The organism is Clostridium sp. AF23-6LB (genome assembly GCF_003461085.1).
Taxonomy (GTDB): Bacteria; Bacillota; Clostridia; order Lachnospirales; family Lachnospiraceae; genus Coprococcus; species Coprococcus ammoniilyticus.
Genome location: NZ_QTWK01000001.1, coordinates 1 through 230,686, shown reverse-complemented (window position 1 = coordinate 230,686; position 230,686 = coordinate 1). Strand labels below are relative to the sequence as shown.

Sequence of the window (230,686 nt, the reverse complement as noted above, 5' to 3'; positions counted from 1 at the left end):
TTCATAATCATAACCCTCCAATGCTTGATTCATTTGTATAAATAGTTTAAGTTATCCCGGTTATCTTTGATGGGATATATAAATATGTTCCGGGGAATTTTATAATGTCATGCATTTTGCAAAATCATCATCCTTGTGGGCAAAGAATTTTGCATGGATTTGTGATAGATGTTAAGACATAAAAAAACTGCCCCAGTATAAAAATGCTGGGACAGGAGATTGTTCATTAGAAACTGTTTCCTGCGGTGCCACCCGGCTTGACGTATCAGATACGCCCGCTCATTGTCTGCAAATACATACATTACAGATATCTCGTTCTTAACGGAGTATCATCTCCGGCTTACATACAGAATGCATATACAGGAATCGTACCACATCGTTCAGCTTGCCCTCGGGAGTCCATTCCATCATGGAAAACATACTGCCTTCCACCGGCGGCAGCTCTCTGGGATGTTTGTCACATCATGTACTTACTCTCCTTCAACGGTTTAAAGCAATACTAGCATAATTGTTTTTATGTGGCAAGTATTTTTTTATGAATGGGGGTGTATTTTTAAAAAAAGTCCGTTGACAAGCCATTTTCCCTGCTATATAATTGACACATTGAAAAGGCGAAGACGGAGAGAAGTAGCGCTTTTTATCGCTCCCAGAGAGTCGGCGGTGGTGAGAATCCGGCAGAATGAATAAGCGTGAATAACACTCTAACAGCTGCAAGCTGAACCCGTGAAGAAGACATTTGCAGAGATGACCGGAAAATGCGAGATGGTTGTTCTGCGAAATGGACCTCACAGTAGTAGGTGCGCCGCAATTGTGCGTGAAACAAGGAAAGGGACTGTCAGATAAGAGACAGTAAATCAGGTGGTACCGCGGATATGAATTATGTTCGTCCTGGATGCAGGGCAGGCATAGTTCTTTTTTTATGCAACCTGTGAAATATAAAAATCAGTCAAAGGAGATAATGCAGACAATGACCATTTCAAACATTTATCGTAACAGAACCTTAAATGAGATCAGCGAAAGCGACGTTGGCGCAGAGCTGAAGGTGGCAGGATGGATCGAGAACATCCGTGACCATGGTGGTGTATCCTTCATCGACCTGAGAGATATGTATGGTGTTCTTCAGGTAGTTATGAGAGACACTTCATTATTAGATGGACTTACAAAAGAGGATTGTGTATCCATCTCAGGTGTGATCGAGCACAGAGATGAGGAGACATACAATCCAAAGATCCCGACAGGAACGATCGAACTGGAGGCACATTCCGTAGAAGTGCTTGGAAGAGTATACAAGCAGGTTCCGTTTGAGATCATGACATCCAAGGAGACAAGAGAAGATGTCCGACTCAAATACAGATATCTGGATCTTAGAAATAAAAAAGTAAAGGATAATATGATCTTCCGTTCACAGGTGATCAGCTTCCTTCGTCAGAAGATGACAGAGATGGGATTCTTGGAGATCCAGACACCGATTCTGTGTGCTTCATCACCGGAAGGTGCAAGAGACTATATTGTTCCATCCAGAAAATTTAAAGGCAAGTTCTATGCTCTGCCACAGGCTCCACAGCAGTACAAGCAGCTTCTGATGGTTGCAGGATTTGACAAATACTTCCAGATCGCACCATGCTTCCGTGACGAGGATGCAAGAGCAGACCGTTCACCGGGTGAGTTCTATCAGCTCGATTTTGAGATGAGCTTTGCAACACAGGAAGATGTATTTAAAGTAGGAGAGGAAGTCCTCTCAGCAACATTTGAGAAATTTGCACCGGAAGGCTCTGTTGTAACACAGGCTCCTTATCCGATCATCAGCTATAAGCAGGCAATGTTAGAATTCGGTACGGATAAGCCGGATCTTCGTAACCCGCTTCGTATCATCGATCTGACAGATTTCTTCCAGAGATGTACATTTAAGCCATTCCACGGCAAGACTGTACGTGCGATCAATGTACCGAAGAAACTGTCAAAGGGACAGCATGAGAAGCTCTTAAAGTATGCTCAGTCTATCGGTATGGGTGGTCTTGGATATCTGGAAGTTCTGGACGATATGACATACAAGGGACCAATCGATAAGTTCATTCCGGATGATATGAAGAGCGAGATCGCAGAGCTTGCAAATCTGAAAGCAGGAGATACTATCTTCTTCATTGCCGATGTAGAAGAACTGGCAGCTTCCTTTGCTGGACAGCTTCGTAATGAGATCGGTGCAAGACTTGATATGATCGAGAAGAATGCATACAGATTCTGCTATATTAACGATTTCCCTATGTACGAGTACGATAAGGAAACAAAGAAGATCATCTTTACACATAATCCGTTCTCCATGCCACAGGGTGGTCTGGAAGCTCTAAATGAGAAGAATCCGTTAGATGTTCTCGCATACCAGTATGATATCGTATGCAATGGTATCGAGCTTTCATCCGGTGCTGTCAGAAATCACGACATGCAGATTATGGTAAAAGCATTTGAGATCGCAGGATACACAGAAGAAGATCTGAAGACAAAGTTTGGAGCACTTTACAATGCATTCCAGTTTGGCGCACCACCACATGCAGGTATGGCTCCTGGTGTTGATCGTATGATCATGCTCCTTCGTAATGAAGAAAATATTCGTGAGATCATTCCGTTCCCTATGAACGGAAATGCACAGGATCTGATGTGTGGCGCTCCTGGTGAGGTTACAGAGCAGCAGCTCCGTGAGGTTCATATCAAGGTAAGACAGTAACAGAGGAAATCAGGTATTTATGTATAAGATGACCGGATAGAAGATTATTTTGATATACACCCAAGATTTTATGTTAGAAAGGTGCATAAGATATGCAGGGTTCGCATAATAACCAGAAAAAGATAGCAGTTATAAATGATTACTCAGGATTTGGACGCTGTTCCATAGCAGTAGCAATGCCGATTATTTCTGTAATGAAGGTTCAGTGCTGTCCGGTTCCGACGTCGATTTTTTCCAATCATACGGGGTTTGACAGCTTCTATTATGAAGATTTTACAGATCATATGCAGAGGTATATCGATGAATGGAAGAAGCTGGATCTGCAGTTTTCCGGTGTCTGTACCGGATTCCTGGGTTCCAGTGAACAGATCAGTATAGTGGAACGGTTCCTTACGGATTTTAAAAGACCGGAGACAAAGGTGATCGTGGATCCGGTAATGGGTGACTATGGCAAACCATATCCGACCTATACAGACGAACTGTGCCAGCAGATGAAAAAGCTGGTGCGGTTTGCTGATATCCTTACTCCAAATACCACAGAGGCATGTGTTCTGACGGATACACCATATAAGGATGACTGGCATATGGATGAACTGAAAGCTATGGCGGAGAAGCTGGTAGCACAGTCAGAGAGCAGACAGGCAAAAGTTGTGATAACAGGAATCAGGCGGGGAAGCTTCCTTGCTAACTTCTGCTATGAAAATGAAAAAGTAACCGTTGTGAAGACAAAGAAGATCGGAGAGTCGCGCTCCGGTACCGGAGATGTCTTTTCGGCGATTCTTGCGGCGGATGCCGTAAATAATGTAGATTTTACAGAATCAGTTAAGAAGGCAAGTGTATTTATTAAAGAATGTATCAAACGTTCCGTTGAGATGGAGCTTCCATTGACCGATGGAGTGTGTTTTGAGGAATGTCTGTACAAGCTTGCCAGATAACAGGAGGCGAATAGTATGGAGATATTATATAAAGTTCATAATAATCTGTATGTAAATCTGACAAATAAATGCCCATGTGCATGTACATTCTGTCTCAGACAGAACATGGATCATGTTGGTGAATCAAAGAGTCTGTGGTTAGAGAGGGAACCATCAGCAGAAGAAGTGATTGCTGAATTTGCAAAATTCGATATGAGCCGGTTTAATGAGGTTGTGTTCTGTGGATTCGGAGAACCGACGGAAGCCTTTGAGGTGTTGAAGAAGGTTGCGGCATTTGTAAAGGAGACTTATCATATGCCGATGCGTTTGAATACGAATGGACTGGGAAATCTTGTAAATGGCAGAGATATCACACCGGAGATGGAAGGCCTGATCGATACGGTATCGATCAGCTTGAATACGCCGAATGCAGATCGGTATCATGAACTGGTCAGAAGTAAGTTTGGAGATAAATCCTTTGATGCGATGCTTGACTTTGCAAGAAGTTCTACAAAGTATGTACCAAATGTAGTTATGACGACTGTAGATACCACGATTACAAAAGAGGAAGAGGAAGAATGCCGGAGAATCTGTGATTCGATCGGTGCAAAATACAGAATCCGCCCATGGGAGGATTAATAAATCTGATAAGAAAAGCTCTGTATGAAAATACAGGGCTTTTCTTGTTATCCTACAAATAAAAGACCGCAGGTAGCGATCAGACTGCCTGCGGTCTTACTGTAATATTTATTATTATAACATAAATGCTTATTTATTTCCGGCATCTCTCTTAGCACGGAAACGAAGTGTAGGATCAAGGATCTTCTTACGGATACGGAAGCTCTTAGGAGTGATCTCAAGAAGCTCATCTGTATCGATGAAGTCAAGTGCCTGCTCCAGACTGAGTACCTTAGGAGGTGTCAGCTTTAATGCATCATCAGCACCGGAAGAACGGGTGTTGGTCAACTGTTTCTTCTTGCAGACATTTACTTCGATATCATCGGTACGTCCATTTTCACCGATAACCATTCCGGCATATACAGGTTCACCTGGTCCGATGAACAGTGTACCTCTTTCCTGTGCATTGAACAGACCATAAGTGATAGAAGTACCGGTCTCGTATGCAATCAGAGAACCCTGTGAACGATAGTTCATATCACCCTTATATGGGAGATATTCATCAAAGATCGTATTGATAACACCATTTCCCTTTGTAGCGGTCATGAAGTCACCACGGAAACCGATCAGTCCACGGGAAGGTACAAGGAACTCCAGTCTGGTTGTACCGTTTCCGGTAGGAGCCATACCCTGAAGTTCACCCTTTCTGGAATTTAACATATTAATAACTGTTCCGGTAAATTCATCCGGAACATCGATATATGCAATCTCAAATGGTTCAAGCTTCTTACCGCGTTCGTCTGTCTTATAGATAACTTCGGCTTTGCTGACTGCAAATTCATATCCTTCACGTCTCATGTTCTCGATCAGGACGGATAAGTGAAGTTCGCCACGACCGGATACCTTGAAAGCTTCTGTTGTCTCTGTTTCTTCTACACGGAGACTGACATCTGTATTTAATTCACGGAACAATCTGTCACGTAAATGTCTGGAGGTTACAAACTTTCCTTCCTTACCGGCGAAAGGAGAATCATTTACCATGAATGTCATGGAAATAGTTGGCTCTGAAATTTTCTGGAATGGGATTGGTTCCGGATTTTCAGGAGAACAGATCGTATCACCGATATTAACATCTGCAATACCGGAGATGGCTACGATCGATCCGATGTCTGCTTCATTTACTTCTACTTTATTCAGACCCTCGTAAACATAGAGCTTACCGATTTTAACCTTTAACATTCTGTCAGGGTCGTGTTCATTTACAATAACAACAGGCTCATTTACAACGACCTTACCGTTGTCAACCTTGCCAACACCGATACGGCCTACATATTCATTGTAGTCGATCGTGCTGATCAGAACCTGTGTACCTGCATCCGGATCACCGGTAGGAGCAGGAATATAATCAACGATGGTATCAAATAGTGGCTTCATATCTGTACCCGGTTCATCTGGATCAAGAGAAGCAACACCTGTCTTTGCTGATGCAAATACAAATGGGCAGTCAAGCTGATCGTCATTTGCATCCAATTCGATCAGAAGCTCAAGAACTTCATCTACAACCTCTTTAGGACGAGCTTCAGGACGGTCACATTTATTTACACATACAATAACACTGAGGTTCAGCTCCAATGCTTTCTTCAGAACGAATTTGGTCTGTGGCATGGCACCTTCGAAAGCATCAACAACAAGAATAACACCATTTACCATCTTCAGGACACGTTCTACTTCACCACCGAAATCAGCATGTCCCGGAGTGTCGATAATGTTGATCTTTGTCTTACCATAACGGACGGCAGTGTTTTTGGAAAGAATCGTGATACCACGTTCACGTTCAATATCATTTGAGTCCATGACACGTTCGGTAACTTCCTGATTATCACGGAATACACCACTCTGTTTCAAAAGTTCATCCACTAATGTTGTTTTGCCATGGTCAACATGGGCAATAATCGCAACATTTCTGATATCATCTCTGGTAATCTTCATTTTTTTCACTCTTTCTTTATGATATTAAAATTACTTACAATACAACGTTTACCATTCTAGCATACGAAAAAAAGCATTTCAATGGAAATGATAGCCGAAAATTACACCAAAATATTCGGTAAAATGCGCCGAACTGTACAAAAATATGTTATTATTAGAAAGTATGACAGGCGGGAACGGTTCCTGCTAAATAAGTGATTTGGAGAGGTATTAAAATGAATGAGAAAAAGGGCAGAGCGATCGCACTGTTGCCGATCGGTGTATTTCTGGTATTGTATCTGGGACTTGGGATTATATTTGAATATGTGATGAAAATTCCGATGGGCTTTTATAATGTGCCTATCATCGTGGCATTTCTTGCAGCTATCCTGGTCGCATGTATCCAGAACCGGGAATTGGTATTTGATAAGAAGCTTGAGATTATGGCACAGGGAGTTGGGGACAAGAATATTATAACGATGCTGTTGATCTTCCTGGCAGCGGGTTCATTTGTCGGGGTAGTCGGAAGAAGCAGCGCCGAGAGCGTAGCATATTTTATGCTGACACTGATCCCGGCAAGATTTTCAGTAGCGGTTTTGTTTGTTGTTGCCTGCTTTGTATCAGTTGCTATGGGCACTTCAGTTGGAACGATCACATTGTTAACACCGATTGCTGTAGCAGTGTCGAGAGCGTCTGGCTTTGATATGGCATTTTGTGTTGCATCGGTTATGGGTGGAGCAATGTTTGGGGATAATCTTTCTTTTATCTCAGATACGACGATTGCGGCATGTAATGGACAGGGATGTGAGATGAAAGACAAATTCCGGGAGAATTTCTGGATCGCGTTTCCGGCAGCGGTTATAACGCTGATATTAATTCTTGTACTTTCATTTCAGACCGACATACAGGGTCAGGTCAGCCAGTCTTATAATCTGGTGCAGATCATACCGTATGTTCTGGTGTTGATCGGTGGAATTATAGGGCTGAATGTATTTATCGTATTACTTACGGGGATTGTATCCGGAGCATTTATTATGCTGATATGGGGACATACTGCACCTGTTGATCTTCTGACAAATATGGGTTCCGGTGTTTCCGGAATGTTTGAAACCTGTATGGTAGCAATATTAGTTGCGGCGTTATGTGCACTGATCCGGGAATATGGCGGTTTCGATGCACTTCTCAGTTGGATACACAGGATTTTTCGCGGAAAGAAAGGCGGACAGCTCGGAATGGGGTTGTTAGTCGGAACAATGGATATTGCAACTGCAAACAATACGGTAGCGATCGTTATGGCAAATCCGATTGCTGGAGAAATGGCACAGGAATATGGAATCTCTCCGAAGAAGACTGCCTCTTTGCTTGATACCTTTTCCTGCATCTTTCAAGGGATGATCCCATATGGTGCGCAGATGTTAGTTGCAATTGCCGCGGTAGGAGAACTGGGTGATTCCATTTCTGCTTTTCAGATCATGCCGAAGCTTTTTTATCCGATGTTCTTGCTGCTGACATCACTCGTTACCATAATAAGAAGTGATAAATAATAGAGACAATTCAAAGAATATAGAAAACGCTGATCTGTTCACATTGTCAATAAACTCTTTGGTAGTATTCACATAGGAACAGATCAGCGTTTTCTGTTTTATTTGCCAAGTAACATATTTTCCAGTTCCTCTGGTGAGAAGGTGTAAGAGGAGTTGCAGAACTGGCAGTTTACCTCGATCGGCTTATTGTCTGCGAGCAGATTTGCAATCTCCTTTTTACCGAGACTGATAACAGCCTGTGAGAAACGTTCCTTGCTGCAGTTGCAGTGCCACTTCGTAGGAATGGTATCGGTAACTTCTACATTATAGCCTTCAAAGATCTGCTTCACGATATCAAGCGGTTCCATACCCTGGTCGAGGAGAGCGGTAATGGATGTGAATTCACCCAGACGTTTTTCCAGATCAGAGATCAGTTCCTCGGATGCAAATGGCATAAGCTGAATGATAAAGCCACCGGCTTGTTTTACTGTGTTGTTCTTCTCCATCAGAACCCCTAAAGCTACAGAAGTTGGAATCTGTTCTGAGGTTGCAAAATAATATGTCAGGTCTTCTGCAATCTCACCTGAAACAAGCTGGGTCTGACCGATATAAGGCTCTTTTAAGCCGATATCCTTGATCACGGAGAGCACGCCCATATCAAGAGCTTTAGCGACATCCAGTTTTCCCTTATCATTTGCATGCAGGATAACCTCCGGATTGTTGACATAGCCTTTGACATTGCAGTGCGCATCAGCAGTCACTGTCAGTCCGCCGATCGGACCGCTGCACTGGATCTGGAGCGTCAGCAGATCGGAGTCGTTCTTACATGCAGCCCCCATCAATGCACCTGCAGTCAGCAGACGACCGAGGGCGGCAGTGGCAACCGGACTGGTATTGTGAATACTTCTTGCTGTTTCAACGATTTTCTTTGTGGTGCCGGCAAAGAAACGAACCTGTCCATCTGCCGCCATACCTCTGATAATATAATCACTCATATGTTATTCCTCGTTCTTTCTATATATAATGTAAAATATTGCACTTTTAAGGTGCCTTTTAAAAAATAATACCTGCATTTATAAAGTGCTGATTAATAACAAAATAATACTTGTATCTATAAAAGTAGTGCTTAATAATAAATTGATGACTAAAATCACTACGGCAGGAGATCAGATATATAATTTGCCTTCGTGATGTTTTTCTCTGGCTATCACATAGACACGTTCACTGTCATCGGTTGCTGGCGTGTGCGTAAATGCATCATACATGGCAAGAAGCTCCATACCTGCCTGTTCTACACAACGAATCATGTCCTCACAGGTCAGTCCGATCTGGTAATGGAATTCCTGCGTTTTTCGGTACAGGTCGTCATTCTCTTTCAGAAACAGGCTGAGTGCAAGCTCGTTGACATTCTGTTCCTCATCGTAATAATTATCCCAGATGAAGCTGACATTATCCCGGTCCTCAGCAATCACTGAATCTGCAACGACATCCCGGAAATAGTGTTTGGTCTTAAAGTCACAGATAAAGATGCCATCTGCTTCCAGATAATTATTTGCAAGAGAAAAAACGGTAGTGATCTGGTCTGTATTTGACAGATAGTTGATACTGTCACAGACACAGACAATGGCATTTACTGTTCCATATAATTCAAAGGAACACATATCCTGCTGGAGATACATAATGGATGAGAAACCATTCGCATTCTTTTTCTCGTTCGCAATCTCCAACATATCAGGAGATACATCAATTCCGATCATATCATAGCCAGCGGCGGCAAGCCCTTCCGTGATTGTTCCCGTTCCGCAACCAAGCTCGGCAACCAGCCCATCAGTGATATTATATTCATGAAGCAGACTGGTGATATAGGATATCCATTCATCGTAAGGAATGTTGTCCATCAGTTCGTCGTATACCTGTGCAAAGCTCGTATAGGCATCCATAGAAAAACCTCATTTCATAAAATCTCAATGCCATCATTATAAACATCTCCGAAAGGAAAAACAACCGTTTCTTTTGAAGCAGCTTTCTATTTGCTGCGGCAGACAGAATATAAAAAATAAGGTTTGAGATTGAACATGGCGGCCTTTTGTGCTAATATAAATTCGGTTAGAAATCCTTATATGGAAGTGGGTAGTTTGGCATGATAAAGTTCTATAGAACAGATCATAAGGTTTTGTCAGAGATAACAGAATATGAAGACAATATGTGGGTTTGTATGACGAAGCCTACAGTAGATGAGACCAAACTGATTGCAGAAGATTTCGAGATTGATCTGGCAGATGTCAGAGCCGCATTGGATGATGAGGAGAGCTCCCGTGTGGAGGTCGAAGATGGTTATACACTGATCCTTGTCGATATTCCGTCGATCGAGATGAGAAATGAACGCGAAGCATATACAACTATTCCTTTGGGTATTATCCTCGTAAAGGACATTCTGATCACGGTATGCGCGGAGGATACACCTGTTCTGGATGCATTTATTGAGTCAAAGGTAAAGGAATTCAGTACAAAGAAACGGATGCGTTTCATGTACCAGATTTTATATAGAAACTGCATGACTTATCAGTATTATCTGCGAGTTATGGATCGTAGAAGAAACCTGATCGAGCAGCGGATCCAGGATGAGACAGAGGATGCGGATCTGATTGATCTTCACGAACTGGAATCCAACCTTGTATACTTTGCAACATCACTTCGTGCAAACGGAGTTGTATTAGATAAGCTTGCAAGATACAGCAGTATCAAGCAGTACCCGGAGGATCAGGAGCTTCTGGATGATGTTATGGTCGAGAACAAACAGGCTATCGAGATGACCGGAATCTATCGAGATATCATAAGCGGTACAAGAGAATTGATGACGACGATTATTAATAACCGCCTGAACAATATCATGAAGTTCTTAGCGGCTATCACCATCGTAATGGCGATCCCGACGATCATATCCGGTATCTATGGAATGAACGTATCAGGTAAGTGGATGCCTCTTGCAAAGACTCCATATGGTTTCTATATTGTATGCGGAATCATAGTTCTGATCTGCATTATCATAGCGCTAATCCTCAAGAAAAAGAAAATGTTCAAGATGTAAAAATAAATCCGTCAAGCAAATAAGCAGCGTGTCTGTGTACAGACAACGCTGCTTATTTATTTGACGGATAAACACACATAAGCATGAAGGACGATAGTCCGGAATGCGCATGTGTGAAGCGATTTCGAAAGTTCGAAGAACGGAGAAATCGTATTATTTTTACAGGTAGAGGGAGGGTGACACATAAGCATGAAGGACGATAGTCCGGAATGCGCATGTGTGAAGCGATTTCGAAAGTTCGAAGAATGTTGACCCTCTTGCTTCATAATGCTAAACTTAACTTATTTAAAAACCAACATTCATTTCAGAGACAGAAAGTTTCTATCCTTAGAACTTATGGAACAAACCTGTTTGAATGCCGGTACTTAGCGATCCACGAAGTGGGAGCTTAGAACCGCTGCATGAAAACAGAGCGAGAGCGATTTGCGTAATAAGTTACTGAGGATAGAAACTTTCGTCCGGGGAACATGGAAAACATGTATGGGAAAGGAGATAACAACGATGAAGCTGTTTCATTTGTCGGATCTGCACATTGGCAAGATCGTAAATGGATATGAGATGTGGGAAGACCAACGTTATGTGTTCGACCAGATCCTTGCATATGTAAGAGAAGAACAGCCGGATGCCGTGATGATCGCAGGAGATATCTATGACAAAGCAGTTCCATCCGCAAAAGCAGTAACAGAATTTGATGAATTCCTGACTGAACTTGCAGACAGCGGAACGATCATCCTCATTATCAGTGGCAATCATGATTCGGCAGAACGTCTGGATTTTGCCAGCAGTATCATGAAAAAGCAGAATATATATATGAAAGGAACCTATGGTGGAGAAGCCATGAAGGTGACGATGCAGGATAAATGGGGAGATGTGAATTTTTATCTGATGCCGTTTGTAAAGCCGGCAAACGTAAAAAATACATTATCGGATTTAACAGAAGAACCGGAGAAAGAGTCAGCAGCCTTAACATATACAGAAGCCATGCAGCAGGCAGTTGCAGCCATGCAGGTTGATCCGGGGAAAAGGAATGTACTGATCGCCCATCAGAACGTAACAAATAGTGGAGTGAACCGGCGGTCGGATTCGGAGACAATATCGATTGGTGGACTGGATAATATTGACCGTACGGTATTTGATATATTTGACTATGTGGCACTTGGACATCTTCATTCTCCACAGCAGATCGGAAAGCCGGAGATTCGGTACTGTGGCACACCGGTTATCTATTCTATGTCGGAAGCCGACGATCAGAAATCTGTCACAGTGGTAGAACTTGGAGAAAAAGGAAAGCTTTCGATCCGTGAACTGCCCCTGCACCAGCTTCATGCGTGGTACAATTTTACGGGTACACTTGATGAAGCCATGAGCCGGGAAGCAAATGAAGATTATGCGAGAATTGTGCTAACGGATAAGGAAACGATCATTGATGTTCAGGCGAGACTTCGGACCGTGTATAAGAACCTGATGTCAGTAGAATTCCAGATGGCAGATGGCAGCAGACCGGAACAGGAACGGACACTTGAGGACGTGAAGAATCTTGCACCTGATGAGGCATTTGCGGATTTCTATAACAGAAAGATGAAAAGGGAGCTGTCCGATGAAAATGCAGTTTATATCAGACAGTTGATCCGGGATTATTATGAACAGAGACAGGGGTGAAGATGATGCGGCCACTGGTACTTACAATGGAAGCGTTTGGAACGTATATAGAAAAAACGGAGATTGACTTTCGAAAATTTGGGAAACAGGGACTTTTTCTGATATCGGGAGATACCGGATCGGGAAAGACAACGATATTTGACGGAATCATGTATGCCCTTTACGGAGAGACCAGCGCAGGAAGCGGAAAGAATAACACCGGACGAAACGGTGAAATGCTCCGAAGTGATTTTGCAGATCCAAAGCAGCTTACCTATGTAGAGCTGTTATTTGAAAGCGGTGGTCATGAATATAAGGTCTGGCGAAGTCCGGCGTATGAGAGACCGGGATACAAATCCATGAAGCAGGCAGAAGTGCGCTGGATGGAGGATGGACAGGAGACAGAACTGAAAGCGGCAGATATTGATGGTAAGCGGACAGCAGGGGTGATCGGCAGGGTAAGAGAGGTGTTGGGACTTACGGCTGATCAGTTCCGACAGGTTGCGATGATCGCACAGGGAGATTTTAAGAAGCTGTTAGTTGCCGATACGAAGACCCGAAGCGATATCTTTAAGACGATATTTGATACGAAGATTTATGAATATATCCAGAACAGGATCGCACAGGACTGCAAAGAGGCAGAGGGGGTCTATACAGAGCTTGTTGCAAAGGTAGATCGTACGATAGAGGGAGTAGAGCTGCCGGATGAAACGGAGCTTTATAAAACAGGACTTCAGGACCTGCCGGAGCATCTGGAAAACCGTCATCTGGCATTTGATGATATTCTGGAAGAGCTGCACAGTCTGAATCAGATCGAAGAAAAGCAGGCGGAAGATCTGCATCATCAGATTGAGAGTTATACACAGACCAATAACCAATATGACAACTGGTATACAGCAATCGAGAAAAATAAGAGAATCATCGGTCAGACCTATGATGGCTATGTGGCACATCTCGATGCATACAGACAGGTGAAGCAGGAATTTGTCAGTGCAGAAGCACAGAATCATAGTATGGAAGCACAGTCTACAGAACCGCTTATGCTGAGACAGGCGGAGCTTCAGAAACAGGCAGATTCTTTTGTGCGGTTAAATGAGATGGAGAAAGAACTGCTGCTTGTGGAGCAGGTATGCCATCAGGCAGGAAAGAAAAGACAGGATATTCTTGAAACAAAGAAGAAACTTCAGAAGCAGACCGAGGAGCTGGAACAGATCGTGAATCCGGGTGACACTTCACAGGTGAAGCTTGAGAAGGTTCAGACAGAAAAGAAACAGATTGCAGAACGTATGCAGCGGTTACAGGAGCTTGAAAAAGAATGTCTGGAGATTGATCATCTGGAAATTAAGAAACAGCAGATGGTGGTTGATAATCGGAGTGCATTTGAGAAGCGGAATCAGGCAAATGCGAATTACGAGGAAGCTATCAGAAATCGGAATGATCAGATCTGTGGAGAACTGGCAGCGAACCTACAGGAGGGAACACCGTGTCCGGTCTGTGGAAGTAAGACACATCCGGAAAAGGCACATTGTGACGGAGCTGTTGTAACAGAAGAAATGGTAAAGAAGCTCCGGGCTGCATTTGATCAGGCGGATGCTTCATTCAGGCGAAAAGAAAATGAGCTTGGAAGCCTGAATGGTCGTCTGGAAGAAAAACGGAATCAGACAATAGCAGCGGTTATGGAGATGGCAGCCTTTACTATACCGGATCAGACGGTACAGGCTGATGTTCTGATAGATGAGGTCAGAAAACTGCATGTGATCTGGGAGAAAAGGACAGAGAAAACAGAAGCCAGACTGCGGACACTTGAGAAAGAGCACAGAAGTTATCAAGAACATAAAAGGCAGCTTGGCGAGCTTCGTTTGCAGATAAAAGAACTGGAAGAAACGGAAGTGCGGGTAACAGAGGAATATCAGGAGGCAGACCGGAGTTACACGGCAAAGCAGGCAGCTGCGGCACAGATGCGACAGGAGATCCGGGGGGATGAGTCGGATATCCTGAAGCAACTGCAACAGGTGAGAAATGAGATTGCCGAGGTGAACCGGAAGAAGACAGAGGCAAGAGATACTTATAATAAACTTGCAAAGGAACTCTCTGCACTGGAAACAAATCTGAAACGTGATGCAGAAGATCAGAATATGCAATACAGACAGGAATGGCAGTTGGAGAAAGATGTTCTTTCTGCACTTGAAACGGACAGCGGAGAAATGAACACATCTGTAAATGACGAAAGTGTGATACAGAAGCTTCCTGACAGCAATCAAGAAAATGATTTTGCAGATGAACAGGAACTGGAAAAGCAGGCAGGCGGCTACGGAGAATGGTATACACATTTCTGTACGGCATCAACGGTTCTGCTTGAACAGATATCCGGGCAGATAGAACGCACGATCCGGAAGAAAAACAGTGTTGCCATCAGGCATGATGCGATCGCGGAACGATTAGTTAAGAATAAGGCAGCATACAGCAAATTAAAGAAGGATTATGGAGCATATCTGAATATCTATAAGAGATACAGTAAGCTTCAGGATCTTTCACAGGCTGCACTTGGTAATTATAAGCTGGAAACCTATATACAGGAGGTCTATTTTGACCGCATTATAGACAGTGCGAATCACAGACTGCGCCAGATCGTATGCAACCAGTTTGAGCTGAAACGCGGACAGAAGACTGCAGGAAACAGAGGGCTTGACCTGTTCGTGCTGGATCATCGGACAGGAAAAGAAAGAGATGTCAAAACACTGTCCGGCGGGGAAGCATTTGTAGCATCTCTGTCTATGGCACTTGGACTTGCCGATATTGTATCTGCAAATGCGGCAGGTGTAAGAATTGATACATTATTTATCGATGAAGGCTTTGGCTCTTTGGATTCTGATATTCTGGAGCAGGCATTAAATGTACTGGCTGAGTTGTCCGAGTCCGATCATCTGGTTGGTATCATATCTCATGTGGAAGAGCTGAAGCATCGTATCGACCGCCAGATCCTGGTTACTAAGGATCATCAGGGCGGCAGTCATGTGGAGATACAGGTGTAAAAAAATATACCCCACTGATCATAGGAAGATATCTGCTTACAGGTATTTGTATGATCAGTGGGGCATTTTTTAATATTTTACAGGAATTCCGTTTACGGATACTTCATCTGTGATCTCGATTACGATACATTTTCGTCCATCGATCTCACGGGTCTCTACGAGATCGGCACGGTCAGGATTGACCTTGATCACAACCTCCGGAGTCTTTACCTCAAATGATTTTGTACTGGCGATATTATTTGCATAGAGCTGTACTTTTCCCGGAGCCGGTGCAGGCAGAGTCTCTTCGGAACCTTCGGCAACCGGACGCTGGTTCACGGAAGCAGCAGCGGCGCGATCAAAGTTTGCATCAAAGGTCTGCAGTTTTTCTTCGGATACTCCCGAGGTTTCCAGAAGATTCTTTAATGAATTTCTGGATAAGGTCAGTGGCTCCGGACTATCTTTTTGTTCCTCGATCATTTCATTCAGATTCTCATGGATATTCCGGATCACTTCATAATCACAGTCCATTCCGAGTGTATCGGTGATGATCGTCTGGAACGCCTCTTTCTGATTACCGGCAGTTACAGGCATTCCCGTTCCGAGAATATAGCGGATAAATTCTTCATGGATTTCCTCCGGCTTCTTCGTATAGTAGAGGACATTATGGATATCGGCTGTCCGGTCGATAAATGCAGGGAACAGGAAACCGATATCAGGAACATCCACGATCCAGTCACGGATACGGTTGTGGAAGGTGTTCTCCGAATCAAAATAACTAAGTCCTGCCTTTGACAGATTTACATGGCAGATACAGCACATGATGTATTCGTAGATCTCATCCGAGGCATCATCCATTGTCAGTCCGTCTGTTGTCTTTCCGGGTACGTCATATGTATCATGGATCAGCAGGATTAGATAGTTTCCGGTATAATCATAATTCTCGATTACCTTATCATAGAACTGGTCGATCAGTTCATCATCTTCTAATTTGCTGTTACGCAGCTTTAACAGAAATTCCTGCGTACCGCCGTCAAATTCCGAATCTGTGGGAAACGGCATCGTGATCAGATTCTTTCCGATCGAGCCGGACAAGTTCTTCTTAAAAATCTCAAAATATTTAAAAGCTTCCTCCTCCGGCAGAGAGAGAAACGCTTCCTTCATTGTCGCAATTTTACGTCTGTCACCATCCACATAGCAGCCACAGATCTTATCAATCGAACAGGTAGCCTGCGCAAACTGATGCCGGATTTCCAGAACCTCTTTCTTTGTCATATGTATCAAACTCCTTTATAAAAAACTTTAATAGTGCATTATGTGTTTTATGCATTCTATGCATTTGAAAAATCTTAAATAAGCCTAATAAGTGTATCACCTAAAAAAAACAAAGACAAGAATTGACATCTATAACTTTTAATATTTTACATGGTTAACAATGATATTTAGGTCAGTTTACAAGGAACTACACGCAGACCACGAAACGGGAGCTGCTGACAACAAATAAAGGCTGAATATCAAGCACAGGAAAAGTGCGAGGTGTTCAGCCTGTTTTGTTGTCCGGGGTTTCCAAAGGGGCATTCCCTTTGGCACACGACTTTGCTTGCAAAGTGTAGTGTGTTATACGCTCTGTCGACGTTGCTACGAAAATGCGGTTGCCACAGGGAGGGCAAGGGCATTTGAAACGGCAGGAAAACAGGGCTGTGATTGCGTGGCGTGAAGCCACAAGCGCAAGGCTGGTTTCATCAGCAGACAGGACGTATATGAAAACTCCCGTCCTTCGTCCCATGCCGGACTTCGGGACAAAATGTCCCGAACTTGTGGACATACTCCCGCAAAAATTGAAATGGGCGGGAAGCCATTTTAGGGCTTTCCCGCCTTGATTGCCCATCAGCAAAGACGGGCAGGACTGTCAACGGCGGCACATAAAATGTGCCGTTCATCTTGACCGTTGACTGGCTCGGCTGGCTTTGCTATTTTCCAGATAAAATGGTATTCATAGCGCAAATACGCCAAAAATTATTTACTTGTTCAAACTCAATTTTCAAATCTTGCTGAAAATGAGCGAGTAATGTTTGATTGTCCCATTCATATTGCGTATTGTTCCACGAGAGAAATCCCTCCACAAAAATTTTGTGATCAATATGAAATTGTTGAATACATTGCATCGTTATAGATACGAATTTTTGAACATCGATGGAGGCAAACACACTATCAGGAACACCTGAAAATGCAACAAAAATTGATCCACCAGAATGTGGACCTCTGTAATAACAATACTTATCAACTAAGCCGCAAGTTACGATAGACAGGTTATGCCCGTTGAATGTATCGTCCAATGTAAATTCTGCTGTCGTTAGTGGCTCTAAATTCCAGCATTCCCCCACTACTTTTGCGTGTGTGGCTACCTGAATAATTTTCTCGGAAAATCCATTGATATTTTCCCATCCCCACAGCCATGTGTTACTTGATGTTGCCTCGCTTCCGATGAATTGAAGCGGATACTTTTGATTTCCAAAAAGTATTACGCCCTCTGAAAAATCAACATTCCAGTCCTGCCCCTTTACCACCTGCTCACTACAAGCAGTCTGTATTGCTATCATTTTACCTAAGCAAGCTGAAAACACTTGAAACCAATTTCCTGTATCAATATTGAGATGCTCAATCCAAATATTTTTTCTGTTATCCTGTTTTCTGTCTTTGACCCAAAATCTCATCTGTATTTCCTCCGTAATATATTTCTTTTATTTCCTCCCCCGCTGTGGGTTTGGATTTTTCAGCAAGTCCGACTTCTGTGCAATCTTTTTCAGCCACTTCTTTTCTTCCTCGGACAGCTTTTTCAAATTCAGCTTGAGCCGCTTACAGATAAACGCCAAAGCCGCTTGCTCCGGGTCGCTGTCTGGACTGGCAGTTTCCTCGGCGGTCTGCAAAAAATCTTCCAGTGGGTTATCCTCCGGGACGCTGAAAAAATCGTCCTTATGTGTTTCCCGCAGATCGAGGGCTATCTTGTTTATGTCCTGCTGTATCACATAGCGGCAAAAGCTGTCATCGTCAATATGGGCGGCAATAAGCCGTCGTAACTGCGGGTCGGACAAGCCGGGATTGTGCTGCTTCATAATGGTTGCGCTCACAGCGTCTATAATGGCATTTGCACTCTGCACCTGTTTGCCAGCGATACCGTTTACATAGATTTCGAGGTCAGCCATCAGCCGGGGGAAATCCGGGTGTACCGCCAGTTCACACAAGAGGGAATTATCCACCAGCCCACTTTTCAATAATTCAATCATATCATCACTCAAATGCAGGTCTGCAAGATCGGCGTTTGAGTGATTTTTTGTTTGGGACAGCCCCAGCAGATAATCAGTGGTCACGCCGTAAAACTTCGCCAGCTTGATAAGGGCATAGTGGCTGATGTCCTTGAAATCCTCCGCTTCATAACTGCCCAATGCAGACTTGGAGAGGTGCGTCTGCTCCGCAAGCTGTTCCAGCGTCAGCCCACGCTCCACACGCAGGTCTTTCAATCGTTCTTGTATGGAAAGTTCCATGCTCTCCCTCCTTGTCTGCTTGATAAACTGAAAGTTGTAGATTAGTCCCACACGATTTCCAAACAATTAAAGTTTTCTGGAATTGGTGGTACACACGAATAAATATTTAATTCAGATGCCTTTATTGTAATTACTCCGTCAGAGCATAGCCATTCGCAATTTACTAATTTTTCTAATTCCGTAGGCAAAATGGTTGTGCAAATCACGATTGAATCTCCTGCAAGAACTAATTCTTCTGCCCCATTGTTTTCTACGATTTCTGTATCATCGTGCAGAGCAACACGCACCCACGCTATGTTAGGCATTAACTCAATCTTTTGTAGCATATCCCATATTTCAGAAAGAGTCGGTCGCCCAAATTCCCATTGGTTCGGAGCAATGGAGTCCTCTTCTGTATTTCCATTGAAAAATTCATCGAGCGTTAGTAATGGAAAACGTTCTTCATTTTCTTCCAATATTTTTTTGAATGTACCCAACTCTATCATAATCACAATTCTCCTTTCAAATTTCGATTTCCTGTTCCGTTTCTTCCATTTTACCACAATTCCGAGAGCGTGGAAATAGAGAGTTTTCCGGGGTGATTTCCGACCTTATGGATATACGGGGCGGGCGGTCTTTTAGGTGTAGACTTAGGGTAGTTCATCGATGAGCTGCACCTTAAAAAATGAATGATCGTCCGAAAAGGAATACCCCGGCAGGGGAAGCACCGCAACGAGCCACTTAGGGACAAAATGTCCCGAAGTCCGGGGAGCGTGCCAACGCTGGAACACGCCGCAGGAATGGGGCAGGAAGCCTTTTCGGGGAGAACGGCTAAGGAAAAATGGAGGGAACACATGAGAGAGACCCCATATAAACGACTGCCGCCCATAGAACGCAGGCAGGACGGTTCCCTTTACCGCATGACACCGGCACAGAGGAAACAGGCAAACACCCTGATCCGCCGGGAGTGCTGCTGTTATGAGGACGGGAACTGTATGCTCCTTGACGATGGGGACACCCACACCTGCCCCCAGACCATTTCTTTCTCGGTCTGCTGTAAGTGGTTCCGCTGGTCGGTCTTGCCGCAAATCGGGACGCTGGAAGCAGAGATTTTCCGGGATAAGGACTTGAAACGCTGTGCGGTCTACGGCAGAGTGTTCGTCCCCAAATCCAACCGGGCAAAATACTGCCCCGGCTGTGCCGCCAGAGTTCACAGGCGGCAGAAAACAGAAAGTGAACGGAAAAGGAGGTCTGCTGTGGACAGTTAGGAGTGAAAAAAGCCTTGATTTATCAGGCTTTGCAAGCCCCAAAACGGGGCAGGTGGTATAAAGTATCGTCCACCCCCGGAAATGCCGTTCTAACTGTCCACAAAGCACATTATGACAAACACGATTTATATTCATCAGCCGGAGAAATCGGTCAGCTTCACCCGGCTTCTGAATTTCCTCTTTGAAGCACCTACATTTACGCCCCTGTCCAACGAAGCGAAGATACTGTACGCCTTTATCCTGCGCCGGACAGAACTATCCCGCAAGAACGGCTGGGCGGACGAATACGGGCGCATTTACCTGTATTATCCCATCTGCGAGGTGGTCGCCCTGCTCCACTGTGGGCGGCAGAAAGCCGTCAACACCCTGCGGGAATTGCAGTATGCGGAGTTGATTGAGATTAAGAAGCAGGGCTGTGGAAAACCCAACTGTATTTACCCAAAATCCTATGAAGCGGTTTCAAACACCGACTTCAAGAAATCCCGTTTTGGTACGCCGGAGGGCTGAAAAGCGTACCCCACAAGTACGATAATCAATCCTCTTGAAGTACGAAAATCGGACGGTATATAGAAATACAGAGATAAAAATATTGATTTATATTCTATCCATTCCCTTCCTATCCGAGATATTTTCTGCAGGATTTTCCTGTGAAAAAGTCCCGGAAGGGAACGGAATGGGGAAAGGGGTTTCATGGCACAACACGCAATTTTGCGATTTGAAAAACACAAGGGCAATCCGGCAAGACCGCTGGAAGCCCACCACGAACGACAAAAGGAACAGTACGCCAGCAATCCCGACATTGACACCAGCCGGAGCAAGTACAATTTCCACATCATCAAGCCGGAGAGCAGATACTATCACTTCATTAAAAGCCGCATTGAACAAGCTGGCTGCCGCACCCGCAGGGACAGCACCCGGTTTGTGGATACGCTGATTACCGCCAGCCCTGAGTTTTTCAAGAAGAAGTCCCCAAAGGAGATACAGGAATTTTTCCAGAGGGCGGCTGATTTCTTAATCGGGCGGGTAGGGAAAGAAAATATCGTGTCGGCGGTGGTACACATGGACGAGAAAACGCCCCACCTGCATTTGGTCTTTGTCCCGCTGACAGAGGACAACCGCCTGTGTGCAAAAGAAATCATCGGGAACAGAGCCAACCTCACAAAATGGCAGGACGATTTTCACGCCTATATGGTGGAGAAATATCCCGACTTGGAGCGTGGGGAAAGTGCCAGTAAGACAGGCAGGAAGTATATCCCCACCCGCCTGTTCAAGCAGGCGGTCAATCTCTCCAAACAGGCAAGAGCCATTGAAGCCACGCTGGACGGTATTACCCCGTTCAACGCCGGAAAGAAGAAAGAGGAAGCCCTCTCCCTGCTGAAAAAGTGGTTTCCGCAGATGGAGAACTTCTCCGGTCAGCTCAAAAAATACAAGGTCACAATAAACGACCTTTTGGCAGAAAATGAACAGTTGGAAGCCAGAGCCAAAGCCAGCGAAAAAGGCAAGATGAAAGATACGATGGAACGGGCAAAGCTGGAAAGCGAACTGAAAGACATTCAACGGCTGGTAGACCGTATCCCGCCGGAGGTGCTGGCAGAACTGAAACGGCAGCAGCGACACACAAGGGAACGGTGATTGATGACAGAAAACATTTCACGCCGCAGCATGACGGCACTGCACTTTGAAAATTAAATACGGAGGTACTATGGAGCATATCAGATACAAGAAAGAAACCGAAGTCGTGACTTTTCAGGGAAAGGAAATCACGCTGGAAAATCTCTCCCCGGTGTTCACGCCGGAGCAGGAGGCGGCAAAACGCCGGGATCTGGAACAGCAGCTTTATGAGGTGTTCCGCAAGTATGCCGACAAGCGGCAGAGTGAGGAAGCCGGGGCATAAGATTTTCCGAAGCCATCGTTGATTTGCGGGGTTGCTGGCGGTATAATAAAACTGTCAGCAGCTCCGTTTCTTTTTTAAGAAAAGGAGCGACAATATGAACAATCGAATAGACGCAATTTATGCAAGACAATCGGTAGACAAAAAGGACAGCATTTCCATTGAAAGCCAGATTGAATTTTGCAAATACGAGTTGAAAGGCGGTAACTGCAAGGAATACACAGACAAAGGGTACAGCGGCAAAAACACAGACCGTCCAAAATTTCAAGAACTGGTGCGGGACATCAAGCGGGGATTGATTGCAAAGGTCGTGGTTTACAAGCTCGACCGTATCAGCCGTTCCATTCTGGACTTTGCCAATATGATGGAGCTGTTACAGCAATACAATGTGGAGTTTGTGTCCTCTACGGAAAAGTTTGATACCTCCACCCCGATGGGGCGGGCGATGCTGAATATCTGTATCGTGTTCGCCCAACTTGAGAGGGAAACCATACAGAAGCGGGTAACGGACGCTTACTATTCCCGCAGCCAGCGAGGCTTCAAGATGGGTGGGAAAGCCCCTTACGGCTTCCATACAGAGCCGATTAAGATGGACGGTATCAACACAAAGAAGCTGGTGGTAAATCCAGATGAAGCGGCAAATATCCGGCTGATGTTTGAGATGTACGCCCAGCCCACAACCTCCTACGGGGACATTACCCGGTACTTTGCCGAACAGGGGATTTTATTCAACGGTAAAGAACTGATACGCCCCACGCTGGCGCAGATGTTACGCAATCCTGTCTATGTGCAGGCAGACCTTGATGTGTACGAGTTTTTCAAAAGTCAAGGGACAGTCATTGTCAATGACGCTGCCGATTTTACGGGTATGAACGGCTGCTATCTGTATCAAGGGCGAGATGTGAAGCCCAGCAAAAAGAACGACTTGAAAGACCAAATGCTGGTGTTGGCTCCCCATGAGGGCATTGTCCCCTCCGACATCTGGCTGACCTGCCGCAAGAAGCTGATGAACAACATGAAAATCCAGTCTGCCCGAAAAGCCACCCATACATGGCTGGCGGGAAAAATCAAGTGCGGGAACTGCGGGTATGCCCTTATGAGTATCTTCAATCCCTCCGGCAAGCAATACCTTCGCTGTACGAAACGGCTGGATAACAAGAGTTGTCCGGGGTGCGGGAAAATCATCACTTCCGAACTGGAAGCGGTGGTCTATCAGCAGATGGTAAAGAAACTGGCAAGCTACAAGACGCTGACAGGCAGAAAGAAAGCGGCAAAGGCAAACCCGAAAATTGCAGCACTGCAAGTGGAGCTTGCCCATGAGGACAGCGAGATTGAAAAGCTGGTGGACAGTCTGACGGGTGCAAACAATGTCCTGCTCTCCTATGTGAATGTGAAGATAGCGGAACTGGACGGACGCAAGCAGGAACTTGTGAAGCAGATAGCTGAGCTGACGGTGGAAGCCATCAGCCCGGAACAGGTCAGCCAGATTTCCGGCTACCTCGACACATGGGACAATGTATCCTTTGACGACAAGCGGCGGGTGGTGGATTTGATGATTACCACCATAGCCGCTACAAGCGACAGCTTGAACATCACATGGAAAATCTGACGGGCGGCACACCTCCCGTCAGACCGTTACCCTGTGTAGTCCCTTGTAAACTGTACTTTAGATTTGTAAAAACAAATGTGTAATAATTATATTGCCATACCAATATACAGATAGAAGTCTGAAATGATATATTTCATGCGGAAAATCTATCTGTGTGTTAATGCTTTAAGGAAAAATGAAAGATATCATTACTATTATGTAGTAAGCATTATCTGAGACCGGTACTTAAGTTGCGTCTTTTGCAACTTTATGTACCGCTGCACGAAGATACGAGCGGAAGCGTCTTACGGAATAATATGTAATGTATCTTTCATTTTGATTCAAAAATTTGCTTGATAGATTTTCGAAATGAAGATATATCATTCCATACTTCTATCGTTCGGTTATTTATAGACACATCTTAATAAATCTTAAGAATATCCCAAATTGTATCTTAATGGTAGAAAGCCTTACAATGATACCGTCAAAGAAAGATATGGAAAATATCAGCGGTTTGCTGTATCCTAAAAAGGAATGCGTGGTGCGCACACGTACCCCATAAGATACAGACAACGATCATATTTTCAGACGAGGAGAGAAAAATGTATAATATATTAATTTGCGATGATGAGAAAGATATCGTATCAGCTTTAAAGATTTACCTGAAAACATCCGGCTACAATATTTATGAAGCTTACAACGGAAAAGAAGCGTTAGAGCAGATCAAAGAGCATGACATCCATTTGGTGTTAATGGATATCATGATGCCGGAGATGGATGGGATCACAGCGATGTTAAAGATCCGCGAGGAGACGAATCTGCCGGTTATCCTTCTGACCGCAAAGAGTGAAGATACAGATAAGATCCTTGGACTGGAGGTTGGAGCAGATGATTACATTACCAAGCCGTTTAATCCGGTAGAGGTGATCGCCAGAGTGAAATCGCAGCTTCGAAGATATATGCAGCTTGGAAGCGGACAGATCAAGAAAGATGCGATCGTGATCGGGGGAATTGAGTTGAATGATAATTCCAAACAGGTTACGGTCGATGGCGAACTGGTCAGTCTGACACCGACAGAATATGATATTTTAAGACTTCTGATGGAACATCCGGGACAGGTATTTTCACCGAGAGATATTTACAAGGAAGTCTGGAAAGAAACACCGCTTGGAGCCGAAGGTTCGGTAGCTGTCCATATCCGTCATTTGCGTGAAAAGATAGAGATCAATCCCGGAGAACCAAGATATATCAAGGTGATCTGGGGCAGAGGTTATAAGATGGAATATCAGTAAACCTCTATACAGTCTGACAGGAATGGAGAATGTGAAACATGAATAAGTTAAAAAATAACAATCCCTTTAAATTACTGATCTATACGTTATTTTTTATCACCTGCAGCGTTGGATTTATATTGGGTTATGTACTGCTTGATATGTATGAAGCCGGAATCTTTCAGGGCAGATCGGAATCGGAGCTGCGGGCAGAGCTGGAAGCGGATTATCAGAGCGAGATGTTGACTAACTGTATGAATCGTGGTGCCGAGTATATTAGAAATACTCTGGATATCAGTTACAGTGATGATGAATGGGGAGACTATGAATACGATCCCGATGCTTTGCAGAAAAAGGATATGAATCATGATAATGTTGTCGATGCAAGTGATTTTCTGATGCTGTTATCGGAAAAGGAAAATGCATTTAATAAATATGATCGTACCTATGAAGAGGATTTGGAGAAAACATATGGATATGCGAAAACAGATCTGTATGTGGGTGTTGGTGATGATTGGGATTCTTCAAAAACGGGTGAATCTAATTCCGTTATGTTGGCACAGACAGATAATTTGCCGGAAAAAGCATTAGTATATGGAGTTTTAGGAGAGAAAGCAGTTGTCAGTACAACGATCGGTATTCCTACCGGAAAGATCCTGAGCTATGATACCTATAAGGAAGCACAGAGTATCGGTGTGGAAAAAGAAGGAAACAATTATGATTATGTTAACCTGCGTATGCCGGATGAAGCAGCTCTTTCCAGGTCAGAGGTGTCTGATGATTATGGAATTGATCTGAGTGATCTGGAGGAATATACCACAGATGCGGAAGCAGAGACGGAAGCCGAAACCAAGAATTCAGGAATATCGGAAGAGTCTGCAACATCAGAAGATTCCACAACAATGGAGGAGGAAATAGAGAGCTCCGGTTCATACAGCACGCCGGAGGGAGTAACGATTTCCTATAACGGTGATCAGATAACGATCACAGCAAACGGAAAGACAAAGCAGTATGAGTATGATGCGGAGAATGATATGTATTATCCGATCATAAAAGATGGATATACCGTAATCGTTGGCAATTACGCAGGAGACGATATTACGATATATGCTTCCGGTAATTTATATATCGACGGCACATCTGACGTTTCTTCACGTATGAATAAGAGCCTACAGGCGATCAGCAAGGCTGCTTCGGGAAAGAACAGAATCCTGCTCTTCTTTGGACTTGATTTTGTTTTGTGCATCATATTCATGATCACAAGTATGGTATTATCCGGTAAAGACGGTGTTGTAAGAAAAACAGAAAAGGTTCCGGTTGAAATTATATTGACTGGAATAGTCGTTTTGATAAGTCTGTTGATTGCTTTTGCACAGAATATCAGTTATTCCTTATCATATGCTTATTATAGTTACAGCGGTACAGACCGGCTTCATTATTTTATTGATAGCAGTATTACAGGACATGATATTGAGACTATTGTATGTCTGATCGGTTTGGGTTGTATCTGTACGGTCGGACTTTTACTGATCAACAATCTGATCGCAAGAGTCAAACAGTCGAATCTGCTTAATACATCATGGATTGTCAGACTGGGTCGCAAACTATTTGGAAAATCGGGAAAGATAACCGCATTTTTCCGGTATGTATTCAGCAAGGTTCCATTTATAATAAAAGCGTTCCTTTTGTATATCGTAATTACGATCGTTGAAATTATAGTGGCATTGCTTGTTACTAATGCTGTATATATAGATGAAGCAGGATTTATTGTATTAATGCTGCTGAAGATCATCTGTGCAATTGCCTATATGGGATTTGTCTGTATGATGCAGGAGCTTTTCATGGGTGGAGACAAGCTTGCAAAGGGCGAGTACGGTCACAAGGTAAATACAAGATTCATGTTTGGAAAGTTCAAAGAACATGGCGAGAATCTGAATCATATCAATGAAGGTGTCCAGCTTGCGGTAGATGACCGGATGAAAAGTGAACGGATGAAGACGGAGCTTATCACGAATGTATCGCATAATATCAAGACACCGCTTACTTCTATTATTAACTATGTCGATCTGCTTCAGAAGGAGGATATCGAAAAAGAACCTGAGGCTTCTTATATAGAAGTAATAGCAAGGCAGTCAGCAAGGTTAAAAAAACTGATCGTGGATCTTGTGGATGCTTCTAAGGCATCGACCGGAAATGTAAAGGTAGAGCTTGTAAACATGGATGCGAATATGATCGCAGAACAGGCATCCGGTGAATATATTGACAAATTGATGCAGAAGAATATCACGCTGGTAACGAATCTCGCAAAGGATCGTGCAGGGATCGAAGCAGATGGCAGACACCTCTGGAGAGTATTTGATAATCTGTTAAATAATGCATTCAAATATACGATGCCGGGGACTCGGTTATATGTAAATACTTATATAACCGATGAAGATGGAAACGTGATCCGTGATCTTACAAAGAGCATCAAAGAACCTGCGAAGGTATGTATAGAGTTCAAGAACATATCAGAAGCGCCGCTGAATATTTCAAGTGATGAACTGATGGAACGCTTTGTAAGAGGTGACAGTTCCAGAAATACAGAGGGAAGCGGACTCGGCTTATCCATTACAAGAAGCTTGTGTCAGCTTCAACATGCGGATTTTAACATCGTGATCGATGGAGATCTGTTTAAGGCTGTGATTACATTTGCATACTGTAAAGAACCACAGGAAGATCAGGATGTGGATCAGACAGAAGCCGCAGAAGCCATAGATATTGAACAGTAGTCACCGGGATTCGAAAAAAACAGTTATTTGTTCACAAAATATATAAATAATTATTGACAACTAACGAATGTTAGAATATACTAACCAACATAAGAACGTAGTAGTTATATTTATTGATATAAAAATGGAGGAATAAAATGATTGTTCAGGAAATCCGCAATGACAATGTGTTTGGTTATGTAAGATATCAGGGAGAACCAAACCGGAAGGATGCAGTGATCGAGAAGCTTAGAAAACAGGGCTTTCGCATTACAAAACAGAGATGCATTCTGTTAGATATTATTCTGGATGAAGACTGTTCTTCTTGTAAGGAAATATATTACAAGGCTGTCAAGAGAGATGACAGTATAGGAATCGCAACGGTATACAGGATGGTGAACACTCTGGAAGACATAGGTGTGATCAGCAGAAAGAATATGTACAAAGTTGCGTGTTTCTAAAAATGGGATCATCCTCCACTGGAACGTACACTCAGGTGTAAAAACACATACAAACATACAAATGGGACATCCACAATGGTGTGGATGTCCTTTTTCTGTATTGTATTCCGTTTTGCCTCTGCTCTGTCTGATACCACTGCTATATGCACGACTTGCTTCGTTTCTGTTCGACTCGCACGCTTGTGCGGAGCACTTATCGAAGGCGAGTCAACGACGATGCCTGAGTTTAGTGCGTGCCATGTAAGTCTCCTTAGCGAAGACAAACCAAAGGTGCAGTCTGAGTTTAGTAGGACTTACTGATTTGTCAGCAGTCGCCCTAACTCGCCCTATCGGGCTCAGACATGGGCTTTATGCTGACAGCTAGTGCAAGTCTCACTACGAAACTATGCAAATGTCGATGCATATAGCAATAGTATCAGACAGAGCAGAGGCAAACCAGGACAGACACAACGATATAAAAATTAAGGCAATCGCAAATGTGAAAATTTCATATTTGTGGTTGCTTTTTTTAGTTAAGTAGTATAGAATTACCCTATAAGTGGAGTGAAGTGGTGGATTAGTGCCACAAAGTGGAGGAAATGAGTCGAAAGAAGGTGGAATAAGTGTCCAAGTGTTTAACAGGTGAATATGAACACAGATTAGATACCAAAGGGCGACTTATCATGCCATCCAAGCTTAGAGAGGAACTCGGCTGCACCTTCATGATCACAAAAGGTCTGGACAATTGTCTGTACGTTTATCCAAATGATGAATGGCAGCAGTTTGCGGACAAGCTGAACCAGCTTCCGATGACGAATAAGAGTGCAAGACAGTTCAAGCGTTTCTTCAACTCAGGAGCAGTAAAGTGCGAAACGGATGCACAGGGTCGAGTGATCATTCCACAGACACTTCGTACATTTGCCAATATCGAAAAAGATGTTGTCATCATAGGAAACGGAGAAAAAGCAGAAATCTGGAATAAGGAAGCATGGGATGAGATCAATAATGAAGAATCCCTGAACATGGATGAGATTGCAGACAAGCTGGACGAACTGGATTTCAGAATATAAGGACAGAAGTGGTAGTTATGGAATTTAAACATACATCGGTTTTACTGGATGAAACCATTGAAAATCTGAATATCAAACCGAATGGTGTTTATATGGATGGAACCCTTGGGGGAGCCGGACATTCGAGAGAAATAGCGAAAAGACTTGGATCGGATGGACATCTGATCGGTATTGATCAGGATGGTGAGGCGATTATAACAGCAAAAGAACGACTGGCGGAGTACGGTGACCGCATTACAGTCGTAAGAGATAACTATCAGAATTTTAAAAGCATACTAGACGAGCTAAATATACTTCAAGTGGACGGGATATTGCTGGATCTTGGCGTATCTTCATATCAACTCGACAATGTGGATAGAGGATTCACATATCGGGTTGATGCGCCCCTTGATATGCGGATGGACGACCGCCAGACAAAGACTGCAAAGGATATCGTAAATGGATATACCGAGCAGGAACTCTTTCATATACTCAAAGAATATGGCGAAGAACGATTTGCAAAAAGTATTGCATACCATATTGTGAAGTATCGTGAGAAAAAAGAGATTGAAACAACAGAAGAATTAAACGATATCATCCGTGGATCAATTCCTGCAAAAGTACGAAATGCACAGGGACATCCATCCAAGCAGACATTTCAGGCAATTCGTATTGAATTAAATCATGAGCTTGAAGTACTAACGAATTCCATTGATGGAATGATTGACTGTTTGAAACCAGGCGGAAGATTATGTATCATCACATTCCATTCATTAGAAGACAGAATCGTAAAAAATGCATTTCGTAAAAATGAAAATCCGTGTATCTGCCCACCGAATTTTCCGGTGTGCACATGCGGAAGAAAATCAAAAGGAAAAGTGATAACAAGGAAACCAATTCTTCCAACAGAAGAAGAAATGGAAGCAAATTCAAGATCCAAGAGCGCAAAACTCCGGGTATTTGAAAAAGGTATGAATATATAAAAGGGGTGTTTTAAAATGTCAGAAAGACGGAATCACTACTACATAGATGGAAGTACAGTCCGGAAGCTGGATTATTCAGCAGAACCGGTCAGAAGAGAATATGAACCGGCAAGAAGAACAGAGATGCCGGCAGAACGCCCTGCCAGAAGAAGACAGGAGAAACAGACAGCAACACCTGCAAGAAAGCAGATGCCACAGAGAAAGAAACAGGTAAGAACCAAACAGGCGCCGGCTGTCAGACAGAGAGACAGAAGATGGGTCGATGAATTAAGACATGGATTATTCTTATCATTTGCTGTAATATGTGCAGTAGGCTTGTGCTTTGTAATGCTGAAATTAATGGCAGATGTAAAAGAAGGAAAAAATGAAGTTAGTACACTGCAGAGCCAGTTGAATGAACAGTTAAATGTAAATGCAGAATACAGTTCAGGACTTGACAGCATGACAGATCTGGATGAAATATATAAGATTGCAACAACTGAGCTTGGTATGGTATATTCGAAGCCGGGACAGACTGTGTACTATCCACAGAACAGTGACGATTATGTTATACAGTACAAAAATGTTCCTGAGACCAAATAAGTCTCAGGAAATTTTGCGTTATACCCGAACCTGTTAAGATACAGAATATAAAAATAAAATCAAAGGTGGAAAAATATGTCGACAAAAGCAAAGAATTTTCTTAGGAGAATGAAACAGAGACTGGTTATAATATTTGGTATCGCATTACTCTTTTTTGTTGTGCTTATCGGACGTGTGATCTATATCAGCCTTGCAAAAGGACAGGAGTATCAGGAAGAGGTACTGGATCAGAAGACCTACGACAGTCTGGATATTCCGTTTGAACGGGGAGACATTGTGGATCGAAATGGAAATATTCTTGCCACCAGTGAGAAAGTGTACAATCTGATTTTGGAGCCCAAAAATATCCTGCGTACGGATAAGGGAAAAGAGGCAACAAAGGCAGCGCTGATCAAATATTTTGGAATGGAAGATGCAAAGTTCGATGAATGTATGCAGAACACAGATTCCTTTTATAAGGTAGCCATGAAAGGGCTTGAATATGCAGATGTAAAAGCATTTCAGGAATATTGCAATACAAGAGATGGTGCAGATGTCGTTGGTGTGCGGTTTGAGGAGGAATACAAAAGAAAATATCCAAATGGCAGTCTTGCCTGTCACCTGCTTGGATATACCGTAAGCGGAAATGTCGGACAGGGTGGAATCGAAGGTTATTATAACAGTTACCTGAATGGTGTAAATGGAAAGACATATGGATATCTGACAAATGATAATACCGTAGAATCCGTTACAGTACCTGCACAGAATGGTTATACTGTAGTGTCTACGATCGATCTGAATATCCAGAAGATCATTGAAGATAATATAAAAGAATATATGCAGACGACCGGTGCAAAGAAGATCGGTGTTATCGCAATGGATCCGGATACGGCAGAGGTTCTTGGCATGAGTACCTCTTATGGATATGATCCGAACGAACCGATGAATACGGATGCACTTCGTAATATGGAGGTTACCGTTACAGAAAGTACGGAAGAACCATCAACAGAAGAAGACAGCAGCGAGGAAGGTTCTTCTGAAGATACGACAGAAGCAACAACCGAGGAACAGAAAGACCCGGAAAAGATCACATATGATTTTTCATCTATGACAGATGATGAATTCCAGAAAGCAATTGATGACCTGACAAGTGATCAGACGTATGAAGCATTAGATGCTGTATGGAGAAATTATTGCATCAGTGATATCTTGGAGCCGGGTTCTACATTTAAGCCTTTTACGATTGCAGGTGCCCTTGAGGACGGAATTGTGAAAGACGGCGATACATTCTTCTGTAAAGGCTATGAGATCGTTGCAGAGGGAACATCTCCGATCTATTGTCATAACCGAAGTGGTGATGGCACGATTACATTAAAGCAGGCGCTAGAGCAGTCCTGTAATGTCGCTTTGATGCAGATCGCAAAATCAGAAGGAAGAGAAACATTTTCCAAATATCAGGATATATTTAATTTTGGTAATCAGACCGGAATTGATCTTTCCGGGGAGGGAAGCGGTCTGGTGTATGATGAAGAAGGACTGAATCCGGTCGAGCTTGCGACTTCATCCTTTGGGCAGGGTATTAATGTAACAATGATCCAGATGGCAGCAGCGTTCTGTTCACTGATCAATGGAGGAAATTATTATACGCCTCACACCGTCAGACAGATTTTAGATGAAAATGGAAGTATTATAGAGAATAATGAACCGGAACTTGTCCGCAAGACGATTTCAAAGACAACTTCAGATCTGATGAAGCAGTATATGGCAGGTGTTGTTACAGAAGGTACCGGTTCCAGAGCAGCCGTTGATGGATATACGATCGGCGGTAAGACAGGTACAGCAGAAAAGATTCCTAGAAATCAGGGCAATTATGTATTATCCTTTATCGGTTTCTCACCGGTAGAGAATCCACAGATCATGCTGTATGTTGCAGTTGACGAACCAAATGTAGAAAGTCAGTCTACATCCGGTGCCGGAGCACTGTTATTCCATGCGATCATGGAAGATCTGCTCCCATATATGAATGTATATCAGAGCAGTGATGAAGATGTAACGTATAATGGAAAAGATGAGCCAATCAGCTCTCCATTTGAAGGCAATGTAGAAGATTCAACAGGCGAGGGAACAACAGAAGAAGGAAGCACTGCAGAGGGAGATACAACAGCGGAAGATACCGGTTCAGAGAATGTAACCTCTGAGGGAACAACAGAAGCAGTATCTGAAAATGGCACTTCAGAAGAAACAACCTCCGAAGAAACAACAGAAGCCAAAGTTCAGGATGAATAAACAAGGGAATATCTGGCAGACTGACAGAAAAGGCATATTTGTCCGGAAAAAGTAATAAGATATAAGGATAAATAAATCCGGCGGGCAGAATGAAGCTTTATAGTTATAATCGGAGAAAGATATATTTTACATGTATAGCGATCGTAATGACTGCGGTTTTTCTGATGGGAAGACTTGCTTATCTGATGGTTGCAAAAGCGGATTATTATAATCGTGCAGCAACCGGGCTTCATGAAAGAGAACGAAGCATCAAAGCACCAAGAGGAAGGATATACGACAGAAATGGAAATATCCTGGCTGATAATAAAGCAGTCTGTTCCGTATCGGTCATCCACAGCCAGATTGAGGATGAAGAAGCAGTTATACAGGTGCTGAATGAATATCTGGATAAGGGAGAAGCGGAGATACGCAAAAAAGTAACCAAGGTATCCTCCCGTGAATTGATCGCAACAAACGTTGCGAAGGAAACCGGAGATCAGATCCGGGAATTAAATGTTGCCGGAATTAAGGTTGACGAGGACTATAAAAGGTATTATCCTTATGGAAGCCTTGCATCCAAGGTTCTTGGCTTTACAGGAGCAGACAATCAGGGAATCGTTGGCCTTGAGGTCTGGTATAATGAAATTCTGGCAGGAGAGGACGGAAGCATTCATACAGTAACGGATGCAAAGGGAATCGAACTGCCAAATGTAAAAGAAACGAGAGTAAGTCCTGTACCGGGAGATGACCTGGTACTTTCACTGGACTTGACAATACAAAAATATGCAACACAGGCGGCTCTTTCCGTTATGGAAGAGAAGCAGGCAAAACGTGTGGCAATGATCATTATGAATCCGCAGAATGGAGAGATCTATGCCATGGTTGATGTGCCGGAATATGATCTGAACCAGCCATTTCAGTTGAACACGGATCTGGCTGGATACGAGAGTATGACTGACGGTGAGAAGATGGATGCGTTAAACAATATGTGGCGTAATTTTACAGTCAGTGATACGTACGAACCGGGATCGACCTTTAAGATCGTGACAGCGACAGCAGCCCTTGAGGCTGGAACCGTATCCTTATCGGATACCTTTTACTGTCCGGGATATAAGATCGTGGAGGATCGCAGGATCCGGTGCCATAAGACGACAGGACATGGTTCGGAGGACTTCCGGCATGCACTGATGAATTCCTGCAATCCGGCATTTATGACGATCGGAGAACGGACAGGAGCCACGAATCTGTATCAGACCTATCAGAAGCTTGGATTGTTTCAGAAAACCGGGATCGATCTTCCGGGTGAGGCAAATTCCATTATGCATAAGCTTTCCGATATCGGACCGGTAGAACTGGCAACGATGTCATTTGGACAGTCCTTTCAGATATCACCGATCCAGTTTGTGACTGCTGCAGCAACCGTTATAAATGGTGGGAATAAGATCACACCACATATCGGTATGAAGGTGGTGGATGCGGAGAGTCAGGTTATGACGGAGCTTCAATATCCGGTCACCCAAGGGGCGGTCGGTAGTGAAACATCGGCGACAATGCGTGATCTGTTGGAGTCTGTTGTGGCAGAAGGCGGAGGCAGCAAGGCGCAGATCGAGGGATACCGGATTGGCGGCAAGACAGCAACCAGTGAGAAGTATCCGAGAGGAACCGGAAAATACATATCATCTTTCCTAGGATTTGCACCGGCAAATGATCCGCAGGTCATGGCATTTGTTATGATCGATGAACCGACAGGAGTATATTATGGAGGAACGATAGCAGCCCCTGTCATACAGGAGGTATTTTCCAATATCCTTCCATATCTGGGAATACCAAAAGAGGAATAAGAAAATTACCTCATACGTGAGGAAAAATATAGCCATTTCAAAATGAAATGACGGGTAAGGAGTACAAAGAAATGAACTTGGATTTTTCAATTATTTTACCGATACTTATAGCGTTTGGAATCAGCGTGGTGTTAAGCCCGATCGTGATCCCATTTTTAAAGAAACTGAAATTTGGACAGTTTGTACGAGATGATGGACCGGAAACACATCTGAAGAAATCAGGAACACCGACAATGGGCGGACTGATCATTCTGTTGAGTCTGGTGATTACCTCGTTATTTTATATGAAGGATTATCCGGATATCCTTCCGGTATTGTTTGTAACACTTGGTTTTGGTCTGATCGGATTTCTGGATGATTATATCAAAGTCGTTATGAAGCGTTCCCTGGGACTTCGTGCATGGCAGAAGATGCTCGGACAGTTCGTTGTAACAGCAGTTTTTGCATATTATATTGAGAAATATACCGAGATCAACAACGAGATCATTATTCCATTTGTCGGTAAGACAGTTGTTCTTGATAAATGGGTTTATATCGTTTTGTTATTCTTTGTTGTACTTGGAACAGTAAATGGTGCAAACTTCACAGATGGTCTGGATGGCCTTGCTTCTTCCGTAACAGCATTGATCGCTACATTCTTTACAGTTGTTGCGATCGGAACCGGATCCGGTCTTGCGCCTATCTCCTGTGCAGCAATGGGAAGCTTGTTAGGATTCCTTGTATATAATGTATACCCTGCAAGAGTGTTTATGGGTGACACCGGTTCTCTTGCACTTGGCGGATTTGTAGCATCGATTGCATACATGCTGAAGATGCCATTATTTATTCTGATCGTGGCATTCATTTATTTTATAGAAGTATTATCGGTTATCATCCAGGTAGTTTCATTCAAACTGACTGGAAAACGAGTGTTCAAAATGGCACCGATCCATCATCATTTTGAGCTTTCCGGATGGCCTGAGACAAAGGTTGTATCAATATTTGCGATAGTAACAGCCGTACTTTGTGTTGTAGGTTTACTGGCTGTTTAATACGGAGGATATGAAGATGAATTTTAAAAATGCTTTAGTGGCTGGTACAGGTAAGAGCGGCATCAGTGCAGCAAAGCTGCTGATCGCTCATGGCGTAAAGGTTACGCTGTTTGATGAAAATGAAAAAAGAGATAAAAATGATCTGATGGAGAAACTCTCCCAGTCAGAACTTGTTACGATCCTGCTTGGAAAATTAACGGATGAAGTATTAAAGCAGACAGATATTATGGTTATAAGCCCGGGTATTCCGGTTGATTCTGCATTTGTAGAGGATATAAAGAAAGCAGGCATTCCGGTATGGAGTGAGATTGAGCTTGCATATTATTTTGGTAAAGGAAAGATCGCTGCGATCACAGGAACAAATGGTAAGACAACGACGACGGCACTTGTTGGCGAGATCGTAAAGGCGTGGAATCCGAAGACGATCGTAGTTGGAAATATCGGTATTCCATATACCGAGCTTTGTGATACAACCGATGATGACAGTGCAACAGTAGCAGAGATCAGCAGCTTCCAGTTAGAGACGATCGTGGATTTTCATCCGAATGTCAGTGCAATCTTAAATCTGACACCGGATCATCTGAACCGTCATTATACATTTGAAAATTACGGAAATGTCAAGAAGTCGATCACAAAGAATCAGACAGAAGATGATGTGGTTGTATTAAACTATGATGATGATCATACAAGAGCAATGGCAGAGGGAATCCGCCCAAGAGTTGTATATTTCAGCAGACTGGAGAAGCCTGCAGACGGTGTATATGTAGAGGATGGTCACATTGTGATCGAGGCAAATGGAGAAAAGATCGATGTCCTTGCATTAAAGGATCTGATCCTGCTCGGTTCCCACAATGTTGAAAATGTGCTCGCTGCAGTTGGTATCTCTTATTATATGGGAGTGCCGGTCAATGTCATTCGTGATGTTGCAGTCAGTTTTAAAGCCGTAGAGCATAGAATAGAGTATGTAAAGACAGTGGCTGGTGTGGATTATTACAATGATTCCAAGGGAACCAATCCGGATGCAGCCATCAAGGGAATTCAGGCAATGGTAAAACCGACTTATCTGATCGGTGGAGGCTATGATAAAGGCTCTACCTATGATGAATGGATCGATGCATTTGACGGAAAAGTCAGATGTTTGGTTCTGATCGGTCAGACGGCGAAGAAGATCGCAGAGACTGCCAAGAAACACGGATTCCATAATATTGTATTTGAAGACGATCTGTTAGGAGCGGTAAAATATTGTCATGAGAATGCAAAGGATGGAGAAGCAGTTCTTCTTTCTCCAGCATGTGCAAGCTGGGGAATGTTTGATAATTACGAGCAAAGAGGAAGAATGTTCAAAGAATATGTCCGCGATTTTAAGGAGTGAAATATTTGAATGACAGAAACAGGAACACAGATACAAATGAGATAGATAGCAGAAGAAAGCCGTTATGGTACAGCGGACGTTACTTTGACTATCCGCTGCTTGGCATTGTACTGGGGCTTGTTCTGTTTGGACTGGTCATGGTTTACAGCACCAGTTCCTACCGGGCAGATGAACTGTATGGTGACAGTACATATTTTGCAAAACGACAGCTTGTTTTTGAACTTGTTGCACTGTTTGGAATGTTTCTGGTATCGAAGATCGATTATCGCAGATATGCAAGATATTCCAAATATTTTCTGTATGTGGCAATGGCACTTTTAGTGCTGGTCTACATTATAGGAAGTGCGAGCCATGGATCGACCAGATGGATCTATATTGGTGCATTTGGATTCCAGCCGTCGGAATTTGCAAAGCTTGCGCTGATCGTATATACCGCAGATATCTGTACCAGAAAACCCAGAAGCCTGAATACACTGAAGGGTCTGGCGAAGATGCTTCTGCTTCCGTTTGTAACGATCATACTGATCGCGATCGAGAACTTAAGTACCGCGATCATATGCTTTGGCATTGTGGTGATCATTGTATTTGTCGCCAGCCCGAAAAAATGGCCGTTTGTGCTGATGGGGCTGATCGGAATCCTGATGTGCGTGATATTTATTGCAACAGCAGGCTATCGTGCAGATCGTATCCGTATCTGGCTTGCACCGGAAAAATACGATGATGGATACCAGACGATGCAGTCCCTTTATGCGATCGGATCCGGAGGCTTTTTTGGAAGAGGCATTGGGAACAGTATCCAGAAGATGGGATTTATACCAGAGTCCCATAATGACATGATTTTTTCCGTTATCTGTGAAGAGCTTGGTTTATTTGGTGCGGCACTTGTAATCGCAATGTTTGTGGTCCTGATATACAGATGCGCACTGATCGCAATCAATTCCGGTGAACGGTTTGGAGGTCTGATCGCAACCGGTGTTATGGCACATGTTGCTGTTCAGGTATTGATCAATATCAGTGTTGTAACAAATACGATACCCCCGACCGGTGTACCGCTTCCATTTATCAGTTATGGTGGAAGCTCGATATGTTTCATGCTTCTTGAGATGGGACTGGTGCTTGCTGTTGCCAGACAGATGAAGCCGGGAAGATAAAATGGATAGGAAGATATAAAAGATGCAGAACAGGAGAACAGAGAGCGAAACTGAAAAGAAAAAGGGAAGAAAGGCAGGTAAGATTCTGTTGATCATTCTTGGTGCGCTGCTGCTTATATGCCTTAGTGCCTATGTCTATATCCTGAAATGCTACAGTCTGACCAAGATACAGGTGTCCGGCAATGTGCATTATACAGAGGATGAGATCATAGATATTGTAACAAAAGGGAAAAAAGCGGATAATACCCTGTTTTTCTATCTGGACAACAGAATGCATCCGGTAGAGGATGTAACCTTTATTGATAAATTTCAGATTGAAGTGATTGGAAGACATACCATAACGATCACAGTATATGAGAAGTCCATGGCTGGTTGTGTGAGCTATATGGATCAGTATATTTATTTTGATAATGATGGCCGCGTGCTTGAAACGTCTTCCGAAAAGCTGGAGGATGTTCCGTGTATTCAGGGATTGAAATTTGACCGTATCGTTGTGGGTGAAAAGCTCCCTGTAACGAACGAGGATATGTTTCAGGAGATCTTGACGATGACACAGTTGATCGATAAGAACAAGCTGTTGATCGATGAGATCCGGTTTAATAATGACAATGAGATCATCTTGTATAAGGACAAGATCAAAATAGAGCTTGGAAGCGGATCCGGGCTGGAGGACAAGCTTATGAATCTGGAAAGCATTCTTTCTAAACTGGAAGGGAAAAGTGGAACCCTGGATCTGTCGGATTATTCGGCAAGCAGTGGAAACGCAATATTTAAGGAAAATAAGTAAAATTTAAAACAAAAAGTTGTTGCGTTATTTATGAAAAAATCGTATTATTAAGATATTAATGCGATTATATAGATGTACACTCCCTGTACTTTGGGTTGCGGGTGCTAGATCTGCAGCCTGTGATTTGCTTACAGAATGAAGACAACCGGGGGAGGGAGCTGTACAGGAATTATAAAGAAATATATAGAAGGAGGAAACAACCTTGCTCGAAATAAAGTCTAACGATGAGAGAACACCAGCTAGAATACTGGTAATAGGAGTAGGTGGCGCTGGTAACAATGCAGTAAACAGAATGATTGATGAAAATGTAGAAGGTGTGGAGCTGATAGCGATCAACACGGATAAACAGGCACTTTCATTAAGCAGAGCTACAACAAAGATTCAGATTGGTGAGAAGCTGACAAAGGGACTTGGTGCAGGTGCAAAGCCTGAGATCGGTGCCAGTGCAGTTGAAGAGAATAGAGAAGAGATAGCAGATATTATCAAAGATGCCAACATGGTATTCGTAACATGTGGTATGGGTGGTGGTACCGGAACCGGCGCAGCACCTGTTGTTGCGGAGATGGCAAGAAATCTTGGTATCCTGACAGTTGGTGTTGTAACAAAGCCATTTGGTTTTGAAGGAAAGCCTCGTATGAAGAATGCGATGGAAGGAATTGCAAGATTAAAAGAGAATGTTGATACACTGATCGTTATTCCAAATGATAAGTTATTACAGATCTGTGATAAGAGAACCAGTATTCCGGATGCTTTAAAGAAAGCAGACCAGGTTCTTCAGCAGGGCGTTCAGGGTGTAACAGACCTGATCAATAAACCGGGTCTTATCAACCTCGACTTTGCAGACATCCAGACTGTTATGAGAGACAAGGGTATTGCACATATCGGTATCGGTTCCGCAAGCGGTGAGAACAAGGCTGTTGATGCGATCAAGGAAGCTATGGATTCACCATTACTGGAGACAACAGTATCCGGTGCAACCGATATTATTGTAAACTTCTCAGGAAATATTGGTATCGTGGAAGCATACGATGCAGTTACTTACCTGACTGAACAGGCCGGTGATGGTGTAAATATCATCTTCGGTACAGTTGACAATGATAACATGGGTGAGGAGATCAGCATTACGATCATTGCTACAGGCCTTGAGAAAGCAGAGACAACTACACCTGTCAGCAGATTCGCAGGAACTGCAGCTCCAAAGCTTGATACAGTTAATACAACATCATTTGGAGAAGCAAGAAAGACAACACCTACTTATGGTGGACAGGCACTTGGTGGATCATCTTCCATCCGTCCTACTTTCCTGTCAGATGCAGGAGCAGCATCACAGACAGCAAAGCCGGTAGTTCCAAATACAACAAGAACAGCTGCTCCGGTTGAGCCGCATGTAGCTCCGTCTCCAAAACCGGCAAGACCAACTGTACAGTCAAATGACAGTATCAGAATACCGGAATTTTTAAAGAAAAGATAAATAGCAGAGATGCGGACAGATATGTATATGTACGGATGCCATGGCGATATTGCCATGGCATTTGTGCAATAAGCTGTTATGTAGAAATAATATCTGCATCAGTTAATGGATATAAAAATCATAACATGGAAGGAGACAGATATGAGATTCCTGGCAACCGGAGAGGAAATGCAGAAGATCGATCAGATCTCCATTGAACAGATTGGAATTCCCGGTCTGGTGTTGATGGAACGTGCAGCACTTGCTGTAACAGAAGAAATAGAAAAAAGATTTTCACGGATAAAAACAGGAGAACATGATACCGGACGGACAGCATATACCAGGATCCTTGTTGTAACAGAACGCGGAAATAATGGAGGGGACGGTCTGGCTGTAGCAAGGATGCTGGCAGAAAAAGGATATCTGGTAGATGTGTACTGTATCGGACAGGTTAGCAGAGCAACAGAGAGTTATAAGGTTCAGGAGAGTATACTTGGACAGCTTGGGATCAAGATTACAGAGGATTTTCCGAATGGAGAATATGATGTAATCGTAGATGCAATCTTTGGAGTTGGATTAAAGCGTGACATAGAAGGAATCCATAAAGAGGTCATTGATCATATCAATGATATGCCGGCATATGTGGTAGCAGTAGATATCCCATCCGGTATATCGGCTACGACCGGACGGGTAATGAATGTTGCAGTAAAGGCGGATCTTACAGTAACAATGGGGTTAATGAAGGTCGGTATGACCGTTTATCCGGGACATGGATATTGTGGAGAGATCCTTGTAAAAGATATCGGATTTCCGGATAAGGCAGTTGATATGGTGATGCCGGAGATATTTACATATGATGAAGGGGATCTGAACCGGCTGAATAAACGAAGACCGGATGGAAATAAAGGAACCTTTGGAAAAGTTGCAGTCATAGCCGGCAGTCAGGAGATATCGGGAGCAGCCTGTCTTGCGGCATCAGCAGCCTACCGGGTTGGAAGTGGTATGGTAAAGGTATATACCCATAAGGATAACAGAGTGATTGTCGGGGGATATCTGCCGGAAGCATTGATGATGACATATCAGGATGAGAAAACAGCAGTTATCTGTGCGGAGAATGCATGTGCATGGGCAGATGTCATTCTGATCGGACCGGGTATCGGAACCGGAAAAGAAGCGGAATGTATGCTTAAGACAGTGCTGGAGAATTTCAAAGGAACGATCGTTGTTGATGCAGATGGACTTAATCTTTTGTCAGCACATAAGGAGCTGCTTGCATCAGGGGAAATCAGCAGACAGACAGGGAATATAGCACTTGTTATCACCCCTCATGTAAAAGAAATGTCCAGACTGACAGGAAAGACAGTGGCTGAATTAAAAGAAGCACCGGTTCGTGAGTGCAGGACATTTGCGGAAGCAGAAACACTCGTGTGTGTATTAAAAGATGCAAGAACCTGTGTCAGTGACGGAGGCGTGCATACTTACATGAACACTTCGGGAAATGATGGTATGGCAACAGCAGGTTCAGGGGATGTTCTTGCCGGAATGATTGCAGGGCTATCTGCCGGTGGAATATCTCCGACAGAGGCAGCAAGACTTGGGGTGTATATACACGGGCTTGCAGGGGATCGTGCAAAGAAACGGTATGGAAAGGCGGCTATAACCGCCGGCAGTCTGATCGATGAGATCGGTCCGATCATGAGTTCTTATGTATAAAATATAATAGGCAGAGGCGCAGACAAATGAATAAATATAGAAGAATAGAAGCAGATATCAATCTGGATAATATCAGAGAAAATATAAAAATGATGAAGGCATGTGTGCCGGAGAGTATGAAGATGCTTGCCGTGATCAAGGCAGATGCCTATGGCCACGGAGCAGTAGAGGTTTCAAGAGCCCTTTCTGATCTGACAGACTTTTATGCGGTTGCCTGTATTGATGAGGCGGTAGAGCTTCGTCATGCAGGATGTGAGAAGCCGTTGTTGATACTTGGATATACAGACCCATCAGAGTATGATGAACTGATCACATACGATGTAAGACCTGCGATGTATGATAAAGCTGAATGTGCCATTCTCTCAGATGATGCGGTAAAGAAAGGATCAAAAGCAAAGATCCATATCAAGATGGATACCGGTATGAGCCGGATCGGCTTTCAGTGTGATGATGCAGGTATCAATGATATCGTGGAGATCGCGCATATGCCGGGAATTGAGATCGAGGGAATATTTACACATTATTCAAAGGCGGACGAATACGATAAAACAGCTGCAAATGGACAGCTTGCGTTATTCCGGTCTGTAATCGGCAGATTAGAAGAACGGGGGATATCGATTCCTGTAAAGCATATATCAAACAGCGCAGGAATCATGGAGATGGATAATGAAGGCTTTGATATGGTAAGATCCGGTATCGTAACATACGGACTATATCCATCGGATGAGGTCGATCATTCGATCGCGGTACTTAAGCCGGCAATGGAACTACTTGCCAAGGTAGTTCATGTGAAGAATGTGAAAGCAGGAACAGGTATCGGCTATGGATGGACATTTGTCGCACCGCATGATATGAGAATAGCAACCGTGTCTGCCGGTTATGCTGACGGATATCCAAGAGCACAGTCCAATATCGGGCGTGTGATCATTCATGGTAAGTATGCACCGATCACCGGACGTGTCTGTATGGATCAGTTTATGATCGATGTAAGTGATATACCGGAGACGTCAGTCGGTGATACAGTTGTTCTGATCGGAAAATGTGGAGATAAAGAGATCACGGTGGAAGAAGTTGCGGAACCGGCAAACAGCTTCAACTATGAACTGATCTGTAATATCGGAAGACGTGTACCAAGAGTCTATATTAGGGATGGAAAAGAAGTCGGGGAAGTGAATTATCTACGTCGGAACTGAATATCATAGAATAGAATTGGAAATACTTTTCACAACAGAAGATATTAATAAATAAATGGAGTGAAAAGAATTGGTAATCAGAAGAGGCGATATATTTTATGCTGATTTACGGCCTGTCGTTGGTTCGGAACAGGGAGGAGTCAGACCGGTACTTATCATACAAAATGAAGCGGGAAATAAACACAGTTCTACTGTGATCTGTGCAGCGATCACTAGCAAGATGAACAAGGCGAAGCTGCCTACACATGTTGAGATTGATTCCAGCCGGTATGATCTGGCAAAGGATTCGGTTGTTCTATTGGAACAGGTGCGTACGATCGATAAACAGAGATTAAAAGAAAAAGTATGCCATATGGGAGATGACATTCTGAAAAAGGTAGATATTGCGTTAAAGATCAGTCTGGATCTGTATTGATCTTTGTGGCATGGTAATTATAGACATTGTATAATCATACAGTTATACAGATTCCCATATGAATACGGATTATACAGATTCTCATATGAAAAAATTGACGAATGTTGGAATTAATGATATATTTCCATTATATTTGCATTCGTGTGGAATTAAGAGTGAATGCAGAATGAAACGAACAGGAGAGGTGATTTGTAGACAGAGACTGTCTGGTATATGAAATTATTTAATAACAGAAAAGCTGATGAAGAAAAAGTTGAGGAAGAGATTATTTCCATGGTCAATGAGGGTAATGAACAGGGGCTCATTCATGATGACGAAGTAGAGATGATCACAAATATTTTTGAATTCAGTGAGAAAGAAGTCCGGGATGTTATGACGCCGCGTTCCGATGTAGTTGGAATCGACAAACATACTACAATGGATGAAACGATCAAGATCATGCTGGAGAATAATTATTCCAGATATCCGGTGTTTGATGATGATCTGGACAATATAGTCGGAATCCTTTATTTTAAGGATTTCGTAAAAGCGTATTTAAAGGATAAGAATCAGACGATCGAACAGATCATGGTTGAGCCGCTATTTGTGCATCCGACAAAGAATATATCGGAATTATTCAAACGGATGCAGAAAGAGAAAATTCATATGGTTATTGTGGTGGATGAGTATGGTCAGACAGAAGGCATCATAGCGATGGAAGATATTCTGGAAGAAATTGTCGGCAATATTTTTGATGAATACGACGATGATGACGATGATATTGCACTTGCGGGTCATGGATATATCGTGGGCGGCAGAGCAGAACTGGATGAATTGTCGGAACATCTGGGAATTGAGTTTCCGGATGAGGATTTTCAGACACTGAACGGGTTTATGCTGTATGAACTGGGAAGGCTCCCTTATGAGAACGAAAAAATAGATATTACATATAAGGGATATAATTTTGAGACCATTGGGATCAAGGATAAGATGATCGATAAGGTGCGGATAACCAAGGTTGAAAATGAAAATCAGGTATGATATTATGAACCAGTTGGGCTTATAAAGCTTCAAAAAAGAAACCGATATCCGAAAATGGATATTCAAAAGATAGAATTACAGAGTTAAGGAGTAAAAAAATGTCAGGACATTCAAAATTTGCAAATATTAAACATAAGAAAGAAAAGAACGATGCTGCAAAGGGTAAGATCTTTACCATTATCGGTAAGGAAATTGCGATCGCTGTAAAAGAAGGTGGTGCAAACCCTGATAACAACAGTAAGCTTCGTGATGTAATCGCAAAGGCAAAGGCAAACAATATGCCAAACGATACGATCAAGCGTGGTATCGACAGAGCAGCAGGTGATGCAAACTCAGTAAATTATGTTGCTAATACATACGAAGGATATGGTCCGAACGGTACAGCGATCATCGTTGATACGCTTACAGATAATAAGAACAGAACGGCTGCAAATGTAAGAAACGCATTTACAAAGGGCGGCGGAAACGTAGGAACGACCGGTTGTGTATCTTATATGTTTGATAATAAAGGACAGATCATTATCGATAAAGAAGAATGTGATATGGATGCAGATGATCTTATGATGATGGCACTGGATGCCGGAGCTGAGGATTTCAGTGAAGAGGAAGACAGTTTTGAGATCATCACAACACCGGATGATTTCTCAGCAGTCAGAGAGGCTCTTGAAAAAGAGGGAATCAAGATGGCAGAAGCAGAGCTTACCATGATCCCACAGAACTATGTAGATCTGACAGATCCTGAGGTTGTAAAGAAGTTTACAAGAATTCTGGATCTCTTAGATGAAGATGATGATGTACAGGCTGTATATCACAATGCAAATCTTCCGGATGAGGAATAATTATATCGTTCATGCCATTTGTGCATGAAAGAATTTCCACAGAATCCACATGCAATTTTATGTAAGGGGGTGTGGAGATTCTACCATATATGTATGCCAGGCAGGCAGCAGGACGGCAGAAAGCCGTTTGGCAGCACGCCTGGCATATGGTATGTTAAAAACAAATGCAGAGAGCATATATACATTTTACAACAAGAGTAGGAGAGTAGAATGAAGGGAATATTAAGATATTTACGGGACTATAAAAAAGAATCGGTTCTGGCACCATTATTTAAAATGCTGGAAGCCTGTTTCGAACTGCTGATCCCGATCGTAATGGCACATATTATTGATACCGGTATTAAAAATCAGGACATGGGATATGTTCTTCGGATGTGTCTCGTTATGATCGCACTTGGTATCATCGGCCTGAGCTGTTCTCTGACAGCACAGTATTTTTCCGCAAAAGCAGCAACCGGATTCGGAACGGCACTTCGAAGTGATCTGTTCCGTCATATCACAAGTCTTTCTTATAATGAGATTGATACGATCGGAACATCGACACTGCTTACTCGAATGACCAGTGATATCAACCAGATCCAGACAGGTGTCAATCTGGTGCTCCGTTTGTTCTTACGTTCTCCGTTTATCGTATTCGGTGCGATGATCATGTCATTTACGATCGATGTCAAATCAGCCATGACCTTTGTGGTTACAATACCGGCATTGTCGATCGTTGTATTCGGAATTATGCTTGTCAGCATTCCATTGTTTAAGAAGGTACAGGCAAGACTGGATAAGGTCATGCTTCTGACCCGAGAGAATCTGGAAGGTGCCCGTGTGATCCGGGCATTTAACAGACAGCAGAAAGAGGTTGATGAATTCGATAAGTCAACCGATGATCTGATGGATATTCAGTTGTATGTCGGAAGAATCTCGGCATTCTTAAATCCTGTCACATATGTGATCATCAATCTTGCAACTGTTGCGATCATCTGGATCGCAGCCGGACAGACCGATATCGGTATCCTGTCACAGGGTAAGGTTGTTGCACTGATCAACTATATGTCACAGATCTTAGTTGAGCTTGTAAAGCTTGCCAATCTGATCATTAACATCACAAAGTCGATCGCATGTGCAAAGAGAATCAATGTTGTGTTTGATACGAAGCCATCGATCACAGAGGTTGAAGAAGATTCTGCTTTATCAGAAGCACAGAAGGCAGCCGGCCAGGATGTTCCTAAGGTGGTATTTGACAACGTAGCCTTACGGTATGGTAAAGCATCGGAAGATTCACTGACCGGTATATCCTTTACGGTAAAAGCGGGAGAAACGATCGGTATTATCGGTGGTACGGGTTCCGGTAAGAGTTCTCTGGTCAACCTGATCCCGAGATTCTATGATGCCACCGGTGGTGCGGTTAAGATCGATGGTGTGGATGTAAAGGACTATGATCTCCGTTCCCTTCGAATGAAGGTAGGTGTAGTTCCGCAGAAGGCAGTTCTGTTCCAGGGCACGATCGCCGAGAATATCCGCTGGGGTAAAAATGACGCAACGGAAGAAGAGATCAATGAGGCACTTACGATCGCACAGGCAAAAGAATTCGTTGATCAGAAAACAGATGGCATGAACTTTAAGATTACACAGGGTGGCAAGAACTTATCCGGTGGGCAGAAGCAGCGTCTTACGATCGCAAGAGCAGTTGTAAGAAAGCCTGAGATCCTGATCATGGATGACAGTGCATCGGCACTTGACTTTGCAACAGACGCAGCTCTTCGGCGTGCGATCAAAGAGCAGACAAAGGGTATGACCGTATTTATCGTTTCCCAACGAGCATCGACGATCATGGGAGCCGATCAGATCATTGTATTAGATGATGGACAGGTTGCAGGTATCGGAACCCACGAAGAACTGTTACAGTCCTGTGAGGTATATCAGGAGATATGTCAGTCACAGTTATCGGCAAATGAAGTATCCGGTAAAAAGACTTCTGCCGGAAATGCAATGGCATAGGAAGGAGGAAACGACGATGAGTAAAAAAGAAAAAAGTACGTCTGTCAATAAGAAAACACTTGGCAGAATATTAAAGTATATCAAACGATACAGTTTCTTAGTTGTCCTTTCCCTGACCTGTGCAGCGATATCCGTTGTTCTGACCTTATATGCACCGATCATTACCGGACATATGGTAGATAAGATCGTCGGAAAAGGAGCCGTTGATTTCGGAGCATTAAAGACACTGGCAATCCGTTTTGTGATTGTAGTTGCGGTTACGGCAGTCTGCCAGTGGATCATGAATATATTGAATAATAAAGTTACTTATCATGTTGTAAATGATGTCCGTACATCTGCATATAAGAAGTTAGAACAGCTTCCGTTATCTTATGTGGATTCTCACACCCATGGTGATATCGTAAGCCGTGTGATCGCAGATGTAGACCAGTTTTCAGATGGTCTGTTGATGGGCTTTACACAGTTATTTACCGGGGTTATGACTATCGTTGGAACGCTTTGTTTCATGTTATCGATTAACGCTGTGATCACGGTTGCGGTTGTTGTGATCACTCCGGTTTCTCTGTTTGTTGCGGCATTTATCGCAAAGAAAACCTACCATATGTTCAGAAAGCAGGCAGAGATCAAGGGTGAGATGACATCACTTGTTAATGAGATGGTAGAAAACCAGAAGGTTGTAACAGCCTTTTCCATGGAAGAAAATGTAAATGGCAGTTTTAACGAAGTAAATAAGAGATTGAATAAGGCAGGACTGGATGCGACCTTCTTCTCATCCATTACCAATCCGTGTACCCGTTTTGTAAACAGCTTAGTATATACCGGCGTTGGCATCATCGGTGCGGTCATGGCGATCAAGGGAAGAATATCCGTTGGTCAGCTTACCAGCTTTTTAAGCTATGCAAACCAGTATACAAAGCCATTTAATGAGATCTCAGGCGTTGTAACGGAGCTTCAGAATGCACTTGCATCCGCAGCCAGAGTATTTGAGCTGATCGATGAAGAACCGGAGATCGCGGAGCCTGCGGATGCCTATGTGATCGAGAAAGCAGATGGACAGGTGGATCTGTCTCATGTGGATTTCTCTTATAATAAAGATGTAGAACTGATCAAGAATCTGAATCTGAAGGTTGAACCGGGTAAGCGGGTAGCGATCGTCGGACCGACCGGATGTGGTAAGAGTACCGTTATCAATCTTTTAATGCGGTTCTATGATGTAGATGCCGGAGCCATTTCTGTAGATGACCATGATATCCGTCAGGTAACGAGAGAGAGCCTTCGTGATAACTATGGTATGGTTCTTCAGGAGACCTGGTTAAAGACCGGAACGATCAAGGAGAATATCGCATACGGAAGACCGGATGCGACGGATGAGGAGATTATAGAAGCAGCAAAACAGTCCCACGCACACAGCTTTATCAAGCGTTTGCCGGAGGGGTATGATACCATGATATCAGAGGATGGCGGCGGACTGTCACAGGGACAGAAACAGCTCTTATGTATTACCAGAGTTATGCTTGATCTGCCACCGATGCTGATCCTTGATGAAGCAACATCATCGATCGATACAAGAACCGAGATCCGGATCCAGCGTGCATTTGCGAAGATGATGAAGGGAAGAACGAGCTTTGTCGTAGCGCATCGTTTGTCAACGATCAAAGAATCTGATATTATACTGGTTATGAAGGATGGACATATCATAGAGCAGGGTAATCATGAATCACTTTTAGCACAGAAAGGATTCTATTACACCCTTTACAATTCACAGTTTGCACATTAGTAGGAACTAAAAATTTGTATTTATATAAAGGAGACAGGAAGATGAAAGTTAGTGAAAGCGGATATACAAAAGACGAATTACTTGACATAGTAGACAAATACCTAGCCGAGCAGTCCAGAAGATGGAATTTTATCGAGGAAAAGGGAGACGGCATGTATGTGTACGATGAGGAAGGAAATGAATATCTTGACTTCTTCGGCGGCATCGCAGTAAACAGTACCGGTAACTGTAATAAGAAGGTTGCGGCAGCGATCGCAGACCAGTGCCAGAATGTGATCCATGCATCCAATTACGCATATACACTTCCTATGATCCTGCTTGCAAAGAAGATTTGTGAGACGATCGGTATGGAGAAGGTTCTGTTCCAGAATTCAGGAACAGAGACAAATGAAGCAATGATCAAGATGGCAAGAAAATACGGAACCGATCATTACGGACCGGAGCATTATCATATCGTTACAGCCATTAACAGCTTCCATGGCAGAACCTATGGAGCGTTATCAGCAACCGGACAGCCGGATAATGAATGTCAGATCGGTTTCAAGCCGATGCTTCCGGGCTTCACATATGCAGAGTTCAATAACCTTGAGGATTTCAAGAGCAAATGTACCAAAGACACAGTTGCAATCATGGTAGAGCCTGTTCAGGGCGAGGGTGGTGTATATCCGGCAACGGAGGAATTCTTAAAAGGACTTCGTGCTTACTGTGACGAGACCGGCATCCTGTTGTTATTCGATGAGGTACAGACCGGATGGGGCAGATGCGGAGATACGATGGCATTTATGACCTATGGAGTGAAGCCTGATATGGTATCTATGGCAAAAGCGATCGGCGGCGGTATGCCGATCGGCGCACTTTGTACATCAGCAGAGCTTGCAAGTGCATTTACACCGGGGGCACACGGTTCTACTTATGCAGCCAATCCTGTATGCTGTGCAGCCGCACTTGCAGAGATCGATGAGATCTTAGACAATCATCTTGCAGAGAATGCAAAAGAGACAGGAGCTTATTTTGCAGAACAGCTTTATTCTCTTCCGTATGTGAAGGAAGTACGCGGACGCGGACTTCTGGTTGGCGTTGAATTCACCAAACCAATCGCAAACGAAGTAAAGCATCTGGCTGTTGAGAACAGACTGTTGATCACAGCGGTAAGACCAAATGTGATCCGTATGGCACCGCCACTGATCGTAACAAAGGAACAGTGCGATAAGGCTGTTCAGATCCTGATCAAATGTGTGTCAAAGGCAGCAGAAGAAGCAGATGCATAAGGAGGTAACAGAAGATGGGAAGAACCGCAGAAGAAATGGAAGATGTAACACTTCTCGGCAATAAGAATGTAAAATACAGCATGGACTATGCACCGGAGATGTTACAGACCTTTATCAATAAACATCAGGACAATGATTATTTTGTCAAGTTCAATTGTCCGGAATTTACCAGCTTATGTCCGATCACGGGACAGCCGGATTTTGCAACCGTATATATATCCTATGTTCCGGATGTGAAGATGGTAGAGAGCAAGTCTTTGAAATTATATCTGTTCAGTTTCCGGAATCACGGAGATTTCCATGAGGACTGCATGAACATTATCATGAAGGATCTGATCAAATTGATGGATCCGAAATATATTGAGGTCTGGGGCAAATTCACTCCGAGAGGCGGTATCTCGATCGATCCATATTGTAATTACGGAAGACCGGGAACAAAATGGGAAGAAGTTGCATGGAACAGAATGTCAAATCATGACCTGTATCCGGAAAAGATAGATAACAGATAGGCGGAATGTCAGATGAATTACAGGGAAACAGTTGATTATATCCTAAGCATTCCACTGTTCGCACAGAAGATTGGCACAGAGAATCTTGCCAGTCTTCTTGAATGTTTAGGGAATCCGCAGGATAAGAGCAGAGTGATCCATATAGCAGGAACAAACGGTAAGGGATCGACGGCAAAGGCGCTTGCTACGATACTGATGCATGCAGGCTTTCATGTAGGATTGTTTACATCACCGCATCTTGTCTCGATCAATGAGCGCATACGGTACGATGATGAAATGATCTCAGACGAAGATTTTACATGGGCATTTGAACAGGTGCGGAAGAAGTTCACCGTTCATCCGTCTTTTTTTGAAGTGATGTTTGCGATGGCGGCTGTTTATTATGAGAAGAAGCAGCCGGATTATGTGATTTATGAGACCGGAATGGGTGGCAGGCTGGATGCAACTAATGTCGTAAGACCGGAGCTTTGCATCATCACATCGGTAGGACTTGATCATATGGAATATCTTGGAGATACGATCGCTAAGATCGCAGGAGAGAAAGCAGGGATCATCAAACCGTCAGTTCCGGTCGTATATTTCAAGCGGGATGCGGTTTCGTCTGGAATCATAGAGACTCATGCAAAAGAATTGGATTCTGCCGTAACAGCGGTCGAAAAATCAAACTATATAATAAATGAAATAGATGATAAAACCATTGATTTTTCATTTCATAATCGGTATTATAATTATGACCATTTGAGGATACCGAAAACGTCTCTTTATCAGGTCGAAAATACCTGCCTTGCAGTTGCTTCTTTTGATATCCTGATGCAGACCAGGGATATAGAATATGGGAAAAATGCAGGTGCTGATGTCAGGATAGAGCAGGCAGTCAGAAGCGGATTACTTGATTTTTCATGGGAAGGCAGGATGGAGGAGATCGCACCGGATCTGTTTGTAGATGGTGCACATAATCCGGAAGCAGTCGAATGTTATTGCAGAACACTTCGGACGCTTTATACGAAGAAAAAGAAGATCCTGGTCTTTGCAGCAGTAAAGGACAAGGACTATGATACGATGATACGGGATTTGACAGAAGCACTTTCGTTTGAGAAGATCATAGTTACAAGTGTAGATAATAAACGGAAGGCGCCGGTCTCTCTGATCGCAGACAGGTTCCGGAATTACACAGGACATACGGTGGAGGCATATGAGGATATTGCAGAAGCAATGGATGCCGCCATCCGCTATAAAGAACAGATCACAGATTCAGCAGTCTATTGTGTGGGTTCTCTTTATCTGGTGGGAGAAGTCAAACGCTGGCTTCAGAAGATAAAAGAGAAATCTGCGAATATGGAGGAATAGTATGATAAACTTTGATGAAGAAGTAAAAAAATTCAGACCGACTCTGGAAGTAGACCAGGCAGAAGATGCCATTTATCATAATGATCTGAAGGATATCTCAGATATTATGCAGGAGATGCTTCGTGTAGCAAAGGAAACGGAGAAATAATATGGCAGACGTACTGAATTGTAAGCATTGTGGCGGTAAGATCCTTGTTACCGGATATTGCAGCCAATGTGGGTTAAAGAGTGAATTTGTAAATAAGGCACTGAACACATCCAAATATTATTATAATATTGGTCTGGATAAAGCCAGAGTCCGTGATATGAGTGGTGCAGAAGATGCATTAAAGACAGCCCTTAAATATGACAAGTTGAATATTGATGCCAGAAATCTGCTGGGGCTTGTATATTATGAAACCGGTGAAGTTGTTCTGGCATTAAGCCACTGGGTCATCAGTGTGAATTATTTCAGCGGACGAAATGTTGCAAAACGTTATATCAAAGAGGTGAAGGGCAATCCACACAAGCTTGAAACAACGAACAATGCAGCAAGAAAATACAATCAGGCAGTAAACTATGCCAGACAGGGCAGTAAGGATCTTGCATTTATCCAGCTTCGAAAAGTCTTATCGGATAATCCGAAGTTTGTAAATGGTTATCTGCTGATGGCACTTCTACTGATCGATGATAACAAATATGATAAGGCAAGAAAAGCATTAAAACGTGTCATCAAGATCGACAGAACCAATCCCCTGGCTGTCCGCTATTTCAATGAGATGGGGCATACGGATGAGGAGATCATGAGCTTTCGTGATTATCCGGATGATGATTATGATGCGGATCTGCTGTTTGTGGAAGACCAGCCACGGGCATATGTGGAATCCGATAATGTTGACCGGAATGGAAGACCGACTCCGGTTGGCAGATATAAGGATATTAATTTCTACAAATATTCGCTTGCCTATGTTCTGGCAGGACTGGTATTGGGACTGGCTGTCATGTGGTTCCTTGTTATGCCACAGCATAATAAGAATGCAGATGATGAGAGCAGAAATGTTAAGATTGCCTACAGCGAAGAGATTGCCAATAAGAATACCAAGCTTTCCTCTCTGCAGGATGAGGTTGATTCCCTGACAACAAAGAATAAAGATCTTACGAAGCAGGTCGCAGATTATGAGGAAAAAAGCAAGGCAGATATATCAGATACGGATAAGGTTACGATGCAGCTTGCCATGAAGTATTATAATGATACCAAATATGATAAGGCAATGACAGAGATCGACAAGGTGCTGGAGACCAGCCCGGATTATGATGTTGCTCTGTATTATAAAGCTCTATGCTATCTGGGTACGGAGGATGAGGATAAGGCCAAAGAAGCCTTTGATACATTTATCCAGAAATGTCCGAATTCCATTTATTATACAGTTGCAGTAGCATTGTCTGGTACAGACACAACGAGTGGAACACCGGATGGCGGAGATGACACGACAGAAGGCAGTTCGGAAGGAACAACGGAATCCGGTATGGATCCGACAAATGAATAAAAAGAAATCAGGATCATACAAAAGACAAATAAGCAATATTGCTTATTTGTCTTTTTTTGTAAAAAAGAGGTGGCGTATGAATAATTATGAGAAAATAGGGGATACTGTGTTAATAGAGCTTCCGGAAGAAGTTGATGATTACCGGGCATCGATACTGGTGAACGAAACGGAAGAGGTATTTCAGGATGGCAGGATCCGGTACGTGATATTCGATTTCCGGCATACAAGCGTGATGGACAGCTCCGGGATCGGTCTGATCACGAGAAGATTCCGGAATGTATATGACAGAGGCGGAAAGGTGTTTGTGATCCATGCAAATGACAGAATGCAGCGTATTCTTAAAATGTCGGGAATATTTAAGATCGCAGAGCAGACAGAGGATTTTGAGACTGCGTACAAGCAAGTACATATGTCATAAAATGAAAAGGAGAAGAAAAGAATGAACAGAAATGAAATGAAAATAGAGTTTGGAAGTGATCCAAGAAATGAGAGCTTTGCAAGGGTTGTCGTAGCATCCTTTATGACCCGTACGAATCCGACGCTGGAGGAGGTCGCTGATGTTAAGACAGCCGTGTCGGAAGCAGTTACGAATTCGATCATTCATGGTTATGGGCAAAAAGAGGGAACAATCGAGATACGGGCATACATAGAAGAGCGGAAGCTGTACATAGAGATCACCGATTATGGCTGTGGTATCGAGGATGTGGAAAAGGCAATGGAGCCAATGTTTACAACCGGAAAGGATGGACGGTCGGGAATGGGATTTTCCTTTATGGAAGCCTTTATGGATGAGCTTACGGTAGAGTCGGAGCCGGGAAAAGGAACGACAGTAAAGATGGCAAAAAAAATAGGGGCTGGGTGTGCAGTATAAATGGAAAATAATCTGGATCTTCTTTTACAGGCGAAGAAGGGTGATGACAGTGCAAAAGAAAAACTGGTAGAACAGAACCTTGGACTTGTATGGAGCGTAGCCAGAAGATTTACAGGACGTGGATATGATATCGAGGATCTGTTTCAGATCGGCTGCATCGGATTGATCAAAAGTATTGATAAATTTGATTTTGACTATGATGTGAAGTTTTCGACCTATGCAGTTCCGCTGATCCAGGGGGAAATCCGCCGCTTTTTGCGGGATTACGGCGCAATCAAGGTCAGCCGTAGTCTGAAGGAGATGAATAGTAAGGTAGAGCAATACCGGCAGCGGGTGATCAAGGAAAAGGGCTATGAGCCTGAGATTGAAGAGATCGCTGCTGCCCTTTCTTATGATGCAGGGGAGATCGTAATGGCAATGGAGGCTTCGTTGGAGCCGGAGTCTCTGGATGCTCCGGGTGTATATTCAAAAACGGAGGAATATAGCCAGGAGATTGTTGATCATTTGTCGTTGATGCAGATGTTGGAACGGTTGGAGCCGGAGGAACAGCGTTTGATCCAGCTTCGGTATTTTGAAGACAAAACGCAGTCGGAGACCGGAAAACTGCTTGGTATCAGCCAGGTTCAGGTGAGCCGGCAGGAAAAACGGATCCTTGAGAAATTAAAAGAAAGTGTATAAAAAGAACAGATGCGGATACCCTAATCCTGTAAGAATATGGGAAAGCAGGTTTCGTAATATGGCAGAAATGGTATATTTGCAGTTGGCAGAAAGTGTTCTGGCGGAAAAACGAAAGGTATTGATCCGGGATGTATCGAAGGTCGTATCCGACAATCTGGATCTGAAAAATAAAATCGAAAAAATTGAACTGATGAATTTTTCTACCAGTTCAAAGGAACAGCAGGTCATATCCATATTGGATATCATAGAGGAGATCAGAAAAAACTGCGATGGGGAGCTGTGTATCCAGAATCTTGGACAGCCTGATGTCGTTGTATATTATAAGGCATTCGATCCGTCGGACCGGATAAAGCAGAAGTTCAAATTTATATTTCTATGCCTGATCGCATTCTTTGGTGCTGGATTTTCAATTATATCCTATAACTCGGATGTGAATCTGGTAGGACAGCTTGATCTGCTTCAGAATGTATTTACCGGAGGCAGTGAATCAGGAGCCATGATTGGCGGTGTTGCCTATTCACTGGGCTTGTTCATTGGAATCATTGTATTCTTTAATCATGGAGCCAATAAGAAATTTACCGATGATCCGACCCCGCTTCAGGTGCAGATGCGGCAGTATGAACAGGAGATCAATCAGACAGTGATCACGGATTCTGTAAGAAAGAAGGATGTGCGGGATGCTGATTAGACATATCTGTTATGCACTGGTTGCATTTATCGGAGGGGCAGCTATATCCAGTGGTTATTTTGCATTTATATCCCTGATCGGAGTATTCCCCAAGCTGGCGGAAAAGGTGAAAGGCAACCGGCACTATATGCTGGTGGAATGTCTGCTGGCATATGGTGCTGTGGCAGGAAATATCGTATATATATTTAATATCCGGATCCCGCTTGCAATTCCTGGGCTGGCTTTTGTAACCCTGCTTGGCGGTATCTTTACAGGCTGTCTGGTTGGTGCGCTCGCAGAGGTGCTGAATGTATTTCCGATCATATCCAGACGGTTTTCAATCCGGCGTTATATTCCTTACATCATATACATGGTTGCAGCAGGGAAACTCGTGGGTTCTGTTCTTGGTCTGATATCAACCGGACTGGTCTAGGAATGCGATTTATATGCATAGTTTTCATGCAAATGGAAAATACTGAAGAATAGAACCCGGTAAGACAGGAGGAAAGTATATGCAGTTTGAACCAAAAGAAAAGGAATACAATCAGTATGTTGAAACGATTACTCCGGTATCCAATTCGGCAAGAAACTGCCTGTGGGCGTTTCTCATCGGAGGACTGATCTGCACGATCGGACAGGTGTTATTTAATTTGTTTGAATATGCGGGACTGGATAAGGATGACAGTTCGTCTTATGTATCGATCGTTCTTGTACTCATCAGTGTGGTACTCACAGGTCTGAATGTCTATAAGAAGATCGCAAAATATGGTGGAGCCGGAACTCTGGTACCGATCACGGGCTTTGCTAATGGTGTCTGTGCTCCGATCATAGAGTTTCAGACCGAAGGTGAGGTCTTCGGTAAAGGTGTAAAATGTTTTACGATTGCAGGCCCGGTCATCATGTACGGTATCTTTACATCATGGGTGCTGGGACTGATATACTGGATCTGTAAGCTGGCAGGCTGGGTATGATTCCCGGCCTGTTTTTTCAAAAATGTTACATATGTTTTAAGGTAAAATGATGGTTTTGTGAAATATTAGATTTAAGGGGAATCTGTATTGACAGATAAAAATACCTATGATAACTTTAACAAATGGTTAAGTTAATAATAGTAGGTATCTGTATCCTTTAGCAGGATGCGTATACTCGCATGTGTAGTAAATGGAGATACATCATGAAAAAAGCAAAAAGAAGTGTTACTACAACAGTATGTGTTATTGTTGCATTGTGTGTGTGTTATCTGATATTTTGCGGAATTATTGGTAAGAAAAAGTTTTTTCCAAATACCAGTATAAATGGAATTGATGTCAGTAACATGACGGTGAAGGAAGCTGCAGCGGCTGTAGAAGATCAGTTTGCAACGGAGTACAATAACGCCGGGATTGATGTAACGTTGGAAGGTAAAACATATTGCATTGCGATCGAAGAAGCTCTGGATCTGGATGTGATCGATGCGGTACAACAGGCAAACGATGAAAGCCATGGATTTTTAACAAGAGGTTTTAATTTTATTAAGGCATTATTTGGTGAGGCAGAATATACTGCACGACCATCGCTGAAGGATAAGAAGCCGTTGTATACTGCGATCGAACAGTCCGGGCTGACGAAGCTGGAAGGGGTAGAAGATTCCTCTTACACCGTGAAGGATGACAAGGTTATTGTTACAAAGGGCCGCGGAGGTTATACGGTAGATTCGGATAAGCTGGCAGATGAGATTGCTTCCTGCATCAGCAAGGGAGAATATGATGCGCAGCTTGAATGTCCACTTACATACAGTGATGTCGATCTGGATCTGGTATATGATCAGATTTATGTAGCACCGGCGGATGCAACACTGGATCCGGAAAATGATTACAGCGTAACAGATTCTGTGGTAGGAATCAGCTTTGATAAAGATGCTGCCAGGAAGAAGCTGGATGCGGCAGCCGATGGAGAAGAAGTCAGCTTTGATCTGGTTTATACAGAACCGGAGCTGTCGAAGGAGACATTACAGGCCTATCTCTTCCGTGATACGCTGGGATCCTTCAGTACCAATGTAGGTGGAACGGATGCAAGAAAAGGAAATGTTGCAAAGGCGGCAGAGAATTGTAACGGCACGATACTGATGCCGGGTGAAGAGTTTTCATTCAATAATGTGGTAGGACAGAGAACCATTGAGAATGGGTTTCAGGCAGCTCCATCTTATGTCAATGGGGAATCAGTAGATGAAGTCGGCGGAGGTATCTGTCAGGTATCATCCACTCTTTATGATGCCTGTCTGTATGCGAATCTGGAAATTGCAGAACGTCATTGCCATCCGCATCCATCCACTTATGTAGATGCAGGCTTTGATGCAACAGTATCCTGGGGCGGACCGGATTACCGTTTTATAAATAATACGGATTATCCGCTCAAGGTGACCGCCTCCTATAGTGGTGGTGTTGTGTCATGTGCGATTTATGGAACGAAGCTAAAGGACTTCAGAGTGTCACTGTCCAGTGAACTGGTAGCAACTTATGATTATGATACGGAATATGAGGACGACGATACACTGGAGAAAGGTGAAGAGGAAGTTTCCGTTACAGGTATCACAGGAACTAAATATCAGACCTACCGGACGGTATATGACGGAAATGGAGAGGTAATCTCATCTGAACCGGAATCTGTCAGTGTGTATGATAAACGGGATAAAGTAGTTCTTCGTGGAACCAAAGAGAAGGAAGATACCTCAGAGGAGAATTCGACTGAGGAGAAGAAGACGGAGGAAAAAACAACCGAGGAAAAGACAACTGAGGATACGACAGAAAAGAAGGACGACAAGAAAGACGATTCCAAGAAGGATGATAAGAAATCGGATAAAAAGTCAGACAATAAGAAAAAGAATGATACAAAGACAGATGATTAAATAAAGAAACAAAGAAAAGCTCATATGGAAGCCGGTTCGTAAGGATCAGGCAGCCATATGAGCTTTCTTTTGTGTTATTGATAGTATATTATTCCGCTTCACTGTGTTCGTTTGTTTTGACCTCCTGATTGGTATACAGGTTTACATAGTGAGGACGAAGCTTGGAATATATGATTTTCTGTTCACTGTATAAGCTGTAATAACCGGATAACATATAGCTGACACTGCAACCGATCGCGAACAGCAGGATACCGCTTGCACCGAATAATTCGATGCTTAAGACCAGAGATGCCAGTGGACAGTTTACAACGCCGCAGAAGAGACATACAAGCCCCATAGCAGCTCCGAATCCTGGATCCAGTCCAATCCAGCCTCCAAGGGTACATCCGAAGGTTGCACCGATGAAGAACGATGGAACGATCTCTCCGCCACGGAATCCGCAGCCGATCGTGATGCAGGTAAACAGGAGCTTCAGAATGAAGGCTTCCGGTTTTGCTGTTCCATGGATCGCCTGTTCAATAATGTTCATACCGGCACCATTGTAATCATTGCAGCGGACGGCAAGCGTCAGGAGAACCAGTAGCACACCGCCAACCAATATACGAAGATACTGGTTTTTCAGATATTTCTTAAATGTTTTTCCGATGACCTGCATGGACATACAGAAAAGGATGCTGAGTACGGCAGCAGCGACCGAGAGAATGATCACCCGGATCCCGGTTGCCAGTGACATTTCAGGAACCTGATTCAGAATGAAATAGGTAGGGGTGATGTGAAATTTTTCTGTGATCGCATAGGAAATGGTTGCTGACAGGATACATGGTACCAGTGCACTATAATACAGAATTCCGATGCTGATAACCTCTACACTGAAAAGTGCGGCCGTAACAGGAGTTCCAAACAGGGCAGCGAATACGGCACTCATACCACACAAGGTCATAATATGTTTATCGCTGTCATCCATTTTGATCAATTTGCCAATCGATGCACCCAGACTTCCGCCAATCTGCAGGGCAGCACCTTCCCGGCCGGCAGATCCGCCAAATAAATGCGTGATAACGGTTGTTATAAAGATCAGAGGTGCCATACGGAAAGGCACATTGTATTCCGGATTCCGAATCGATCCGATAACAAGGTTGGTTCCCTTGTCATGCTTGATGCCGCCTGCACGGTACAGAAATACGATCAACAGACCGGCTGCCGGGAGCAGGAAGATGATCCATCTGTGCCCGGAACGGAACTGTGTGACATATTCAACGCTGTAATGAAAGGCTGTTCCGACAGCCCCGCAGGAGATTCCGATAATGGCAGAACAGATCAGCCATTTAATAAATGTTTTTGCGTATCGTTTTGTTCGATCGATACAATTTAACCAGTATTCTTTTGTAAATATCATAATTCATACCTATCCAGATTGTTTTTATTCTTTCATAGATTACCCCGAATCAGCGGATTTGTCCAGAACATATTAAATATGAATAAAATAAAGAAAAGAAGCAAATGACTATCAACAGAAGAACATATGGAAATAAGGAGGCAAAAAATGAATAAAATGGTTGGAAAACAAAGTGTCAGTTTTTCAGATCCTCCATGTATTCTGGGAGCGGCTTCTATCTGTGGACCAAAGGAAGCTGAAGGACCTCTGGCGGATTACTTTGATATCCGTTCCGAGGATCCTACATTTGGAAAGGATTCCTGGGAAGAGGGCGAAAGTGAGATGATCCGGCAGGCGGTCGAGCTTGCAATCAAAAAGGCGGATAAAAAGAAAGAGGAGATCCGGTATATATTTGCGGGGGATCTGCTGGGACAGTTGATCGCAACCACATTTGGTATTAAGGATCTTGATATACCGGTATTTGGGTTGTATGGAGCCTGTTCCACCTGTGGAGAGGGATTGTCGTTGGCATCCATGACAGTTGCTGCCGGTTATGCGGACTGTGTAGTGGCAGCAACGTCCAGTCATTTTGGAAGTGCAGAGAAGCAGTTCCGGTTTCCACTGGAATATGGAAATCAGAGACCGTTATCTGCGACCTGGACGGTAACCGGAAGTGGAGCGTTTGTTGTTGGTAAGGCAGAGCCGGAAGAAGGAGCAATTCAGATTACCGGGATTACAACGGGACGGATCGTGGATTATGGGGTAAAGGACTCCTTTAATATGGGAGCCTGTATGGCACCGGCAGCGGCAGATGTGATCTATCAGAACCTGAAGGACTTTGATCGGAAGCCAACGTATTATGACCGTATCATTACCGGGGATCTGGGGAAGATCGGGCAGAAGATACTGTTTGATCTTTTAAAGGACAATGGAATAGATATCAGCAACCAGCATATGGATTGTGGTATCGAGATCTTTGATAATGAAGAACAGGATACACATTCCGGTGGCTCCGGTTGCGGATGCTCGGCTATTACGCTGGCTGGCTATGTATTAAAGCAGTTACGGGACGGAACCTGGAAGAGGGTATTGTTTGTACCGACCGGAGCACTTCTTTCCACAGTAAGCTATAATGAAGGACAGAATATACCGGGCGTGGCACATGCAGTTATAATAGAACGGAGGTAAAGTTATTTATGGATTATATAAAGGCATTTGTGATCGGAGGTGCTGTCTGTGTGCTTATTCAGATACTGATGGATAAGACGAAGCTGCTTCCGGGACGGATCATGGTGATCCTGGTATGTTCCGGTGCTGTTCTTGGAGCAATCGGGATATATGAACCATTTCTTGAATTTGCCGGCTGCGGAGCCTCGGTTCCTCTTTCCGGATTTGGTTATAATCTCTGGAAGGGAATAAAAGAGGCAGTTGATCAAGATGGATTTATCGGGCTGTTCCGGGGAGGCTTCAAGATGGCGGCAGTAGGAACATCGGCAGCATTGATCTTTTCTTATCTGGCATCCCTGATCTTTAAGCCAAAGATGGTAAAATAGTATAAAGTATATTTTTTTATATAGATCCCAGGGAATAGGAAAGGAGCCATGAGAATGATCTCTCATGGCTCCCTTTTACATATATCGTTTTTATTCTTCTGTATTTTTATGTTTGTTCTCTTTTGAGGAAGGTTCATCAGAAGATGGTTCATCGGTAGGTTCCTCTGTTGGCGGTTCATCGGTAGGTTCCTCTGTTGGCGGTTCTTCTGTTGTAGGAGTTTCCGTTGTTGGTTCCTCTGTTGTAGGCTTCTCTGTTGGCGGTTCTTCTGTCTTGTCCTTTTTGAACTTAACAGTGATCGTATGATTGCCTTTTACCTTTGAGAACTTATACTGTGAAACCGGTCCGACGGAGCTTCCGTCTACATATACATCCGAGATCACATAACCCTTATCCGGTGTGATATAGAAGGTTGTGTTCTTGCCGGATTTTACGGTTGTACTTGGGGAGATAGAACCACCGGATCCATCTACACCGGAAGTAATCTTGAAGCTGTCCTTCTTGTTGTCCTCTGTAGTCTTATTTGGATCTTCAGAATCAGAAGAGTCTTCGGTTTCTTCTTCCTCCGGATGAAGCGGACATTTCTCTTTCAGGATGTTCTGATCGTATTCAAAGTCTGCATCAATGATTTCAATCTTGCCGTCATCATCTTCTGTATAATAATAGGTTGTTGTTTCCTTACAGGTATTGGTTGCTACCTTATGGGAATCATTACAGATCACAACCTTCTTGTTTCCACCACATCGTTTGGTAGGAACGGTTCCTTCTGCAAAATAGTCTGTTATTGTTGAACAGCCTTCAACAGGAAGAAGTCCGGTATCCTTACATACGGTTGCCCGTATGATTCCGCTTGGCATTTCAAAGGTCTTGGAGGTATCCAGACCCTTTGCTTCCACGATTGCATCCATAATCTTACGCCACATGTTCTTATGATAGCTTCCAGCAGCAAAATTAGTATTTACATCAAAACCGATCCAGATCGAAGCGGTGTAATATGGAGTATATCCACAGAACCATGCATCGTAGTTGCTGGAGGTTGTACCTGTTTTACCTGCTGTATAAAGACCACATGAAAGATTTGCAGCAGTACCGGTACCGATCGTAACTACATCATGCATGGCACTTGTTAATAACCATGCATTCTGAGGAGAGATGACCGGGGATTCTTCCGGTGTTCTGTTATCGATCAGAAGCTTGCCGTCATGATCATATACCTCGGTGTAGAAGATAGGTTTGATATAATTGCCTTCATTTGCAATTGTTGCATAAGCAGCGGTGATCTCAAGGTTTGTGATACCATCTGTCAGACCACCAAGGGCAAGGGACTGGTTGATATCCGATTCAATCCCTCCGCTTGAATTTGTACGTTCTTTTACTAGGGTTGTGAATCCAAGCTTTAACAGATATTCGTAAGCAAGCTCCGGAGTAACATCTGTGATCGTCTTAACAGCAAGAATATTCATGGAATTCTGAATAGCCTGTCGGATCGTGCTTGGACCACGGTAGCCACTGTACCAGTTCCTGACTTCGCCGCCATTTGTATAGGTGTATGGTTCATCTTTGTATACGGTTGCAAGGCTCATGCCGCAGCCGTCCAGTGCAGGAAGAAAAGAGGCAACAACCTTAAAGGTTGATCCGGGTTGTCTGGTTGCTTCCGTAGCACGGTTAAAGGAACGATCCTCTGTCTTTTCACCACGACCGCCGACGATGGCTTTTACCTGACCGGTCTCCTGATCCATCAGGGTGAAGGAAATCTGTGGTTCCACTGTGACCTTATAGCTTTCAAGCTGTTCCTTGTAACCGGTTGTCTCAATCAGGTGCGCTTTGTATTCGTCAGCAGCAGCACGGGCATCTTCTTCACTGGAGAAGATTAGGTCGAAAGAGGATTGCCCCATTTCTTCCTGGAACCAGGTTACCATCATATTCTGACTGTAGTTGTACTGTTCACCGTTGTCATCTACCAGTGTCAGTGCATAGGATAACTGATAGCTGTCAGCCGGATAGTTATCTTCATCATTTAAAACATCATCACAGATATTCTGGATCTGTGTATCCTGACAGGTACGGACATCCAGACCACCGGAGTAGATCAGGCTGTCTGCCTCTGACTTGGAATAGCCCATAGCCATGAAATCATCTTCAAGCTGGCTGATGACCTCATCAATGTAATAAGAGTTGACCTTGGTAGGGGATGATTTCTTGATCGATGATACCTTTTCAATCTCGCTATATACATCATCAGCGAGTGCAGTATCGTAATCGGACTGGGAGATCATGTTCTGATCCAGCATATTTTCAAGAACCATCAGTCGTCTTTTGGCATTTTCCTCCGGGAAAACGATAGGGTCAAATTTACTTGGGTTCTGAGGGATGGCTGCCAGTACCGCACATTCGGATATGGACAGATCCTTCAGTTCTTTATTGAAATAGTATTTTGCAGCGGTTTCTACGCCGTAACGTCCCTGACCGAGATAGATTGTATTTAGGTAATACTCGGCAATGCTCTTTTTCGGAAGCACCTTTTCGATCTCAACTGCCAGATACTGCTCCTGCACCTTACGTTCGATCTTGTCAAACATGGTTTTTTCATCCAGGCCGACATTGAAGATCTGGTTTTTGATCAGCTGCTGGGTCAGTGTACTGGCACCCTGATCAAAGTCACCGGACTGGAGACCGTGGGCGAAGGCACGCATGATACCCTGGACATCGATACCGTTATGCTCCCAGAAACGTTTATCTTCAATAGCAATGAAGGAATTTACAAGTGTTTCCGGTATATCATCGTAGTAAACATACTCACGGTTGGCATCAAAGCTCGCAAGAACCATAAGCTCTTTGCCGTCCTGATCATACAGGGTTGTCTGATATCCTTTCGGGATCAGATCCTTGGCATTCACCTCTGGTGTGTCGTCCAATATGCCTTTTAACATACCAAAACCGGAACCGATTCCAAGTACGATGATCGCAAGGAATATGACCAGTAGTGTTTTGAACAGCGAAACCGATAGTTTTCGTTTATTTCGGGGTAGTTTGGAAACAAGTGCTTTTTGTTTCTTTTCCACGCCCTTTTTGCTAAAATCCATGGAAAATCCTCCTTAAATTAAGTTCAATCATAAATACAACTCATTATAGCAGAGATTTACATAATAATAAAGTAAAACTTCTGATGTGAAATAAAATTAAGACATATAAAAATGCGGATAAATCCCAAATATTTTATAGTTTTTTTGTTACACTATAGGTGGATTTTGTAGTATGATGGTTACAGAAATAAACAGAGAGGAAACAGAACAGCGATGTTTGAGTCAATTGAAGAAGCAATTTCCGTATGGAAAGAGGAGTTTTCCTTTATTGAGGATGCGAAGGTCACAGGATATGACGGAGGGTATCCGGTTGTTGATTTTACGATCCATGAAGCTGCCTTCAGTCTGGTAAAGAGTGAGAGTAAATTCAAGCGTATCATACGATCTGCCGAGATGGAAGGCGGTATAGAAGTAGGAGTATCGACCTGTTTTTATAATACAGCATATGTCAGATGGAATCCGCCGGTCATGACGATCTGTGGTTATCCTGAGGTGATCAGCCGTATATTAAAAAAGATCATGTAAACTGCCCGGGTGAATAAAAAGAAATTCACCCGGGTATTTTATATGTATTGGGATAACAGATAGGAGGCGTATACATGAACCGGGCAATACGAACCGATCTTGCCATTGAGCTGCGGGAGGATATCAAGGACCGCGGGAAGATAGACGGGATCGAAATTGAAACAAGGATCAGCCAGGAAAAAATAAAGACGACTATTATACATGTAAATGACCAGACAGGAGCCGATACGTTGGGAAAACCGGTTGGCACTTATATCACCATTGAATGTCCGGAAATCCGGGAATTTGATGAGGATATCCATAAGCCGCTCTGTAAAGAGCTGGCACATGATCTGAAAAAAATGCTGGGAGAAGCCCGTTCCATCCTGGTTGTGGGACTGGGAAACCGGGAGGTAACACCGGATTCGCTGGGACCACTGGTGACCGATCATTTATTTATAACCAGACATTTGCAGATGGAGCATATACACCTGCAGGAAGAGCCGGAATATGAAATCTCTGCGATCTGTCCGGGTGTCATGGCCCAGACGGGGATCGAGACGGTGGAGATCATCCGTGGAATCTGTGACAATATTGATGTCGATGCAGTCGTTGTAGTCGATGCACTTGCCGCCCGGAGCAGCAGACGTTTAAATAAAACGATACAGCTTGCGGATACCGGTATCAGTCCGGGATCCGGTGTTGGGAATCATCGTACGGAGATCAATTCACAGACGATCGGAGCAAAGGTGATCGCTCTTGGTGTTCCAACCGTTATTTCAGTTCCGTCCATTATAGATGGTTCTCTGGATGTTATTGCAGATACATTTAACCAGTCTTATGGAAAAAAGCTGATGGAATCTTTTTCCGAACAGCAGCGATATGAGCTGGCATATCATCTGGCTGAACCGGAGCTTGCGGATATGTTTGTAACACCAAAAAATATCGATGAACTGGTAAAACGAATAAGCTTCACAATATCCGAAGCAATAAACAGCATGATTTTCACATAACCAACATATACTGGTAAATAACTAAAATAAGAGTATTTACTGGATGAAGAACAGACGGATCATAAGAAAAACAAAATACTGCCTTTTATGGGCCGGATTGTCGATACTGATCTGGTTCGCAAATTGTGACGCAACATATCGGATGGAATTGGTAAACCGGATGGTGAACTGGCTGTTTTTTGGAAATGGATACGAAACACAGACCGAAAATATGGAAACCGTGTCGGCATCCGGGAAATATCTGGAGGATATGCTGCAGGAATATTGTCTGGCAGGAGAACTGGTACAGGGAAGCGGACAGAAGGATCAGACTGTGTCGGCGGGACAGATGACGGATGAAAAAGGAACGGACAATCTGCCGGCGCAGACTGTGATCGCACTGGATCACCGGGCGAAAGCCATAGTTGCCGCCATGTCAGACAAATATGGATATATGCGGGAGAAACTGACGGATTATGATTATATGAGATCAAATTTTTATGTTATAGACAGTACAACAAGTGTATCCAGAGAAGAATTAAATGGACAGGATCTTGCTTCCATGGATCTGACGATCGATACAGAAGAAAAGAATTATAAGGTACTGATCTACCATACACACGGAACGGAGAGCTTTAAAGATTCCGAGCCGGGAAGGGTTGAGGATACCGTAATCGGACTTGGAGACTATCTGACTGAGCTTCTTGAAGAAAATTACGGGGTAGCAGTCTATCATGATACAACGGCCTATGATATGACAGGTGGAGAGTTAGATCGAAGTGCTGCTTATGATTATGCAAGAGAAGGGGTCCAGAAGATCCTTGCGGAGTATCCGTCCATTGAGGTCGTGATCGATCTTCACAGGGATGGGGTATCCGAAGATACATATCTGATCACGGAAATAGATGGCAAAAAAACAGCACAGGTCATGTTCTTAAACGGAGTGAGCCGTCTTAATAAGAATGGTGATATCGCATATCTTGCCAATCCGTACAAAACAGAGAATCTTGCATTCAGTCTGCAGATGTATCTGACAGCGCAGGCCAATTATGATTCCTTTGTAAGAAAGATATTTGTTAAGGGTTACCGGTATAATCTGGATCTGAAACCACGGTCGTTGTTAGTAGAAGTCGGAAGTCAGACGAACACAGTAGAAGAAGCAAAAAATGCCATGGAGCCGCTGGCTGCAATTCTCTACAAAGTATTGAGCGGAAAGTGAGATTGTGTTATGATAATGAACACGAAATTATTTGCCTGCAGGAATGCATGCTTAAAATAAAAAAGAGAAAAGAAATTCAGATACCGGAGGAAAACAGGATGGCTCATATAGATCAGTCAAAGATACGAAATTTTTGCATTATAGCGCATATCGATCATGGTAAATCGACACTTGCGGACAGAATTATAGAAAAGACAGGATTATTGACTGAACGTGAGATGCAGAATCAGGTGCTTGATAATATGGATCTGGAGCGGGAGCGTGGAATCACGATCAAGGCACAGTGCGTCCGTACGATCTATAAAGCACAGGATGGAGAGGAATATATCTTCAATCTGATCGATACTCCGGGACATGTGGATTTTAATTATGAAGTATCAAGAAGTCTGGCTGCCTGTGAGGGCGCGATCCTGGTTGTGGATGCTGCACAGGGAATCGAGGCACAGACACTTGCAAATGTATATCTTGCAATCGATCACGATCTGGATGTTATGCCGGTTATCAATAAGATCGATCTTCCTTCGGCAGAACCGGAGCGTGTGGTAAATGAAATTGAAGATGTGATCGGAATTGAAGCACAGGATGCTCCAAGGATATCGGCAAAGAACGGAATCAATATCGATCAGGTCTTAGAGCAGATCGTTACGAAGATACCGGCACCAGCAGGAGATCCGGAAAAGCCGCTTCAGGCGCTTATATTTGATAGTATTTATGATTCTTATAAAGGTGTTATCATATTCTGCCGTTTATTCGACGGTGTGGTAAAACGTGGAACATCCATTCGGATGATGGCAACCGGAGCAGTTGCAGAGGTAGTGGAAGTAGGAATCTTCGGGGCTGGCAGATTCGTTCCATGTGATGAGTTATCCGCAGGAATGGTAGGTTATATTACTGCCAGCTTAAAGAATGTCAGAGATACCACGGTCGGTGATACCGTTACAGATAACGACAATCCGTGTGCAGAGGCTCTTCCGGGATATAAGAAGGCACAGCCTATGGTCTATTGCGGACTTTATCCGGCAGATGGAGCCAAATATCCGGATCTTCGTGATGCATTAGAGAAGCTGCAGTTAAATGATGCGTCCTTAAGCTTTGAGCCGGAGACATCGATCGCACTTGGTTTCGGTTTCCGTTGCGGTTTCCTTGGACTTCTCCATTTGGAGATCATACAGGAGCGGTTGGAGCGAGAGTTTAATCTGGATCTGGTTACGACTGCACCGGGCGTTGTTTACCGTGTGCATACAACGGATGGCAAGATGATCGAACTGACGAATCCGTCCAATCTGCCGGATCCATCGAATATCGAATATATGGAAGAACCATTTGTATCCGCAGAGATCATGGTCACTACAGAATATGTGGGTGCGATCATGCAGCTTTGTCAGGAACGACGTGGCGTATATCAGGGAATGGAATATATGGAAGAAACCAGAGCACTGCTTCGATATGACCTTCCGTTAAATGAGATCATTTATGATTTCTTTGATGCTTTAAAATCAAGATCCAGAGGATATGCATCCTTTGATTATGAGATGAAGGGCTATGTACGAAGTGAGCTGGTGAAGCTGGATATTCTGATCAATAAAGAAGAGGTCGATGCGTTATCTTTCATTCTTCATCAGGACACTGCTTATGAACGCGGAAGAAAGATGTGTGAGAAATTAAAGCAGGAGATTCCAAGACATTTATTTGAGATTCCGATCCAGGCTGCAATCGGCAATAAGGTCATTGCCAGAGAGACAGTAAGAGCAGTCAGAAAGGATGTCCTTGCAAAATGTTACGGTGGAGATATCTCCCGTAAGAAGAAGCTTCTGGAGAAACAGAAGGAAGGAAAGAAACGTATGCGTCAGATCGGAAATGTAGAGATCCCGCAGCAGGCGTTTATGAGCGTATTAAAACTTGATGAGGAATAAATATAAAATAATTGCAGGTTATATCGGGACACTTAGAATGAAATAAATCAAATGTGATTTTGATATAAGAAGAAAGCAAATTACAGAAAAATGAGAAGGCAGGAAAAACACATGAGAAAAAATCTGAGTATTTATATACATATTCCGTTTTGCGTTAAGAAGTGTGTATATTGTGATTTCCTGTCTTTTGGTGCGGATGATCCGCAGATCAACCGGAGTGGGGCAGTCAGAAAAGCATATGTCCAGAGTATTTGCAGAGAATTATTGAGCTATAAAAGTATATCAAAGGACTATATTGTAAGAACGATATTTATAGGCGGAGGCACTCCGTCTATACTTTTGCCGGGCGAGATCATGAATATTCTGGCAACGCTTCGAAGCATCTTTAAGGTAGATGAAGCAGCAGAGATCACGATAGAGGTGAATCCGGGAACCCTGACCGCGATCAAGGCGGCAGAATATCTGGATGCAGGGATCAACCGTATGAGTATCGGACTGCAGTCTGCACACAATGATGAGCTTGCCATGCTTGGCAGGATCCATACATATGAGCAGTTCCTGGCTTCCTATCAGATGGCACGGGAGGCGGGCTTTCGGAATATCAACATTGATCTGATCTCTGCCATTCCTGGACAGACACTTCATTCCTATCTGGATACACTGGAACGGGTATTGAAGTGCAGACCAGAGCATATCTCCTCCTACAGTCTGATCGTGGAAGATGGTACGCCGCTCGCAGAGGATACGGAGCTTCTTGCAAAGCTCCCGGATGAGGAGGCTGACCGCGAAATGTATGAGGCAACCAGAAAGGTGCTTGAGATGTCAGGGTATAAGCGGTATGAGATTTCCAATTATGCAAAGCCCGGATATGAATGCCGGCATAATATTGTATACTGGACGATGGATGAATACATCGGACTTGGTATCGGTGCGGCTTCTTTTTTTAATGGAAGAAGATACTCAAATACATTGGATATGAAGCAGTATATCCGGACGATGGAGGATGTATTTGATAAACGGTCGGCCGATGAGATTTATCAGAGTCAGGCACTGGATACGATCCGTCATATTGATGAAACGGTTGATGTTGATACCCTGATGGAGGAATATGTGATCTTTGGACTGCGGATGACAAGAGGGATCAGTGCGGCAGATTTCTATGACCGGTTTGGACATTCCTTATATGATGTCTATGGGGATGTTATAAGAAGTTATGTGGCGAGCGGACATATGAAGGATGAGAAAGGAATGGTCTTTCTAACGAGAAAGGGAATCGATGTAAGCAACAGGATCCTTGTAGATTTTCTGCATGATGAAAACAAATGAGAGACGAAGGACAGGTTCGGATATGAAAAAAGAGACAGATGGGCAGAGAGAGACTGTCATAGAAGGGAAGGAACTGAATTATACCTATCCTGGAACGAAAACTCCGGTATGGGAGAAGAATCTGACATTTACGATCGATAAAGGAGAAATCGTCGGGTTGGCAGGGCAAAATGGAAGCGGGAAAAGCACGTTGCTCCGGCTACTGGCAGGATTTATTCCATGGGAAATCAACAGGTGTTCGGGGCAGATGATTACCGGAATATCAGAACGGGATATGGCATGTGTGATCGACAGACCTTCTTTCTTTTCCGATCTTTCTGTGCGGGATAATCTGAGACTGATGGATCGTATGAATGGAGAAAAAGGGCTTATGGATGAGAAGCTGGCAGAACTTCTGGGAATCCATGAATTTGATCGGATCAAAGCATCTAAGCTGTCACTAGGTAATAAACAGAAGCTGGCGCTGTGTCTTGCAATTCATAGGGAAACAAAGCTGGCACTACTGGATGAACCTTTAAACGGATTGGATCCATTTACCAAAGCTTCCGTTCTTTCCTGTCTGAGAAAATGGAGAAAGCAGGGGATGGCTGTTATCCTTACCAGCCATATACCAGGGGATCTGGAACAGATCTGTGACCGGATATTGTATCTTTAAAACAAAAGAAATTCGATTCGGATATCAATACAGAAGAAACCATCAGAGAAACAGAAGGCAACTTTGGTTATTTCTTAATTAACAGGAGCAGGCAACAGTATGAATATTTACGGAGCAGAAGTATTTCGGTATAGCAAAAGCTTTTATGGCAGGATGATCATGATCCTGGTAGTGCCATTTGCATGCCTTACAGCAGCATTTCTTTATTATATAAGTAATGGGATAAGCAGTGACTTTCTGGCGGCGGCAGGCTTCTCAGAACAGACGGTCGCAGCGATCAAAGGCCAGATGAGCGGAATTGCTTATATTGCCTCTTCCTTTTCTGCATCCGAACTTCTGATCCTTCTTATGATGCTTCCGGTTATCCTTCATATATCTGAAGATTATGAACAGAATACATTGCGCTGTGAATTACAGAGAAGCAAGAGCAGAACAGCCTGTTATATTGCAAGAATGCTGGCAGCAGTTACTTATGCCTGGGGCATTTTATTGGAATATATTTTGATTTCCGGGGTGATAGCTGCTTTATTTTTCAGAAGCTCCCATGAAATGTCAGTAGCTTCCCGGACTGGAAAAACAGTGCTTGCGATCGTGCTGCAGTTTATAGTGACCGGAGCGTGTGTGATGTTTGTATTTATGCTGACATCCCTGATCCGTCATTCCGTCTTGTCTATGACAACGATAGTCCTGCTGGTATTCTTATTTACACCGGGATATCGTGTTCTTGTGGATCTGTTTGAGCTTCCGTCCGGAGTAAAACAGATTTGGATCATAGAACTTTTGAGTACCACAAGTGATCTTGCATTTAACAGAACAGATGTATTGATCATGCTAGTGGTCGGTCTTTTATATGCTGTGATTTCTACAAGTCTCGGCGTTCATTTTTTCAAAGTTCAAAAGTTATAAATTTTCTTGATTTTTTTCAAAATAAATGTTGACAAACAAGGGAGTGGGTGTTAGATTAATTTTAGTGGTTAGCACTCGGAGTATTTGAGTGCTAACAAAACGAAAGGGATGAGCAGATGGAACTTGACGAGAGAAAAGTCAAAATTCTGAAAGCTATCGTTTCCAATTATTTAGAGACCGGAGAACCTGTAGGATCGCGGACGATTTCAAAGTATACAGATTTGAATCTGAGTTCAGCGACGATCAGGAATGAGATGTCTGATCTGGAGGACATGGGTTATATATGTCAGCCACATACATCTGCAGGAAGAATTCCAACGGACAAAGGATATCGGTTCTACGTTGACAGCCTTATGAATGAGAAGATAGAGGCTGAGACAGAGAAGGGAAATCTTCTTGAACGAGTTGATAAGATGGAGAAGATGCTGAAGCAGGTTGCCCGGGTATTAGCGGCAAATACGAATTATGCCACACTGGTTACCACACCTCAGTATAATAATACCGTGAAGTTTATACAGCTTTCCAAGGTTGCTGAGTCAAAGCTTCTTGCGGTGATCATGGTGGATGGAAATATCGTAAAGAATAAGCTGATCGATACCACGTACGATCTGAAGAATGACGAGATTTTAAAATTCAATATTTTATTAAACACATTCCTTCAGGGAGCTGCATTAGAAGATATTAATCTGGAACTGATACAGACGATGAAGACACAGGCAGGTGAGTATGCAGATATTTTAGAAACCATATTCCAGGGGATTATGGAAGCCATTCATGAAGCAGATGATCTGAAGGTTTACACAAGCGGAATGACCAACATGTTAAAGTATCCGGAATTAATGGATTCTGCGACAGCAGAGAAGCTGCTTGGAACTTTTGAAGACATAGAAGACAAAGAAGACTTTGTAAAATATGTAGAAGAAGTTATCAATAAAGATAACTCTGATATAGAGATCCGAATCGGTGATGAAAATTCCAGTGAGGATCTGAAAGATTGCTCCCTTGTAACGGCAACTTATAAGATGCCGGAAGGCGCAAAAGGAACTATAGGTATCATCGGTCCGAAACGTATGGACTATAAGAAAGTCGTTACGATGTTAAAAAATCTGACCGATGAATTGGATGATATATTTAATAATAACGAATAGGGGGTCCGATAATGGCAGACACCAAGAAAGATACTAAGAAAGTAAAGACAGATGAAAAGGCAGCAGAAACAATTGTAGATGAAGTTACAGCAGAGTCAGCAGATACTGCAGAAACAACAACTACAGATGTGAATGTTACAGAAACCGTGGATGTCCCTGAAGAGCAGGCGGAAGCAGCAAAACCGAAGCCGGTTGCAAAAGAGAACAGACGTGGCAGTAAGGCTTTAAGAGAAGAAAATGATAAATTGAAAGAACGCTGTCAGGATGCAGAAGACAAATATAAACGTCTTCTTGCAGAGTGCGAGAATATCCGCCAGAGAAATGAAAAGGAGTCATCCAAAATGTATGATTTCGGAGCGAAGGATGTTCTTGGAAAATTACTTCCGGTAGTTGACAACTTTGAAAGAGCGATTGCAGCAATTCCGGAAGAGGATAAAGACAGACCGTTTGAAGCAGGAGTTGATAAAATCTACAAATCACTCATGACTTCACTGGAATCCATCGGTGTTACCCCGATGAACTGCGAGGGTGAACAGTTTGATCCGGCGTTCCACAATGCAGTAATGCATGTAGAGGATGAGAATTACGGAGAGAACGTGATCGTCGAAGAGATGCAGCGTGGTTACATGTATAAGGATCAGGTATTACGATTCAGCATGGTAAAGGTTGCAAACTAATAGTCAAATGACTATAGCATATAAATTTTATTAAATTAAGAAAACAGAATTTTATTTAGGAGGAATATAATCATGGGTAAGATAATTGGTATTGACTTAGGTACAACAAATTCATGTGTAGCAGTAATGGAAGGTGGTAAGCCTGTTGTTATTGCGAATACAGAAGGTATGAGAACTACACCATCTGTAGTAGGTTTCTTAAAGACAGGAGAGAGAGTAGTAGGTGAGCCTGCAAAACGTCAGGCAGTTACAAATGCAGATAAGACAATTTCATCCATCAAGCGTCATATGGGTACAGATTACAGAGTAGAGATCGATGGTAAGAAGTATTCACCGGAAGAGATTTCAGCTATGATTCTTCAGAAACTGAAATCCGATGCAGAAGGATATCTCGGTGAGAAGGTTACAGAGGCCGTTATCACAGTACCTGCTTACTTCTCAGATGCACAGAGACAGGCAACAAAGGATGCCGGTAAGATTGCAGGACTTGATGTAAAGCGTATCATCAACGAGCCTACAGCAGCAGCTCTTTCTTATGGTCTTGATAATGAGCAGGAGCAGAAGATCATGGTATATGACTTAGGTGGTGGTACATTTGATGTATCTATCATAGAGATTGGTGAAGGTGTCATTGAAGTATTAGCAACAGCCGGTGATAATAAGCTTGGTGGTGATGACTTTGATAATGCTGTTACACAGTATATGTTAGATGAGTTCAAGAAGGCAGAAGGTATTGATCTTTCAAGCGATAAGATGGCTATGCAGAGATTAAAGGAAGCAGCAGAGAAGGCAAAGAAAGAGCTTTCATCCGCTATGACAACAAACATCAACCTTCCTTTCATTACAGCAAATCAGGATGGACCAAAGCATTTTGATATGAACCTGACAAGAGCAAAATTTGATGAGTTAACAGCAGATCTGGTTGACAGAACAAAGGTACCTGTTCAGACAGCACTGGAAGATGCAGGACTTACTGCAGCAGATCTTGATAAGGTATTATTAGTTGGTGGTTCTACACGTATCATCGCCGTACAGGAAGAAGTTAAGAGATTAACAGGTAAAGAGCCGTTCAAGGGTATCAACCCTGATGAGTGTGTTGCAATCGGTGCATCTATCCAGGGCGGTAAGCTTGCAGGTGATGCCGGTGCCGGTGAGATTCTTCTTCTTGATGTTACACCACTTACACTTTCTATCGAAACAATGGGTGGTATCGCAACACATCTGATCGAGAGAAACACTACAATTCCTACAAAGAAGAGCCAGATTTTCTCAACAGCACAGGATAATCAGGATGCCGTTGATATCAACGTAGTACAGGGTGAAAGACAGTTTGCAAAAGATAATAAGAGTCTTGGACGTTTCAGACTGGATGGTATCGCTCCTGCAAGAAGAGGCGTTCCTCAGATCGAAGTATCATTCGATATCGATGCGAATGGTATCGTAAATGTATCTGCTAAGGATCTCGGAACAGGAAGAGAACAGCACATTACAATTACTTCCGGTACATCACTTTCAGATGATGATATCGAGAGAGCAGTAAAAGAAGCTGCAGAATACGAAGCACAGGATAAGAAACGTAAGGAAGGCATTGAAGCAAGAAATGAAGCAGATGCACTTGCATTCCAGACAGAAAAAGCACTGAATGAAGTCGGAGATAAGCTTTCAGATGCAGATAAGTCTGCCGTACAGGCTGACTTAGACTCATTAAAGTCAACAATTGAAAGCACGGATGCAGAGAATATGACAGATCTTGATGTGGATAAGATCAAGGCGGCTAAGGATAAGCTTATGGAAAGTGCTCAGAATCTGTTCGCTAAGCTTTATGAGCAGAATGGTCCCGGAGCAAATGCAGGAACAGGTACAGGTACACCGGACTTTTCAGAGGGTGATGTAGTAGATGGAGATTTCACAGAGGTTTAAGCCTTGAAATAATATGAAATGTAGTCTATAGTAAATATCTGACAGTAAAACAGGAAAATTGTTTCCTGTTTTACTGTGGATATGAAAGTATATCGCAGATGAAAGGTTAAAAGTTATGGCAGAAACAAAAACTGATTACTATGAGGTCCTTGGTGTAACCAAGAATGCCTCAGAGGCAGAGATAAAAAAAGCATATCGTGTCGTAGCCAAGAAATATCATCCTGATATGAACCCGGGCGATGCGGAAGCTGAAAGAAAATTTAAAGAAGCAGCGGAAGCTTATGCAGTACTTAGTGACCCGGAGAAGCGAGCAAAATATGATCAGTATGGTCATGCGGCATTTGATCCAAATGCCGGCGGCAGTGGCTTTGGTGGCTTCGGCGGCTTTGATTTTGCTGATATGGGAGATATTTTCGGAGATATTTTCGGAGATATGTTCGGTGGTGGAAGCAGACAGAGAAATTCAAACGGACCTGTAAAGGGTGCTAACATCAAGACAACGATCAGAGTTGCTTTTGAGGAAGCAATATTTGGTACACAGAAAGAACTGGATCTTCCATTAAAGGATGAATGTGAAGTATGTAAGGGAACCGGTTCACAGCCGGGACATCAGCCGGAGGTTTGTGGCAAATGCGGCGGAAAAGGTCAGATCGTTACAACACAGCAGTCCTTGTTTGGCGTAGTAAGAAATGTATCGACTTGTCCGGACTGTGGCGGATCCGGTAAGATCATTAGATATAAATGTAGCAACTGTGCGGGAACCGGTTATGTAAAGAGCAGAAAGAAGATTCAGATCGCTGTTCCGCCTGGAGTAGATAACGGAACCAATATCCGTATCAAAGGAAAAGGTGAACCTGGATTTAATGGTGGTGAAAGAGGAGATCTTCATGTTACGATCCTTGTTGATCGTCATCCGAAGTTCCAGAGACAGGAATACAATCTTTACTCCTCCGAACCGATCTCATTCACACAGGCAGCACTGGGTGGAAATATTAAGATCCATACGATCGAGGGAGAGATTGATTACACGATCCCACCAGGAACACAGACCGATACCAAGGTTAAGCTGAAGGGAAAAGGTGTGCCAAACCTGAAGAATCCTACTCAGCGTGGTGATCATTATGTAACACTGGTTGTACAGGTTCCTGAGAAGCTGACTGCAGAACAGAAGCGTATTTTGAATGAATACGAGCAGGCAACATTGGTTGAGACCAGACCTGTAACAGATTCGGTAGGAACATCATTCTCGTTTGGAGATCACAAAAAAAGAAAGAAGAAATAGGTAAATAGATTATGAAATGGACACAAATCACGATTGAAACAACGTGTGAGGCTGTCGATTTACTCAGCGCCTTCCTCGATGAGGAAGGCGTTTTGGGTATAGAAGTCGATGACAATGTGCCTCTGACAGATGAAGAAATGGCAGCGATGTTTGTAGATCTTCTGCCGGATGAGATGCCGACGGATGACGGAACAGCAAAGGTTTCCTGCTATCTGAATGATTCCTTTGACAAGGAAGAGATAAAAACAAAGATCAAAAACGAACTGGAACGGTTGTCAGAATTTATTCCGGTTGGAGCCTGTAATATCATAGAATCCGAGACGGAAGATGTGGACTGGATGAATAACTGGAAAGCATATTTTAAACCGTTTCGTCTGTATGATAATATCGTTATCAAACCAACCTGGGAGGATGCACCTTCTGACGTAACAGATGATGATATTGTGATCGATATTGATCCGGGTGCAGCATTTGGAACCGGTTCCCATGAGACAACCAGATTATGTATCGGACAGTTGAAGAAATATATGAAAGAAGGAGATCTGGTTCTTGACTGTGGAAGCGGAAGCGGGATTCTTTCCTTTGTATGCAGTAATCTTGGCGCAAAAGAGGTTCTTGGAATTGATATAGATGAAACTGCGGTTCATGTCAGCATCGAGAACAGGGAGATCAACCATATTACTGAAGATCAGGTTCAGTTCCTCTGTGGCAATGTGCTTGCAGATAAAGAGCTTGTCCAGTCGATTGAGCCGAAATATGATATCGTAGTTGCGAATATTCTTGCAGATGTAATCATCCCACTTTCCGGTGTTGTACAGCAGTTTATGAAGGATGATGCGAAGTTTATCTGTTCCGGAATTATCAATACAAAAGAAGATGAGGTCAGACAGGCACTTCTTGACAATCACTTCAGAATAGTGGATACTGTCTCTATGAAAGACTGGATCAGTTTTGTAGCTGAGAAGGATAATTAGTCATAAAGAGACAGGATTGGGAAGATGAATCGTTTTTTTGTAGATTTTGATGGACGGGAATTTGATAAGAGCATTGATATTACCGGTGAGGATGTCAATCATATTAAGAATGTTCTTCGTTTAAAAGTAAATGATGAGATCATAATAAGTGATGGCAGGGGTAGAGATTACCGCTGCCAGATTTCAGTTATGGATCATGAAAAAGTGGTTGCAGATATTCTGGATGTATGTGATAATTTTGCAGAACTTGAAACAGGGATTACGTTGTTTCAGGGATTTCCAAAGGCAGATAAAATGGAATGGATCATCCAGAAGACGGTAGAACTTGGTGTGATCAGGATCGTACCGGTTATGACGAAACGGACGGTTGTCAAGCTGGATGCGAAGAAAGCAGGAAAGAAGACGGAACGTTATCAGGCAATCGCACTTGCGGCGGCGAAGCAGTCGGGCAGAGGCATAATCCCGGAGGTGACGGCTCCCGTAACATGGAAAGAGGCTCTTGCTATGGCAAAGGAGCTTGATATGAATATGATCCCATATGAGGAAGCAGAAGGAGTCGCATATTCGAAAGAGGTCTTTGCATCGATCAAAGGAAAGAAAAGTCTTGGTATATTTATAGGTCCGGAAGGTGGATTTGCCAGAGAAGAAGTCAAGACAGCGGTAGCTATGGGCGCGAAGATGGTCACACTTGGACACAGAATTTTGCGTACAGAGACGGCAGGAATGGCGGTTATGTCGATCATAATGTTTGAACTGGAAGAGGATAGATAGAGATGGAAGCATATTTTGATAATGCAGCAACAACAAAGGTATTTCCGGAAGTGAAAGATCTGGTAGTAAAATTAATGGAAGAAGATTATGGAAATCCTTCTTCCTTGCATCAGAAAGGTCTGGATGCAGGACACTATATCAAGGAGACAAAAGAGATTCTTGCAAAAGAATGGAAGGTAGACAGCAAAGAGATCGTGCTGACTTCCGGTGGAACGGAATCTAATAATCTTGCGTTGATCGGAGCGGCACTTGCGAATAAAAGAAGTGGTAACCGGATTATAACTTCTAAGGTGGAACATGCATCCGTATCAAGTACGATGGCATTTTTGGAGAGTCTTGGATTTGAAGTTGTATATCTGAATGTAGATCACCAGGGAATCGTGGATCTGGAACAATTAGAACAGGAAGTGAATGAGGATACGATCCTTGTATCTGTTATGTATGTAAATAATGAGATTGGTGCAGTAGAGCCGATTCAGGAGATTGCAGAGATTATCAAAGAAAAGAATCCGAAGACGCTCTTTCATGTGGATGCGATTCAGGCATTTGGCAAATATCACATTTACCCGAAACGGATGGGTATCGATCTGATGTCTGTAAGTGGTCATAAGATACATGGACCAAAAGGAACGGGAGCGTTGTTTATCAAGAACCGTACGAAGGTGAAGCCAATCATATACGGCGGCGGACAGCAGGATGGAATGCGGTCAGGTACAGAAAATGTTCCGGGATTTGCAGGATTTGGACTGGCAACAAAGATAGTTTATGAAGATCTGGAAGCCAGAATTGTTCGTATGCGGGCGGTAAAAGACCGTTTGACCGAACGACTAAAGACACTTCCGGATGTATATATCAATGAAGGGGAAGCACCACATATCCTAAGTGTATCATTTGTTGGTGTTCGAAGCGAAGTGATGCTGCATGCATTAGAAGAACGGGAAATCTATGTTTCTTCCGGATCGGCATGTTCGTCGAATAAACCGGCAGTCAGCCATGTATTGTCTTCGATCGGTTTGCAGAAGAATCGGTTGGAATCCACGATCCGTTTCAGTTTTTCGGCAGAGAACACAGTGGAACAGGCAGACTATGCAGCAGATGTGATAGAGGAGATCCTGCCGGTTTATAGAAAATATGTCAGAAAAAAGTAGTATCAAACGAATGGAAAGTTTGTTTATAATAGTAAAAAACAGGTGAAGAATAAATAAACAGGATGAAAATTGGAGGTTGAGAGAAGTATATGCAGTATAAGGCATTTATGATCAAATATGCTGAGATCGGTACAAAAGGAAAAAACCGGTATATATTTGAAGATATCCTTGTAAAAAACATTAATCGTAAGATCAAAAATTATGGTGATTTTTATATCCGCAAGGAACAGGGAAGGATCTTTATTGAAGCAAAATCAGACTATGATTATGAAGATGTAGTGAATGCACTGACCAAGGTATTCGGTATCGTTGGAATCTGCCCGATCGTGGTAGAGGAGGATACATCGTTTGAAGCGATCAAAGGAAAGGTGATCGCATATGTGGATCAGGCATATCGTAAGAAGAACTTTACCTTTAAAGTAAATACAAGAAGAAATGATAAAAGCTATCCTATGACCTCAATGGAGGTAAATGCGGAGCTTGGTCATTATCTGTTAGAGGCATTTCCGGATACTTCCGTTGATGTTCATGAACCGGATGAGATCATAAATGTAGAGATCCGGAAGACGGTATATATTTATTCGATCACGATTCCAGGCCCGGGAGGACTTCCGGTTGGTACAAATGGCAAGGGAATGGCATTATTATCCGGTGGAATTGACAGCCCGGTTGCAACTTATATGATTGCAAAACGTGGAGTTCAGATGGAAGCGGTATATTTTCATGCACCGCCATTTACCAGTGAACGTGCCAAAGAAAAGGTAATTGATCTGGCGTGTCTGGTTGCGGATTATGCAGGTGCGATCAAGTTACATGTTGTAAACTTTGCAGATGTTCAGATGGCAATCTATGATAACTGTCCGCACGAGGAACTTACGATCATTATGAAGCGTTATATGATCAAGATAGCAGAAGAGCTGGCAAAGAGAAATGACTGTCAGTGTACGGTGACGGGAGAAAGTATCGGGCAGGTATCCAGCCAGACGGTATTCAGTCTTGCTGTTATCAATGATGTCAGTACTTTGCCGGTATTCCGTCCATGTATCGGACTGGATAAGCAGGAGATCGTTGACATATCAGAGAAAATCGGAACCTATGAGACTTCGATCCTTCCTTATGAGGACTGCTGTACAACATTTGTAGCAAAGCACCCGGTAACAAAACCGATATTATCTGCGATCGAGAAATCGGAAGCAAAGCTTGCCGGTATTATCGAACCGTTATATGAAAAAGCGTTAGAGTCTGTAGAAACTGTAATGTGCAGATCACAGAGATAAGATGAAAAAGCTTGCCACTACAAAGGCGGCAAGCTTTTTTATGCAGAATGACTGTCGGAACGGGCATTCTGTATGTATGCAAATAGGCGGTTATGATTATTCAACAACGTAAGGCTTGATTGCTGCAAGAATATCAGCAAGATCCTTGTCATCAGCGTGAATGTTTAATTCAATTGGCTTTGAAATATCAAGGCTGAATATACCCATAATTGATTTTGCATCAATAACATAACGTCCTGAGATGAGGTCGAATTCTGCGTCGAATTTTGCAATTTCATTGCAGAATGCTTTTACCTTATCGATTGAATTTAAAGAAACCATTAATGCTTTCATGATTGCCCTCCTAAAAGTTAGATTATCCGGAGTCATAATGACCGCGGATGTTTATATATTTATAATATCTTTTGGAGAGGGAAAAGTCAATAATAAGAAAGGAAAAATAAGGAATGTTGAAGGGAAAAACAGTAGCCCCTCTGACACTGGGCTGCAAGGTAAATCAATACGAGACAGATGGTATGATCGAACTCTTAAAAGAGGCTGGTATGACGGCTGTTTCCTTCGAAGAAAAAGCAGATGTGTATCTGATAAATACATGCTCTGTTACCAATATGGCAGATAAAAAGTCCAGACAGATGATACACAGAGCCAAGAAGCTGAATCCGGATGCGGTTGTAATAGCAGCGGGCTGTTATGTGCAGGCGGCAAAAGATAAGCTGATGGAAGATGACAGGATATCTATTATCATCGGAAATAATAAAAAGAAGGACATTGTGCAGATCCTTGAAGACTATCTGGAGATCGGAGTGACGGACGAAGGCATGCTCGATATTGCGGCAGAAAAGGAATATGAACCGCTTACGATCAACAGTACCTTAGAACATACACGGGCATATGTGAAGATTCAGGATGGATGTAACCAGTTCTGCTCTTATTGTATTATTCCGTACGTTAGAGGAAGAATCCGGAGCCGGGAGCTTGCATCGATTACAGAAGAAGTAGAACGTCTGGCACAGACCGGAGTAAAAGAGATTGTTCTGACAGGTATCCATATCTCATCTTATGGCAATGATAAGGAAAATGAGGTAGGACTCGCAGATGTAATTGACGCAATCTCAAAAATTGAATCAATTGAACGGATCCGTCTTGGTTCTCTGGAACCGGGTATCATTACAGATACATTTATAGATCGTATTGTGGATAATAAAAAGGTATGTCCGCATTTCCATTTAAGCCTGCAAAGTGGCTGCAATACAGTATTGAAACGGATGAACCGGAAATATACTTGTGAAGAATACTTTGAAAAATGTGAGATGCTTCGTAAGGCATTTGACCGCCCGGCTTTGACAACAGATGTGATCGTAGGCTTTCCGGGAGAAACGGATGAAGAATTTCAGGAAACGGTTGACTACCTGACGAAACTTAATCTGTATGAAATGCATATATTTAAATTTTCACCGAGACAGGGAACGGTTGCGGCCGGTATGAGGGATCAGATCGGACCGGAGATCAAGAATCAGAGGAGCGATGTGCTGCTGGCATTATCTGAAAAGAACAAACATGCATATGAAGCTTCTTTTCGGGGAGAAACTCTGGAGGTTCTGATTGAAGAAAAAGTCCGGAGAAATGGAAAAGACGGATACCGTGGACATACAGAACGCTATATAGATATTTTTGTAGAGAAAGAATGTATGCATAGGATTTGTGGACGAGAAGTGGATATCATCAATCATATAGTGCAGATTCCATATGGCATGGAATAGACAGCCGGTGGGGGAAAATTATGCATGAATTGCGTGGAACATATACAAATATGCGGCTTTAGGTTGAATTTTGCGTGATTTTATATTATTATAGGGTAAGATTTTTTTGCAAAGATGCCGATGGCACTTGATAAAAGTAAGGATGTGAGTATATGAATAATAGAGAAAATACACAACATATTGCACAACTGAAAGATAATACAATAGATGTAACACAGATCATTGGACAGGTTTATGAGGCTTTGACAGAAAAAGGATATAATCCGGTCAGCCAGCTTGTTGGTTATATTATGAGTGGAGATCCTACATATATCACCAGCTATAAGAATGCAAGAAGTCTGATCATGAAGGCAGAACGGGATGAGATCATTGAAGTTCTGTTTGAAGATTACATCAAGAATAATCTGATCAAGTAGATGAAGAGTGCATCAGAATAATCGAATCAGGTAGAGAGAAGAACAGGATAAGAGTATGCGGATAATTGGATTGGACTACGGAACAAAGACAGTAGGAGTTGCGGTCAGTGATGCGCTGATGATCACGGCACAGCCACTTGAAACAATAGAAAGAAAATCAGCAAACAAGCTTCGACAGACACTTGCGAGAATAGAGAGTATCATTGAAGAATATCAGGCGGAACGGATCGTTCTCGGATATCCGAAGAATATGAATAATACGATTGGAGAACGGGCAGAAGCGACCGAACAGTTTAAAGAAGATCTGGAACGCAGGACAGGCCTGGAAGTGATCCTGTGGGATGAAAGACTCTCTACGGTAGAAGCAGAACGGATTTTAATGGATACCGGAGTCAGAAGAGAAAACCGGAAGCAGTATGTGGACAAGATGGCTGCTGCGGTTATTTTGCAGAATTATCTTGATAGTCAGGCTCATGAAGGGCAGACAGAATAGTCGAAAGGATTAAACAGAATGGAAAACGACAGCATAGTATTTACAGATGAAGATGGCAATGAGGTTGCTTTTTCTGTTATGGAGCAGACAACTCTTGGCGGAGTGAATTACCTGCTTGTTACAGAAGATGGAGACGATGAGGATGATGGTTCTTTCCTGATCCTGAAGGAGAATGCTTCAGACAGTGAAGGTGAGATGGCAGCGTTTGATATCGTTGAAGATGACAAAGAATTAGAAGCAGTTATGAAGATATTTGAAGAACTGCTAGAGGACGTAGATTTGGAGGTATAGAACATTGAAAAAATTGAATAGTGATGCAGTAAAGATCATTCCATTGGGCGGATTGGAACAGATTGGAATGAACATTACTGCAATAGAGTATGAGGACTCTATTATAGTCATTGACTGCGGTCTGGCATTCCCTGAGGACGATATGTTAGGAATCGATCTTGTAATACCGGATGTCACTTACCTTAAGGAAAACGCGGACAAAGTCAAAGGACTTGTGGTTACCCATGGTCATGAGGATCATATCGGAGCCATTCCTTACATTGAGAAAGAACTCAATATGCCGATTTACGCAACAAAGCTTACGATGGGACTGATCGAGAATAAACTGAAAGAACATAATCTGATGAACAACACCAGACGTAAGGTTGTAAAATATGGACAGAATATCATTCTTGGAAAATTCCGGATAGAATTTATTAAGACGAACCATTCGATTGCTGATTCCGCAGCATTGGCGATCTATACGCCGGCAGGACTGCTTGTCCATACCGGAGATTTCAAGATTGATTATACACCGGTATTTGGAGACATGATCGATCTCCAACGTTTTGCGGAACTTGGAAAAAAAGGCGTTCTGGCACTGATGGCAGATTCCACAAATGCAGAACGTGAGGGCTTTACAAAGTCAGAAAAGACAGTAGGAAGAACCTTTGATAATCTGTTCAATGATAATCAGAATCATCGTATTATCATTGCTACATTTGCATCGAATGTAGATCGTGTGCAGCAGATTATCAATTCGGCATATAAATATGGCAGAAAAGTAATCATCGAAGGAAGAAGTATGGTGAATATCATCAGTACAGCTTCTGAACTCGGATATATTGATATACCGGACAACACGCTGATCGATATCAGCCAGATCAAGAATTATCCGGATGAGAAGCTGGTTCTGATCACGACAGGAAGCCAAGGTGAAAACATGGCTGCCTTATCAAGGATCGCAGCATCGATCCATAATAAGATCTCTATCATGCCGGGAGATGTGGTCATATTCAGTTCGCACCCGATCCCTGGTAATGAAAAAGCGGTATTCAAGGTGATCAATGAGCTGGAAATGAAAGGTGCTCATGTAATTTTTGAAGATACACATGTATCCGGACATGCATGCAGAGAGGAATTGAAGCTGATCTATGCACTCACAAAACCAAAATATGCGATACCAGTACATGGTGAGTACAGACATCTGAAGCGCCATGCAGAGCTGGCACAGGAGATGGGTATTCCAAAAGAGAATATCAAGATCCTGACAACAGGAGATGTTCTGGAAGTCAGTGAGGATAAACTGGAAGTAACCGGAAAAGTTCCTGCACAGGGAGTCTTTGTTGACGGACTTGGAGTTGGAGATGTTGGAAATATCGTTTTAAGAGACAGACAACTTCTGTCGCAGAATGGTCTTCTGATCATCGTAGTGACACTCGATAAATACAGCAATAACCTGATTGCAGGACCGGATATCGTTTCCCGTGGATTTGTATATGTCAGAGAATCGGAAACATTGATGGAAGACTGCCGTGCCGTAGTAGAAGAAGCACTGGAGAAATGCCTGCGGAAGAATATTACCGACTGGGGCAAGATCAAGACAACCATCAAGGATTCCTTAAGTGAATTCCTTTGGAAGCGGACGAAGAGAAGCCCGATGATCCTTCCAATCATTACCGAAGTATAAATTGTCCTGAAAAATAGTGTCCATGCACAGATGCAGGTTAAGAAGAAAAGAGGAAACAGACATGAGTGATGTTGTTGAACTCAGCAAAAAACTGAATGAAACGATAAAGGAGTCAGAATTCTACAGAAATTATCTGACCTGCCGTGAACGGCTGTATGAACATCCGGATCTTCTCCGGGGACTGAATGAATTCAAGAAAAGAAATTCAGAGATCCAGAACCGTGGCTCTGTGGATAATCCATACGATGAGGTGGTTGCACTGTTTGAGGAGTATGACGCAATCGTTCACGACACGATCGTGAATGATTTCCTTCGGGCAGAACGAAAGCTGTGCAGGATGTTGAAAACGATGTATGATGAGATTGCAGATGGTCTGGATGTTGACATAAAGCAGTAGGATATGATAAAACAGTTACGAGAAGTGTCTGGATGGACACCGTAAGATAAGGAGAACAGATATGGCTATAGATAGTGCTGTAACAATGAAACGGATATTGCGGTTTGCGATAGGCTTACTGGTAAATGTATTTATCCTGTTTATACTTGTGAAAGTGTTTGCGTTTGGCTTTAGCTTTGCCTATGATGTATTTGCCAGCAATAGCTGTAAGGATAAATCTGATACAAAGGTAGTCACAGTCACAGTTCTGCCGGATTCTTCGATCAAGGATGTATGCGAGACTCTGGATGATGCCGGAGTTGTAAAAAATGCATATGCACTGATGGTGCGTATCCGAATCGGATCTTATGCAGCAAAGATAAAACCTGGAACATATGAGATCGCACCAAGTTATACAAATGATGAGATCATAACGATCATAACAGGTGGAACTCTGGATAGTGACAGTAAGAAAAGTGGAGATAATAAATGATAACAGATGAGAGAATTGCATCCTTCATAAATTCATTCAACAATGACTATGATGATGCAATAACTGCTATCAGAAAAGAAGCAGAAGAGCAGGGGGTTCCTATCATACGAAGAGAGGCCGGAGAATTTATCAGGCTTCTTCTGAGAATGAAGAAACCGGTAAATATACTGGAGATAGGAACTGCGGTAGGCTTTTCTGCTATTTTTATGAGCAGGTTTATTGCAGAGGGTGGACATATCACAACAATTGAAAACTATCAGCCGAGAATTGATCGGGCAAAAGAGAATATAAAGCTGGCAGGTGCAGAAAAGAAGATCACTCTGTTAGAGGGAGATGCAAATGAGATCCTGCCGACATTGTCGGATCAATATGATCTGGTCTTTATGGATGCTGCAAAAGGTCAGTATGGAAGCTTTTTCCAGAAGGTGGTTCCTTTACTTGCGCCGGAAGGAATCCTGCTATGTGATAATGTGCTGCAGGATGGAGATGTACTGGAATCGCGGTTTGCAGTAACCAGAAGAAACCGGACAATTCATGCCAGAATGCGGGAATATCTGTATGAATTAAAGCATGATGAACGGCTGGATACAGCCATCCTGAATATAGGAGATGGAATGAGCCTATCGGTGAAAAAAACGGCTGATAAAAAGGATCATTGAAAAAGTAGTGGATCAATGAAAAAACAAGAAGATATTAACAGGCGGATGGCAACAGACTAAAAGGTGATGTCATCTGTACGGAAAGAAAAGAAGAGGGTTTTGAAAGATATGGCAGAACGTAAAGTGGAACTGCTTGTTCCGGCAGGTAGTCTTGAGGTATTAAAGGTTGCAGTAGATTATGGTGCGGATGCAGTCTATATTGGCGGACAGGCATATGGACTTCGTGCAAAAGCAGATAATTTTTCGATTGAAGAAATGAAAAAGGCTGTGAAATATGCGCATGCAAAGAATGCAAAGGTATATGTGACAGCAAATATATTTGCACATAATTATGATATTGAAGGAATGAAGGCATATTTTGAGCAGTTGAAGGATACCGGTGTCGATGCGGTTTTGGTATCAGATCCGGGTATTTTTATGCTGGCAAAGGAAACCATGCCTGATATGGAACTTCATATCAGCACCCAGGCAAATAACACGAATTACCTGACGTATAACTTCTGGTATAATATGGGGGCAAAACGAGTGGTCACAGCCAGAGAGCTGTCACTTGTGGAGATTAAACAGATCAGAGAACATATTCCGGAGGATATGGAGATTGAGTCCTTTATGCATGGAGCAATGTGCATTTCCTATTCCGGACGCTGCCTGCTTAGCAGTTATTTTACAGGAAGAGATGCAAATCGTGGAGCATGTACACATCCATGTAGATGGAAGTATCACATTGTAGAAGAAACAAGACCGGGCGAGTACATGCCGGTCAATGAAGATGACAGGGGTACTTATATTTTTAATTCCAAAGATCTTTGTATGATTGAGCATATCCCGGAAATGATCGATGCCGGAATTGACAGCTTTAAGATTGAGGGAAGAATGAAAACGGCACTATATGTTGCAACGGTAGCAAGAACCTATCGTAAAGCAATTGATGACTATATGGAATCTCCGGAGTTGTACCGGTCAAATATGGAATATTATAAATCAGAAATTGCAAAATGCACATACCGTCAGTTTACAACTGGATTTTATTTTGGAAAAACAGATCAGGATTCTCAGATCTATGATAATAACACATATATTAAAAACTGTACTTATATAGGCAATGTACAGGAGGTTACAGAGGACGGACTGGTTGCATTTGAACAGAAAAACAAATTCTCGGTCGGAGAAGAGATAGAATGTATGAACTTTGATGGAACCAATACGGTCTGCCGGGTTGAGGAGATCTACAATGACCGGATGGAACCGATGGAATCAGCACCGCATCCAAAGATGCAGTTGTATGTAAAACTGGACCGCCCGGTATCAGCGGGAATGATACTCAGACGGCAGGAGCTTTCGGAATAGGTCAGGCTTCAAGCTGCCTGCGGATCTTCTGTAATGCCCGTTTTTCGATCCTGGAGACATAGGAACGGGAAATCCCCATCTGGCTGGCAATCTCTTTTTGTGTGCGTGGAGGGTGACCGTATAGACCATAACGACGGATGATAAGGCTGGCTTCCTGCTCGGACAGACAGTGCTTCAGACAGTATGGAAGACGGTTTATGTGGTAAGCATGCACCATAGAATCCAGAATAGTTGCTTCATCCTGACTGATGATGTCGATCAGATTGATCTCATTTCCTTCTTTGTCGGTACCAATCGGTTCAAACAGGGAGACTTCGCGGGCGTATTTTCTGGAGTGACGGAGCATCATGAGCAGCTCGTTGTCGATACACCTGGAAGCGTATGTGACCAGACGGTTGCCTTTGGCATGGTCGTAGGAATCGATCGCCTTGATAAGACCGATGGTTCCGACGGAGAGCAGATCATCATTGTCAGCGGTTCCAATGTATTTTTTTGCAATATGGGCGACCAGACGCATATTGGATTCGATCAGAATCCGCCGCGCATCGGCATCCCCTGCCCTGCATAATTTCAGATAATATTCTTCCTGATCCGGTAAAAGGGGTTTTTTAAATGCCTGCATAGAAAATAGACCCCTAGCGATTTGTATATATTTTATGATTAAAATGTGGAAAAAGTGCATATCCCAAAAAATAAAATTGGTAAAATGTGAAAAAAATTTAAAAAAATTGACTAAATTCTGTTCAAAATGTTTAATTTTTTATTAGATTGTGCTATACTCTGTAAGTAATGCTTGTATATTTCAGAAATGTAGGAGGGACAGACCGGTATGCGATTAGGAATGGGTCGTAAAAAGATTAGAATAGGTGATATTCTCGTAGCGGCAGGAGCTATTACAGAAGAACAGTTACAGGAGGCTCTGGCATATCAGAAAGAGAATGGCGGAAAACTCGGAAATGTTCTTGTTGATCTTGGTATGATCAGTAATGAGATTCTGATAACGCTTCTGACACAGCAGCTTGGCATTGATTACATAGAATTAAAGGGAGCAAAGATAGAAGAGAAGGTGCTTCATCTGGTTCCGGAGAATATGGTAGCAAAATATAAAGTTATTCCTATCGAGATCGATCCGGATAACCCGAATATTTTAAAACTTGCTATGTCAGATCCGATGGATATCAATGCGATCGATGATATTGGACTTGTAACCAATATGCAGGTGGAGCCTATGCTTGCAACAGAGGATCAGATCAATGATGCCATCGGCAAGTATTACGGAAGCTCCAAAGCAATGGAAGCGGCTGAGATGTATCGTCAGGAACAGGCAGATGCACTTGGCGGCGGAGATGAAGATGAAGTAAATGAAGATATAGATAATTCTCCTATCGTTTTGCTTGTAAAACAGATCATAGAAGGCGGAGTTCGACAGAGAGCGTCCGATATTCATATTGAGGCATTGGAAAGCAGTGTCCGTGTCCGCTACAGGATCGATGGTGCATTAAAACAGGTTATGTCCTACGACTTAAGTATTCTTGCGGGTATCACAGCCCGAATCAAGATCATCGGTGGTATGGATATTGCAGAAAAGAGAAAACCACAGGATGGTCGTATCACGATCTTTGTAGACCGCAGAGAGTTTGATGTCCGTGTATCTATCCTTCCGACTGTATATGGAGAGAAGACGGTTATGCGACTTACCTCCAAGGACGGACTTACAAAACCGAAGAGCGGACTTGGTCTGGATGAGGATGAGATCAAGGTATTTGATGGAATCCTGAGTAATCCACACGGAATTATCCTTGTAACAGGACCTACCGGTTCCGGTAAATCAACGACACTGTACACATCCTTAAGTGAGCTGAACAAAGAGGATGTAAACATTATCACAGTAGAAGACCCTGTCGAGGCGAATATCAATGGTATTAACCAGGTACAGGTAAATAATAAAGCAGATATGACATTCGCAGCAGCCTTAAGATCCATTCTTCGTCAGGATCCAGATATCATAATGATCGGAGAAATTCGAGATGGTGAGACTGCTCAGATCGCGGTTCAGGCCGCTATCACAGGACACTTGGTTGTATCAACACTCCATACAAACTCAGCAGCAAGTACGATCACCCGTCTGGAAGATATGGGAATCGAACCTTATGTTGTAGGTGATGCGGTTGTAGGTGTTATTGCACAGCGACTTGTAAGAAGACTGTGCCCGACCTGCAAACAGCCTCGTCTCGTAGAAGATGAAGAGAGAATAGTACTCGGCGTGCCGGAGGATGAAGAAGATGTTATCATTTATGAGCCGTCTGGCTGCCCGTTGTGTAATGATACAGGCTATTCAGGACGAATCGGTGTATACGAGATGATGCCGGTATCCAAAGCACTGCAGGCGGTTATCTCGACCGGAGCGACAGCGGATAAGATTGAAAAACAGGCACTTGCAGAAGGTATGCTTACTCTGAAGATGGGTGCTGCCAAACATGTGCTGAATGGAATTACTTCCATGTCAGAGATGAAGAAGATCGTATATACAACAGGTGATGAATATTAAAAGATCCGGTCCGGTGATAAACCGGCGTGGATAAAAAAGATTTTTAGCAGAGAAGAATATGTGATCAGGCTCTGTAAAAATAAAATTGAAATTATGAATGCAACAAAGAAAGGAAGGAAACAGTATGCTGGATATGAAAGAGCTCCTGGCATTCTCGGTTGAGGCAAAAGCGTCGGATGTACATATTGCCGTAGGCATACCACCGAAACTCAGAATCAATGGACGACTGACAGAAGTTGAAGTTCCTCCGCTTACACCGGCTGATGCGGCTGAAGCAATCGGAGCAACGATGAAAGAGAGACATGTAGCAATTTTAAAAGATAGAGGTGAGGTCGATTTCTCATTCGATTCACCAGAAACCGGTCGTTTCCGTGTAAACGTATATATGGATCGTGGTAATATGGCTGCGGCATACAGACGAGTAGAAACACAGATCCCAAGACCAGATCAGCTCGGTATTCCGAGAGAGGTTGTTGAATTATATAAGAGAAAGAGAGGTCTGGTACTTGTAACAGGACCTACCGGTTCCGGTAAATCAACAACACTTGCTTCTATTATTAATAAGGCAAATGAAAACCTGACCGATCATATCATTACACTGGAGGATCCTATCGAGTATATTCACCATCACAACAAGGCAATCGTTAATCAACGAGAAGTTGGTATGGATACACTCAGTTATGCGAATGCTCTTCGTGCAGCGCTCCGTGAAGATCCTGATATTATTCTTGTAGGAGAGATGCGAGATCTTGAAACGATTTCAACAGCGATCACTGCAGCCGAGACCGGACACCTGGTATTCTCGACTCTGCATACGATCGGTGCGGCAAGTACGATCGACCGTATTATCGATATCTTCCCGACAAACCAGCAGCAACAGGTACGAGTACAGCTTGCGATGGTACTGGAAGGTGTTATTTCCCAGTCACTGCTTCCGACAGCGAACGGACAGGGACGAGTTGCAGCATTTGAAGTAATGCTTGCATCACCGGCGATCCGAAGCCTGATACGAGAAGCGAAGACACATCAGATCCAGTCGACGATCCAGACCAGCAGACAGCTCGGAATGATCACAATGGATGATGCATTGTATGATCTGTTCTCGTCCGGCACGATCACCAGAGAGATGGCTATGACATATGCACAGGATCAGCAGTATCTCAGAAAGAAGATCAACGGACAATAAGATGTACAATCCTTTTGTGCAATTCTTACAAAAAAAACTGCAATCATAAGAAATTATTGAATGTGGTTGAGAAATATAGTAATATAACAAGTATAGTATATGTAAAAGTCCGTGAATTTACGTGCACTTTTAGCTGGTAATAGTAGAAAACTATTACAAAAAAGAAGAAATATGACAGGGTCGGAGGAGAAACAATGGCAGTATTTAACTACAAGGTTGTTGACAAAAATGGTAAGAATAAAAAAGGTACCATTGAGGCCCCGAACAGAGATGGAGCGGAGAAGAAGCTGAAGGCAGATGGTTATGCGATCATGAGCCTGACAGAGCAGAACAGTCCATTTTCAGGGGGTTTGATTAAGAAGAAGGTAAAATCAAAAGATTTGGCAGTCTTCTGTAAACAGTTTTCAGCAGTTATAAGAGCTGGTGTTACGATTATATCAGCACTGGAACTGATGGGAGACCAGATAGAAAACAAAACACTGCAGAGAGCAGTTATGGATGCAAAGACATATGTTGAAAAGGGTGGAACGCTTGCAGATGCACTTCGTGTAAACTCAGAGGTATTTCCACCGATCATGATCAACATGGTCGCAGCCGGAGAGTTATCCGGTAACTTGGAGGTCTGCCTCGACAGACTGACAGAGCACTTTGAAAAAGATAATGCGTTATCGGCGAAGATCAAGGGTGCGATGACATATCCTATCGTAGTATTCATCGTTATGATCATCGTAGTAATCGTGGTAATGGTAATGGTTATCCCTAACTTCTCAAGTATGTTTGCGGAGATGGGAACACAGCTTCCGCTGGCAACACGAATTATGGTAGCGGCAAGTAATTTCATTATACATAAGTGGTGGCTGCTGATCATCATCGTTGCAGCTATCGTTGTTGGCTGCAAGGCATTCAAGAGAAGTTCTGTTGGCGAACAGCTTTTCGCGAATATGGCGATCAAGATGCCGATTTTTGGTAACCTGACGATCAAGTCAGCATGTTCCAGATTTGCAAGAACAATGAGTACACTGATGGCATCCGGTATTTCCATGATCGATGCTGTTGAACAGGTGGCAAAGATGATGGATAACAAGATCATCCGCGATGGTCTGTTAGATGCCAAGACGCAGGTAGCAAAAGGTATTCCACTTTCCAAACCATTAAAGGATATGGAGATGCTTCCACCAATGCTTTCTGCCATGACAAAGATCGGTGAAGAAACCGGTGATATTGAGGAGATGCTCAGTAAGGTTGCTGACTACTACGATGAAGAAGTAGAAGAGGCAACAAACAAGCTGACAGCAGCGATGGAGCCATTGATTATGGTAGTCCTTGCATGTATCGTAGGAATGATCGTTGCGGCTGTATACGGTCCTATCATGAGTATGTACAGTGCACTTGACCAGTACTAATACAAGTCCTGTTACATATTATAGTATTGATTAGATCCGGCAGTACGAGGATGCTGGTTTTAATATAGCATCGGAAGATGCATCAACAAACAACAAAGAATATCAATTTAAAAGGAGAGAACAATTATGAAGAAGAACAACAAAGGTTTCTCATTAGTAGAGTTAATTATCGTAATCGCTATTATGGCAATTCTTGCAGGTGCTCTTGCACCAGCCCTTATCAAGTACATCAACAAGTCAAGAAGAAGTGCTGATATTTCAAATGCTGATACAATCCGTACAGCATGTCAGACAGCTATGTCAGATGAAGATGCAATGGTTGCAATCGGAACAGGCGTTACAGGCGCAAGCGTTTCAGACCTGAAGTCAAGCTACGGTGCATTCAGCACAGAGATCAGCAGCATTCTTGGTAACAGCACAATTACTTCAAAGTACTTCGACAAAGGAAATGAATTCACAGTTGATATCAATGTAGCTGGTAACACAGTTATCGTTAAAGCTGGTTCTCAGCAGGTTTCACCTCAGCCATAATAAAAGGCGGGCATAGTGAACAGATGTAAGGATCTGATGTTAAACAGATAATCATTACATCAGTCAGACATCAGAAGGGTGATGAATAAGTTGGTAAGAATCCTCGTTTTTCGATCTTGTTTGTCGCCCTTCAAAATTGTCTAACAACATGGAACGTCAACATGTATGAAAAATATGCATGTTGGCATCTCTTTCATGGTCACACGTTTTATATAAGCTTTATATAATAAGAAGAGATTTATATAACATACGAGTGACTATTTTGCAGTCAGCGGTTTTATATTGTTTGTGTCTGAAACGAATAAATGTAGAAAGAAGAAACGCGAATGACAACGGCATTGAACTAATGGCGGCAGCCGGCTTACAAAAGAAGCTGGAAACTGAAAAATAGGCATGAAAGATGAACGGGTCAATCATCCGTGTGCTTATGATTAAAGGTGACAGATTGTTTACCTTTCAGCCTGTACATACAGGCATATTGTATTTTATTTTAAGTGGGGTGAACAGCTTGTAGGCTGGTACTCAGGCAATTGGAATATACATATTCCACAAAAAACTACTGATTAGCGAGGGAGGCTATTTAAAATGGCGAGTAATAACAAAGTCTTAACAATCGACATCACAAATGAAAGTATTACTATTACAGAAGTAACAGCTTCTGAAAAAAAGACTTCCACAGTTCATAATGCCATCATCTTCGAGACACCGGAAGATGCTTATGAAGATGGTTTCATTAGAGACAAGGAAAGAATTGCAGAGGCGATCAAATCACAGCTTGCTGCAAACGGAATCACTAACAAGAACGCAATATTCGTTCTTACCTCTACAAAGATCGTTAACAGAGAGGTTCTTGTACCTTTCGTTAAGGAAAACAAAATTAAAGGAATTATTAATGCGAACTCATCAGAGTATTTCCCTGTTAATATAGAGGATTACACAGTATCCCATTCTGTATTAGAGACAGTTACTGATGAAGAAAATAACAAACAGTTAAGAGTTCTTGCAGTTGCAGCACCAACCAGTATGGTTCGTTCATATTATGAAGTTGCAGCACTTGCAGGACTGAAGGTAGTTGCTCTTGATTACATTGGAAATGCCATGTTGCAGTTGATCAAAACACAGACCAGCGAGAACATGACGACTATGGTAATCCAGTTAGGTAGCGAATCTACTGTACTTAATATCGTAAAAGGAGATATCCTTCTGTTACAGAGAACTGTACCATATGGTACCAATGTTGTTGTAAATGAAGTAATGGATGCAAAGGGTGTTGATGCTACAACAGCAATGACATTACTCCAGAATGAAAGACTGATCACGGTTGATTTTGATGATAATGCGATCACAGGATCTTTCCGTTACCTGATCAACAACATTGGCCGTGTAATGGATTTCTTTGCATCAAAGAATCCTGATAAGCCGATCGATGATGTATTCCTGACAGGTGATGGCGCCCTGATCAAGGGAATTGATGGTCTTTTCAAGGTACAGCTCAATGTTTCAACAAGAGTTATGGACAGTTTATTCAATATCAAATTTGACCCAAAGATTGATTTGAAGATATATAATCCTGTATACCTTATGGTTCCAATCGGTGCTGCTTTTGCACCTATGGGATTCACAATTTCAGAAGGCGGAGCTTCCGGCAAGAAGGAAGGTCAGATGGATACAACTCCACTGGTAGTTGCATTCCTGATCCTGGCTGTGTTAGTGGCAGGCGGATTAACGGCTGTGTCATTTGTATTAAAGAATCAGGCACAGACAGAGCTGGATGATGTAAATAAGAAGATCGCTTCTATCCAGGATATTGAGACGATCGTAAAGGATTATGAAAATGCAGAAAGCGTTTATGTTGATGCCATGAGCATGTACAGCTACACAAAGAACTTGAATGAGAATGTTGTAACATTTATCACGGCTTTGGAAGAGAAGATGCCAAAGGAAACTGATATCACAGCATTTGAATCCGATTCAACAGGTGTTTCAATTTCAGGAACAGCAGCAGAATATGATGATATTGCAGGACTTGCGATCAGCTTAAAAGAAATTGACTGTATTGATAACTCATTCATTGGAAGTATCACAGAAAATGTAGATGAAGACACAGGTAAAATAACATATGATTTCACAGTAACGTGTATCTATGTTGACGCATCAGCGGCAGATGCTGATACAACTGAAACAGATGCTACATTAGCTGAGTAAGGGAGGGCATAGAACATGGATGCAATGACAAAAGGACAAAGAAATTTATTATTATTTTTACTCGGTGTTGTTATTTTATTTGTGCCGATCAGATTTGTGGCATTAAGCAATTTTGATGACCGTAAAGAGCTTGTTTCAAAGAAGGATGAACAGCAGGTTTATTATAACAGCCTGAAAGCAAAAGATGTAAACAGAGATCAGTACATCAAGGATACAGAAAACTATAAGAAAGAATATGAAGCAATCCTTGCAGAATTCCCATCAGAGATCTATCAGGAAAATACAATCATGTATTTACAGGGGATCAAGGACGAATATAAGTTCCGTTTCACAGATGTATCAATGGGAGAGGAACAGCTCTTCTATACACTTGGAACCGGTGCTGTTGGTGATGCTACATTAGATGGTGCAGCAACAGGAACGGCTTCTACAGATGCAAATACTACAGCAGCTACAACAGCAGCTACAACAGAGACTGCAGTCGCTGGCACAGATGCTACTGCAGCAGTAGCAGGAGAAAATAATTTCAACTGCTATTCAGCAAGCTTCCCGGTTACATATTCAGGTTCTTATAAGTCTGTTAAAGATGTTGTTGATTACATCGAGAAGAGCGATTTCCGTATGACAGTTGACTCTATCTCAATCGCATTTGATGAGGAGACTGGTGATTACACAGGAGATATGTCATTCTCTGAATATGCTGTTACAGGTGGAGACAGAACCACAGATCAGGTTAACGTAAATGTTCAAACCGGTAAAGATAACATTTTCGGAAATCCAACCGTAAAGAGTAGTACGACAACTACAACTACAGATAGCAATCAGTAGGATGTAGACTTGCAACCCGTAGATTCGATTTGAACGGAGTGAGAAGTAAGAATGGCAAAGAATAATAACAAAGGCTTTAGCTTGATTGAAGTAATCATAGCTGTAGCAGTATTTGCTATATTAATTGCTCCCCTTACCGCCCAGTTGATTTCAGCGATCAATGTCAATACGAAGTCAACAAAGAAACAATATGCGATTGAAAAAGCTGAAGAGATCATGGAAAGCTTTAAAACTGCAAATATGAAAGAAAGTGCCATCAGTATCCCTGATGGCAATTCTACAGGTAATTATGAGTTTGGTCTGGATGATTCCCAGACACAGACTTATACCCTCCCGGAAAGTGCGGGAACTGTAGATTATCACATTAATACATATTCATGCAGTGGAATATCGCTCGGGGGAGAATACGAGAAGTATGATTGCACAGTAACTGTAAATGATATTGCGCATGCAGTTGCAACAAAGGGATATGTATGGGATGCCAATACAAATGACCTGAAGAAAGACGGTTCTGAGTATGTCCGCCTTACATCAGGTGTTGGTACAGTACGTAATCTTGATAACAAGCAGTCAGCGATCATTGCTGGAGCAACCTATATGGGAGCAACCAGTGGTATAGAAGGAAACAGTCTGGATAATCAGGCAGCGGCATATTTTAAAGATGTGAAAGTGGATATCTTAAAGGGAAATTCCGTTTTATATAATCAGTATCTGTCCGGTGCTACCTATCTGGATAATGATTCGTTCCAGAAAACAACCACGATTAAGGTTTCAAAGACTTTATCCGGTTATATGGTACAGTGTTTTGTAGAATATCAGGATAAACCATCGTTTAATCCTATCATTAAGGCATACGCGAATGGAATTGCAAGCGATACCTATAAACCGGATGGAAAATATGGAGAGGGAATTGTATATCAGAAGGAATACAAGACACTTCCTCCAATCTATCTGTTATATGCACCTGCAGTGTGTAATGGTGTATATTGTAATAATGATTATATCAGAGTTGAGACATCAGGACTTGCTGATGATGAAAAAGCAAAGATCTACTTATTTGAAACAATTGCTTCAATTGATCCGAAATATGAGGAGATCATTTGCGATACACTTGGCGTAAGCAGTATTGACAGTCTGGTTTACCAGAGCACTAGTCATACAAGCTCACCATCTTCTGTTAAGGTATATGTGAACCGCACTGGTGATGATACAAAGGGAAAGATTGAGGCATATTCAAACTTCGGAACTGAGTATGATGAAACAGATGCAACTGCTATTAAAGTTAAGAACACATCAGATGATACAAGTGATGAAACATACCTGTATGATATTCATGTTACATTGACAGATAGTGATGGCAATAAGACAGAAGTATCAGGAACAAGGGGGAAATAAGAGATGCTGAAAAAGTTAAAAAACAAGCTTAAATTAGCGGATAACCGCGGCTCGAGTTTTGTCCTTGTTATTGTATCAGCAACTTTCTTAAGCATACTGGTGTCAGCATTGTTAATGGGAACTCTTTTGGCATATAAACTTCGTTTTTATAAGCTGAATTCCCTGAATAACTTTTACAGTGTTGAAAAAGCCATGGATGAGATATATGCCGGAATTGGTGCAGCGACAAATGAGCATTTGTATTCCGCGTATACGACAACGGCTGAGATTGTTGTGTATTACAAGGATGGTCAGTATAACAATCTGACAGAAGATGAAGCGAATGATCTGTTTAAGCAGTTCTTTATGCAGGGTATCAAATCAGATAAGACATTCAGCAATATGCCAACTCTGATCGAAACCTTAAAGGGCTATATTACAGATCCGGATGTATCACTTGCCTGTGACAATCTGAGAATTGTATTCAAGGATAAAGAAGGTCGTGAAAAGTACATCAAATATGTAGCTGGAAAGAATGGAAAAGTTACAGGTGTAGCAAGTGCCAATACGATCGATGAGAATAATATCGAAGAGATTACATTCAGAAATATTGGTGTAAAGCGTACAATCACATTAAGCAGCACAGATTCCGCGAGCGGAGCAATGGCGCCTGGAACTTATGTACAGACGATCACAACAGATCTTGTATTAAAGAAACCGGAATATAATGTTTCTTTTGATATGGCAGGTGCAAACAGTGACAGCTTATATAATTACGCATTGCTTGCTGATATGGGACTTCAGGTATCCGGAACAGCAGCAGACACAGAAGTAAATATAAAGGGTAACATTTATACTGCTTCTGACTATTACAATAAAGATTATAATGGAAAAACAGATACAAAGGTAACAAATGAATACAGCCGTACAGTTGAAACCAAATGGGGATCAACAGATGAGAGTGCATATTCCGGTATCTTTGTACAGGGTGACAGAGCGAATCTGACACTGAATTCCGATATTATCGTTAACTCAGGATCTCTCGCAGCTTTTGATGGTGCGAAGATTAATCTTTCAGGACGTACATCCCTGTTATCAGAACTCTGGACCGATAACATCATCATCGGAGGCGATGAGGGCGGACAGATCAAAGCGGCAGCAAATGCTTATGTATATGATGATACAGAGCTGAATGCAGAGAAATCTGAGCTTACATTTACAAGAGGAACTTATTTTGGATACAGCTATACAGCAGATGACGTAAGAAGCATTAACCTTCTTCGTACATCCGGTAACCTTGCAACAGGATTCAAATTAAAATCACACTTCAGTGACAGTGCAATCATTGTCAATGGAAAGAATTCAACTCTGGATCTTTCAAGTCTGGAATCTCTGTATATTGCAGGTAAGTCCTATATCGAATTCTCCAAGATCGCAGCAAATACGATCACAGATGAGAAAGAAAGAAAAAACTTTGGTCTTACGAAAGATTCTGATTATGCATTCACAGCATTAAACGATTATTCAACCGGTCAGTCTCTTGATGTTAAGTCCAATCAGTTGATCTTCCTGACACAGTGGGATCTGTATGATAATACTGAGGTTGTGGATGAGAACGGTTATACACATGTAACATTAAAGTTCCCTAAGACATTTTCAAATGATGTCCAAATTAACAAGCTGTATACTGATTTCGTAAAACAGCTCACATCTAATAATTATATTGTAGAAGCAATCAAGGAGACAGTTTCCGGACATGATTATTATTATCTGTACATTCAGGATGGCGATAAAGATAAGGATGGAGTAAACGATGCTGAGGAGTTTGTAGAGAAGTATTATGATCTCTTAAACACAGGCATCGATGAAACGAAAAAGAAATTGTACAATGTTGCTAACTATGAAAATTTTGAAGTTAAATTACTTCTGCCAAGCAAAGATGGTGATGTGGATGGAAGCAAGATCAAAACAAGTGGAGCTGTAACTGCTCAGAACAGTGACAATTCATTATTTGTTAAGGCATCTGCAGATACATCTCTGCAGGTTGATACAGCATTAAAAAATGCAACAGGATCAAAGACATTCTCAGTGTTACTTGGTAATAAGGGTATTACAGAGAATAATAATACATTTGCAGATATTAAAAAGAATTCAGAGGCACTTGGTGATCAGACCACTCTTAGCAAAGAGGAGAAGGTCAGCAATCAGATCAATTATATGTATATCAATATGAAAGATCATCTGTCTGTAGTAGATAAAAAGGATGATACAGATACAGATGTTTCTGCATGGGAAGTGGCCGGATATACAAAGAACGGAAGTACATACACATACGCTCCGATCAAAGGATCTGACGGAAAGAACCTTGATACATTTGATTACAACTACAGTCTGACACCTCTTACCAAATATGTTGATTATGATAAGATCTTCTCCAAAAATCTTAGTATCAACAAGGTAGAGCCAGAGACAAATGCAGTTGTTATCATCAATGCAAATGATGTAACATTAAAATCCACAGCCGCTGATGGTGCTTTACAGGGTATCGTTATCTGTGGTGGTAATGTAACATTTGATAAGAGTGTAAAGTCATTCCGAGGAATGATCATATCAGGTGCAAAGATTATCTGTAACAGCAGCGTAGATATCTCAGCAGACGCATCCTTTACAGCAACTGTACTGGAAGAGTGTTCCAAGAGTGATGTAGAAGATCTGAGTCTGATCACAAGAGAGATCTTAAAGAACTATGTTAAAGTAGACGATAAAAACAATTCAGAGGTTTCTGGTTCAAGCTTATCAGACATCTCTTATAGCGACATTCTTGCATTCCAGAACTGGAAGAAGAATGTAGAGTAGGAGGGGTGAATATGATAAGAAAAATAAAAAATGATTCCGGATATTCCCTTGTTGAATTGATTATTGTTCTTGCTATCATCGCAGTTATGTCAGGACTTGCGGCAGTGTCGATTTCTTCGATACGGACAGCTCGTGCGACTTCATCAAAGGAGTCGTTCAATCAGGAATTGTCAACTCTGCAGTCCCTGACAAAAACACAGGAAAGCGATTGGGCAATGAAACTGGAAAAAGTAGATGGAAAATATAACCTGGTATATGGTAAGAGCAAGAATGGATCGGATTTCACAGAAGATACTTCAAAGGATCGTGAGATTCTGGATCGTGTAACGATTTACTATTCAAATAATGGTTCTTCCGCAGGAAGTGAAGTTTCATCTATGATCATTAAGTTTAATAAGTCAGATGGTTCTGTAAAAACCGGAAGTGGTGTATATACCTTTTATAAGGACGGATCCAATGATGCCGTTGGAAAGGTAACACTGAATCAGGCAACAGGCAGCCATTACACAGGATCATGAGGAGGGGTGAAGCGTGAAGAAAAATAATAATAAAGGTTTCACTTTCATTGAATTAGTACTGTACATTGGAATTTTAAGTGTGTTCATGGTTGCGGTAACCTCACTTGTTGGTACAGTGGTATCCTCCAATAGAAAGATGACAAATAGAAAGAAAATACAGAACGAAGCCGGTGAAACATATGATACCATATCAGATATGATCATGGGTGCGACTGATGTGAAGATATTGGGAAGCGCATATGTGGCTACTACATCAGCGGGCGTCACATCTTACAGCCCGGTTTCCGGAGTATTTATTGTTCCGGATGATACAGATACAAAGGGCAGCGGAGGTGAATTAATGTCTGCTGGTGGTATTGGAAGACGTACTGTTTATATCGAGAAAGCGGGTGGAGCTGGTCTTACACCAAAGGGTCCATGTTATGATATTGCAGATATGAAGTCGTTTGGTGATGTCACATCACCATCGACAGATGACACGACATATATTATTCCGGATGATTCTGGGAAGTTATATCTGAAAGTAGATTATGCATCTGCATTACAGAGTAACGGTGACAGTGTTATCACGACCTGTACGATCACATATGATAAGACCGAAAAAAAGCTTTATGTGTTTAAAACACCGCAATCAGATAGAATCACTGATGCAAGTGAAGCAGATGGCACTGTTCTTTGTAAGGATGTAAAGGATTTCAAATTACAGATCAATCCGGACGAGGACAGTATTGCAATTACACTGGAACTTGAAGATTCAACAACGGCGGCATCTTATAAGATAAATGGTGTTGTTGGCATTCGAAATTCATATGTGCTTAAAAAGCATACATGGGATTAAGGAGGAAAGAAATAGTGTTTAAGAACAGAAAAGTAGTATTATCATCTGTAGCGATAATATTTACACTTATAGTATGTGCTATATTCGTAAACTTTACGTTGGCTAATTCTGGAACTCCTGTTGAAAAAAGTGAAGCGGACACAAGTGGCAGTTCAACATTGGTGGGCAGCTCAAACATTGATCAGGCGATTCTTAACTCAAACGATTCCAGTCTGAAGAAGACAGGAGAGGATAAGTATCACATTGTTCAGATCCTTCCGGATGGTTTGGGATCTTATGCAACAGCAGATACATCAATGACAGAGATTGTGACTGCTTCCGGTTACTCAGGAAAGATCAGTGATGAAGCAGGATATAAAGGCACATCTGATCTGTGGAAATATGTATATGATGGAGAATACTTCAGATATGCAGTTTTCAATGGTTATAAGAATATTAAAGATGATATGGCACCGGGTGCAGTTCAGTTGACGACAAAAACAGTCAGTGATCTGAACGGCATGGGTACAGAGGCACAGGAAATACTTGCAAATGCGGATTTTATCTATATCGTTGCAACAACAGCAAATGATTATGCTGCAGGCGGTACAGATATCAGCGAGAGCTTATATAACTGGCTGGATGTATATGCAGGAAAGCATCCGATCATCTTTGATCGATATGCATTATGTACAGCGGAGCCTGAAAAGATCACAGGTAATAATGACCAGTATCGTATGGGATCTCTGGCATACAAATATGTAACAAAGACATTAAAGGGAAGAACAGATAATGTTCTCTGTGTAGAACCTGGTTTCTTCAATGTCCTTTATAAAGAAGCAAGTGGTAACAAGTCAGATCCAATGACAAATACCACAAAGACAATATCGGACTTTATTCTGACTGCTGAACGTTCTGCAACAGAAGGCGGAAAGGATTATATCAATAAGAACAGATATTATAAATGGTATACAGATGATAAGATGGAAAACTTCTTAAATAATAAGACCGATAAGGTCGATTCTGCATACGCAAAGATATCTGGAAATACACAGGGCATATCAGGTTCCAGACATGAATGGAAATTTGATAATGCAAATGTTCTGGTGATCACAGACGGTACATCAAACAGTATGTTCTCAGAACTGGCATCAAAGAATGATGCACCGCAGTGCTCTGCTGAAAATTATGTTTATAACAGCAAGAAACAGATATGGGAGTCAGTAGTAAAGGCTCCAAACAGCGACTTTACAAGTGATGCTTATGCCGGTAAGGGTTATAAGTTCGTTCCAAGTGGAGCAAATATCTATCAGATTCAGAGTAAGGATCTGTTAAATGCGGTTGACAGCTCAAAGGGAGCAAAGTATACAGCAAATGATCTTGCTAAGACTTATTTCCAGGATGTTGCTGCAAAGCAGATTACCGGTACGATCAAGTCTAAGGGAGATCTTGCAGGCTCTGTTGTTTATCTGGTTGTAACTCCAAAGGGAGAAGCAAGCAAACTGGCTGGTAATACAGATGGTACAGTTCTGGCATGTGAACTTACAACCGGTGAAGATGGAAATGGATCATATGATGAAGAGACAGGTATCTATACATATGAATATGGATTTCCTAAAGTAAATGCTGATTATGATTACAGTGTTCTTTTGGAGGCAACAGTGGATCCATCTTCATATGAAGACAATGGAGATGATTCTGATACATCAGGCGATAACGCAGGCACAGGCGATAACGCAGGTACAGGCGATAATTCCGGTACAGGTGATAATTCCGGTACAGGCGATAACGCAGGTACAGGCGATAATTCCGGCACAGGTGATAATGCAGGTACAGGCGATAATTCCGGCACAGGCGATAACACCGGCACAGGCGATAATTCCGGCACAGGTGATAATGCAGGTACAGGCGATAATTCCGGCACAGGCGATAACACCGGCACAGGCGATGGCTCTGATCCGGCAACGAATCCGGATGCAATTACCGAGGATTATGTGATCGGAAGCAATGGCTATGATTTCATCGTTTCTGTAAAGGGAGAAAGCAAAGATGGTGCTTACGACTACACAAATGACTGCGATGAATATAAAGAATATGCAGACAAGTGTACAGCAGATCCGACAAACTATACAACAGATGTATATACAGATGATCTTATCTTTGAGACATCAGAACAGGTATATGCTTATGTAGATGCTCAGTATAAAAAGTATAAAAATGATGTCCTGTTGCCAAAAGTTACAGGAACGAATGTAATTGATTTTACAGAGTATGATTTTATCTTTATTGAATCAGGTGATTATAAAGATGAGATCGGTGATTCAGCATACCAGAAGTTATGTTCAGCAGTAGAAGAGGGTGTGTATGTAATCGCAAGCAGTGAAGCCGGAGACGGTATTGGATCCGGAAACAATAATGGTGGTGGATCAGGTGATCCAGATAAGATTATTATCAACAGTCCATCAGCAAAGGTGATCGCAGATATTATCAATGCCGGTGTATACCGAAGAGGCAGTGATAATAAATTCAGAGTTCTGGAAATTCAGCCGGATTATCCAATTGATGAAGAACTCGCAAGATCTTCATCGGTTAAGAATGGATCCGGTGCATGGACAAATGGTACCAATACACACGGAGAAAAAATCTATGGTAATTATTATACCGTTCCATCGGATGTAGCTGAGGGCTATGCAGTGGAGGAGCTTTCACCGGGCAGTGAGTATTATGATTTTGATCTGACGAAGGCAAAGATTGCATATGCGATCGATGGTATCTCATATTCAGATATTGAGCTTACACAGGTTTCATCAGAGGCACTGATCGGTATGACAGATGATATCGCTGCTACATATGACCTTGTATATATCGGTGGAGATATCAGCGCTCTGGACAGAGATCTGAGTAAGATATACGATTCCAGTGTATTTGCTTATATCGGACCAAGCGCAGAACAGTTAGTATCCGCAATTCCTACATTTGTTATGTATTACCATACAGGTGTTCTGAAGGAGATGGGTGGTACCGGTTCTTACAAGATGACAAGATCAATCACAGGTTCTGAGCTTATGGCAACACCGGTGATTGGCTCAACAAAGTATAAGACAACATATGTTGTTGAAAATGGTAATGACCTGACAAAGAATAAGTATGATGAGCTTGTATCTTACGTTAATCTTGGAAGACCGATCATGGTTGGCAATGAACTGACTTCGGTATTTGAAAAGGTAAATGGAACAGATGCAGACGGCAATGGTCTTACAGATGCGCAGAAGAGTCAGGGCTACTGGTATAATGCAGGCAAGCTGGAAAGAAAGAACTTCTATCTGGATCCATCATCCAGAATGTATGACCTTTTGAATGTGATCAATAACAGAAGATCCAAAGGAACAAATGTATTATGGGGCGTAGATGCAACCGATACACAGAAGATTGATAATTCAAATAAGCAGTATGGTGATACACTGTACACTTATAAGATTGCTGAAAAGCAGACAATGCTTGATTCAGAGGCACAGCAGAAGACATGGTATAAGGATGCAACAGATGAGACGGCTATCAAGTCGTATGCAACAGTATTCTCAGAGGATACAAATGCAGCGATTAACAATCTTGTTAAACAGTCTACATCAAGAGCGCGTCTTACAGTTACAAGTGCACCGGTTGAATATTCAGAGGGTATTACAAGCACATATCTGAAGACAACCAATTTATCATTTACCTTCTCTGTAGCAGGATCGGAAAAGAGTTATAAATATTCAATCTGTATTGACAAGAATAAGAATACACAGTTTGATCATGATAAGACGATTGACTATTATGTAACAGGTGATATAGATACATCAACAGGAACATCCGGTTCTGCAGTAAAGAATAAGACAGTAAATATTGCACTGGATCAGGATTTCTTCGGTTCTGCATACTGGCAGATCCTTATTATGGATAGTAAGGATAATATCATTGCAGAAGAGCGTGGTATCTGCAAGATCGTAAACAACACAGACGGAATCAGTGATATCAATGTTTTACAGGTTCAGACCATGTCAGAAGGACAGGGAGCAACATCCTGGGGAGCAACAGATACATTGTACTTTGATATTCAGTCACAGACAGCACATAAGATTCTGAAGTATAACACCTATGCAAATCAGACAGCACTTGATACAGCAGATGTTGCACAGTATAAATGTCTGGGACGTCATGAGAATCGTTTTGGTATCGTTCCATATGACACAGATCTGTTCTATGGTTCACAGAAGGGTAATGATGATTATCTTTCAAATTTTGCAGATACCTTAGCAGAGGATTACGATATCAGTCTTGATATGGTAGTAGCTTCAGCTGATAAAGCTGCTTTTACAACAAAGGATAATCAGGCAGACACATATGACTGTCTGGATACTTGGGTAGAAGAGGCAGATAAGCTGGAGAATGGCGGTACAGTAGAAGGTAGAAACAAGAAGCAGTATGCAACAGATGCAACAATTGCTTTGGCAGCTTATAACAAATATGTATCTGAGACCGTTAAGCCAAAAGAAGACCTGGATAGCTACATCAAGGGTGCTATTCAGTCCTTACAGGGCACATATACAGGTTCTACAAATTATGGAGCAAGAGGTACTTATAATACGTTCCTTGGTGGTTTCAAGTCATCTGTTTCAAACAGTGACCTGATCGATCTCCTTAATTATACGATCGATACCGGTGAGTACTATATGGTATTCTGGCCTGTATACAGTACAAATACAGATATTACATTTGCCAGCGGAAAGATTTCATCTACAATGTTCGGCAGTGAATTTGTAGAACTGTATGAGAAGTACAGAGATGCAAAGGATAAAGAATTAGATGCATTAGATGTGTATAAGAAAGATTTAAGACGTTCTTATGGTAAAAATTTCATGAAGAAGCAGTATTCAATTCTGGTTCTTGGTCCATCTGATTCTTTTGGTGGATTCAAGGTAGACTTGAAGCAGCGTACTTGTGAATACATTCTGGATTATGTATCAAATGGTGGAGATTTATTCTTCTTCCATGACACAATGACACCGTATGCAGATGCAGGTGCTGTTAATCTGACAAAGTCATTACTTGATATTGTTGGAATGAACAGATTCCATGTAGATCTTACAAATAATGCCAACACATATGAGGTCGTAAATGACGGATATGTTACAGGTGTTACACGGGAAGGCCTTGTAAAGGGAACATTGACAGAAGATGGATATATCTATACAAAGCAGAATTCATCTGGTTCACCAGCCGGAATGATAAAGGGAACTTTGGCAGAAGATGGATATATTTATGAGCCGGAATCATATGGAACAACACATGATTGGAAGGGTCCGTTGAATGGATGGGAAAAAGATAATGCTTACATGGATTTAACAGCAAATTATACCCGTACATTCTATAAAAAGAAAGCTACAGCAGGAACGTCCGGATACATTTATCAGGATGCAGTAACATATGACCAGTATTCATATATCAACGACTGGGGCGGTGTAGATACCGGATATTTTACAAAGACAGAAGCAAAGGCTGGAACCTCAGGATACATTTATCAGGAGGGCGGCAAGCCAACGTATTCAGACAAGAATACATCACTGGCATACAAGTCGGAGGACGCTGACCTGTATTATCTTACACCATATGTAAATAATTCAATCGCAGGAAAGAGTCTTGTAAACAGTATTAATGCTAATATGACACAGATCGCATCCAGCTATAACAAGGTTGGAAACATTGGAATGTATGTAAGTGCATTGTCAATGACCAGTTTGTACTATGATAAGAATGGTGGCGGTGGTGCAACATACACCTTACCATATGTATATGCACAGAGTGATTTCCAGAGTGCGACAGCATGGTCAGCATCATCAACAGCTGATCAGTCAGCAAATTCACAGACTGTAAAGGCAAAACAGTTAAATGAAGGTCTGATCACATTGTATCCATACAAGATTGGTGATTCCCTGAATATTTCAGGTACACATCAGCAGGTATATGCACTTGATCTGGAAGCAGGCGATGTAACTGTATGGTATACACTGGCAGGTTCTAACAACTCAAGTGATGCGAAGAAGAGATCATCCCTGTATGCAGCAGATCCATATGATGGAATGGAGAACTACTACATCTACACAACATCTTATGGTAACGGAGCAATTACATACTGTGGAGCCGGTCATGGATCGGTTACAGGTCCTACAACAAGAAATAATGATGAAAGAAAGCTCTTCATCAACGTTATTGTAAACAGTGCAGAAGCAGTAAAGGAAAAACCTACATTATATGTTTATGATCCTGATACAGATTTCAAGAAAGAAATGGCAAAGGACGAAGAGATATCTGAGTCAATTGGTAAGACCGTATATTTGGATGAAGTAGCAGATAAGACAACATCACCGGAATTCGACTTCAAGATCAATGTTCCAAATGATGTAACAGTGGATGCAATTAACGTATACTATGATCTGGATTATGATGATACAGATATGGCAAACAATCGTCCAGCATATGCAGAGGGTACAGATCGTATGATCTGGAATACACCGGCATCCGATAAGGAAAAAGCAGGCATTGTGGAAGATAGTGCATCGACAAAGAAGATACAGATTAAGGATAAGTTTACAGATTCCAATAACCTGAAGCCAACAGATGAACTGTTCGCACCATATGGTGGAAACTACACCTACATAGTTGTAGAAGTATACTACAATGGTAAGACAAAACCGATCTATACAATGATCAAGGTAAAAGCATCTGATCCATTGTTCAATCTGACACAATCAGATAGTGCAATTCAGGTTGCAGCAAATGATGTAGCTTATACGAAAAAATTTGTATTGGCTTAACAAATATAAGAATTGACAAACAATCTTATATATTACAAGGCGGGCAGTAATGTCCGCCTTATTTCTGTATATTTGGAATAATTCTTGTAAGAACAAACAGAAGATGCTACTATGTTAATGTTTCCTTTTTATTACATAATGCGGTGAGAGGACATATGTATATGAGCGGAAGAAAGAGAAAAAAATAAGCCATTTTGGTTAAGACAGATCATAAGGAGAAGAGGTAAATGATGATAGATGGAAAGACAAGAACGCTTGGTCTGTTAGGAGATCCGGTAGAGCATACAATGTCGCCGCTGATCCACAATACATTAAGTGAAACACTTGGACTAAATAATGTGTATGTACCATTTCACACAAAAGCAGAAGACCTTGGAGAGGCAGTGAAAGGAGCTTATGCACTGAATATTCTGGGCTTAAATGTGACTGTACCGCATAAGAATGAGGTTATGAAATATTTGTCAGAGCTGGATGAAGGGGCACAGGCGATCGGTGCTGCTAATACCCTGGTGCGGACAGAAAATGGATATAAAGGCTATAATACGGATATGCTGGGGCTTCTTCGTGAGGTGAGATCTTATGGAGTAGAACTTGATGCGCATGATGTCATTATTTTAGGAGCCGGCGGAGCTGCAAAGGCTGTAGCCTATATGTGTGGGGCAAATGGAGCAGGACATGTATATATCTTAAACCGTACGGTATCGAAAGCACAGGCAATCGCAGATCATATGAATGATTTCTTTGGAAAGCAGAATATGACTGCTATGAGCATTCAAGACTATCACAAACTTCCGGAGAAAAAATATATTGTATTCCAGTCAACTTCAAAGGGTCTGTATCCGCATAGTGATGAGGTAATAATTGAAGATTCGGCATTTTACCAGATGGTATCAGTGGGAATTGATCTGATCTATAAACCATTCTGTACCAGATTTATGTCTTTGTGCAGACAGGCAGGAGCAAAGAGTTATAATGGTCTGAAGATGCTGTTATATCAAGGAATAATTGCATATGAACTGTGGAATGATATATCGGTGGATGAGAAAACAGCAGATATGATCTATCAGAAACTGTTGAAAAAAACACGGGATAATATTATTTTGACAGGATTTATGGGATCCGGAAAGACAACAGTTGGACAGCTTTTATCTGAAAAATATGGATATACATTTATAGATACTGACCAGTATATAGAAGAAAAATGTGGCTGTACGATCGCAGAATTATTCAGTAAAAAGGGCGAAGCATATTTCAGACAATTGGAGACAGATACATTAAAAGAATTAAATACGTCATTGACACACGCGGTACTTTCGACCGGCGGAGGACTTCCGCTTCGAGAGGAGAATGCTGTAGAGCTTGCAACTCTTGGAACAGTCGTTTATTTACAGATCACTCCGGAAGAAGTCATATCACGATTATCCGGTGACAACACCAGACCACTTCTGGCAGGCGGCAATCCGGAACAAAAGGTACGAGATCTCTTAACCTACCGCACCCCGTTATATGAACGTGCGGCAGATCTGACAATCCCTGTCACAGAATTGACTCCTGAGCATATAGTGGAAGAAATAATAAGCAAAATATAGTATAAACTATGTACTTAATTAAAAGCAAAAACTAATACGCAATGTTTTGTTTTTAAAATAATAGAGCGTAAGCGACTTATGAAAGAGACATATCACGGCCACCAATCGTCCGGGAATCCGTGAATTGGTAAAAAGTAGTTGAAATATTCTGTAGAATATTATAAAATGTCACAAGAAGTTCATATCTTAAGGAGGAAAAGAAAATTATGGCAGAGATGATCTCAGCAGGTGATTTCAGAAATGGTGTTACGATTGAATTTGAAGGAAATATTTATCAGATTATAGAGTTCCAGCATGTAAAGCCTGGTAAAGGTGCTGCATTTGTAAGAACAAAGCTTAAGAATATCAAGAGTGGTGGTGTTGTAGAAAAGACATTCCGTCCAACAGAGAAGTGCGAGAAGGCTCATATCGAAAGAAAAGATATGCAGTATCTGTACAATGATGGTGATCTTTACTACTTCATGGATCCGGAGACATACGATCAGATTCCATTGAATAAAGCAGCAATCGGAGATGCATTAAAGTTCGTTAAGGAGAACGAGATCTGTAAGCTTGTTTCCCATAATGGTTCTGTATTTGGTGTAGAGCCACCATTATTTGTAGAATTACTGATCACAGAGTGCGAGCCTGGTGTAAAGGGTGATACAGCTACAGGTGCTACAAAGCCTTGTGTAGTTGAGACAGGAGCAACACTCTATGTTCCTTTATTTGTAAATGAAGGAGATACGATCAAGATCGATACACGTACAGGCGAGTATCTTTCAAGAGTTTAATTCGATCAGAATATAAGAGAGATAGTAGGAGCTGGTCATATATGATTAGGCTCCTATTACACTTTACAAACATTTTTCAGGAGGAAATGACATGGCAACAGCATATAATCATAAAGTTGTTGAGAAGAAGTGGCAGAAGGTCTGGGATGATAACAAGGCTTTTGCTGCAACAGATGATTACAGTAAACCAAAATATTACGCATTAGTTGAGTTCCCATATCCATCCGGACAGGGACTTCATGTTGGTCATCCAAGGCCATATACAGCACTCGATATTGTAGCCAGAAAGAGAAGAATGCAGGGCTATAATGTTCTTTATCCAATGGGTTGGGATGCATTTGGACTTCCGACCGAGAATTATGCGATCAAGAACAAGATCCATCCAAAGGAAGTAACAAAGAATAACGTAGCAAGATTTAAGGCACAGCTTCATTCCCTTGGATATTCATTTGACTGGGATCGTGAGATCAATACAACGGATCCGGAATATTACAAATGGACACAGTGGATCTTCCTGAAGTTATTCAAGGCAGGTCTGGCATATAAGAAAGAAATGCCGATCAACTGGTGTACATCCTGTAAGGTTGGTCTTGCAAATGAGGAAGTTGTAAATGGTGTCTGTGAGCGTTGTGGTGCACCGGTTGTCCGTAAGGTCAAATCTGAATGGATGTTAAAGATCACAGAATATGCAGATAAGCTGATCGAAGGTCTCGATACTGTTGATTATATTGAGCGTGTGAAGGTATCACAGAAGAACTGGATCGGACGTTCTACAGGTGCAGAAGTGGATTTCCAGATCAAAGGAAAAGAAGATAAGCTTCGTATCTACACAACCAGATGTGATACATTATTTGGAGCAACCTATATGGTTGTATCACCGGAGCATCCATTGCTTGATAAATATAAAGATGAGATCAAGAACTGGTCTGAGATCGAAAGCTACAGAGAGCAGGCTGCCAGAAAGTCTGATTTTGAGCGTTCTGAGCTTGCAAAGGATAAGACCGGTGTAGCTATTGATGGTCTGGTAGCAATCAATCCTGTAAATGAGAAAGAGATCCCGATCTGGGTATCCGATTATGTACTGATGTCATATGGTACAGGTGCGATCATGGCGGTTCCTGCACATGACGAAAGAGACTGGGAATTTGCAAAGAAATTCAATCTGCCGCTGATTCAGGTTGTAGCAAAGGATGGAGAAGAAGTAGATATCAATGAAGCAGCATTTACAGATGTTGCAACAGGTGTTCTGATCAATTCCGGCTTCTTAAATGGTTTACAGGTAAAAGATGCAAAAGAGAAGATGATCGAGTTCCTGGAAGAAAAGAAAATCGGTAAGGCAAAAGTTAATTATAAGCTCCGTGACTGGGTTTTCTCCCGTCAGAGATACTGGGGCGAGCCAATTCCGATCATTCATTGTGATAAATGTGGCTATGTACCTCTTGATGAAAGTGAACTTCCGCTGATGCTTCCGGAGGTAGAGAGCTATATGCCGACGGATAATGGAGAATCTCCACTTGCAGCTATGACGGATTGGGTAAATGTGAAGTGCCCATGTTGTGGAGGTCCTGCAAAGCGTGAGACAGATACCATGCCTCAGTGGGCTGGTTCATCGTGGTATTTCTTGAGATACACGGATCCAAAGAATACAGAGGCACTTGCAAGCAAGGAAGCATTAAAATACTGGCTGCCGGTTGACTGGTACAATGGTGGTATGGAGCATACAACACTTCATCTGCTTTATTCCAGATTCTGGCATAAATTCCTGTATGATCAGGGCGTTGTTCCTACACCGGAACCATATCAGAAGCGTACTTCCCATGGTATGATCCTTGGTGAGAATGGCGAGAAGATGAGTAAGTCCAGAGGAAATGTTGTAAATCCGGATGATATTGTAAATGCATATGGTGCAGATACATTAAGAACATATGAGATGTTCATTGGAGCCTTTGATCTTGCTGCATCATGGTCAGATGATGGTGTAAAGGGATGTCGTCGTTTCCTTGAGAGAGTATGGAAACTGCAGGATATCGTAGTAGATGGTGATGCTTACTCTAAGGATATGGAGACAAAGATGCATCAGACGATCAAGAAGGTTTCAACTGACTTTGAGAATCTGAAGTATAATACAGCTATTGCTGCTATGATGGCACTTGTAAATGATTTCTATAAGAAGAATGCAGTGACAAAGGGTGAGATGAAGACACTCCTTACATTATTGAATCCGGTTGCACCACATATCACAGAGGAAATGTGGAGTATTCTTGGTTACGATGGATATCTTTATCAGGCATCATGGCCAACATTTGATGAGGCAAAGACTGTTGAGTCTACAGTAGAGATTGCAGTCCAGATCAATGGTAAGATGAAAGCAACTCTTTCAATCAATAAGGCTGATCCAAAGGATGATGTTATTGCAAAGGCAAAAGAAGCTATCGCAGACAAGCTGACTGGCAATATCGTAAAAGAAATTTATGTACCGGGAAGAATTGTAAACATTGTGATGAAATAAATCTGTCAAGCAAATAAGCAGTGTGCCTGCAAGGCAGGCAAAGCTGCTTATTTATTTGACGGAAAAAACAACATAAGCATGTAGAGCGGATGCTCGGAATGCGCATGTTGTGGGATGATTTCGGGAGTTCGAAGAACGTAGAAATCATATTATTTCATAAATATAAATACAAAATAAGCAGTGAGCCTGCAAGGCAGGCAAAGCTGCTTATTTATATTTTACAGGAAATTACGAAACATGGCGATCTTCTGGCGTTCAGCAGGGGAAGCCTGTTCCATCATAATATCCATGATGAGATTGGATTCCTCTTTTGAGAAAGAAAGATTACGTTTTTGAAGCTCCCGGTTTAACTGCATGATCTGAGGAAACATCTGTTCCATAGTAGCATTGTGGGAACCGTTTGCAAGTTCCAGAATAATCTGACGTTTCAGGGGCATAAGGTTTTTCAGACGGGGATCGTTTTCAAATTGATTCATGGCAATGGATCGTCCTTTCTGTTTTATAGGATTTATTTTGATTCCGGTTATATGTATTTATAATCTATAATGACCGGTCAGGTTGCAGACCGGGTGTTCGTGTCGTATTCCTGTAACAACTGCATGATGTGATCTATGGAATTGTCGCTATGTTGGGATAATGATTGATCAGTCGTACTGGTATTTTTCGTGTTTTCATGTGTGGAGGAATCGTGAATTTTCTCATCTGTTCTGTTCCCCTGTATGGACGGATTATTATTTGTATATTCTGTATCTGTGGATATAGATGTGTTATCCGGTTCAGCTTGAACGGTTTGGTCATAAGCCTGGAAAATGCTTTGAAAATCCGGAAACTCAGAATCGGTCCGGTTCATGGCATTCATAACCTGCATCATATTCATTGCCTGCTGCATATTTTTCATCTGATCGGCGATATCCGGAAAGCCACACTGGGCCAGCGATGCCAGAATATCATTTTGATTATGAAGATCACGGTTGAAATCACACTGACGGATATAGGACTGATTGTTGATCACACGCATGATCTGTTGGAGTTCCATCATTTTCAGATAGATAACGAGTGGCATGCGCATAGGTCCTTCCACAAAGGGTAGGATTGCTTCCAGAAGAAACAGACGGTCATCCGATATTAATTTGTCAAGTGGATGGGAGTGCGGAATCTGATTCATGGAAACCTCCTTATGAGTACTGTGATACGGATGTTTCCGGATGGTTAGCCGGTTACCCGTTTTCTGTTATAAGTTTCATAGTGTTATTTATGAATAGTCAGGTGTAATTATGCATAATAAACAGAAAATGGATGCTGCAAGAATAACCGGAACTGCCAGCGGTAAGGCATGGGACAATTCCGGTAGCATGCTTGTTATATTGGTGAAATGGTCACTGATCGCATTTCATATGTTCCCGCATCATTTTGAAATGAAAGGGAATGGTTGCTGTTAGCATCCACAGCCACAACCGCAGTCATTTCCATTGCCGCATCCACCACAGCAGCAAAGGAGAATCAGGATGATCCAGATGCAGTCACAGCCATTACTTCCGCCGCCACAGCCACAGTCATTTCCAAAACCATTTCCGCAGCAGGAGAAGAGAAGAAGAAGGATGATGATGCAAGAGCAGCTGCTGCCTCCACCAAAACCAAACATTCCATTTTTTCCACAACCGCACTGTGTTGCTGATAAATCACTCATGGTAAATACCTCCAATTTTCTTTATGCTATAGAGTATTCCGGGGAAAGACAAATGTGACAAAAATACAAAAACAATATACGAAAAAACCATAGATATGATATAATGGTGAAAAATCGCTTGCTTGTAAGGACGATTTTTCGAATGCATTGAGTGAGTTATGCTCACGAAATAATGAACGCAAAAGCGCTTATAAAGGGGTAAAAACAGGAGAAGATAACAGTATGATTTATAAATGTGTAAACTGTGGTGGAAATGTTGTATTTGATCCACAAAGTGGACATATGAAATGCCTGAGCTGTGGTGGAAGTGACTGTGAGCAGAGTATACCGTCGGAGACACCGATGATCTGTCCGTCCTGCGGATCACAGATCACATATCGGAATGAATATGGTTCAGCAGGAAAATGTCCAGCCTGTGGTACATTTCTGATCAGAGATGACTTTGTGGTGTATCCGTATGGACCGGATATGATCCTGCCATTTAAGTTTTCAAAACATCTGGCAGAAGAGAAGCTAAAGGAAGAATTTGGAAAAAAGTTATTCCTGCCAGCGGACTTTTTATCGACAAAGACACTGGAAAAGCTTCGGGGAGTATATGTTCCATTCTGGATATATGATTTTGATTCCAATGTTGATTATACCGCAATTGGTACGAAGGTGCGGACATGGACATCCGGAGACAGGAGATACACGGAGACATCTTATTTTGATGTATACCGGAAATTGCATATCAAATACAACGGAATTCCGGTTGATGCATCAGTCGAGATGCCGGATGGAATTATGGACCTGATGGAGCCTTATGGATATGATGCGCTGTTAAAGCATGATAATAAGTTCATGTCAGGCTTTGAGGCAGAGGTTTATAATTATACCCCAGATCAGTTATCCGGACGTGCGGTTAAAAAGATCAACGATACATCCATGGAGTGGGCAAAAAGTGAAGCCAGTGGATATAATTCGTTGTTGACTAAAAACATGAATGCCAATAATCAGTTGCTTGGAAATAAATTTGCTTTGATGCCGGTGTGGATTTATGAATATCGGTATCAAGGACAGAATTATATGTTTTATGTAAATGGCCAGACTGGAAAGTGTGTTGGAACTCCGCCAAGAAGTGTCAGCCGTGCAATCGGACTGACAGCAGCATTTGCTGCATCGGTTGCGGCTTGTGCCAGTGGAATTGCTATGCTTCTGGAGGTGTTGTAAATGAAAAAATTCAGGATAACAGTTCTTATATTATTTGCGATCGGTATTGTATTTATGATCATGGGACTGATCGTTTCAAACAGCAATCTGAAGCATGATGCACGGAGTAATACGGAATGCAGGACAGATCAGCGTGTGTTTGATTATGCAGATAAACTGACAGGCAATGAGGAACAGTCACTGGAAAAAAAGATTGCAAAATGGGAAGACAAAACAGGCATGGATATCGTTGTAATGACGATCGATAATGCACAGGCACAGAGTATGTTCGGTACTTATATGGACGATACTTATTATGAAGAATTTGAGGCAATCAAGACAGTTGCCAAGAGCTTCAGTGAGCAGGAACGCTTTGGTTGGGAAAACTGGGAATACAACCCACAAAGTAACCGGAGCACCAGCGATGGCTATGTACCAAGCGACAGCATCATTATAGCTGCAAATTATGAAGCTGGTGATGTATGGATGAGCACAACAGGAACAAGAGTCAGAGCAAGGATCAGTGATTCCAAAGCATCCAGCCTAACAGAGAAAGGTGGCAAGTACCTGAGAGAGGATGCAGAGAAGGGGTTTGCAACTATGATCCAGGGGGCGGTACAGTGTATGAAGAGCTCCAGTGGTGGCGGCCTGAAGATTCCCCCATTTTATATTGTGATTCTGGTGTTGATCTGTGGAGCTATATTCTTTATAACGAATATGTCAAAGAAGGCAGGCGAAACGACAACTAATCTGAATACATATGTAAATGGAAATGCGCAGGTACTGGACAGAAGGGATATATTTGTCCGCAAGGAAGTTACCAGTGTTAAGATCGAATCATCCAGCAGCGGCGGAGGCGGCAGCAGCGGTGGAGGAGGCGGCAGCCACGGTGGTGGCGGAAGCCATTTTTAAAACGAAATGCTAGAGAACAAGAAGTTAAATATATTATTATTAAAGAATACAGGAATGTCATTACTGCCTACGATCGTGATCATGTTGCTGATCGTTGGCGGTATGCGGCATTTTCATCTGTTGAATAATCTGGATTTTTATCATGTGGATGATCCGCAGCAATTAGGAGTCTTATATGATGCAGGCACCACTAATGTAGAAATGCGGTTTCAGAAGCTGACCTATATGGGATACGATTATGAGATAGATGGAGAACGGGTAGGCGGTTATTATTATGTCTGGGTAAATGGTAAATTTATGGTTGTTCTGCTTGACAGTGATGAGACGATCATCTGTGATTATCTGGTGCAGGGACAGTTGAAGAAGGATCCTGCGGCATATAATTATATATTGTCAGAATGTGCGGAGAGTGTAGGAATCGAACAGCAGCAGTTAGAGACTATCACATACGATTATCTGATCAGTGAGGTGGATTATCCAAAGACATTTTATATGATCGTAAAGGCTGCGTTGATCATTGCATTTGCAGTGATTATATTATCGATCATTGAGGGAATTGTATACTGGTTTTATCCATGGAAGCATCCACAGATTCGTCAGATGAAAGGATATCGTGACAAGAAGCTGTTAACAGGAGATATTAACCGTCAGTTGCATGATGCACTGGTTTATGAAACAGGAAATTGTTATGTGACCAGAAAATATCTGGTAATCTGGACCCCATTCCGGACGGATATCATTGTGCTGCGGGATATCGATGTGGTTTCCAGACATAAGGAAACAAAGAAAATACTGCCATGGATGCCGCCGCGGGATGTGTACAAGCTGATCATTTCAAATGCAAATGGTGCAATATTTGAGCATGATTTTCATGATGAGAAGATCCTGGATACAATATTGCCATATATACAAAAGAAAAAACGGGACAGATAGGATAACACAGTGGAGTGTTACTGGGTCTGCCCCGTTTTTTAATAGCTATACTGCAAAGCAATCATTTGGTGATGTGCTTATACATCCAGTTTGTCCTGTTCTTCGATCACATCGAGATCCTCTGATACATCGGATAAGCCTTCATTTTCATAAAGAATCGGGCTTTCAATTTCTTCTGTAACAGTGGCTGCTTCTTCAGTGGAATGTTCTGTTTCCTCCGGTTTGGCATTATCTGCCGAAATGTCAGAGGTGTTTTCTGACTGCTGATCGATTGTTCCTTCCACAGGAGCATCATCTAAAGAGAAATAATTACGCTCCGGTTCTTCCTTTGCAGGCATTTTTTCTTTAATCGTATTTTTTACTTTCTCTACCTTGTCATCCATATCCAATGACTGGTATACAGTAGAATTTTTAATCTTATCCCGGAATACATAGCAAACACCGCCGATCGCAGCGATCGTAGCAGTGGCTTTGAATAATTTACCTTTTCCCATAATACATAATCTCCTTTATATATGATGTAAAGTCGTTATAAATAACGTTTCCATAATTTTAATATGTATACACGGAAAAAGCAAGAAAACAATGATAAACAAAAAGGGAATGCAGGCAGATTTCACGAACTTTTAACATTTGCCTGATAAGATGAAGTATGCTATAGTTTTGAAAGATATATGATCGTATATTGATCAGCGTGAGGATTTTCCTGGAAGAGGATTGAAAGGACATATATGAAGATAAAATTAAGAACAAATAAAAATAGCAGAGATCAGAGGGGGAAGAAAAATGGGTCGATTTAAGACAGAGTTAGAAGATTTAAAAAAGAGACAGAAGGAGCTGGAACATAGTTATTCCAATATTGGTACAATCCGGTTCCTGATGTTCCTTGTGATGCTGGGCGGACTGATCGTCGGACTATATGATTCCAATATACCGTTTCTTGCAGTAGGTATCGTGGCTGTCGTTATTTTTGTACTGCTGGTGTTCCGGCATGGTAAGCTGAATGAGGAACTGGAATATACGAAAGCAAAGGTGATCGTATATGAGCGGTATATGAAACGTTATGATGATAGTTGGAAGGAGTTCGCAGAAGATGGCTCCGAGTATCTGACCGATGATGATCTTGTAGCAAAGGATCTGGATATTATGGGAAAGAATTCCATCTATCAGTTTATCTGTGTGGCAGGAACAGAGGATGGCAGGCAGATGCTTGCTGAAACGTTAAGACAGCCTGAATTTGCGGCAGAGGACAGAACGAAACGTCAGATCGCGATACAGGAGCTTGCAGAGAAGCATGACTTCTCCATGGACTTTGAGACATTGTGTGTGAAGTCAGAAACCGGAAAGAAGAAAAAATATTCATCCGATGAATTTGTTGCCTATTGTACCAGTGATGATCATATACCGGAGATTTTCCAAGTGCTTCGTTTTCTGCTTCCGTTGATAACGATCGTGCTTCTGATTCTGGGTATTATGGGAAAAGTCAATCTGGGATATTCCCTGATCTCCTTTTTTGTAGTTTTGCTGTTTGCATGGATCACATCAGGTGTTGCAGGACAGGCGGTTATGCCGATGATCTCATTTGGATATGTGATCAATGACTATATCCGGATGTTTGAACTGGTCTCCGGTGAAACATTTGATTCAGAGTTGTTGAATGATATCAAGAATACAATCTCTACAGATTCCGGAGCACTGAATGCTGTAAAGAAGCTGGAGCGTATCAGCGCAGCATTCAATATCCGTTATAATCCAATCGTACATCAGGTATTATGTGGATTGTTTTTATGGGATTTTCATCTTGGAATTATGATGGATAAGTGGAGAGACCAGTATGGCAGTCAGGTGAAGGACTGGATCCATGCGATTTCAAGAATGGAGGAATTGTTATCCTTTGCAGTACTTGCCCGTACCAGAGAGGTGTCCTATCCGGAGGTGACAAGACATGAGAAAGTAGAAGTATCAGCAGAAAATTTGCGTCACCCGTTGATCAATCCGTCGAAGGTAGTTCCAAATGATGCAGCCTTTAAAGGGGGAGCTACGATCATTACCGGTTCTAACATGTCCGGCAAGACAACATTTTTACGAACCCTTGGCATCAACCTGATCCTTGCATATGCCGGAGCTCCGGTATGCGCAGAGAAAATGCATGCAGATTACATGAAGATATTTACATCCATGCGCGTGACGGATGATGTCAGTAATGGTATATCAACCTTTTATGCAGAGATACTCCGGATCAAGTCGATGGTTGAATATAAGAAGAATGAAATGCCGATGTTATGTCTGATCGATGAGATATTTAAAGGTACAAATTCGGCAGACCGTATTGTAGGAGCAACCCAGGTGATCCGAAAGCTGTCGGATGATCATTCCATGACACTTGTATCTACGCACGATTTTGAACTGTGTGAGCTGAAGAGTGAGAGCGGAGTGCCGGCAGCAAATTATCATTTTGAGGAGTACTATGAAGGTGATCAGTTAAAGTTTGATTATAAGAAGAAGGATGGCAGATGTACAACGACAAATGCGATGGCAATCCTTCATATGGCAGGACTTGATTAGTAAATACTGACAAAACGATTTTCAATTCATAGGATTTGTATTTTCAGCAATTATGCACAATGACGATTTGTAGAAATTACCAAAAACTGATTGAAGAGTAAAATGTTTTGTGATATAGTTATAAATATGAAGGAAATTTTATCGAAAGCATACAAAGAATAGACAAAAAAGGAGGAATAGAATATGCTACCAGCTAACATTGCATCAGACAATGATAATAATGTTCTATCCATAGCAGCATCCAATAACAAAGGATTACTGATCAGATTTTTGAACGAGCAGGTTGAGGACGGTTTTTATGCACTTGTTATTGATTATCTGAAAGACAGTAATTTTGATTTATCATCCATGATGGTTGATGATGAAGTAAAGGCTCAGTGTACAAAGTTATATGAGCTTGCTGAATTCGTTGATTTTAATATTAAGGCAACCGGACGTTATGAGATTGAAGAGTGGATAGAGCCATTATTTAAATTTATTTATGGTGATATTGATCCATCAGACATCGATGCACCTATCAGTGCAACTGGTATTTACAGATACAGCATCTGGTTGATCTATCTGTATCAGACAGAGAAGTTCCCGGAGGCTATGCGGCTGATCGGCGAGCGTATCGCACCATTACTTATCAATGTAAGTTATCAGATCTTAGAGGATGACGACAGACCAAAGAACTTTGATAAGGCAGTGATGGGATATCTGGATCTGATCAATGTTGTAATGGAGATGGGACTCCCACTTTCATCAGCAAAATCAGATGCATACATCAACAATCTGGAAGTTCTCTTTGACTATGTAGTGGAAGATCCACATGTTGGAAATGATTATAAGATTCAGTTCAGCATTGGCTTGTTTAATGCATATATCAATGACAAGAATTATGGAAAAGCATTTGAATTCTACGGATTAAATGCAGAATACATTCCAATTGACAATCTTGCGGTATATGAGAATTTCAAGGAGCTGATTCGTAACTGTAACAGTGCACAGAGTACAAGTGTACTGTCCAGAAGCGTTGTATCTGCTATCTCCAAGCAGGAGATTTACAACAAGAGGATCGATACTCTTCTTGCTGAGGTTTCAGGATTTATCAAGAAGGTATACAAATATATCGAGGATGAACCGGAGATGAAGAAGAATCTTCAGACACTTGGAACCGGTTCTCAGTTGAATGGCAAGACAAATATCTTTGAAGGTCTGTATGAATATAACCTTGTATTCTACGAATGTGGTATCAAGGCAATCGTAAATCAGGATATGTCAACACGTTCATGGGAAGAAAAGTATGAGATGCTTGAACTTCTCTATACAACATTAAATGTTGTATTTGACGGATACAATGTATATGAGATTTCAAATAAGATCGAGCATCAGTACATTGAATTAACATGGATCAATAATTATGTAAATGCAAATCCAAATCTTCTGAAGCAGTTCTTCAGTGTAAAGGAAAAGATCAAGGCATTTAAGGTTCGTAAGAATTCAATCCTTGAGAAGAGCAAGACCAACTATGAGATCAAGAAGATGATCGACGACAGACAGAAGCACCTGTTATTTATGGCTGCTGAAGATATGATCGTTAATGGACTTGGCGGTGGTAAGCTGCAGATCATCAGCTCAGGATATGATCTGAATACAGCAAAGAAGTATTTACAGGAAACTTATGCAAAGATTGTATTGCCTGCAAAGTACGGTCAGGAGACACAGACATCCGGTGGTGGTTTCTTCGGAAAGAACAAAAGCTCAGCGGCTGATGCAGACCTTGCAAGATTACTACGTGATGCATCTGTAGAAGAAATGTTGTGTAAGTCTGAGTGGTTATGGAATCAGCATAATGACAAGGGGCTTGAGAAGCCAACTGCAGAAGAAGCAACTTATGCTGTTGCATGTCTTGTAAAAGTAATTCACAGAATGCTTGACAAGAAGGGAACTTCAAAGGCTGCAAGCTCTCCGAATAAGAAGGTAATCATTACCAAGACAGGTAAGGTTATCGAGTTATCTGATGAATCAGGTCAGGCACCTGTAAAGCAGCAGGAGTCCGGTGTGATTGAAGCAATTGATAACATCGTAGTTCTTCTGAAAGACAAGTCGGAAGAAAATGTAAAATATGTAAAGGCGTATATCGAAGATCTGTTAAATGCACTGATGAAGACAAAGTGGGACAAAGATACCATGCTGTCACAGTTTGATGCAGAAGAGCTTCGTGCAAAATCCTTCCAGGTAATCAAACGTCTGAATATGGATATGTTAGTTTAGTATAAAAGCTTAGACAATAAGAGCAAATAAAAAGAGGTATACATTCCAGATGAAAAACTTAGATCTGAAATGTATACCTCTTTATTGTTAGAAAAATGAGAACTGATACTATTTTTATGGAACATGCCTGCCTGATTTACCGTACAATCTGATGTTTTTTCAGGTAGGAATGCAAAATCCATTTTTCAGGGATCCGCTTCAGGACAATTTGGATCTCTTCTTTTTTGTCGATGGGCATCACTAACAGTGAAGTGATACCGGTGTTATTTGCGCCCCAGAGATCTGTAAACAACTGATCGCCGACAAAGAGGGTATTTGCTGTATCAGTACCAAGAAGCTGCATGGCCTTCTGGTAACCGGTGCGTTTTGGCTTTCCGGCTTTATAGATGTACTTTACATCCAAAGGCTTGTTGAATTCCGCAACTCTGGGCTCTTTGTTATTGGATACCAGACAGATACCAAATCCGATCTCTTTTAACTTCTGGATAAGTCTGATTGCTTCTTCTGTTGCCGGAGCATTATGGGGAACAAGGGTATTGTCGATGTCAAATAAGATGCCGCGATAGCCCTTTTTATAATATTCGGCAAAATCAATGACATAGGTTGATGTATAATATTCTGATGGATAAAATTTCTGAAACATGTTAAACTCCAATAGTATAAGATAGTAAAATTATAAATAGTGTAAAACGGATTTGTCAAGAAATATACAGGAAGTATATAAGAAACAGATAATTGTCAGATAGGAAATACGAGGTTAGACAGTATGCAGGAAACATATATGAGGAGAGCCATTGAATTGGCAAAAAAAGGAATCGGAGCGGTAAATCCGAATCCGCTGGTTGGAGCAGTGATCGTAAAGAATGGGCGGATTATTGGTGAGGGATATCACAGAAGATACGGAGAGCTTCATGCGGAGAGGGATGCATTTGCACATTTGACAGAGGACGCAGCGGGCGCGGAAATGTATGTGACGCTGGAGCCCTGCTGCCACTATGGCAAACAGCCTCCGTGCGTGAATGCGATCATCGAGCATAAGATCAGCAGAGTCTATGTCGGATCAGATGACCCGAATGCGCTTGTATCTGGAAAGGGATATCAGATACTACGGGATGCAGGAATTGAAGTTATCACACATGTATTAAAAGAAGAATGTGACAGCCTGAATCCGGTATTTTTCCATTATATTGTAAATAAGACACCATATGTCGTAATGAAATATGCAATGACTATGGATGGGAAGATTGCAACATACAGTGGAAAGAGTAAATGGATCACCGGCGAAGAAGCAAGAGCCCATGTAATGGAGCAGAGAAATGCACTTACAGGTATCATGGTCGGAAGCGAGACGGTGATAAAAGATGATCCGTCGCTTACCTGCAGGATAGAGGGAGGAAGAAATCCGGTTCGAATTATCTGCGACAGCAGACTTCGGATTTCAATGGATTCCCAGATCGTTAGAACAGCATCGAAAGTACCGACGATTCTTGCAACCATACAGTCAGAGGATCAGGCAGATAAGAAGCAGAAGCTGATCGGGGCAGGTGTTGAGATCATCGAGACGGAGAGTGTGGATGGTCATGTGGATCTGCAGGAACTGATGAAACAGCTCGGAGCAAGAAATATAGACGGAATTCTGCTTGAAGGTGGAGGCACTTTAAATGAAAGTGCATTAAAAGCAGGCATTGTAAAAGAGGTCGATGTCTATATAGCACCGAAGATTTTTGGTGGAAGTGCAGGCTATACGCCGGTCGGTGGTGTGGGAGTAGAATCACCGGCAGAATCCTATCCGTTTGAGCTTGGTTCCATTCAGAGGTTTGGAGCAGATATTATGCTTCAGTATTTTCAGATAACAGCTTGACAAACATAACAAACTGTGCCAATATAACCATGTTGAAGTCTTCAGGGCGGGGCTCATTTCCCCACCGGCGGTATACATAGTAATCTATGTGAGCCCGCGAGCCGTAAGGCATGATTTGGTGAGAATCCAAAGCCGACAGTAAAGTCTGGATGAAAGAAGAATGCAGAGAGAATTTCAATAGCAAATTGAAATTAAAACATGAATACGGACATGATGGAATGTGTAGTTGAATGTTTTACAATATGCTGTTGTATGAAAAAATATTAAAGAAATCTGCAACAACATTTCATAACAAACAACCCGCCGGAGACATAGTTCTCTGGCTTTTTTTATGTTAAGTTATATAGGAACTTAACATGTTAAAAGAAGTAATTCAGCGAGTAAGTTGTTAATTAATTAGGTTGACAGTTTTTTTGTAAATAGTCAGTTTGTTACTCCATTGATCTTGTGTAGTAAACCTTTTTTCATGTCGGTCCTTAACGAACTGCAAAGGGCAGTGAGTTTAGTACCGTTACATGAAAATAGAGCGCAAGCGTTTTACGGAACAAGAGTCAATGGGGTGACGAAATGACTGTTTGCAAAAAAACGTCCCCGAAAAGGAGGCAGTCATGTTCACAGGCATTGTGGAAGAGACAGGCACGATTAAGAAGATAGAAAAAGGCACATCATCCGGTCGCCTGACCGTAGAGGCAGATAAGGTTCTGCAGGGAAGCGAGATCGGTGACAGCATAGCTGTCAATGGGGTATGCCTGACGATCACAGGAATGTCGGGGCATTTGTTTACGGCAGATGTGATGGCAGAGACGATAAGAAGAAGCAATCTCGGAACCTTAAGCTCCGGCAGCAGGGTAAATCTGGAACGGGCGATGGCGGCAGATGGAAGATTTGGTGGACATATCGTATCCGGACATATCGACGGAACCGGGGTGATCACAGAGTACACTAGAGAAGAAAATGCAATCTGGGTGACAATAACATGTGATAAAAAGCTATTAAAGTATATCATCGAGAAGGGATCGATTACGATCGATGGAATCAGCCTGACGGTTGCTTATGTCGATGATCGCTGCTTCAAGGTTTCGATCATCCCACATACGGCGGAGGAGACAACGTTGATCCGCAGGCAGACCGGAGCAGTGGTCAATCTGGAAAACGATGTGATTGGCAAATATGTAGATAAGCTGCTCCATTTTAAAGACAAAGAAGAACCGGATGCAGGGAAAAAAGTAGATATGAATTTTCTGGCAGAAAATGGATTCTTATAAAATAAATGTTCCTATGGAGGTAAAGACAGATGGAATTAAACAGTATAGAAGAAGTATTAGTAGATCTGGCAGCCGGTAAGGTGGTCGTTATGCTCGATAACGAAGACAGAGAGAACGAAGGAGATGTCATTTGCGCATCTGAATTCGCGACCACGGAGAATGTGAACTTTATGGCAAAATATGCAAGAGGTCTGATCTGTATGCCGATGGATGATTCTTATGTGGAGAAATTAAATCTTCCGCAGATGTGCATCACAAATACAGATAATCATTGTACTGCATTTACAGTTTCTGTTGATCATGTAAGCACTACAACCGGAATCTCAGCGTATGAGCGTGGCATTACAGCCAGAAAGTTCGTAGAAGAAGCTGCAAAGCCGGAGGATTTCCGCAGACCGGGTCATATGTTCCCATTACGTGCTGTTCCGGGCGGAGTGATTGAACGAGGCGGACATACAGAGGCAACGGTTGATCTGTGCAGACTTGCAGGCTTGAAGCCATGTGGTCTGTGCTGTGAGATCATGAAGGATGATGGTACAATGGCAAGAAAAGATGATCTGCTTGCATTTGCCAAGGAGCACAACCTGAAGATCTCCACGATCGAAAAGTTAGTTCAGTATCGTAAGGAACATGAAGTATTTGTAGAATGTGTAGCAAAGGCAAAGATGCCAACCAGATATGGGGAGTTCACGATCTATGGATATATCAATAAATTAAATGGCGAGCATCATGTGGCACTGGTAAAGGGTGATATCACGGATGGCGAGCCGGTATTATGCAGAGTTCATTCCGAATGTCTGACCGGAGATGCACTTGGTTCAGCCCGTTGTGACTGTGGCCAGCAGTATGATGCAGCGATGAAGATGATCGCAAAGGAAGGCAGAGGCGTGCTTCTGTACATGAGACAGGAAGGACGTGGGATTGGTCTGATCAATAAGATCAAAGCATATCAGTTACAGGATCAGGGTTTAGATACCGTAGAGGCAAATCTGAAGCTTGGCTTCCCTGAGGATGCAAGAGATTACACGATTGGAACACAGATCTTAGTAGACCTTGGTGTCAGAAAGATGAGACTGCTTACGAACAATCCATTAAAGGTATATGGTTTGTCAGGATACAATCTTGAGATTGTGGAACGAGTACCGATCCAGATGCAGCCGGGCAAATTTGATGCATTTTATCTGAAGACAAAGAAAGAAAAGATGGGTCATATACTTGATCTGTAAAGCCATATGGACTGGGAATTATATGCATAATGATTTAGTGGTAACAGAGAATAAGCAATTGTAAATATTGAGATCGAATCAATAACAGGAGGATAATAAAATGAAGAAGATTGAAGGAATGATCGTAGCAAATGGTGCCAAGATCGGTATTGTAGCAGCAAGATTTAATGAATTTATCGTATCAAAACTGGTAAGCGGTGCAGAGGATGCATTATTACGTCACAGCGTAAATCCGGATGACATATCTGTTGCATGGGTCCCGGGAGCATTTGAGATTCCGGTTGTAGCCAAGAAGATGGCGATGTCAGGAAAATATGATGCAGTGATCTGCCTTGGAGCAGTTATCCGTGGAGCAACCAGTCATTATGATTATGTATGTAATGAAGTGTCCAAGGGAATCGCATCTGTTTCACTTGAATCCGGTATTCCTGTTATGTTCGGTGTTGTAACAACAGAGAATATTGAGCAGGCAATCGAGCGTGCCGGAACAAAGGCAGGTAACAAGGGTTACGATTGTGCAATGGGCGCACTTGAGATGATTGACCTGATGAAGCAGTTATAAAAATTGCATAGTATAAACGAAGGTTCAGGGTTTTATGATGCAAAGGTCATAGAACCCTGAATGTATTCATACTGCGTGGAGCGTTTTTGTTCTTATGCGATAATAAACGGAGGAAATAGATATGAATAAGACAAGAAAGATTCTCTTTTTTGATATCGACGGAACTCTGATCACGGATGATGGAAAACGGTATTTTCCGGACAGTGCAAAAGAGGCAATACAAAAGGCAAGAGAGAACGGGCACCTGGCATTTATCAATACGGGAAGAGTATTCTGCAATGTGACAGAAGAGATCAGAAGCGCAGGCTTTGATGGCTTTGTCTGCGGCTGTGGAACGCATATTGTTTATAATGGAGAGACATTGTTTCATCATGATACACCATATGTGGTCTGTGCAGGCGTTGTTCAGAAATGTAAGGAATATAGAATGGATGCCGTATTTGAACACGCGGACAAGGTATTTACCAGCTCTGCTTTTTCCGATAATGAGCATTTAAAAGAACTGATCAGTTATTTTAAAGCGACCAGCACCTATATGGAGAATGATGATCCGGCAAATGATCATATCTTTGATAAATTTTGTGCATGGTATGATGCTGACACTCCGTATCTGGAAGAGTTTAAGACATATCTGGAAAAAGATTATATGTATATCCAGAGAGAGGGAAATTTTTGTGAGGTCGTACCAAAGGGATATACGAAGGCAACCGGTATCCGGTATCTGCTTGATTATTTTGACCTGCCATTAGAAAATGCCTATGCGTTTGGAGACGGAAGTAATGATGAACCGATGTTGGCATATGTGCCAAATAGTATTATAATGAAAAAAGGTCCGGAGTATCTGAAGAAGAAAGTCCGTCTTGTAGCGGATGATGTCAGAGAAGACGGAATCTATAAAGCTATGAAAAAAATGGAGATTATCTAATGGACGAAGAATATTCAAAAGTAACGATGGTCGATCAGTTAGCCATCGCAGTATCCAGCCCGAAAAATTATAAGCATCTGACGAAGTTAAAAGCGAGCAAGACGGCAGGATTTATGATTCTGATTGCTTTTATCCTGACCTTTATCGAGTTTGGAATCGGTGTCATTACCTTTATCATGCATGTGGGAGGGTTAAATAACCTGATCACGAATAAGGTTCCGCAGTTTGTGATCGAGGATGGTAAGCTTACGGCAGAATCAGAGATGTCACTGGATATTGGAAATGCAACGATATATATGAATACGGATTATGACAGAATTACACTTGATGATATCAAGACAAATGGCGTGTATATTGCATTTGGCAAAGAGAATGTAGTTATGGGAATGATAAACGGCGGACAGACGTATGAATATTCAACGATGGATCTCGACAAATTATTCTATGATGGGTTTAACAATGATCAGCTTGCATCCGCAGTGCCGGCGTTCTATGTGGCTATTGTCATTATGTACATTGTAATGATGTTCGGAAGTGTAATAAAGATGATCTTCCTTGCACTTGTATTTTCGATCGTTGCACGGACACTTGCGAAAGGTCTTCATACAGGGCTGTCCTATGGAAATGTATTCCGGGTATGTCTTTACGGACTGACTTTACCGATGCTGTTGACATCCGTGAATACCTGTCTGGACTTCCTGATTCCATCATCGATCATGTTTGTGATCACTCTGATCCTGGCATTTTCCATGATAAACAGAGGTATCGCAAGTCATGTGGGAACAACGGCACCACCGGAGGATTGGTTATAAAGGGCGATATAAAAGGAGGCTTTTATGGAGATCGAAAGAAAATATCTGATAAAAGAGATACCGTTTTCACTGGAAGCGTATCCATATAAGAAACTGGAGCAGGGGTATATCTCGACCAGCCCCGTCATCCGTATCCGAAAGGCAGATGAACAATATATTCTTACAGTAAAGTCAAGCGGATTACTGGAACGACAGGAATTCGAGCTTCCGATGAATGAGACGGATTATAAACGGTTGCTTGGTAAGGTTGATGGAAATCTGGTGACGAAACGTCGGTATATCATCCCGCTTACGGATACAGAGGGAACAACCGGCGATAAGGAAAAAGATGCAGGACTTAAGATTGAACTGGATGTCTTTGAGGGGCTGTATCAGGGGCTGATCTATGCAGAAGTCGAATTTGAGACAAAGGAAGATGCAGATAATTTCGCAGCACCGGCTTGGTTTACCAGAGATGTATCTATGGATGGAGCGTATCATAACAGCGCATTAAGCAGTATGAATGAAGAACAGAGACTTGCATTTATGGCAAGAGTTTTCGGACATTAAGAATGGAGGCAGAAGCATGAAAGTCAGAATGTTATTTGAAACAGGATATGAAGAAGTAGAAGCATTGACCGTTGTAGATCTGTTAAGACGTGCAAAGGTTGACTGCCTTATGGTGGCAGCAGACGATCAGGATACGGTTACAGGTTCACATGGAATCACAGTAAAGATGGATGAGAAAATCAGTGAACTTGCAGATGATGCAGATATGATCGTACTTCCGGGTGGTATGCCCGGTGTGACGAATCTGATCGCAAATGAGAAGGTAAGGAATCTTGTATGCGGACAGTATGAAGCAGGAAGATATGTTGCAGCAATCTGTGCAGCACCTACTGCTTTTGGAGCATTTGGCATCTTAAAGGATAAGAAGGCTACCTGCTATCCGGGAATGGAGGCGGGACTTCATTGTGCGGAAGTATTATATGACAGTGTAGTAACAGACGGTAAGGTAATTACAAGCCGAGGTATGGGAACAGCTATTGATTTTGGTCTGAAGCTGGTTGAGATCCTGACAGATCAGGATACATCAGAGAAGCTGGCAGCAGCTATTGTTTACAAATAAGAATTATGGAATTTAAAGTTTCGGTCAGGCATATGGTAGAATTTATATACAGATGCGGCGATATTACAAGCAGCAGTAATGGGACTCTGTCAAAGGAAGCAATGAATGCAGGAAGTAAGATGCATCGGAAGCTTCAGAAAATGGCAGGGTCTTATTATGATGCAGAAGTTCCTTTAAAGATCACGATGAAGAAAGGAATTCATGATCTGGATGTTACGGTAGAGGGCAGAGCAGATGGGATCATAGATCTGAGAGGTGAAAAGAACCGAAGCAGGAAGAAGAAGGAAATTGAGCGGCAGGTGATTCGGGTAGAGGGTAGATATTGGAGCCGGCTGCTGCTCAAAAAAACGGAGAGTCTGGATCTGGAAGTCGGTGAAGACTTCATGGAACAAAATTCTGCCGGAACAATCGGTCAGATGCAGGAAATGAATGAGCCTGCGGATGTTACGATCGACGAGATCAAAGGTGTATACAGAAAACTTGCTGATATCGAAGTGCCGGAAACAGTTCATGTAGCACAGGCAATGTGCTATGCCTATATTTATGCAAAAGAGCAGTCTTTGGATCGGATCAATGTACAGATCACATATGTGAATCTGGAAAGTGAAGAAGTAAAACATTTTTTTTATGTGTTTTCTTGTTCATTTCTTGAGAAATGGTTTCATGATACAGTGGATGAGATGATGAAATGGGTTGATCATGCTGTATCACATGCAAGAAGCAGAGATGCGTCAATTACAGAATTGGAATTTCCATATGAATATCGGAAAGGACAAAAGCAGATGGCTGCCTGTGTGTATAAGGCGATTGAAGGGGAGCGCAGATTGTTTGTGCAGGCTCCAACCGGAATCGGGAAAACGATGGCAGCGATGTTTCCTTCCGTTAAGGCATTTGCAACCGGGCTGGTATCGAAAATCTTTTATCTGACCGCAAAGACGATCGCCGGAACCGTGCCGGATCAGGCACTTACATTGCTGCGGGAACGTGGAGTGAAGTTTTCTTCCGTTATGTTGACTGCCAAAGAGAAGATATGTCTGAATGAGACGATGGAATGTGATGCAGAGCACTGCCCTTATGCGAAAGGACATTTTGACCGGGTTAATGATGCATTATTTGAATTGATCACTCAGGAGGAAAAAATGGATCGGGAGATCATCCGGGCTTATGCGAAAAGGTATCAGGTCTGTCCTTTTGAGCTGGGACTGGATGCAAGCCTGTTTGCAGATGCTATTATTGGAGATTATAACTATGTGTTTGATCCGAGAGTGAATCTGAAGCGGTTCTTTTCACAGACAGCATATGATACAGGACGGTATGTATTTCTGGTAGATGAAGCACACAATCTGGTGGACCGGGCATCGTCCATGTACAGTGCCACGCTGTATAAAGAAGATTTCCTTGCTGTAAAGAGGCTGGTAATGCCGTACAGCAAAAAACTGGCACGGAGTCTGGAATCCTGCAACCGGGAGCTCCTGGAATTGAAGAAAAAATGTCCGGAGCATGGATATCAGATTTTAAATGATATTGGGGTTCTATATCTGAAGCTGCTGCATCTTCATACGACGATGGAGGCTTTTTTAGAAGATTACAAACAGATCCCGGAACGTAAGGAGATACTGGAGTTTTATTTTGCACTTACGACATTTTTAAATATTGCGGATCTGATCGATGACAGCTATGTGATCTATGATGAGCTTAAGTCGGATGGCAGATTTATGGTTCGGTTATATTGCGTCCATCCGGCGAATAATCTGAAGCTTTGCCTGGATAAGGGTGTATCGACTGTTTTCTTTTCGGCAACGATCCTGCCGGTAAAATATTACATGGAGATGCTGTCCGATACGGTGACCGATCAGGCTATCTATATTCCTTCTCCGTTTGATCCGGAGAAACGACAGATCATGGTTGGTGTGGATGTATCTACGAAATATACCAGACGGTCTGTAAAGGAGTATAAGCGCGTGGCTGAATATATCAGGCAGTTGTTTAACGCACATTCCGGAAATTATATGGTGTTTCTGCCATCCTATAAGATGCTTCAGGAGGTCTATGAGCAGATGATAGAGGGTGATTGTTCTGGCATGGAACTGCTCTGTCAGGAACAGAACATGAAGGAGGCAGACCGGGAAGCATTTTTGGATCATTTTTCAGCGAAAAGAAATGTGGTTGCCTTTTGTATCATGGGCGGGATCTTCTCTGAGGGGATTGATCTGACCGGAGAACGGCTGATCGGATCGGTTGTAGTAGGTCCGGGACTTCCGCAGGTGTGCAATGAGAGAAAGATCATGATGGACTATTTTAATGCCAGAAAGAGTATGGAGGCATATGCTGGCTCATCGGTTGATGGTTTTAAATATGCATACCTGTATCCGGGCATTAATAAAGTATTTCAGTCAGCCGGACGCGTGATCCGGACAGAAGCGGATGCCGGAGTGATCCTGTTGCTAGATGAACGATTTGGAACCGGGGAATATAATTCGTTATTTCCGGTGGAGTGGCAGGATGCGGTCTTTGGAAATTTTGATCAGATTTCGCAGAGCATAGAACAGTTCTGGTCGAATCTTAATCTTTCCTGAAAACGGGAATATATATACAAGAATACTGGAAATTCGCATATACATGTGATAGAATGGACGCAGGCATTTTTTACAGCCTGCATGCAGTGCATGCTTTTATATAAAATTATGAAACTGTTCTGGAAAGGCAGATAGGGGAAAAATGAAAAATATTACAGTAAAAGATATTGTGAAAGCAACAGGAGGTTTCCTGCTTTGCGGCGATGAAGATACACCGATCACAGGCCTGTGTATTGATTCCAGAAAAGCACAGCCGGGAGATTTGTTTATTCCTCTGTTGGGTAATAAAGTTGATGGACATCGTTTTATTGAATCCGCTATGGAGAAAGCGTCTGCAACTCTGACATCGGAGCATGATAATGTTGTTATTTCAGAGAAGCCGTTTATCCGTGTTGATGACACGATGAAAGCACTTCAGGCAATTGGAATGGATATCCGTGACCGGTATGATATTCCGTATATTGGAGTGACAGGAAGTGTAGGAAAGACAACGACCAGAGAGATGATTGCAGCGGCTGTCAGCACAGCAAAACGCTGTTTTCAGACAAATGGAAATGAAAATTCACAGATCGGTGTACCGATGACACTTTCCAGAATGACAGATGGATATGATGCTGCGGTGATCGAGATGGGGATCAGTGAACCTGGTCAGATGGAGATATTGTCTGAGATTGTAAAGCCATCGATCTGTGTGGTGACGATTATCGGTGTTGCACATATTGAATTTATGAAAACCCAGGAGAATATCAGAAAAGAGAAGCTGTCTATTATCAATCATATGAATAAGGACGGCCTGTTGCTGTTAAATGGAGATGATCCATTACTGCGTGAGATAAAAGCGGATATGCCATGTCGGACACTTACTTTTGGTATAGATGAAATTTGTGATTTTCAGGGATCCAATGTAAAATGTGGAGAGCAGGGCATGGAATTTGATTGTACTCATAATGGTGAGACCGTTCATGTTACCATGGATATCCTCGGAAAACATAACGTGAGAAATGCACTGGCAGGTATTGCAGTTGCATATCAGATGGGAATTCCGATAACAATTTCAGCAAAAGCCTTTGAACATTTTGAAGGACAGAGACAGAGACTCATCCATATGGAGAATCGATATACGATCCTCGATGATACCTATAATGCAAGCCCGGATTCCATGAAGGCAAGCATTGATGTGCTTTGTGATATGGACTGCGAGGGAAAAAAGATCGCAGTACTGGGAGATATGTTTGAGCTGGGAGCTGACAGTGCCAGCTATCACTATCAGATCGGAGAATACCTGCGGGACAAGAAGATCGATGAGGTTGTGGTAATCGGAAAGGAAGCTTTGGAGATTAAAAAGGCACTGGATGTCTGCGACACAAAGTATGCAAAAACATTTTCATTTATGGATAATGAAGAAGTGGCACTTTATCTGATGGCTATTATGAGACCAGAGGATGTTGTTTTGATCAAGGGATCACACGGCATGAAAATGGACGAAATTGTCAAAATTCTTACGAATTAATTATGCAAATTATACAAAACAACCATATAAACTACCAAATTTCATAAAATTTGGTAGTTTTGTTTGTCTAAAATGACTTTGATTTTCATGAAAAAAAACACTCTGTGGTACAAAACGGAGAAAAAACAGTACTTGTATTGAAAAAAAAAGGAAAATGGAGTAATATCAATCCTAGCTTGAATAAAGAATACATACATGAATTGTTACATAAGTAAAGTGATAGAAATTAGTTTTAAAACGGAGGGTGTTAATCATGGCTACTAAGAAGACTGAAGATGCAAAAAAGGTTGTTGCAAAAAAGGCAACAGTAGAAAGCGTTGTTGCTAAAGCTGAAGCTGTAAAGAAAGCTGAAGCTGCTAAAGAAGTAAAAGCAGCAGTAAAGGCTGAGCCAGTAAAGGCAGAAGTAAAAGAAGAGAAAAAGCCAGTAGCTAAAAAGCCGGCAGCAAAGAAGCCAGCAGCTAAGACAACAGAGACAGTTTTTGTTGAATATAACAATGGACAGATCAATGTTTCTGACATTGTAGCAAAAGCAAAAGAAGCACTTGGCAATAAGGCAGTTAAGGAATTGAACGTATATTACCAGCCAGAAACAGGTATGGTATACTATACAGCTGATGGAGAATCAGGTTCTTACAGTCTTTAATCTATAAATAGTTGGAAGGGCAGCGTTCTTAACATAAGGATGCTGCTTTTTCTGTATAATTAGAAAGGAAGAAGTGAAATATGAAGATTGGTTTTATTGGCTGTGGCAATATGGCAACATCGATCATAAAGGGAATTATCAGAAAGCAGATCATAGATGCAGAGAATATCATAGCATCTGCAAAGACGAAAGCGACACTTGACAGAGTTCAGAAAGAGCTTGGAGTAAAGGTATCAACCGATAATCTGGAGGTAACAGAAAACAGTGATATTCTGGTTCTGGCGGTAAAACCACAGTATTATCCGGAGGTGATCGCTCAGATAAAGGACGTAGTCCGTAAAGAGCAGATTGTGATCAGTATAGCACCGGGAAAAACATTAGACTGGTTACAGGAACAGTTTGGAGGAGCTGTGAGGCTTGTCCGGACAATGCCAAATACACCGGCACTGGTTGGTGAGGGTATGACAGGAGCATGTCGGAATGAATATGTTACCGATGAAGATTATGCAACAGTTCTTCAGATTCTTGGAAGCTTTGGTGAAGTAGAGACAATACCGGAAAATCTGATGGATGTATGTGTATCGGTCAGCGGAAGTTCTCCGGCATATATTTATATATTGATCGAAGCTATGGCAGATGGAGCAGTGGCAGATGGTATGCCAAGAGCACAGGCATATAAATTTGCAGCACAGTCCGTGCTTGGAAGTGCAAAGATGGTACTTGAAACGGGAAAACATCCGGGTGAATTAAAGGATCAGGTCTGCTCACCTGGCGGAACAACGATAGAAGCTGTTCGCGTTTTAGAAGAAAAAGGCTTCCGTTCCTCCGTGATCGAAGCAATGAAAGCCTGTGTCCGCAAAGCTCGCGGAATATAACAGCCGCTATAAAAGCCTGTGCTTGTGGTAGCTATAACTTTATTTCGCAGAACACTTGCATTTGATTCTTACGTAGCTGTCATACAAACAAATCCGCTGTGCTATATTACACTGTTATGAAGCAAACCTTGTCCGAGACCGGTACTTAAGTTGCGTCTTTTGCAGCTTTATGTACCGTTGCTCGAGGACTAGAACGGAAGTGTTTTGCGGAATAACAGGTGTGGTATAGCACAGCGGATTTATTTGTATGACAGGTAGATGTTATAAGGCGGTGTCACCGTGTTCGCCGGTACGGATACGGATGACATCGGCAACATCATAGACGAAGATCTTGCCGTCGCCGACTTTTCCGGTTGATATCTTTTCACATACCTTAAAGATGATGTTATCGGCAACATCATCCTTGACGATGGTTTCAATCTTGATCTTCGGAATCAGGTTAACCACATATTCACTTCCACGGTATGTTGTTTTATAACCCTTCTGATTACCATATCCCATAATATTTGATACAGTAGCACCGGTGGATCCGCATTCGTCCAGAATGGCTTTTACATCATCCAGTTTTTCAGAACGGACAATAATTGATAATTTCTTCATGTATAACCCTCCATTCTATACATATATAACTAAAGATATGATACCATATTCTCGGTTTCATTTCTACAAGTGGAACAGAATGGGAGATTTTGTATATTATCTGAAGAAAGAACAGGAAAACAGGGAGGAATGAGAGTAGCTGTACTTAATTTAATTAATCGAGGGTGGCAATAAGAAAATTATTTAGAAAAATTTAACCGTTTTACCAGAAATAATACTGTTTTCATATGGGTGGAATCTGTGGTATCATGTAGCAGAGTTATATCATTTAATATAGATAGCTGTTTTAGACAGGAAACAAAAGTATGGAGGATGAAAATGTCTGATTATAGAAATGATGATGAAAATAAAGAACTGACCAGTCAGACGGTGACTGATGATCATAAAACAGAAGACAAGCATGAGGACGAATACGAGAAATATTGTTATCTCTGCAGAAGACCGGAAAGTGTTGCCGGAAAGCTGATCGATATGCCGGGCAATATACATATCTGTGCAGACTGTATGCAGAAGACCTTTGATAATCTGAATCAGGGCGGATTTGGCGGAATGCAGTTCCTGGATCTCTCCAATCTTTCCAATATGGGAAATATTGACATGAGCAGACTGATGGGAATGAATGATATACCGGATAAACAGAAGGTGAAGAAGAAAGCGGCAAAGCCGAAGAAAAAAGAGCAGGAAATGACACTTGCAACGATCCCTGCACCGCATAAGATCAAAGCAATGTTAGATGAATATGTGATCGGTCAGGAATATGCCAAGAAGGTAATGTCTGTTGCAGTATATAACCATTATAAGCGTGTACTGACAGATTCCATGGATGATATCGAGATTGAGAAATCCAATATGCTGATGGTAGGGCCGACAGGCTGTGGTAAGACTTATATTGTAAAAACGATCGCAAAGCTGTTGAATGTACCGCTTGCGATCACAGATGCGACCACACTTACGGAAGCCGGTTATATCGGTGATGACGTAGAAAGCGTATTGTCAAAGCTGTTGGCAGCCGCTGATAATGATGTTGAAAAAGCAGAAAAGGGAATCGTATTTATCGATGAGATCGATAAGATCGCAAAGAAGCAGAACAGCAACAGCCGTGATGTGAGTGGAGAATCCGTTCAGCAGGGCTTGTTAAAGCTGTTGGAGGGCGCAGATGTTGAGGTTCCGGTTGGTTCCGGAAGCAAGAATGCAATGGTTCCTATGACAACGGTCAATACAAAGAATATTTTATTTATTTGTGGCGGGGCATTCCCGGCAATCGAAGATATCATTAAAGCAAGATTGAATAAACAGTCCTCGATCGGTTTCCGCGCAGATCTGAAGGACAAATACGACAAGGATCCGAATATCTTAAAGAAGGTGACCAACGAGGATCTCAGGGAATTCGGTATGATACCGGAATTTCTTGGAAGACTGCCTGTCTTATTCACATTGGATGCGTTAGATAAGGATATGTATATCAAGATCTTAAAGGAACCGAAGAATGCAATCCTGAAACAGTATAAGAAGCTGCTGGCACTGGATGAGGTAGATCTTCAGTTTGATGATTCTGCATATGAAGCGATCGCAGAAAAAGCACTTGAAAAGAATACAGGAGCAAGAGCGCTTCGGGCGATCATTGAGGAATTCATGCTGGATATCATGTATCAGATCCCAAGAGATGATAGCATTGGCAGGGTGATCATAACCGGAGATTATGTAAATGGCAAGGGCAATCCGATCATCGAGCTTCGTGGTGTAGAGCCGATGCAGATCGAAGCCTGTGCGACAAAACAATCATAATAATTGATGCAATAAGAAAAAATACTGTAATTAATAAGGTTTAAAGATTGTATACAGAAAATATACGGTCTTTAAGCCTTTATTATATTGGATCATAATTTTTAGATCGTGAGATGGTATTGCAGAGCAGAAATGGAACATTACCGGAATTTTTGAATGTGTTGTATTGCAGCGGCACCAGTATGTAAATGGTTATCTCTGGGTAAGATAAAAGAAAAATACAGATGTATTGCAGAAAGATGATCAGGGACTCTTCCGATGCTGATACCGCAGTCTTGTATCAAGGTAGTCCTTGATGGTCGCAGAATCCTGTGATACTATGAAAAAAAGCGAAAAGGAGCAGGGCATGTTTAAAAAGAGATTATTACGAACCTGTAAAAATGTAATGGCTGCAGCTATCTGCATTTCTCTTGCGGTTGGATTATCTGCCTGTGGAGAGACGCAGGGAGAGCGCAGACATCTGAATGACAAAAACGATACAACTGAAAATACAGAGAGGGCGCAGGAGTCTTTCTCCGAGGATGCGCTGAAGGAGCAGCAGGAATTTGAACAGTATCTGGATGATTATTTTAAGGATGTTGTTACGGACGACACGTTGACGTATAATTATACGATCAAGGATGGTGCGGATTACGGTCTGGAAGAACCGGAGGTCACACTGGGAGACCCGGGAATGACAGCAGAGGAGATCGGACAGGATAAGGAAGAGTTTGAAGGCTGGGTAAAGAAGCTGGATGCTATTGACCGTTCCTGCCTGACAGAGGATCAGAAGCTGACCTATGATGTGCTGGATGAGTATTTTGAAGTGTCTGCGGGAATTTTTGATAATGTATATCTGTATGAGCCGTTTTCCCCGATGCGTGGACTTCAGGCCAATATTGCAACGAATTTCACAGATTACCGATTTGATGATAAGGGAGATGTGGAACGTTATATTGAACTGCTTGGTCAGATTCCGGATTATTTTGCAGAGTATCTGGATTTTGAACAGGAAAAGTCAGAAAAAGGTTATTTTATGAGTGATGCAGTCTGCGATAAAGTCATCAGTCAGTGCAAGGATTTTGTTGCAGATAAAGAAAATCATTTTATGGTAACAACATTTAATGATAATATTGACGCACTTGATTTTCTGACGGATGAGGAAAAGGCAGAATACAAGGAGGCTAATAAGCAGGCAGTTGAGAATTCCCTGCTTCCGGCATTTGAGAATGTTGCAGCGGTGCTTTCCGGTCTGAAGGGAACCGGAACCAATGATGGTGGTATCTGCAACTATGATGGTGGCAAGGAATATTATGAATATCTGCTGAAAAATTTTGCAGGAACAGCCAAGTCGCCGGAAGAGGTAATCGATATGCTGGATACAGAGCTTCAAAAACTCATGGTATCGTTATATCAGTATTATTTGGGAAATCAGGCGGCATATGAATATTTTGCTTCCAATTATGATTCAATGTTTGCGGAAACCGATCAGATGACAGCTTCGGAAATGGTCGATAAAATGATGGAAACGGCATCAGAGCATTATCCGGATGCAGGAACGATAAACTATAAGGCAGAGGCGCTGGATAAGAACCTCGAAACGATCATGGATGATGTACTGGCTTATTATATGGCGCCGGCAATCGATGATCCGGATAATAATCTGATCCGGGTGAATGGTCTGCATACGGATGGCATGTGGACGACACTGGCACATGAGGGATATCCGGGTCATATGCTGCAAAATGCTTATTATATGTCAACGGATCCGGAGCCGGTCCGGACTTTGATGAACTTCTTAGGATATAAAGAAGGATGGGCGATGTATGCATGTTATGATTCTTTATATTACTATGAGTATGAGGAACCGGAATATGGAGACACCATTGCAGCCCTTTATCAGTTGAATGATGAGATGAGTTATCTTATGATGGGAAGAGTGGATCTGGGAATCAATTATGAGGGATGGACGTTGCAGGATACAGCCGATTATCTGACAAAGAATGGAATGGATGGCAGTGCTGCACAGGAGCTGTACACGACAATGGTCGGAGATCCGGCAGTATATCAGAGTTATTCGACCGGATATTATGAAATGAAAGAACTGCGGGATTATGCAGAAGAGAAAATGGGAGATGACTTTGACCTGAAAACATTTAACACGATTATTCTGGAAACAGGTCCATGTCAGTTTGATATACTGAAGGAACAAGTGGATAAGAAGCTGCAGGGGCCGATCATATAACAGGTGCAAAAAAAGGTATAGAAAGAAATCAGACGGAATAGACTGTATACGAAAAGCATACGATGGGAATCGAAATGGAATGTGAAAATGTAGCGTACAGGGAAGATTATGCAGACTATCTGATTGAATACAACGAAGAGCGGGAAGCTGTTTTGGATATTTACAGAGAAAACGGCTGCCTGCTCTTTATTGATGAGCGGTTTGCTGTTTTATACAGGGAGAAGCCGGAGGATTATATGCAGATCTTTTCCAGACTGGAATATACACTTTTCCCCAAATTGTATGGGCTGATGGATACCAGTAGTGTAGAAGCAGTCGGAGCTGTGAATATACAGCAGGAATCGATCCTTGGACTTACCGGAAAGGGAATTCTGATCGGAATTATCGATACCGGGATTGATATTCGGAATGATCTGTTTCTGGATGTTGCCGGAAATACAAGAATTATTGCAGCATGGGATCAGTCCGTGCCGGGACCGTCAGATCAGGAAGAAAATCCCGGATATGGAACGGTATATCAGCAGGAGGATATTAATGAAGCCATACGAAATGAAGCGGATATCCTGACAGATGCAAATGGACATGGAACCTTTCTTGCAGGGATTGCAGCAGGAAAACGGACAGCTGATTTCACGGGAGTGGCGCCGGAAGCAGAATATGTGATTGTAAAATTAAAGCAGGCAAAGAATAATCTGCGAGGATTATATGGTGTGCCGGAGGACGTAGAAGCATATCAGGAAAATGATATTATGATGGGGGTAGCATTTCTGCGGAGACAGGCAAGCAGACTTCGGAAAAATATATCGATCCTGATTGGAGTTGGTTCGAACAGTGGGAGCCATACTGGTTCTTCTGCATTAGAAGCACTGCTTTCAAATGTTGGTATCATGACCGGAGTCGCTGTGTCCGTTCCGGCAGGAAATGAGGGAATTGCGGGGCATCATTTCAGAGGCAGGATCGAAGGGGGAAGCACTTATACGGAAATGGAGATTAATGTTACGGGAAATAACAGCTTTACACTTGAAATCTGGGGAGCGGTTCCCAATACATATTCTGTGGCATTTGAGATTCCGGGTGGGGAGTTTGTAAGTCAGATTACTCCCCGCTTTGATAAAAGTGAAGTCATACGTCCGGTTTTTGGTGGTGGGATCATATATATCGACTATTTTCTTGTGGAGGATCAGTCGGGAGAAGAACTGATCATGATGCGCTTTTTTGATCCGCCAAATGGTCTGTGGCGGATCCGGGTATATGGAAGCGGTGATACCGAGAAGACCTTTCATGCATGGCTGCCGATCACGGCATTTCTTTCCCCGGATACCCGGTTTATAAGACCAACGCCTGAAACAACGCTTGTGAATCCGGCTACAGGAGTAGTTCCGATGGGAGTGGGGGCATATGATCATTATTCGGATACACTGTTTCTGGATGGAAGCAGGGGATATACGGCGGCAGATGATATCAAGCCGGATTTTGTTGCTCCGGGTGTTGATGTATATGGTCCGGGCAGAGCAGGAACATTTGTCAGGAAAACAGGTACTTCTGTTGCAGCAGCGCATTGTGCCGGGTGTGCGGCATTAATCCTGCAATGGGCAAGAGACCGGGATCTGGCACGGTTTGTAAATGGAAATCAGATCCGTAATTATTTTATTCGGGGAGCAGTTCGTCCGGGAACGGCAGGAAGTCCGTTTTCATATGTCATGAACGATACAGAGGGATATCTGTTTGCAAGGGAATATCCGAACCCGGAGTGGGGCTATGGAATCCTGAATGTGTATAATACCTTTGATTCGCTCCGGACCTGACACTGTAAATGTAACAAAAATGTAAAAGATTTATAATTTTTCGTAAAATGATTTTACAGATTTTGTGCGGTGTATTATACTATAAGACGTGTTTGTAACCAACAGGTAAAGGGCATGTATAAAATGTGCCAGAATGGATAATAATAGTCGGAGGTACATATGGATAAAAAGATTCATACGGATAACTCAGAAATATTTGAAACAGAAGATATAGATGAAGTAAGTGAGATCATAGAGACAGAAGATATAGATGAAACCGAGCCGGAAGAGACACATCAGACAGATGTTCCGGAAACGGATGAAGTTCCTGCAAAGAAACGGTTCTGGAGGAAGGATAATATACTGAAGATCATAGTTGCAGTGCTTGCTGTACTTATCATATGTGAATATACCTTCTTTGGTGTGTTCTTTCAGACAAATAAAGCAAAATATGAAAAGGCAAAGCAGGAGACGCAACAGGAAGAGAGTTCTACTGAGGAGAAGAAAGTAAATATTGTTACAGAAGAGCCTTTGCCAACTACAAATATTAATGACGATTCCGAGAATGAAGAAGAAATAGAAGTAACATCGGAATATAATACCTATGATTCACACACATCTTACTCTACGGAAGCCTCTACGACGTATGAGGTAACAACGGCAGCGGGAACCGAAGATGAACTTCCGGTTGTAACGACCGAGGAACAGAAGCCGATCGTAACCGAAGAGCCGTCAACGGAAGAAAAGACGACAGAAGAGAAGACAACCGAGGAGGAGACAACCGAAGAGAAGACGACTGAGGAAAAGACGACGGAAGAACGTACGACCGAGGAAAAGACAACCGAAGAAAAGACGACAGAAGAGCGTACAACGGAAGAGAAAACGACGGAAGAGAAGACAACGGAGGCTACGACAGAAGCTACAACGGATCCATCCACAAAAGCAGATCAACCGATCGACCTTCCATTTATTCCGGCAGAATAAGAATATAAATAAAAAGCAGTCCAGTCTGGATGGTGAAGAACAGATCACCGGAGACTGAACTGCTTTTTTAATTGGTATGCTGTTCCAGATATTCCTCTAAACAAAGATGCTTCTGGTACATTTCTGTAGCAGCTTCAACACCAACATAGCGGTAATGCCAGGGTTCATAAGAGATTTCTGTTATATCGGATTTATCTGCCGGATAACGTAGGATGAAGCCGTATTTATAACAGTTTGCCATCAGCCATTGCTGGGTGGCGGTATCTTCCTGGGAGGAATCCAGCTCCTGGTTGCCAATGGAACAGATATCAACGGTAAGGCCGAGCTGGTGTTCGCTGGTACCGGGATAGGCAACCCAGGTAGCAGCAAGGGCTGTAGCATCATCTTCGCTGTAACCCTGCTCCAGATAAGAATTCTTTTTATTTGTATAGAGCCGTTCCTGTGTTTCATTTGTACGGTAGGAAGAGCAGATCAGAGGGTCAAGACCTTCGGCTCTTGCATCGTCCATCATTTTTTGAAGCCCGTCATAAGCACGGCGGTCGATCGACTGATCGTTTCGCAGTTCGACCAGATCAACGGTCCAGTCGGCTGGCAGGGTATGAGACATATTGACCAGTGTCAGCAGCCCGTTGTTTTTTGCTTCTGTTGCGGAGGCAAGCGTTTGTAAAACGGATGCAGTATCAAAGGAAGAATAGCTGCCGGAGGATGCTTTGGTTTTCTCGGTGGAATCTTCGGAGACAGAAACCTGTTCTGTTGTGATGGGCCTGGAGTCTGACTGGGAGACCTGTTCCTGAAGTTTCATTTTTTTTGCCTTTCCTGCAAGGATTACAAGTATCAGTAACAGTATATAGATGATCCCCAGAATTATGACCTTCTTTTTCTTAATTACAGTTCCAAATATATGCAACATGATGTTGGCTCCTTTGTCTTTTGTTTATGTACAGAAGGATACGCCATAGAAGCATACAAAAATTCTCAAAAAAGCATCGTTTTTGCATATTTATCATCTTTCTTTTTTATTTTGCAATGGTATAATGGGGAAGATACATTAGAAAATGATGAGGAATAACTGTGAAGAAAATAGAACATTTAATTACGGTAGTCTATCCGGGCTCCATTGCAGAAGAGATGGAAATAGAACCGGGTGATTATCTGCTTGCAATCAACGATAAAGAAATAAAAGATGTATTTGATTATCGTTATATGATCAAAGATGAATATATAGAGGTGTTGATCCGTAAATCATATGGAGAAGAATGGCTGCTTGAGATCGAGAAGGATTATGATGATGATCTTGGGATGGAGTTTGAAAACGGTCTTATGAGCGATTATCGTTCCTGTACCAATAAATGCATGTTCTGTTTTATTGATCAGATGCCGCCGGGGATGAGAGAGACACTTTATTTTAAGGATGATGATTCCCGGTTGTCTTTTTTGCAGGGCAATTATATCACGCTTACAAATATGACAGATGAGGATGTGGATCGTATCATCAAGATGCAGCTTGCACCGATCAATATATCGGTTCAGACGACCAATCCGGAGCTTCGCTGCAAGATGTTGCATAATCGTTTTGCAGGTGACCGGCTGAAATATCTGGATCGTCTTTTTGAAGGGCATGTAGAGATGAATGGGCAGATCGTTCTCTGCAAGCGTGTAAATGACGGGGCAGAGTTGGAACGGAGTATCCGGGATCTTGGAAAGTATCTGCCATTTATGCGGAGTGTATCCGTTGTTCCTGCCGGACTTACGAAATTCCGAAAAGGTTTGTACCCATTAGAATTATTTACGAAGGAAGAAGCGGGACAGGTTATCGATCTGATCGAGAGTTATCAGAAAAAATTCTATGAAAGGTATTCGCTTCATTTTATTCATGCAAGTGATGAGTGGTATATAACGGCCGGACGGGAATTTCCGGAAGCAGAACGCTATGATGGTTATATCCAGCTTGAAAATGGCGTTGGAATGATGCGATTGTTTTTAGAGGAATTTGATGAAGCCTATCAGGAGCTGCTGGCTTCACCGGAATATCAGGAACAGAAAGAAACATTCCGCCGTACGATCTGTATGGCAACCGGAAAACTGACATATAGTACGATTGTAGACTTTGCAGCAAGGCTGATGCAGGCATATCCAAGACTTACGATCCGTGTATATTGCATCCGGAATGACTTCTTTGGAGAAACAATCACAGTATCCGGACTGATTACAGGCATTGATCTGACGACCCAGTTAAAAGAGCGGCAGGCAGCAGGAGATGATCTGGGAGAAGCGCTGCTCATTCCATCGAATATGCTGCGAATGGGAGAACAGGTATTTTTAGATGATATGACAGTTGCACAGGTAGAGAAGCAGTTGGGCTTAAAGGTGGTACCGATCGAATCCGGAGGTGCAGATTTTATACAGGCAGTCATCGATCCTTCCTATTCGATGGATCGAAACAATGAAACCGTTGGATATATTCAGGCATTTGATAATACAGAAGAGTAAAAAAGATGCTCTTTTTGGGTAATTGTAATTTCATTCTATAGTGGTACAATGTGAGCAAAAATTTTGGTACAGAAATATCAGAGAAAATGAATGGAGGATACGTATGAAACAGTTAATGCTCAAACCAACGATTTATAAGTATGACACATGTAAGAAATTTGCTGATGAATTCCATATCGAAAAAGGTGATCTGGTAATTACAAATGAATATATCTATGAACCGTTTTTTGGAAAGATGGATCTGGAATGTGATGTTATCTTTCAGGAAAAATATGGTGCAGGTGAGCCTTCAGATGATATGGCGGAGGCAATTTATAAGGATATAAAGGGTGAACATAAAAGAATTATAGCAATCGGTGGAGGAACGGTAATTGATATTTCAAAGCTGTTTGCATTAAAGTATGTATCCCCGATTCTTGATCTGTATGATGGCAAGCTTCCGATAGAAAAAGATAAAGAACTGGTACTGGTCCCAACTACCTGTGGAACCGGTTCAGAGGTAACAAATATAGCGATCCTTGCATTAAACAGCAGGGGAACGAAAAAGGGACTGGCAGTCGATGAGATGTATGGAGATTCTGCGGTCCTGATACCGGAGCTGTTAAAGGGGCTTCCGTTCCGCTTCTTTGCAACCAGTTCGATCGATGCACTTGTCCATGCAGTAGAGTCCAGTTTGTCTCCGAAAGGAAATGAATATACACGTATGTTTGGCTATAAGGCGATCGATATGATCCTTCATGGATATATGGAGATCCGTGAGAAAGGACCGGAGGCCAGAATTCCATTGTTAGACCGTTTCCTTGTAGCTTCAAACTACGCCGGAATCGCATTTGGCAATGCTGGCTGTGCGGCAGTACATGCCTTAAGCTATCCACTTGGAGCAACCTATCATGTTGCACATGGAGAATCGAACTATGCCATGTTTACCAGAGTCATGAAGAATTATATGGAGATCAGGCAGGATGGAGAAATTGCAAAATTAAATGCATTTATTGCAGATATCCTTGGCTGCGATGTTGAAAATGTCTATGAATCTCTGGAGGATCTTTTAAATATTCTGATTCCAAAGAAAGCATTGCATGAATATGGGGTAACGGAGCAGGATCTTGTCGAATTTACCGATTCCGTTATGACGAATCAGGGTCGTCTGATGGCGAATAACTTCGTGGAACTTGACCGGGACAGAGTTTACAAGATATATAAAGAACTCTTTTAATCCGGACGGAGCCTTTTCGGATATAGAAAAAAAGAAAGATGGAACATCATCTTCTTTTTATTACCCAGATCAGACATAATTCTACGGAGTTTTGCTTGTAAAATGTCGAGACGGTACAAAATTGTTCCTCAGAGGCGAAAAGCTGTCGCAACTTGCGGAGAGAAGCATATTCCAAAGCAGGTATCATAGAGATATAATGTTGTCCAAGGCAGAAGAGCAGGAGGGACATTATGAATTATGTAAAAATAATGATAGTAAAGCGCGACAAAAGAGAAGTGGAACAGCTTGTATCTATCGTGAAGTCGATTCCGGGGTATGAGATTTCGGGGATATGTGACAGTGGACAGGAAGCCGTGAAGAAGATTCTGGAACGGGAACCGGATGTTGTGATCATGGATGAGGTTTTGCCGGGCAAAGATATCCTGGAGATAACAGAAGAGATCATGCACTATAAGAATCTGAAGAATACAAGGATTCTTCTGTGTGGATCGAAAACACATAAAGAATATCTTGACTTCATCTACTATAAGATTGCAGACCGCCTTGTATTGCGAATTCTTGATGTGCCATATGATGAACGAAAGATCCGGGAGATCATTGAGGATGTTATGAAGGCTAAAAGAAATGATAATTATCAGAAATTGGTGGAAACAGGTTCGGATGGAACCATGCTGGAAGCCGTAGTGACTGATATCATACATGAGATTGGCGTTCCTGCACATATAAAAGGATATCAGTATCTTCGCAGTGCGATCCTGATGGCAGTTCACGATATGGACATCCTGAATTCAATTACAAAGCAGTTGTACCCATCGATTGCAGAGGAATATGGAACGACAGCCTCCAGAGTGGAACGTGCGATCCGTCATGCAATCGAGGTTGCCTGGGGCAGAGGCAGTATGGATACGATCAATGAATTATTTGGATATACGATCCATGCGGGAAAGGGCAAACCGACAAATTCGGAATTTATTGCATTGATTGCAGACAAAATTCGACTGGATAATCGCAGTATGCTTCAGAAAACGGAGTATTCCCTGCAAAGTATTTCTTAGAAATATGGTGCATTCCATCAGGTGACGACGAAATATGTCGAAAAATGGATAAAAATTCACTTATCAGAGGGGGTTCTGTGAACCTGGTAAGTTCTTGACATTTGTCGAAATCACAAATATACTTTAGAAACAGTCGATTTTTCAAACAAAAAAGATTAAGGGGGATTGAATAATGAACAATCAAGAAATCAGTATTATTATTGCTGATAGCGACTGTGAATTAATAGCACGTCAGCTTACAGCAGCGAACACAAGAACAGGGATGAGGGTTCTTGATAAGGTAAGTGATGGGGAGAGTGCGATCGAATCAATAAAAAAATATCAGCCAGATGTTGTACTTTTAGATATCTGTCTTCCGGTTCTGGATGGATTAGGGGTAATGGAACAGATCCGGGAATCAGGCGAATGCCCAGATACATTATTTGTCATTGTAACATCGGTTGGTTCGCAGAGACTGATACGGTGCGCGTTCGAACTGGGGGCATCTTTTTATGTATTGAAACCATATAATTCTGAGCAGCTCATTGCAAGAATTCATCAGATTTACAACAGAAGAAAAGAGGTACAGACTGAGATCTCAAAAGATCTGATCTGCATCCAGAATAGAGAGGAATTGTCTGGTGCAGCGAATAATATTGAGAGTGATGTAACGGATATTATCAGGGATATAGGAATTCCGGCTAATATAAAGGGTTATCAATATATTCGTGAAGGAATCATTATGGCAGTAAACGATGTCAATATGTTGAATTACATAACGAAGCTTTTATATCCGACGATTGCAAAGAAATATAAAACGACATCATCCAGCGTAGAACGTGCGATTCGTCATGCGATCGAGGTTGCATGGAGCAGAGGACAGATCGATGTGATCAATGATATTTTTGGATATACGGTGAATGCTGGTAAAGGAAAACCAACGAATTCAGAATTTATTGCACTGATCGCAGATAAGCTCCGAATCGAATATCGAAAAAGAGCATGATGTGTATAAAAAGTTCCTTGTTTGTTGACGTATAATGAGAGAAACGTGTATAATAGATAAGGTGCTGAAATAAAAGATGGAAATCCCGTATAAGACAGGGATCCTAATAAATAAAAAACAAAACAGAGCGCCATGGGGGCTCTGTTTTTTGCTGTAAAGGAAGAAGAAATGATAGAAACAGTAGCGTCAGCAGATATGCTGATCGATGAGGTAATGCGGGTAAAGAAAAATCGTCTGGCTCCCGATTTTGCCACAGGAAAAGAAAAAAGATTAAGTATTGTATCCGGTGTACATGGAGATGAAGTGGCAGGACAGTATATCTGCTATGAGGTGATCCGACGGATCAAAAAGGATTTTGATAAATTAAAAGGAATCGTGGACATATATCCGTTTATTAATCCAATGGGCTTAGAAGCACAGGTGAGAGATGTTCCCGTGTTTGATATTGATATGAACACATTGTTTCCGGGTTCTACAGAAGGAACGGTCGGGGAGTATACGGCGGCACTTGTGCTGCAGGATATTAAAGGTTCGGATATCTGCGTCGATCTGCATTCCAGCAGCGTATATTTGAAAGAATTACCACAGGTACGGGTGAATTCGGATATTGCCGATGATATTCTTCCGTATGCTGCCAGAATGAATACGGATGTTGTATGGGTGCATCCATCCTCTACCGTTATGGAAGGAAGCCTTGCATACTCGTTAAATGAGATTGGAGTAAAGAGTATGGTCGTAGAATCAGGTGTTGCACTTATGATCGATTATGACTATGCGGATCAGATCGTTGAAGGATTATTTTCATTGATGGAATATATGGGGATCTGGGACGGCTGCGCATATAATACACATATGCCGAAGATTGCCCGAGATACGGATGTTTCTTTTGTGAATGCAGAGAGCAGTGGTATCTTTATACCAAAGGTAAAGCACTCAGGCGTAGTCGAAAAGGGAGATGTGATCGGACAGATCGTAAATGTACTGACCGGTTCTGTCGAAGAGACGATCCTGTCACCAAGAAGAGGCGTGGTATTCTCACTTCGTGCTTATCCGGTGATCGAGGAAGGCTCGCTGGTTGCCAGAATATTTGGAGGTGTGACAAATAATGCGTAAAGAGATCATATATACGATGAACACCGCCTATCGTGGAGAATATTCCATTAAAGGCTTCAGCTTCGGAACAGGAGAAAAGGCGGCATGTATCATGGGCGCTATGCGCGGAAATGAATTCCAGCAGTTATACATCTGCTCCCTGCTGTCAAAAAAATTAAGTGAACTTGAGACAAGAGGAGCAATCGTATCGGGAAAACAGATACTGCTGATTCCATCCTTAAATTACAGTTCCTTTAATGTCGGTAAGAAATACTGGATCTCTGATAATTCTGATGTGAACCGTGCTTTTCCGGGAAATCCGGAAGGACAGGCGACCAGCAGGATAGCGGCAGCGGTTATGGATCATGTAAAAGATTATGCGTATGGAATACAGTTTGCAAGCTTTTATATGGATGGAGAATTTATCCCGCATGTCAGAATGATGGAGACGGGAAAGCAGAGTACCAGTCTGGCCAATCTGTTTGGTCTTCCTTATGTTCTGACAGCAGAACCGAGGGCATATGATAAGGCAACTTTAAATTATAACTGGCAGATCGGAGGAACCGAGGCGTTTTCCGTGTATTCCGGTGTGACGGAGAAGATTGACGGTGAGAGTGCAGCACATGCGGTTTCAGCGGTACTCCGATTCCTGACCAGAATGGGAATCATCCGGTACAACTGTCATGCAGGTTATATATCGACTGTTCTTGATGAGGAGGAACTGCTGTCTGTAAAGTCAGATAAATCCGGTGGTTTTTTAAAGCGGTTTGTAAGTCCGGGAGATGAAGTGGTTCGGGGAAATGTTATTGCAAATGTTATAAATCCGATGACCGGAGAGATCGCAGCCGATATTTACGCACCGACAGATGGAATTATTTTCTATGCGCAGAATGCACCGATGATCTATCAGAATTCAGTGGTATTCAAGCTTATCCGCAGACTGCACAATTAAAGATGGCTGTTTTGAGGTTTATTCGGTAAACAGCAACAATTTAAAAAGAAAAGCTGAAAAAAGCTATTCAATGAATTTCAAAAGTGGTATCATAGGCGTTGTGAAACGCTTGTAATAATATGAATTCCCGAAATATGGGAAAAAACATATGATAAAAATGGAGGTTTTTATGAGCACAGTTAAGAGAGTTTATGTTGAAAAGAAGCCTGACTATGCAGTTAAGGCAAAGGAACTTCATGACGAGATCAAGAACTATCTGAATATCGATGCCGAGTATGTAAGAGTACTGGTTCGTTACGATATTGAGAATCTGTCTGAAGAAACATACAAAAAAGCACTGGTTACAGTATTTTCAGAGCCACCGATCGATATGATCTACGAGGGAGATAATCTTCCAATGGCAGATACAGATAAGGTATTTTCTGTTGAGTTCCTTCCGGGACAGTTCGATCAGAGAGCAGATTCAGCAGAACAGTGTGTTAAGCTTTTAAATGAAGATGAAGATCCTATCATAAAGACAGCCACAACATATATTTTATCCGGTAATGTAACGGATGAGCAGTTAAAAGCAGTTATGGAATACTGTATCAACCCGGTAGATTCCAGAGCCTGTGGTATGGAGATCCCTGAGACACTCGTTACCGAGTATGATGAACCGGCCGATGTTATTATCTTTGATGGTTTTAAGGATATGGCTGAGGACAAGTTAAAGGAGTTATATGATTCCCTCGGACTTGCGATGACATTTAAGGATTTCCTTCATATCCAGAAGTATTTCAAGGGTGAAGAGAAGCGTGATCCATCTATGACAGAGATCCGTGTGCTGGATACATACTGGTCTGATCATTGCCGTCATACCACATTCTCAACAGAGCTTACAAATGTTGAATTTGATGATGGTGATTATAAGGATATGCTTGAGAAGACATTTGATGCTTACCGGGCAGAGATGAAAGAAATGTATAAGGACAGAGATGATAAGTTCATCTGTCTGATGGATATAGCCCTTATGGGTATGAAGCAGTTAAAGGCAGCAGGCAAATTAGACGATATGGAAGTATCCGATGAGATCAATGCCTGCAGTATCATCGTTCCTGTAGAAGTAGACGGTGAGACAGAGGAATGGCTCGTATTCTTCAAGAATGAGACACATAACCACCCAACTGAGATCGAACCGTTTGGTGGTGCTGCTACTTGTCTTGGTGGTGCGATCCGTGATCCGTTGTCAGGTAGAGGATATGTATATCAGGCTATGCGAGTAACCGGAGCAGCAGATCCTACAAAGTCTTTAAAGGATACTCTTCCTGGAAAGCTTCCACAGAGAAAGATCGTTACGACCGCAGCAGCAGGTTACAGCTCATATGGTAACCAGATCGGTCTTGCAACAGGACTTGTAAATGAAATATATCATCCGGATTATGTAGCAAAGAGAATGGAGATCGGAGCAGTTATGGGTGCAGCTCCAAGACGTGCGGTAAAACGTCTGAATTCTGATCCGGGAGATAAGATCATCCTTCTCGGCGGACGTACCGGTCGTGACGGTTGTGGTGGAGCAACCGGATCATCCAAGGCACATAACAGCCAGTCTCTTGAGACCTGTGGTGCAGAAGTACAGAAGGGTAATCCTCCAACAGAGAGAAAGATCCAGCGACTGTTCAGAAGAGAAGAAGTTGCTTCTATCATAAAGAAATGTAATGACTTTGGTGCCGGCGGTGTATCCGTAGCGATCGGAGAACTTGCACCTGGTCTGGTTGTAGATCTGGACAAGGTTCCAAAGAAATATGCAGGTCTGGATGGAACAGAGCTTGCTATTTCAGAATCTCAGGAGCGTATGGCTATCGTAGTAGATCCAAAAGATGTAGATACGATGCTTAAGTATGCGGATGAAGAGAATCTGGAAGCCGTTGTTGTAGCAGAAGTAACAGAAGAACCAAGACTGGTTCTGACATGGAGAGGAAAAGAGATCGTAAATATCTCCCGTGCATTCCTTGATACAAACGGCGCACATCAGGAAACAGATGTTAAGGTAGAGATTCCTGCAAAGGCAGATAATTATTTCGATTCTGTAAAAGAACCGGAAGATGTAAAGAAAGCATGGATCGACACATTATCAGATCTGAATGTATGTTCACAGAAGGGTCTTGTTGAGATGTTCGACAGCTCAATCGGAGCAGGCACAGTAACGATGCCATATGGTGGAAAGTATCAGCTTACACCGACACAGACAATGATCGCAAAGCTTCCTGTTATGAAGGGTAAGACCGATACGATCACAATGATGAGTTATGGATTTGATCCATATCTGTCAAGCTGGAGCCCATATCATGGTTCTGTATATGCAGTTGTAACATCTGCAGCAAAGATCGCAGCAGCTGGTGGTGATGTTTCAAAGATCCGTCTGACCTTCCAGGAGTATTTCAAGAGACTCGGAACAGATCCATACAGATGGGGTCAGCCATTTGCAGCCCTGCTTGGTGCATATGATGTTCAGGTCGGACTTGGACTTCCATCTATCGGGGGTAAAGACAGTATGTCAGGAACCTTCAATGATATCGATGTTCCTCCGACACTGGTTTCCTTTGCAGTTGATGTTGCAAGTTACATGAACGTAGTAACACCGGAGCTTAAGAAAGCAGGCAATGTGCTTGTTAAGCTTGATATAGAAAAAGATGAAAATGATATCCCGGTATATCAGAATGTACTTGCCATGTACGATCTGTTACATCAGGCAATCCTTGCAGACAAGGTAGAATCTGCTTACGCTGTAGGATTTGGTGGTATGATCGAAGCTGTCAGCAAGATGGCATTTGGTAATAAACTGGGTGTAGATATTGATACCTGTATTACAAAGAGAGAACTGGTTTCCAAGGATTATGGTTCAATCATCCTTGAAGTGAAGCCGGAGAATGTAAATACACTTGGTATTCCGGTTAAGAAGATCGGTACTGTAAATAACAGTGCAGCATTCACCTATGGTGATGTAACAGTTACAATGGATGAAGCACTTGCTGCATGGACAAAGACACTGGAGAAGGTATTCCCGACAGAGTCAGGTGTAGAACAGAAGAAGATCGAGACCGGTCTTTTTGATGCAAAGACCGTATATACAGCAAAGAATAAGGTTGCAAAGCCAAAGGTATTCATTCCTGTATTCCCGGGTACAAACTGTGAATATGATTCTGCAAAGGCATTTGAACGTGCAGGTGCAGAGGTTGAGACGATCGTATTCCGCAACATGACAGCACAGGGCATTCGTGATTCTGTAGATGCATTTACAAAGGCAATCAGCCAGTCACAGATCATCATGTTCCCGGGTGGATTCTCCGCAGGTGATGAACCGGATGGTTCCGGTAAGTTCATCGCAACAGCATTCCGTAATGCGAAGATCGCAGATGAGGTTATGAAGCTGTTACAGCAGAGAGATGGTCTTGCACTTGGTATCTGTAACGGATTCCAGGCACTGATCAAGCTCGGACTGGTTCCTTACGGTGAGATCCGTCCACAGACAGATGATTCACCTACATTGACGATCAACAGCATCGGCCGTCATCAGTCCAAGATGGTTTATACCAAGGTGGTAACAAACAAGTCCCCATGGTTAAAGGAAGCTGAACTTGGTGGTGTATACACAATCCCAATCTCACATGGTGAGGGAAGATTTGTTGCAAGCAAGGAATGGTGCGAGAAGCTGTTTGAAAATGGTCAGGTTGCAACACAGTATGTTGATATGAATGGTAACCCGACAATGGATGAGTACTACAATGTCAATGGTTCTTACTATGCGATCGAAGGTATCACAAGCCCAGATGGTCGTGTACTTGGTAAGATGGGACATTCAGAGCGTACCGGTCGTGCGGTTGCAGTCAATATCTATGGCGACCAGAACCAGAAGATTTTTGAAAGTGGTGTAGATTACTTCAAGTAAGAGAATAATAGATCATAAATAAAAGCCCGCATGATAGGATTGAGGCATAACCGTTTGGTGGCTGAGAGAGGATTATGCGGGCTTTATTATTTATCAAAGCCCATATAAGCGGATGATTTTGACAAGTGCTATGGCAATTCGGAAAATGGGAAAAGGTTTCTCATGGGTTCTGAGATAAATATAAAGGAGTCAGGGACTATGGATTTAAAAGAGAAAGGGTACAACAGAAGAGAACGAATGGAATGGCTGGTTATAATGCTGGTTGTCAGTCTGCTGTGCATGATACCATGTATGGGGAAACTGCTTCCGCAGGGAGACGATATGACTTTTCATATTCTGAGAATAGAAAGTGTTTATCATGCAATAAAGACCGGACAGGGTTTCCCTGCATATATTTATGATAAACTGCTGGAGGGGTATGGTTATGGAGCAGGAATCTTTTATCCGGATATCCTGCTGCTTCCTGCAATCCTGCTTCGTTTTATGGGACTGTCACCGGCAGGAGCCATGAAGGGATATATTTTCCTGTTGCTGTTACTGACCTGTTATACATCATACCGGGCAGGAAAAGTAATTGGAAAAAGTCATTTTGTGGGGCTTGTTACGATGGTATTGTATACAATGGGACATTATCATTTGGAAGATATATACAGACGGTCGGCAATGGGAGAAGTTGTCGCTATGGCATTCATTCCTCTGGTATTTCTGGCATTGTATGATTATACAGAACGGGAAGAACGGAGAAAAGGGTTGTTATGTCTGGTATTTTCCGGTTTGCTGCTCTGTCACACGATCAGCTTCGTGTTATGTGTTGGAATCGCTGTGGTATGGGTGCTGATCCGTATCCGAAAGGTATGGGATAAAAAGCATATTCTGGGCGTGCTGGCTGAGATTTTAGGTTGTGTACTGCTGACTGCATTTTACTGGATTCCGGTATTGGAACAATTTGCGGATGGAACATTTTATGTCAGTACGAATCCGGCATTTGAGACACAGGATGAGATGATGACGATGCTTGGTATTGTAAGTGGAAGACTGTCAGTTTCCTTTGCAGAGCTTGGTATTTTCCTGTTACTGGTAATGCTTGGACTACGGTCACAGATAAAAAATAAAAAGGCAATTCTGTGCCTTTGCCTTGCAGTTGGTTTGTTACTCATAGAAACACGGTTGTTCCCATGGAAATTATTAGATAAAACACCGCTTATCAGTCTGCAGTTTCCATGGAGACTGAATATGTTCACAGAATTTTTTGTAGCATTTGGAATCGGAAACCAGTTATATGTATTATACAGACACAGTCTTTTATCCGAGAAAAACTGCAAACTGTGTTTTGTGCTCTGCGTATTGGCCGGTGTCTTTAATCTGAGTGTCGTATGGCAGGTGGAGATCCTTCGGCACATGGATTATTCATATGACTATATCGAGACACCAGCAAATACAAATGAGATCGGCTTTTGTGAATGGCTGCCATCAGAAGCGGACAGAGGACAGACAGTGTTCAGTGATAACAGTGGAACGATATGGTTGTATGGAGAGAATGAGAAGACGGAGACAGGTGAATATCATTCAGATGGAAGCTATTCCTTTGATGTAAATGGTACTTATGACAGTTGTGTTGTTCCGAAATATTACTACAAAGGATATGAAGCAACTGTAGCCGATCCGGCCGGCAGTCAGGAACTGCTTCCGGTTTCCAAAGATCCGGATACCGGACTGGTCAGACTGGAACTGAATGGGAAAAGCGGAACGATTTGTGTCTGGTACGGAAAAACCACAATGCAGACAGTATCGAAATGGATATCTCTGCTTAGTCTGTTGCTTATCGTTGCTTTTGGTGTGATCCAGTTCCTTACAAAGTATAAAAGTGGACGGGAAAATACAGACACACAATACATCTGATTTTGTGGAATGCATTAAGTGATGAAATCACGAAATATTACAATAATCTAAAAAAGTACATAACGCTTTTGACTGGTGTCGGTTTTGCAGATAGGCGAAGCCGACACTTCTTTTTGGAATAGGTGTTGGAAGGGGGATTTCTACGATACGTCCATCCTTCAGGTAGCTTTCAGAGAATTCCCGGACAACACTGGCGATTCCCATACCGATCGCTGCGAAGTCAAGCAGGAGATCCATGTTATTGATCTCAAGAAGCTGGTTACAGTGGAATGAATGTTTATTCAGATAGTTATCGACATGGGTTCTGGTTACATTTGCCTCCTCTAACATCATAAGTGTAGAGTGGCGGAAGATATCCCGGATATGATCTTCGGTCAGGACTTCAGAATCCGAAACGGACTGCTGTACATTCATAAGCGGGATCAGGTTCCCTATGATCGAGCCGGAAAATATCGGATAGCTGGCAGCTTCCGGTTGTGTATCGGCGGTTTCTTCGCCTGCTTCCAGACCGGCTTCTGTTTCCCGGTATGGAAAATTATCGATATAATCACTATTTGCCACGAAAATATCATGGATGGAGCGTATATGGGAATAAGTGATATTTTTAGGTAGTTCCGTTTCGCAGATCAGACCGATGTCGATTTCTTCATTTTTTAAGAGTCGGATCGTATTTTTGGTAGAGTGGCAGTCGATGCTGACCTTGATATTCGGGTTATCTTTGATGAAGGGCTTCAAGTAGTCCAAAAGGATATGCTTGCAGAGAGAGGTGCTGACACCGATACGGATATGACCAATCCCAAGTTCGTTGTATTTTTTCAGACTTTCTTCTCCCTTTACAATGTTATCCAGAGCACGTTCGATATAGTCATACAGGATCGTTCCTTCTTCGGTCAGGGCAACGCCCCTGGAATTGCGGACAAAGAGTGCAATCCCTATGCTTTCTTCCAGATTGCTGATCGCCTTGCTGACTGCGGGCTGGCTGATATAAAGCTGGTTTGCGGCACGGCTGATGCTGCCAGTCTTTGCAACCATGTAAAACACATTATAATAATTCAGATTATTGATCATGGCGTCCCTCCGATATATAAATACAAGTTATACAATGTATTACTATTATATATTGTAATTATACCAGCCGGTGTGGTAAAATCAATAAAAATATTCAATAACAAAATGCGTGAAATAGCGACAGTTATTTACAAAATAAGATTTAGGATCAGGAGGACAAAGCACATGGGTATGACAATGACTCAGAAGATTTTAGCTGCACATGCAGGACTTGACAGCGTGGAAGCCGGACAGTTGATTGAGGCAGATTTGGACCTTGTACTTGGAAATGATGTTACAACACCTGTAGCAATTCATGAGATGGACAAATTCAATAAGAAAGAAGTATTTGATAAGAATAAGATTGCACTTGTAATGGATCACTTTACACCGAATAAGGATATTAAGAGTGCAGAGCATTGTAAATGTGTCAGAGAATTCTCGGCAGAGAACCAGATCAAGAATTTCTTTGATGTAGGTTCTATGGGTATTGAGCACGCTCTGTTACCGGAGCAGGGACTGATCGTTGCAGGCGAGACCTGTATCGGTGCAGATTCTCATACATGTACATATGGTGCACTTGGTGCATTTTCAACCGGTGTTGGAAGTACTGATATGGCAGCCGGTATGGTGACAGGCAAAGCATGGTTTAAGGTACCATCTGCGATCAAGTTTAATATTGTAGGAGAGAAAGCACCTTGGGTCAGCGGTAAGGATGTTATCCTTCACATCATTGGTATGATCGGTGTAGACGGCGCATTATACAAATCTATGGAATTTGTTGGTGACGGTATTAAGAACCTGACCATGGATGATCGTTTTACTATCGCAAATATGGCAATCGAAGCAGGTGCCAAGAACGGAATCTTTCCGGTGGATGAATTAACAGAAGCATACATGAAGGAACATTCCACAAAGGCTTACAAGAAGTATGAAGCAGATGCAGATGCAGTTTATGATGAAGAGTATACGATTGATCTTTCTACACTTCGTCCAACAGTTGCATTTCCACATCTGCCGGAGAATACAAAGACAATTGATGAAGTTGGCGATATCAAGATCGATCAGGTTGTGATCGGATCCTGTACAAATGGACGTATTTCCGATATGCGTATTGCAGCAGATATCATCAAGGGCAGACAGGTAGCACAGGGTGTTCGTGTCATCGTGATCCCCGGAACACAGGAAGTATACTTACAGTGTATCGAAGAAGGACTCATGACGATATTTGTAAAGGCAGGCGCTGTAGTTTCCACTCCTACCTGTGGACCATGTCTTGGTGGACATATGGGTGTTATGGCAGCAGGAGAAAAAGCCGTATCCACAACCAACCGTAACTTTGTAGGACGTATGGGTCATGTTGATTCAGAAGTATATCTGGCAAGCCCGGCTGTTGCAGCAGCATCAGCGATCACAGGCAAGATCAGCAGTCCGGAAGAACTTGGATTATAATTAAGGAGGGTACGCAGAATGAAAGCATATGGTACAGTACACAAATATGGTGACAACGTAGATACAGATGTTATTATCCCTGCAAGATATCTGAATTCATCAGATCCTGCGGAGCTTGCAAAACACTGTATGGAAGACATAGATAAGGAATTTGTAAACAACGTAAAAGCAGGAGATATCATTGTGGCAAAGAAGAACTTTGGCTGTGGTTCCTCCAGAGAGCATGCACCGATCGCGATTAAAGCATCCGGTGTAAGCTGTGTTATCGCAGATACATTTGCAAGAATTTTCTATCGTAACTCGATCAATATCGGACTTCCGATCATTGAGTGCCCGGAAGCAGCAGAAGGTATCGAGGACGGTGATGAAGTAGAGATCAATTTTGACAGTGGTATCATCTACGATAAGACAAAGGATACCCGGTATAAGGGGCAGGCATTTCCTCCATTCATGCAGGAGATCATTAAGAATGAAGGCCTGATTAACTACATTAACAACAAGTAATGCACATTTGAATAACTCTATGCTATGCAAGCTTGCTTGCATACAGCATAGGAGTTATTCAAATGTATAGTGCGCAGCACAAACCGAGCCGAAAGGCGAGGTTGCATTACTTGGTAAAGAAAAGGCATATGCCAATAACTCTATGCTATGCAAGCTTGCTTACATATAGCATAGAAGTTATTCAAATGTATAGTGCGCAGCACAAACCGAGCCGAAAGGCGAGGTTGCATTACTTGGTAAAGAAAGGCAGGAATAAAAGATGAAATTTAATTTAGCAGTGATCAAGGGTGACGGTATTGGCCCTGAGATCGTAACAGAAGCAATGAAGGTTCTGGATAAAGTTGGTGAAGTATATGGTCATACATTTGATTATGAGCAGATCCTGATGGGTGGATGCTCGATCGACGCAACCGGAGTGCCGCTTACAGATGAGGCAGTAGCAGTAGCAAAATCAAAGGATGCCGTATTGTTAGGTTCCATTGGTGGAAATACTTCTACCTCGCCATGGTATAAGCTTCCTCCAAATTTAAGACCGGAAGCAGGACTTCTTAAGATCCGTAAGGAGCTTGGATTATTTGCAAACTTAAGACCGGCAAATCTTTATGAGGAGTTAAAGAGTGCCTGTCCGTTAAAGGAAGAGATCGCAGATCGTGGATTTGACATGATGATCATGCGTGAACTGACAGGTGGCCTGTATTTTGGAGCAAGAAGTACAGAGGAGATCGATGGTGTGTTAACTGCACATGATAACCTTGTATATAATGAGAATGAGATCCGTCGTATTGCGATTAAGGGTTTTGATATCGCAATGAAGAGAAGAAAGAAAGTTACATCTGTAGATAAGGCAAATGTTCTGGATTCTTCCAGATTATGGAGAAAGATCGTAGAAGAAGTGGCAAAGGATTATCCGGAAGTAAGCTACGAGCATATGTTAGTTGATAACTGTGCAATGCAGCTTGTAAAGGATCCTGCACAGTTTGATGTTGTATTAACAGAGAATATGTTCGGTGACATCCTTTCCGATGAGGCATCCATGATCACAGGTTCGATCGGTATGCTTCCGTCTGCATCCTTAAATGAGACGAAGTTTGGTATGTATGAGCCAAGCGGCGGATCAGCACCGGATATTGCAGGACAGAACAAGGCCAATCCTATCGCAACGATCCTGTCGGCAGCTATGATGCTTCGCTTCACATTTGACTTGGATAAGGAAGCAGATGCAGTAGAGCAGGCTGTAAAACAGGTACTGGTAGATGGTTACAGAACATGTGATATCATTTCGGAAGGAATGACACCGGTAAGCTGTTCTGAAATGGGAGATTTAATTGCAGAACGCATAAAATAAAGGAGAGTATAGAGATGAAGAGTGATAATGTAAAAGTCGGAATGCAGCAGGCGCCACATCGTTCCCTGTTTAATGCACTCGGTATGACAAAGGAAGAAATGGAACGTCCGCTGGTAGGTATCGTATGTTCTTACAATGAGATCGTTCCGGGACATATGAATCTGGATAAGATCGCACAGGCAGTTAAGATGGGAGTTGCTATGGCTGGTGGTACACCTGTCATGTTCCCGGCAATTGCAGTCTGTGATGGTATCGCTATGGGACATATCGGTATGAAATATTCATTAGTAACCAGAGATCTGATCGCTGATTCTACAGAAGCAATGGCAACTGCACATCAGTTTGATGCACTGGTTATGATCCCGAACTGTGATAAGAATGTACCTGGTCTGTTAATGGCTGCAGCAAGAGTAAATGTACCTACCGTATTTGTATCCGGTGGCCCAATGCTTGCAGGTCATGTAAAAGGTCATAAGACCAGTCTTTCCAGTATGTTTGAGGCTGTTGGTTCTTATTCGGCAGGAACCATGACAGCAGAAGATGTAAATGAATTTGAATGTAAGGCATGTCCTACCTGCGGTTCCTGTTCCGGTATGTATACAGCGAATTCCATGAACTGCTTAACAGAAGCACTTGGTATGGGACTTCCTGGAAACGGAACGATACCTGCGGTGTATTCTGAGCGTCTGAAGCTTGCAAAGCATGCAGGTATGGCTGTTATGGATATGTACAGAAAGAATATCAGACCAAGAGATATCATTACAAAAGAAGCGATCATCAATGCATTAACCGTTGATATGGCGCTTGGATGTTCTACCAACTCCATGCTTCATATTCCGGCTATCGCACATGAGATCGGGTTTGACTTTGATATTTCCTATGCAAATGAGATCAGTGCCAAGACACCAAACTTATGTCATCTGGCTCCTGCAGGTCCTACTTATATGGAAGATCTGAATGAAGCCGGTGGCGTATACGCTGTTATGAATGAATTAAAATCCGCAGGTCTGTTAAATGAAGACTGTATGACAGTAACCGGTAAGACGATCGGTGAAGCTGTTGACGGCGTAGCAAATAAGAATCCGGAAGTTATCCGTACACTGGATAATCCATATAGTAAGACCGGTGGTCTTGCAGTATTAAAGGGAAATCTTGCACCGGACGGTTCTGTTGTAAAGCGTTCCGCTGTTGTACCTGAGATGATGGTGCATGAAGGACCTGCAAGAGTATTTGACTGTGAAGAAGATGCGATTGCAGCGATCAAGGGCGGTAAGATCGTACCCGGTGATGTCGTTGTTATCCGTTATGAAGGACCGAAAGGAGGCCCTGGTATGCGTGAGATGTTAAATCCAACATCAGCGATCGCAGGTATGGGACTTGGATCATCAGTAGCCTTGATCACAGACGGAAGATTCTCAGGAGCCAGCCGTGGTGCATCCATCGGACATGTTTCACCGGAAGCAGCAGTTGGTGGTCCGATCGCACTCGTAGAAGAGGGAGATATCATCAAGATTGATATTAACAATACTACGATCACGTTAGATGTACCGGATGATGTGCTTGCACAGAGAAAGGCTGCATGGAAGCCAAGAACACCGAAGGTAACAACCGGTTATCTTGCAAGATATGCCGCTATGGTAACATCAGGAAATCGTGGAGCGATCTTAGAGGTACCAAAGGCTGATAAGTAGAGAGTATTAAAGGAGCAAAAGGAAAATGGCAAAGAAGATATCAGGTTCTGAGATAGTAATTGAATGTTTAAAAGAACAGGGTGTTGATATTGTGTTCGGGTATCCGGGGGGCGCAATCTTAAATGTCTATGATGCCTTATATAAGCATCAGGAAGAGATCACGCATGTACTTACATCACATGAGCAGGGGGCAGCACATGCCGCTGACGGATATGCAAGAGCAACAGGTAAGGTCGGTGTCTGTATGGCTACATCCGGTCCCGGTGCAACAAACCTTGTAACGGGAATTGCAACTGCATATATGGATTCCGTTCCGATGGTTGCGATCACCGCAAATGTCGGAGTAAATATGCTTGGTAAGGACAGCTTTCAGGAGATCGACATTGCAGGTGTTGTAATGCCGATCACAAAGCATAGCTTTATCGTAAAAAATGTAGAAGATCTGGCACCGACGATCCGACGTGCATTTAAGATCGCAAAGAGTGGAAGACCAGGTCCTGTCCTTGTTGATATTACAAAGGATGTTACGGCTGCAGAGGCAGAGTATACATATGAAGAACCGGCAGTGATCGAGCGTAAGACAGATACAATCCGGGAAGAAGATATAAATAAAGTGATCGAGATGATCAAAGTATCCAGAAGACCATATATCATGGCAGGTGGCGGAGTGATCATTTCAGGAGCTTCCGAAGAATTAAAAGAATTTGCCGAGAAGGTAGATGCACCTGTATGTGATACACTTATGGGAAAGGGCGCATATGATGGTACAAGCGAGCGTTATACCGGCATGATCGGAATGCACGGAACCAAGGTATCGAATCTTGGAGTATCCAGATCCGACCTTGTGATCGTGGTAGGAGCACGTTTCTCCGACCGTGTCATTGGAAATGCTTCCAAGTTCGCACCAAATGCAAAGATCATTCATATTGATATCGATGCAGCCGAGATTGATAAGAATATTCCGGCAAATGCAAGCATTGTGGGTGATGCTAAAGAAGTTCTGACGATATTAAACAGTAAACTTCCAACTCAGTCAAATCGTTCCTGGATGGCAGAAATCAAGGATTTAACAGAGAAAAATCCGGTCACATACGACATGGATCACTTAAATGGACCGGCAACTATCAAAAAAATCTATGAAATTACCGAAGGAAATGCTATAATCACTACTGATGTAGGTCAGCACCAGATGTGGGCGGCACAGAATTACACTTATAAGGAGCCAAGAACTTTCCTTTCATCAGGCGGACTTGGTACTATGGGATACGGTGTCGGTGCAGCTATCGGCGCAAAATATGGCAGACCGGATAAGACTGTAGTAAATATCGCAGGAGACGGATGCTTCCGTATGAATATGAACGAGATTGCGACAGCAGCCCGTTATAAAGTACCTATCATTCAGGTGGTATTAAATAATCACGTTCTCGGAATGGTAAGACAGTGGCAGAATCTGTTCTACGGACAGCGGTATTCGAATACAGTATTAGATGATTCTGTTGATTTTGTAGCAGTATCAAAAGCACTTGGGGCAAATGCAAGTAAGATCACATCGATCGAAGAGTTTGAAACAGAGTTTAAGAAGGCATTGACAGCAGATGGTCCGACCGTACTGGATGTTATGATCGATTCCGATGATAAGGTATGGCCTATGGTAGCTCCGGGTGCTGCAATCGACACCTGTTTCACAGACAAAGATCTTGATAATTAAAAATAACAATAATAAAAAAGAAGGAGATAAAAAATGGCAAGAGTATTTAACTTTTCAGCAGGTCCATCCATGCTTCCTGAATCTGTATTAAGAGAAGCAGCAGAAGAAATGCTTGACTACAGAGGAACAGGCATGAGTGTTATGGAGATGAGTCATCGATCGAAAGCATTCGATACGATCATCAAAGAGGCAGAACAGGATCTTCGAGATATCATGGAAATCCCTGATAATTACAAAGTATTATTCTTACAGGGCGGTGCTTCCCAGCAGTTCGCTGCGATACCTATGAACCTTATGAAGAATGGTGTAGCGGATTACATCATCACAGGTCAGTGGGCAAAGAAAGCGTACGAAGAAGCTAAAAAATATGGAAAGGTAAATGCTGTTGCTTCATCAGCAGATAAGACATTCTCCTATATCCCGGATTGTTCTGATCTTCCGATTGATGAGGATGCAGATTATGTATATATCTGTCACAACAATACAATCTATGGAACTACATATCACAAGCTTCCAAATACAAAGGGTAAGATTCTGGTAGCAGATATGTCATCCGACATTCTGTCTCAGCCGGTCAATGTATCTGACTATGGTATGATCTACTTTGGCGTACAGAAGAACGTAGGTCCGGCCGGTGTAGTAGTTGCGATCATCCGTGAAGATCTGATCCGTGATGACGTTATGCCATTTACACCAACCATGTTAAAGTATAAGACACAGGCAGATGCAGATTCTCTTTACAATACACCACCATGCTACGGTATTTATATTTGTGGCAAGGTATTCAAATGGGTAAAAGAGATGGGTGGTCTTGCAGCTATGAAGGAGCACAATGGGAAGAAGGCAGCAATCCTTTACAATTTCTTAGACAGCTCCAAGATGTTTAAGGGAACTGTAGTAAAAGAGGATCGTTCTTTAATGAATGTTCCATTTGTTACAGGTGATGAAGAATTAGATGCCAAGTTCGTAAAGGCTGCAACAGAAGCTGGTTTTGTAAATCTGAAGGGACACAGAACGGTTGGCGGCATGAGAGCATCGATCTACAATGCAATGCCGATCGAAGGTGTTGAGAAGTTAGTAGAATTCATGAAGGATTTCGAAGAGAAGAATTCATAATAAGAGCATTCTGCATGCAGTCCTTTGGGATTGCATGCGGAGGCGGATATAAAGGAGAGTTAAATAAAAATGGCAGTTAAAGTGAATTGTTTAAATCCGATCGCTGCATGTGGCATGAAGCTGTTACCGGATACATATGAAATAACGGATAATTATGCAGACGCAGATGCGGTCCTGGTAAGAAGTGCATCCATGCATGATCTGGAACTTTCAGACAAACTCCTGTGTGTTGCAAGAGCAGGTGCAGGTGTAAATAATATTCCACTTGATAAATGCGCAGAAAAGGGCGTTGTAGTATTCAATACTCCAGGTGCAAATGCAAATGGTGTTAAGGAACTGGTTGTAGCAGGTCTGCTTCTTGCTTCCCGTGATCTGATGGGCGGATACAACTGGGTAAAGGACAATGCTTCTGACGAGAACCTTGCAAAAGCAGTTGAGAAGCAGAAAAAGCAGTATGCAGGTAATGAGATCGCCGGCAAGAAGCTCGGCGTTATCGGTCTTGGTGCGATCGGTGCCAAGGTAGCAAATATCGCAGTCAGACTTGGAATGGAAGTATATGGTTATGATCCGTTTGTATCCGTTGATGCAGCATGGGGCTTATCCAAATACATCAAACATATTACAAATGTAGAAGATATCTATAAGGAATGTGATTATATCACGATCCATGTTCCAGCACTTCCTGCAACAAAGGGAATGTTGAATGCAGATGCATTTGCCATGATGAAGGATGGTGTCAGAATCCTGAACTTTGCAAGAGATGTTCTTGTAAATGATGAAGATATCAAGGCAGCACTTGCAAGCGGCAAGGTAGCAAAATATGTAACAGATTTCCCTAATCCGGCAATCGCAGGTACAGAAAATGTAATTGCATTACCACATCTTGGTGCCTCCACAGAAGAATCTGAAGATAACTGTGCGATCATGGCATGTAAAGAAATCACAGACTTTATGGAGAATGGTAATATCAAGAACTCCGTAAATTATCCAAATGTAAATATGGGCGTATGTGGTGATACTGCCAGAGTTACAATCTGCCATAAGAATATTCCTAACATGCTGACACAGTTTACAGGCGTATTTGCAAAGCAGGGCGGAAATGTATCGGGAATGATCAGTCAGGCAAAGGGTGAATATGCATACTCAATCCTTGACATTGATAAGGTTCCTACAGAAGACGATATCAATGCATTGCTTGCAATTGATGGTGTTATCAAGGTTCGCGCGATCTAAGAAAAAAGATTAGGAGATTAGTAAAAATGAGTGATAAACTGAAAGTTGGTATTCTTGGTGCTACCGGTATGGTAGGACAGAGATTTATAGCATTATTAGAGAATCATCCATGGTTTGAGGTTGTAACAGTGGCTGCAAGCCCAAGAAGTGCCGGAAAGACATATGAAGAGGCAGTCGGCGATAGATGGAAGATGGATACTCCGATGCCGGAGGGCGTTAAGAAGCTCATCGTTCATAATGTAAATGAAGTAGAACAGGTTGCTGCAACTGTAGATTTTGTATTCAGTGCAGTTGATATGTCAAAGGAAGAGATCAAGGCGATTGAAGAAGCATATGCAAAGACAGAGACTCCTGTAGTATCCAACAACTCAGCACATCGCTGGACACCGGATGTTCCTATGGTAGTACCTGAGATCAATCCGGAGCATATGAAGGTCATTGATTTCCAGAAGAAGAGACTTGGAACAACCAGAGGCTTTGTAGCAGTAAAACCAAACTGCTCCATCCAGTCTTATGCACCGGTTCTTACAGCATGGAAAGAGTTTGAGCCATATGAGGTGGTTGCTACCACATATCAGGCAATCTCAGGTGCAGGTAAGACCTTTAAGGACTGGCCGGAAATGGTTGGAAATATCATTCCATATATCGGTGGAGAAGAAGAAAAGTCAGAGAAGGAACCACTTCGTATCTGGGGTAAGATCGAGGATGGAGTGATCGTTCCTGCAACAACACCGGTTATCACATGTCAGTGTATCCGTGTTCCTGTATTAAACGGACATACAGCAGCTGTATTTGTTAAGTTCAAGAAGAATCCTACAAAGGAACAGTTGATCGAAAAGTTGGTATCATATAAGGGCGTTCCTCAGGAGCTTGAGCTTCCAAGCGCACCAAAGCAGTTCATCCAGTATCTGGAAGAAGACAATCGCCCACAGGTATCAATGGATGTTGACTTTGAACATGGTATGGGAATCAGCGTTGGTCGTCTTCGTGAAGACACTGTATATGACTGGAAGTTTGTTGGTTTATCCCATAATACAGTCAGAGGTGCAGCAGGTGGTGCTGTCCTTTGCGCAGAGTTATTAAAAGCACAGGGATATATCACAAAGAAATAAATGTTCATAAAGCAATAAGTTGAAAAAAGGAGGTTCTTTTAGAATATACAAAAAGAGCCTCTTTTCTTTCATAACATAATGCAAGATTTGTATGAGGAGGATAAAATGCTGGGGGTCTGGTTTATTATATGTGTTATTTTTCTTACAGTGTTTCGTTATATATGGAAAAGAAAGGAAAATAATCCATGTATGTTATTTTCGTATTTTTTATATTTGTATGATGTGACTGGATTGTTTTACTATGTGCTTGTTGGTAAATGCCGTGTAAAAATACTGTATCTGCTAATTGTTCTTTTCATGGTTATTCTTCAAATAGGATTACCATTCCTTTTCAATCATATTGGAAGAGATAATCGGGTAATTAAAGTGCTGAAGAACTGGCATGAACAAGTGATGAGTTCGTTTATGTTTTGGGGAATGTTGATCCTGTTATATCTTCCAAATGGCGAATGGGGGATCAGCGGGGGATTCTTTATTATGTCATATCTGGTAAATGCTTTCTTTATGGTGATGAAAAAGCTGCGGGAATCCATTTGGGAAATGCATATGCTTCAGAATATTGCAGGCTTCTTTGCCTTTATTATATGTATGATCGTTGCAAGATCAGATGATTTTCAATATTTTTCAAATTGGCTGTTTGCTTTATTATTGATCATCTGGCTTGTTTTATTATGTTTGTTTACCTTTGGAGCAGTTGATAAAAATCCGGGAATGTTATACTGGCTGTTTACAGAAACAGCAGAAAACCGAAAAGTACAGGTTGTTCGATATAAAAGAATTATAAAAAGATTTTTTAATATCTTCCTTTCCCTGTTTTTGTTGATGTTTTGGGTATTTATAGAGAATACACTGGAATTTTATTATACCAATCGAAAGACCTTGGAATTTAACTTATCTGATTTCTGGGGTAGTATGATCGTGCAGTCTTTTTTCTTATCCGTTATCATATCTGTTCTGGTCAGTTTATTGAAAACGAATGTAACAAAGATTATCAGTTGTTGTTTATGGGGATTAGCGGTAGCTTCCTATATTCAGGTTATGATATTTGATCGTGACCTTGGTATTACGGATGCTTATGCAATTAAATGGAGTGATTATTCCGGCAAGATGATCATGACCGGAATTGTATGGGGAATCTGTATTGTAGTTCCGGTTATTTTGTTTGCAAAATTTAAAAATAAATTCTTTAGTATTTTGAAATATGTAGCAGTGTGTTTATTATGTATTCAGATATCGGCAACTGTATATCTGGTTATAAAATCCGGAGGTTATAGGAATACTTCAGAAGCAGAGATTACAAATTACTATGTTTCAGGCAAAAATGAATATACAGTATCGGAAGAAAAAAATATTTTTGTATTTGTTCTTGATACATACAGCAATGATTTTATTGACGAAATGACAGAGCAATATCCGGATGCGTTAGAGCCGCTGCATGATTTTACATATTATGATAATTATGACAGCAAATATGACGGAACAGCGCTGGCAATGAATTATCTGTTAACGGGACAGGAATTTGATAATACGATTCCTTGTCGGGAATATTCTAAAGAAGCATTTCATTCAGAAAAGGCTGTCGAATTTTATAATACACTAAAAGAACAACAGTATTCTTGTAATATATATACGGATAAAGCAACAGTTAGTTTTCTTAATGCAAAGAATCTATATGAATATTATGATAATGTACAGGAAAATGCAGATGGTGAGATCTTAGTCGATTACCACGCAGTCCGGAAAAATATTATAAAGGGGGCAATGTATAAAGTATTGCCGCTGGCATTAAAGAGATTTTCTTTAGTTGTTACCAGTGATTTTGATGGTGCGGTCAGTTCTTCCGGCGGAGGGGAAGATTCGCCGGACCTGGATGATGATTTTTATTTAAAATTACAGACACAGGGACTAGAATATAACAGCAGTTCTGGAACATTTGCAATTTACCATTTTAGCGGAATGCATGATTATGGGGATGGAAAGGGAAAAAATCTGCCAGAAGCGGCTTACGATAATCTAAATGATGTGTACGTTTTTCTTGATGAATTGAAAAATATGGGAGTTTATGATAATTCAACGATCATAATAACGGCAGATCATGGAAAAATCATGACGGTAGATGGTATTCAGCCTATTTTCTTTATCAAAGAACCCTATAAAAAGAATGACAGGCTTGCAGTTTGCAGTTCTCCGGTAAGTGCGGAAGAGTTTATGCCAACGATCATGAAGCTTATTACAGGTGAAAGCAAAGATAAAACCATTTATGATTATGAAGCGGATGAAAATCGGTCAAGAAGTGTATATATACGACAGTACAAGGAAAATATATCCGATCTTCTGAAAAATGATTCAGCAAATTATGCTTGTTTGTATAAGTATACATATCAGGGAGACAAGGATGAATTAAGGAAATATGCAGGTGCAAAACCGAAGCAGAAGATACCGTTGATCGATTTCTGGTATTAAAAAACAAGAAAAGGAGATAGTATGATGTTTAATGAAATGAATTTATTAGTACAGGAATTTCCAACAATGAAATTATATATTGATCCGGCGACGACAAGTTATCTGATCCAGATAATTGCCGGAGTAGTGATCGCAGCAGGTGCGGTAGCAGGAATTGCATTCAGTAAAATAAAAAGAGCATTAAAAAAAGGAAAAACAGAAGAACAGCCCGTAAAAAAGACAAGAAATGAAGAAAAGAAAATTGTTACTGCAGATGATTTGTTAGATGATGAGGAATAGAAGTGAATCAGATAATTAATTATGTTTCGGATTTTTTCGGGATCATAATGAGATGGTGCTATGTTTTTGTAAATAATTATGGATTGTCAATTATTGTGTTTACGATTTTTACAAAATTTGTATTATTTCCTATTTCATTGATTACACAGAAAAATTCGATAAAAATGGCACAGATGCGTCCGGAACTTGATGCTTTAAAAGTAAAATATGTGGATGATAAAGATCGGTATGCAGATGCACAACTGGAATTATATAAAAAAATGCAATATCATCCATTACTGGATATGATACCACTGCTGATCCAGATTCTGATCGTTCTTGGATTGGTGGGTGTTATGTATTGCCCGCTTTCATATATCCTGCGGATGCAGGATCCCGATATCGCTATGCTGCAAAAATGGTTTGAGGGGCTTGGATGGACATTGCAGGATAATTCTTACCAGTTGACAATGATCCATGAAATACAGAATGGTATTAGCGGTGTGCCTGAAAACCTTATGGGACTGATAGAAAAGATATCAGATTTTGATATGAATTTTATCGGATTTAATTTATCAGAGAAACCACAATTATCATTACATAATAAACTGGTTTTGATTCCTGTTTTATCGGGTGTGAGCGCATGGCTCATGTGTGTTGTTCAAAATAAAATAAATGTGCTGCAGTTATATGCCGGAAAATGGAATAAAATAGGAATGACGGTATTTATGATAGCATTTTCCACATATTTTGCGTTCCTTGTTCCGGCTGGAGTCGGGGTATATTGGATCTTTGGAAATTTGTTCGCAATTCCTTCCATGTATCTGGTAAATATTGTGATGCCGCCTGAAAAATATATTGATATGGATTACATACGGATCTTGAATGAAACAGCAGAGGAAAAAGAAAAGATACGAAAAAAGTATGGGAGAACAGAGAAACAGGATTATCATCGGTTTGAGAAGACTGAAAAGAGAATTGTATTTTATGCAGAGGGCCGGGGCTTTTATAAATATTATCAGCCGATCATAGAGTATCTGGCTGAACGGTCTGATTATAAAATGGATTATGTTACCAGTGATCCGGAGGATCCGATCCTGAAGCAGGAGCAGTCGGCAGTCCGGGCATATTATATAGCACAGGACAAGTATCTGATTCCTTTGTTTATGAAATTGGATTGTGATATCTGTCTGATGACGATGCCAGATCTGGAAAAATATCATATCAAGCGTTCCAAGGTAAGATCAGATATTGAATATATTTATGTAGCACATGGGATGGGAAGTAATGCACTTACATTACGGAAAGGTGCATTAGATTATTATGACACGGTTTTTTGTGTAGGAATCGATTCGGTACGTGAAATACAGCAAATGGAAGCGCTGTATGTGACACAGCCTAAAACTCTGGTTGAGACAGGATATGCGTTATTGGATCAGATGATCGAGCAGTATCAGATTGAAAACAGAAAAGAAAATGAAAAGAAAAAAATACTGATCGCACCATCGTGGCAGCCGGAAAATATTATTGATCTGTGTATTGAGCAGATATTAGATAAATATAAGAATACACCATATGAGGTCATTGTACGGCCGCATCCGCAGCAGGTGAGACATCAGATGGAACGGTTTGTGGAAATGCAGGAGCGATATGCAAAGGATGATAATATAACTATACAGACGGACTTTTCTTCTAACAGTACGGTTATGGATGCTGATCTGCTGATAACAGACTGGTCAGATATATCATTTGAATATGCATTTACAACATTGAAACCAGTGCTGTTTATTGATACGCCAATGAAAATCATGAATCCTGAATATGATAAGATTGAGCAGAAGCCAATTAATGTGACATTGCGAAATGTGCTTGGGAAGGCGATATCTGTAAATGATATTGATAATATACTTGAAATATCTACAGATATGTTAAAGCAAAAGGACATGTATAGAAAGCAGATTGCGGATGCCAGAGAGAAACATATTTTTAATATCGGAAAGAGCCGGATATTAAGTGGAAAATATATTATGAAACGGCTTATGGAATAGAGAGGGGTAGGAGAATGCAGGGTATAATATTAGCAGCAGGAATGGGGAAACGATTAAAGAATATTACAAAGAATAAGACTAAATGTATGGTTGAAGTAAATGGAATATCTCTGATTGAAAGAATGCTGAAGATCCTTGACAGAAAAGACCTGTCAAGGATCGTTATAGTGACAGGGTATCAGGAAGAGACATTAAAGGAATATATTGTGTCATTAACAATACATACACCGATCATATTTGTGGAAAATCCAATATATGATAAAACAAATAATATTTATTCCCTGTCTTTAACGGCCACTTTTCTGGAGGAAGAAGACACCCTCTTGCTGGAATCAGATCTGATTTTTGATGAAACGGTAATAGATCTGATATTATGTGATCCAAGAGAGAACCTTGCACTTGTTGATCGGTTTGAAAGCTGGATGGATGGTACATGTATGCTTTTGGATGAGAATGACTGTATTGTGGATATGGTCGCAAAAAAAAATCTTCATTTTGTAAATGCGGATCAATACTATAAGACAGTGAATATATATAAATTCAGCAGGCATTTTTCCAAGTATACATATGTGCCTTTTCTAAAGGCGTATGCAATGGCAATGGGAAATAATGAATATTATGAGTCTGTTATCCGCTTGATCGCAATGCTTGACACGAAAGAGTTGCAGGCCAGACGGCTTAACGGTCAGCGCTGGTATGAGATTGATGATATTCAGGATCTGGATATTGCAGAAAGCCTGTTTACAGATAATACAGAGGAACAGTATAAAAAAATAACTGCCAGATATGGTGGCTTTTGGAGATATCCTAAATTGGTCGATTATTGCTATCTTGTAAATCCGTATTTCCCAACAGAACACATGTTGGAAGAAATTCGTGCCAACAGTGACCGGCTGATCATGCAGTATCCCTCTGGTGCAAGAGTGATACGGTTATTGGCAGGCAAACTGTTTGGCATATCAGATAAGAAAATTATAGTTGGTAATGGAGCAGCGGAATTAATTCGTGAAATGATGCAGGAAACGAATGGAAAAATAGGTTTTGTGACTCCGACATTTGAGGAATATATAAATTGCTGTAAGCAGGAACAAAGAGTTATTATGGATACCAGAAAAATGGATTTTTCATATTCTGGACAGGACATTCAGGATTATTTTGAACAGAAGCATATTCAAATGCTTGTGCTGATAAATCCGGATAATCCTAGTGGGAATTATATTGATTCCAGAGAAATATATGAATTGATCCATTGGTGTAAGAAGAAAAAGATATGTCTTATATTAGATGAGAGTTTTTCGGATTTTTCGGATGAGGCAGAATCTTGTATAGCTGATTCGTATCTGGAACTGTATGATGAGTTTTATGTAATAAAAAGTATTTCAAAATCATATGGGGTTCCGGGCTGCAGACTGGGAATATTAGCTGGAAGAAACAGTGAAAAACTTGATCAGATCCAGCGCAAACTGCCAATCTGGAATATTAATTCTTATGCAGAATTCTTTTTACAGATCATAGAAAAGTACAAGGAGGATTACAGACTGTCACTGGATCGTCTTAGAAAGTCCCGTGAGATTTTCATGAAAGAGCTGGAAAAACTCCCATATATGAAGGTATATCCATCGCAAGCAAATTATGTTATGTGTGAACTTTCAGATGGAGTGAAAAGCAGGAAACTTGCATCATTTTTACTGGAAAATAATATTTTGATCAAAGTGCTGAATGAGAAATTAAATAACCAAAAGGAAATGATCAGACTTGCAGTTCGGACGGATGAAGAGAATCTGCATCTGGTTGAATTGTTGAAAAAATTTGGAGGTGAATATATTGAATAACTGGAAAGCAATCTGGAATAGAAGAGAAGCGGATGAATGTTTTTTGCAGTCGCTTGAAGATCCTAAAGCAATCTGGCGGGAGCTGAAACGAATTGATGGATTTGATGTGGATCTGGGAGATTCAGCGGATGCATATTATAATGCATTTTATAAAAGCTGGGAAGAAGAATGTGCACTTTTAAATACACATATTGGTCCGTGGAACAGCATTTATGAAGTAGGATGCGGCGCAGGAGCGACCTTATATTTATTTTCCAGGCAGAATAAAAAGATTGGTGGAATTGATTATTCCAGACAGAGTACAGATATTGCAAAAATTGTATTAAAAGAAGCGGAGATAGCATGTATGGAAGCGGACCATATTTCAACAGATGAAAAATTTGATGTTGTGATGGCTGATTCTGTATTTGCATATTTTCCAGATGAAGCCTATGTATCTGATGTTCTGGAGAAGATGTATGAAAAAGCGCATAAGGCTGTGCTGATCACAGAGATATTTGATAAAGAGCTGGAAGATGCCTGTATGCAGTATAGAAGAGCTAAAATACAGAATTATGATGAAAAATATAAAAATCTTGATAAGTTATTTATTTCAAAATCCATGTTTGAAATGTTTTCACAAAAGCATGGTTGTGAATTGGTATTTACATCTGTTGAAAATCCATATTACTGGAATAGTCAATTTATGTACAATGTATTAATTATTAAGAAATAAGAAATAACACCAAATTCGCTAACAAATTCTTGCTACCATCATACAATTGTGCTAAAATCAAACAGGATTGAGATAATGAGAAAAATGGAGGCACACACATGAAGAAATTAATTTTAGTTACATCACCACCAGCCTGTGGAAAGACATTTATTTCCAAACAGGTGGCAAAGGCACTGCCAAATTGTGTATATCTGGATAAGGATACATTAATTGTTCTTTCAAAGCAGATCTTTGTAGTGGCTGGTGAGGAATATAACCGTTCATCCGATTTCTTCCAGAAAAATATCCGCGACTACGAATATTATTGTGTACTGGATCTTGCATTTGAAGCACTGGAATACAATGATACAGTTCTTATAAATGCACCATTCACAGATGAGATCAGAGATGACGAATATCTTGACAATCTCCGTGCAAAGCTTGCAGAAAAAGGTGCAGAGCTCTTTGTGATCTGGGTAAATACCAGAAAAGATGTCTGCCACGAAAGAATGATCAAGCGTGCATCAGACAGAGATACCTGGAAATTGGAGCACTGGGATGAATATATCAACAGTCAGAACTTCAATCCGCCAACAAATATCAAAGAGCTCTTTATATTTGAGAATTCTTCCGATGAAGAATTTAAGGCATCTATAGAAAAGGTTGTTAAGGCAATCAGAGGTTGATAGTGATTTTGAGTATTGCAACAGGAATCAGCAATGTTTTCTGTTGCAATATTTATATAGACAAACAGAGATCAGGAGGAACAGAACATGGCAGCAATCAGATGCTTTAAAGCATTCAGACCAAGACCGGATATCTGCGACAGAGTGGCAGCATTACCATATGATGTGTATAGCAGAAAAGAAGCCTGTGAAGAAGTACGTCGGGAACCGATGTCATTTTTAAAGGTAGATCGTGCAGAGACATCATTTGATGACAGTGTGGATACCTATGCACCGGAAGTGTATAAGAAGGCAGGAGATCTTCTGCATGAGATGATGGAGGATGGTACTTATATTGAGGAAGAAAAGCCGGTATACTACATATATGAATTGATCATGGATGGACGTCATCAGACAGGTCTGGTTGCCTGTGCTTCGATTGATGACTATGTGAATGGTGTGATCAAGAAACACGAGAATACCAGAGAAGACAAAGAACAGGATCGTATCCGCCATGTAGAAGCCTGTGGTGCGCAGACCGGACCAATCTTCCTTGCCTATCGTTCGATTGATATTGTAAATCAGATCATTGACCGGGTAAAGACAGGAGAAAAGTTATATGGCTTTACTTCACCGGATGGTATCATACATAATGTATGGATCATTGATGAAGCAGATGATATTCAGATAATTCAGGAAGCATTTGCAGGTATCAACGAGATTTACATAGCAGACGGACATCATCGTTCTGCTTCTGCTGTAAAAGCAGGCCTCCATATGAGAGAACAGCATCCGGATTATACCGGAGAGGAAGAATTTAATTATTTTCTGTCCGTTCTGTTTCCGCATGATCAGTTGATGATCCTTCCATATAACCGTGTTGTAAATGATCTGAATGGTATGACTGATGATGAATTTTTAAAGAAACTGGAAGACAAATTTGAAGTAAAAGCATGTGATGCGGCTGTTTCACCGGAGAAGAAAGGTAGCTTTGGCATGTATATGGATGGCAGATGGTATCAGTTAACGGTAAAGGACGGAGTTGTTCCGGAGGATGTTGTCGGCTGTCTGGATGTATCTGTGCTTCAGGAAAATGTTCTGGCACCGATGCTTGGCATTGGAGATCCGAGAACGGACAAACGGATCCAGTTTGTCGGTGGTATCCGTGGACTTTCCGAGCTGGAACGACTGGTGGATGGAGGAAAGAAGGTAGCATTTTCCATGTATCCGACTTCCATTACAGAATTATTTGATATTGCGGATGCAGGCAAATTGATGCCGCCGAAGTCTACATGGTTTGAACCAAAGCTTCGAAGCGGAATCTTTATCCACAAGATAAACGAATAAAGATGAACAGTCATATGCAAATGAGAAAATTGAACAGGGAAACGGTGCAGTTATTTCGTATTTTGCATATAGAAAAGAATACACATGAGGAGAATGGGTTATGACAAAGAACACAGAGATTTTCGTTCTGAATCAGGATGAGGTTATGGCGATCACGGGGGCGAGACATGGCAATCCACATCACATACTTGGTATGCATGCCTGTCTGGCTGATGTATATGTAAATGCATTTCTGCCGGATGCAGCAGAAGTTTATGTAGTGGATGAAAAGGATCAGACAGAATATCCGATGCATGTAGAATACGCCGATGGATTTTTTACAGTAAAGATTGAGAACCGGCAGCCATTTGCATATCTGCTAAAGATTGTCCGAAAGGTATGGGATGCAGACGGAGAAGAAGCAGATGAAGTCAGTCTGATAAAGGATGCATACAGCTTTTACTATTCTGCGGATCTTGAAAAAGTAATGCAGGTGGTAAATGGAGAAGATGACGTGGAATCAGGCTTCCGGATCAAAGAATTGTTTGGAGCCAGAAAGCTGAACTTTGATGGCACAGAAGGAGTGGCATTCTGTATTCAGGTTCCGGGCTGCGTCAGAGCCAGCGTGGTCGGAGATTTCAATAACTGGGACGGCAGAGTGAACCAGATGCGGAAGATTGAGTATACCGATCTGTTTGAACTGTTTATACCATATGACATTAACCAGACCAGATATAAATTTGAAGTATTATATGAAAATGGAGAAACCGATATTTTCTCCGATCCATATGCAACAGCATTTGAACCGGTTCCGGGCAATGCGTCCTTATTTACAGAGCTGACATATGACTGGATGGATGCGGCATATATGACAGACCGAAAAAAGAAGAATATCAGCATGGAACCTGTGAATATCTATGAGGTACATATGCAGACATTTAAGACCGACAAAGATGGAGAACGGCTTTCCTATCAGTCATTTGCAAAAGAAGTCGCAGCTTATGTAAAGAGCATGAAGTATAATTACATCGAGCTTATGCCAATCATGGAATATTCCGGTGAGGATACATGGGGATATGATACGACGGGTATCTATGCACCAACGTCCAGATTTGGTTCTCCAACTGATTTTATGGCAATGGTTGATTATCTGCATGCAAAAGGTATTGGTGTGATCCTTGATATGGTGCCTGTGATGGATATTGACTGTATGACTTACTGGTTGGAAGCGTATCATCTGGATGGCATCCGTCTGGATAATAAAGAGCTGATCCGTTCCTTCCGAAAGGTGACCGGAGACAGATATGCGGATGTTATGGTGGATCTTACATGGAACACAACGGGCGTTTCAAAGCTTACAGAGTATATGAAGACTGCGCCGGATCGCAGAGAGAACTTTGTAGACTATGTATCTTCTGTAACCGGATTTATATCCGAGTATCAGGAGGTAAGTGCATTATCACATGATCAAGTGGCATATGGTCAGGGAAGCTTTATAGAGAAGATGCCGGGTGGCTATGAAGACAAATATGCAGATCTTCGTATATTTTATGGCTTGAATATGTTCCTTCCTGGTAAAAAACTGATGTTTATGGGACAGGAGATTGGAATGTTTGGCGGTTTTGATGGCTATCATGTTATTGATTGGAGCGTTCTGGAGTTTGAAGCAAATAAATATCTTCAGAAGTATGTAAAGGATCTGAATGCTTTATATCTTGCAGAACCGGCATTTTATGAAGCAGACAAACTTCCATTTATATTTGCAGGAGAGCAGGAGCCACATACTGTATGCTTCACAAGAACAGACAGTAAGGGTTCTGTCTGTTATGTAGCTGCGAACTTTGGAACTTCAGATCAGAAGAGCCATGTATTACAGACCGGAGCTCCGGGAACTTATAAAGAGATCTTCTCCAGTGATGCGGCAAAGTATGGTGGAGAAGGTAATAACAATAAACAGCAGAAGGTGACGAAGGACGGTGATATCGAGATTGTTCTCCCGGCACTTTCAATCACAGTATTTAAGAAGGTGAAATAATTAAGTGATAGGTATAGCATTGACGGAGAGGCTGGCAGATACTACAGAGTCAGCATCAGAAACGGCATCGGAGATCGTACAGGATGCTGAACAAAAAGCTGGATTGCTCAGACAGTATATGACAGATCTGCTGGATTGGTGCATGTCAAAGGTTGGAAGCCTGGTAGTGGCGGTTATCTTTATGGTGATCGGATTTCGGGTTGTGAAATGGATCATCAAGCTGATAAAGAGAACCTTTGACCGTTCCAATATGGATGTCAGTGTCGTAGGATTTTTACTGTCTGCCATCCGTATTCTGATGAATTTTATAATATTGATAACAGCGGCATCCATTGTCGGTTTTCAGGTTACTTCATTTGTCACATTGCTTGGAACGGCGGGTGTGACGATCGGTCTTGCGTTGCAGGGCAGCCTGTCCAATCTTGCCGGTGGTGTGCTGATCCTGATATTGAAACCATTTCATGTAGGTGACTATATTATCGAGAATAATACCAAATGTGAAGGCGAGGTTGTATCGATCGATATATTCTATACAAAGCTTAAGACGATCGATAATCGTTCCGTAGTCATACCAAATGGAAGCATATCGAATACATCACTGGTGAATGTTACTTTACATGATAAGAGGCGGGCAGAGATCAAGCTCGGTGTCGGTTACGATGAAGATCTGGATAAGGTAAAGCGTGTGGTACTGGATGCGGTAAAGACAGTTCCGGGATATCTGGAGGATGAAGTCGTGGATTTCTTCATTGATGAATTCGCAGATAGTAGCATTGTGGTCAGTGTTCGGTTCTATGCGAAGATCGACCAGTACTGGGATGCACTCTGGTCGGCAAGATGGAATATCAAGAAAGCATTTGATGAAAATGGAATCGTTATCCCATACAATAAACTGGATGTCAACCTCGATTCTTGCAAAAAAACAGATAATCGAGTATAATAATCGGTTGTGATATGAAAACTAGATAATTGTGTGATGAGTTTACTATCACACAATTATCCGTACATTTAATAGATTAGGAGTGATTTAGAAATGACAAAGATTGATATTATTTCCGGTTTCTTAGGTGCCGGAAAAACAACTCTGATCAAGAAGCTGATCGAAGAAGGTTTTAAGGGCGAGAAGCTTGTGCTGATTGAGAATGAATTTGGCGAGATCGGTATTGATGGCGGATTCTTAAAGGATGCCGGTGTACAGATCACTGAGATGAATTCCGGTTGTATCTGCTGCTCCTTAGTTGGAGATTTTGGTACGGCTTTAAAGAAGGTTATTACAGAATATGCACCGGACAGAATCATCATCGAGCCATCCGGTGTTGGTAAGCTTTCAGATGTTATCAAGGCTGTAAAGGATGTTGCAGAAGAAGTTGAAGTACAGCTTGACAGCTATACAACAGTTGCAGATGTATCCAAATGCAAGATTTACATGAAGAACTTTGGTGAATTCTTCAATAATCAGATCGAAAGTGCAAATACGATCGTACTGAGCAGAACACAGACAGCTTCCCAGGATAAGATCGAAAAGGCAGTTGCCATGATCCGTGAGCACAATGCAGATGCTACGATCATCACGACTCCATGGGATGATATTGACGGTTCTAAGATCAAAGAAGCTATGCAGAATCATAAAACCGTTAAGGACGCTTTATTTGAGGATGAAGATGAGCATGAGCATCACCACCTTCATCACGGCCATGACGATGAATGTGGCTGTGGCGATCATGACCACGATCATGAACATCATCATCACGACCATGACGATGAATGTGGCTGTGGCGATCATGACCACGATCATGAACATCATCATCACGACCATGACGACGAATGTGGCTGTCATGATCACGATCATGAACATCATCATCATGACCATGATGACGAATGTAGTTGTGGCTGTCATGATCACGATCATCACCATCACCACCATGCAGATGAGGTATTTACAAGCTGGGGTAAGGAAACTCCACATAAGTTTAATGAAGATAAGTTAAAAGAGACTCTGGATGAGCTTGCTAACACAGAGGAATATGGTATTATCCTTCGTGCAAAGGGTATCGTTCCAAGTGATGGTACAGACTGGTTATACTTTGATCTTGTACCGGGTGAGTATGAGATCCGTAAGGGAAATCCGGATATCACAGGTAAGTTATGTGTGATCGGAAGCAAACTGGCAGAAGACAAGCTTGCAGAGCTGTTTGAGGTATAGGAGAAAATGATGGCAAGACAACAGGAAACAGAGATTCCGGTTTATGTATTTATGGGCTTCCTTGACAGTGGTAAAACTACATTTGTGAAGGAGACATTATTAGACCGGGAATTCACCGGAGGCGCCAAGACACTGCTTCTTGTATGCGAAGACGGTGAAGAAGAGTACGATGAGAAAGACCTGAAAAAGAAAAATATTTTTCTGGAATTCATAGAAGAAGATCAGTTGAACACAGAGCATCTGTTAGATCTGCAGGACAAATATCAGCCGGAGCAGGTTATGATCGAATACAATGGTATGTGGAAGCTGGACAAGATCTTTGATATCCGTGTGCCGAAGGGATGGACCGTTGTCCAGGTATTATCCTTTGTAAATGCTGAGACATATGATGTATATCAGCAGAATATGAAAGCAACAATGATGGATCAGGTTAACAGTGCGGATATGGTTGTATTTAACCGTTGTGATGAGAAGTCCAAGCGCGCAGAATGGCGCAGAGGAATCAAAGCAGTCAACCGACGGGCACAGATCATCTTTGAGATGAAGGATGGTTCGATTGCACCGGATGAGAATGACGAAGAAGATCTGCCATACGATGTAAAGGCTGACGTGATCGAGCTGAACGATGAGGATTTCGGTATCTGGTATGTGGATGCCTCCGATCAGCCGGATCGTTATGTCGGTAAGAAGATTCATTTCCGTGGCATGGTATTCAAGCCGAAACAGTATGGTAAGAATGCATTTGTACCGGGACGTTTTGCGATGACCTGCTGTGTAGAGGATATTACATTTGTAGGCTTCAAATGCTATTACGATGGCTCTAAGAATCTGATTGACAGACAGTGGGTAGATGTAACAGCAACTATCAAGAAAGAATATTATCCTGATTTTGAGGGAGATGGTCCGGTTCTCTATGCAGAGAAGGTTGTGCTGACCGGTCCGCCGGAAGAAGAGGTTGTATACTTCAGTTAATATAAAAATGCATTTGACTTTTTGTATGGATACAGGTAGTATAAATGCAGGCGTATAAAAAGCTGCCAGGTGGCAGCTTTTTGTTTTCGCTGATTCTGTTCAGGCATGCTCCATGGAGAGACGGCAGAAATGTCGAAAGGAGCAGATACAGATGTACAGTAAAGTAACAAGTGGAGGAGTCCTTGGAGTAGAGGGACTTCTGATTCAGGTGGAAACAGATATCAATGACGGACTGCCAATGTTTCATATGGTAGGCTTTTTGTCTGCATGCGTAAAGGAAGCCGGAGAGCGGGTGAGAACAGCGCTCAAAAACTCTGGATTTCAGATACCACCGAAAAAGATCACGATCAATTTATCACCGGCAGATATCCGGAAGGAAGGAACTGCCTACGATCTTCCCATTGCCATAGGAATTATGGTATCTATGGGGCTTATTCCAAACGATAAAATAGAAAATACCTTGATTATGGGTGAACTGGGGCTGGATGGCAGGATCAATGCTGTATCAGGAATACTCCCGGTTGTTCATCATGCAGTAAAACAAGGAATCACACGCTGTCTTGTTCCGGCGGAAAATGCAGAGGAGGCGGCACTGATCCAAAATATAGAAGTGATCCCGCTCCGGACGTTGTCAGAAGCGGAATCTTATCTGAATGAAAAAGCGGTGATCGAGCCTGCATTTGTAGATGTGGAGGATCTGCTCGACCAGGGGGATATGGGGGAACTGGGAGATTTTGCAGATATTAAAGGGCAGGAAATATTGAAGCGCGGAATGGAGATCGCAGCAGCCGGAATGCACAATATTCTGATGACAGGAGCAGCAGGTTCAGGAAAGTCCATGATTGCAAAATGCCTGCCAACGATCCTTCCACGTCTGACATTTGAGGAGAGTATTGATATTACCAAGATATACAGTGTGGCAGGTCTGCTGAAAAAAGGACAGGCGATGATAACAAAGCGTCCGTTCCGGGCACCGCATCATACCGTATCTGCCATTGCTCTGACCGGTGGCGGAGCAATACCGAAGCCGGGAGAGATCAGTCTCAGTCATAATGGGGTGTTGTTTCTGGATGAGCTTCCGGAATTTGGCAGAAATGTTCTTGAAGTAATGCGGCAGCCGTTAGAAGATCGGGAAGTAACGATCGCAAGGATCCAGGGTAAATATATATATCCGGCAGGATTTATGCTGGTTGCGGCACGAAATCCCTGTCCCTGCGGCATGTATCCGGATCTGAATAAATGTACCTGTACCTGTAGGCAGATCCGACAATACAATGCAAGGCTTAGCAGACCGCTACTCGATCGTATTGATATCAACGTAAATGTCCGCAGGATTGACTGTTCTGACCTGTTAGAGGATAAACGGGCAGAAACTTCGGCTGAGATCCGGGAAAGGGTGCTTGCGGCGCAGAACATACAGAAGGAGCGTTACCGTTCAGAGTCGATAAATTTTAATTCCCAACTGGATGGAAAGAGAACAAAGCAATATATTTCCCTGGGAAGGGCAGAGCAGGAGCTGGTGCGGGAAGCGTTTGAACATACAGAACTTTCTGCCAGAGGCTATAACCGGGTACTTAAGATCGCAAGGACGATCGCTGATCTGGCAGGAAGTATCGGGATCCATGAGGAACATTTAAAAGAGGCATTGTTTTTCCGGTATCAGAATCTTACAGAAGAGGCAGAGGGAAATATGCAGTACAAAGGAATGAAAGGGGGGGACAGATATGGAGTATGATCTTATAAGGCTGTGGCTGGGGATGATATCGGATATGGGGAATGCAGCACTTGGCAGGATCCTTGATTATTTTGGAGGACCTGAAGAACTGTGGAATGTTCCAGAACATGTGCTTCGGGAAACGTTGACAGAAAAACAGAGTGAACGGATCCTGTGCACACGGGATGAAAAGAAAATAATCGTCTATAAAAACAGACTAAAGGAGCGGAATATTACATATATATATCCAGGACATCCTTATTTCCCGGAAGTCCTGCGGGAAATTCCGGATTGTCCGTTTCTGCTGTATGCAAAGGGGTGTGTGGAGACGCTTAAAACAGACAGAACCGGTATAGCGATCGTAGGTGCAAGAAAGGCCTCCGCATATGGGAAAGAGATGGCGGAGCAGTTTGCTTCTGTGCTTGCAGGATATCGGACTGGTATTATCAGCGGACTTGCAGCAGGAATCGACGGCGCCGCCCAGCGTGCGGCAATCAATGTAGAAAATGGATTTACAGTTGCAGTACTAGGTTGTGGGATCAATATCTGTTATCCGAAGGAAAATTACAATTTGTTTGAACGGATTGGGCATCAGGGTGTGATCCTGTCAGAATATGGGTTGGATATAGAGCCTGCGGCATGGAGATTTCCACTTAGGAACCGGATCATCAGTGGACTTGCAAAAGGGGTGCTGGTTGTAGAAGCACAGAAGAAAAGCGGATCTCTGATCACCGCCGATCAGGCGCTGGAACAGGGGCGTGAGGTGTATGCAGTTCCGGGACGGATTGGAGACAGAAACAGTGAGGGCTGCAATCATCTGATCCGGCAGGGGGCTATGCTTGTGACGGATCCTGAGGATATTGTGGAGGATTTAAAACTTGAACGGAGGATCCTTGCAGCAGGGAAAGCAGAATTTCGCGAGGACAGCCGGCTTACCGCTCTGGAACAGAAGATATGTGCCTGTATGGGGCGGGAAGTGCTGCATATAGAGGAAATCTGTGCCCGCGTGGATCAGCCTCCTGCAAGAATCCTGACAGCGTTATTTGATATGGAAAGAAAAGGAATAATTCGGCAGCCGGTACGGTATTATTTTGCTGTTACACAGGGATGAAAACAGAATCCGGGGCATTTTTTCAGAAAATTGTAATAAAATATTCACTTGCATGGCAGGAAAAAATGGTGTATAGTTTGTGTCGTTTAAACGAACAGGAAAGGAAAGAGTACATGGCTAAATATCTTGTTATTGTAGAGTCTCCGGCGAAAGCCAAGACGATTAAAAAGTTTTTGGGCAGTAATTATGAAGTGATTGCGTCGAATGGTCATGTGCGTGATCTGCCTAAAAGCCAGATGGGCATTGATGTTGATAATGATTTTGAACCGAAATATATAACGATCAGAGGAAAAGGAGATATACTTGCACAGCTTCGAAAAGAAGTAAAGAAAGCTGACAAAGTGTACCTCGCAACTGACCCCGACCGTGAGGGAGAAGCAATCTCCTATCATTTATCAAAAGCACTGAAACTGGATGATAAGAAGTACAAGCGAATTACCTTCAATGAAATTACGAAAAATGCAGTAAAGAATTCAATTAAGCAGGCACGCGATATCGATATGGCACTTGTGGATGCACAGCAAGCGAGACGTGTATTGGACAGACTGGTTGGTTATAAGATCAGTCCGCTTCTCTGGGCAAAGATTAAGAGAGGTTTAAGTGCCGGACGTGTACAGTCTGTAGCATTAAAGCTGATCTGTGACAGAGAAAAAGAGATCAATGAATTTATTCCAAAGGAATACTGGACACTTTCTGCTATGCTGGCACCGGAAAAGGCCAAGAAAAGCATTGAATTCAAATACATGGGAAATGGGAGCGATAAGGAAGAAATATCTTCCAGAGCGGAACTGGATCATATCATAGAAACAATCGGAAAGCAGTCTTTTCAGATCGCATCGATCAAGGACAGTGAGCGTCATAAGAAAGCGCCACTTCCATTTACAACCAGTACGTTGCAGCAGGAAGCTTCCTCCAAGCTGAACTTTGCGACATCCAAAACGATGCGTATCGCACAACAGTTATATGAAGGTGTGGAGATCAAGGGCAGAGGTTCCATCGGTCTGATCTCTTATCTGAGAACGGATTCTACCAGAATATCGGATGAAGCGGCAGCAGCAGCTAAGGATTATATCATAAAGAATTTTGGAGAAGATTATACAGCGGGAATACCTCGGGCAGACAAACCGGGTAAGAAGATCCAGGACGCGCATGAAGCAATCCGTCCGACGGATATCACACTGTCACCGGCAGCTATCAAGGATCAGTTAAGCAGAGAACAGTTCCGTCTGTATCAGCTGATCTATAACCGCTTCCTTGCAAGCCAGATGGCAGAGGCAGTATACAGCATTAAGACCGTAAAGGCAGAAGTAGCAGGCTATCGGTTCCAGACCTCAGTATCAAAGATTGCATTTGCAGGATTTACAACGGTTTATAATGTGGACAACGAGAAGAGTGAGCATATTGCGGGAATTAAGGATCTGAATGAAGGGGATCTGTTAAAATTAGAAGATTTTGACGAGAAGCAGCATTTTACACAGCCGCCGGCAAGATATACAGAAGCACTTCTGGTAAGAACCTTAGAGGAGCTTGGCATTGGAAGACCAAGTACTTATGCACCGACGATCTCAACAATATTGAATCGTCGTTATATCACAAAAGAGAATAAGAAATTATACGTAACAGAACTGGGAGAAGCCGTGAATCAGATTATGGAACAGGCATTTCCGGTTATTATCGACGTGAATTTTACAGCGAATCTGGAGTCCCTTCTCGATAAGATCGGTGAGGGTGCTATCGAATGGAAAGTTGTAGTAAGAAACTTCTATCCAGATCTCGATGCGGCGGTTAAGAAAGCCGAGAGTGAGTTGCAGTCCATTAAGATTGAGGATGAAGTAACGGATGAGGTGTGTGACGAGTGCGGACGCAATATGGTCGTAAAGTATGGTCCACACGGTAAATTCCTTGCATGTCCGGGCTTCCCTGACTGTAAATTTACGAAGCCGTTCTTTGAAAAGACAGGAGTTCCTTGTCCAAAGTGTGGAGGTGACATAGTAATAAAGAAGACCAGAAAGGGCAGAAGATACTATGGATGTATCAATGCTCCTGAATGTGATTTTATGTCATGGGCGAAACCATCAAGGGAAAAATGTCCGGTATGTGGCAGTTATATGGTTGAAAAGGGTAATAAGTTACTTTGTTCAGCAGAAAACTGTGGATATTCCAGAGATAATACCGAAAAGGAAAAACAGGCATAAGTGATCGGATGAAGTTGTCCGGCCTGCCATATAAAAAAAGTTGTTTTTAAATATTAAATCTCTCGTTTGACAGGAAAGGCTATTGTTATCTCATGACCATTGTGATAGAATGTCAAATAGTGTAGATTTTTTATGCAAAAACAACTTTTTTGTATTTTACATACGGAGGAACAGAAATGAGTGTTCAATTATTAGATAAAACACGAAAAATCAACAAATTATTGCACAATAACAACTCGCATAAGGTTGTTTTTAATGATATTTGTGATGTTTTGAGTGATATTTTAAAATCAAATGTACTGGTTATCAGTAAAAAAGGTAAGGTTCTGGGAATTAAGAACCGTGAAGATATACCTGAGATCCATGAACTGATCGAGGATAAGGTCGGTCTGCTGATCGACAGTATGCTGAATGAGAGACTTCTCCTTGTATTGTCAACAAAGGAAAATGTAAATCTGACTACGCTCGGATTTGACAGTGATAACATAGAGAAATATCAGGGACTTCTACTTCCAATTGATATAGCAGGAGAACGGCTTGGAACGTTATTTCTGTATAAGCTGGATGCACAGTATGATATTGATGATATTATTCTCGGGGAATACGGAACGACGGTTGTAGGACTTGAGATGATGCGGGCTTTAAATGAAGAAAATGCAGAAGAAGATCGTAAGATCGCAATCGTGCGTTCGGCAATCAGTACTTTATCATTTTCAGAATTACAGGCGATCAAGCACATTTTTTCGGAACTGGATGGAAATGAGGGAATCCTTGTTGCAAGTAAGGTTGCAGACCGGGTCGGAATTACCCGTTCCGTAATCGTGAATGCACTTCGAAAGTTTGAGAGTGCGGGTGTTATAGAAGCAAGATCCTCAGGCATGAAGGGAACTTATATTAAGGTTCTGAATGATGTTGTATTTGACGAATTAAAAGCCGTATAAAATTTTGCAAAGGAGAGTAAAGAAATGATATTACCAATCATAACATTATTAGTTGGCGTAGCAGTTGTAGGTGTAAGCTTTTTTATTCTGGATAGTCATGATTTTAAAGAGGAAGATGAGATATATAATGAAAGCTCAGAAGAATTAAAACGAAAGATTACGGAATTATGTGATTCTCTTCTTGAGCAGAGCAAGACATCGTTAGATGAATACAGCGAAGATGTCCGCAAGAAGACAGAAAAGGAACTGAAGGAACAGATTGAAAAATGGGCATCCAAGTTGTCTGAAAAGGCAAAGAAGGAGATGATCGATTATATCAATCAGAGCCTTGCAGAAGCCTATGAAGAATATAATCCGGATGCAGAGAAAAAACCGGAAGCGGTTACTTATGAAGAACTTCTTGAAATGGAAGTAAAGGAAACCGAAGAAGAGATCGCAAAAGAAAAAGAACAACAGGCTGAAGAAGCTGTTTCGGAAGAGAAGCAGACAGAAGAAGCTCCCAAAGAAAATGAGCAGACAGAAGAAATCGAAGAAGAGCCGGATGAGAATTCTCTCGGAGCATTAGAGGCAAGTGAGACGGAGACAGTTATTTCCGGTGATGCAGTTGCAAATGGTGATATAACCGAAACTGTACCGGAACAGGATGTTGAAGAGAACACGGCAGAAGATGATGCGGAGGAACCAAAGGAAGAAGTAGAGGAAGCTGTTGCAGAAGAAGCTGTTGCTGAGGAAGCCGAGAAAGAAGCGGCAGAAGAAAAATCCAATGTTGTTGCCTTTAAGAAAGCAGAAGAGCCTGCTGTTGAGTCAGAAGCAACCGAAATTACAGAAGAAACAACAGTCGCAGAAGCAACCGGTACTGAGCCTGTACAGAAGACAGAACAGCCGGCGGGAGGCAACCGTTCCAGAAAGAAGAATCGCAAGAAGAACAGAACAAACAGAAATCAGAATCGTGCACAGGAGGCAAAGAAAGAAGCTCCTGCACCGGAAGAAATCTGGGATGATGAGAAAAATATCGATGAAGAAGTGGCAGAGCTTTACAAGCAGGGATTTGGAATTATGGAGATCGCGAACCAGCTTGGAATCGGTGTTGGTGAAACCAAGGTGATCATTAAAAATATTGAGAATCAGAAGCAGTAAATTGAAATTGTTTTATACGATAGGAGAAACGGCAGTATGAAGAAAAAATATTTTTTCAGAGGATTAGGCTTTGGACTTATCATTGGTGCGCTCGTTATGATGGTTGGAATTAAGTCCGGAAGCTTTGCAGATACAAAGAAGAATGATCCGTCAAAAGGAGATGCGGTAGAAGTTGTTGCATCAGAAGAAACTACTGAATCAGCGAAAACGACAGAGACTGCAACGGAAACGACAAAAGAGGATGCAGCTAAGGCAACGACGGAAGTGACGACAGAAGCTACAACAGAGGCGACGACAGAAGCAACTACGGAGGCTACGACAGAGACAACTACGGAGGCTACGACAGAGACAACTACAGAAGAAAAGAAAAAGGGTGGTTCGATTACGATCAAGCCGGGTATGTATGCAGAGGCAATCTCTCAGGCATTATATGATATCGGAATGGTAGACAGTGTACAGGATTTCTATGATTACCTTGTAAGCTCCGGTAATTCCATGAAACTGATGTGTGGAACTTTCACATTCAAGGGTGATGAAACCTACGATGAGATGATCACCATTATGAGAGATGGACGATAGTTATAGCATGAATTAAAACAAAATATGAGATAATGAGCATTGCGCTGGAATGTGCTCGCACATACCAGCATAATGCGAAAAAGACATGGAACTGTTAAGTGACATGAGATTATAAAAAGAAAGTGCTTGCATGCACTTTCTTTTTGTGTTATTATCAATTTCGTGTGTGGGCTTGTATATAGCAGGCTCATAAAAATAATATACATGCTGGTTGATTCCTGAAGTGGTGCCTATAGCTCGGGTGACTCGGTGAAAGAGAGATCAGCAGAAGAATATAACCATGGAGGTAGAAAAAATGAGCGTTATTTCAATGAAACAGTTATTAGAAGCAGGTGTACATTTCGGACACCAGACAAGAAGATGGAACCCTAAGATGAAGCCATACATCTACACAGAGCGTAATGGTATCTACATCATCGACCTTCAGAAGTCAGTAGGAATGGTTGACGATGCTTACAATGCAATCGGTGACTGCGTAGCAAATGGTGGAAAGATTCTTTTCGTTGGTACAAAGAAGCAGGCTCAGGACTCAATCAAGAGTGAAGCAGAGCGTTGCGGTATGTACTATGTAAACGAGAGATGGTTAGGTGGTATGCTTACAAACTTCAGCACAATCCAGACAAGAATCGCTACTCTTAAGAAGTACGAAGCTATGGAAGCTGACGGAACATTTGATGTTCTTCCTAAGAAGGAAGTTATCCAGATCAAGAAGGAGATGGAGAAGCTTCAGAAGAACCTTGGCGGTATCAAGGAAATGAAGGAAATTCCTGACATGATCTTCGTTGTAGATCCTAAGAAGGAAAGAATCTGTATCCAGGAAGCTCATTCACTTGGAATCAAGCTTGTAGGTATTGCTGATACGAACTGTGATCCGGAAGAATTAGATTATGTTATTCCTGGTAACGATGATGCTATCAGAGCTGTAAAGCTTATTGTTTCAAAGATGGCAGATGCAGTTATCGAAGCTCAGCAGGGTGCTGATGCAACAGATGCTGAAGAAGTTGCAGATGAGGATGCAGCAGTAGAAGAGTAATATTTTAGAATATAAATACTAGAATTTTGGAGGTTATTACGATGGCTATTACAGCAAGCATGGTAAAAGAGTTAAGAGAACTCACAGGTGCTGGTATGATGGATTGTAAGAAAGCACTTACAGAGACAAACGGCGATATGGATGCCGCTGTGGAAGTACTCAAAAAGAGTGGTGCAGCTAAGGCTGAGAAGAAAGCAGCAAGAATTGCAGCAGAAGGTATCGCTAAGGTTGCAATTGATGGTAATACAGCAGTAGTTGTTGAAGTTAACTCAGAGACAGACTTCGTTGCAAAGAATGCAATTTTCCAGGAATTTGTACAGGCAGTTGCAGATAAGGCACTTACAGTAGATACAGAAAAGGCTGGAGATGGCGAAGACGTTGTTTCAATCCTTGATATGAAGGCTGATCTTGATGATAAGATTCTCAAGATTGGTGAGAAAATCTCCATCAGAAGATTTGAGAAGGTTACAGCAGATGTTGTTGCTTCTTATATCCATGGTGGCGGAAGAATCGGTGTTCTTGTAGCCGGTAACGGTGCTTCAGATGATGCAGCTAAGGAAGCACTTACAAACATTGCAATGCAGATCGCAGCTATGAACCCACAGTACATCTCAAGAGACGAGATTTCAGCAGATGAGCTTGCTAAGATGAAAGAGATCACAATTGACAGTGCATTAAATGATCCGTTCTCACTTCCAAAGCCGGTTCTTTCCAAGTTGATCGAGAAGGCTGTAGCCAGTGTATGGAGCGCAGAAGATGTAGCTATCTACGAAGAGAAGAAGTCAAATATGAACTTCTTACCTAACTTCCTTTCAAAGGAAGCTAAGGCTCAGTTAGCAGAGATCGCTTGTGCTGATAAGGAAGAGATCTCAGGCAACAAGATCTTCTCAGGACTTGTTGAAGGACGTATCTCCAAGCAGATGAAGGAAATCTGTCTTCTTGATCAGGTATATGTTAAGGCTGAAGATGGCAAGCAGACAGTTGCAGCATACCTGAAGTCTGTAAATCCTGCTCTTAAGATCGCTAAGTTCGTTCGTTTCGAAGTTGGTGAAGGTATGGAGAAGAAGAATGAAGACTTCGCAGCAGAAGTTGCTAAGCAGATGAATGTATAATTTTATTTGTTGAATGATAATAAAGTATTTCAAGCCCTTGAAAACATTATGTTTTCAAGGGCTGTTTTACAAATACGCGAAAAAGAAGCGGAGAAGATAACGATTATGAATGATACAGGGAATAAGCAGAAAATATTAAGATTACTGGAAATAACAGCCGGTGCATTTGGTCTGTTTGTTGCATTTGGTTGGTCTTTCTTTGATATGCTTGTTCGTTGCAAAGGGAAAAAACGACAGAAAAAAAAGAAATGGTTTCAACTGTCTCATATAAAGAAAAATCATCCAAGAGACAAATATGAAAAAGAATATGAAGAAGGAAAACTGTGGTGTGCTGAACAGCAGATGAAGGATTGCTTTATCAGAAGCAGAGATGGACTGTATCTGCATGCTTATTATCTTCCGACAAAAGAAGCGAAACGTTTTGTTTTGTTAAGTCATGGATATAAAGGTAGCGGCTTTGGCGATTTTGCATATACAGCACGTTTCCTTCATGAGAATGCGTGTAATTTATTGTTTATTGATCAGAGATGCTGCGGTTTGAGCGAGGGTGAATATATTACATTTGGTGCAAAAGAGCAATGGGATGTACAGCAATGGAGTTATTATATTGCTGCAAGAAACAGAGAGAAGCTCCCAATCTATCTTTATGGAGAATCCATGGGAGCTGCGGCAGTGCTTATGGCTTCCGGACATAAACTGCCGGAAGAAGTGAAAGGCTTGATTGCAGATTGTGGATTTTGCTCGATGAAACGGCAGCTTCAGGATATCGCAGCTAACTGGTTTCATTTGGGTTGGGTAGAGCTGCTTTTGTTCCGTGTAGATCTGTTTTGCAGGATGTTTGGAAGATTTCGTATGAGTGATGCTGACACGATAGATGCAATGAAGAAAAATAAACGTCCGGTTTTGTTTTTTCATGGGGAAGCAGATACCTATGTAGTTCCGGAGAATTCTGTATATAATTATGCATTATGCAGTGCTCCCAAAGAACTGGTCATTATACCGGAAGCACGGCATCTATGCGCGCCATATGCAGCTCCAGAGCTTTATCGACAAAAGCTGCTTGATTTTTTTGAAAAATATGATAATTAAAATAGAATCATCAGAAGTAACAGGATCCCTCTTAAGCAGATAAGGTAAATGCCGAATCTGTTTAAGGGGGATTTTTATATTGGGATAATTCTGATCCATAGATTACTTTTAAAGTTTCGGTCAATTTCATGTAAAGTGTTTGTTAAGTTGTACAAGGGGTGGAATTCAAAAATGAAATGTGATAAGTTCACAAAAGAATAAAGAATACAGGAGGTTATCCATGATGATGAAACAGTATCCCTTAACAGCAGCACAAAAAATGCATGATGACTGGATAAAAAAATATAAAACACAGCAGGTGTCCGGTGTCAGTGTTGTGGCATCTTTAAAAGCAGAACTGGATTTCGGACTTTTAAAAAAATGTATTCAGTTGGAATATGAGAGATATGGATGTATGCGTATTCGTTTTACGAAACGTGATAAAAATGGTGATGTGAAGCAATATCTTACTGAAAAAGAAACCCGTGATATTCCTTTAAAAGACTTATCAGGAATGCATATGGAAGAAGCAGACTATCTAATGCAGCAGTGGGCATATGAGACATTTGACGGAGATGATATTCCGCTTTGCGATGTAGTGATGGTTAAACTGCCAGATGGATATAATGGTTTCTTCATCCATATGGATCATAGATTGATTGATTCCTGTGGACTGGTTGTGATGATCAATGACCTGATGCAGTTATATACGCATTATAAATTCAATACACCATATCCGCAGAAGTTAGCTGATTTTGAGGAAGTGCTGGTTAAAGATCTGAATCGTGCAAATAATGAAAAACGTTTTGCCAAAGATAAAAAGTTCTGGGATGATCAGCTGGATGCATGGGGGGAACCCCTTTATTCTGATATCCAGGGTTTAGATGTACTGGAAGCATCAAGAAAGTTACATAGGAATAAAACACTCAGGGCTGCCGATATAGAATTAGATCAGTTGTTTGTGGCAGTAAAGGATTATCAACTGGAGCCGGAGCCAACGAAAAATCTGATAGATTTTTGTATGAACCATCAGCTTTCAATGACAAATCTGTTGTTGCTTGGTATTCGTACATATCTGTCAAAGATGAATCATGGACAGGAAGATATTACGATAGAAAACTTCATTTCAAGACGGTCTACTCATGATGAATGGACCTCCGGTGGTAGTCGGACTATTATGTTTCCATGTAGAACTGTGATTTCGGCAGATACTGATTTCCTGTCGGCAGCATATGAGATCCAGAATATGCAGAATCGGATCTATATGCACAGTAACTATGATCCGGCGTTGATCAGAGAGGAGATGCAGAAACGATATCATACACCGAAGAATACAGCCTATGAAAGCTGTTACCTTACTTATCAGCCGATGCCGGTAAAATTGGATAATCCTCATCTGGTACAAATTCCACAGCATGCAAAATGGTTTGCAAATGGTGCAGCTACAAAGAAAATGTATCTGACAGTATCTCATACAGATAATGGAGGTATGAATTTTTCATATCATTACCAGACCGCACATTTGGCAGAACATGATATGGAATTGTTATATTACTATATGATGCGGATATTGTTTAAAGGAATCGCGGAACCTGATATGAGTATCGGAGAAATCATGGAACAGGTATAAAATAAAACATATAAAGGAGAAATTATTATGACACAGGAAATGCAATTTAAGAAAATCATAGCACAGTATTGTGATGTTAAGCCGGAGGAGATGACAAACGATATGAAGTTCAGAGAAGATCTGGGCTTTAGTTCGCTTGATTTTATGTCTTTCTTGGGAGAAATCGAAGACACATTTGACATTGAACTGGAGGAAGACGATGCACTGCATGTATTCACAATTGTAGAAGCACTTGATCTGTTAGAGCGATTACAGCAGGAAACTGTATAATCAGAGAATATAAGTATATGATCGCAGTAAGTATGTGCGGAGGTATAATAAGATATGTTGATTCGTGATATTTTGGAAGAAAGCGAAAAAAAGTTTTCAGAAATAAAGGCAGTGCAATGGTTGAAGAAAAAGGAAATCTGTGATAGAAGCTACCGGGAGCTGATGGAGAATGCCAAGTCTGTCAGAAAAGGATTGTGTGAGGAAAGCTTTCAGGGAAAGCATATAGCATTGATCGGTAGTAGTTCTGTGGAATGGATAGAAGCTTATCTGGGAATTATAACAGGTCAGGCAGTAGCCGTTCCTCTTGATGCAGGACTTCCGGTAGAGGATTTGATAGATCTTCTGAATCGTTCAGATGCGGAAGCACTCTTTTTAAGTCCTAAAATTCAGACCTTGTCGGAACGGATACTGGAGAAATGTCCAAAACTGAAAAAAATCTGGATATTACAGGAAGAAAAAATCGAAACAAATCAGAAAAAGGTTGCATCTGTAGCAGAATTAATGACGTCAGGTATAAACGGTACAGATGATTTTGCAGCACCGGATCCGGAAGATATTGCTACGATTATTTTCACCTCCGGAACTACAGGAAAGAGTAAAGGTGTTATGCTGACACAGAGAAATCTGGCAGAAAATGTAAAATCTGTTAATTATACTGCAGAGCCCGGAACCATAGTATTAAGTGTTTTACCGATTCATCATGCATTTTGCCTTGTTATGGATTGGCTCAAAGGTTTTTCCTTTGGAGCAACGGTATGTATTAATGATTCTCTGTTGCATATGGTAAAAAATATGGGCGTCTTTCATCCTGATATTATGCTGATGGTACCTTTGATGGTAGAAACAATCTACAAACGTCTTTCGGCAATGAACCCGTTGATCCCAAAGAAAATAGTTGCAGCCAAGGCATTTGGGGGAAAGCTGAAAACAATATTTACAGGTGGAGCACATCTGGATCCGTTTTATATTGAGAAATTTGCAGAATATGGTGTAAATATTTATGAGGGATATGGAATGTCGGAATGTTCGCCTGTTATCAGCAGCAATGTACCGGAAGATCATAAGACCGGTTCTATAGGACGACCGCTTTCCAATGTTGAGATTTCTTTTGAGGATGGCGAGATTCTGGTACGGGGCAGCAGCGTTATGAAGGGTTATTATCAGATGCCGGAAGAGACTGCAGAGACCTTAAAAGGTGGATGGCTGCATACGGGAGATAAAGGATATCTGGATAAAGACGGATTCTTATTTATCAATGGAAGAATAAAAAATCTGATCATTCTTTCAAACGGAGAAAATATATCACCGGAGGAAATAGAAAATAAACTTGCTCTTGGAAAACTGGTGGGAGAGGTGATTGTGACAGGAGAGAACAATGGCCTAATTGCAAGAATCTATCCGGATCAGGATGCTGTCTCGGCAAAACGGATGAACGAGGAAACAATCAGATCAGAGCTTCAGGCATTTATTGACAGTTATAATAATACGCAGCCGACCTATCGTCGGATTACGGGGTTGATTATTCGTAAATATCCATTTATCAAGAGTGCAACTAAGAAGATAAAAAGGCAGGAAGTTCTGATTGATGAAGCACTTTAAGACAGATAAGGAAGTATACCTGTGAGAAATGACTGTGTCAGTATCCCGGCAATGATTTCTTCGGAACTCTCAAAATTTTCTCTTGTCCATTTATGGAGAACACCCAAGGTACTGCCAATGCTGCATGCGATCATATAGGAGACCTCTTCCTTGGAGTGCATGGAAGGCGTTGTTTTCCGGGTGGCATCTGTTACATAACGATGGAACATAGTTAAAGCCTTTTCAAAGAATTCATCGCCTCTTGGACTCCGGAGAATATTTGCCAGAAACGGATTCGTTTTGGTATAATTACAAATTGTCAGAAAGAAAGATTTGCATATATCCTGATTGTTTTCAGGATGAAAGTCTTCCATGAGGGTGAAAATATCCTGGATAGTTTTATCTTCAACAGCAGTTATAAGAGCTGGAATATTTTCGTAGTGGTTATAGAATGTACTGCGAACAATTCCGGCTCTTTTTATGATGTCGGTCACGGTAATTTTTTCTATTCCTTTTTCTTTCAATACCAATAAAAATGCATCACAAATGGTATCTTCAATAAAGCAGTAGCGTTCATCGGATATTTCATGCAACATAGTGGTCTCCTTTCTGATGTGTATTTATTTTATCACAGTTTTTATACAACCGGGTAAAAATGTAATGAAAATAGCTCCTTTTTCTGTATTTATGTAAAAAAGTTTATAATATCTTTATTTCCCTTACGAAATATGGTAACATATGAAAGTAAATTCGAAAACAGAGGAAAAGCATATGAAGTACAGATGCGTGGTTTCAGATTTGGACAGAACGATTTTAAGACGGGATGGGATTTCCCATAGAACAAAGGAAGTTCTTGAAAAACTGGCAGACAGCCACGTTATTTTTATTCCGGCAAGTGGAAGATCTGTTTATTCCATTCCAGAATGCATCCGGGAGATTCGGGGTGTCCGGTATGCGATCACATCCAATGGGGCAGCAATCTATGATTTATCAGATGATCATTCAGTATATAATTTAAAATTACGACCGGAAGTACCGGAGCAGATATTTGATCTGGTTACGGATAAAGATGTATTCTTTGAATGTTTTATAGACGGTAGAGGATATACATCTGAGATATATTATGAGAATCCAATGAATTTTGGAGAGTCAGAGGATATCAGTGCTTATGTAAGAAGCACCAGAACGCCGGTGCCTGATATAAGGCAGTTTATTTTACAGCATAATACGGAGTTGGATTCGATCTCAATTGTAGGACCGACAGAGAAAAAATACCGTATCATGCATGAATTAACGCAAAATATCCATACTGTTTATGTAACATCCGGAGCGCCGCGATTGATTGAGATATCTGATCGTCATTCCGGCAAACATAATGGGTTAAAGGAAGTTTTACGATTCCTTGGAATATCAATGGAAGAAACAATTGCTTTCGGCGATGGAGATAATGACAGTGAGATGTTAGCAGAAGCCGGACTTGGAGTTGCGGTTTTAAATGCGACAGAGCGTTGCAAGGAAGCGGCGGATCTTGTGATCGGTGATTATCTGGATGACAGTGTAGCCGAATTTCTGGAAGAAACAGTGCGGTAACGGCACACAGAATTTTGATTATAAAGCATGGCATATATCTGTAGTGAGGGACAGGTAGACAACCAATGCTTTTAATAAGAATAAACAAAAGAAAGGAAGGGAAATATGGATAAATTTTTCCACATTTCAGAGCGCGGTTCTAATGTTCGTACAGAGATTATGGCCGGACTCACAACATTTTTTGCCATGGCATACATTGTCCTGGTAAACCCAAATCAGGTAGCAGCAGATGGTAAGGCTGGATGGCTTGTTGCAGAAGGCGCAAGCGCAGCAGAAGTAGGCAGGGTTTGGAATGCAGTATTTATCGCATCCGTTCTTGTGGCTGTTATCGGTACACTTCTTATGGCATTCCTTGCCAGAATGCCGTATGCACAGGCATGTGGTATGGGACTGAATTCATTCTTCTGTACCTCATTTGTGTCCGGTGCATTCTTTGCAGGCTGCAGCGTGATTGAAGGTTATCAGTCAGGTCTTGTTATCATCCTGTTATCAGGTATCGTATTTCTGATCCTGTCTGTAACCGGACTTCGTAAGTACATTGCGACAGCCATGCCGGAATGCCTGAAGAAATCAATACCGGCCGGTATCGGTTTGTTCATCGCATTGGTTGGTTTAAAGGGTTCAGGTCTTGTACAGGCGAATAAGTATACACTGGTACAGATCTTTGATTTCCATGGAGCAATTTCAGGCGCAGAGACACCGGCAGCTGCATGGAAAGCAGTTATTCCACCGGTTGTAACTATCATCGGTATTATCCTGATCGCAGTTCTTGCAAAGTTAAATGTAAAGGGAAATATCGTAATCGGTATCATTGTTTCCACAGTCCTTTATTATGTATTTAATCTGGAGACACCATCTTTTGATGTATCCAGCATCGGTCAGTCTTTCAAAGACTTTGGCGAGATCGGTTTCCTTGGATGCTTCAAGGCGGATGCATGGAGAAATGCATTTGAAAGCCCATATGTTGGTGGCGTATTCTCAGGTATCATGCTGATCGTTGCATTCTGTCTGGTAGATATGTTTGATACGATCGGAACCTTATACGGAACCGCATCACAGGCAAATATGTTAGATGAGAATGGTGACCCGATCAACTTAGATAAGAGTATGATGTGCGACTCTATCGGTACAGCAGCAGGTGCTATTCTTGGTACATCGACATGTACAACCTTCGTTGAGTCAGCATCCGGTATCGCAGCAGGTGGTAGAACAGGTCTTGCAAGTTTAGTTACAGCAGCCTGCTTCGCAGTATGTCTGTTCTTAAGCCCGATCGCAGGTGTGATCCCAACATGTGCAACAGCTCCGGCACTGATCTTTGTAGGTGTATTAATGGCTAAGAACTTTGCCAAGATCGATATGGATGATATGCGTTCAGCAGTTCCTGCGTTCCTTACCTTCCTTATGATCCCATTAACCTATTCTATCTCAAATGGTATCGGTGTAGGATCAATTTCATACGTTCTGATTACCTTATTCACAGGTAACTACAAGAAGAAAGATATCGTTGTAACGATCATCGCAGCGTTATTCGTTGTAAAGTTCATCTTTGTTACAATGTAAAAATATCATCATTTTATTAAAAGAAAATACCGGCAGCCACATTCCTTTTAAGTGGCTGCCGGTATTTTTATGCATAAAAAATATGCACCAGAGTGGAATCGAACCACCGCACACGGCTCCGGAGGCCGTTGCTCTATCCACTGAGCTACTGGTGCATGACTTATATATAATACAATATTTCGCTGAAATAATCAAATATTTTCTTATATTTCTTCGCTGAATTATGAATACTTCCTGGATGAACTTGCAAAATACAGAACAGAATGGTAGAATTTTGTCGATATAAAATATGAAAAGGAGCATAGGAAAATTGAATCATAAAAAAAACAGTTTTCTTGGTGATACATATATAAAGACAAAAGAAGGAGAGATCGTGATCCGGGCTGGAATGAAGCTTGCGATTGGCTGGGTGATATTTGCATTATTGTGTTCCTGTTATGTGTACGCATTTTTTATCAGAAAACCCAAAATTGTGCCGGGAGAAAATAATACGGTTGAGCTGACGATTCCGGAGAATGCATCATATAAGAAAAGTGATGTTTCAGAGATCAATGATCTGGTTAGTAAGTATCTTACGGCAAAAGCAGCCTGTGATCAGGCAACGTTACAGTCACTGGTGACGGATCCAACCGAGTTTGATGATATGTCAGTATTGGAAAACTCTGCAAAATACCTAAAAGGTTTTGAAGATACGACCTGTTATCTGGCAGATGGTTATGCAGAAGGAGAATATGTTGTGGTTGAATTGTCCTATATGGACATTGCGGACGTAGAATCAAAGCCGCTTGATATCGTGACCTTCTATATTATAACAGACCAGGACGGTTCGTATAAGATCGCTAATGGGGAGCTGTCAAATGCACAGCTTTCTTATCTGAACAGCTTTAAGGCATCAAAGGATATTCAGGATATCTATGTTCATGTAAAAGAGAATACAGAATATCTTCTGGATACAGATAAAACATTCCGGGCATTTTATGATTTGATCAGCAAACCGGCTACAACAGAGAATACTGCAGCTACACCGGAAGATGCACAATAGGAAGGATATTTTAGCTGATTCTGCAAATGTGTGAACCAGTTAGCAGTAGGTTTGTAAGCAGATATCAAGACATAAAAAAGTTCCATAAAAGAATTCTTCGGATATGACAGAATTCTGATACGGAACTTTTTTGTTTTATTATTTGCCTTATATAATATAGAAGTTACAGACGACCGTCCGCAGACATACTAGATAGCATTTTCTTCATTTACAGGAGATACAATACCGATGTCGATTCCACGAGTTTGAACAGGAGTGGAGAATACGATCTGTGTTTCTGTATTTCCGAATCGCTGTAGCTGGCCAATGAAAGAATCCAGTTCCATTGTGCTTGGAAAACAAACCTTCATCAACATAGAGTAGGCACCGGTCACACAATTACATTCTAGTACATTGGGGCAGGCATCGATAAAGGGATAAAAGGTTGGTTTCTGTTTTGGATCGAGTGCCATGTGTATAAATGCGGTAATGTGATACCCCAGAGCTTCCGGGTTGATGCCTGCATGGTATCCGGTGATCACACCTGCCTTTTCCAGCCGGTCGATTCTTGCAGATACCGCAGGAGAGGAGAGAAATACTTTATTTGCCAGATACTTTAAAGGGGTTCTGGCATTGTGCTGTAATAAATGTAATATTTTCTTATCGATATTATCCATATATTCACGTCCTTTATAAAATGTTATAACTTCAGCTTCTAAATTTAAATACAAAAAAAGGTGCGTTTCCGTAGAAACACACCTTTGCGTTTGCCTTATTATACGTCGGAAAAAGAGAAAAAACAAGCCCCGAAATTGAAAAGTTGTAATTGTTTACTTTTAATGATCAGAATGGTATGATTAAAAAGATATGGTTATAAAGAAAACAGATAAAAAGAGCGGCAAAACAGTCGCAGCAGAGAGACAGAACAGGAAGGGTCATGATATGGCAGAAGGCATTCGAATTAATAAATATCTGAGCGAAGCTGGCATTTGTTCCAGACGTGCGGCAGATGAATATATATTAAAAGGCAGGATCACAATAAATGGGAAGCCTGCGGAAATGGGACAGAAGATAGAGGCAAATGACAGGGTAATGGTCGATGGAAAGCCTGTAAGAAAGCGTGAAGAGACAGTTATTCTTGCATACAATAAACCACTGGGACTGACCTGCACGGCAAGTCATGATGATCCGGATAACATCTTTGATCATATTAAGTATCCGATCCGATTGCAGTATGTAGGAAGATTAGATAAGGATTCACAGGGATTACTGCTTTTGACAAACGATGGAGACCTGTCAAACAGTATCCAGAAGTCAGTCAATAATCATGAGAAGGAATATCGTGTCCGTGTGAATAAGCCGATCACGGACGAATTTTTAACACAGATGGCGGCAGGTGTTCCGATTCTTGATACGGTGACAAAAAAATGTCGTCTGTATAAGATCGATAATTATTCCTTTAAGATCATAATTACACAGGGGCTGAATCGCCAGATCCGCCGAATGTGCGAATATTTTGGATATAAGGTCGTAAATCTGAAACGGCTTCGAGTGATCAATATTCGTCTGGGGAATCTGAGACCGGGTGAGTACCGCCATTTGACAAAGGAAGAAGAAACAGAACTCAGACGTTTAGTGGAACGAAAAGAAGAAGTAAAAACAAAGCGGGAAGAAGCACAGCCGGATAATAAAAATGAACAGAATGTTGTTGGAAATAAGAGGTATGTCAGTTGGAAAAGAGAGACAGAATCAAAGAATTAGTTGAAAAACTGAATGAGGCATCAAAGAAATATTATCAGGAAGATACCGAGATCATGAGCAATCTGGAATATGATGCCTTGTATGATGAACTGGTAGAACTTGAAAAAGAGACAGGAATTGTAATGTCGAACAGTCCGACGGTTCATGTCGGATATGAGATTGTAAGTGAGCTTCCGAAAGAGGCTCATGAGCATCCAATGCTTTCTCTTGATAAGACCAAGAGTGTGGAAGCACTGGCAGCATGGCTTGGCACACATCAGGGTGTGATCTCATGGAAGTTAGATGGTCTTACCGTTGTCCTTACCTATGAGAATGGCACGCTTGTAAAAGCAGTAACCAGAGGAAATGGCTTAGAGGGCGAGGTTATAACGAACAACGCAAGAGTATTTGCAAATATTCCGAAAGAGATTCCATATAAGGGTAAGCTGACGATCCGTGGAGAGGCAGTTATCAAGTATTCAGATTTTGAGAAGATAAATGAGCAGATCACAGATGCAGATGCAAAATATAAAAACCCGAGAAACTTATGCAGCGGCTCTGTCAGACAGTTGAATAACCGCATTACAAAAGAGAGAAACGTACATTTCTTTGCCTTTAATCTGGTGGATGGAGAAGATGTGGACTTTAAGAATTCCTTTTCCTATGAATTAGACTGGCTGGAGCAGCAGGGCTTTGATGTCGTAGAGCATTATTTGATCGATGCTGATAAGCTGCCGGAGCGTGTAGCAAAGTTTGCAGAACAGATTGAGCAGAACGATTTTCCTTCGGATGGTCTGGTACTGGTGTTAGAAGATCTTGCATATGGAAAGAGTCTCGGTAGAACAGCGAAGTTCCCAAGAGACAGTATGGCATTCAAATGGGCGGATGAACAGGCAGTGACCCATCTGCAGTATGTGGAGTGGAGCCCTTCCAGAACGGGACTTATCAATCCGGTTGCGGTATTTGATCCGGTGTCCCTTGAAGGAACAACAGTCAGCCGTGCAAGTATCCATAATGTCAGTATCCTTCGGTCGTTGCAGCTTGGGATCGGAGATGAGATCTCGGTCTATAAGGCAAATATGATCATTCCGCAGATTGCCGAAAATCATACCAGAAGTGGAAATGTATCGATTCCGGAATCCTGTCCTGCCTGTGGTGGTCTGACAAAGATCGTGACGGAGGGAGAGGGTGTAGATCAGGTAGAGACCCTTTATTGTACCAATGAATTCTGCCCTGCAAAGAAGTTAAAATCATTTGCTCATTTTGTATCCAGAAATGCTATGAATATTGACGGTCTCTCAGAAGCCACGATAGACAAATTTATTGAACAGGGATATCTGGATCATCTGGATGATCTCTATCACCTGAATCGTCATGAAGAAGAGATCGTTGAGTTGGAAGGCTTTGGAGAGAAGTCTTATGCGAAGCTGATTCAGGCTGTTGATACATCCAGACACACAACGATGAACCGTTTTGTCTATGGCCTTGGAATTCCTGGGGTCGGAGATGCAACAGCGAAGCTGATCTGCAAACATTTTAAAAATAACCTGGATCAGATCATGCATGCGGATGTAGAAGCATATACAGAGATTGATGGAATTGGAACAGTGATTGCAGAGGAAATTGTAAGATATTTTAAAAATCCGTCGAATTGTGCTATTATAGATAGGTTGCTTCGTGAATTAGAGTTTGAAGCAGAGACTGAAACGGTACCACAGACGCTTGCAGGTATTACCTTTGTAATAACCGGAAGTCTGGTACAATTTGCAAACCGGGATGAGATGAAGCAGTATATCGAAGACCGGGGCGGAAAGGTAGCAGGTTCTGTATCTTCAAAGACCGGATATCTGGTCAATAACGATGTGACATCCACATCTTCGAAGAATAAAAAAGCACAGAGTCTGGGAATACCGATCATTTCAGAAGCGCAGTTTCTGGAACAGTTTTCCTGATAATATAGAAACAGAAAAATGGCAGTTGAAACAGAAAGGACTTGATAGAAAATGCCAATTAGAGTTGACGATGATTTACCGGTAAAGAAAATACTGGAGGATGAGAATATCTTTGTGATGGGTTCAGACAGAGCCATCCGTCAGGATATCCGTCCGCTTGATATATTGATATTGAACCTGATGCCTTTAAAGCAGGATGCAGAATTACAGCTTATGAGAAGTCTGTCAAATACGCCGCTTCAAGTGAATATTTCCCTGATCCGTACGATGACATATGAATCCAAGCATGCACCAAAAGGCCATCTGGAACGGTTCTACACCGATTTTTCCAGCATCAAAGATCGGAAATGGGATGGATTCATTATCACAGGAGCACCGATCGAGAAGATGGAATTTGAAGATGTAGAATACTGGGATGAATTAAAAGAAATCATGGACTGGTCGGAGAAAAATGTAACCTCCACGATCCATATCTGCTGGGGCGCACAGGCAGGTCTGTATTATCGGTATGGGGTGCAGAAGCATGAGCTGGATAAGAAATTATCAGGAATCTATATGCATCATACCTTCCACAGAAAGACACCGCTTGTTCGTGGGTTTGATGATATCTTTTATGTACCGCATTCCAGATATACAGGTGTAGACAAAGATGAGATCGTAAAAAATCCGCATCTGGAGATCGTAGCGGAGTCCGATGAGGCAGGTCCTTATCTGATCATTGGCGATGAAGGAAAGAATATATTCGTAACCGGACATCCGGAATATGATATTCTGACGCTTGATAAAGAATATAAGCGTGATCTTGCAAAGGGACTGAATCCGGATATTCCGGTAAATTATTATCCGGACAACGATCCAAGCAAGACACCGATCAAATCTTGGCGTTGCCATGCTAATACATTATATGCCAATTGGCTGAATTATTACGTCTACCAGATAACCCCTTATCTGTGGACAGAAAAGGCGGATAAAAAGAAAGATGAAACAGCAGAATAAACGATTAATACTTCTATGTATAGCAGCTTTGTTGATATTGTTTATGGGAGCCGGGAAAAATACCGGAAATGTGCAGGCTGCGGAATCAGTAAAGAAACAGGAATTATCACAGGACGAGAACACACATACATTTTCAAATGCCAGTGACGGTTCCTTCCAATATGATTATGCAGTAAAGTCAGATTACTATAAAGGTATGGGTGTAGATGAGAGCACCGGACTGAAATATGCACTTGTAAGCTATGATGAGAAGCTGTGGGCGGTTGTAGTAACTAAGAAAAGTGAGTTTAATGGTTCCTATGATACCAGCTCTTATACAGGCAAGATGTCATTGAAATTTAAGCCGGCAACGACAAAGACCGTGCTTCGGTTTTCAAAAAATAAAACCGGAAACACAGCTCTTGAAAAATGCTTTTACTATAGTGACGATTATTCCATTCTGACAACCGGTTTTTCAAAGGATATATATTACATTGACGGAACACCGGTAAAAGGAATCAAGAAGGTAGCGGGAACGTATTATTTCTTCCGGAAAGGAAAGCGGGTGGATGAAACCGGCTGGTATCCATATGGAAGATCACAGGTATATGTAAAGGATGGAAAGGCAATATTCCGCTTTTCAGGAGATGCCTGTTATTCATTTACAAATGGCAAGAAACAGCGTGTAACGGATCGTTACATCAGCGTTAAAGGCACAGTGTACTGGTTTGATGCAGCGGGTGCACTGGCACAGGGAATGAAACAGGCCGGCGGAGAATATTATTATCTGCGGGATGGTGTAAGCCGTCGGAACTATTATAAAAAGGTTGATCGTTATGGCTATTATTTTGGCGAAGATGGCAAAGCAGTAAGAGATACATGGGTAAATGTAAAAAATGCCATGATGTATTTTAATGCAAATGCACGTAATACAAAGACCTATTATCTGGATGGATATAAGGACAGCGAGCGGATCGGAATGTATAAGATCTACAGTAAAAACAAATGGAATTTTGTAACAGATGGCATTTATAAGATCGATGGCTCATTTGTATATTTTAAAAATGGAAGACATTATACATCAACCAGATGGTACAGCTCAAATGATACGACCATGTATTATATCCGAAAGGGAGAAGTGCTCTATAAACGAAAACAGTCCGGAAACGGATATGTGCTGTATCAGGCAAATGGAGTCAGATGGAAGAAAGTTTCCAGTATGTGGGCGCCATATAATAAAGGAAAAACCTTTTACTATGATAAAAATGGAACAAGTCTGTACCGGTATTTTAATGCCAGCTATTCAAAGAGCAAATACAGGAACACAGTATGGATCTATGATGCAGGAAGTTCCGGATGGCAGCAGGTAACAGATAAATTATTAAATATTCATTCGGATTATTATTATATACCGGAAGATGGCGTGATAAAGGCAGAAGAGGGCTGGCAGACCATTGACAAAAAAACTGCAGTCTATACGGATGCTTCCGGAAAAGTATCAAAATACATATATTATGACAAGACCGGAAAATATTCCATATACAGAGAAGGACAGAAGCTGGATCAGATCGTTCCGGGGATTGTTACTGTCCAGATCAATGGCAAGACGGTATATTACCTGATGAATGAACAGGGACAGAGTGTATCTGGAAGTCAGTCCGTGGATGGATATCTATATGACTTTGATAAATATGGACGTGCATATAGCAGACGACTGGAAGGTTCTGTTTACTGGGATACGGATGCATGGATGAAGCGCGTGATCCTGGCATATCTGGGTAAGACAAATATATATTGCAATGTATTTGTCGATCAGGCATTTGCACTTGCTGGTGGAGATGTTCCATCGCAGAAACTTGCGGTTCAGTATACAAGTCCGGAAAAAGGCGGTATCCTGTTAGATCGGATGTATACCGGAACGGAATGGGGCGGTGCCGGAACTGTGACCGGAAAAGTTGTTCTGTCAGATGGGAAAAGCTGGATGAAACAGGATTCGATTCAGTTGAATTCAGATATTGTAGATTTCTCATATGATGCATTAACTCCGGGAGACGTGATCGTATATTATAAAAACGGAGAGACAGAGGCAAGCCATGTTTCCCTGTTTCTTGGTAAGTTTAAAAATGCGGCAGCGGTTAAGAAATATCTGATCCGGATGGGTGTTCCCAAACAGTTGGCGGAAGCCTGTGTCAAGGACTGGGGCGCTTATTATGATAATGATGGAACTTACTGGTGTATTCACGGTGGAATGGGAAGCAGTAGTCAGGTCTATATCAGTAACAGTACTTATTGTATTCCGGCATCCGGCAATACATATACATATGGAAGAAAGATCATAAATGTGATCGACTGATAATACAAAAGCATTAGAATGCGGATATTGCATGGTTGTATGTAACTTACAACAGCAAATTGTCCGTATCTAATGCTTTTTTAGATGTTTATTCCTCAGAAGATAATTCTTCCCACTGTTCATACATCGTGTTCAATTCTTCTTCTACAGAATTTCGTTCTTTTGTCAGATCATTTAACAGTGCAACATTTGTTGCATTTTCAGGAACCAGAAATTCTTCATCAATTTCAGCCAGACGGTTTTCAAGCTGTTCGATCTTGTCTTCCAGCTTTTTCAGATCATTTGCTTTTTTCCGAAGTCTTGCCTGTTCGGCTTTGTTTTCCTTCCAAGAGAGCTTTGCCTGGGATTCTGCCTGTTTTTCCTGAGAGACAGTATCAGATACTGGTGCAAATGCCTGCTTTCCGGTGGAAGCCGGCTGGGCTCTGTGGCTTTCGTAGTAATCATAGTTTCCAATATAATTGGTTAACTGCTTATCCTTTAATTCGATGATCCTTGTTGCTGTCTGATTGATAAAATATCGATCATGGGATACATAAAGGACTGTTCCGGTATAGTTCCGTATCGCTTCTTCAAGGATCTCCTTGGATGTGATATCCAGATGGTTGGTCGGCTCATCGAGAATCAGGAAGTTTGCAGATGAGAGCATCATTTTGGCAAGGGATACACGCCCTTTTTCGCCCCCACTCAAGTCTGCGATCCGTTTGAACACATCCTCTCCGGTAAACAGAAAGGCGGCAAGAACGTTTCGGATCCTGGTATTGGTCAGGTCGGGATAGGCGTTGCTGATCTCGTCAAATACCGTATTGTTCATATTCAGGACCTGATGCTCCTGATCGTAGTAACCGATCTTGACACGGGAGCCTAAGATGACAGTTCCGTCATCCTTTGGAACAAGCTTGTTGATGATCTTTAAGATCGTAGTCTTACCGGTTCCGTTTCCGCCGATCAGGGCGACATGCTCACCACGTTTGATCTCCATATTCAGATCGGAAAACAGATTATACTGTTCAAAGGCTTTGGACAGCCCTTCGATCGTAAGTACATCTTCACCGCTGATAACGGATGGTTCCAGCGTCAGCCGCATTTCACTGTTTAATTCGGTTGGCTTGTCCAGACGTTCCACACGGTCTAACATTTTTTCACGGCTTTCTGCCCGTTTGATCGATTTTTCACGATTGAACTGCTTTAATTTTGTGATAACTTCTTCCTGATGCTTGATATCTGCCTGCTGGTTTAAGTAGGCTTTCATCATATTTGTCCGGATCTCGGCGCGCTTTTGAGAGAAGTAGGTGTAGTTTCCGTTATATACGGTGCTGTGTCCACGATCAAGTTCTACGACCTTTGTTACGATCTTATCCAGAAAGTAACGGTCATGGGAGACAAGAATCACACTTCCCTGATATCCGGTTAGAAAGGTTTCAAGCCAACTGATCGAATCCATATCCAGATGGTTGGTCGGCTCATCCAAGATGATGATATCCGGTTTTGTAAGAAGAAGTCTGCCGAGTGAAAGACGGGTTTTTTGTCCGCCCGATAAGGTATCGGTATGACGGTCGAAATCTTCTTTGGAGAAGCCGAGACCTTTTAATACTCCGGTGATCTCACTTTCGTAGGCATATCCGTTTTTATATTCAAATTCATGTGTATAGCGGTTATAGGTTGAGAGGGCGGCTTTCAGTTCGTCGCCAGTCAGTGTTGTCATATCCTGTTCCAGTTTGCGGATCTTATCCTGAAGCTCGATCAAAGGCTTCATGGCATCCTCCATCACGCCGTATACCGTATCGTCATAGAAAATATCCTGATGCTGGGAAAGGTAACCGATTGTACGGTCTTTTGATAAAACAATCTGTCCGGAATCTGCTTCTTCTTCCTGCATAATGATCTTTAATAATGTTGTTTTGCCTGCACCATTGATACCAACGATCGCCATTTTTTCCTTATCTTCAAGATGAAAGGATACATTGTCGAGAATTACGTTGGTTCCGAATGCTTTACTTATATTTTGACAATCGAGAATCATAAGATTCCTCCTTATTTTCTTATATCATGTCAGATCTCATAACATTATATCGGTGTGTCAGGAAATAAGCAATATCCATTGAAATAGAATTTTAATAAAAAGGGAGTATTTTCACATAAAATTTAGAAAAAGGTTATGTCATAAAAATTGACTGACAAGGGAATAAAATGGTATCATAACAGTGTATTTTTGTGCGCTTTTTACGGGTGAAAGTTATTTGAAAAGCAGGTGGTTATATGGAACGTAATAATGAGTCTCTGGCACTGATCAGTGACAAAGATATTCAGGAATTGAATGATATAAGAACGAAGCTGGAACAGACGTTGATGACGAAGCTCAGAAATGCCGGAATCTATTTTCACAGTATGTCGAGAGTAAAGACACTGACGTCATTACAGCGTAAGTTAGATACAGGAAAATATGGCACGGGAAAAGATGATAAGAAGATACAGGATCTGATCGGTATCCGTATTAATTTATTTTATACAGAAGATATCAGGATCAGTGAAGCACTGCTCGAAGACACCTTTATGGTAGATAATTGGTCAAAGACAGCATGGGAAGAGAACCGGTTTGAAGCCCAGAAGTGCAATGGTGTATTTAAGATCCCAAGCAAATATCTGATCAACATATCCGATCAGTTGTGGGAGCAGCCATTTGACCGGACCTTTGAGGTTCAGCTCAGAACGGTTCTGTTTGAGGGCTGGCATGAGATCGAGCATGAGATGCGGTACAAGTATAAAATGGATGAAGGCTTTGATGATAACAGAAGCAGTTTGTGGGATGGACAGGAAAAGGATGCCCGCATGATGAACAGCATCATCGCAAACCTAGAGCTGTGCGACTGGTCAATCGTGCAGATCTTCGATAATCTGGCAAGAGATCAGTATATCAAGAAAAACTGGGAAAATGCGATCCGAAGCAAATACCGGTTAAAGATCACACAGGATAAGATTAAGCCTGAGGTTCGGGCATATTTTGATGAACATCCGGAGGTCGTAGAGAAGTTCTGGGCGGTATCCAAGCAGCAGCTTGTAAATATTCTGCTGAATAAAAAATATCAGAAGGTATTGTCGCCGAATAGGGTAATCTACCTCATTAATAAAGAAGTGGTAAATGACGAATTCATATCAGCACAGCTTGACAGAGAACAGTTCGGCAGGGTGTTGAACAAAGAGATCAAGCAGGAGATCCGGCCGCTGGTATCGGATCTGGTATTTGACCAGACGATACGGATACGGGATGACGGATTTGACCGGGCAAGTGAGATCATATACGAATGGGCGTACCAGCATATCTCCCTGATATTCGGACAGATGCCAAAAAAAATGGAGTCTGTTTCTTATGAAGTGATGGGGTATAAGTTAAAGGTTGTTGCAGAGAAGGAATATTTTCTAATGGATATGCAGACGATCAGCAATGAAGAAGCCGGTATGATCTGGCATGTGGTTGCAGAACTCCGAAAAGAAAGCGATGGATTGTATCTGACCTGCCGTCATATCTGTGAGAATATCTATTCCAGAGAGCGCCGGTATAATCGACCGAAGTTTATGCGGGATATATTTAATCAGGTCGGATTCCTGGATGCGGACGTATTTATGGATGAAGACACCGAAGCGGTTCCGATATCCGCAGACCAGCTTAAAAGCCTTCTTTCACATGCTGGTAGAAGTCTTCCGGTGATCCTTGTAGATAAGCCGGAGCAGATTCCAGACTGGGCGCAGGATTTTGACGGATATACGATCAATGCAGAGGTTCTCTGTAAATCATTAGCCGGTATCTGTCATGTGTTCCTGGGAGATGAGAGCTGTATCAGCCGGATGCAGGAGATTTATGGAAATGAGAGTGTTGATGGCGCGGTATTCTACTGGGGCAGAGATGATGAAAGCCCTACGATATTTACACAGGAGGCCATCCGAAAAGCTTGTTTTGAAGAGGTCAATCACAGCGTTGATGAAGACGAGGAATACGAGAAAGCTTTCCGATATCGTCTGCGAGAACTGGTCTGTCAGGAATTCCATTAAAAACCGGGTTGCAAAGATCAGAAAATGGATGTATGATTTGAGCGGAACAAATTTGAATGAAGTGGAGACAATATACAAATGGAAATCAGAGATATAAATGAAATACGGTCAGCGATCAAGTACATGGATTACAAGCCTGTAATGCTGGCAAAGTTTTATGATATTAAAAGCTTATTGTTTAAAGAGATTTTAGAGAACGAAGACTATTACAAGGTTGCCAGCATATTGCCGAATCCGGGCAATGACAACAAGATTGTAAAGTGTGTCAACATTCTGGATAAGAAATACATGGCAGGACGGGAAGTTGTAGACTGCACGAAGACACCGGGAGCAATACCGGCTGAAGCTGCAGAGATTCTGAAAAGCATTCGTGCGACAGAAGATCCTGCATCCGTAAAGCTTTCCTTCGGTAAAGAAATGAAAGCAGAGGTATATATGAATATCCCAAGAGGTAACAGCCTTACGATTTCAGATATGACGATCACACCGGAGACAGAGCTTACAGTGATGAATCTGTATAATACATATTATACAGAGGGCTTTATACTTGCACTTCACTTTGATGAGTTTGCAGTAGCGATAGAGCCATCTGCCTTAGACGGAATCAAAGGTCAGGGTGATGTATTTGTCTATGCGATGACAAAGAATGCCATTTATAAAGATTTTGGAAGCAGATACTTTGATGTAGAAGCAATCCTGAAATATTACAGAGGATAGAAAAAGGTGCAAAGCGAGGAGCTTTGCAGACAGAGACAAAAAGAGAGCTGGAACCGTGGTTGGCAACAGCTCTTTTAATTTACGCGTGGGATGTTCCTGTGAACAGGTTTGCAAAGTGTGTTTATGCCTGTATTGGCTGTTATATATGGAGGAATAAATGCTTTGAAGAATAAACTTGCATTATTATCAGGTATATTATGTATCGGGCTGGTAATTGCGTTTATCTTTTATACCGGAAAGGATAACCAGAAAAAAAAGGGGTATACGACGACCGGATTTGCCATGGGAACTGCAGTTACGGTATCGGTCTATTCGGATCAGGGCAGACAGGATGCGGATGCAGTGATCGACTGCGTAAGCAGACTGGAGCGTGAACAGATCTCATGGCGGATAGAAGGCGCAGAGGTATACCGTGTGAATCATGAATATAAGGCAGGAGAGCCTTATGAGATAAGCTATGACCTGGCATCTGCGGTCTTGCAGGAAAAAGAAGTAAGCGCGGCAGGAGATGACCTGCTGGCACTCACGATCCGTCCGTTAGCGTCCTGCTGGGGTATCGAAGATGGGAAGAAAGAAGTACCGGAGACTCAGAAGATAGAAGAAGCCTGTTCGGTAGTTAACGATTCGAAAGTGCATATCGTAGACGAACAGGGAAAAGAACTGACACAGGTAAGTGAGCTTTCAGAGGATGGAACATGGTATGTGCTGTTTGATGAAACAGGCTTAAGCCTTGATTTCGGTGCGATGGGAAAAGGCATTGCTTGTGACCGGGTGGCAGAAAGCCTTGAAGAAAATCAGGCGGAAGGCGCTTGTGTGGCAGTCGGCGGCAGCGTTTTATGCTACGGCGCAAAGCCGGATGGTTCCGGTTTCCGGATCGGTATTCGTGATCCGAGAGGAAATGAAAATGATATGATGGGAACCGTAGAAGTCCGGTCAGACAGGCATCCGGTCTATATATCAACATCCGGCGATTATGAGAAGTATTTTATTCAGGATGGAAAAAGATATCATCATATCTTAAATCCAAAGACCGGATACCCGGCAGACACCGGAACGATATCAGCGACAGTGATCTGTGAAAGCGGTGCATTAAGTGATGCCTTATCAACGATGTGTATTCTGCTTCCGGCGGATCGGGCACTTAAGCTTGTAAAAAGCTTTGACGCAGATGTGATCCTGCTCGATAAGGATAAGAATATATATATGACAGAGCAGGCAGGAAAACAGTTCACGATAACAAATGGAGACTATAAAGTAAAATGATAAAAAAAAGAGACATCATTCTGGCACTTGTGCTGATCCTTTTAGGAATCGTCTGCTATGGAGTCATCCGGCTGGGTCAGAAAAAAGGCAGTCAGGTTATTATATATGAAGACCAGAAAGAGATTGGCAGATATGATCTGAATACAGATACCACGAAAGAGATTCAGACCGCAAAAGGAATGAATATTCTGGAAATAAAGAATGGAATGGCATATGTAACAGAAGCAGACTGTCCGGATCAGGTATGTATTCGTATGGGGAAGATATCGAAGACCGGAGAGAATATTGTCTGCCTGCCGCATAAGCTGGTGATTCAGGTGGAAGGTGATGTTGGACAGGAATCAGAATATGATAATCGATAAGGGCTATTCATAGTATAGCAGGAAAGGCATATATAGAAAGAAAAGATGGGGAAGAAACAAAAAAATTCCAAAAAAAAATCTACAAATAGGAAGATACAGAAAAAGGCTCATAACAGCGCAGGAACGATAGCACAGCTTGGAATGTTTATTGCGGTTGCAATGGTGTTTTCATATATCGAATCCTTTATCCGGATCGATATCGCGGTACCGGGAATCAAGCTCGGACTTGCCAATATTGTAACTATTGTAGTGCTGTGCAAGCTTGGACTTGCGGATGCGGTTTTGGTATCCGTGCTCCGTATCTTCCTGTCGTCTTTATTATTTGGCAATTTTACCGTTATGATATACAGTCTTGCCGGAGCAGCAGTCAGCATGCTGTTTATGTGGATCTCTGTTAAGATCGGTTTTTTTTCAACAACGGGAACGAGTATTCTTGGAGGTGTCGGACATAATGTTGGTCAACTTATCGTTGCATATCTGGTGATAAAGAACCAAAATATCCTGATATATGCTCCGGTTTTACTGGTCTCTGGAACGATCACGGGAGTTCTGATCGGTCTTGCGGCAGCATTTGTCATGCGGGCGGTTGGCGGCCAGATTGGCAAGTTTTAGGGTTGTTTTTGACCCTGTGAAGTATTATTATATGATTAGTTTTTCTCGATAACAGAGAATGAATTGATAAGAATAACGAGAGAAAGAGGTATGCAGATGGGTTTATTAACTTTTTCGGGTGGTATTCATCCATATGAAGGCAAAGATCTAACAAAAGACAAGCCTGTCAGAGAATATCTTCCAAAGGGAGAGTGTGTTTATCCGCTCAGTCAGCATATAGGTGCACCGGCTGTTCCGATCGTAAAGCGTGGCGACCGTGTACTGGTAGGACAGAAGATTGCAGAGGCGGGAGGATTTGTTTCGGCAAATATCCATTCTTCAATCTCAGGAACGGTAAAAATGATCGAACCGAGGATGACAAGTGGCGGTAATAAAGTAAATTCAATCGTAATAGAAAATGACGGTTTATTTGAGACGGTTGATTTCTCCGAGAATGTGCGAGATCTCTCCACACTTTACAGAGAAGACATCAAGGATATGATCAAGGAGGCAGGTATTGTTGGAATGGGCGGTGCAGGTTTTCCGTCTCATGTAAAGCTGTCACCGAGAAATGAAGATGATATCGAATATATCATTGTAAACGGTGCGGAGTGTGAACCGTATCTGACTTCTGATTACAGAAGAATGTTAGAGGAGACAGATAAGCTGATCCTTGGACTTCAGATCTGTGTAAATCTGTTTGATAAGGCAAAGGGAATTATCGCGATTGAAGACAATAAGCCGGAAGCAATTGCAAAGATCTCAGAGCATCTGGCTGATAACGATAAGATCGAGGTAAAAGTTTTAAAGACAAAATATCCACAGGGTGCGGAACGTCAGTTGATTTATGCAACGACAGGAAGATATGTGAATTCCAAGATGCTTCCTGCAGATGCGGGCTGTATCGTACATAATGCAGATACGATTGTTTCCATCTATGAAGCGGTGATCGAGGGTAAGCCACTGTACACCAGAATCGTAACGGTTACAGGTGATGCTATCGTTAATCCATGTAATCTGCTGGTTCGTAATGGTACAAGCTGTCGGGAGATCATAGAAGCGGCAGGCGGTTTTAAGGATGGCAAGCTGCCGGAGAAGATCATTGTAGGTGGACCTATGATGGGTAAAGCGATGTTCTCGCTCGATGTTCCGGCAGTAAAAGGTCTGTCAGCACTTCTTTGTATGACACATGATGAGGTTCAGGACTGGGAGCCATCTGCATGTATCCGTTGCGGAAGATGCGTGGATGTCTGTCCGGGAAGAATTATTCCGTCAGATCTTGCAAAATATGCAGAACATGGCAATATAGATGCATTCTTAAAGCATGATGGCATGGAATGTTGTGAGTGTGGCTGTTGTTCTTATGTATGTCCTGCCAAGAGACATTTGACACAGACAATAGCCGGAACCAGAAAGAGTATTCTGGCAAGTAAGAAGAAGTAGGAGGTGGAGACATGGAAGAAACAACATTGAGTATTTCTGCATCTCCGCACGTCAGAGATCGGAAAACGACATCATCCCTGATGCTGGACGTGATCATTGCATTACTGCCGGCGAGTGTGTTTGGTGTATATAATTTTGGAACAAAAGCATTTGTGCTGATCTTAACCTGTATAGCATCTTGTATTTTTTTTGAATGGGGCGTGGAAATGCTCCTGCACAGAAACAGTACAGTAAAAGATTTCAGTGCAGTCGTAACAGGCCTGCTTCTGGCACTTAACCTTTCGCCGGAGGTTCCTGTATGGATGGCGATACTCGGAAGCGCATTTGCCATTATTATAGTAAAACAGTTATTTGGCGGTCTGGGTCAGAACTTTATGAATCCGGCACTTGGAGCCAGATGCTTCCTGTTAATATCATTTGCGGGAAAGATGACTACATTTACATATGATGGAGTTACAACAGCGACCCCACTTGCGATTTTAAAGAGTGGCGGAACAGTAGATGTATTAGATATGTTTATCGGAAGAATTGCAGGTACGATCGGTGAGACATCTGCGATCTGTCTGTTGATCGGTGGTTTATATCTGATTATTCGTAAGGTGATCAGCCCGATCATCCCACTGGTTTATATCGGAACATTTTCCGTATTTATATTCCTGTACTCCCTTGCATCCGGCATGGGCTTTGAGCCATTATATCTGGCAGCGCACCTTTGTGGTGGTGGTCTGATGTTAGGTGCTTTCTTTATGGCGACCGACTATGTAACATCACCTATTACGAAGAAGGGCAAGGTTGTATTTGGTATTATCCTCGGACTTCTGACCTTCCTGTTCCGAATCTATGGCGGATCAGCAGAAGGTGTATCTTATGCGATCATTATTTCGAACCTTCTTGTTCCGTTGATCGAACGGTTTACACAACCGAAGTCATTTGGTAAGGGCGCTGAGCTTCAGAAGGAAGAAGGCGGCTCGGCAGCAGACAGCAAGAAGATGGATAAGAAATCAATTGTCATCGCAACGGTAGCAATCCTTGTCATTACACTTGTTGCCGGCGGTGTGCTTGCATATGTACAGCAGATCACAAAGAAGCCGATCGAACAGGCGGAACAGCAGGCAAAGGAGGACGCATACCGGGAAGTATTTACAGATGCGGATGCCTTCCGGACGGTAGATGGCTTCGACAGTGAGACTGCATCTACATGGCTTTCGGATAAAGGCTATAAGGCAGATATAGATGATGCAGTAACTGCCTGTGACAAAGATGGAAATGCACTTGGTTATGTATTTGTTATTACATCCCATGAGGCATATGGCGGAGATCTTCAGCTTGCTCTTGGTGTAGCAGAGGATGGAACTACAAATGGTATCTCCTTCCTGTCATTAAGTGAGACAGCAGGTCTTGGTATGCAGGCAGATACAGATGAGTTCAAATCACAGTTCGCAGGCAAGAATGTAGCACAGTTTAAATATACAAAATCCGGTGCGGCATCGGATGAGGAGATCGATGCATTAAGTGGTGCGACGATCACGACAAATGCAGTCACGAATGCAGTAAATGCGGGACTTTCCTATGCAGATTATCTGAAAGGAGGAGCAAACTAATGGGTAAATGTACAGAACGTTTATACAATGGTATCGTGAAAGAAAATCCAACCTTCGTACAGATGCTTGGTATGTGTCCGACACTTGCGGTTACATCATCAGCGATCAACGGAGCAGGTATGGGACTTTCTACAACCTGTATTCTGGTGTTGAGCAATGCGTTTATCTCACTGCTTCGTAAAGTGATACCGGATAAGGTCAGAATACCATCTTATATTGTTATCATTGCTTCCTTTGTAACGGTTATTCAGTTTTTAATGCAGGCATACCTGCCGTCCTTAAATGACAGCCTTGGAATCTATATTCCACTGATCGTAGTAAACTGTATTATTCTTGGACGTGCAGAGAGTTACGCTTCGAAGAATAAAGTTCTTCCGTCAATCTTTGACGGACTTGGAATGGGACTTGGCTTTACGATCGGTCTTACCTTGATCGGTATGTTCCGTGAACTGATCGGAAAAGGCTGTGTATTCGGATTCCAGATCATTGGAGATGGTAACCTTCTTCAGAAGACATCAGGAGCAGGAAAAGCAATCGGAGATGTGCTTGCAGCATATACGCCGATCACAATCTTTGTACTTGCACCGGGAGCATTCTTTGTACTTGCTTTTATTATTGCAACGATCAATAAGAGAAATGCGAAGAAGGCAGCAAAGGCACTTGCAATTGGAGAAGAGATCCCTGCAAGCTGTAAGCCGGAATCCTGTATGGGATGTGCAAACATCATGTGTGCAGGAAGAAAGGCTGCTATGCAGGATACTCAGGTTAATGTTCAGACAAATGCCGGCAAGGCATCCGCTGCACAGACTCCGTCAGCACCGGCACCACAGCCGAAAAAGGTTGTGATCCCAGACAAGATAGCAAAGAAACCGGTAGAGCAGGAAAACGGACAACAAGTGCAGTCGGTACAATCAGCGCAGCAGCCGGTTCCAGAGCAACCAGCACCAGTCGTACAGCAGGCTGTTGCTCAGAGTACACTGCAGCCACAGATAGCAGCTTCATCAGAGACTACGACTACTCCGGTTTCACAGGAGCCGCAAATACAGGTAGCACAGGTAGTACAACCAGAGCAGCAGCCGGTACAGGAAAAGCCAGCGTCAACCGTACAGCAGACTCCGGTTCAGGTGGCAAAAGAGATGTCTGACAGACCGAGAATCCATATTCCGGCGAATCTGAATAGAGTACCACATGCAGTTGTTCTCTCAGAGACAGACAATCCGGTTTCAGAGCCAGAGAAAGCGGAAGCAGTATCGGAAGAATCCGATATGGTTGACACATCAAAGCTTGTAAGACCAGATGTTGCAAGTGCAGATCAGGTAAACAAATATCAGGAATTTGATGAGAAACCGACAGATAAAAAGAATAAGAAAAGGGGAGGTAGAAAATAATGCATATTTTATTATTGGCAGTTGGAGCAGCCCTCGTAAATAATGTAATATTAAGCCAGTTCCTCGGACTGTGTCCTTTCCTTGGCGTATCAAAGAGTGTAAACACAGCAACCGGTATGGGCGGGGCAGTTATATTTGTAATGACGATCGCTTCAGCGGTAACGAGTATTGTTTATTATGGAATCCTTTCCCCGCTGGGATTAGATTATCTGAATACAATCGTGTTCATCCTTGTAATAGCGGCACTGGTACAGTTTGTAGAGATGTTCTTAAAGAAGAATATGAAGTCTTTATACGAGTCACTTGGAGTATACCTTCCCCTGATCACAACAAACTGTGCAGTTCTTGGTATCGCACTTTCAAATGTACAGAATGAATATACGATCCTTGAGAGTATAGTAAATGGTTTTGGTTCAGCAGTAGGTTTTGCGATCTCAATTACGATCCTTGCAGGTATCCGTGAGAAGTTGGAATACAGTGATATTCCGGAAGCATTTAAGGGTACTCCGATCGTTCTGATCACATCAGGTCTGATGGCAATAGCGTTCTTTGGCTTTGCCGGATTGATATAAGGAGGGATCGTTATGGATATTACAACAATTCTGATCGCAGTTGCTGTTGTAGCAGGCGTTGGTGTCATCATTGGTATTCTGCTCGGTGTAGCTGGTGAAAAGTTTAAAGTTCCGGTAGATGAAAAGGCAGTTATGGTGCGGGAGCTTCTTCCCGGAAATAACTGTGGTGGATGTGGATATCCCGGTTGTGATGGTCTTGCAGCAGCCATTGCAAAGGGTGAGATGCCGCCATCTGCATGTCCTGTTGGAGGTGCAGCCGTTGCAGAGGCAATCAGTGCAGCACTCGGCGTAGAGAATACAGCAAGCACTAAGTATGTAGCCTTTGTCAAATGCGCAGGTGACTGTGAGAAGGCAAAGGATGTCTATGACTATGTTGGACCAAAGACCTGTGTTCTTGCACAAAACAGCCCAAATAACGGGCCAAAGGGCTGTACATATGGCTGTACAGGATATGGTTCCTGCAAGGCAGTCTGTGAATTCGGTGCGATTGATATTATAGATGGCATTGCAGTTGTAAATGAGGAAAAATGTAAAGCGTGCGGAAAGTGTGTAGATGTCTGTCCAAGACATCTGATCGAGCTGGTTCCATACGATGCCCCTCATCGTGTCAGATGTAATTCAAAGGAAAAAGGAAAAGAAGTAAAGGCAGTATGTTCAGCAGGGTGTATCGGCTGCTCACTCTGCGTCAGATCCTGTGAATTTGATGCGGTATCGGTAGATCAGAACCTTGCACACATTGATTATGATAAATGTACCCATTGTGGCGCATGTGCCAGAAAGTGTCCGGTCAAGATCATAAGCTGATCAATGTGATCGGATTCAGAATCTGACTGCTGTGACTGATTCATAGGCAGATCGGTGAAACCGATAATTTATATGTCTAAATATATTCTCTGCTTCATATTATGATACGGAAGGTGGATTTTGTTGAAAAGGGAATATAGATGAGATTTTGTGAATTAAAAGAAAAAGAAGTAATAAACTGCAAGGACTGCCAGCGGCTTGGCTTTGTTGCAGATATTGAATTTGATCCCTGCTCCGGAAGAATTGAGGCGATAATTGTTCCAGAGCAGGGAAAAATTTTCTGGTGCTTTGGATCTTGCGAGGAGTATCGCATTGATTTCTGTAATGTAGTAAAGATCGGGCCGGATATTATTTTAGTTGACATTCCACCCCGAATATGTAAAAGTTAGTAGCAGAGAAAATAGAGGGGATAAAATAATTTTCCCTGATTTACGGAGGCAAAAACATGAGATGTCCATTTTGTTATGTTGATGATACAAGAGTTATAGATTCCAGACCGGCGGATGACGGTTGTTCGATTCGAAGAAGAAGACAGTGCGATGCCTGTGGCAGACGTTTTACGACGTATGAAAAGGTTGAGACGATCCCGCTTATCGTAATCAAAAAGGATAAGAACAGAGAGACTTATGACAGAAAGAAGATCGAATCCGGTATCATAAGATCCTGTCATAAAAGACCGGTATCTGCGGAACAGATATCCAAGTGTATCGATGATATCGAGAACGAAATCTTTAATCTGGAGGCAAAAGAAGTAGAGAGTACAACAATCGGTGAGATCGTTATGGATAAGATCAAGGATCTGGATCAGGTAGCTTATGTAAGATTTGCTTCTGTATACAGAGAGTTCAAAGATGTGAATACATTTATGAATGAGCTGAGTAAGTTATTATCTGCAAATTCTGACAAGAAATAGACGGGAACAATCATGGTAGATTCATATAACACAATACTGACACCGGGCATCGATGAGATAGTTGAGAAGAAATCCAGATTTATCGGTTATGCACAGCCGGTTTCTTCAGAAGAAGAAGCATATGCGTTTGTAGAAAGTGTCAAGAAAAAACATTATGATGCACGACACAATTGCCATGCATTTGCAATCGGAAAAGAGAATACCCTTTATCGTTTTTCAGATGACGGAGAACCGCAGGGAACAGCTGGAAAACCGATATTAGAAGTGATATCGGGAAATCAGGTAACAGATATTTGTATTGTGGTTACAAGATATTTCGGTGGTACTCTGCTTGGAACAGGAGGGCTTGTCCGGGCATACACAGAAGCCGCTAAGCTTGCCCTTGCAGATGCCGGCATTCACCAGATGCAGCGCATGAAGCTTATGGATATCACCTGCTCCTATAATGATTCCGGCAAAGTACAGTATCTCTTATCAACAAATGAGATCAGCATAGAGAATACAGAATATGGCGCAGACGTAACCTTCCATACAGCAGTCCCTGTCTCCGATGTATCTATGATCGAAAAGAAGATTACAGAAGCAACAGCAGCCCGCGCTGTAATCGACGAAAAAGGCGAGAAATTCGTATAAACAAGGCTCATTCTTTTTGCGCCAATTAATTTAAAGTAAATATAAAATAAGCTTGCCTGTAGCGTCATATAGCGTCACAGGCAAGCTTATTTTTGTTTTCCCTAAAAAAAGGTCGGCGGAAAAAGGTAGGACAGATACCGCAGGATCGGCGCATAATCCTCCAGATGCAGGAAGATCGGCGAGAAGATCAAAGTGCAGATTACAAGAACCGGCAGAGCCGATACAAACGGCTTATAATGTCGGAAGATAAGCAGACAGATAAAAGTGAACAGCAGACACAGCAGTATATATCCGGACATCTTTAACAGAAATGGCAGGATGGCTTCCGGCTGCTCATATAAGTAGAGCGTAACTACACTGACCAGCCATACCGGTGTTATATTAGCAAGAATACCGGTCAGACAGAAACGCAGTCTTTTCCGTTTGGATACTCTGTCATAGATGTGTTCATCCTGATCCTTCAGATAGACCAGCAAACCGACCAGAGAAGATAAGAACAGAAGAAAACCGGTAAATGCATGAACCGGGAACAGATCTACGCGGTCGGTTGTTCCGTGGTAGGCTCCTGTATTATTGACAGATAACCGGAAGACAGAATCACTGTTCATATAATTTCTGTATTGATCTTCCAGATATGACTGGAAAGAACTCCGATAAAAGCCTTTTGTGGCAGAATTCGATGCCAGATAGTTGACGGCAATAGCCGGCGAGAAAGTATCCAACAGCCGGTCGAATAATGTTTCGGAAAAGATTGTCTGGAACATCGAAGATGGGGAAGTGTATAAGCGAATGTGGCAGTTCTTGATATCATGTATAAATGCGTCAGAAAATCCATTGTCAAACGCAAATCCACAGTCATACCGCCCGGATGCAACCTGATCCTTTAATTCCTCCATAGAACTGCATTTCTCGAAAGTAAAGCAGTCCTGATGTCCGGAGAGCTCCTGCTCCACCTGTGCCAGGTAACTGTTTGATTCTTCCATATAATATCCACAGATGAATACCGTGCTTTTTTCTTCCACCGGCAGATTTTTTATATAGAATGCCGTGAACGGAATGATCAGCAGCAGAAGAAGATTGATGAATTTTTTTGAAGTCCGTTTTAACAGGATTCTGTATTGACGTAACAGCATAAGCAGTTGTCCTTTCATCGATTAATGGTAAAAGCCATTACATAAGTGGTTTAACAGTTGATAATACGGGGTATGTTCAGCAAAATTCTGGATGAAGTCAGGCAGAAGTCTGACCGGAACAATACCGCCTCCGATATAAGCCAGTAAGAAAGCTGTCAAAAATAACAGCAGGCATGCCCCGGAATATCCGGTTGGCAGATACCCGATCAGCAGGATAACGAATCCGATAAACAGGATCGCGAGTATTCCGGCAAAGAATCCCGATATATGAAACTGCAAAGGGGCAAAATGACCGATCGTACCTCCGGTCATACAGCTAAAGAACAGTATCGTATAGATCATAAATAATGTGATCGTAAGTGTCAGATACTGACTGATTATAATATGCGCTCCGGTGATTCCGTGAAGCTTCAGACGAAGACGTAATGTATCAGAATTCCCTTTTATAAAAGATAAAAAGACGATTCCGCTGAAGAACAGCAGAAGCAGCAGCCCGGATACTATATAATACTGATAAGGGGTATAAGCTCCGGTAAGCTGTAAGTCTTCTCTGATATAAAGCTCTGTTCTGGATAAAACATAATCCATGTAGAGATTATCGGCATCCGTTGCAATTTGATCCAGTGCAGTATCCGGGAGCCCCATTTGATATGCTCCCTGATAAATGATCGTAGTTGCAGCCTGTGCAGTAGCAAGCATTGATGAGGTGGATTTGAATACCTCATTTAGAGTGTAAGTATCTAAAGTACCATCCTGATTATAAATGACTGTGATCGGATTGTCCTCTCCGTATATAATGCTGTTGATGATATTATCAGGAATGATGATCAACGCCTTGATTTCGTCGTTTGCAAGCATCTGTTTGCCGTGATCTTCGGAAGCTATCTCGATGAAACGGCAGGTAGCCCGGTAGCTGTCCATTTCACTTACCATAGAATATGCCATCTTGGCATAAGGAGAAGATGCATCGGCAACCAGCCCGACATTGACCGGTTCGATGGTCTGCTCATTATATAATAACCGGTTTGACAGCAGAACGACGACAGAGAGTCCGACCGCCAGAATGAGAGTAATCAGGACAAGCGGAAGAAACCGCTGCTTTATTCTTTTAAGGTCTGTTAGAAATAATCGAAAAAACATAAGAACATTCACATCCAATCTGAATCAGGCACGAAGCATGGCTGCGTAATCTGCACCATTTGCTTCCTGTAGTAAACCATCCTTTAATATATAGATGCGATTACAGATGGAGAGCGCATCTTCTTCATGTGTTGCAACGATAATGCTGCCTCCATTACCGGTATATTCCTTCAGATAGTTCAGAATTCCTTTTTTACAGAGAAGATCTAACGCAGCAAGTGGTTCATCCAGTAATAAAAGATCCGGTCGCTCCAGCATACAGATAGCAAGGCTCAGACGTTTCTTCATACCACCGGACATTGTACTTACCTTCTGATGAAGAAAAGCATCTACACCGAGTTTTTTTAAGATAGAGAGGCTGTAGGTGCTGTTTAGCTCGGCAGATCTGCCGGAGTACCAGAGCTTCAGATTATCCAGACCGGACAGCTCCGGAATCAGTGGATTTTCCTGTGGAAGAAAACTGACCGTATTATCCGGTTCGTCAAAAGAATAAGTGCCATGATCCTGTCGGAGTCCGCCGGACAGAATACCAAGCAGCGTTGATTTTCCGGAACCGTTGATTCCCAGAAGCCCGATACATTCACCGGGTGCAACTTGCAGGGAGATATGATTTAGTACCATTTTCTTTTTATAATTTTTTCCAATATCATTTACAGTAAACATATTAATAATCCTCTTCAATAACCTGAAAATCCAGATAGTCGAATTCAATCGCTTCCACGAAATTATCATGATTGAAACGTGTTCTTGCGTGGAGAATAAAATCATTTTGATTTTTCTTCAGCCAGATCGGTTTTGCAAGATCAAATTCATAGCACATTTCCTCTAATGCTTTGTATACCTTTTTTGTTCGTGTCAAAGACGCATCATCTATACAGACAACCGTATCCTTTATCAGCCGGTTATCCTTCATTATTTTACCCCATACTCGGAACATAAGTTAAAACCTCAATTTCTATATAATATATGTAAAAATATTGCATACCACAAAAATCATTCTGTAATCTGTCATAAAAAACTGTATTTCAATTTCCATATGAAGTCAAGCATAAATAAATGTAAGTTGTTCAAAATTTTTATACACGAAAAACACATTTCTTCTACATGGAAAACACACTTCTTACACAATTACAGATTATAGTATAACCTGTAAATAAGAAAGAGAGCAGTAAACAAAAGAAAGCTGCTGTTACATAGAAAGAAAGGATGATTGATTATGGATGAGAATTTTAGAGAAGAACAGGATCGTCAGTTCAACTCAGAAAGCCAAACACAGGAACAGACACAGACAGCTTCCGAACAGACGACGGAACAGATGAATATGCAGAATGAGAATAGCTCCTATGGACAGAACTATGGAAGCAGCAACGTATATGGACAGACTGGTGCAGAACAGAACGCAAATGCATATAACCGGCAGAATGCACAGAGTAGTATGTATCATGGAACACCGGGACAGAATATGTATTTTGGCGGTGCATTTTACTCCAGCAATCAGCATGCAGGATATAACAGCCAGACCGGCTATACATCAGCTTACACGAATCCATCAGGAAATGCTGCACAGGGTACAGGTGCTTCCACGCAGAATATGAATGGTTATTCCGAAAATGTAAATAAAGCAATGCAGAAGGCTGCTGAGAAGGAAAAGAAAAAATCAGAAAAGATGGTACGCTCGGCAAAGAAGAAAGCAGATAAAAAAGCTAAGAAAGAAATGAAGAAAACAAACGGTGGTAGAAGTACAGGAAAGAAGGTAGCAACGACTATAGCTGCGGCAGTTGTCTTCGGACTGGTTGCAGGCTGTGTCTTCCAGGGTGTCCGGTATGGAAGCGATAAGTTCTTAAAGAAAGAAAATCAGACGGTTCAGATCGGATCAGATACAACTACAAGCTCCGCTTTGCTCGATGCAAATGCATCCGGAAGCACCGGTGACTACAGTGTAGCAGATGTAAGTGCAACTGTAATGCCATCCATTGTATCCATAACAGGAACATATGTAACAACATATCAGTACTGGTTTGATACCTATGAGCAGGAGCAGTCAGGAGCAGGCTCAGGTATCATAATCGGAAAAGATGAAACAAGCCTTTATATCCTGACGAACTATCATGTGGTAAAGGATGCAAAAGAATTATCAGCAGGATTTATAGATGGTGAATCAGCCGGTGCAGAAGTAAAAGGCTATGACGAATCAAATGATGTAGCGGTTGTAACCGTTCCGTTAAAGAAGATCAAGGACGACACATTAAGTCAGATCAAAGAGATCACAATCGGTTCATCCGAGAACTTAAGAGCCGGAGATCCATGTATCGCTATTGGTAACGCGCTTGGATATGGACAGTCGGTAACAGTAGGATATATCAGTGCTCTTGACCGTGAAGTCAGTGTAGATGACGGAACTGTAAAGGTTCTTCAGACTGATGCAGCTATCAACCCTGGTAACAGTGGTGGTGCTCTTGTAAATATGAAGGGCGAACTGATCGGTATGAACACAGCGAAATATGTAGACAGTACAGTAGAAGGAATGGGCTACGCACTTCCTATATCCGATATACAGGATATCATCAACGATATTCTTGCAGGCAAGAGTACAACCAAATCAGGATCAACCTATCTTGGTGTAACCGTTAAAAATATCACATCTGAATATGCAGAAGGACTGAATATGCCGGAAGGAGTATATGTATATTCGGTAAGTGAAGGATCTCCGGCAGAGAAATGCGGACTTCTTACAGGTGATATCATTGTAGGTATTGATGGAAATGATATTTCAGACAGTACAGATCTTCAAAGCCAAATAGCAAGTGGAAAGGTTGGCGATGAGATCGAGATCGAATTCTACAGAAATGAAAAAGGCGAATATGTTAAGAAAACTGTAAAAGCAACTCTGGAAGCAAAGACAGAAGATCTGACACAGAATAACTAGAAGTTTTAATATATACAGATAGAGAATATCAGACGGAAGCCTTGAATATGGACAGTTATATATATAAGTATAACAGCCATATTTGGGGCTTTTTTCAGGCATAATAAAAAAATGCAAAAAATGTCAAAAAAGTGTTGACATCTGACGTCTGATTTAGTATTATATCAACTGTTCGCGGTACGAAACACCAAACGAACAAAGATCACAACTTACATATTTCATGATGATTCTCATCTGGAAAGCATGCAGAACATCAAAAAAGAAATTAAAAAGTTGTTGACAAAGAACACTGAATGTGATAGCATATAGAAGTTGTCGCTGATGAGTTCGACAACAAAGAACCTTGAAAAATTAACAACATGACAACCCTGAAATTCCAAATAAA

At 42.0% G+C, this 230,686-nt stretch carries 192 protein-coding genes, 1 tRNA gene, 2 pseudogenes and 1 riboswitch (1 of these 196 cut by a window edge); of the genes and pseudogenes, 167 read left to right on the top strand and 28 right to left on the bottom strand.

All coding sequences use genetic code 11. The annotated features are described in order from the left end of the window. Nucleotides 1-5, bottom strand: the 5' portion of a protein-coding gene (locus tag DWY07_RS00975) for a TrpB-like pyridoxal phosphate-dependent enzyme (RefSeq protein WP_117821953.1). Its footprint begins 1,384 nt before the window's first position; 5 of the gene's 1,389 nt are visible here — the first part of the coding sequence; its start codon is at nt 3-5; the stop codon falls past the left edge of the window. A 962-nt stretch (nt 6-967) separates the two neighbouring features. On the opposite strand from DWY07_RS00975, the gene aspS reads away from it, so the two are divergent. From aspS to DWY07_RS00960, 3 genes are all read left to right on the top strand, one after another. Next, nucleotides 968-2,719: an aspartate--tRNA ligase gene (gene aspS / locus DWY07_RS00970; protein ID WP_117821952.1), complete on the top strand. Its 1,752-nt coding sequence runs from the start codon at nt 968-970 to the stop codon at nt 2,717-2,719. A 92-nt stretch (nt 2,720-2,811) separates the two neighbouring features. Next, a complete protein-coding gene (locus tag DWY07_RS00965) occupies nt 2,812-3,654 on the top strand; it encodes a pyridoxamine kinase (RefSeq protein WP_117821951.1) in 843 nt (280 codons plus the stop codon). Between the two features lie 15 nt (nt 3,655-3,669). Further along, a complete protein-coding gene (locus tag DWY07_RS00960) occupies nt 3,670-4,272 on the top strand; it encodes a TIGR04100 family radical SAM protein (protein ID WP_117821950.1) in 603 nt (200 codons plus the stop codon). A gap of 129 nt (nt 4,273-4,401) precedes the next feature. Here the strand turns inward: DWY07_RS00960 and typA are convergent, their stop codons facing one another. Further along, nucleotides 4,402-6,240: a translational GTPase TypA gene (gene typA, locus DWY07_RS00955; protein WP_117821949.1), complete on the bottom strand. Its 1,839-nt coding sequence runs from the start codon at nt 6,238-6,240 to the stop codon at nt 4,402-4,404. Between the two features lie 215 nt (nt 6,241-6,455). Here typA and DWY07_RS00950 point away from each other — a divergent pair, with 215 nt between their 5' ends. Beyond that, a complete protein-coding gene (locus DWY07_RS00950) occupies nt 6,456-7,763 on the top strand; it encodes a Na+/H+ antiporter NhaC family protein (RefSeq protein ID WP_117821948.1) in 1,308 nt (435 codons plus the stop codon). Nucleotides 7,764-7,861: 98 nt separating this feature from the next. On the opposite strand, the gene hslO is transcribed toward DWY07_RS00950, so the two are convergent. Then, nucleotides 7,862-8,737, bottom strand: a complete 876-nt coding sequence (gene hslO, locus DWY07_RS00945) for an Hsp33 family molecular chaperone HslO (protein WP_117807329.1) — start codon at nt 8,735-8,737, stop codon at nt 7,862-7,864. A 171-nt stretch (nt 8,738-8,908) separates the two neighbouring features. Next, the gene (locus tag DWY07_RS00940) at nt 8,909-9,682 is read right to left on the bottom strand and encodes a class I SAM-dependent methyltransferase (protein WP_117807330.1); all 774 of its coding nucleotides are present in this window, start codon (nt 9,680-9,682) and stop codon (nt 8,909-8,911) included. A gap of 200 nt (nt 9,683-9,882) precedes the next feature. Between DWY07_RS00940 and DWY07_RS00935 the strand changes: the two genes are divergently transcribed. The 3 genes from DWY07_RS00935 to DWY07_RS00925 all read left to right on the top strand — a co-directional run bounded on the left by DWY07_RS00935 (nt 9,883) and on the right by DWY07_RS00925 (nt 15,500). Then, nucleotides 9,883-10,830: a magnesium transporter CorA family protein gene (locus tag DWY07_RS00935; protein ID WP_117807331.1), complete on the top strand. Its 948-nt coding sequence runs from the start codon at nt 9,883-9,885 to the stop codon at nt 10,828-10,830. Between the two features lie 480 nt (nt 10,831-11,310). Next, complete coding sequence (locus DWY07_RS00930; protein WP_242997282.1) at nt 11,311-12,489, top strand: exonuclease SbcCD subunit D; 1,179 nt, start codon at nt 11,311-11,313, stop codon at nt 12,487-12,489. 2 nt (nt 12,490-12,491) lie between these two features. Next, complete coding sequence (locus DWY07_RS00925) at nt 12,492-15,500, top strand: SMC family ATPase (protein ID WP_117821947.1); 3,009 nt, start codon at nt 12,492-12,494, stop codon at nt 15,498-15,500. A 69-nt stretch (nt 15,501-15,569) separates the two neighbouring features. Here the strand turns inward: DWY07_RS00925 and DWY07_RS00920 are convergent, their stop codons facing one another. The 4 genes from DWY07_RS00920 to DWY07_RS00900 all read right to left on the bottom strand — a co-directional run bounded on the left by DWY07_RS00920 (nt 15,570) and on the right by DWY07_RS00900 (nt 19,506). After that, on the bottom strand, nt 15,570-16,754 hold the full coding sequence (locus DWY07_RS00920) for a DUF4317 domain-containing protein (protein WP_117807334.1): 1,185 nt from the start codon (nt 16,752-16,754) through the stop codon (nt 15,570-15,572). Between the two features lie 695 nt (nt 16,755-17,449). Further along, entirely contained in the window at nt 17,450-18,193 is a 744-nt protein-coding gene (locus DWY07_RS00910) for a DUF6882 domain-containing protein (RefSeq protein ID WP_117821946.1), read from the bottom strand. Nucleotides 18,194-18,220: 27 nt separating this feature from the next. Further along, nucleotides 18,221-19,021: a helix-turn-helix transcriptional regulator gene (locus DWY07_RS00905; protein WP_117807335.1), complete on the bottom strand. Its 801-nt coding sequence runs from the start codon at nt 19,019-19,021 to the stop codon at nt 18,221-18,223. A gap of 41 nt (nt 19,022-19,062) precedes the next feature. Then, nucleotides 19,063-19,506, bottom strand: coding sequence for a hypothetical protein (locus DWY07_RS00900; protein ID WP_002596449.1), 444 nt, complete (start codon nt 19,504-19,506; stop codon nt 19,063-19,065). 348 nt (nt 19,507-19,854) lie between these two features. Between DWY07_RS00900 and DWY07_RS00895 the strand changes: the two genes are divergently transcribed. From DWY07_RS00895 to DWY07_RS00715, 37 genes are all read left to right on the top strand, one after another. Beyond that, nucleotides 19,855-20,268 carry a cysteine-rich VLP domain-containing protein gene (locus tag DWY07_RS00895; RefSeq protein WP_117822312.1) on the top strand — a complete coding sequence of 138 codons (414 nt, stop codon included), beginning with the start codon at nt 19,855-19,857 and terminating at the stop codon, nt 20,266-20,268. A 111-nt stretch (nt 20,269-20,379) separates the two neighbouring features. Continuing rightward, nucleotides 20,380-20,775 carry a replication initiator protein A gene (locus DWY07_RS00890; protein ID WP_117821945.1) on the top strand — a complete coding sequence of 132 codons (396 nt, stop codon included), beginning with the start codon at nt 20,380-20,382 and terminating at the stop codon, nt 20,773-20,775. Nucleotides 20,776-20,958: 183 nt separating this feature from the next. Further along, the gene (gene mobV / locus DWY07_RS00885) at nt 20,959-21,900 is read left to right on the top strand and encodes a MobV family relaxase (RefSeq protein WP_117807337.1); all 942 of its coding nucleotides are present in this window, start codon (nt 20,959-20,961) and stop codon (nt 21,898-21,900) included. A 70-nt stretch (nt 21,901-21,970) separates the two neighbouring features. Next, the gene (locus DWY07_RS00880; RefSeq protein WP_117807338.1) at nt 21,971-22,162 is read left to right on the top strand and encodes a hypothetical protein; all 192 of its coding nucleotides are present in this window, start codon (nt 21,971-21,973) and stop codon (nt 22,160-22,162) included. 94 nt (nt 22,163-22,256) lie between these two features. Further along, nucleotides 22,257-23,768, top strand: a complete 1,512-nt coding sequence (locus DWY07_RS00875; RefSeq protein ID WP_117821944.1) for a recombinase family protein — start codon at nt 22,257-22,259, stop codon at nt 23,766-23,768. Between the two features lie 581 nt (nt 23,769-24,349). Continuing rightward, complete coding sequence (locus DWY07_RS00865; RefSeq protein ID WP_117785483.1) at nt 24,350-25,039, top strand: response regulator transcription factor; 690 nt, start codon at nt 24,350-24,352, stop codon at nt 25,037-25,039. Between the two features lie 38 nt (nt 25,040-25,077). Continuing rightward, nucleotides 25,078-27,789 (top strand): HAMP domain-containing sensor histidine kinase, encoded by a 2,712-nt coding sequence (locus tag DWY07_RS00860; protein ID WP_117821943.1) that lies wholly within the window; start codon nt 25,078-25,080, stop codon nt 27,787-27,789. Nucleotides 27,790-27,926: 137 nt separating this feature from the next. Continuing rightward, nucleotides 27,927-28,229: a transcriptional repressor gene (locus tag DWY07_RS00855; RefSeq protein ID WP_008402965.1), complete on the top strand. Its 303-nt coding sequence runs from the start codon at nt 27,927-27,929 to the stop codon at nt 28,227-28,229. A gap of 602 nt (nt 28,230-28,831) precedes the next feature. Then, the gene (gene mraZ / locus DWY07_RS00850; RefSeq protein ID WP_021944496.1) at nt 28,832-29,278 is read left to right on the top strand and encodes a division/cell wall cluster transcriptional repressor MraZ; all 447 of its coding nucleotides are present in this window, start codon (nt 28,832-28,834) and stop codon (nt 29,276-29,278) included. Nucleotides 29,279-29,295: 17 nt separating this feature from the next. Beyond that, complete coding sequence (gene rsmH, locus DWY07_RS00845) at nt 29,296-30,240, top strand: 16S rRNA (cytosine(1402)-N(4))-methyltransferase RsmH (protein ID WP_117821942.1); 945 nt, start codon at nt 29,296-29,298, stop codon at nt 30,238-30,240. Between the two features lie 15 nt (nt 30,241-30,255). Then, the gene (locus DWY07_RS00840; protein ID WP_021944494.1) at nt 30,256-30,822 is read left to right on the top strand and encodes a cell division protein FtsL; all 567 of its coding nucleotides are present in this window, start codon (nt 30,256-30,258) and stop codon (nt 30,820-30,822) included. A 108-nt stretch (nt 30,823-30,930) separates the two neighbouring features. Next, a complete protein-coding gene (locus DWY07_RS00835; RefSeq protein ID WP_226800979.1) occupies nt 30,931-33,087 on the top strand; it encodes a penicillin-binding protein 2 in 2,157 nt (718 codons plus the stop codon). A gap of 89 nt (nt 33,088-33,176) precedes the next feature. Next, nucleotides 33,177-34,907 (top strand): penicillin-binding transpeptidase domain-containing protein, encoded by a 1,731-nt coding sequence (locus DWY07_RS00830; RefSeq protein WP_117821941.1) that lies wholly within the window; start codon nt 33,177-33,179, stop codon nt 34,905-34,907. A 71-nt stretch (nt 34,908-34,978) separates the two neighbouring features. Then, a complete protein-coding gene (gene mraY / locus DWY07_RS00825) occupies nt 34,979-35,938 on the top strand; it encodes a phospho-N-acetylmuramoyl-pentapeptide-transferase (protein ID WP_021944491.1) in 960 nt (319 codons plus the stop codon). Between the two features lie 16 nt (nt 35,939-35,954). Beyond that, the gene (gene murD, locus DWY07_RS00820) at nt 35,955-37,310 is read left to right on the top strand and encodes a UDP-N-acetylmuramoyl-L-alanine--D-glutamate ligase (protein ID WP_242997281.1); all 1,356 of its coding nucleotides are present in this window, start codon (nt 35,955-35,957) and stop codon (nt 37,308-37,310) included. Next, nucleotides 37,307-38,461 carry a putative lipid II flippase FtsW gene (gene ftsW, locus DWY07_RS00815; RefSeq protein WP_226800980.1) on the top strand — a complete coding sequence of 385 codons (1,155 nt, stop codon included), beginning with the start codon at nt 37,307-37,309 and terminating at the stop codon, nt 38,459-38,461. Before murD ends, ftsW begins: the two co-directional genes overlap by 4 nt. A gap of 22 nt (nt 38,462-38,483) precedes the next feature. Further along, nucleotides 38,484-39,248 carry a cell division protein FtsQ/DivIB gene (locus tag DWY07_RS00810; protein WP_117807344.1) on the top strand — a complete coding sequence of 255 codons (765 nt, stop codon included), beginning with the start codon at nt 38,484-38,486 and terminating at the stop codon, nt 39,246-39,248. Between the two features lie 202 nt (nt 39,249-39,450). After that, the gene (gene ftsZ / locus DWY07_RS00805) at nt 39,451-40,719 is read left to right on the top strand and encodes a cell division protein FtsZ (RefSeq protein WP_021944487.1); all 1,269 of its coding nucleotides are present in this window, start codon (nt 39,451-39,453) and stop codon (nt 40,717-40,719) included. A 141-nt stretch (nt 40,720-40,860) separates the two neighbouring features. Continuing rightward, complete coding sequence (locus DWY07_RS00800) at nt 40,861-42,411, top strand: NAD(P)H-hydrate dehydratase (protein ID WP_117821939.1); 1,551 nt, start codon at nt 40,861-40,863, stop codon at nt 42,409-42,411. Nucleotides 42,412-42,437: 26 nt separating this feature from the next. Continuing rightward, the gene (alr, locus tag DWY07_RS00795) at nt 42,438-43,604 is read left to right on the top strand and encodes an alanine racemase (protein WP_117821938.1); all 1,167 of its coding nucleotides are present in this window, start codon (nt 42,438-42,440) and stop codon (nt 43,602-43,604) included. Nucleotides 43,605-43,674: 70 nt separating this feature from the next. Further along, nucleotides 43,675-44,019: a type II toxin-antitoxin system PemK/MazF family toxin gene (locus DWY07_RS00790; protein ID WP_008402980.1), complete on the top strand. Its 345-nt coding sequence runs from the start codon at nt 43,675-43,677 to the stop codon at nt 44,017-44,019. Nucleotides 44,020-44,232: 213 nt separating this feature from the next. Next, nucleotides 44,233-45,039 (top strand): hemolysin family protein, encoded by an 807-nt coding sequence (locus DWY07_RS00785; RefSeq protein WP_021944484.1) that lies wholly within the window; start codon nt 44,233-44,235, stop codon nt 45,037-45,039. Nucleotides 45,040-45,137: 98 nt separating this feature from the next. Beyond that, nucleotides 45,138-45,878: a YebC/PmpR family DNA-binding transcriptional regulator gene (locus DWY07_RS00780; RefSeq protein WP_008402983.1), complete on the top strand. Its 741-nt coding sequence runs from the start codon at nt 45,138-45,140 to the stop codon at nt 45,876-45,878. 210 nt (nt 45,879-46,088) lie between these two features. Then, nucleotides 46,089-47,870 carry an ABC transporter ATP-binding protein gene (locus DWY07_RS00775; protein WP_117821937.1) on the top strand — a complete coding sequence of 594 codons (1,782 nt, stop codon included), beginning with the start codon at nt 46,089-46,091 and terminating at the stop codon, nt 47,868-47,870. A gap of 16 nt (nt 47,871-47,886) precedes the next feature. After that, nucleotides 47,887-49,647: an ABC transporter ATP-binding protein gene (locus tag DWY07_RS00770; RefSeq protein WP_117821936.1), complete on the top strand. Its 1,761-nt coding sequence runs from the start codon at nt 47,887-47,889 to the stop codon at nt 49,645-49,647. Between the two features lie 41 nt (nt 49,648-49,688). After that, complete coding sequence (locus tag DWY07_RS00765) at nt 49,689-50,915, top strand: acetylornithine/succinylornithine family transaminase (protein WP_117821935.1); 1,227 nt, start codon at nt 49,689-49,691, stop codon at nt 50,913-50,915. Between the two features lie 14 nt (nt 50,916-50,929). Then, a complete protein-coding gene (gene queF, locus DWY07_RS00760) occupies nt 50,930-51,424 on the top strand; it encodes a preQ(1) synthase (protein ID WP_008402990.1) in 495 nt (164 codons plus the stop codon). 12 nt (nt 51,425-51,436) lie between these two features. Further along, nucleotides 51,437-52,771, top strand: coding sequence for a folylpolyglutamate synthase/dihydrofolate synthase family protein (locus DWY07_RS00755; RefSeq protein WP_117821934.1), 1,335 nt, complete (start codon nt 51,437-51,439; stop codon nt 52,769-52,771). Nucleotide 52,772: 1 nt separating this feature from the next. After that, complete coding sequence (locus tag DWY07_RS13125) at nt 52,773-52,919, top strand: hypothetical protein (protein ID WP_021944479.1); 147 nt, start codon at nt 52,773-52,775, stop codon at nt 52,917-52,919. A gap of 1 nt (nt 52,920) precedes the next feature. Next, a complete protein-coding gene (locus DWY07_RS00750) occupies nt 52,921-54,297 on the top strand; it encodes a tetratricopeptide repeat protein (RefSeq protein ID WP_117821933.1) in 1,377 nt (458 codons plus the stop codon). Nucleotides 54,298-54,373: 76 nt separating this feature from the next. Continuing rightward, a complete protein-coding gene (locus DWY07_RS00745; RefSeq protein WP_117821932.1) occupies nt 54,374-54,715 on the top strand; it encodes an anti-sigma factor antagonist in 342 nt (113 codons plus the stop codon). A gap of 21 nt (nt 54,716-54,736) precedes the next feature. Continuing rightward, nucleotides 54,737-55,168: an anti-sigma F factor gene (gene spoIIAB, locus DWY07_RS00740; RefSeq protein WP_021944476.1), complete on the top strand. Its 432-nt coding sequence runs from the start codon at nt 54,737-54,739 to the stop codon at nt 55,166-55,168. Next, complete coding sequence (locus DWY07_RS00735; RefSeq protein ID WP_021944475.1) at nt 55,169-55,846, top strand: sigma-70 family RNA polymerase sigma factor; 678 nt, start codon at nt 55,169-55,171, stop codon at nt 55,844-55,846. A 58-nt stretch (nt 55,847-55,904) separates the two neighbouring features. Beyond that, nucleotides 55,905-56,534 carry a stage V sporulation protein AA gene (locus tag DWY07_RS00730; RefSeq protein WP_021944474.1) on the top strand — a complete coding sequence of 210 codons (630 nt, stop codon included), beginning with the start codon at nt 55,905-55,907 and terminating at the stop codon, nt 56,532-56,534. Continuing rightward, nucleotides 56,524-56,946 carry a stage V sporulation protein AB gene (locus DWY07_RS00725; protein WP_117785469.1) on the top strand — a complete coding sequence of 141 codons (423 nt, stop codon included), beginning with the start codon at nt 56,524-56,526 and terminating at the stop codon, nt 56,944-56,946. Before DWY07_RS00730 ends, DWY07_RS00725 begins: the two co-directional genes overlap by 11 nt. 79 nt (nt 56,947-57,025) lie before the next feature. Continuing rightward, the gene (gene spoVAC / locus DWY07_RS00720; RefSeq protein WP_021944472.1) at nt 57,026-57,484 is read left to right on the top strand and encodes a stage V sporulation protein AC; all 459 of its coding nucleotides are present in this window, start codon (nt 57,026-57,028) and stop codon (nt 57,482-57,484) included. A gap of 203 nt (nt 57,485-57,687) precedes the next feature. Then, a complete protein-coding gene (locus tag DWY07_RS00715) occupies nt 57,688-59,397 on the top strand; it encodes a VanW family protein (RefSeq protein WP_173783364.1) in 1,710 nt (569 codons plus the stop codon). Nucleotides 59,398-59,485: 88 nt separating this feature from the next. On the opposite strand, the gene DWY07_RS00710 is transcribed toward DWY07_RS00715, so the two are convergent. Continuing rightward, the gene (locus tag DWY07_RS00710; protein ID WP_117807354.1) at nt 59,486-60,793 is read right to left on the bottom strand and encodes a chloride channel protein; all 1,308 of its coding nucleotides are present in this window, start codon (nt 60,791-60,793) and stop codon (nt 59,486-59,488) included. A gap of 147 nt (nt 60,794-60,940) precedes the next feature. On the opposite strand from DWY07_RS00710, the gene spoVAD reads away from it, so the two are divergent. After that, nucleotides 60,941-61,960 carry a stage V sporulation protein AD gene (gene spoVAD, locus DWY07_RS00705; RefSeq protein ID WP_173783365.1) on the top strand — a complete coding sequence of 340 codons (1,020 nt, stop codon included), beginning with the start codon at nt 60,941-60,943 and terminating at the stop codon, nt 61,958-61,960. Nucleotides 61,961-61,968: 8 nt separating this feature from the next. Next, nucleotides 61,969-62,325 carry a stage V sporulation protein AE gene (spoVAE, locus tag DWY07_RS00700; RefSeq protein ID WP_117807356.1) on the top strand — a complete coding sequence of 119 codons (357 nt, stop codon included), beginning with the start codon at nt 61,969-61,971 and terminating at the stop codon, nt 62,323-62,325. Between the two features lie 90 nt (nt 62,326-62,415). On the opposite strand, the gene DWY07_RS00695 is transcribed toward spoVAE, so the two are convergent. Further along, nucleotides 62,416-65,406, bottom strand: a complete 2,991-nt coding sequence (locus tag DWY07_RS00695) for a PBP1A family penicillin-binding protein (protein ID WP_117807357.1) — start codon at nt 65,404-65,406, stop codon at nt 62,416-62,418. A gap of 213 nt (nt 65,407-65,619) precedes the next feature. Between DWY07_RS00695 and DWY07_RS00690 the strand changes: the two genes are divergently transcribed. The 15 genes from DWY07_RS00690 (at nt 65,620) to thiI (ending at nt 82,118) form a co-directional block, all read left to right on the top strand. Continuing rightward, the gene (locus DWY07_RS00690) at nt 65,620-65,931 is read left to right on the top strand and encodes a hypothetical protein (RefSeq protein ID WP_021943476.1); all 312 of its coding nucleotides are present in this window, start codon (nt 65,620-65,622) and stop codon (nt 65,929-65,931) included. A gap of 74 nt (nt 65,932-66,005) precedes the next feature. Next, nucleotides 66,006-66,923, top strand: a complete 918-nt coding sequence (gene gpr, locus DWY07_RS00685; protein ID WP_117785464.1) for a GPR endopeptidase — start codon at nt 66,006-66,008, stop codon at nt 66,921-66,923. A 43-nt stretch (nt 66,924-66,966) separates the two neighbouring features. After that, the gene (gene spoIIP, locus DWY07_RS00680; RefSeq protein ID WP_117807358.1) at nt 66,967-68,121 is read left to right on the top strand and encodes a stage II sporulation protein P; all 1,155 of its coding nucleotides are present in this window, start codon (nt 66,967-66,969) and stop codon (nt 68,119-68,121) included. A 98-nt stretch (nt 68,122-68,219) separates the two neighbouring features. Next, nucleotides 68,220-70,034 (top strand): translation elongation factor 4, encoded by a 1,815-nt coding sequence (gene lepA / locus DWY07_RS00675; protein WP_008403015.1) that lies wholly within the window; start codon nt 68,220-68,222, stop codon nt 70,032-70,034. A gap of 111 nt (nt 70,035-70,145) precedes the next feature. After that, nucleotides 70,146-71,360 (top strand): radical SAM family heme chaperone HemW, encoded by a 1,215-nt coding sequence (gene hemW / locus DWY07_RS00670; protein WP_117821931.1) that lies wholly within the window; start codon nt 70,146-70,148, stop codon nt 71,358-71,360. Nucleotides 71,361-71,382: 22 nt separating this feature from the next. Next, entirely contained in the window at nt 71,383-72,015 is a 633-nt protein-coding gene (locus tag DWY07_RS00665) for an ABC transporter ATP-binding protein (RefSeq protein WP_173783366.1), read from the top strand. Nucleotides 72,016-72,114: 99 nt separating this feature from the next. Beyond that, nucleotides 72,115-72,921 (top strand): hypothetical protein, encoded by an 807-nt coding sequence (locus DWY07_RS00660; protein ID WP_117807361.1) that lies wholly within the window; start codon nt 72,115-72,117, stop codon nt 72,919-72,921. 116 nt (nt 72,922-73,037) lie between these two features. Beyond that, nucleotides 73,038-74,069, top strand: a complete 1,032-nt coding sequence (hrcA, locus tag DWY07_RS00655) for a heat-inducible transcriptional repressor HrcA (RefSeq protein WP_021943470.1) — start codon at nt 73,038-73,040, stop codon at nt 74,067-74,069. 11 nt (nt 74,070-74,080) lie between these two features. Further along, nucleotides 74,081-74,746: a nucleotide exchange factor GrpE gene (gene grpE / locus DWY07_RS00650; protein WP_021943469.1), complete on the top strand. Its 666-nt coding sequence runs from the start codon at nt 74,081-74,083 to the stop codon at nt 74,744-74,746. Nucleotides 74,747-74,818: 72 nt separating this feature from the next. Beyond that, entirely contained in the window at nt 74,819-76,666 is a 1,848-nt protein-coding gene (dnaK, locus tag DWY07_RS00645; RefSeq protein ID WP_117807362.1) for a molecular chaperone DnaK, read from the top strand. Between the two features lie 115 nt (nt 76,667-76,781). Beyond that, a complete protein-coding gene (dnaJ, locus tag DWY07_RS00640) occupies nt 76,782-77,948 on the top strand; it encodes a molecular chaperone DnaJ (protein WP_117821930.1) in 1,167 nt (388 codons plus the stop codon). An 11-nt stretch (nt 77,949-77,959) separates the two neighbouring features. Next, a complete protein-coding gene (gene prmA, locus DWY07_RS00635; RefSeq protein ID WP_117807363.1) occupies nt 77,960-78,922 on the top strand; it encodes a 50S ribosomal protein L11 methyltransferase in 963 nt (320 codons plus the stop codon). Nucleotides 78,923-78,946: 24 nt separating this feature from the next. Beyond that, the gene (locus DWY07_RS00630; protein ID WP_117807364.1) at nt 78,947-79,693 is read left to right on the top strand and encodes a 16S rRNA (uracil(1498)-N(3))-methyltransferase; all 747 of its coding nucleotides are present in this window, start codon (nt 78,947-78,949) and stop codon (nt 79,691-79,693) included. Nucleotides 79,694-79,695: 2 nt separating this feature from the next. Continuing rightward, nucleotides 79,696-80,841: a cysteine desulfurase family protein gene (locus DWY07_RS00625; protein ID WP_117807365.1), complete on the top strand. Its 1,146-nt coding sequence runs from the start codon at nt 79,696-79,698 to the stop codon at nt 80,839-80,841. 89 nt (nt 80,842-80,930) lie between these two features. Further along, the gene (gene thiI / locus DWY07_RS00620) at nt 80,931-82,118 is read left to right on the top strand and encodes a tRNA uracil 4-sulfurtransferase ThiI (protein WP_117807366.1); all 1,188 of its coding nucleotides are present in this window, start codon (nt 80,931-80,933) and stop codon (nt 82,116-82,118) included. A gap of 96 nt (nt 82,119-82,214) precedes the next feature. Here the strand turns inward: thiI and DWY07_RS00615 are convergent, their stop codons facing one another. Then, complete coding sequence (locus tag DWY07_RS00615) at nt 82,215-82,451, bottom strand: HPr family phosphocarrier protein (protein ID WP_021943462.1); 237 nt, start codon at nt 82,449-82,451, stop codon at nt 82,215-82,217. 113 nt (nt 82,452-82,564) lie between these two features. Between DWY07_RS00615 and mtaB the strand changes: the two genes are divergently transcribed. The 9 genes from mtaB to DWY07_RS00570 all read left to right on the top strand — a co-directional run bounded on the left by mtaB (nt 82,565) and on the right by DWY07_RS00570 (nt 89,622). Then, nucleotides 82,565-83,878 carry a tRNA (N(6)-L-threonylcarbamoyladenosine(37)-C(2))-methylthiotransferase MtaB gene (gene mtaB, locus DWY07_RS00610; protein ID WP_117807367.1) on the top strand — a complete coding sequence of 438 codons (1,314 nt, stop codon included), beginning with the start codon at nt 82,565-82,567 and terminating at the stop codon, nt 83,876-83,878. 152 nt (nt 83,879-84,030) lie between these two features. Next, nucleotides 84,031-84,294 carry an IreB family regulatory phosphoprotein gene (locus tag DWY07_RS00605; RefSeq protein ID WP_021943460.1) on the top strand — a complete coding sequence of 88 codons (264 nt, stop codon included), beginning with the start codon at nt 84,031-84,033 and terminating at the stop codon, nt 84,292-84,294. A 55-nt stretch (nt 84,295-84,349) separates the two neighbouring features. Continuing rightward, nucleotides 84,350-84,787, top strand: a complete 438-nt coding sequence (gene ruvX, locus DWY07_RS00600; protein WP_021943459.1) for a Holliday junction resolvase RuvX — start codon at nt 84,350-84,352, stop codon at nt 84,785-84,787. A gap of 18 nt (nt 84,788-84,805) precedes the next feature. Next, the gene (locus DWY07_RS00595; protein ID WP_008403031.1) at nt 84,806-85,078 is read left to right on the top strand and encodes a DUF1292 domain-containing protein; all 273 of its coding nucleotides are present in this window, start codon (nt 84,806-84,808) and stop codon (nt 85,076-85,078) included. A gap of 4 nt (nt 85,079-85,082) precedes the next feature. After that, nucleotides 85,083-86,747 carry a ribonuclease J gene (locus DWY07_RS00590; protein WP_021943458.1) on the top strand — a complete coding sequence of 555 codons (1,665 nt, stop codon included), beginning with the start codon at nt 85,083-85,085 and terminating at the stop codon, nt 86,745-86,747. A 61-nt stretch (nt 86,748-86,808) separates the two neighbouring features. After that, complete coding sequence (locus tag DWY07_RS00585) at nt 86,809-87,144, top strand: YlbF family regulator (protein ID WP_117785451.1); 336 nt, start codon at nt 86,809-86,811, stop codon at nt 87,142-87,144. Nucleotides 87,145-87,205: 61 nt separating this feature from the next. Continuing rightward, nucleotides 87,206-87,616: an endolytic transglycosylase MltG gene (locus DWY07_RS00580; protein ID WP_021943456.1), complete on the top strand. Its 411-nt coding sequence runs from the start codon at nt 87,206-87,208 to the stop codon at nt 87,614-87,616. Then, a complete protein-coding gene (locus tag DWY07_RS00575) occupies nt 87,613-88,275 on the top strand; it encodes an O-methyltransferase (protein WP_021943455.1) in 663 nt (220 codons plus the stop codon). Before DWY07_RS00580 ends, DWY07_RS00575 begins: the two co-directional genes overlap by 4 nt. Before the next feature lie 108 nt (nt 88,276-88,383). Beyond that, entirely contained in the window at nt 88,384-89,622 is a 1,239-nt protein-coding gene (locus DWY07_RS00570; RefSeq protein WP_117785523.1) for a U32 family peptidase, read from the top strand. 1 nt (nt 89,623) lies between these two features. Here DWY07_RS00570 and sigK read toward each other — a convergent pair whose 3' ends face one another. Beyond that, the gene (sigK, locus tag DWY07_RS00565; RefSeq protein WP_117785449.1) at nt 89,624-90,304 is read right to left on the bottom strand and encodes an RNA polymerase sporulation sigma factor SigK; all 681 of its coding nucleotides are present in this window, start codon (nt 90,302-90,304) and stop codon (nt 89,624-89,626) included. Between the two features lie 147 nt (nt 90,305-90,451). On the opposite strand from sigK, the gene DWY07_RS00560 reads away from it, so the two are divergent. The 14 genes from DWY07_RS00560 (at nt 90,452) to leuS (ending at nt 115,613) form a co-directional block, all read left to right on the top strand. Further along, nucleotides 90,452-92,170, top strand: a complete 1,719-nt coding sequence (locus tag DWY07_RS00560) for an ATPase, T2SS/T4P/T4SS family (RefSeq protein ID WP_117785448.1) — start codon at nt 90,452-90,454, stop codon at nt 92,168-92,170. Nucleotides 92,171-92,294: 124 nt separating this feature from the next. Further along, the gene (locus DWY07_RS00555) at nt 92,295-93,356 is read left to right on the top strand and encodes a type IV pilus twitching motility protein PilT (protein ID WP_117785447.1); all 1,062 of its coding nucleotides are present in this window, start codon (nt 92,295-92,297) and stop codon (nt 93,354-93,356) included. A 194-nt stretch (nt 93,357-93,550) separates the two neighbouring features. Next, nucleotides 93,551-94,759: a type II secretion system F family protein gene (locus DWY07_RS00550; RefSeq protein WP_117807370.1), complete on the top strand. Its 1,209-nt coding sequence runs from the start codon at nt 93,551-93,553 to the stop codon at nt 94,757-94,759. Between the two features lie 126 nt (nt 94,760-94,885). Beyond that, a complete protein-coding gene (locus DWY07_RS00545) occupies nt 94,886-95,290 on the top strand; it encodes a prepilin-type N-terminal cleavage/methylation domain-containing protein (protein ID WP_021943486.1) in 405 nt (134 codons plus the stop codon). 585 nt (nt 95,291-95,875) lie between these two features. Then, nucleotides 95,876-97,495 carry a type IV pilus assembly protein PilM gene (pilM, locus tag DWY07_RS00540; protein ID WP_117821929.1) on the top strand — a complete coding sequence of 540 codons (1,620 nt, stop codon included), beginning with the start codon at nt 95,876-95,878 and terminating at the stop codon, nt 97,493-97,495. 15 nt (nt 97,496-97,510) lie between these two features. After that, nucleotides 97,511-98,323, top strand: coding sequence for a hypothetical protein (locus DWY07_RS00535; protein WP_117821928.1), 813 nt, complete (start codon nt 97,511-97,513; stop codon nt 98,321-98,323). Between the two features lie 51 nt (nt 98,324-98,374). Continuing rightward, complete coding sequence (locus DWY07_RS00530) at nt 98,375-99,718, top strand: prepilin-type N-terminal cleavage/methylation domain-containing protein (protein ID WP_117821927.1); 1,344 nt, start codon at nt 98,375-98,377, stop codon at nt 99,716-99,718. A gap of 3 nt (nt 99,719-99,721) precedes the next feature. Beyond that, a complete protein-coding gene (locus DWY07_RS00525) occupies nt 99,722-102,553 on the top strand; it encodes a hypothetical protein (RefSeq protein WP_117807373.1) in 2,832 nt (943 codons plus the stop codon). Nucleotides 102,554-102,564: 11 nt separating this feature from the next. Continuing rightward, entirely contained in the window at nt 102,565-103,071 is a 507-nt protein-coding gene (locus DWY07_RS00520; protein ID WP_021943481.1) for a prepilin-type N-terminal cleavage/methylation domain-containing protein, read from the top strand. 13 nt (nt 103,072-103,084) lie between these two features. Continuing rightward, a complete protein-coding gene (locus DWY07_RS00515; protein ID WP_021943480.1) occupies nt 103,085-103,909 on the top strand; it encodes a prepilin-type N-terminal cleavage/methylation domain-containing protein in 825 nt (274 codons plus the stop codon). 14 nt (nt 103,910-103,923) lie between these two features. Beyond that, on the top strand, nt 103,924-110,742 hold the full coding sequence (locus tag DWY07_RS00510) for a DUF5057 domain-containing protein (protein ID WP_117821926.1): 6,819 nt from the start codon (nt 103,924-103,926) through the stop codon (nt 110,740-110,742). Nucleotides 110,743-110,969: 227 nt separating this feature from the next. Next, nucleotides 110,970-112,331 carry a shikimate dehydrogenase gene (gene aroE, locus DWY07_RS00505; RefSeq protein WP_117821925.1) on the top strand — a complete coding sequence of 454 codons (1,362 nt, stop codon included), beginning with the start codon at nt 110,970-110,972 and terminating at the stop codon, nt 112,329-112,331. Nucleotides 112,332-112,546: 215 nt separating this feature from the next. Then, a complete protein-coding gene (efp, locus tag DWY07_RS00500) occupies nt 112,547-113,104 on the top strand; it encodes an elongation factor P (protein WP_044946272.1) in 558 nt (185 codons plus the stop codon). 91 nt (nt 113,105-113,195) lie between these two features. Further along, nucleotides 113,196-115,613, top strand: a complete 2,418-nt coding sequence (leuS, locus tag DWY07_RS00495) for a leucine--tRNA ligase (protein ID WP_021943381.1) — start codon at nt 113,196-113,198, stop codon at nt 115,611-115,613. Between the two features lie 218 nt (nt 115,614-115,831). Here leuS and DWY07_RS00490 read toward each other — a convergent pair whose 3' ends face one another. Next, on the bottom strand, nt 115,832-116,089 hold the full coding sequence (locus DWY07_RS00490) for a hypothetical protein (RefSeq protein WP_021943383.1): 258 nt from the start codon (nt 116,087-116,089) through the stop codon (nt 115,832-115,834). Nucleotides 116,090-116,166: 77 nt separating this feature from the next. Further along, nucleotides 116,167-116,778, bottom strand: coding sequence for a hypothetical protein (locus tag DWY07_RS00485; RefSeq protein ID WP_021943384.1), 612 nt, complete (start codon nt 116,776-116,778; stop codon nt 116,167-116,169). 109 nt (nt 116,779-116,887) lie between these two features. Between DWY07_RS00485 and DWY07_RS13120 the strand changes: the two genes are divergently transcribed. After that, nucleotides 116,888-117,052, top strand: a complete 165-nt coding sequence (locus tag DWY07_RS13120) for a hypothetical protein (protein ID WP_173783371.1) — start codon at nt 116,888-116,890, stop codon at nt 117,050-117,052. Here DWY07_RS13120 and DWY07_RS00480 read toward each other — a convergent pair. Then, on the bottom strand, nt 117,049-117,300 hold the full coding sequence (locus DWY07_RS00480; protein WP_117785440.1) for a chorion class high-cysteine HCB protein 13: 252 nt from the start codon (nt 117,298-117,300) through the stop codon (nt 117,049-117,051). The genes DWY07_RS13120 and DWY07_RS00480 overlap by 4 nt on opposite strands. Before the next feature lie 222 nt (nt 117,301-117,522). Here DWY07_RS00480 and DWY07_RS00475 point away from each other — a divergent pair, with 222 nt between their 5' ends. Genes DWY07_RS00475 through DWY07_RS00465 form a run of 3 tightly spaced genes read left to right on the top strand, consistent with a single transcriptional unit; the run spans nt 117,523 to nt 120,333 of the window. Continuing rightward, entirely contained in the window at nt 117,523-118,509 is a 987-nt protein-coding gene (locus DWY07_RS00475; protein WP_117821924.1) for a hypothetical protein, read from the top strand. Beyond that, on the top strand, nt 118,510-119,400 hold the full coding sequence (locus DWY07_RS00470) for a TPM domain-containing protein (RefSeq protein ID WP_117785438.1): 891 nt from the start codon (nt 118,510-118,512) through the stop codon (nt 119,398-119,400). A 54-nt stretch (nt 119,401-119,454) separates the two neighbouring features. After that, entirely contained in the window at nt 119,455-120,333 is an 879-nt protein-coding gene (locus DWY07_RS00465) for a hypothetical protein (protein ID WP_147340229.1), read from the top strand. Nucleotides 120,334-120,410: 77 nt separating this feature from the next. Here the strand turns inward: DWY07_RS00465 and DWY07_RS00460 are convergent, their stop codons facing one another. Further along, nucleotides 120,411-120,827 carry a hypothetical protein gene (locus tag DWY07_RS00460; protein WP_117821923.1) on the bottom strand — a complete coding sequence of 139 codons (417 nt, stop codon included), beginning with the start codon at nt 120,825-120,827 and terminating at the stop codon, nt 120,411-120,413. Nucleotides 120,828-121,119: 292 nt separating this feature from the next. On the opposite strand from DWY07_RS00460, the gene DWY07_RS00455 reads away from it, so the two are divergent. Continuing rightward, nucleotides 121,120-122,898 (top strand): mutS domain V protein, encoded by a 1,779-nt coding sequence (locus DWY07_RS00455; RefSeq protein WP_021944366.1) that lies wholly within the window; start codon nt 121,120-121,122, stop codon nt 122,896-122,898. Between the two features lie 183 nt (nt 122,899-123,081). Next, nucleotides 123,082-125,154, top strand: coding sequence for a hypothetical protein (locus DWY07_RS00450; protein ID WP_117821922.1), 2,073 nt, complete (start codon nt 123,082-123,084; stop codon nt 125,152-125,154). Nucleotides 125,155-125,290: 136 nt separating this feature from the next. On the opposite strand, the gene DWY07_RS00445 is transcribed toward DWY07_RS00450, so the two are convergent. Further along, on the bottom strand, nt 125,291-125,797 hold the full coding sequence (locus DWY07_RS00445) for a YqeG family HAD IIIA-type phosphatase (protein ID WP_117821921.1): 507 nt from the start codon (nt 125,795-125,797) through the stop codon (nt 125,291-125,293). Between the two features lie 123 nt (nt 125,798-125,920). On the opposite strand from DWY07_RS00445, the gene ribD reads away from it, so the two are divergent. From ribD to proC, 12 genes are all read left to right on the top strand, one after another. Continuing rightward, a complete protein-coding gene (gene ribD / locus DWY07_RS00440) occupies nt 125,921-127,015 on the top strand; it encodes a bifunctional diaminohydroxyphosphoribosylaminopyrimidine deaminase/5-amino-6-(5-phosphoribosylamino)uracil reductase RibD (protein WP_117821920.1) in 1,095 nt (364 codons plus the stop codon). Nucleotides 127,016-127,048: 33 nt separating this feature from the next. After that, nucleotides 127,049-127,180, top strand: a riboswitch (FMN riboswitch). A gap of 443 nt (nt 127,181-127,623) precedes the next feature. Continuing rightward, a complete protein-coding gene (locus tag DWY07_RS00435; RefSeq protein ID WP_117821919.1) occupies nt 127,624-128,280 on the top strand; it encodes a riboflavin synthase in 657 nt (218 codons plus the stop codon). Between the two features lie 29 nt (nt 128,281-128,309). After that, nucleotides 128,310-129,506 (top strand): bifunctional 3,4-dihydroxy-2-butanone-4-phosphate synthase/GTP cyclohydrolase II, encoded by a 1,197-nt coding sequence (locus tag DWY07_RS00430; protein WP_117821918.1) that lies wholly within the window; start codon nt 128,310-128,312, stop codon nt 129,504-129,506. Nucleotides 129,507-129,606: 100 nt separating this feature from the next. Then, nucleotides 129,607-130,068, top strand: coding sequence for a 6,7-dimethyl-8-ribityllumazine synthase (gene ribE, locus DWY07_RS00425; RefSeq protein ID WP_008402941.1), 462 nt, complete (start codon nt 129,607-129,609; stop codon nt 130,066-130,068). A 121-nt stretch (nt 130,069-130,189) separates the two neighbouring features. After that, the gene (locus DWY07_RS00420; RefSeq protein WP_117821917.1) at nt 130,190-130,993 is read left to right on the top strand and encodes an HAD family hydrolase; all 804 of its coding nucleotides are present in this window, start codon (nt 130,190-130,192) and stop codon (nt 130,991-130,993) included. Continuing rightward, a complete protein-coding gene (locus tag DWY07_RS00415) occupies nt 130,993-131,805 on the top strand; it encodes a DUF1189 domain-containing protein (RefSeq protein ID WP_117821916.1) in 813 nt (270 codons plus the stop codon). The genes DWY07_RS00420 and DWY07_RS00415 overlap by 1 nt, the downstream gene beginning before the upstream one ends. Nucleotides 131,806-131,829: 24 nt before the next feature. Further along, entirely contained in the window at nt 131,830-132,354 is a 525-nt protein-coding gene (locus tag DWY07_RS00410) for a CYTH domain-containing protein (protein WP_117821915.1), read from the top strand. Between the two features lie 16 nt (nt 132,355-132,370). Further along, nucleotides 132,371-132,913: a DJ-1 family glyoxalase III gene (locus DWY07_RS00405; RefSeq protein ID WP_117821914.1), complete on the top strand. Its 543-nt coding sequence runs from the start codon at nt 132,371-132,373 to the stop codon at nt 132,911-132,913. 32 nt (nt 132,914-132,945) lie between these two features. Further along, complete coding sequence (locus DWY07_RS00400; protein WP_226800982.1) at nt 132,946-135,489, top strand: ATP-dependent DNA helicase; 2,544 nt, start codon at nt 132,946-132,948, stop codon at nt 135,487-135,489. Nucleotides 135,490-135,631: 142 nt separating this feature from the next. Then, nucleotides 135,632-136,999, top strand: a complete 1,368-nt coding sequence (gene murF / locus DWY07_RS00395; RefSeq protein ID WP_117821912.1) for a UDP-N-acetylmuramoyl-tripeptide--D-alanyl-D-alanine ligase — start codon at nt 135,632-135,634, stop codon at nt 136,997-136,999. 253 nt (nt 137,000-137,252) lie between these two features. Continuing rightward, a complete protein-coding gene (locus tag DWY07_RS00390; RefSeq protein WP_117821911.1) occupies nt 137,253-137,642 on the top strand; it encodes a DUF6465 family protein in 390 nt (129 codons plus the stop codon). 80 nt (nt 137,643-137,722) lie between these two features. Further along, nucleotides 137,723-138,517, top strand: a complete 795-nt coding sequence (gene proC, locus DWY07_RS00385) for a pyrroline-5-carboxylate reductase (RefSeq protein ID WP_117821910.1) — start codon at nt 137,723-137,725, stop codon at nt 138,515-138,517. Between the two features lie 261 nt (nt 138,518-138,778). Here proC and DWY07_RS00380 read toward each other — a convergent pair whose 3' ends face one another. After that, complete coding sequence (locus tag DWY07_RS00380; RefSeq protein WP_008402931.1) at nt 138,779-139,117, bottom strand: P-II family nitrogen regulator; 339 nt, start codon at nt 139,115-139,117, stop codon at nt 138,779-138,781. A 318-nt stretch (nt 139,118-139,435) separates the two neighbouring features. Between DWY07_RS00380 and clpX the strand changes: the two genes are divergently transcribed. From clpX to DWY07_RS13115, 4 genes are all read left to right on the top strand, one after another. Then, complete coding sequence (gene clpX / locus DWY07_RS00375) at nt 139,436-140,902, top strand: ATP-dependent Clp protease ATP-binding subunit ClpX (protein WP_117821909.1); 1,467 nt, start codon at nt 139,436-139,438, stop codon at nt 140,900-140,902. A gap of 346 nt (nt 140,903-141,248) precedes the next feature. Further along, nucleotides 141,249-143,126, top strand: a complete 1,878-nt coding sequence (locus DWY07_RS00370; RefSeq protein ID WP_117822311.1) for a DUF885 domain-containing protein — start codon at nt 141,249-141,251, stop codon at nt 143,124-143,126. Nucleotides 143,127-143,188: 62 nt separating this feature from the next. Further along, on the top strand, nt 143,189-144,931 hold the full coding sequence (locus DWY07_RS00365) for a S8 family peptidase (RefSeq protein ID WP_226800984.1): 1,743 nt from the start codon (nt 143,189-143,191) through the stop codon (nt 144,929-144,931). Between the two features lie 159 nt (nt 144,932-145,090). Further along, nucleotides 145,091-145,894 carry a hypothetical protein gene (locus DWY07_RS13115; protein WP_179960532.1) on the top strand — a complete coding sequence of 268 codons (804 nt, stop codon included), beginning with the start codon at nt 145,091-145,093 and terminating at the stop codon, nt 145,892-145,894. Nucleotides 145,895-145,961: 67 nt separating this feature from the next. On the opposite strand, the gene DWY07_RS00355 is transcribed toward DWY07_RS13115, so the two are convergent. Beyond that, entirely contained in the window at nt 145,962-146,804 is an 843-nt protein-coding gene (locus DWY07_RS00355) for a M15 family metallopeptidase (RefSeq protein ID WP_201815385.1), read from the bottom strand. Between the two features lie 161 nt (nt 146,805-146,965). On the opposite strand from DWY07_RS00355, the gene DWY07_RS00350 reads away from it, so the two are divergent. The 8 genes from DWY07_RS00350 (at nt 146,966) to DWY07_RS00315 (ending at nt 159,508) form a co-directional block, all read left to right on the top strand. Continuing rightward, nucleotides 146,966-148,384, top strand: coding sequence for a DUF512 domain-containing protein (locus DWY07_RS00350; RefSeq protein ID WP_117821908.1), 1,419 nt, complete (start codon nt 146,966-146,968; stop codon nt 148,382-148,384). A 103-nt stretch (nt 148,385-148,487) separates the two neighbouring features. Further along, entirely contained in the window at nt 148,488-149,600 is a 1,113-nt protein-coding gene (locus DWY07_RS00345; protein ID WP_117821907.1) for a 4-hydroxybutyrate dehydrogenase, read from the top strand. A 230-nt stretch (nt 149,601-149,830) separates the two neighbouring features. Further along, nucleotides 149,831-150,655: a sporulation transcription factor Spo0A gene (spo0A, locus tag DWY07_RS00340; RefSeq protein ID WP_117821906.1), complete on the top strand. Its 825-nt coding sequence runs from the start codon at nt 149,831-149,833 to the stop codon at nt 150,653-150,655. A 172-nt stretch (nt 150,656-150,827) separates the two neighbouring features. After that, the gene (gene spo0A, locus DWY07_RS00335; protein ID WP_117821905.1) at nt 150,828-151,640 is read left to right on the top strand and encodes a sporulation transcription factor Spo0A; all 813 of its coding nucleotides are present in this window, start codon (nt 150,828-150,830) and stop codon (nt 151,638-151,640) included. A gap of 168 nt (nt 151,641-151,808) precedes the next feature. Next, nucleotides 151,809-152,753, top strand: coding sequence for a M14 family metallopeptidase (locus tag DWY07_RS00330; RefSeq protein ID WP_117785519.1), 945 nt, complete (start codon nt 151,809-151,811; stop codon nt 152,751-152,753). After that, nucleotides 152,746-153,684 carry a M14 family metallopeptidase gene (locus DWY07_RS00325; RefSeq protein ID WP_117821904.1) on the top strand — a complete coding sequence of 313 codons (939 nt, stop codon included), beginning with the start codon at nt 152,746-152,748 and terminating at the stop codon, nt 153,682-153,684. The genes DWY07_RS00330 and DWY07_RS00325 overlap by 8 nt, the downstream gene beginning before the upstream one ends. A 169-nt stretch (nt 153,685-153,853) precedes the next feature. Further along, nucleotides 153,854-157,609: a phosphoribosylformylglycinamidine synthase gene (locus tag DWY07_RS00320; protein ID WP_117807396.1), complete on the top strand. Its 3,756-nt coding sequence runs from the start codon at nt 153,854-153,856 to the stop codon at nt 157,607-157,609. A gap of 198 nt (nt 157,610-157,807) precedes the next feature. Further along, on the top strand, nt 157,808-159,508 hold the full coding sequence (locus tag DWY07_RS00315) for a DUF6541 family protein (protein ID WP_173783372.1): 1,701 nt from the start codon (nt 157,808-157,810) through the stop codon (nt 159,506-159,508). Nucleotides 159,509-159,535: 27 nt separating this feature from the next. Here the strand turns inward: DWY07_RS00315 and DWY07_RS00310 are convergent, their stop codons facing one another. Continuing rightward, nucleotides 159,536-160,576 carry a LysR family transcriptional regulator gene (locus DWY07_RS00310; protein ID WP_117821902.1) on the bottom strand — a complete coding sequence of 347 codons (1,041 nt, stop codon included), beginning with the start codon at nt 160,574-160,576 and terminating at the stop codon, nt 159,536-159,538. 165 nt (nt 160,577-160,741) lie between these two features. On the opposite strand from DWY07_RS00310, the gene leuC reads away from it, so the two are divergent. The 31 genes from leuC (at nt 160,742) to DWY07_RS00150 (ending at nt 199,601) form a co-directional block, all read left to right on the top strand. Beyond that, nucleotides 160,742-162,007 carry a 3-isopropylmalate dehydratase large subunit gene (gene leuC / locus DWY07_RS00305; protein ID WP_021944394.1) on the top strand — a complete coding sequence of 422 codons (1,266 nt, stop codon included), beginning with the start codon at nt 160,742-160,744 and terminating at the stop codon, nt 162,005-162,007. Between the two features lie 18 nt (nt 162,008-162,025). Beyond that, nucleotides 162,026-162,511, top strand: coding sequence for a 3-isopropylmalate dehydratase small subunit (leuD, locus tag DWY07_RS00300; protein ID WP_021944395.1), 486 nt, complete (start codon nt 162,026-162,028; stop codon nt 162,509-162,511). 259 nt (nt 162,512-162,770) lie between these two features. Next, nucleotides 162,771-163,856 (top strand): 3-isopropylmalate dehydrogenase, encoded by a 1,086-nt coding sequence (gene leuB / locus DWY07_RS00290; protein WP_117821901.1) that lies wholly within the window; start codon nt 162,771-162,773, stop codon nt 163,854-163,856. Between the two features lie 14 nt (nt 163,857-163,870). After that, nucleotides 163,871-165,547, top strand: coding sequence for a dihydroxy-acid dehydratase (gene ilvD, locus DWY07_RS00285; RefSeq protein WP_008402912.1), 1,677 nt, complete (start codon nt 163,871-163,873; stop codon nt 165,545-165,547). A gap of 25 nt (nt 165,548-165,572) precedes the next feature. Beyond that, complete coding sequence (gene ilvB / locus DWY07_RS00280) at nt 165,573-167,255, top strand: biosynthetic-type acetolactate synthase large subunit (RefSeq protein ID WP_117785426.1); 1,683 nt, start codon at nt 165,573-165,575, stop codon at nt 167,253-167,255. A gap of 33 nt (nt 167,256-167,288) precedes the next feature. Next, on the top strand, nt 167,289-168,371 hold the full coding sequence (gene serC / locus DWY07_RS00275) for a 3-phosphoserine/phosphohydroxythreonine transaminase (protein WP_117821900.1): 1,083 nt from the start codon (nt 167,289-167,291) through the stop codon (nt 168,369-168,371). Nucleotides 168,372-168,440: 69 nt separating this feature from the next. Next, nucleotides 168,441-169,604: a phosphoglycerate dehydrogenase gene (locus tag DWY07_RS00270; protein ID WP_117821899.1), complete on the top strand. Its 1,164-nt coding sequence runs from the start codon at nt 168,441-168,443 to the stop codon at nt 169,602-169,604. Nucleotides 169,605-169,630: 26 nt separating this feature from the next. Then, entirely contained in the window at nt 169,631-170,716 is a 1,086-nt protein-coding gene (gene asd, locus DWY07_RS00265) for an aspartate-semialdehyde dehydrogenase (protein ID WP_008402908.1), read from the top strand. 405 nt (nt 170,717-171,121) lie between these two features. Beyond that, entirely contained in the window at nt 171,122-173,179 is a 2,058-nt protein-coding gene (locus tag DWY07_RS00260; RefSeq protein WP_147340228.1) for a hypothetical protein, read from the top strand. A gap of 21 nt (nt 173,180-173,200) precedes the next feature. Beyond that, nucleotides 173,201-173,458, top strand: coding sequence for a hypothetical protein (locus tag DWY07_RS00255; protein ID WP_021944401.1), 258 nt, complete (start codon nt 173,201-173,203; stop codon nt 173,456-173,458). A gap of 2 nt (nt 173,459-173,460) precedes the next feature. Next, nucleotides 173,461-175,485, top strand: a complete 2,025-nt coding sequence (gene yidC, locus DWY07_RS00250) for a membrane protein insertase YidC (protein ID WP_021944402.1) — start codon at nt 173,461-173,463, stop codon at nt 175,483-175,485. Between the two features lie 14 nt (nt 175,486-175,499). Next, entirely contained in the window at nt 175,500-177,317 is a 1,818-nt protein-coding gene (locus tag DWY07_RS00245) for an aminotransferase class I/II-fold pyridoxal phosphate-dependent enzyme (protein ID WP_021944403.1), read from the top strand. Continuing rightward, nucleotides 177,310-178,032, top strand: a complete 723-nt coding sequence (locus DWY07_RS00240) for a class I SAM-dependent methyltransferase (RefSeq protein WP_021944404.1) — start codon at nt 177,310-177,312, stop codon at nt 178,030-178,032. Before DWY07_RS00245 ends, DWY07_RS00240 begins: the two co-directional genes overlap by 8 nt. A gap of 98 nt (nt 178,033-178,130) precedes the next feature. Further along, the gene (locus DWY07_RS00235; protein WP_008402902.1) at nt 178,131-178,697 is read left to right on the top strand and encodes an AAA family ATPase; all 567 of its coding nucleotides are present in this window, start codon (nt 178,131-178,133) and stop codon (nt 178,695-178,697) included. 87 nt (nt 178,698-178,784) lie between these two features. Continuing rightward, a complete protein-coding gene (locus tag DWY07_RS00230) occupies nt 178,785-180,023 on the top strand; it encodes a DUF1015 family protein (RefSeq protein ID WP_117821897.1) in 1,239 nt (412 codons plus the stop codon). 100 nt (nt 180,024-180,123) lie between these two features. Continuing rightward, nucleotides 180,124-182,037, top strand: a complete 1,914-nt coding sequence (locus DWY07_RS00225; protein WP_117821896.1) for an alpha amylase C-terminal domain-containing protein — start codon at nt 180,124-180,126, stop codon at nt 182,035-182,037. Nucleotides 182,038-182,041: 4 nt separating this feature from the next. Beyond that, nucleotides 182,042-182,977 (top strand): mechanosensitive ion channel family protein, encoded by a 936-nt coding sequence (locus DWY07_RS00220; protein ID WP_117821895.1) that lies wholly within the window; start codon nt 182,042-182,044, stop codon nt 182,975-182,977. A 93-nt stretch (nt 182,978-183,070) separates the two neighbouring features. Continuing rightward, nucleotides 183,071-184,240, top strand: a complete 1,170-nt coding sequence (locus tag DWY07_RS00215; RefSeq protein WP_117821894.1) for a GTP-binding protein — start codon at nt 183,071-183,073, stop codon at nt 184,238-184,240. A gap of 9 nt (nt 184,241-184,249) precedes the next feature. Continuing rightward, nucleotides 184,250-185,212, top strand: a complete 963-nt coding sequence (locus DWY07_RS00210) for a GTP-binding protein (protein ID WP_021944410.1) — start codon at nt 184,250-184,252, stop codon at nt 185,210-185,212. Between the two features lie 151 nt (nt 185,213-185,363). Then, entirely contained in the window at nt 185,364-186,947 is a 1,584-nt protein-coding gene (locus tag DWY07_RS00205) for a YifB family Mg chelatase-like AAA ATPase (protein WP_117821893.1), read from the top strand. Continuing rightward, nucleotides 186,937-188,037 carry a DNA-processing protein DprA gene (dprA, locus tag DWY07_RS00200; RefSeq protein WP_117785416.1) on the top strand — a complete coding sequence of 367 codons (1,101 nt, stop codon included), beginning with the start codon at nt 186,937-186,939 and terminating at the stop codon, nt 188,035-188,037. Before DWY07_RS00205 ends, dprA begins: the two co-directional genes overlap by 11 nt. 113 nt (nt 188,038-188,150) lie before the next feature. Beyond that, complete coding sequence (topA, locus tag DWY07_RS00195) at nt 188,151-190,232, top strand: type I DNA topoisomerase (protein ID WP_117822308.1); 2,082 nt, start codon at nt 188,151-188,153, stop codon at nt 190,230-190,232. Between the two features lie 176 nt (nt 190,233-190,408). Further along, nucleotides 190,409-191,173 carry a GTP-sensing pleiotropic transcriptional regulator CodY gene (codY, locus tag DWY07_RS00190; protein WP_021944414.1) on the top strand — a complete coding sequence of 255 codons (765 nt, stop codon included), beginning with the start codon at nt 190,409-190,411 and terminating at the stop codon, nt 191,171-191,173. 24 nt (nt 191,174-191,197) lie between these two features. After that, entirely contained in the window at nt 191,198-192,310 is a 1,113-nt protein-coding gene (locus DWY07_RS00185; RefSeq protein ID WP_117785415.1) for a hypothetical protein, read from the top strand. A 36-nt stretch (nt 192,311-192,346) separates the two neighbouring features. Next, complete coding sequence (locus DWY07_RS00180) at nt 192,347-192,889, top strand: hypothetical protein (protein WP_117821892.1); 543 nt, start codon at nt 192,347-192,349, stop codon at nt 192,887-192,889. A 295-nt stretch (nt 192,890-193,184) separates the two neighbouring features. Further along, a complete protein-coding gene (gene rpsB, locus DWY07_RS00175; protein WP_021944417.1) occupies nt 193,185-193,922 on the top strand; it encodes a 30S ribosomal protein S2 in 738 nt (245 codons plus the stop codon). Between the two features lie 41 nt (nt 193,923-193,963). Further along, entirely contained in the window at nt 193,964-195,034 is a 1,071-nt protein-coding gene (gene tsf / locus DWY07_RS00170; protein WP_021944418.1) for a translation elongation factor Ts, read from the top strand. Nucleotides 195,035-195,139: 105 nt separating this feature from the next. Next, nucleotides 195,140-196,123 (top strand): alpha/beta hydrolase, encoded by a 984-nt coding sequence (locus DWY07_RS00165; RefSeq protein ID WP_226800986.1) that lies wholly within the window; start codon nt 195,140-195,142, stop codon nt 196,121-196,123. A 220-nt stretch (nt 196,124-196,343) separates the two neighbouring features. Then, nucleotides 196,344-197,732, top strand: a complete 1,389-nt coding sequence (locus DWY07_RS00160) for a condensation domain-containing protein (RefSeq protein WP_330584279.1) — start codon at nt 196,344-196,346, stop codon at nt 197,730-197,732. 27 nt (nt 197,733-197,759) lie between these two features. Next, the gene (locus DWY07_RS00155) at nt 197,760-198,002 is read left to right on the top strand and encodes a phosphopantetheine-binding protein (RefSeq protein WP_008402883.1); all 243 of its coding nucleotides are present in this window, start codon (nt 197,760-197,762) and stop codon (nt 198,000-198,002) included. A 54-nt stretch (nt 198,003-198,056) separates the two neighbouring features. Continuing rightward, entirely contained in the window at nt 198,057-199,601 is a 1,545-nt protein-coding gene (locus DWY07_RS00150; RefSeq protein ID WP_117821890.1) for an AMP-binding protein, read from the top strand. Here DWY07_RS00150 and DWY07_RS00145 read toward each other — a convergent pair. Next, complete coding sequence (locus DWY07_RS00145) at nt 199,598-200,176, bottom strand: TetR/AcrR family transcriptional regulator (protein ID WP_021944421.1); 579 nt, start codon at nt 200,174-200,176, stop codon at nt 199,598-199,600. The genes DWY07_RS00150 and DWY07_RS00145 overlap by 4 nt on opposite strands. Before the next feature lie 175 nt (nt 200,177-200,351). Between DWY07_RS00145 and DWY07_RS00140 the strand changes: the two genes are divergently transcribed. Together DWY07_RS00140 and DWY07_RS00135 are read left to right on the top strand one after the other, a co-directional pair. Next, nucleotides 200,352-201,170, top strand: a complete 819-nt coding sequence (locus tag DWY07_RS00140; RefSeq protein ID WP_173783376.1) for an HAD family hydrolase — start codon at nt 200,352-200,354, stop codon at nt 201,168-201,170. Between the two features lie 105 nt (nt 201,171-201,275). After that, nucleotides 201,276-202,730: an NCS2 family permease gene (locus DWY07_RS00135; protein WP_117807416.1), complete on the top strand. Its 1,455-nt coding sequence runs from the start codon at nt 201,276-201,278 to the stop codon at nt 202,728-202,730. Between the two features lie 83 nt (nt 202,731-202,813). Here DWY07_RS00135 and DWY07_RS00130 read toward each other — a convergent pair. Then, nucleotides 202,814-202,885 (bottom strand) — tRNA-Arg (locus DWY07_RS00130). A 155-nt stretch (nt 202,886-203,040) separates the two neighbouring features. Here DWY07_RS00130 and DWY07_RS00125 point away from each other — a divergent pair. Then, on the top strand, nt 203,041-203,772 hold the full coding sequence (locus tag DWY07_RS00125; RefSeq protein WP_021944424.1) for a hypothetical protein: 732 nt from the start codon (nt 203,041-203,043) through the stop codon (nt 203,770-203,772). A gap of 188 nt (nt 203,773-203,960) precedes the next feature. Here DWY07_RS00125 and DWY07_RS00120 read toward each other — a convergent pair whose 3' ends face one another. After that, on the bottom strand, nt 203,961-204,428 hold the full coding sequence (locus tag DWY07_RS00120; RefSeq protein ID WP_021944425.1) for an Lrp/AsnC family transcriptional regulator: 468 nt from the start codon (nt 204,426-204,428) through the stop codon (nt 203,961-203,963). A 265-nt stretch (nt 204,429-204,693) separates the two neighbouring features. Here DWY07_RS00120 and DWY07_RS00115 point away from each other — a divergent pair, with 265 nt between their 5' ends. The 4 genes from DWY07_RS00115 to DWY07_RS00100 are packed head-to-tail and all read left to right on the top strand — an operon-like array spanning nt 204,694 to nt 210,771. Continuing rightward, nucleotides 204,694-205,512, top strand: coding sequence for a pseudouridine synthase (locus DWY07_RS00115; protein WP_117807448.1), 819 nt, complete (start codon nt 204,694-204,696; stop codon nt 205,510-205,512). After that, nucleotides 205,482-207,443, top strand: a complete 1,962-nt coding sequence (gene ligA, locus DWY07_RS00110) for an NAD-dependent DNA ligase LigA (RefSeq protein WP_117821889.1) — start codon at nt 205,482-205,484, stop codon at nt 207,441-207,443. The genes DWY07_RS00115 and ligA overlap by 31 nt, the downstream gene beginning before the upstream one ends. A 51-nt stretch (nt 207,444-207,494) precedes the next feature. After that, nucleotides 207,495-208,439 (top strand): homoserine O-succinyltransferase, encoded by a 945-nt coding sequence (metA, locus tag DWY07_RS00105; RefSeq protein ID WP_117807418.1) that lies wholly within the window; start codon nt 207,495-207,497, stop codon nt 208,437-208,439. Continuing rightward, nucleotides 208,423-210,771 carry a hypothetical protein gene (locus DWY07_RS00100; RefSeq protein ID WP_147340227.1) on the top strand — a complete coding sequence of 783 codons (2,349 nt, stop codon included), beginning with the start codon at nt 208,423-208,425 and terminating at the stop codon, nt 210,769-210,771. The genes metA and DWY07_RS00100 overlap by 17 nt, the downstream gene beginning before the upstream one ends. An 88-nt stretch (nt 210,772-210,859) precedes the next feature. Here DWY07_RS00100 and DWY07_RS00095 read toward each other — a convergent pair whose 3' ends face one another. Then, nucleotides 210,860-212,791 (bottom strand): ABC-F family ATP-binding cassette domain-containing protein, encoded by a 1,932-nt coding sequence (locus DWY07_RS00095; RefSeq protein WP_117821887.1) that lies wholly within the window; start codon nt 212,789-212,791, stop codon nt 210,860-210,862. Between the two features lie 236 nt (nt 212,792-213,027). Between DWY07_RS00095 and DWY07_RS00090 the strand changes: the two genes are divergently transcribed. From DWY07_RS00090 to DWY07_RS00030, 14 genes and pseudogenes are all read left to right on the top strand, one after another. Beyond that, nucleotides 213,028-214,815, top strand: a complete 1,788-nt coding sequence (locus DWY07_RS00090; RefSeq protein WP_117821886.1) for a hypothetical protein — start codon at nt 213,028-213,030, stop codon at nt 214,813-214,815. 78 nt (nt 214,816-214,893) lie between these two features. Then, on the top strand, nt 214,894-215,532 hold the full coding sequence (locus tag DWY07_RS00085) for a hypothetical protein (protein WP_117821885.1): 639 nt from the start codon (nt 214,894-214,896) through the stop codon (nt 215,530-215,532). Nucleotides 215,533-215,694: 162 nt separating this feature from the next. Further along, nucleotides 215,695-216,795, top strand: coding sequence for an FAD:protein FMN transferase (locus DWY07_RS00080; protein ID WP_173783568.1), 1,101 nt, complete (start codon nt 215,695-215,697; stop codon nt 216,793-216,795). After that, nucleotides 216,792-217,157, top strand: a complete 366-nt coding sequence (locus DWY07_RS00075) for a NusG domain II-containing protein (protein WP_117821883.1) — start codon at nt 216,792-216,794, stop codon at nt 217,155-217,157. The genes DWY07_RS00080 and DWY07_RS00075 overlap by 4 nt, the downstream gene beginning before the upstream one ends. Nucleotides 217,158-217,202: 45 nt before the next feature. Then, nucleotides 217,203-217,769 (top strand): Gx transporter family protein, encoded by a 567-nt coding sequence (locus DWY07_RS00070; RefSeq protein ID WP_117785400.1) that lies wholly within the window; start codon nt 217,203-217,205, stop codon nt 217,767-217,769. 96 nt (nt 217,770-217,865) lie between these two features. Further along, nucleotides 217,866-219,191, top strand: coding sequence for an electron transport complex subunit RsxC (rsxC, locus tag DWY07_RS00065; protein WP_117821882.1), 1,326 nt, complete (start codon nt 217,866-217,868; stop codon nt 219,189-219,191). An 11-nt stretch (nt 219,192-219,202) separates the two neighbouring features. Beyond that, a pseudogene (locus DWY07_RS13325) lies at nt 219,203-220,138 on the top strand (RnfABCDGE type electron transport complex subunit D); the annotation flags it as partial. Nucleotides 220,139-220,180: 42 nt separating this feature from the next. After that, nucleotides 220,181-220,792: an RnfABCDGE type electron transport complex subunit G gene (locus DWY07_RS13320; protein ID WP_226800999.1), complete on the top strand. Its 612-nt coding sequence runs from the start codon at nt 220,181-220,183 to the stop codon at nt 220,790-220,792. After that, nucleotides 220,792-221,448: pseudogene (locus tag DWY07_RS13315) on the top strand (electron transport complex subunit E); the annotation flags it as partial. The gene DWY07_RS13320 and the pseudogene DWY07_RS13315, both read left to right, overlap by 1 nt. Nucleotides 221,449-222,176: 728 nt before the next feature. Then, nucleotides 222,177-222,752, top strand: coding sequence for an RnfABCDGE type electron transport complex subunit A (locus tag DWY07_RS00050; RefSeq protein ID WP_117785396.1), 576 nt, complete (start codon nt 222,177-222,179; stop codon nt 222,750-222,752). Nucleotides 222,753-222,764: 12 nt separating this feature from the next. Next, nucleotides 222,765-223,556 (top strand): RnfABCDGE type electron transport complex subunit B, encoded by a 792-nt coding sequence (locus DWY07_RS00045; protein ID WP_173783569.1) that lies wholly within the window; start codon nt 222,765-222,767, stop codon nt 223,554-223,556. A gap of 140 nt (nt 223,557-223,696) precedes the next feature. Continuing rightward, nucleotides 223,697-223,945, top strand: a complete 249-nt coding sequence (locus DWY07_RS00040; protein ID WP_117785395.1) for a YlmC/YmxH family sporulation protein — start codon at nt 223,697-223,699, stop codon at nt 223,943-223,945. A 56-nt stretch (nt 223,946-224,001) separates the two neighbouring features. Continuing rightward, the gene (gene nrdR / locus DWY07_RS00035) at nt 224,002-224,469 is read left to right on the top strand and encodes a transcriptional regulator NrdR (RefSeq protein WP_021943105.1); all 468 of its coding nucleotides are present in this window, start codon (nt 224,002-224,004) and stop codon (nt 224,467-224,469) included. Between the two features lie 12 nt (nt 224,470-224,481). After that, on the top strand, nt 224,482-225,102 hold the full coding sequence (locus DWY07_RS00030) for a YigZ family protein (RefSeq protein ID WP_117821879.1): 621 nt from the start codon (nt 224,482-224,484) through the stop codon (nt 225,100-225,102). 101 nt (nt 225,103-225,203) lie between these two features. Here DWY07_RS00030 and DWY07_RS00025 read toward each other — a convergent pair whose 3' ends face one another. The 4 genes from DWY07_RS00025 to DWY07_RS00010 are packed head-to-tail and all read right to left on the bottom strand — an operon-like array spanning nt 225,204 to nt 228,312. Next, nucleotides 225,204-226,235: an ABC transporter permease gene (locus DWY07_RS00025; RefSeq protein WP_173783570.1), complete on the bottom strand. Its 1,032-nt coding sequence runs from the start codon at nt 226,233-226,235 to the stop codon at nt 225,204-225,206. A 21-nt stretch (nt 226,236-226,256) separates the two neighbouring features. Beyond that, entirely contained in the window at nt 226,257-227,375 is a 1,119-nt protein-coding gene (locus DWY07_RS00020) for an ABC transporter permease (RefSeq protein ID WP_117821877.1), read from the bottom strand. A gap of 24 nt (nt 227,376-227,399) precedes the next feature. Next, the gene (locus DWY07_RS00015; RefSeq protein WP_117821876.1) at nt 227,400-228,038 is read right to left on the bottom strand and encodes an ATP-binding cassette domain-containing protein; all 639 of its coding nucleotides are present in this window, start codon (nt 228,036-228,038) and stop codon (nt 227,400-227,402) included. A 1-nt stretch (nt 228,039) separates the two neighbouring features. Continuing rightward, nucleotides 228,040-228,312: a hypothetical protein gene (locus tag DWY07_RS00010; protein WP_021943110.1), complete on the bottom strand. Its 273-nt coding sequence runs from the start codon at nt 228,310-228,312 to the stop codon at nt 228,040-228,042. A 279-nt stretch (nt 228,313-228,591) separates the two neighbouring features. Between DWY07_RS00010 and DWY07_RS00005 the strand changes: the two genes are divergently transcribed. Continuing rightward, entirely contained in the window at nt 228,592-230,301 is a 1,710-nt protein-coding gene (locus DWY07_RS00005; RefSeq protein ID WP_226800997.1) for a trypsin-like peptidase domain-containing protein, read from the top strand. The last annotated feature ends 385 nt before the right edge of the window (nt 230,302-230,686 follow it).

Bases quoted from the DNA above. Each gene is read 5' to 3' on its own strand.
- aspS (WP_117821952.1), top strand. From the start codon at position 968: ATGACCATTTCAAACATTTATCGTAACAGAACCTTAAATGAGATCAGC.
- DWY07_RS00965 (WP_117821951.1), top strand. From the start codon at position 2,812: ATGCAGGGTTCGCATAATAACCAGAAAAAGATAGCAGTTATAAATGAT.
- DWY07_RS00960 (WP_117821950.1), top strand. From the start codon at position 3,670: ATGGAGATATTATATAAAGTTCATAATAATCTGTATGTAAATCTGACA.
- typA (WP_117821949.1), bottom strand. From the start codon at position 6,240: ATGAAGATTACCAGAGATGATATCAGAAATGTTGCGATTATTGCCCAT.
- DWY07_RS00950 (WP_117821948.1), top strand. From the start codon at position 6,456: ATGAATGAGAAAAAGGGCAGAGCGATCGCACTGTTGCCGATCGGTGTA.
- hslO (WP_117807329.1), bottom strand. From the start codon at position 8,737: ATGAGTGATTATATTATCAGAGGTATGGCGGCAGATGGACAGGTTCGT.
- DWY07_RS00940 (WP_117807330.1), bottom strand. From the start codon at position 9,682: ATGGATGCCTATACGAGCTTTGCACAGGTATACGACGAACTGATGGAC.
- DWY07_RS00935 (WP_117807331.1), top strand. From the start codon at position 9,883: ATGATAAAGTTCTATAGAACAGATCATAAGGTTTTGTCAGAGATAACA.
- DWY07_RS00930 (WP_242997282.1), top strand. From the start codon at position 11,311: ATGGGAAAGGAGATAACAACGATGAAGCTGTTTCATTTGTCGGATCTG.
- DWY07_RS00925 (WP_117821947.1), top strand. From the start codon at position 12,492: ATGATGCGGCCACTGGTACTTACAATGGAAGCGTTTGGAACGTATATA.
- DWY07_RS00920 (WP_117807334.1), bottom strand. From the start codon at position 16,754: ATGACAAAGAAAGAGGTTCTGGAAATCCGGCATCAGTTTGCGCAGGCT.
- DWY07_RS00910 (WP_117821946.1), bottom strand. From the start codon at position 18,193: ATGAGATTTTGGGTCAAAGACAGAAAACAGGATAACAGAAAAAATATT.
- DWY07_RS00905 (WP_117807335.1), bottom strand. From the start codon at position 19,021: ATGGAACTTTCCATACAAGAACGATTGAAAGACCTGCGTGTGGAGCGT.
- DWY07_RS00900 (WP_002596449.1), bottom strand. From the start codon at position 19,506: ATGATAGAGTTGGGTACATTCAAAAAAATATTGGAAGAAAATGAAGAA.
- DWY07_RS00895 (WP_117822312.1), top strand. From the start codon at position 19,855: ATGAGAGAGACCCCATATAAACGACTGCCGCCCATAGAACGCAGGCAG.
- DWY07_RS00890 (WP_117821945.1), top strand. From the start codon at position 20,380: ATGACAAACACGATTTATATTCATCAGCCGGAGAAATCGGTCAGCTTC.
- mobV (WP_117807337.1), top strand. From the start codon at position 20,959: ATGGCACAACACGCAATTTTGCGATTTGAAAAACACAAGGGCAATCCG.
- DWY07_RS00880 (WP_117807338.1), top strand. From the start codon at position 21,971: ATGGAGCATATCAGATACAAGAAAGAAACCGAAGTCGTGACTTTTCAG.
- DWY07_RS00875 (WP_117821944.1), top strand. From the start codon at position 22,257: ATGAACAATCGAATAGACGCAATTTATGCAAGACAATCGGTAGACAAA.
- DWY07_RS00865 (WP_117785483.1), top strand. From the start codon at position 24,350: ATGTATAATATATTAATTTGCGATGATGAGAAAGATATCGTATCAGCT.
- DWY07_RS00860 (WP_117821943.1), top strand. From the start codon at position 25,078: ATGAATAAGTTAAAAAATAACAATCCCTTTAAATTACTGATCTATACG.
- DWY07_RS00855 (WP_008402965.1), top strand. From the start codon at position 27,927: ATGATTGTTCAGGAAATCCGCAATGACAATGTGTTTGGTTATGTAAGA.
- rsmH (WP_117821942.1), top strand. From the start codon at position 29,296: ATGGAATTTAAACATACATCGGTTTTACTGGATGAAACCATTGAAAAT.
- DWY07_RS00840 (WP_021944494.1), top strand. From the start codon at position 30,256: ATGTCAGAAAGACGGAATCACTACTACATAGATGGAAGTACAGTCCGG.
- DWY07_RS00835 (WP_226800979.1), top strand. From the start codon at position 30,931: ATGAAACAGAGACTGGTTATAATATTTGGTATCGCATTACTCTTTTTT.
- DWY07_RS00830 (WP_117821941.1), top strand. From the start codon at position 33,177: ATGAAGCTTTATAGTTATAATCGGAGAAAGATATATTTTACATGTATA.
- mraY (WP_021944491.1), top strand. From the start codon at position 34,979: ATGAACTTGGATTTTTCAATTATTTTACCGATACTTATAGCGTTTGGA.
- murD (WP_242997281.1), top strand. From the start codon at position 35,955: ATGAATTTTAAAAATGCTTTAGTGGCTGGTACAGGTAAGAGCGGCATC.
- DWY07_RS00810 (WP_117807344.1), top strand. From the start codon at position 38,484: ATGCAGAACAGGAGAACAGAGAGCGAAACTGAAAAGAAAAAGGGAAGA.
- DWY07_RS00800 (WP_117821939.1), top strand. From the start codon at position 40,861: ATGAGATTCCTGGCAACCGGAGAGGAAATGCAGAAGATCGATCAGATC.
- alr (WP_117821938.1), top strand. From the start codon at position 42,438: ATGAATAAATATAGAAGAATAGAAGCAGATATCAATCTGGATAATATC.
- DWY07_RS00785 (WP_021944484.1), top strand. From the start codon at position 44,233: ATGAAATTATTTAATAACAGAAAAGCTGATGAAGAAAAAGTTGAGGAA.
- DWY07_RS00780 (WP_008402983.1), top strand. From the start codon at position 45,138: ATGTCAGGACATTCAAAATTTGCAAATATTAAACATAAGAAAGAAAAG.
- DWY07_RS00775 (WP_117821937.1), top strand. From the start codon at position 46,089: ATGAAGGGAATATTAAGATATTTACGGGACTATAAAAAAGAATCGGTT.
- DWY07_RS00770 (WP_117821936.1), top strand. From the start codon at position 47,887: ATGAGTAAAAAAGAAAAAAGTACGTCTGTCAATAAGAAAACACTTGGC.
- DWY07_RS00765 (WP_117821935.1), top strand. From the start codon at position 49,689: ATGAAAGTTAGTGAAAGCGGATATACAAAAGACGAATTACTTGACATA.
- queF (WP_008402990.1), top strand. From the start codon at position 50,930: ATGGGAAGAACCGCAGAAGAAATGGAAGATGTAACACTTCTCGGCAAT.
- DWY07_RS00755 (WP_117821934.1), top strand. From the start codon at position 51,437: ATGAATTACAGGGAAACAGTTGATTATATCCTAAGCATTCCACTGTTC.
- DWY07_RS13125 (WP_021944479.1), top strand. From the start codon at position 52,773: ATGATAAACTTTGATGAAGAAGTAAAAAAATTCAGACCGACTCTGGAA.
- DWY07_RS00750 (WP_117821933.1), top strand. From the start codon at position 52,921: ATGGCAGACGTACTGAATTGTAAGCATTGTGGCGGTAAGATCCTTGTT.
- DWY07_RS00745 (WP_117821932.1), top strand. From the start codon at position 54,374: ATGAATAATTATGAGAAAATAGGGGATACTGTGTTAATAGAGCTTCCG.
- spoIIAB (WP_021944476.1), top strand. From the start codon at position 54,737: ATGAACAGAAATGAAATGAAAATAGAGTTTGGAAGTGATCCAAGAAAT.
- DWY07_RS00735 (WP_021944475.1), top strand. From the start codon at position 55,169: ATGGAAAATAATCTGGATCTTCTTTTACAGGCGAAGAAGGGTGATGAC.
- DWY07_RS00730 (WP_021944474.1), top strand. From the start codon at position 55,905: ATGGCAGAAATGGTATATTTGCAGTTGGCAGAAAGTGTTCTGGCGGAA.
- DWY07_RS00725 (WP_117785469.1), top strand. From the start codon at position 56,524: ATGCTGATTAGACATATCTGTTATGCACTGGTTGCATTTATCGGAGGG.
- spoVAC (WP_021944472.1), top strand. From the start codon at position 57,026: ATGCAGTTTGAACCAAAAGAAAAGGAATACAATCAGTATGTTGAAACG.
- DWY07_RS00715 (WP_173783364.1), top strand. From the start codon at position 57,688: ATGAAAAAAGCAAAAAGAAGTGTTACTACAACAGTATGTGTTATTGTT.
- DWY07_RS00710 (WP_117807354.1), bottom strand. From the start codon at position 60,793: ATGATATTTACAAAAGAATACTGGTTAAATTGTATCGATCGAACAAAA.
- spoVAD (WP_173783365.1), top strand. From the start codon at position 60,941: ATGAATAAAATGGTTGGAAAACAAAGTGTCAGTTTTTCAGATCCTCCA.
- spoVAE (WP_117807356.1), top strand. From the start codon at position 61,969: ATGGATTATATAAAGGCATTTGTGATCGGAGGTGCTGTCTGTGTGCTT.
- DWY07_RS00695 (WP_117807357.1), bottom strand. From the start codon at position 65,406: ATGGATTTTAGCAAAAAGGGCGTGGAAAAGAAACAAAAAGCACTTGTT.
- DWY07_RS00690 (WP_021943476.1), top strand. From the start codon at position 65,620: ATGTTTGAGTCAATTGAAGAAGCAATTTCCGTATGGAAAGAGGAGTTT.
- gpr (WP_117785464.1), top strand. From the start codon at position 66,006: ATGAACCGGGCAATACGAACCGATCTTGCCATTGAGCTGCGGGAGGAT.
- spoIIP (WP_117807358.1), top strand. From the start codon at position 66,967: ATGAAGAACAGACGGATCATAAGAAAAACAAAATACTGCCTTTTATGG.
- lepA (WP_008403015.1), top strand. From the start codon at position 68,220: ATGGCTCATATAGATCAGTCAAAGATACGAAATTTTTGCATTATAGCG.
- hemW (WP_117821931.1), top strand. From the start codon at position 70,146: ATGAGAAAAAATCTGAGTATTTATATACATATTCCGTTTTGCGTTAAG.
- DWY07_RS00665 (WP_173783366.1), top strand. From the start codon at position 71,383: ATGAAAAAAGAGACAGATGGGCAGAGAGAGACTGTCATAGAAGGGAAG.
- DWY07_RS00660 (WP_117807361.1), top strand. From the start codon at position 72,115: ATGAATATTTACGGAGCAGAAGTATTTCGGTATAGCAAAAGCTTTTAT.
- hrcA (WP_021943470.1), top strand. From the start codon at position 73,038: ATGGAACTTGACGAGAGAAAAGTCAAAATTCTGAAAGCTATCGTTTCC.
- grpE (WP_021943469.1), top strand. From the start codon at position 74,081: ATGGCAGACACCAAGAAAGATACTAAGAAAGTAAAGACAGATGAAAAG.
- dnaK (WP_117807362.1), top strand. From the start codon at position 74,819: ATGGGTAAGATAATTGGTATTGACTTAGGTACAACAAATTCATGTGTA.
- dnaJ (WP_117821930.1), top strand. From the start codon at position 76,782: ATGGCAGAAACAAAAACTGATTACTATGAGGTCCTTGGTGTAACCAAG.
- prmA (WP_117807363.1), top strand. From the start codon at position 77,960: ATGAAATGGACACAAATCACGATTGAAACAACGTGTGAGGCTGTCGAT.
- DWY07_RS00630 (WP_117807364.1), top strand. From the start codon at position 78,947: ATGAATCGTTTTTTTGTAGATTTTGATGGACGGGAATTTGATAAGAGC.
- DWY07_RS00625 (WP_117807365.1), top strand. From the start codon at position 79,696: ATGGAAGCATATTTTGATAATGCAGCAACAACAAAGGTATTTCCGGAA.
- thiI (WP_117807366.1), top strand. From the start codon at position 80,931: ATGCAGTATAAGGCATTTATGATCAAATATGCTGAGATCGGTACAAAA.
- DWY07_RS00615 (WP_021943462.1), bottom strand. From the start codon at position 82,451: ATGAAAGCATTAATGGTTTCTTTAAATTCAATCGATAAGGTAAAAGCA.
- mtaB (WP_117807367.1), top strand. From the start codon at position 82,565: ATGTTGAAGGGAAAAACAGTAGCCCCTCTGACACTGGGCTGCAAGGTA.
- DWY07_RS00605 (WP_021943460.1), top strand. From the start codon at position 84,031: ATGAATAATAGAGAAAATACACAACATATTGCACAACTGAAAGATAAT.
- ruvX (WP_021943459.1), top strand. From the start codon at position 84,350: ATGCGGATAATTGGATTGGACTACGGAACAAAGACAGTAGGAGTTGCG.
- DWY07_RS00595 (WP_008403031.1), top strand. From the start codon at position 84,806: ATGGAAAACGACAGCATAGTATTTACAGATGAAGATGGCAATGAGGTT.
- DWY07_RS00585 (WP_117785451.1), top strand. From the start codon at position 86,809: ATGAGTGATGTTGTTGAACTCAGCAAAAAACTGAATGAAACGATAAAG.
- DWY07_RS00580 (WP_021943456.1), top strand. From the start codon at position 87,206: ATGGCTATAGATAGTGCTGTAACAATGAAACGGATATTGCGGTTTGCG.
- DWY07_RS00575 (WP_021943455.1), top strand. From the start codon at position 87,613: ATGATAACAGATGAGAGAATTGCATCCTTCATAAATTCATTCAACAAT.
- DWY07_RS00570 (WP_117785523.1), top strand. From the start codon at position 88,384: ATGGCAGAACGTAAAGTGGAACTGCTTGTTCCGGCAGGTAGTCTTGAG.
- sigK (WP_117785449.1), bottom strand. From the start codon at position 90,304: ATGCACTTTTTCCACATTTTAATCATAAAATATATACAAATCGCTAGG.
- DWY07_RS00560 (WP_117785448.1), top strand. From the start codon at position 90,452: ATGCGATTAGGAATGGGTCGTAAAAAGATTAGAATAGGTGATATTCTC.
- DWY07_RS00555 (WP_117785447.1), top strand. From the start codon at position 92,295: ATGCTGGATATGAAAGAGCTCCTGGCATTCTCGGTTGAGGCAAAAGCG.
- DWY07_RS00550 (WP_117807370.1), top strand. From the start codon at position 93,551: ATGGCAGTATTTAACTACAAGGTTGTTGACAAAAATGGTAAGAATAAA.
- DWY07_RS00545 (WP_021943486.1), top strand. From the start codon at position 94,886: ATGAAGAAGAACAACAAAGGTTTCTCATTAGTAGAGTTAATTATCGTA.
- pilM (WP_117821929.1), top strand. From the start codon at position 95,876: ATGGCGAGTAATAACAAAGTCTTAACAATCGACATCACAAATGAAAGT.
- DWY07_RS00535 (WP_117821928.1), top strand. From the start codon at position 97,511: ATGGATGCAATGACAAAAGGACAAAGAAATTTATTATTATTTTTACTC.
- DWY07_RS00530 (WP_117821927.1), top strand. From the start codon at position 98,375: ATGGCAAAGAATAATAACAAAGGCTTTAGCTTGATTGAAGTAATCATA.
- DWY07_RS00525 (WP_117807373.1), top strand. From the start codon at position 99,722: ATGCTGAAAAAGTTAAAAAACAAGCTTAAATTAGCGGATAACCGCGGC.
- DWY07_RS00520 (WP_021943481.1), top strand. From the start codon at position 102,565: ATGATAAGAAAAATAAAAAATGATTCCGGATATTCCCTTGTTGAATTG.
- aroE (WP_117821925.1), top strand. From the start codon at position 110,970: ATGATGATAGATGGAAAGACAAGAACGCTTGGTCTGTTAGGAGATCCG.
- efp (WP_044946272.1), top strand. From the start codon at position 112,547: ATGATCTCAGCAGGTGATTTCAGAAATGGTGTTACGATTGAATTTGAA.
- leuS (WP_021943381.1), top strand. From the start codon at position 113,196: ATGGCAACAGCATATAATCATAAAGTTGTTGAGAAGAAGTGGCAGAAG.
- DWY07_RS00490 (WP_021943383.1), bottom strand. From the start codon at position 116,089: ATGAATCAATTTGAAAACGATCCCCGTCTGAAAAACCTTATGCCCCTG.
- DWY07_RS00485 (WP_021943384.1), bottom strand. From the start codon at position 116,778: ATGAATCAGATTCCGCACTCCCATCCACTTGACAAATTAATATCGGAT.
- DWY07_RS13120 (WP_173783371.1), top strand. From the start codon at position 116,888: ATGCATAATAAACAGAAAATGGATGCTGCAAGAATAACCGGAACTGCC.
- DWY07_RS00480 (WP_117785440.1), bottom strand. From the start codon at position 117,300: ATGAGTGATTTATCAGCAACACAGTGCGGTTGTGGAAAAAATGGAATG.
- DWY07_RS00475 (WP_117821924.1), top strand. From the start codon at position 117,523: ATGATTTATAAATGTGTAAACTGTGGTGGAAATGTTGTATTTGATCCA.
- DWY07_RS00470 (WP_117785438.1), top strand. From the start codon at position 118,510: ATGAAAAAATTCAGGATAACAGTTCTTATATTATTTGCGATCGGTATT.
- DWY07_RS00465 (WP_147340229.1), top strand. From the start codon at position 119,455: ATGTCATTACTGCCTACGATCGTGATCATGTTGCTGATCGTTGGCGGT.
- DWY07_RS00460 (WP_117821923.1), bottom strand. From the start codon at position 120,827: ATGGGAAAAGGTAAATTATTCAAAGCCACTGCTACGATCGCTGCGATC.
- DWY07_RS00455 (WP_021944366.1), top strand. From the start codon at position 121,120: ATGGGTCGATTTAAGACAGAGTTAGAAGATTTAAAAAAGAGACAGAAG.
- DWY07_RS00450 (WP_117821922.1), top strand. From the start codon at position 123,082: ATGCTACCAGCTAACATTGCATCAGACAATGATAATAATGTTCTATCC.
- DWY07_RS00445 (WP_117821921.1), bottom strand. From the start codon at position 125,797: ATGTTTCAGAAATTTTATCCATCAGAATATTATACATCAACCTATGTC.
- ribD (WP_117821920.1), top strand. From the start codon at position 125,921: ATGCAGGAAACATATATGAGGAGAGCCATTGAATTGGCAAAAAAAGGA.
- DWY07_RS00435 (WP_117821919.1), top strand. From the start codon at position 127,624: ATGTTCACAGGCATTGTGGAAGAGACAGGCACGATTAAGAAGATAGAA.
- DWY07_RS00430 (WP_117821918.1), top strand. From the start codon at position 128,310: ATGGAATTAAACAGTATAGAAGAAGTATTAGTAGATCTGGCAGCCGGT.
- ribE (WP_008402941.1), top strand. From the start codon at position 129,607: ATGAAGAAGATTGAAGGAATGATCGTAGCAAATGGTGCCAAGATCGGT.
- DWY07_RS00420 (WP_117821917.1), top strand. From the start codon at position 130,190: ATGAATAAGACAAGAAAGATTCTCTTTTTTGATATCGACGGAACTCTG.
- DWY07_RS00415 (WP_117821916.1), top strand. From the start codon at position 130,993: ATGGACGAAGAATATTCAAAAGTAACGATGGTCGATCAGTTAGCCATC.
- DWY07_RS00410 (WP_117821915.1), top strand. From the start codon at position 131,830: ATGGAGATCGAAAGAAAATATCTGATAAAAGAGATACCGTTTTCACTG.
- DWY07_RS00405 (WP_117821914.1), top strand. From the start codon at position 132,371: ATGAAAGTCAGAATGTTATTTGAAACAGGATATGAAGAAGTAGAAGCA.
- DWY07_RS00400 (WP_226800982.1), top strand. From the start codon at position 132,946: ATGGTAGAATTTATATACAGATGCGGCGATATTACAAGCAGCAGTAAT.
- murF (WP_117821912.1), top strand. From the start codon at position 135,632: ATGAAAAATATTACAGTAAAAGATATTGTGAAAGCAACAGGAGGTTTC.
- DWY07_RS00390 (WP_117821911.1), top strand. From the start codon at position 137,253: ATGGCTACTAAGAAGACTGAAGATGCAAAAAAGGTTGTTGCAAAAAAG.
- proC (WP_117821910.1), top strand. From the start codon at position 137,723: ATGAAGATTGGTTTTATTGGCTGTGGCAATATGGCAACATCGATCATA.
- DWY07_RS00380 (WP_008402931.1), bottom strand. From the start codon at position 139,117: ATGAAGAAATTATCAATTATTGTCCGTTCTGAAAAACTGGATGATGTA.
- clpX (WP_117821909.1), top strand. From the start codon at position 139,436: ATGTCTGATTATAGAAATGATGATGAAAATAAAGAACTGACCAGTCAG.
- DWY07_RS00370 (WP_117822311.1), top strand. From the start codon at position 141,249: ATGTTTAAAAAGAGATTATTACGAACCTGTAAAAATGTAATGGCTGCA.
- DWY07_RS00365 (WP_226800984.1), top strand. From the start codon at position 143,189: ATGGGAATCGAAATGGAATGTGAAAATGTAGCGTACAGGGAAGATTAT.
- DWY07_RS13115 (WP_179960532.1), top strand. From the start codon at position 145,091: ATGGATAAAAAGATTCATACGGATAACTCAGAAATATTTGAAACAGAA.
- DWY07_RS00355 (WP_201815385.1), bottom strand. From the start codon at position 146,804: ATGTTGCATATATTTGGAACTGTAATTAAGAAAAAGAAGGTCATAATT.
- DWY07_RS00345 (WP_117821907.1), top strand. From the start codon at position 148,488: ATGAAACAGTTAATGCTCAAACCAACGATTTATAAGTATGACACATGT.
- spo0A (WP_117821906.1), top strand. From the start codon at position 149,831: ATGAATTATGTAAAAATAATGATAGTAAAGCGCGACAAAAGAGAAGTG.
- spo0A (WP_117821905.1), top strand. From the start codon at position 150,828: ATGAACAATCAAGAAATCAGTATTATTATTGCTGATAGCGACTGTGAA.
- DWY07_RS00330 (WP_117785519.1), top strand. From the start codon at position 151,809: ATGATAGAAACAGTAGCGTCAGCAGATATGCTGATCGATGAGGTAATG.
- DWY07_RS00325 (WP_117821904.1), top strand. From the start codon at position 152,746: ATGCGTAAAGAGATCATATATACGATGAACACCGCCTATCGTGGAGAA.
- DWY07_RS00320 (WP_117807396.1), top strand. From the start codon at position 153,854: ATGAGCACAGTTAAGAGAGTTTATGTTGAAAAGAAGCCTGACTATGCA.
- DWY07_RS00315 (WP_173783372.1), top strand. From the start codon at position 157,808: ATGGATTTAAAAGAGAAAGGGTACAACAGAAGAGAACGAATGGAATGG.
- DWY07_RS00310 (WP_117821902.1), bottom strand. From the start codon at position 160,576: ATGATCAATAATCTGAATTATTATAATGTGTTTTACATGGTTGCAAAG.
- leuC (WP_021944394.1), top strand. From the start codon at position 160,742: ATGGGTATGACAATGACTCAGAAGATTTTAGCTGCACATGCAGGACTT.
- leuD (WP_021944395.1), top strand. From the start codon at position 162,026: ATGAAAGCATATGGTACAGTACACAAATATGGTGACAACGTAGATACA.
- leuB (WP_117821901.1), top strand. From the start codon at position 162,771: ATGAAATTTAATTTAGCAGTGATCAAGGGTGACGGTATTGGCCCTGAG.
- ilvD (WP_008402912.1), top strand. From the start codon at position 163,871: ATGAAGAGTGATAATGTAAAAGTCGGAATGCAGCAGGCGCCACATCGT.
- ilvB (WP_117785426.1), top strand. From the start codon at position 165,573: ATGGCAAAGAAGATATCAGGTTCTGAGATAGTAATTGAATGTTTAAAA.
- serC (WP_117821900.1), top strand. From the start codon at position 167,289: ATGGCAAGAGTATTTAACTTTTCAGCAGGTCCATCCATGCTTCCTGAA.
- DWY07_RS00270 (WP_117821899.1), top strand. From the start codon at position 168,441: ATGGCAGTTAAAGTGAATTGTTTAAATCCGATCGCTGCATGTGGCATG.
- asd (WP_008402908.1), top strand. From the start codon at position 169,631: ATGAGTGATAAACTGAAAGTTGGTATTCTTGGTGCTACCGGTATGGTA.
- DWY07_RS00260 (WP_147340228.1), top strand. From the start codon at position 171,122: ATGTTTTGGGGAATGTTGATCCTGTTATATCTTCCAAATGGCGAATGG.
- DWY07_RS00255 (WP_021944401.1), top strand. From the start codon at position 173,201: ATGATGTTTAATGAAATGAATTTATTAGTACAGGAATTTCCAACAATG.
- DWY07_RS00245 (WP_021944403.1), top strand. From the start codon at position 175,500: ATGCAGGGTATAATATTAGCAGCAGGAATGGGGAAACGATTAAAGAAT.
- DWY07_RS00235 (WP_008402902.1), top strand. From the start codon at position 178,131: ATGAAGAAATTAATTTTAGTTACATCACCACCAGCCTGTGGAAAGACA.
- DWY07_RS00230 (WP_117821897.1), top strand. From the start codon at position 178,785: ATGGCAGCAATCAGATGCTTTAAAGCATTCAGACCAAGACCGGATATC.
- DWY07_RS00225 (WP_117821896.1), top strand. From the start codon at position 180,124: ATGACAAAGAACACAGAGATTTTCGTTCTGAATCAGGATGAGGTTATG.
- DWY07_RS00215 (WP_117821894.1), top strand. From the start codon at position 183,071: ATGACAAAGATTGATATTATTTCCGGTTTCTTAGGTGCCGGAAAAACA.
- DWY07_RS00210 (WP_021944410.1), top strand. From the start codon at position 184,250: ATGGCAAGACAACAGGAAACAGAGATTCCGGTTTATGTATTTATGGGC.
- DWY07_RS00205 (WP_117821893.1), top strand. From the start codon at position 185,364: ATGTACAGTAAAGTAACAAGTGGAGGAGTCCTTGGAGTAGAGGGACTT.
- dprA (WP_117785416.1), top strand. From the start codon at position 186,937: ATGGAGTATGATCTTATAAGGCTGTGGCTGGGGATGATATCGGATATG.
- topA (WP_117822308.1), top strand. From the start codon at position 188,151: ATGGCTAAATATCTTGTTATTGTAGAGTCTCCGGCGAAAGCCAAGACG.
- codY (WP_021944414.1), top strand. From the start codon at position 190,409: ATGAGTGTTCAATTATTAGATAAAACACGAAAAATCAACAAATTATTG.
- DWY07_RS00185 (WP_117785415.1), top strand. From the start codon at position 191,198: ATGATATTACCAATCATAACATTATTAGTTGGCGTAGCAGTTGTAGGT.
- DWY07_RS00180 (WP_117821892.1), top strand. From the start codon at position 192,347: ATGAAGAAAAAATATTTTTTCAGAGGATTAGGCTTTGGACTTATCATT.
- rpsB (WP_021944417.1), top strand. From the start codon at position 193,185: ATGAGCGTTATTTCAATGAAACAGTTATTAGAAGCAGGTGTACATTTC.
- tsf (WP_021944418.1), top strand. From the start codon at position 193,964: ATGGCTATTACAGCAAGCATGGTAAAAGAGTTAAGAGAACTCACAGGT.
- DWY07_RS00165 (WP_226800986.1), top strand. From the start codon at position 195,140: ATGAATGATACAGGGAATAAGCAGAAAATATTAAGATTACTGGAAATA.
- DWY07_RS00160 (WP_330584279.1), top strand. From the start codon at position 196,344: ATGATGATGAAACAGTATCCCTTAACAGCAGCACAAAAAATGCATGAT.
- DWY07_RS00155 (WP_008402883.1), top strand. From the start codon at position 197,760: ATGACACAGGAAATGCAATTTAAGAAAATCATAGCACAGTATTGTGAT.
- DWY07_RS00150 (WP_117821890.1), top strand. From the start codon at position 198,057: ATGTTGATTCGTGATATTTTGGAAGAAAGCGAAAAAAAGTTTTCAGAA.
- DWY07_RS00145 (WP_021944421.1), bottom strand. From the start codon at position 200,176: ATGTTGCATGAAATATCCGATGAACGCTACTGCTTTATTGAAGATACC.
- DWY07_RS00140 (WP_173783376.1), top strand. From the start codon at position 200,352: ATGAAGTACAGATGCGTGGTTTCAGATTTGGACAGAACGATTTTAAGA.
- DWY07_RS00135 (WP_117807416.1), top strand. From the start codon at position 201,276: ATGGATAAATTTTTCCACATTTCAGAGCGCGGTTCTAATGTTCGTACA.
- DWY07_RS00120 (WP_021944425.1), bottom strand. From the start codon at position 204,428: ATGGATAATATCGATAAGAAAATATTACATTTATTACAGCACAATGCC.
- DWY07_RS00115 (WP_117807448.1), top strand. From the start codon at position 204,694: ATGGCAGAAGGCATTCGAATTAATAAATATCTGAGCGAAGCTGGCATT.
- metA (WP_117807418.1), top strand. From the start codon at position 207,495: ATGCCAATTAGAGTTGACGATGATTTACCGGTAAAGAAAATACTGGAG.
- DWY07_RS00100 (WP_147340227.1), top strand. From the start codon at position 208,423: ATGAAACAGCAGAATAAACGATTAATACTTCTATGTATAGCAGCTTTG.
- DWY07_RS00095 (WP_117821887.1), bottom strand. From the start codon at position 212,791: ATGATTCTCGATTGTCAAAATATAAGTAAAGCATTCGGAACCAACGTA.
- DWY07_RS00090 (WP_117821886.1), top strand. From the start codon at position 213,028: ATGGAACGTAATAATGAGTCTCTGGCACTGATCAGTGACAAAGATATT.
- DWY07_RS00085 (WP_117821885.1), top strand. From the start codon at position 214,894: ATGGAAATCAGAGATATAAATGAAATACGGTCAGCGATCAAGTACATG.
- DWY07_RS00075 (WP_117821883.1), top strand. From the start codon at position 216,792: ATGATAAAAAAAAGAGACATCATTCTGGCACTTGTGCTGATCCTTTTA.
- DWY07_RS00070 (WP_117785400.1), top strand. From the start codon at position 217,203: ATGGGGAAGAAACAAAAAAATTCCAAAAAAAAATCTACAAATAGGAAG.
- rsxC (WP_117821882.1), top strand. From the start codon at position 217,866: ATGGGTTTATTAACTTTTTCGGGTGGTATTCATCCATATGAAGGCAAA.
- DWY07_RS13320 (WP_226800999.1), top strand. From the start codon at position 220,181: ATGGATAAGAAATCAATTGTCATCGCAACGGTAGCAATCCTTGTCATT.
- DWY07_RS00045 (WP_173783569.1), top strand. From the start codon at position 222,765: ATGGATATTACAACAATTCTGATCGCAGTTGCTGTTGTAGCAGGCGTT.
- DWY07_RS00040 (WP_117785395.1), top strand. From the start codon at position 223,697: ATGAGATTTTGTGAATTAAAAGAAAAAGAAGTAATAAACTGCAAGGAC.
- nrdR (WP_021943105.1), top strand. From the start codon at position 224,002: ATGAGATGTCCATTTTGTTATGTTGATGATACAAGAGTTATAGATTCC.
- DWY07_RS00030 (WP_117821879.1), top strand. From the start codon at position 224,482: ATGGTAGATTCATATAACACAATACTGACACCGGGCATCGATGAGATA.
- DWY07_RS00025 (WP_173783570.1), bottom strand. From the start codon at position 226,235: ATGCTGTTACGTCAATACAGAATCCTGTTAAAACGGACTTCAAAAAAA.
- DWY07_RS00020 (WP_117821877.1), bottom strand. From the start codon at position 227,375: ATGTTTTTTCGATTATTTCTAACAGACCTTAAAAGAATAAAGCAGCGG.
- DWY07_RS00015 (WP_117821876.1), bottom strand. From the start codon at position 228,038: ATGTTTACTGTAAATGATATTGGAAAAAATTATAAAAAGAAAATGGTA.
- DWY07_RS00010 (WP_021943110.1), bottom strand. From the start codon at position 228,312: ATGTTCCGAGTATGGGGTAAAATAATGAAGGATAACCGGCTGATAAAG.
- DWY07_RS00005 (WP_226800997.1), top strand. From the start codon at position 228,592: ATGGATGAGAATTTTAGAGAAGAACAGGATCGTCAGTTCAACTCAGAA.